The sequence below is a fragment of the Dyadobacter soli genome, from assembly GCF_900101885.1.
GTDB classification, from domain to species: Bacteria; Bacteroidota; Bacteroidia; order Cytophagales; family Spirosomataceae; genus Dyadobacter; species Dyadobacter soli.
On sequence record NZ_FNAN01000017.1, the window covers coordinates 1 to 224497 of the forward strand.

Here is a 224497-nt window from a genome sequence, read left to right on the forward strand (position 1 = left end):
GCTCCTCATCGGTAAACAAATTACCGTCCTTTTTGAAAAATATCTTACCCATTTTGAAATTGGTTGGTGTAAACCTATTTCAGGACAAGACATGTGGATAGGAGGCCCCGCCGGGGCCTGACGTTGTGGTGGAAATGCGGTTGCTATAAACAGGTCGCCGCTCCGCGGCAAGGCGATCCACTGGATTTGGAGCGGCTCGCGGTTGATGCCTTAGCTCCCTTTCCTCCTTCCTCCCTTAATCCATTCTCCCCTCTTCCTTCCTACCCATCTCCAACTTCTGAAAGAAAAACACCAATTCCCGAAACGACAGGAATATTTCACCGATACGCGGGTTGCAACCTGCCTCTTTTTGAAATGCCATATGGTCGCTGTAAATGATCCAAAGGTCTTCAATCCACTCGGATGCGGTGCTTTGGCTTAGTAACTCTTTGACATTTCTCCCGTAGTTCAGGCAAATGGCTTCTTCGGACGCTGAAATCGTTGTTGATGGTTTCATTTATGTTTTAGGTTTGTGAATGCCCTGCGTAAAGGTGTCCTAACGCCATATACAACGTCCGGGGCTTTCGCCGGATCCGCACCATCGCAGGGCAATTACTTAAATATTTTAATGTATATGTTAAAGGAAACCACAAAATCAGGAACGCCCAATCGAAATGCAATACCCTGTATGCCCCGGATGTACGAAAGGCTATCAACGAATTAGTCGCCGGTCAACCGCCCTTTCCTCCGTCCTCCCTTTCCTCCATCCTCCCATTCCTCCGTCTTCCATTCCACCCTTTCCTCCATCCTCCCTTTCCTCCTTCCTCCCTTCCTCCATCCTCTCCATCAGTAACATTTTCCTCCAACGACCTTTTGAAAACACCAATCAAATCCAACTTCCTAAACCAGCCACCATGACGCAAAACGCTAACCGCCGCGAATTCCTTAAAACAGCCGGGCTTACAACGCTCGGCCTGACTATTTTGCCCAACCTGATCACCCGTGCTGCGCCCAGCGATCGCGTGCGTATAGCGCATATCGGTTTGGGCGGGATGGGCAATAACCATATGAAGTGGTTTGCGAATTTGCCGGACGCCGAGATAGTGGCGCTTTGCGATGTGGATGAACTGCATTTGGGCGAGACAAAGCAACGGCTGGAAACGATGAAGCCCGGCATTAAGGTGGATACTTACGGCGATTTCCGGCGCATTCTCGAACGAAAAGATATCGATGCCATTACCGTGGCGACACCCGACCACTGGCATGCGCAGATTGCGACGCTGGCGTTTCAGGCCGGGAAGGATGTGTATGGGGAAAAGCCGCTTTCGTACTGCTTGAAAGAAGGTAAAATGATGCTCAAACAGCTCGAAAAGCACAATCGCGTCTTCCAGATGGGCAACCAGATCCATGCGGGTGATAATTTTCACAGGGTTGTAGAATTGATCCAGTCAGGGTCGATCGGCAAGGTGCATACGGTGCGGCTTTGGAAAAAGCCAAGTACCAAAGAGCTGGGTTCACCGACGGTGCAGCCGGTTCCAAAGACATTGAATTGGGACATGTGGCTTGGTCCGGCGCCATTTACGGAATACATTCCCGAGAAATGCCACTTCACTTACCGCTATTTCCTCGATTATTCAGGCGGCGAGTTTGCGGATTTCTGGTGCCACATTGCCGATGTGATGTATTCCGCGATCCACCCGACGGGCTTGAAGAAAATCAATGCACGGGGAACCGCATACGAAGGCATCGCCGACGCGCCCAAAACGCTGGACGTGGATTATGAATTTGATGGTTTGAAGGTATACTGGTCGTCCAACCCGCCTGACGTCCCCGGCGCGGTAGACCGCGGCATCGGTGCATTCTTCGAAGGCGATAAAGGCACGCTTATTTGCGATTACAACACCCGCGAACTGACGATCAATGGCGAGAAAATGGCCGACATCGCCTCCGTACCGATAACAAATCCGCGCTCACCCGGGCATCAGCAGAACTTTATCGATTGTGTCAAATCCCGCAAACAGCCCGAGTCGAACCTCGCCTATGCACGCGAAATGACGATTCCAATGCATTTGGGGCTGATTTCCTACCGGCTGAAACGGGAACTGACCTGGAATGCAAAAAAGGAAAAATTCACCGGAGATAAGGAAGCGAACCGTTTGCTCAACCGCAAACCCCGGAAAGAATGGGACTTGGTATGATGTAACCATGGTTAGATATTTTTGTATATTGACAAGAAATAACTAGCCATTGCCATGAAACATCTTCTACTGATCACGTTTATTTCCGGCAGTTTGTTGCTCGGTTGCAAGGATTCGTCTGAGTCTGTGGGTGATATGCCTGCCATTGAAAGCATTTCATTTGTCGGCTTGCCGGACGAGAATGTGACTTTTGACCCGCGCAACTCGCTGATTACCGTAAGGATGCCGGCGGTGCTGGAAGGGGGATTGAAACCGGTTTTGAAAATGACGCCTGGCGCACAGCCTGTGGGGCTGATGTCCGATGGAAGGGTTGATATTTCCGCATTTTGCCGCGGCAGTCAGAACGAGCCGACTTACCTCCGCGTTGCCAACCGAACAAAAACTGCTGCGTACCGTTTAAACATTATTGCTACCGGCCCTCTCGCAGCGCAGGATGTTTACGAGGAGACGACATTCTCACGGCAATCAACTATGTTGAAACTTAGTCTGCCGGTTCAAAACCAATACAATTATGTCCACCTAACCCGCATTGTGTTCGAAAACGAGGATGGCAGCGAACCGGTTGTTATCACAGCCGACGGTGCTACGCTGGCAGGTTGCAGCTCGCAGCCGAACAGACTTTCGGTGGAACTTTATTCTCCGATACAACAAGTTCTGAAACCCGGCAGATACAAAATTCAAATAGGAAACATTAAATTCCCCCAGCGGTTGATCGTCGTCGATTAGCCGCACTACGCTACTCAAACGTTCCCTCATTGCCGTTAACCGAAGAATAAACGGTCGGTTTGATATTATACAAGTTGTATAATTTTTTATACCTTTATTAGTGGGAGCATGAATGCAAAAATTACCTGTGTTTCAAGCGGCGAAACCGTCGCCGCAAAAATTATTCAGCCTGTCGGGCTTGTTTTACCATCGGTGAACGATGGCTGGCGGTTTGATTTTGAAAAGCATGTCAGAAAGAAGTACTGCCGGGCATTTGTGCTGGTATGCGAGGACACGCCGGATGTGATTGAGGGGTGCCTGATCTTTGAGATGCGGAACGGGGTCGAGCCCTATATGGCATTTATAGAGGTCGCGCCGCATAATCGGGGAAAAGACAGGGTTTACGCAAATGTAGCCGGGTGCTTGACTGCCGCTGCCTGCCGGCTCAGCGAGAAGCATGGGACAGAACATTATCGCGGATGGCTGACCTTCGATGTGAAGGAACATCGCAAGGAAGATGAAATCAAAATAATGGCTTTGTACTGCCAAAAGTATGGCGCAGTGAGGTGGGGGCAAGCAACAATGTTGATTTCACCAGAGAATGGTGAAGAACTGATTTCTAAATTTTTAATGTCAGAACAATGAAAAAAGAGAAGGAGATCAACCCGGAACAACTTTCTAATGACCATAGGCGGCAAGCACTGCTTGAATTTATCATTGCAGAAAATGCAAAGCGAACACCAGAGCAAAAATTAAAAACCGAAATGCTGGGAATTCAGTACTTGATGGAGGATTACTTCAATGATGATTCGCTACGTATTGTCGAATTTGAACCCGCCGAATTCCTCAGCATCCACTACTTTATCAAACGTTATCTCAAAGTCCTCAACACATCCCAAAAACAACTCGCTGAGCTTTTTGAAATGAAGGACAGCAACCTGCACAAATACCTTACGGGTGAGCGGAAGCTGAATACGGATATCGCTTTCAAGCTGGCGTCTTTTACGAAAACTACGCCGGAGCATTGGCTGCGCCTGGAAATCAGGAACGAGCTGAAAAAGTTGGGCGGCGCAAAGGTAGCAGAGTTTGAGAAATATGGCTATGAGCATGTAGTCAACACCCGGGAATGATTCCCGTTGCACGTTTATTTAATGCATTAGCAGGAATTTAAAGCGTTTTGTAAGGGTTGTAGAAGTCTGGGTTGTCATGCAGAAAAATCATGCATGAAACCGATTGATACTTCATCCAACAAATGCGAAAATTCATCCTATTACTCGTTATCACAGTCTTTTACCTGCCCGCGAGTGCACAAACCAAATGGAAACTGATCGCCGACAAGGAGCAAATCCGGATCTATTCGTCGGCGGTTCCCGAATCTAAAATCAAGGCTATCAAAGTCGATTGTGTCGTGGATGCGTCGCTTGCGCAGATGGTCGCGCTGGTGCTGGATGTGGAGGCCGGAACGCAGTGGGTTTACAAAACCAAGTCGTGCACGCTCGTGAAGCGGGTCTCTCCTACTGATTTGTACTATCATTCCGAAATAAGCCTTCCCTGGCCGCTGGATAACCGCGACTTCGTGGCGCACCTGATGGCCCGGCAGGACCCTACGACCAAAGCCGTCACGATCGATGGCCCGGTGGTAGCCGGAATGGTGCCTGTAAAAAGGAATGTGGTACGGGTAAGTGATTCGAAAGGGCGCTGGCTGCTCACGCCGGTAGCTGGCAAAGTACGTATCGAATATATACTCCACACCGATCCCGGAGGGTATCTGCCGGCGTGGGCGGTGAATGCATTTGCGGCCGAAGGGCCGATGGAGACATTTAAAAGTATGAAACAGCAGCTCAAATTGCCGAAATATAAAAATGCCTCCCTTACATTTATAGCCAATTAGAAGGGTTATACAATGTAAAAGAAAAATAGAATGAAAATCAGAAGTTACGAGCTGTTCCAGGTACCTCCCAGATGGTTGTTTTTGAAAATTGAAACCGATGAAGGCATTGTCGGATGGGGCGAGCCGGTGATCGAAGGCAAGGCTGCAACGGTAGCTGCCGCCGTGCACGAATTGATGGAGGCATTGATCGGCAAGGACCCGCTTGATATCGAAGGTCACTGGAATACGATGTACCGGGGCGGATTTTACCGCGGCGGGCCCATACTGATGAGCGCCATAGCCGGCATCGACCAGGCATTGTGGGACATCAAAGGCAAATTCTTCAATGCACCTGTATATCAACTACTCGGCGGCAAATGCCGCGACAAGATCAAAGTGTATTCCTGGATCGGCGGCGACAGGCCGGATGAAGTGGCGGGAGCGGCAAAAGAATGCTTCGACCGTGGTTTCAAAGCCATTAAAATGAATGCGACCAATGAAATGCAGTATATCGATTCGTTTGAAAAGATAGACCTGGCCGTAAAAAGGGTCGCATCGATCCGCGAGGCGCTTGGCTACGGGCTTGAAATCGGCGTGGATTTTCACGGACGCCTGCACAAACCGATGGCCAAAGTACTCGCCAAAGAATTGGAACAATTCCGGCCAATGTTCATCGAAGAGCCGGTACTGGCCGAAAACAACGAAGCTTTGCGAGAAATTGCTGCGCATACTTCTATCCCGATCGCGACAGGCGAGCGGATGTTCAGCCGCTGGGATTTCAAAAACCTGCTGATGCACGGCTACGCCGACATTATCCAGCCCGACCTCTCCCACGCAGGCGGCATTACCGAATGTAAGAAAATACTTTCCATGGCAGAAGCATTCGATGTGGCCGCGGCGCCGCATTGCCCGCTCGGCCCCATTGCACTGGCAGCGTGCCTGCAAGTAGATGCGACCTGCCATAATGCATTCATCCAGGAGCAAAGCCTGGGCATCCATTACAACCAGGGCAGTGATCTGATGGACTATCTGACTGACCGAACGGTATTCGACTACCACGACGGTTTCGTGAATATCCCGTCCGGCCCCGGCCTCGGCATTGAAGTGGATGAAGAGCAGGTGCGTAAAATGGCGGCGATCGGCCATAACTGGAAGAATCCGCTGTGGACGCACGAAGATGGTAGTGCTGCAGAGTGGTAAAATGGCGCGAAGGTCTGCCTTCGTGACTAAATATTCGCAGGCCTCCGGCCGGTCACTACCGCATCTCGCCGTATAGACCGGCCAGAGGCCTGCAAATAGTGTGTACAAATCAGGAGATTTGTACGAGCGTCAGGAGATTTGTACGAGCGCTCCGAGCGCTACAACGCTAACTTAATAGCCCGCTCGACAGGCGAAGGGCCGTCTACAACCAACTCCTCCCTTAACAACAACGGCGGCTGCGCCATGAACTTCGGCTCCATTCCCCTATGCGCCTGCGCGGCGTGAACCATGAACGGATGGCAAAGATAAACGGTCCCCGCTTCGCCCGTCGCCAATGCGATTTCCCGCTCGGGCATATCGTCCAGCTTGCCGGCAAGTTCCATATATGACAGGCCAGCCGCTCCCGCAGATTGCAATGCGCGAGCCACATCCGTGTGTGAGCCTATACGTATACGCGTGGGCGCATCGTGCTCGCTCACATCCGAGTACAGGAAGAGCATGAGCAGCCCCCTGCCCTTTGAGTTTACATTGACGCGCCACTCCCAGAAGTTAGCCGGATCTTCGCCCGGGAAGCTGGCGTCGACGTGCCAGCCTGCGTCACCAGGATCTTCGTCGGACGGGAAGCGAATGGGAAACGTGCCCATGCTACGACAGGGCAGCCATTTACCTGCCCCAACGAGCTGATCGAAGGCGGCATGCAAAACCCGCGTATTGGCAGACGTTACAAATGGTTCCTGCGCATACATTCCGAGGCGGATTACCGGCTTTGTCCAGGTGGCCGGGTTATGACGGTCGAGCGCGAGGTCATTCCATAATATGTCCCTTACCAGCGCGGCTGTTTCGACAGAAAACGCACGATCGATGCGGATAAAGCCCTGGGTAATAAATTGATCTATTTGCTGAGAACTCAGTGTTCCTTCCATGGGATTTCGATAAGTAGTGAATGGAAAAATCGGGATAGTAAAATCCTGCTTCCCGGAATCGGGAAGAACGTGCAGCGGCGGCACGGGAAGGGACCTTAGAGTGTTGGTGTGAACCTCATGGTTACAAATTTAGGTATTTTGCTTGATAATGGTTCGAATTCAAATCAAAAAGCGCCATATTCAGTTTTGGCTGGTCGGCTGTGGAATGCGTAGGCGTATTTGCGGAATAACCAGACCATCTCAGCGCATGAAAAAACTAGCCCTGCTTCTATTTCTACTGATCTCCGCCGCCGCACGCGGGCAGTACAATGCGAACAACATTCTCGCAATCAAAGAAATCCACGATGGCGTGGTATGCGATTCCTGCATTGTTACAATGGCCGGAAGCGTCAGCGGCAGCCCGCAAACGGTTTCTTTTCTCACGCCCAACTACGATAACCAGTTCCTTTACACCGACGCTTCCCTCACGCGGGAGCTTTCAGTGGTCGATCCGTCCAAGTTTTTCGTGGCTATGGCACGTTTCTCGCTTGATTTCTATCCTTACGGCAAAGTTCTCGCCAGGCGCGGCGAGCCCATTCCTTTTATGGATTACAAAGATTTGCAGTTCAAAGCAACTGTAAACGGTGCTCTGAAAAAGGATTGGACCGACATTACTTCACTGGGACGCGATCCGGATTACTACATCGGACTTGCCACCGTGGACTTCCGCCACGACATTAAGGACGTAGCAACGAAACCCGCCGAGCATTACCACGCCGGCAAGTTCGAACTGCGGCTTGGCGATTCGCTCAGGGTCGAGTTCAGGAATAAAAATACGTTGGCGCAGGCACACCACTTCTCGATCACCCGCGTCCGCAGCGTGCCCGATTATTTCAATTTCGTTGAGTTTTCCGGAGACAAAAATTTCCAGGAAATCCTCAATACCGAAATCAATAAAGTCCGGACCGAACAGGGGCCGCAAGCCAGCCATTTCCAGATCGCTGCCGGGCATTCGGCATTCCTGCGGTTTTCCAATCACGAACAATATTATTACTTCGGCCAAAAGCCGCGCAACACCGGAATTGAATATGCGATTGGCGCGCCTGAAAACTGGCAGCGTCTGGGCGGAGAAGAAGACCTCAAATTCACGCAGGGCCATTCCTACATCTACCTCGACAGACCGAAGCCCGGCGAGGCCGTGAAGATATTCCTGCGCTACAAGCACCAGCCTGAAAGCGTCCATGAGATAACCGTTGACGTCTCCCCTACCCACGCCGGCTGGATCGACGTCGCACTGCCGATAGTTGCCATCATTGTCATCGCATTGCTGACCATTTTTATCCTGAAACAGCGTCATAAAATGCAGCTCGCACGGCTCAACCGCAAGCAAAGTGAAATTGAAAACCAGCTGCAATTATTGAGCGGACAATTAAACCCGCATTTTCTTTTTAATTCATTAAATGCGGTGCAGTCGTTGATCCGGCAAAATGATCCCGAGGCGGCGAATCAATACATTACCGAGGTGGCTACTTTTATGCGGACAATAATGGATAGCGGACGGAAAGAATTGGTTTCGCTGGCAGAGGAAATCAGTATCGAAGAAAAATACATTGCATTGGAACAAAAGCGAAAACCATTTGTCTACGCCGTCCGGAACCAATGCGGAAATGACCTGGGTACGATCGATTTCCCGCCCTTGCTTTTGCAGCCGATTATTGAAAATAGCATTCGACACGGCCTCGCCGAATCGGTTGGTGAGCCGGCGCTTACCGTCACGATCCGCTGCGATGCTACCGACCTAATCGTGTCCATTACCGACAATGGAATCGGGTTCGACACTTCGGTAAAATCGCGCGGACACGGACTTTCACTGACAGCAAAACGCATTGCATTGATCAATGAAAAACTACCGGCCATGCGCATTGTCGTAGAAACCAAATCCAGCCCCGGCAACGGGACTACCACCGAAATCAGACTGCTGAAATGGCTTTCATGAACCCCATCAGATGCTTTATTCTCGACGATGAAATCCAGGCTGTGCATAATCTGCGACTGGCATTGGAAACGCATTGCCCGCAGGTAGAAGTGGCGGGCTATGCGCATCACGTGAGCGAGGCCTATGATTTTTTGAGCAAACAACCAACGGATATCCTCTTCCTGGATATCCGTTTACAAAACGAAACGGGCTTCGATCTGCTAAAACAACTCCATCATTATCAGGGCAGTATCATTTTTACCACCGCCTATGACCTTTACGGAATCCAGGCTATCAAATTTTCCGCTACCGACTATTTACTCAAACCACTCGATCACCTGGAACTAACGGAGGCTGTCAGAAAAGCAACGGATAAAAAGAAAGAACGCGACCAGGGTGCGCAAATCGCTATGCTGATACAGTCGTTCGAAAACCTGCCTTCGCAGCGGCAGAAAAAGATCGCATTAACCGAAGCCAGTGAAATTCATTATGTATTGATAGACGATATTGTTTTCTGCAAATCGGATAATAGCTATACAACCTTCTATTTAACAGGAAACAAAAAAATAACGGTCAGCAAACCGATTTCAGACTACGAGAATATCCTTGAACCTTACGGGTTTGCCCGTACGCACCAATCCTATTTGATTAATAAAAACAGGATCGTATCATTTAAAAAAGAGGACGGCGGGTATTTGCTGATGGAAGGGAATTATCAGGCCATTATCAGCAAGCAGCGAAAACACCTTTTGAAAGAATTATTTACCTGATTACCTGCCACTTTTCGTAAGCCGATCACTTCCTTTCTTCCATATAAAACCGTCGATCACATAATGGGTGATTTGCGGGACCGCCAGCAGCGGGACGATCAATGCCAGCGCAGGTTTGTCAATGGATACGGGGAATTGATGGAATACAGAGAACACATCGCGGTGCTCCTTCCAGACGGTCCAGTCCCAGAGGCCTTCTTCGAACCAGGCCAAAAGAAAAATCAACCCCAAAAACAACACAAGCCCATATTGACCGAAGAAAACCGGCAGCCACCTCCCCGATTCAGGCCTTGATGCTTCCTTTTGGCCAAATATCCAGATCAGCGCCATGTAGGGAATACCGTGGCTCACTACATTCAGCAGCGTAAAAGCCAGGTCGCCATTGAAATACACAATACCAAAATACCAGGATACCAGCGTGCCGGTAATGACCGCGATGCGTGGAAAATTGAGGCTACGGAAATGCCACCAGTAATGCATTTCCTTGCATGCATAAGCCGCCAGCATGATCCAGTACAAGCCGGTGGCAACGGCCAGGGCAGGTCGCGAGGCGGAGATCAGGAATTCGTTTTCGATAAACCAATTGAAATGCCGCCCGCCGTGCAGGTGCCAGTACAGCAGCGGGTAAATGGTTGCATAATAGACTGTAAACTGATCCACGTGCCGGTACCAGGCGGGCGTCCGCTCGAAACGGCTGTACAAACGCATGAAGCCGTACTGCTGCCGCACAAAATGGTATACGGCCGAGTAAGCCAGCACCCGCCAGAACCACAGCCCGTTCATCAGGTAAATACCCGAGCCGATCACCAGCGCCAATACCGGTATGCCGATCAGCAACGGTTTGAAGCGGTGGTAGAGCTGCCTGTTCAGGTACGTGCGGTAGAGCGTGCTGTACACGTGCGCGACGTCTATCAGTAGTATCAGTATCACCCACCAGGCATCGGGCATGCGCGTATTGTCCCGGAAAATCGCAGGAAAGGCCATCACCACCAGCAGGCTCAGGAAAGGCGGAGCGAGGATGAAAACAATGTCGGTGAATGGCTTGCCCAGCCACGGCTGTTTACTTTCCATGGCGGTTCAGGTTTGTTGCAGGATCTGTTTTGCGGCGCGAAGGCCCTGGTAAAAGCCTTCCTCGAATATGCTCACGCCGGCAAGATCGGTATGGGCGAAATGAATGGCGTTACCGACGCTGCCCGAGAGCGATTTCCGCGCTTCACCGTGGATCATCCCGGGGCGCGGCTGCACCATGGCATGCCCCCAAAGCATAATATCGACGCGCTCCGTTTGCTCGCGAATGTCCGGATGCACTCGTTGCAAGTCGGAGAGTACTTTTTCCGCCCAAAATGCATGTTCCGCCCGGTAGGCCTCCTTACGCGCGGCCTCGGGTGACGCGTGCGTGAGCGGGAGGTAGTAAGTGAGGTTGCGGCGCTCTTTCCGTTGCTGCACCTGCTGGTGGGTCGCGTCTACATAACCCAATGAGGGGCTTCCGTAAATCACGTTATCCCAGCTGGCCGGCTGCCCTGCCCGTTCGTGCAGGCCTTTCACGGTGAGGTTAGCGACCATCCACGGCGCATAGTGAAAATGTTCGTGTAATGTCTTGCCCCGCTCCGAATCCCCCAAAAGCCTGGCCGCCACAAACTGCGGCACCGCTACAATACAATGCTTTGCTTCGAAGCCTTTCACCTGCCGCGTCGCCACATCCAGGTAACCGACCTGCACGCCATTGGACGTTGCTTTCACGGAAGTCGCCAATGCACCCGTAGCGATTTTGCCATCGAGGTCTTTGCGCAGCGCGTCGATCAGGAAACCGTTTCCATTCTCCCAGGTAAGCACATCGTTGTGGGCCGCATTGGCCGCCTTTCCTTTCCGCGAAGCGAAATAATGAATGCCGGCCCAGGCGCTCACCAGGTTGTAAGGCGTGCCAAAGTCGTCGCGGGTGCAGTAATCGATGTACCAGCGAATGTACTCGCTCGTGAGGCCGTGGTTATCCATCCATTCCTTCATCGTGACACGGTCGAGTGCACGCAACGACTCGTCGCGGCTCGATGTATCGACCGGAATGCTGAACGCATCGAGGCCATCGGTGCCTTTCAGGTATTTATAATGGTTAATCTGCGAAAAAAACTGCTTAAATTGCGCCAGTTCGGCTGCATTCAGTCCGGTATTCGGAACGAGTCCCTCCTGCCAATGCCCATTGATGTATAACCGCTCTTCCGGGTCGTGGCACAGGTAGAATTCGTCATAAACCGGCAAACCCGCAGGATCATAGCCGGTTATCACTTTGGCATCTTCCAAAAAAGAGAGGTATTCCGTGAGATTATTGTTGGGTACCGGCACATAATGCGCGCCCCAGGGATATTTCGAGAATGCATTGCCGCCCGACGCCGCATTGCCGCCCGGCTGCGCTTCCAGGTCCAGCAGCGTGATGTCCGTCACGCCGTTTTGCACCAGATGCCGCGCGGCAGACAACCCGCTCACGCCCGCGCCAATGATCACCACTTCTTTCGGCTCAAACGCTCCCGGGGGATTAAAGGAATGGTCGCGCAGCAGATGCCCCGCTGCGGCCGAAGCACCGACGATCTTTCCGGGAACAGCCTTCGACTTTGTTTCCTCACATGCATGCAGGAGCGGCGCGGCGACGGCCATTCCGGCAGTTAGTCTGATGAAATCGCCCCTTTTCATTGTTCCTGGTATTTACCCCACTCCTTTTCAAAATAAGCCACTAACGCCTGATTGTTCAGCTTGTTCACTTCGAGCGGCTCGTGGGCGAGCATATCGTCGGGGAATTGCAGCATTTGCTCCATCACCGCGTGGCTCATGTATTTCTTTTCGATCGCAAACGTATCGGGGAGCTGGTAACTACCCGACTTTCTGGCCATTACATATCCCCATTCACCAAACGACGGCACGTAGTTATGGTAAGGAACCGTTTGAAAACCGGATGCCCTGAGCGTTTCGTTCACGCACCAGAAACTCTTTGGCGCCACATACGGCGAGGTACTTTGCACCACCGCCACGGCCTGCGGCGTCATGGCGGTTTTTAACAATCTGTAAAAAGCGGTAGTATACAGCTTCCCAACCGAAAAGCCGGAAGGGTCCGGAAAGTCGATAATGACGCAATCGAACTGTTTTTTGTTTTCTTTTAACCAGATAAATGCATCCGCATTGGTAACCGTCACGCGCGGATCTTTTAAGGAATGCTTATTGATTTCTGCAAGAATATCCTGCCCGGTGAACAGCTTTGTCATCACCGGATCGAGGTCCACGAGCTGAATGTTTCGGACGGAACCGTACTTCAAAATCTCCCTCGCCGCCAGGCCATCCCCGCCACCCAGAATGAGCACATTACGCGGCTGCCCCGCCGCCGTCATCGCCGGGTGCACGAGCGCCTCGTGGTAGCGGTACTCGTCCGCCGAGCTGAATTGGAGGTTATTGTTGAGATAAAGCCGGAGATCGTGCCTGTTTTTGGTGATCACGATCCGCTGGTAAGGTGTGGAAGTGGAATAAACGACATGGTCATTATAGGCAAGCGTTTCGCTGAAACTCATGATCTGTTCGGAGAAAATGAATGCAACTACTTCCGCTACCAGGATCACAATGCCGCCGAAACGGATCGCGCGGATGCCGCGTACCTCGCCCGCGAAATACCGGCACAGGTACAACCCCACGCCCACATTGAGCAATCCGAAGAACAGACTCGTGCGGATCAGCCCGAGGTACGGCACAAAAATGAGCGGAAATATCAGCGACGCCAGCAATGCGCCGATGTAGTCATAGGTAAAAACCCTGCTCACCAGCTCCGCAAACTCGACCTTATCTTTTAAAATACGCAGCAATAGCGGTATTTCAATCCCCACCAAAATACCCGTAACCGACACCAATGCATACAACACCGGCTGAAAACTAATGGCCAGCGGAAATACGAGAAAGAGAATAATGGCGCTGAAACCGCCCACCAGCCCTACCAGCAACTCAATCCGGATAAACCATTCCAGCAAATGATCATTGAAAAAACGCGACAGGTACGAGCCGATCCCCATCGAAAAAAGGTACACGCCGATGATGATACTGAACTGCGTGACGCTGTCGCCCAGCAAATAGCTGGCGAGCGTACCCGCCACCAGCTCGTAAATCAATCCGCACGTGGCGATGATGAACACCGCCACGAGCAGCACCCACTGCGCACTATGCCTGCCTTCCGTGTTTTTCATTTACCCGTGAATTGCCGACGCGATGATAATGGCGATCGCAAGCATGAAAAAACCTGCGAAAATGGCCAGCGCCACGTTTTTGTTTTCCAGGATCTCGCGGCGCAGGTTGTGCTTCGGTGTGAGTATTTCGATAATGCCGAAGGTTACCAGCAGGACGACTATCCCGATGCCCGAGTACACGAGCGAACTGATGATGTATTGTTGCATCGATATATGTTTAGGTTTGAATGACTATTTGTGGTGCATGATGCCGTTGCTATGTGAGCCGCTTCCGCCGGCGGTCCATTGCTCCTGGTTGTCGAATGACAAAATGCGGTCGCCGGTAAGGTTGGCGTACGCGAGCCAGCCCAGGAGCGCTGCCACGTACACAAAGTACCATTTCATCGGCAGGAGTTCTTTCAGAAATTCTTTCATGTCCGTCATGTTTTATGAATTGGCGAATGCACTGTTACCCCAGCGCGATGTTTCGGAATAATACCGCATAATACCCATTACCAATGGCCCGATCAGAAGCAGGATAATGACGATCCACATGTTACGGTAAGTGACGGGGTCATAAAAAAGCTTGGCTGAGAAATTCGATGTCCTGCTATATCCGTTCGAATCGCGGGCGGCCGTCAGCTGCAAAATGTAAGTCCCGGCAGGTATTTTCTTAAAATGAATGGTACCCTCCCGCGAGCCCTCGGTCCAATACGATCCGCCTTCGTAACCGGAATAAAACTCTACCCCCTCCTCGGCACTGTATTCGCTGCCGTCGACCACATTGACCAGCGTTGCATTCAGCTCCAACCATGAATTTTCCACGGGTGAACGGAAATTCAGTTCCATTGCACTGCTCTCCTTTTCGAGTTCAAATTTTTCAGTAATAAAAAGCTGTGTATTAAGCGAATCGGCAAAAGTATAATTCAAATCCAAAACCACGCGGTTGCTGTGCATGCTGCCGGTCAGCAACTGCACCAGCACGGCCAGCACCCAGGCTACCACGCCCGCTTTGGCAATCGATCCCGTACCAACGCTGATCCGTGCCGGTTGCGTCGGTGCAACGCCTACGGCCCTGGGAAGCGGGTTAATTGCCTGCTCAGCAATCACCGCACGCGGCACATAGTTGCCCCGAAACCACGTGACCCGCTTCTGATGGTCCTTCTCGACGCTCAGTATTTGCGGCGGGGCAATATAGTCCATGCATTCCGTTTCTTCGTGCTTCGAAAACATGTCCCCGGGGAATTCACCCAATGCGTAGAGAATGCGGTAATGGTATTTGGAGTAACGCCGGAACTGCACATGATCGAACTCGATACGGTGCAGGCGGGCATCGCCTGGTCTCGGGGTATGCCGTGTTTCTTTGAGGTAAGTCCAATGCCCAGCCGATTCGGTGAGGAACATAAACCCGTGCAGTTTGCTGTAAAGCGTATATTCGTGCCAGTAGTCGGCGCGCGAATCGGTATCATATTTGTGGGCAAGGCCAACCACGCGGTAATCCCCGCCTTCGAGCGTGAGGTGCTCACCGATGCTGAAACAAAACTCCTGGTCGTAGGTCTGCTGGCCTCCGCGGGTCGCATATTGCCCACCCAGGTACGAGTGGCGGGTCCCGCATTGGGTACAAACCCAGCTTTGCGCATATGGGAAGGTAAGTACGTAGTTTTGGTCGTTGCAATTGCGGCAGTTGAAAATCGTCGGTTCCGGTTCGGCTTCCCGCGTATTGCTGAGAAAAAGCAGTTCCGGTTCGACGTCGTGGCAGTCAAATGCCACGGCCACCGTTTCGCCGTACGCCACCAGCTCCACGCGTTCGGTCTCCGACATTGCTTCAATGCTGTTGAAACGATCGGGCTTCCCCTGCACCAGTACATTGCCTTCCACCTCGATCAGGCGGCTTTCATTTCGGGCTGTTACCGAAAAATCACGGTCGTCGGGCAGTTGAAGTCCCTGCGCATCCGATCGGAATTTCCGTGCGACTGTCTCCTCTTTGAAGGCCAGCGCCTCCAAGATCGTATGCAGTCCGTACCCTTCCGCCAGATGGCGTGTAAATCCGTCGTTGCAATCGAGCGTCCAGTAGTTATACGCCTGGTCTTCGAACCGCACCCGCAGCCTGCCGGTCACTGTAAACGCGATACCCTGCCAGCTGCCCGTCGTACCGGGCTGGATCACTTCCGACGCACTGTGGATCGGCTGCATTTTCACCTCCGTCAACTCCTCGCCCGAGCGGTACCAAGCCTTTCCGCAGCCGCAGCCGGCCACATTATTGGCTCCCTGAAAATAGACCGGTTTGCCGCAGGATGGACAAATTGCGAGTTTGCTCATTTCCATGGCCTATCGGATGATTTGATGTTCAGAAACTATTTCCGCGCTGAAATAAGCCGTAATCCGCTCGAAAATCTCCCGTACGGCACCGTTATTGACCCGTTGAAAATTGCTGAGGTAAATATCGACATTCACCTTGCCGAATTCCGGCCAGGTGTGCACCGATAAATGACTTTCGCTGAGACAGACAATGCCGGTAAAGCCGCCCGGCTCGAAGTCGTGGTACACTTCGCCCAGCTTTTGCAAGTCGAATGCGCGGGTAAGCTCGTCGGCGAGGTCCTTGAAACCGCTATACCCGTCCAACAATGCCGTTTGGTCCGAATGGAGGGTTGCGATAAGGTGCAGTCCGGGCGTATAAGTTTTCAATAGCGTCAGGTCTTTGATAGCAGGCAATTTTATAAAAAAGCCGCCAATGCACAAGGTCTAATTTATTTAAATGGTTACTTGCATGAAACTAGCGGATACATGTGGGGATGACGGATGACCGCAGACCGCCGACCGATGACCGCTGACCGCTGACCGCTGACCGCGAAATTTGGTTTTTGATTGATGAGTTCGTTTAAATGGTAATATGAGGTTTAGGTTTTGTTTGAAGTTCTTGTTGCTTTGCTGGTTGGGCGTTTGTATGACTATGGGCGGTTCGGTGGTTGGGCAGGCTTTGTATTCCAGGGCGTTTGGCAAGAAAACCGATGAACCAGTCATATTTCTGCATGGCGGTCCGGGGAGCAGTGCGGTTTATTTTGAAGCTACTACTGCGCAAAAACTGGCTGATAAAGGATTTTACGTCCTGATTTACGACCGGCGCGGCGAGGGCCGGTCGGTGGAAACCGATGCGAAGATGACTTATGATGAGTTCTTTACAGATTTAAACAGCATTTATAAAACTTATAACATTACCCGCGCGCATTTGATCGGGTTCAGCTTCGGCGGGTTGGTTACGGCTTTGTATGCCGAAAAATATCCTGAAAAGGTCAAATCGATCGTGCTGGTAAGCGCATTGGTTTCCCAGCAAGCCTCCTACCACACAATCCTCGATTCGGTAGAACGCATTTACCGGAGCCGGCAAGACAGCGCGAACCTTCAAGCATTAGGTAAAGTAAGGACAATGGACACACTTTCGCTGGCCTACCGTACGGAGGTTTTCGCACACGCGTCGCGAAACGGCTTTTTCAGTCTGCAAAACCCCGATCCCGCCGCGCGACGGATTTACGCGACTTATAATACGGATACCTTAATTAAAGCCTACGTCAAAAACGAACAAGCCGTCGGGACACTTTGGAAGAATGAAGCGCGGAAGAATATCGATACAACTCCTGTATTAAAGAAGCTGACACAGACCGGCATGCCCATCTATGCCATTTACGGCAAGCAGGACGGGCTTTACTCGAAAGACCAAATCGCGGATCTGCAAGCAATCACCGGCCAGTCGCGCTTGAAATACCTCGATAACTGCTCGCACACCGCCTTCATCGATCAGCAAGCGCAGTTTCTGGAAGCAGTCGGTGAATGGTTGAAGCCGGGCCATTAATGACGCGAACGAAACGCCTGCGCCGGTTCTTGGGATCGCGGGTTGCACGTAAGCGATCGTACGCACATGCGTTACGGACTTGGGAAGGATTTGGGGTTGTGTGGCAGGTGTATTTAAAATTAGTCGGCTGGAATACAGCGTTAGGGAATTTCAAGCTGGCCATGCTTCTCAGGATCAAAAGTCTCATAGCGATATTCAAAGATATCCAGGCGGTCATTGCTTGTGGTATAACCGTTGCCTTTGAAAAAATGTGATCTGGAAAAACGGACATACTCCCGGTCTGCCTCTGAAAGTTGAGTGGTATCAACCTCCTGTTTGTTGCGCATGTCGGTTGTGTATCTGTGCCGCTCGGTGAGAAGCCGGTTTTGCGCATCGTAAGTGTAAGCGATCGTATCCGGACCGTGAGGTATATAAAACTTGCCCAGGTACATGCGCTCAAACCATACCTGCTTCAATCTCCCCTGCGCATCGTAGGCATACCGCCGGGTAAAATGATCAATCGTATCCGCTGGCCCATTGAGCACGTAAAGTTTGTAATGGCTTGTAATGCGCTGTTTCTCGTCCCTTTCCCAGCGATTCACATTGATAATATTCGCCGGAAGAAGCTCATATTTTCCCTCCCATTTTTTCAGAATAGTGTCCCCAGCCGCCGTGTACTCCCAAAACAGCTTATAGGCGCCAGGGTATTGCATGCTCCCGTTAGCATGAAGTCTGCCCTGCCGGTGCGTTTCCGTAACCTTCTTTCCACTTTCATCATATTCAAACCAAACCGTATCAACGGTTGCGGTATTACTTTCATCGCTGTCACTGTGTGCGTAGCTGATGGTTTTCGCAAGGCGATCATTTTCATAAAAATTCAATGTTTTCCAGCTTGAACGGCCAAAGTTGAACGATTCCGCCACCCGGTTTTGCCGGTCGTAAAAAACCGTTTCGATATGCTGGGACTTGCGCCATTTAGTACGGAACGAGCCGATGTTTTCCAAAGGCGTTTGCAAACGGGGAATGGCCTTGTCCAGTGAATAATCCGCATTGTCACAAGCCCACAGCGTGATACAAATGCATAAACACGATAGTAATCTCCCGGGAATGCGCCGCATTATTCTTGCTATATGAAGTTTTACAAATCGTTTACATTGTTTTACCAAACATATTTCGTGGAAACGGATGCCGCATTCTAGTTTAGGTTCTGTAAAACGATCCCAATATGCATAGAACCAATCTTTTTCCGCTTGTTTCATCAACTAATTTTTTCGTTCTGGCATTTCTGCTACTCACCTGTGCTACCGGTAAAATGCACCAATCCCCATCCGGCCTTCAATACAAAATCGTAAAGAAAGGCCACGGCCCGCAAGCAAAGGCCGGGCAGGATATCTTGCTTTTCGAGACGACCAGTTACCGGAATGGCCAGGTTTTGTATTCCAATGAAAATACCACTTCGCCGGTGAAGGTGCTGATCGGTGGAAACCAGGCTACCAAGGCGGTCGACGAGGCGTTGCTGGGGATGCAGGAGGGTGAAATTAAGCTCATCGTCGCGCCGCCGCATCTGGTCAAAAGGAAGGAATACCCGTCCAATGTCCATCCCGATTCGACATTGGTGATTAAAATTATCCTTCACAAAATTCTTTGAACAGACAAAAGCAGAAGTGACTGATTTGTGTCCGGAAAAACAAAAAGGAGGCCAGTACCGGGTACCGCCTCCTCCTCAACTTTGAATAAAACGAATGCTATTTCGTCGTCGCCTCCGTCAGCTTCACTTTTACGGAAGTGTAGTACAATGTAGTGGTTGCCTCGAAACCCGAATCCGTGCCGAAAATAAGCCATAGGTTGCCGCTGGCGTCGGTTTTACCTTTGAACTCGCCGGTTTTGGTGAGGAGTTTATAGCCCGGTTTGTCGGTTCCGTTTCCGATGTCGCCGATCACCTTCATGTCCTTGCCATCGTTTTTCTGCTGGATCTTGTCGATGTTCATGCGGTAATGTTCCAGGTTATCTACCGTCGTTTTCGGCTCGATGCCCACGGCCCCGATTCCTACACTCACGGCATTAGGCGCGCCGCCTACCCCTGACCAGCCTTCGGAAGGCGCGTCGGAAGCAAATTCCAGCGTGAATGCGGCACTGTACTCCTGATTCGGTTTCAGGCCGGTCATTTTCTTTTTGAAATACATAAACAGGTCGTCGCTGTGGTTGTTACCCGAAATGCGGAAACCCTTCTTCTGGGTGTCGAGCGGCGCAGGCAGGTTCGCGATGCCTTCTTCGAGTTTCCAATCCGACTCCATCTTCACGGGATAGTCGGAAAAGCCGGCTGTCCATCCTTTTTTGTCACTGTTAAACTGGTCGTTGAGCTCCATTTGCGGAGGCAGGTTCGGCCCTCCTTCATCGTCGTTGCAGGCGAGGAACAGGAAAGGCAGTCCGAGCATTAAAACTAACTTTTTCATGTGCTTTATTTGGTTTTAAAATCCCCTAAGTGATGCAAAACCGCGTCGGTTTGGTTGGAACCGCGTCACAAAAGTTACTCCCGCCCGGCACTGCCCGCCTGAGAATGAACGATCTACGTTATGTAATTTTTTAATGTAACCAAATCAAAACAGCCGGTTACGACGCGGTAAAACGCGATGTCCTGCCCTGCTTTTTGCGGTTGAAAAATGTGTAAATAATCGGGAAAACGAGCAGGGTCAGAATGGTCGCCGTAATGAGCCCGCCGATCACCACAATGGCCAGCGGCTTCTGGGTCTCGGAACCGATACCGGTCGACATCGCCGCAGGCAGCAAACCGATCGCCGCCATGAGCGCAGTCATCACCACCGGCCTGATCCGCGATTTCACACCCTGCCGGACAGCCTCTTCCAGCGGCATGCGCGCCGCCAGGTTTTTGTTAAATACCGAAATCAGTATCACCCCATTTTGCACACATAACCCAAACAATGCGATAAATCCGACGCCGGCGGAAATCCCGAAGTTCATATGCGTGACGTGCAGCGCGAGGATACCGCCCACCAATGCGAACGGCACATTGGCGAGTACCAAACCGGCGTCTTTGGCATTGCTGAACATAATGAAGAGCAAAATGAAAATGCCTATCAGGCTCACCGGCACCACCTGCGCGAGCCGGTCGGTGGCACGCACCTGGTTTTCGAACTCTCCTACCCATTCCACCGAGTAGCCTTTCGGCAGATCGGTAAGCTTTTCTTTCACGCGCTGCTGCGCTTCGGCGATTGTCCCGCCCAGATCTCTGCCGCGGACAGAAAATTTAACACCGATAAATCGCTTGTTATTATCCCTGTAAACGAATGCCGGACCGGTGATTTTGCGGATCGTCGCGATTTCCTTCAATGGGATTTTACTACCCGTAAGCGTCGGTACCATCAGTTGCTGAATGCTCTGCTCGTCGGCGCGGTATGCTTCTTTGTAGCGCAAACGAATGTCGAATTTCCGTTCGCCTTCGTACAAAATCGAGGCCGTCTTCCCACCGATCGCCATTTCGATCACTGCCTGGGCATCGGCGGTACTTACGCCGTATTGCGCCATTTTGTGGTCGTGCAGGATCACGCTGATCTCCGGCTGACCGATGTTGCGGATCAGGCCGAGGTCCTTGATACCGTCCACATTCCGGACAGCGTCCATCGCTACGTTGGCGTATTTTTCGAGCTCCTGCAAATCGGAACCGAATATTTTAATACCATTGCTCGCTTTGTAACCCGCCACAGCTTCGGCCACGTTGTCGACGATCGGCTGGGAATAGTTGTACAAAACGCCGGGATAGTTGCTGAGCCGCTTGTTCATTTCGTCTGTCAGCTGTTCTACATTAATCTTCCGCTTCCATTCTTTCTGCGGCACCAGATCCACCTGGAACTGACAGAAATAGAAGCCATTAGGATCGGTACCGTCGTTCGAGCGCCCGACCTGTGAGAGCACCTGCTTCACTTCCGGGAAAGTTTTCAGGTCGCGGCGGATCTTTTGCGACATTTTTACGCTCTCCGGCAGCGACATACTCATAGGCAGTTCGGCGGTCACCCATAATGCGCCCTCATTCAGTTGGGGTAAAAACTCGGTCCCGAGCAATGTGGCTGAAAAAAGGGAGACTCCCAGGAATACCGTCGCGGCGATCATACTGAGCTTTTTGTGCCCGTAACACCATTCAAACCCACGTGAAACGGTTTTATCGAAGAAATTAACGACCGGGTTATTCTTCTCACGCACATTCTTGTTCAGCAAAAAGGAGCACAGCACAGGCACAAGCGTGAGCGTATAAAACAATGCGCCCAGCAATGCAAAACCCAACGTGTAGGCCAGCGGACTGAACATTTTACCTTCCACTTTCTGGAAACTGAAAATGGGTATCAATGCCGTGATAATGATGAGTTTGGAGAAGAAAATAGCCTTTCCGAGCTCCCCGCCCGTCTTTTTGATTAAACCTAATTTAGACAGCCGGTTGAACCGCTCCATGCCCCGCTTGTGCGCCATATGATCGAGCGCGACGAATATTCCTTCCACCATCACCACGGCCCCGTCGATAATGATCCCGAAGTCGATAGCGCCCATCGACAGCAGGTTGGCCGACATGCCTTTGAGATACAGACAGGTGAATGCAAAAAGCAATGCGAGCGGAATGATGATCGACACGATGACCGTAGTGCGCCAGTCGGCCATGAACAAAAACACGATAACCGTCACAAACACAATACCTTCCAAAAGATTATGCTTTACCGTCTCCGCACAGAATTCGATCAGGTTATCGCGGTCGTAGAAGGTTTTCATCTTCACGTCGGGCGGCAATATTTTCGTGTTCAACTCGGTGATTTTCTCCTTGATATTTGCCAGTACCTCACTCGGGTTTTCACCTTTCCGCTGCACCACAATGCCTTCCACGACGTCGTCGCGCTCATCGAGTCCCACCTGCCCTACCCGTGGCAGATCCGACTCCTTCACATCCGCCACGTGCTTCACCAGCACCGGGTAATCTTTCACATATTCGACGATAATGTTCTCGATATCCTGGGCCGATTCCAGCAGGCCGATCCCGCGCACCACGTACGCCTGACCATTCTTCTCGATCACATCGCCACCCACATTGATATTGCTTTTGGTAACCGCCTCATACACATCCAGCGGCGTGATATTGTACTTCGCCAATGCGGTAGGGTTCACCTGCACTTCGTAAATCTTCTCGCGCCCGCCGAATGCAACCACGTCCGCCACACCCGGCACGCTCCGTAACTGACGATCGATCACCCAGTTCTGCAATGTGAGCAGCTCGCGGCTGTCGCGGTCCTTGCTTTCGAGGGTGTACCTGAAAATCTCGCCCGTAGGCCCGTAAGGCGGCTGCACTTCCGGGTCGACGCCATCTGGAAGCGATACCGTACGAAGCTGGTTGTTAACCTGTTGCCTCGCAAAGAAATCCTCGACGCCGTCATCGAATATGATTTTAATGACGGAAAGCCCGAACATCGTTACGCTCCGCACATTGGCCTTCTTTTGCACGGAGTTCATTGCAATCTCGACCGGCTGCGTCACAAACCGCTCGATCTCCTCGGCGCTGCGCCCGTTCCATTGCGAAACGATGATGATCTGCGTATTGGTAATGTCCGGAAATGCTTCCAGCGGCGTCGCCCGGTAACTCGCCACGCCCGCCACCACCAGCAGTCCGGTCAGAAAAAATATAAAAAAGCGGTTCCTGAGCGAGAAGCCCACGATGCCACGGATGAATTTGTTCATGATAAAAGAGTTATTGAGCTTATGAGTTCATGAGTTTAACCGTGAACTCATAGACTCCTGAACTTCATTGGCTTAATGCATTGTAAATCAACAGCTGCCCCTTCGACACGACCTGCTCGCCGTCGGCCAGCCCGCTGCTGATGTAAGCGCGTTTGGAGAGGTTGCGGAAAATGTCCACGGGCCGGGCTTCGATTTTGCTTTTGCTGGTGAAAACGAGTACCCAGTTTTTGCTTCTGTCAAAAATCACCGCTTTGGACGGTATCGACTGCATCCGGGTGTTTTCCTCGAAATTGAGGGATACGGTGGCGTGCATTTCGGGTTTCAGGCGGTAGCCCGCATTGGATAGCTGGATGCGGATCTTCATCGCGCGCGTTTCCGGGTCGAGTACATTGTAGATCTTGTCCACTTTCCCGTTAAAAACTTCGTCCGGGAAGCTGATCGTCTTGATATCCGCAGGCATACCCACCCGGATTTTGGGAATATCACTTTCGTTGACATTCGCCATTACCCATACGTCCGAAATCTGGCCGACGGTAAACAAGCTCTCGGCATTGTCCGACCGAAGCTGGGTACCGCGGTTTATGTTCTTGTCAATAATAAAGCCGTCGATGGGCGATCGTACTACATAACTGGCTGATTTTGAAATACCATAAATTGCAAATACCTCCTTCACGCGATCGAGTTCGGCCTGCGATTTATCTACTATCTGACGGGCCGTGATCACCTCGCGCTCGGGTACGAGCTTGCTCTCGAAAAGGTCTTCGGTAGACGACAGGTTCTTCCGCGCAATCAGCAAATCCGATTGTGCCTCAATCATTTGCCGCTCCAAATCAGCCACTTCGCCCGAACGGATCGTGGCCAATTCCTGGCCTTTGCGCACGTGGTCGCCCAACTCCACTTTCACATCCTCCACATTCCCGCCCACGAGCGGGAACACGCGGATCACCCGGTTCTCGTCCGGCACTACCTTCCCTACCAATGTCAGCTCGTTGCGCACTGTTTCCGTCACCACGGTATCCAGCGCGATTTCCCTCATCATCGAATCGGAAAGCATAAATGCCGTGGATTCTTCCTGCGGGCGGGTTTGCTTCTGACAGGACGTAGCCCACACGGCCACCATTCCGCCCAGAATGGCAATAGCTATTTTTTGCATGTGTTTTTGATGGTTTTAAAAGCCGAATAATTCCTCCCCGACGACAAAATTCAGTTCCTCGTAAACCTTAATGCGATCGGATTGCAGCCGGTTGAACTCCCGGATGCTCTCGTTGTAGGTTTCGATAAAGTCGATAAACTCGAGAAGGGTAATGTTTCTTTTCTGGAAATTGTCGTACATGCCCCGGTTGAGCTGCGAAAACTGGTCGGTAAAGCGGTCCTCGACGCTCCGATACGTATTCTCAGCTACGATTACCTTGTTCCAGGCCGCATTCACCTCATTGCTGATACTGTTCCTTTTGGCATTTTCCTGCGTTTTGAAATAGCTGATACCACTTTTGGCCGCCCGGATATTTCCCTGGTTCCGGTTGAAAAAAGGCAGGTCCATTGCCGCGGAAATACCGAGGTAATGGTTTTGGTAGTTGCTTGCCTGGTCGTACACCGCGCCTACCTGGACATTCGGTTTTGCCAACGCCTTTTGCAGCGTGTAGTTCAATTCAGCCTGCTTTACGGCCGACTCGGCTACTTTCAGATCCGTCCGGCGCACTAATGCGAGGTCTCCCAGCTGCTCCAATGTCTGTGCCTCAACGTGGTACCGTGCCATTTCCAGGCTGTCCACGACCGGCATTACATAGGCTTCGCTGTTGAAGTAAATCCGCAGGTCGCGCTGATTTTCAGTTATTTCAAAAAGAATATCCGCCCGGTTGTTCCGTAGTTGAAACAGCAATGCTTTCAGCCTGACCACTTCTTTCAGCGACACATTGTTCCGGCCGTATTCTTTATCAAAAGCCTCCACCGTAGTTGCCAGCGTACCAATCTGATTATCCATCAGTTGCAAGGTCTGCCTGAGGAAATAGGTTTCGAAAAAAATCTGCCGGAGATCGAATTTCAAAGTCCGCGCGAGGTCGAAAAATTCCAGCTCGGTTTTTCGTGTGGTCTCCACGTCGAGCGCCACCTGCTTCGTACGCTTGCCGGCGCGGGTGATGACCTGTTGCAGGCTGACAAACTTCTGCCCTCCCCGGCCCACATCCAGCCATCCTCTCGACGGGTTGTAAGCGCTCAATTCGACATTCAGATTAGGGTTATCCCAAAGTTTGTCCTGGATTTCGGCCGCCTTCGCAATGTCGATCTGATAACGTTCGGCGAGCAGGGTCAGGTTGTTTTTCAAAAAGAGACTGTCCGCCTGCCGGACAGTCACTTTGAGGGTATCCTGCGCCTGTGACACAATGCTCACACAGGCCAGTAACCCGATCAGGTAAAATCGCATAACTCTTGTTTTTGACTTTGCAAAGATTGGGAAAGTCCACGTCCGGGCCACCATTTTTGCATTTAGAAAATCGTTAGAAGTAAATTAGAAGAAAATTAGAAGAGGGTAATTAGAGAGGCTATTTAGCTAACTATAAGTCATTTACGTAATCAGGTTGGGCGTAGTTTCTAACTACGTCCGAGCGGACGCCGGTCTCTGACCGGCTTGCATGATGTTGCGGTCAGAGACCGCATGACGCTCGGACGTAGTCACAGACTACGCCCAACTTCGCCCCAACTGCATGCCCCAGCTGCATGCCCAATTCACGCCCGATAGCATGCCCCAAAATCACCCACCAACCATCAGCATATACCCCAGCCCCGGCCTGGTCTGGATCAGTTTCACATCAAAATCCCTGTCAATCTTCTTGCGCAGGTAGTTAATGTAAACCTCCACAAAATTCGTCCCGGGATCAAAGTTCAAATGCCAGATGTTCCGGGCCAGGTCCATCTTGGAAATGATCGTACCCGGATTAAGCAGGAAGTATTCGAGCAATGCAAACTCCTTGGCTGTCAGCCCGATGAACTTTCCGGCGCGGGTTACCACTTTGGTATCCACATTCAATTGCAGATCGGCGATAGAGAGTACCCTCTTGCCCGCATCCTCATTTCCAATATCCGAAAGCCGCAATGCCGCGTTCACCCTGGCCATTAACTCCCTGAAATCAAACGGCTTAACAATGTAATCCGTCGCACCCTTGCCGAGTCCTTCGACCTTATCCTCCACCTCGCCGTAAGCGGTGAGCATGATGACGGGCAACACCGGCTTAAACTGCCTAATCTGCCTGCAAACGTCGAAACCATTCATTCCCGGCAGGTTAATGTCCAGTAAAACGAGATCATACCGGCCTTCCAGCGCCATTTTCTTGCCTTCCAGCCCGTCACGGGCGATCCCGGCATCGAAATCTTCCGATTGTAAAACCCTGTAAATGTTCTGCGCAATACGCAGGTCGTCCTCGATAATGAGTATCGTTTTCTTCATCTTCATAGTTGTTCCTTTCAGGTTTGCGTCAAAAAGAAGAGGCAGGCGTAATGCAAAGATTGCCTGCCGGCATTTGGAACACCGACCGAAAGTGATTAGATTTTAATTAAATATCGACGCAACATCTATTATTTGACTAAAAATCAGATAGTAATAAAAAAGCAAGCTACTAGCTGCAAGTTTAAACCCCAAAACAACCGCATTAGCATATACGTAACTTAAATTTAATTGGAGAACCCGATCATCATCCGCCAAATGCAAGTCGCCGACATACCGTTCGGAATGCAGCTCGTACAACAGGCTGGCTGGAACCAGCTGGAAGCCGACTGGCACCGTGCGCTCGCCCTCCATCCCGAAGGTTGCTTCCTCGCTGAATTGGCCACAGGGGTGGCGGGCTCAGGAGCGCCTGTCGCAGGAGCGCCGGCCGCAGGGCCGCCTGTCGCCGGAGCGCCTGTCGCCGGTACGCCTGCCGCCGGAGCGCCGGTCGGAACAGTAACGACGTGCATTTTTGGCAGGGTGGCTTGGATTGCTATGGTGCTGGTGGATATCGCGGCGCGGAACCAGGGCATTGGTCAGAAGCTGATGGAGCGTGCTATAAGCCATTTGGACGATCTCGGGATCGACACGCAGCGACTGGATGCTACGGTTTTGGGAAAAGGGCTTTACGAAAAACTCGGGTTTCAGGAAGAATATGAAGTGGTGCGAATGAAAGGTATTGCCAAAATGCACGGCGGCCTCGACGACGAGGCAATGCCCTGGACACAGGAAACGTCAGTCCCTCCCATCCTCGACCTCGATTTCCGCATTACCGCTACCCGCCGCGAACCGTTCCTGAATGCGCTGCTGCGCTCCAATACATTTTACTACTCCATGTTCGAGGACGACCTCGCGTACGCGGGTTCGCGCAAGGGCCGCAATGCGGTACAGCTCGGTCCGGCTATTGCGTCCACACCCGAAGCAGGTCGACAGATCTGTGACGCGATGTTGCATCATTTCAATGGCCTGCCGGTATTTGTGGATATTCCGGCACCCAACAAAGCAGCATTGCGCTGGGCAAAATCGAACGGATTGGAAGAACAGCGGCGGTTTGTGAGAATGTATAGGGGCCAGAAATTAAATGATACACCGGAGTCTATGTGGGCTAGTTCGGGTCCTGAAAAGGGCTGACCGAAGGGCTTTTGTTCACTAAAAAAGAGCAGACGAAACGCCTGCTCTTTTGTTTTTGGATGTGAAGCCGTTGCTTACACTTGACATGGCATAGACGATCGACTTGCGTTTTTGTTACAATCCGGTTTATTTGAAATTGCATTGTCCCCGTCCAAGGCCCGCGATCGTCAAAGGGCAAATCAAACCAATGTATATCATGAAAGAATTTGCATTAATCTTCCGACTAGACAATCAGACAGACTTCCGCCCCACACCCGAGCAGATACAGGAGCGCATGAACTGGCTCGCGGGCATTGCCGCGCAGAACAAGCTCGCCGACAAAGGCAATACGCTCTCGAACGAAAGCGCCAAAACGGTGTATGCGGATAATATAGTAACCGATGGCCCGTTCACCGAAATCAAGGAATTCGTGAGCGGCTACGTAATCGTCAAAACCGATACCATCGACGAAGCAGTGGAACTCGCTAAGGCCAATCCGATCTTCAAAATAGGTGGAAATATCGAGGTGAGGGAAATTGTACAGCGTAAGTAAATTCGCATTCATGGCTGACAACAACCCGCATTCGATTTCTCCGTCGAAACCATCGCCGACAGTCAGCTCGCCATGATATTCGCGGTGTGCAACCCCGCCAATTCTCCCGAAAGCCAGATCAGCCTCGCATTGCAGATCCTTTGCGGTTTCAGTGTTGCCGAGATCGCAGACGCGTTTCTTTCCAAACCCGAAACCATTAAAAAACGGCTACTGCGGGCGCGTGCCAACCTGAGAAACGACCGGTTCCAGACAGGTCCGCTGCTACCCGCAGAAGTGCAATCGCGGCTCGATGTGGTACTTCGCACGCTGTACCTGCTGTTCAATGAAGGCTATTTTTCCAAATCGGGCAATATCCTCATCCGCAAAGACCTTTGCTCGGAAGCCATGCGCCTCACGCATATGCTCGCCGAAAACCCGCTTACCAATGCGCGGCAGGTGCAGGCATTGCTGGCATTGATGTGCTACCAAAGTTCAAGATTTGACGCCCGCCTGAACGACCATGGCCATACCGTGCTATTCGAGGCGCAGGACCCAAATCTGTGGGACCGGGCGCTTATCGACCGCGGCAATTATTACCTCGTCAACGCATGTTCGGGCAATGCGGTCTCCAAATACCACATCGAGGCCGGCATTGCCTACTGGCATACCACGCCGCCCGAAACGGTGAAATGGGCGCATATCCTGCATTTGTATAACCAACTCATCGTCACCGAATACTCCGCCGCGACGGCGCTGAACCGCACATTTGCCTACGCGAAAGTATACGGCAACGAGGCCGGACTGGTAGAAGCCGAAAAGCTCGGACTAAACGGCAATACCTACTACCACGCATTGCTGGGCTACCTTTACACGCCGCTTTCTACCACGCAAGCCTCGGAACACTACCGCCGGGCCATCGAACTTTCCAAGTCTCCCGCCGAAGTACAGACGCTCGAACGCGAATGCGCGCGGCTCGCAGGTGTCACGCAGTAACTTTCGCTTCCAGCACGCCGTCGATCACCTCATCCAACGCTTCATTCAGCGCCTTGGGCGATTCGAGCATCGGGTAATGGCAAGTTCCGGCGATCTCGATCAATGCATAACCATTGACTGCATTTTTCTCCAAAGCCTCCACATTAGTAGGCATATAGTTGACATTAATGAGGTTCATTTTCGGCCTCAGCGACGGCAGCACTTCCCGCTCGATCTGGTCCATCATGAAAAATTGCGGCAAAGTTTGCTGGCCCATCGGCTCATACGAATTGCGGTAGGCGGCTACTACTTTATCGGTAATCCATTGCGGCGTGTCCGGCGTGAGGAGCACCATGCGGGCATAATGCTCGTTGGTATCGGCATAGGCTCTCTTGGAGCTTTCGATGATCTCCTCCACCTGACTATCGTACTCGGCGGGAAGCGGCGTCGCAAGGTTTTTGAAATTATCCACCGCGATAAAACCGATAATCGGATCGGGATAGGTAGTTGCGGCTATCAGGATCAGGTTCGCACCGAGGGAATGGCCCACCAGGATCACATTTTCGAGATGCAATTCCTTAATGAGGTTAACCACGTCGTCCGCCATACCCCGAAGTGTCCATTCGCTTCGGCTTGTGCCCGATTCGCCGTGGCCCGCGAGGTCCATCGTCACGACTTTGTATTTCTCCTTGAAAAACGACACCTGCTCTTTCCAGTAGGTCTGGTCGATAAAAGAGCCGTGGACAAAAAGCAACGTCGCGGGGCCGCTGCCGTAAATGCGATAACTGATTGGCGTACCATTGCTGATGATCGTTGTCATAGGGTTGTTTGTTTGAAGTGAATATTAATTTCATTCCAAATAAATAGTGCCTGAATGACAACCTATTGTCAGTAATGGCAAAAAAGTTGAATTAAATGGCGATCGTGAGAACCGTCGTTAACGTTTGGTTCGACAAGCACAATGAAGCCCGCGCGAACGGCAGCAGAGGCGCGCAATATTCGTCGTTACGTGCCTGGCGGCATTTGCATATCTTCCGAAAATGCGGGCTGCTACCAATGTTACATCGCTAACGCGATTGGGCATCCATCATCAGCAGTGCCGTCAGGCACGAAACGTTGGTAGCGCCACAGCACATACCCTGCACGAACAGTAGCAGAGGCGCGCAATATTCGTCGTTACATGCCTAGCGGCATTTGCATACCTTCCGAAAATGTGGAGTGCTACCAATATTGCATCGCTGACGCGATTGAGCATCCATCATCAGCAGTGCCCTCAGGCACGAAACATTGGTAGCGCCGGCAGCGCATCAGCGCATTTGAAATGCCGTCAGGCATGTAATGGCATAGCGACGTAGGAGGCTCCGCCGGAGCCATAATAGCGAGAATCACAATTGCTACAAACAGGGGGCCGCTCTGCGGCAAATTCATCGCGGAAACCACAATTGCAATAAACAGAGGGCCGCTCCGCAGCGAACGGATAACGAAACCGTTGTCTAATTACCAATGATGATCGCCACGCAGATACGCCCCCGCATGACAAGCGCCAGCGGCGCGCAATACTTGTCGTTACATGCCTGGCGGCATTTGCATATCTTCCGAAAATGCGAAATGCTACCAACATTACATCGCTAACGCGATTATGCATCCATCATTAACAGTGCCGTTAGGCACGAAACATTGGTAGTAACGCAGCGCATTTGAAATGCCGTCAGGCATGTAACGGCATATCGAATGTAGGAGGCTCCGCCCGAGCCATAATATCGAGAGAATCACAATTGCTACAAACAGGAAGCCGCTCCACGGCAAATTGATCACGAGAATTCAATTGTTGTAAAAACTGAAAGCCACCCGAACGAATAAATCGCAAAAAACATTGTCTTACATCAAAATCTTCCCCGCGCATATACTACCCTGCACGAGCGGCAGCAGAGGCGCGCAATATTCGTCGTAACATGCCTGACGGCATTTGCATGCCCTCAGAAAATGTGGAGTGCTACCAATATTACATCGCTGACGCGATTGAGTATCCATCATTAACAGTGCCGTCAGGTACGAAACATTGGTAGCGCCACAGCACATACCCTGCACGAACAGCAGCAGACGCGCGCAATATTCGTCGTAACATGCCTGACGGCATTTGCATATCTTCCGAAAATGTGGAGTGCTACCAATATTACATCGCTAACGCGATTAGGCATCCATCATTAACAGTGCCGTTAGGCACGAAACATTGGTAGCACCAGCAGCGCATCAGCGCATTTGAAATGCCGTCAGGCATGTAACGGCATAGCGAACGTAGGAGGCTCCGCCGGAGACATAGCATCGTGAGAATCAAAATTTCTATAAACAGGGACCGTCTGCGGCAAATTGATCACGATAATTCAATTGTTGTAAAAACGGAAAGCCGCCCCAACGAATGAACCGCAAAAAAACATTGTCTTACATCAAAATCTTCCCCGCGCATATACCACCCTGCACGAACGGCAGCAGAGACGTGCAATATTCGTCGTTACATGCCTGACGGCATTTGCATACCCTCAGAAAAATGTGGAGTGCTACCGATATTACATCGCTGACGCGATTGAGCATCCATCATCAGCAGTGCCGTCAGGCACGAAACGTTGGTAGCGCCACAGCACATACCCTGCACGAACAGCAGCAGAGGCGCGCGCAATATTCGTCGTTACATGCCTAGCGGCATTTGCATACCTTCCGAAAATACGCAATGCTACCAATATTACATCGCTGACGCGATTGAGCATCCACCATTAACAGTGCCGTTAGGCACGAAACATTGGTAGCACCAGCAGCGCATCAGCGCATTTGAAATGCCGTCAGGCATGTAACGGCATAGCGAACACAGGAGGCTCCGTCGGAGCCATGACATCGCGAGAATCATAATTGCTATAAACAGGGGGCCGCTCTGCGGCAAATGCATCGCGGAAATTAGAATTGTGACAAACTGGACGCCGCTCTGCGGCAAATTCATCGCGAAAACTACAATTGCAAGAAACAGAGGGTCGCTCCGCAGCGAACGGACCACGAAAACGACGTCTAATTATCAGTGATGATTGCCACGCAGATACGCCCCGCACGACAAGCGCCAGCGGCGCGCAATACTTGTAGACGACGATGGATGCGGATTATTTGGCAAAAATTTATACAGACGCGTCGATAGTCACCACGCGTCACAAAATTTTCATAAAAGCCACGATTGCCCTTTTTTCAGGATCGGTTAGATTCAGTTTATCAAACGGCAGCGTCTGATTATCCAGATTAAAACCTAAACCATTCCCACCTCCCTGATCGTAGAAATCTACCACCTCTTCCAACGTTTTGAAAACGCCGTTGTGCATGTAGGGGGCGGTGAGCGCTACGTGGCGGACGGTGGGGGTTTTGAAGGCGTAACGGTGCGGTTCGCGTTTGGTGAGGACGAATTTACCTACGTCCGGGTCGACGGTTTTGCCTTCGGGGGTGGCAGGCGTACCGAGTACTTCACTTTCGGTTTCGAGGTATGCGGGCGGCACAGTGCCGTTGAAAAGCGGGAAGAAATGGCAGGTAGCACATTTGGCCTTACCCATAAAAAGGTTGAAACCCGACATTTCTTCGATGGTCAATGTGTTTTCAGGACCGCGGAAATGGCGGTCGAGGCGGGAATCGAGGGATGAAAGCGAGCGGATGTAGCTGGCTATGGCGTTTTTGAGGTTGCTTTCGGTGATGCCGTCGGAATAAGCTTCTTCGAAAAGTTTCTGCGACGCGGGCTGCTTGCGCAATGCGGTCACAGCTTCCGGGAGCGAGCCGTGCATTTCATCGGGATTGCGGATCACGTCGCTGGCCTGGTCTTCGAGGAAGGTTACGCGTGAATCGGCGAACTGAACGGCTTGGAATGACGCATTAAGCAAGGTAGGCGCATTGCGGCTGATGCGGGCACCATTGAAACCGATGGCGAAACTCTTTGGCTCGCCGTCGGTAAATGCTTTGTCGGGTTGGTGACAGGTGGCGCACGTGCGGCCCGCGTTGTTGGATAATATCGGATTGAAAAACAGCATTTTACCTAACTCTATGCGTTGGGCGGTCATGGATTGTTCTTCAAAGTTGATGAAGTAATTGGCATTGAATGCGCCCGAGTCCGTAAGCGTACGTGCAGACGCGGATAGCAATCTTTTTTCAGTAAAAACAGGGATACCCAGCGCCTTCTGCGCATCGAGCAACCTGCTGCTGAGCGGATTGGCGTATTGCTTTATAAATTCCAGCCTGTCAAATGCATTGAAATCCGGGGATTGGCGGATATAACCGATGGCTGCATTGAAAGTACTGTCGAGACGGGCGGCTAATGCATTGTTCGCATTTCCAGTAGTGTAATGAGCCAGCTGGTGTTGCATACCCGCGAGCGCCGAGGCTACCTCAGGCAACGAGTGAAATGCCACAGGCGAATCGAAACCGGTAATCCCCATCGATACAATGCGGAAAACTTCCAGCCGCATGGCATCGAATACGTGGCTGTCGGTGAGGTCGTTGGTATCCGAAACTTTCCGCAACCGGTTCACATTGGCGCGGATGACATTAGCGGCATGCAGCATGTCGGGGTAAGCATCCGTCGCGACATCAGGAAATACCATTTCTTCCAAAACCTGAAAACCTTGCGGCTCATTCACACGCAAATCGTCGTCTACTTCCGGGATGTTCGGGCCGTTGAGCGCGCGCGTGGTTTCGGGACTGTAATAGGCCGAGATAAACTCCACCCGCTTGTAGGCAAGGCGCGCGCGCTTGAAGGATTCCTGAATGGCAGCCGGTTGTTTTGCCCGGATATCGGCCTGCAAGCGGCTTACGGCGCTGTCGAGCGATGTGATACTTTGCATAAAAGTATGCTTCACCGCCCCGGCAGGTGCCTGGTTTGAATGATCGGTGCCCGGCTTGGCAGGCCTGGGGCCCGTCAGCCACCAGATCAGGCAGACGATCAGCGGGATGACGATGATCAGGAATATCGAAAAAAGCAGCCTTCTATGGCGATAAACGAATGAATTGGGGTTACGCTCGAATTTCAGCATAATGCAGGGTGGGTATTATTTCAAAAGGAAAACTCCTGGCCCGAAAATTCCGGCCAGGAGTCTGAAAACTATGTAATTAACGAGGCAGACCTTCAATGAGGATCAACTGGCTGGCCTGATTCTCCGATTTACGGACAGAGCCGCCATCGACTCCTTTGTATTTATCACCGCGCCATGTATGCGCCTGAATGCCGAGCATAAATGTGTTTGGACGGCCGGTAACATCCGACACGTCGATCATACCGCTGCTTTCCCACGAACCGAATGCAGAAGTGCCGCCTACATTGTATTTGGCCGCATCAGCCTCGGTACGACGGTGATCGATTTCAAGCACCGGGGTCAGTTGTTTGGTATTGAGATTAAATTGATATACATAGCCATCATGCTTTTCGTCGCCGTAACCATTCGGGTCTTCCATGATGTACACGTAGTCGAAAGTCGCGCAAACGTTGTCCGGGTTCTGGAACGTCTTGGCAATGCCGGTACGATCGTCGCCATCGAGCAATACTTCGAGTTTGCCTTTGGTAGGATCGTTCGCATTAAGTATCACGCGGTAAATGCGTCCGTATTTCGAACGGGAATAATCTGCATTCACACCGCTGTTATCCTGACCCGTTACGGCGAAGATCACCTCGCGGCCCTGCTCGGTTCCACCCTTGCGGTAATCCACATCTTCCACACGTCCGAATTTGATCGCTTTCAGATCATTCACTTTGCTGTTGATCTGCGCGCCGGTCAATGTTTTGTGGTTATCGATTTTGACAAACTCCACATCATACATGGAGCCTGGCGTCATGTCCATTTCCTTCTGGTTGTTATCGGCGCGTTTCAGCATGTAAAGCGAACCGTTGTCGAGGTCGCCCACCGTATTTGACAAATACATAGCCACCTGACCGCCATTCACATCCGAATCGTCGTCACCGATTACGACCACCGTTTTGCCCGGATAAGCAGTTTTAGGAAGCGGAACCGCATTCTCAGCGCTCCAACGGCCCAAACCAGCTACCTCGCGGGAAATATTTGCCTGGCTCACATTCGCGTCCACGTCCAATGCGTGTGTGCGCGACTCCTGGCCGCTTTCGCCGGAAGTGAGGAACACCGGGCCGAAACCATGCTCGGCAGGCGTTACCAGCGTAGCCGAGCACAAACGCCAGGTACCTCCGTCGGAATTGAGCACATACTCACCTTTCACAGGCTTGAAACCTTTGTCGAGGGTAATGCGCGACACGGCGAAATTGTCCTCGTTATTCACCAGGATCGTGTAGTTACCATCGGCGTTCTGGATAAGTCCGGCGCCATCGGCAGATCCGCCGAAAACGTAGGCCGGCGATTGTTCGAGCTGGTCGTCGCTGCTCAGCAGTGAGTAAAGTTTCACATTGCCGGCAGAGATGCGGCCATTGGTAGCGCCCGGAAGCAATTTGGCGAGCACAGGCGTTACCGAGCGGTTTTGCAGGGTAATGTCAGGGCTGTTCGGATCGCGGTGGTCCGTACATGCACCCAATGCAAGCAGCCCGGCCAATGCGGAATAAGTAAATAAAGGTTTCATGGTGAAGATAAACTGAGTAGTGAAATAGATTTCTACAAAGTACAGCCATTCACTTTTCGCGGAGTTTACGTAGTTATTATCAGTTTGTTAAGAAGCGGTGTCGCGGTGACCGACGGCCGACCGCCGACCGATGACCGCCGACCGCTTGTGGCCTGCGGCCTGACCATCGCCTGCGGCTGGCCATTGCCTTCGGCTGACCATAGACCCTATTCCAGATTAACCATGGTCGATGGTAAGGCCGAAGGCCCATGGTCGGCGCAGCCATCGGCGGTCGGCGGTCAGCGGTCGGCCGTCCGCCGTCCACTCCGTTGCATTCCCGCCCCCGCGACTCTATCTTTGCCCGCTTACCGCCATTTCTATGCCAAAATTTCAAAAAACACTCATAACGACATTCCTTGCCGGGGCGCTGCTTACGCCGTTCGCTTCCGATGCACAAACCAAAACCTATAAACTACCGTATGTACAGGCCGACTGGTCGAAAGATTACCGGCCGTTCCGCATTGCCGGAAACCTGTATTATGTGGGTACTTACGACCTGGCCTGCTACCTCATCGCAACGCCCCAGGGACATATCCTGATCAATACCGGCCTGGAAGGATCGGTACCGCTCATCCGGAAGCATGTGCAGGCATTGGGTTTCAAATTCGAAGACATCAAAATCCTGCTCGCCACACACGCGCATTACGACCACGTGGCCGGGATGGCGGCCATTAAGAAGGCCACCGCTGCCAAACTAATGATCCAGGAGAAAGACGCCAAAGCCATGGCCGACGGCGGTGCTTCCGACTACGCGCTGGGCAGCCACGGCGCCAGCTTTGAGCCCGTAGAGCCTGATAAGCTATTGAAAAACGGGGAGGTCGTTAAATTGGGCACTATGCAGGTGAAGCTATTGCACCATCCGGGCCACACGCCGGGCGCGAGCAGTTTCTCATTCATGGTCCGTGATGAAAAGCGCGCCTATAAAGTCTTGATCGCCAATATGCCGAGCATTCTGGACGAAACCAAACTGTCGGGAATGCCGGGTTATGCGGAAGTGGGGAAGGATTATGCCAAAACGCTGGCGGTTATGAAAAACGAGCAGTTCGATATCTGGCTGTCGTCGCACGCAAGCCAGTTTGGCCTTCATGAAAAACACAAACCCACCGATCCTTATCGCCCGGAAGCATTTTTCGACAAAGCCGGGTACGACAAGGCCCTCGCCAACCTCAAAAAGAGCTACGACGAAAAGATCAGGAATAAATAATCACGCGGGAGAGAATGAATTGACGTTCTCTCCCGGCAAAAAAACATAAAATGTAGTACCTCTCTCCTCCTCGGTTTCGAACCAGAGTTTCCCGCCGTGCGCCTCCACAATCTGTTTTGAAATATATAAACCCAAACCAAATGCCTGCTCGCCGGCGGTACCCGGCCGCTTGGAGGTCGTGAACGGGTCGAAAAGGTTGGGAATGGCTTCTTTGGGAATGCCGAGGCCGTGGTCTTCCACCGAAATCGTGACGCCATTGTCGGTTCGCTCCATATCGACCCGGATGGTCTCGCCTTCCGGACTGAACTTGATCGCATTCACAATCAGGTTGTTCAAAACACGCAGCAGTTTTTCGGGATCGGCATTCACGATGGCTTGCGAAGGATCATCGAGGACGAGGCGCTGGTTCTTTTCGGCGGCGCGGAATGTAAGCAGGGTTACGGCGTGATCGAGGAAAACAGGGAGATCAACGGGCTTTTTGTTCACTTCCGTTTCGTTGAAATCGAAGTCGGTTTGCAGCAGGTCGCTGATCATGTGCAGGCAGGTTGTGCTCGACTCCCGGATCAGCTCCACGTACTGGCGCCCCTCTTCCGCGGTGGTGTCGTCGTCTTGCAGCAATGAACACAATGCATTGATGCCGCCGATGGGATTGCGGAGGTCGTGGGCCACGATTTTGATCAGCCGCGCGTAGTTCTGGTTGCTTTTTTCCAACGCGTCGGTAGTCGATTCGAGCTGCCGGAACTGCATGGTCAGCACGCGGTTGGTCTTTTTGCTCAGCTTCCAGTTGCGCCACAGTACGATAATGCTCAGCAATGTCAGCACGCAAACCGCCACGGCCAGCGTCAGCATTTCCGAATTGTATTTCGATTTCAATTGAGCCGAAATCAACTGCTGGTCCTTGACCGCGTATTCAATGTAATCGATCCCTGAAACCCGGTCGATTTCAGCCTGCTCCTCGGACAGTTTCAGCAATTTCTGACTATATACAAATGCTTCGGCATTCTCCTTCCGGCCCTCATAATAGCCGTAAAGCTTCCTGCACACGTCGCGTGCGTACATGCGATAATTCTTTTGCTCCGCCAGATCGAGCGCCTTGTTATAAAACCCGATCGCCCTGACGCGGTCTTCGGCGAGGTATTGGTCGCCCAGGTCGATCAGAAGATCCATACTGAGGTAATTCAACTGCAATGCGAGCGTTTTATCGAGCGTCTCTTCCAAAAATGCCAACCCCTTCTCCCGCTGGCCCGCCTCGATGAACTCGGTGGCCCGGAGCTGGTCGATAGCCAGTTCGAGACGGACATCGCGGTACTTTTCGGCAATGCGGTAAGCCCGGTCGATCAGCGTTGTGCGACGGTTCCGGCTGAACTTCTGAGGATATAGCAGAATGTAGTTGTAAATGACGATCGCCGTAATGGAGTCATGTTCGATGCGGTCGCCAAGTGCCATGGCCCGATCGTAATTGGACTGCGCCTTGTCGTCCCGCCCGCTCACATTATACACCGAACCGATGTTCATGAGCGTCTGCACGATGTTCGACGAATCGCCCAGCGATACATACTGGTTATACGCATCATTATAATAGCGCAATGCGAGCTGGATATTGCCCTTGATATCGAACACGACACCGAGGTTATTGGTGGCATCGGCACGGCCCTGGGCGTAGTCGTTCCGGTAGGCTATTTGCCGCGCCTGCAATGCATAGTAGAGCGTACTGTCCGCATTTTGTTCGTAAAAAAGAAGGGAAATCCGGTTGATAACGTCGACGTAATTTGAGCTATCGCGGATGGCAGGGAGGCTCAGCTGCAACTCACGGATCTTGCCCACCTGCGCCCAAGCCGGCCGGAGCGGCCCGAGGATCATCACCAAGCCAATGAAAACCCCTCTGATGTAACAGGTTAACGTCATAATAAGTACCGAATCACTCCGAATAAATATTACAAACTTTCGATTTAAATGCAAGAAAAATAAAAAATGCGCCCTTTTGAGGCGCATCCACCGTCCCGGGCCGCAGGATTTATCCCGCAGGCCCTGTGACAGTGTTCAGTCATCGGTTTTAGTTAATTTTTTTAATCAATTCATAGATTCTATCTCTTCATGATTCTATTTCTTTATGATTCTCTCTCTCTTCATGAAATTCTATCTCTTCATAAATTGCTATCTCTTTTCCCGTCGACTTAAGTCGACGGCAATTCATAAATGAATCTGAGATTTACAATTGATATCTATGATTTTATCCCCTAGCCGTCGACTTTAGCCGACGGAAATTAATAGCCAGGATTTTGTTTCAGTTGCGGCGACGAGTTCAGTACCGTTTGTCCGATCGGGAAGATCTCGGTGTGGTTGTCGGCGTCGGCAGTTTTGTCCCACCAGGTGCCTTTGTTGAACACGCCCCAACGGATCATGTCGGTACGGCGGCGGCCTTCCACGAGGAATTCACGGCCCCATTCGTCGATCATTTCCTGGTCGGTGAGCTGGGTACCGTCGGCTTTGTAAAGACTTGGAGATCCGGTCGGGTAGTTACGCTTACGCACCGCATTGAGCAACACCGCTGCGCCGGCCTTGTCGCCTGCCCGGTATTTGCATTCAGCCAGTGAATAGTAGATTTCCGCGAAACGGATCTCCGCATATGCCGAAGCAATCTTGTTCAGGTCGTCGCTTGGGTAGAACGGATATTTCACAGGGAAGATACCCGAATTGTTATCCGCATTGTTCATGTTCGAAACCTTGTCGGCGATCGGTGTACCTGGTTTCGCATCGAGGAACTTGCCTACCTGGTCACGGAAATACAATGCGTACGGGCCTTTGAAACCACGAACCGTGTCAGGCTTGCCTGCCGAATTGGTGTAGGTCAAATAGCCATGCAGGAACATTCCCTCGCGCTTGCTGTTGCCCAGGTTCTTGTATTTTTTCAAGCGAACGTCATCCGGATATTTCTGAAACTTCACGAATGGCTTGCCCAATGCGTGCGGGTATTCTTTGCCGTCCACGTCTAGGCCCGGCTGCATCGCGTATTTAGGGTTTGCATTACCGAAATCGGTGAAACCGAAATAGCTCGGCGCCAGGTTTGGCAGCATCCAGAAATACATTCCGCCGTCATACTGCCAGTGCGTAAGCCCGAAACTGCCCGGGAAGCCGAAAACGGTCTCTTTCGAAGTAGCATTGTTATAATCGAATGGCGCATCCCAGCGCGATTCGAGCGAGTAAGTACCATATTTGCCGTCGATCATTTCCTGGCAAAGCTTCGCGCAGTCCGCAAAACGGTCGGTACCCGTGTACACCTTCGAGTTGAGATACAACCTAACCAGCAAGGAAACTGCCCCGCCCTGCGTCCAGCGGCCTACCGCATTGGCGCCGAGGCTCTGTACCGTCGGCAATTTCGGCAGCGACTCTTTCAATTCGCTTTCAATGTACGCAAATGCCTCCTGCGGCGTCACCTGTGACCCTCCGGTCGTTTCGCCCTTCACCTTCGTCACGATCACGATGTTGCGGTAGAAATCGAGCAGGCGGATGTTCAGCCAGGCGCGAAGTGTGCGCAACTCGGAGATCATACCGTCGAGTTCAGCCTGGGTCATCTCGAATTTCGAAGGATCTTTAATGCCCTGCAAATCTTCCAGCGAGTTGGTCGCGAGCGTCACGCCGCCGTACAATGCATTCCACGGATCAGCCGTGAAGCCGTCGTTGGGCGTCCAGGTGTGGTAATGCACGCGCTGGAACTGGCCGCCGTCGAACCAGTCGCCCTGGCGGTTTGGCGTCATGATCTCATCAGAGCTGTTTTCCTGCAACATAAACGTGCTGCCGCCCTGAATGCTCCAATAGCTGTGTTCGAATGCACGGAGGAAGTCGCGGGTAACGTCTTCACGCGTTTGGAGGAAGTTGTCGGAAGTGATCCGGTCGAAAAGTTGCTCGTCGAGATTGGTACAGCCCACCGTCGTAAGCAACAGCATCCCTGCCCCAATCTTCGATGTATATTTTAATAGATTAATGCTTTTCATTGTCTTTCAATAAATTAGAAGGTAAGCTGAACGCCCAGCAATAGCTGTGTGGTCGACGGGTAGTAATCGAGCGTACCGTTGTTATCGTTGTTCTTGTTCACGCCCGGGTAAAGGCCGTTGACGTTGATCAGGTCGGGATCGCCGCCGGTAAACTTGGTGAAAGTCGCCAGGTTGCGGGTAGTAGCGTAAATCCGCACCGATTGCAGGAATTTGGTCTGAACCGGCTGGGTATAGCTCAAAGTCACGTTATCCACTTTCAAGAATCCGCCTGATTCGAGGAAGTAATCCGACAAAGTCGAATAGGTCGTAGGGCTGGTTAGTTTCGAATACTTGCTGCCGTCGTAGGCCGATTTCAGCACGTTCGCATTCTCTTGCGTCGCAGGCGTACCTAGGTAGAATGCATAGGTATTGAACAACTTATAGCCGAACGAACCGCGCAGGAACACACTCAGGTCCCATTTTTTGTATTTGAAATTATTGGAAAGACCCATTGTAAACTTCGGCAGACCGTTTCCTACAAACTGCTTGTCGTCGTTCGTAGCCTGGTTGCCGGCGATCACCTCGCCTTTTTTGTTATACACCAGCAATGCACCCTGGTCGTTCACACCTGCCGATTTGAGCGCGTAGAAGCTACCGATGCGGGTATCTTCCTGCAAGCGCTGCAAAGTACCCGGGCTACCCGGCGCAGGCATACCTACCACGTCCACGTATTTCTGGCCTTTGAAGAGCGCGTTCGAGAAGGAAACGAACTTGTTGTTATTATAAGCGCCTGTGAAACCGAGGTCGTAAGTAAAATCACCTTTGCGGATCACGGATGCATTCAATTGCAATTCCACACCCGTATTGCGCATGGTTCCTACGTTCGCGAAGGTCTGTCCCTGAATGTTCGGCGGGTTGGATACATTATAATTACCGAGCAAGTCGCGGTTGGTGCGGATGTAGTAGTTCAAGCTACCCGAAAGCCTGCTTCCGAAGAGTTCGAAATCCAGACCGGCGTTGAAGTTCGCCGCTTTTTCCCAACGCAGGTCATAGTTGGTGTTCTGGCTAGGTCCCCAAACCTGGTAGTTGATCCCATTATACAAATAGTAGCCGTAACCGCCGTAAGTATCGAGCGAAAGGTAGTTACCAAAATCCTGATTACCCGTTTCACCATAATCCGCCCGTACTTTCAGTTCGTTCAGCCAGGAAATGTTTTTCAGGAAACCTTCCTGCGTGGCACGCCATGCCACCGAAGCCGCCGGGAAGTAACCCCACTTGTTGGAAAAACCGAATTTCGAAGAACCCTCGCGGCGCAAGCTGGCCGAGAAGTAGTATTTCTGGTCGAAATCGTAGTTCAAACGACCGAAGAATGCGATCAGTTTAGACGAGTTTTTGTAAGAACCAACATTGTTAATGCCTTGCTGCAAGTTCCACAAACCGCTACCCAGGTTATTGTAAGTCAATACATTGGAAGGGAAGTTCTCATTCTTTGCATTGAAACCCGATGATGTGAAATACTGGAACGAATATCCGCCCAACACCTTCACCGAATGCTTGTTCAGATCGAGGTAATAGTTACCGATCCACTCGAAGCTCTTCTGGTCGTTTTCTTCCAAAATCTGCTCTCCCGTGTTGCGCTTGCTGCCGTTGATGACGGTCGTAAGGTTCGAAGGCGTAAACAGGAACCTGCGCATCGAAGAGTTCACCTCGCCGATGGTCACCACGGTATTCAGATTTTCAAGGATATTGATTTTCGCGGAACCGTTCATGTCCAGGAGCTTGTACTCGCGGTCGGCTTTTACGCTCTTGGCGACTTCAACCGGGTTGTTAGCAAAGAATCCGGAAGTCAGATAAGCATATTTACCGGTTGAGTCGCGCACGTTGAGCGTCGGGTTCAGGGTCAGTGCGTAGTTAAATCCGCTGTAATCGGCATCGCTGGTTTTGGTATAGCGGGGCGCGGCGGAGAAAGTCAGTTCGACGAGGTTATTGGCCGTTTTGTGGTTGATATTGATCCGGCCGCCGTACTCGCGCTTAGCCGAACGGAGGTCGAGACCGTTCGCATCGCGGTAGTCGAGCGAGGTGAAATAATTGGTCTTACCATTACCGCCCGAGAATTGCAGGGTATGCTTGTGCGAGAACGACGGATTGCGCTTCACGGCGTTCATCCAGTTGGTGTTACCGCCAAAATCCACCCCACGCTTGTTGCGCAGGAACTCATCTTTCGAAAGCACTTCCAGCTGGTTGGTAGCCCAATCGAAGGTCGTATAACCGTCATAGAATATACGCGAATTTTCAGAGCCCTTTTTGGTCGTAATCACAATCACCCCGTTGCTGCCGCGCGTACCGTAGATAGCCGACGCCGCACCGCCTTTGAGGACGTCGATTGACTCGATCTCGTTCTGGTTGATGTTGTCGATATTACCGCCAGGCACGCCGTTGATGACAAACAATGGCCCCAAGCCTGCGCTACGTGAAGACGCCCCGCGCAACTGGATGCTGGGCGAAGAGTTCGGATCGGCCGCAGAAGTATTGGTCACTGAAAGCCCCGCTACCTTGCCCTGGATCGCCATCAGCGGGTTGTTACCGCCCACGCGGAGCAGGTCCTTGCCCGAAAGGTGCGTAATAGCACTGGAAACCTCCTTTTTGTTCAACGAACCGTAACCGATCACGACTACTTCGTTCAATTGCTTCTGGTCTTCGGCGAGATTTACATCAATAGAGGTTTTGCCTGCAAGCGCGATCTCCTGGCTTACATAACCTACATTCGAAATCACGAGTGTAGCATTGGCATTGCTCACTTCCAGCTTGAATGTCCCGTCCACCTGCGAGACCGTACCGTTGCTGGTACCCTTTTCAAGAATAGCCACTCCCGGTAAAACATCTTTGGAATCCCGGATTTTACCGGAAATTTGTACGGTACTCTGTGCACTGGCTTGCCAGCCCGAAAGCAGCATGAGCAGGCAGCCCAGCCATGCGGTTGCCCGCGTAATGGAATGTCCAACCGGCATAAGGCGTGTACCCCGGCCGGTCGATTTGTATAATTTCATTTTCATCAAGGATTGTTAGGTGAAAAGCTCCGCAGCGTTGTTACTTTTTAGTTATTATATAGGATTAATTAAGACTGCCGCGAAGTTCAGGGTTTAGCGGGTAACGGGATGATCGTTTTGTCTCAATTTTGAATCAAAATGTCTCACCCCTTGTTTTTATGATTTAACTAAGATTTTAGTGGATATCTTTACATGCCGGTTATGCCAGGTTATGTGTTTTATATGTAGTTTAAATTGGTGAGAGCATTTGTTTCCATCCTGCTTCTTTTTTTAATCGCCACGCAGGGTTTTGCGCAGGATATCCCATTCTATTTCAGGAATTACCAGGTTGCCGACGGCCTGTCGGGCAATGCCGTGGGCGAGATGGTCCAGGACAAAAAAGGCTTCATGTGGTTTGCGAGCCGCAATGGCCTCAACCGCTTCGACGGCCATAATTTTCGCGTTTTTCAGAGCATTGCGGGCGATTCGCTGAGCCTTGGGAGCAACTCCATTTTTGCATTATACGAAGACGCCTCCGAGAAACTCTGGGTGGGCACGCACAAGGGTGTGTACCGCTACGACCCCGTGGCCGACCGCTTCGACGCGTTCAAACTGATACCCGCCGGTGAGGTGCTCGAAATCCGCGGCGACCGCAACGGCAACATCTGGGTCATCTCCGATCTCACATTGTATCGCTACCACGTACGTACGGGCCGGCTCGCGCGCGTCGACCTGGGCGGTAACCAGCCTGTTTCACTGCATATTTCGCCCGCAGGAACCGTTTGGGTGGCTTGCAACAACGGAGTGGTGCGTCAGTATCACCAGGATACAGGCCGTTTTGAGGCATTCAATCTGGGCGAACTGTCCGGGATCAGGGAAATTTACGGGGCTACTACCCTACACGCCGTGGGCGATTCTTCGTTGCTGATCGGCACGATGAAGAAGGTTTTACTTTTCAATTTTGTCAAAAAACAGGTGCGTAACCTGACCGCTGCCGGGCTGCCGGGCGAGGATGTGCAGGTGCATACGATCTTCCGGAAAAGCGATCGCGAGTTCTGGCTCGGTACCGAGTCGGGGCTTTACATTCTCGACCTGATCTCCGGCCGATCCCAACACATTGTACGCGAACAATTTAACCACTATTCCATTACCGATAACATCGTCAATTCCATCCTGCGCGACCGTGAGGGCGGCATCTGGATCACGACGCAGTTTGGCGGTATCAACTACTATTCGACCCAGTTTAACAACTTCCGCAAGTTCTTTCCGAAACCCGGCAACAGCATCAGCGGCAACATTGTACACGAAATTACCAAGGATAAGTACGGCCATTTGTGGGTCGGTACCGAGGATGCGGGACTGAACCGGCTCGACATTCACACCGGCCAGTTCAAAGCCCTGCTGCCCGACGGGCGCCCCGGCAGCATTTCCTACCGCAACCTCCACGGCATGGTGGTCGACGGCGACGAGCTGTGGGTGGGCACCTATGAACACGGCCTCGACGTGATCGACCTGCGCACCCAGCGGGTGATCCGGCATTACAATGCATCGTCGGACCCGCGTTCGCTGAGCAGTAATTTTATCGTGACCATGTACAAGACCCGCAACGGCGACATTCTCGCGGGCACGTGGATCGGCCTTTGCAAATACAACCGCGCCACCGACGATTTTACGAGAATTCCATTCTTTAACTCTCAGGTACAGAGCATTCATGAAGACGCCGAGGGCACGTTATGGGTGGCGAGTTACGGTCGCGGAGTCTCTTTCTTTAATCCTAAAACACAAAAGAAAGGCCAGCTGCGGTACAGTGCCGACCAACCCGGCGGATTGGTCGATAATTACGTCAACAGCATTTACCAAAGCTCGGACAAAAGCATCTGGCTCTGTACCGAGCACGGGCTGTCGCGCTATAACCCGGCAACCGGAAAGTTTCGCAATTACCGAAAGACCAACGGCTTACCCGACAACCAGGTTTTCCGGATTCTGGAAGACGACGCTGGAAACTTCTGGATCACCACTTCGCGCGGGCTCGCGAAGCTCGACGGCCGCACCGACCGTTTCACCAATTTCCACATGCGCAACGGCCTTCCGACCGATCAGTTCAACTACAATTCGTCCTATAAAGACTCCGACGGCACATTGTATTTCGGTACCGTCGCGGGCATGGTGGGTTTCAAACCGGCCGCATTATTGCGGAATGCGTTCGTACCGCCGGTGTACATTACCCGCTTGCAGGTCAACAACCGCGACGTGGACATCCGGCAGGAAGACGCGCCGCTGAAACAATCGATCGTTTACGCGAATGAGATTACCCTGCCCTACCAGAGTTCGAGCGTGAGTTTCGATGTGGCGGTGCTGAGCTACGTTATTCCGGAGCAGAACAGTTACCAGTATCAGCTCGAAGGCCTCGCCAAAGAATGGGTGCCCTTCCACGGCGACCGGCGCATTCAGTTTGCCAAGCTGCCGCCCGGCGATTACACATTAAAAATCCGCGGCGCCAACAATGACGGCCTTTGGAATAACCGCGAAACGAGGCTGCGCATTACCATTTTGCCGCCTTTCTGGGCTACCGGCTGGGCATATCTGTTTTATGTGGTGCTGACCGTGAGTATTATTGTCGTGATTTTTCGTTACTATTTTCTCGCCCTCCATGAGAAAAGCCGGCGGCAGATCGAGACGATCGAAATGGGGAAAGAGCGGGAGATTTATAATGCCAAGATCGACTTTTTCACCAATGTAGCCCACGAGATCCGCACGCCGCTGACGCTGATCAAGATGCCGCTGGATAAGCTGCTGGCCACCAGGAAGTCGGACTTGGAAATGATAGAGAGTTTGAACATGATTGATAAAAACACCTCCCGACTGATAGACCTGACCAACCAGCTCCTCGATTTCCGCAAGGCGGAGGCCAATAATTACAGCCTTAATTTTACCAAAACCGACATTAACGACCTGCTGAGCGACGTTTTCAGCACATTCCGTCCGGCGGCCGAACAAAAGCAATTGCAATACAAACTCGAACTGCCCCGCATTACCTTGCAGGCATTCGTGGATGAAGAGGCTTGCAAGAAAATCGTGAGCAACCTCGTGAACAATGCGATCAAATATGCCGAAAGCAGCGTCAAAGTGAAGCTTTCGCCGTTCAACAGCGACGATCTTTTGTTCCACATCGAATTTACCAACGATGGCCCGCTGATCGGCTACGACGACCGCGACCGCATTTTCGAACCGTTCTACCGCGCCGAGGGCAGCAGTAAGGAACCGGGGACGGGCATCGGCCTTCCGCTCGCGCGCTCGCTGGCGGAGCTGCACAAAGGCACGCTCGAACTGAAACGCTCCGAGCTGGATCAGAACACTTTCCTGCTTTCCATCCCGATCCACCAGGATTACGAGCTGGATTTGCATAAGGAAGACGAAAACCGGGATGGTGCAGAAGCCGACGATTCCGAGCAAACTTCGGGCAATCCCAACAAGCCCAATGTGCTGCTGGTAGAAGACAATACCGAAATCCTGGGTTACCTGGGCCGTGAACTGAGCCTGGAATACAATATTTTCCGGGCCGGCGACGGGCGGCAGGCCATCGAACTTTTGCAGGAAGAAAATATCCATCTGGTAATCAGCGACATTATGATGCCGGTCATGGACGGCATTGCATTGTGCCGCGAAATGAAGAACGACGTGCGTTTCAGCCACATTCCGATCATATTACTGACCGCTAAAAATTCGATCAGTTCGAAGATCGAAGGGCTCGAAGTGGGCGCGGATGCATATATAGAAAAGCCTTTTTCACTGGATCATTTGTCGGCGCAGATCAGCAACCTGCTCCAAAACCGCGATATCATCAAGGATTACTTCGCGCGCTCGCCGCTTACGCACATCAAGGGCATTGCATTCTCCCGCGCCGACAAGGATTTCCTCGAACAGCTCAACGCCATCATCACCGAGCACATCGCCGACAGCGACCTGGACGTGGATATGCTGTCGTCCAAAATGAATATGAGCCGCCCTACCCTTTACCGGAAAATCAAGGGCATTTCGGATATGACGCCGAACGAACTGATTAACCTTTCGCGCCTCAAAAAAGCGGCAGAACTGCTTGCCGAGAAGAATTATAAGATCAACGAGGTGGCAGATATGGTGGGTTACAGCGTGCCTACCAACTTTTCGCGCGATTTTCAGAAACAATTCGGCGTTAGTCCTTCCGGCTACGTGAATGCGTTGTAAGTTATCCGATTTGTGATACATTTGCACATTATTTGAATTAAGTCTAAATAGTGATCAAATGAATCATCACTCCTTTCCGGACGATGAGCAGCCTTTGCAGGAATACTTTTGCAACCTTTACGAGCGGTTCTGGCAGCGGATCTACCGCTATTGCCTCTCGCATTTGCGCGACGAGGAACAGGCCAAGGAAGTAACGCAGGAGATTTTCTTTGCGCTCTGGGAAAGGAGACATTCGCTGACGATACGCGGCCAGGAAGAAAATTACCTCATCCGCGCCGCCAAGTACAAGGTGTTCGATCATTACCGCCAGCAAGCCAATACGCCTTCTCACGAACCAGCCACCGAATCGGCGCATTCCGAAAACCTGACCGAAAACCAGGTGTATTTCAATGCATTGGTCAATAAAATCAATGAGCTGGTGCTGTTTCTGCCCGGGCAATGCAGGAAAGTGTACGAGCTGAGTCGCGAGAATGGGCTCAGTAACAAGGAAATAGCTTCTTCTTTGCAAATATCGCCCAAGGCGGTGGAGTACCACATTACCCGCGCATTGCGCCACCTGCGCGAGAATCTTCCCGAATATTCCGAACATTTTTCCAACCGGACTTAGGGTAACGCGCTTCCCTACCGACTACCTCAGTGAAAAGCATTCACTGAATTCATGGAAATCACCCCCGAACTGTTTCGGAAATACCACGCAGGACTTTGTACTCCGGCCGAACAGGCGGCTATCAGGCAGTGGCTTGCGAGCAGCGACCTCGAAGCGCACGACGACAGTCCGTCCGAAAACGAACCAATCGCCGGTTTCGAGATCTGGACCCGGCTCGACGAGCAGATCGCCGAAAGTACCGTGCCCGATCAGCCGGAAACCTCGTGGAGCAACCGCCTCCTCTCCTACCTGAGCGCCGCGCTCGTGGTGCTGGGCCTGGGAACCGCATTTTATTTTCTGACCCAAAAAAGGGCCGTCAACGCGGTAGCGCATCATAAAACTTCGTTTCAACCTACATTAATCACCGTCCGCACCCGTGCGGGCGAGATCCGGAAGCACCATTTGCCCGACGGCACCACCATTACCCTTAACGCATCGAGCCAGCTCAGCTATCCTTCGCTGTTCGATGATACGCTTCGAAGGGTGCAGCTGAGCGGCCAGGCGTTTTTCGAAGTAGCCCGCGACACATTACGGCCCTTTGAAATACATTCCTCCGGCTATGTTACCCGCGTGCTCGGCACCGCATTCGATTTGAAGGCTTACGCAGGCGAGCCCGCAAGCCTGCTCGTCCGTGAGGGAAAAGTCCGGTTTTCAAAGAATGCGCAGTCCGTATTGCTGACGCGCGGCGAGGCGGTGCTGGCCAATGGGGCCGTATTCGAAAAAACCGATTTACCAGACGACGTTGCCGGTGCCTGGATGGAACAAAAGCTGGTTTTCAACAATGAACCTTTGAGTGCAATCGCGCATGACATTGCCCGGCGGTATGGTGTGGAAGTTGAGATTCGTGACCCGGAACTGGCGGCGCATCTGTATAAGGGTAAGTTTCAAAACCCTTCTTTAAAAGCACTGCTGGACGATCTCGGCTATGTGATGAATTTCAAGTATGAGATCAATGGCAACACCGTGGTCATCTTGAAGTAACGCCCATTTCATTTAATAACTCCTATCCATTTATATGAAACCTCTACGAACGCGCTCACACAATCGATTACCCATCAATGCATTACTATTTTTCTCATTGTTACTAGCAGGGCAAATGGCTTTCGCCCAGCAATCGGTACTGGACAAAAAAGTGAGCTTGCATTTCAAACAAACCAGCCTCTCGGCTATTCTCGAAAGCATTGAAAAACAAACCGGCGCCAGCTTCTCCTACTCCGCCGACCAGCTCGATACCCGCAAAAAATACAGCATCGAAGCAGAAAGCAAAGCCCTGAGTACCGTGCTGGAAGAATTGCTGGGTAATGCGGCCCGCGGAATGAAAGTCCGGGGTGAGCAGATTATGATCCAGCCATTGACCAAAACCGGCAGAGGTTCCGTGAAAGGCAAGGTACAAACGCCCGACGGCAAGCCTGTGGAGTTTGCCAATGTGCTTGTGAAAGGGACCGGAAAAGGTGCCCAAACCGACGAGAACGGCCATTTTATCATTAACGACATTCCCGAAGGCGAGCACAGCCTGCTCGTGCAGCACCTCGGCTTCACCTCGGCCGATCAGCCATTTACCGTGCAAACCGGCGAACAAACCGCATTACCACCCGTAACTGTGCAGGAAGGCGATAAAAACCTGAACGAAGTGGTCGTTTCGGCCGGGCGCGTACGTGAAAGTCTCAATTCGGTACCCGCGTCGATCGCCGTTTTGAAAGCCAAGGAAATCCAGGAGCAGGCGACGATCAACAATTCCATCGCGGCGATTCTTGGAAATACTATTCCGGGTTTGGGAATGCCGAACAATAAGGCGACCAACACCGGCCAGACGCTCCGCGGCCGCAGCCTGCTCGTGCTCGTGGACGGCATCCCGCAATCGACACCGCTCATGAATGGTAACCGTGACATCCGCTCCATCGACCCCGCCGTGCTGGAACGCATCGAGGTCGTGAAAGGCGCTACGGCCATTTACGGCAACGGCGCGGGCGGCGGGCTGATCAACTACATTACCCGTAAACCTACCGAGAACAAGGCCATTGGCGGCATTACGCAGCTGGGTACGCACGGAAATGTGTTCCACATGGCCGACACGCCGGGTTACCGCATTTCGCAAATGCTGCAAGGGAAGATCAACAAGTTTTCCTACGTCGTGAGCGGCCTGCTCGACCGCACGGGCGTATACAAGGACGGCGAAGGCGAAGTGATCTCGACCTCCAACGGGCTGGGCGAAACGCGGCTTTACAATGCCTATACCAAACTTTTTTATGATTTCAATGCCAATAACGAGCTCGAATTTGCATTCAACCTGTTCAGCAGCAGGCAGTATACCAAATATGTGAATAAGCCGGGCGTCTACGGCGAGACGCCGACCATCGCCGTGCCGGGTGTGAGCCCGGGAGAAGCGGAAGGGACGCCGTTTAACTATAATCTCTCGCTTCGTTACCAGCGCCGCGAACTTTGGGGCAAAACCAGCATGGATGTAACAGCGTATGTGAATGGTTTTGAGTCGATGAATGCCTACACTGCCTCCACCACCGGCTGGTACGGACCGGGGCAAACGCAGATCACTTCGCGCAAGAAAGGTTTGCGGGCCAATTTTTACACCCCATTTAATGTCAATCCCAGCTTCGGAGGCGGCGTAACCTACGGTATCGACATCCTCGGCGACGTGACCAACCAGGTACTCACGGACGGCCGCGTGTATGTCCCCGACATGAATATGACCAGCATAGCGCCTTACGCACAGGTCAAACTCGAAATTTTGAAAGACCTGACCCTGAAAACCGGCGCACGTTTCGAGAATATCGGCATCGATGTGAAGGATTACAGCACACTGGCCAAGGGCCCTAATGGCGAAGGCGCCGTAGCCGTGAAAGGCGGCAAGCTCGATTACAAGGCATTGAATATGAATGCGGGATTGCGCTACTCGAAATACAGCCTTTTCAATCCGTTCTTCAACTTTTCGCAGGCATTCGGTATCAGCGAACTGGGCCGCATTTTGCGCTCCGCGACGACTAATACCATCGCTAACCTGAACACGAAACCCATTATCGTGAACAATTACGAGGCCGGTTTCAGCAGCCAGTACAAGTTTGTACAGTTTACGGCCGCCTATTTTGTGAGTACTTCCAAACTCGGCGCCGATATGGTGACGGTGAATGGCGTGATGACGCCGCTCCGCTTACCGGAAGAAATTAAAGGCTACGAGTTCACACTCGATTTTCAACCGATGGATAACCTGTCGTTCGGGGGAAGCTATTCTTATGTAGAAGGCAAAGCCGACCAGAACGACAACGGCAACTTCGACGACGCCGAAGACCGCTACCTCACCGGTGCCCGCATTACCCCGCCCAAAGCGACGGCATTTGTCAAATACCAGCCTACCGACAAATTGAACCTAAACCTGTTCTGGGTGTATTCCGGCAACCGGAAGCGTTTCGACAAGCAGGCCAATGGCAAATACGGCAATGGCGAAGGTCCTGTCGACGCCTATGATCTGTTTAACTTGAATGCTTCCTACGAGTTCAGCAAGCACATCCGCGCGGCGGTAGGGATCGAGAATTTGTTTAACAAAACCTATTTCAACACCGTGAACCTGTTCAGCGGGCAGGACCTGGAATACACCCGCGGCAACGGCGCGCGGTTCAGTCTGAATTTGTATTACAATTTTTAAAATTACGGGAATGTATTGGGGAAACGGCCTGCGGAAATGCGCAGGCCGTTTTTATTTGCCGGGAAGGTTACGGTTGTTACCGTTTTACGCTACTAATGGGTATGATTTTTTCATCATATTCCGCCCATTCATCAACAACCGCAATGTCCCTGTCCGACCTGCTTCTCCGCTATTGCAGCCAGAACAACATCCGCTACGCCGGCAAGCGCATCACAGTAGCCCTCCACCTCGACCAGCACAACGAATACACCGACGGCGACACGCTCTGGCGCTCGCTACGCACCAGCGGCGTAAAAATCAGCCCTGCAACGGTATATGAATCATTGAACTGGCTGGTAAATGCAGGGTTCGCAGAAAGGAAAGTTTTGGATGGGAGGAGGAATGTGTTTAGGGTGAAGAGTTTGAAGAAAATGCGTTTAGAGTGAGTGAGCGGTCCGCCGCTGCGGTTTCCTTTTCTATTTCTAATCTTCCGCTTTCTCTTTCGGATCTGCCATACGGACGATCCGTGGCTGGAATTTCGCCAACACATCCACCAGCGTAGTTTGCGCGGCCATTACTGAATGAATGTCTTTGTAAACCATAGGCGCCTCGTCCAAACCGGAACCGATTACGGTCACCCGGTTGGCTTGCAAATTCCTGTCGACGTCTTCCCGGCGGATCGTCTTGAAAGCGGCGCTTCTGCTCATAACCCTGCCTGCGCCATGCGATGCCGACTGGATGGATGACGCGTCGCCTTTTCCCCTGACCACAAAACCGGGCGTGCTCATCGAGCCCGGAATGATTCCCAACACGCCTTCACCCGCCGGCGTTGCACCTTTTCGGTGAACCATCACCTCGGTACCATCCGCAAGCTTTTCTTTCCAGGCGAAATTATGGTGGTTCTCGATACGCATTGCCGGAGCCGCATTGAGCGCCAATGCGATCTTGTTATGGATTTCGTGGTGATTTGCCGAAGCATAATCCCCTGCGAGATTCATCGCGAGCCAGTACTCCTGCCCTTCTTCCGTATGCAGGTCGAGCCATGCCAAATGTTTCGCCTCGTTCGGCAATCGGGTTTTCTCCATGGCAATTTTGGAATAAACATCCGCGATATTGCCTCCGAAACCCCTGGAACCCGAGTGCGACAACAGTGCCAGGTAGGTTCCGCCCGGGATTCCTTCCAGCGCATTGTCCGCTACCGAAAGCTCGCCCCATTCTACAAAATGATTACCCGTACCGGATGTTCCCAACTGGTTGTATGCCTTCGTTTTCAAGGCGCGGATCGCCTTGGTGGCGTTCCACTCGGCGCGGTCGAACAGCGTGGTATCCAAATGCCTTGCGGAGGTCGATCCGATACCGAAATGCGTATGCTCTCCCAGCAGTTTTTCAAGTTTCCCCTTTTCTGTATCGACTACCGAGGCAGGCATGTCAAAGATGCTCAGGCACATCCGGCAGGCGATGTCCACGCCGACTGCATATGGAATGATCGTATCGGCCGTAGTGGCCAGCACCCCGCCGATCGGCAGCCCATATCCCTGGTGTGCGTCGGGCATAAGGGCGCCGCCAACGGCGATGGGTAGCTGAATCGCCGTTTTCATCTGTGCCAATGCGCCCGCCTCAATATGTTCCAATCCGAATACCGGGAAATCCGCTACCTCCTCTTTCAGTTTATGGACGCTGCGCACCTGCTTTACAAACCGCCCGTCCTTGCGCAGTTCGATTACCCGGTCGGCTATGTTCTTAAATTTCCCATTGCGCTTTAATGCATAGGGCATAGGGTCGGCGATGAGGGCTTCCAGGTTGGTAAGGATACTTGCCTTGTTCATTACCTCGTGTTTCAAAAGCCCGTTAGCCACGCGGCTGAATGCCACCAGCAATTCCAGATCTTCGATTCCCAGGGCTCCTATTTCACCGTTACTGATCTTTTCTTTTTCCATGACTGCTTTGTTCCGTTTGATGGTTACAAAGCAACCGGGCTACTGCGCAGTCTTTTTGCGCAGTAGATTTTATTTTAATATTTTTTCAAAAAAATCTGAATATGCCTGTAAACCGCAATGCGCTGATCCGCTACCGGACGATTGACCAATGCTTACAGAACCGCTTCCGTAAATGGACGCTGGACGACCTTATCGAAGCTTGTTCGGAAGCATTATATGAATTTGAGGGTATCCGCAAGGGCGTCAGCAGGCGATCGGTGCAGGCGGATATTGAAATGATGCGCAGCGACAAGCTTGGCTACGAGGCGCCTATTATCGTGGTCGATAGAAAATATTATACCTACGGGGACAAGACGTACAGCATCACCAATATCCCGCTCACGCCGCAGGATATGCGGATTCTGGGTGAAGTATCGTCATTGTTGCAGCAATTCAAGGGATTCAGCCACTTTGCCGACCTGAACGAAATGGTCAGCCGCCTGGAAGACAAAATCCACGCTCGGCGCACGCACAGTATGCCTGTGGTAGATTTTGAAAAGAATGATCATTTGAAAGGTCTCGAACATATCGAGGTGATCCGGCGTGCGATTATTTCAAAAACGGCATTATGCATTACTTACCAGTCTTTTAAAGCGCGGCAGGCCAGTACTTTTTGTTTCAGCCCCTTTTTGCTTAAAGAATACCGCAACCGGTGGTTTGTGCTAGGCCAATCGCATCAGCACCATTCCCCATTGCTAACGCTGGCGCTCGACCGCATTCAGACATTGCAGGAAGAACCCTCGGAGCCCTATCAGGAAAATACGTCCCTCGACCTCACGACACATTATAATGATGTAATTGGTGTTACCAAAACGGCCGGGCAGCGAAACACCGAGGTCGTATTTCGCATTCACCACGCCCACGCACCCTACGTGATCACGAAACCGCTTCATGCTTCGCAGAAACTAATCGGCAGTGACGCGGAAGGAAAGATTTTCAGCATCCGGGTAGTGCTCAACTTCGAGCTTGAACGTGAGCTGCTGGGCTTTGGTGATAAAATCAAAATACTCGGCCCCCGGATTCTCAAAAAACAGATCCAGGCACAACTGGCAAATGCATTGGAGCATTACAAAGTATCAGAGCAGCCGGTTTGACGGAGCCATCCCGGCCGTTCTCACATCAACCGACCTACCACCCCTCCAAAACCGCCTCCACCTTCTTCCTCACCACATCGCTGTCGCTTTTCAGAAATGATTCCAGGTAGGTTTTGCAGCGCGCGGTTTTGAGCCGCGCGATCGCGTCGAGGTACACCATGGTGTTCATATCTGAATTTTTCCGCTCTTTTTCGCAGGCGGTGATGATCGCTTCGAGGGAGGCCGTGTCGCCCAGAGTTGCCAGCCCGCGTGCGCCCGCGCGCATCAGGAGGATGTTGTGCTCGGGGTCCATTTCTAATGCGTCGCGGAAAATCGGGAGATGTTTCGGTTGAGGGTAGGTTGCCAGGTAGTTCAATGCGCTCACGCGGGTCAGGTACTCGTACTCCTCCGTGGAGCGGTAAACAGCCTCGGCGGTTTCCTGGTAGTTGTCCAGTCCGCAACCGGAAGCGAGATCGAAAGTTTCGGCGCCGATGAGTGCGCGGTTACCGATAATCGCCGGCAGCTCCGCTTTCAGGAATGGCGAACAGGTTCCCGTTAATGTCCTGCCGGCTGCCCATCGCACGTGCGAGTTCCCGTGAGCAAGGTATCCCACCAGCAGTTTTTGCGACAGGCTGTCCTCCCGCCCTTTCAATGCCGGCAGCAGATTGCTCAGTACATCCGAGTTTCGGATGCTCACCGCCGCCTTCTGCAAATGGGGCAGCATGGCGTTGCGGAGAATGACCGAGTCGCGAAAGAAGTTGAAATAGTAGGCTTGTTCTTGCGGCAATAACGGCAGGCGATCCAGCCAATCGATCACTGTTTCTTCGTAACGCGAACTTTTCAATGCATTCAAAACGTCAGCGTCCGTACTTCCTTTTTTGGCAAGCTGCGATACAAATGCGCGGTCCGAAGGCGTGGGGCTATCGGCCAGTGCGTCTAATGCGACTTTCCGGGTGGCGGCGCTGTCGAGGACCGGCTTCAATATCGGCAGCAGGTTACCGATTTGCAGCGCCTGCGCGGGGACGATTGCGTAACCCTTTACATTCACAGGCCAGGACGTTATCGCTTTTCGGAGTATTTTCTCAGATTTGGGGCTCGTGCCCGTATATTCCAGCGTCTGCACCGCGTATATGCGCTCGCCCAGATCCTTGCTGTCGGCAAAGCGGTAGGCCGTTTGCCGCAGCGAATCTTTGGGCAGTGATAGCAGCAAAGGGAACAGGTAGTTCCCAGCTTTGGCATTGTTCCGCACTACCCATTGAAAAAGATCGGAGGTATGGTCGTAGCCCAGGTGCATGAGCCCCATTCCCAGCCAGAGCTCCGCTTCCGGTAATGCTCCGGCCCGCAAGTCTCTCGACAGCCTGTTCCGTTTTGCAAAATCACCCGACGCGGCAACCATCAGATAACCCAGCATGCGCTTATCCGGCCGTTTCGCATCGAGGAGTGTGTTGATATTAGCCTTGTAAGCTTCCGTTTTTTGCATATACATCAACGGAAACTTTGTCATTTCCTGTCCTTTTAAAGCGGCGCTGAATTGCATCACCTGGTTAAAGGGCATCAGGAAACGGCCATATTTTTCAAACAGCCCCGACACCGCCACCGAATCAAACCCTGACTCGGCCGCTTTCGCGAATGCGCGTTCGAAGTTCTCGGCCTGCTGCGCGCGGGCAGGGAAAAAAGCAAATGCAAAGACGATCAGGCAGCCAAGCGAAGCAATTCTTTTTTTCATGACTTTTATAAAAAGGTTACCCGGCAAAGCTCAGGATCAGCAGGGAGTATTCCTTTGATAAAAGTCAAAAAATGGCGTGGTTCGGAGGGGCACAAAAAAACAAAGGCTGCCCGCGCCAATGGAACGCCGGACAGCCTTTTGATAATGGTCGATATGCGACTTTACTTGATCGTGAACGCTTTAACCGTGTTGTGGAAAAACGTAGGAACGAACAACACCTTCGTTTTGGGATTGTACCCGACGTCGGCCGAGTTTATTTTCTGTGGCGACGTATCCGATTTCAGTTCGGTGGTTCCGTCAGCTTTGACGTGCCAGATTTTTCCGGCCCATTCGGTTACGATGTAGCTCTTGTTGCCCAATGCCACGATTCCGTCGATACCACCCGAAACTTTTGCAATGGTGGTAAGCTTCTTCGTTGCAGGGTCCATGCTGAACAAAGTACCGTCGCCATTTCCGATCAGCAATTGATTGTTTTCAAACAATAACCCGTTGGTACCTTTCAAAGGATCACCTTCGGAAACCAGACTTACCTTGCCGTCGGTAACAGACCATACCTTTCCGTGGCCGGAATCGGTGATATACACAACGCGCTTTTTGGTATCCACGGTGATGTCATTCAAAAACTTCGCCCCTTCGACAGGATAGCGGTTAAGGATCTTACCGGTTGCCAGGTCTATCTCAGCCACTTGCGTCATTTCGGTAACATACAATTTGTTGCCCAGTACACCCATTCCTTTCGTCGAATTGAGGCCTTCGGCGAATTTCAACTTGATCACCTTGCCGTCCGGTCCCACTTTCGCAATAAAGCTGTTTTTGTTTTCCAGACTCGGACCGCCATTGATACAGGCGACATACAGGACATTCTGGCCCGGCTCATACAGCACGCTTTCAGGTGTCCGTAAGGTCGTATCAGACTCCCAGGCAGGTGTTAACTCGATGTTTTGTGCTTTACTGGTGGACAAACTGCATGCAAGTGCGCCTGTCAGCAGGAAAAGTAAGGATTTTGACATAGTTTAAATTGTTGAGATTTTGAGCAGTTAGCTGCGTGTCAATTTAGCAAACTTCTCTTGCAAATGCATCAGAACGGCCATCCGGTGTGAATAAAACGGGCATTTTCTGCTTCGCAGGCCGTCAATCGTTGACTGTCCTGTTAGTTGAAACCGTATGTGTTACTACGGCTCTCGTCTTGGATCGGCATCATCGACGTAATCTTTTACGCTGATTTTTATCATGTAGTGATCTGATAGAAAACGGTCATGTGAGGTCAAATCGGAAGATCGGAGTACATACTGACGACTATATTTAAATTCCGGTCTTCCGCGCGGTACGAATATTCTGTCAAATGGCGCTTCGTTATAGTCTTTACTCCAATAAGTTGCAGCATCATTATTATTCAGGTCTACGAATCCACGAGTGACGAAGGTTTCTATTGCCGGTTCGTCATTTCGCAAAATGTTCGTATCTCCCAATAAGATCAGGCTGGGGTCGATGGAATCTCTAATCCTGTCGATAGCCTCGCATAATGTCTCAGCCTCTTTTGCTCTTACAATTCGGTTGATAGTAACTCCGCCATAGTTTGATTTCATGTGCAGTGGTATAACCGAAATGGTTCTATTCTCTGTCTGCTTCGTCCATTCACCATTTTCAGAACGTCTCCAAACCTCAATCTCAGTTTTGAAATGGATAAGGTGAGGCTTGCGGTCCCAAAGTCGATAATCCCCGTCCGTGTGTTTTACATCTAACGGCTTTATTTCTCCGATTGTCAATCTCTGAGTGTTCCATAAAACTGCACACAGTTGGGAACCGTCCCCAGCCTGACGATTCGGGAGGATAAAGTAGTTCCATGGCACATCCAGATGCTCCTCCAACAGGTAGCAAACAACGTCCAGGTCCGAATTTCTCCGGCTTCCAGTATGTGCTCTGCTGACGATCACCGGTTGGCTATCGGATAACCGAACCTCTTCGTCTAATGCAGTTACATAGATTTCCTGAAGCACAAGCAAGTCGATCCCTGCCATTTCAATATGGTCGGCTAACGCATAAGCACTTTGCTTTCTTTTGGCTCTCGGCTGTCCGGAAAGGTGCTCGATATTCCAACTGGCGATTTGTAGAAAACTCATAATTTTCTGGGTTTAAAATGAATAGATTAGTACAGAATTTAGCAAAAGCAAGTCGAGAGAGAATCAGCATTGATCAATGATAGCTGGAAGATTATCAATGTTCAGGTGTACAAGTAGTGACTGAAAATACACAAGAAAATCATACATTCTTGATATCCTTAGTTTACGGAACAATGCTTGTACCGGGGATGCTGAATTTACTCTGAACCCCAGATATTCGGTCAATGCTAAATTGCCTCTTCTGAATTTTTTCAACCTGCCGAAATTCCAAACGATTACCAAATTCACAACCCGGAGTATTTGAATTCATCCGTGGATTCAAATCGATCCATAGCAAATATTTGCTATTGTGCTGCGGCACAGCTTCTTGTTGCTTTGCATATCCATTCCTGAACTTATCCAAGCATCCGCATGAAGCGACTTCTACTCACCCTTGTCATGCTGTTTTCTGTGCTCTCTGTTTACGCACAGTTTGACCCACCCTACCCGGTTTGGAAAAAACGGACCGGCAACTGGAACGACGCCACAGGCTGGTCGACCGGAACAGTACCGGGCCCCAATGCGCGGGTCGCCATCCAGGAATCCTGCGAGGTAATCCTCAGCGGCGAAGTGTTTTCCGGGGTTATTTATGTCCTCGAAGGGAGCACGCTCAACATTGGCGAAACAGGTAAGCTGCATATCAATACGGGCGGGCCCCTGGGCGCGATCAAGCTGCGCTACCACAGTAAGATCATCGTCAGCGGCAAGCTGCTCATCGGCGACCTTAGCTACGTGGACGGCGACGGAATACAGGCGGGTTTTTCCGATTTCAGGTTTGCCGATCCGGATATCGTGGTCAACGAGACCGGGCAGATTTCCATCGACAACATCGAGGGCTCCGGTATTATGTTTCTCGGGGGCTCCATTACCAACAAAGGGAAAATCGAGATCGGCAAGAATGCGCCCATAGGCCTTTCGGACAACAAAAATGTAATCAGTTTCGGGCTTTACGCAGAATGGGGAGTTACTGTCACCAACTCCGGGACCATTACCGTCGATAATGTCAAAACCAAGCCCGGCCTGCCCGTCTTCTCCGGTATGGCGGTTACCAGGCTCATCAACACGGGACAGGTGCGGATCGGCGAGCAGGCCGGCATTTCCGACAAAGGCCTGCTGGTATCCGACAGCATTTACAACGCGGGCGTCATCACCGTCGACAATGCCCAGCACGGCATGGCGGTGACGCAGATAGATAATCGCGGCCAGATCAAAATAGGACAGCTCGGCCGCATTGCAGGCCAGGGAATGTACTCGGTAGGCCCCGCCGTGCTGATCAACAAGGGAGATATTTTGGTCGACAACACCGGCTCGGACGCTATCAGGTTCGATGCCGGCAGTATCACGAATGGCAAAAACATCGTCATAGGAAGCAAAAGTGCCGTCGGAGGTTCCGGTCTCGCACTGAATAATGCGGCGGTTACCAATGAAAAAGACGGCCAGGTACAGGTGCGGAATTGCGGCAATCACCTGATCCGGATGATCGGCAAGGCCACCTTCACCAACACGGGGCTTACGGACGTCATCGGCAACGGCAATGCGCAAGCCGACGGTATCTACCTCGGCGATGCCACGTTCACCAACAATACCGACGGCCAGGTGAAGCTCGACAAGCTCAGAAAAAGCGGTATTCACCTCACCAGCGGGCATTTTGACAACCAGGGAATGCTAATGCTGATGAAAACCGATACTATTCCCGTGTTACTGCAAGCTGGATCGAGCTTTGATAATGCGGGGGTATTGGATGCGTCGGCCAGTAACGGTGTCTACGGCGGGTGTGTTGCCATTACGGAAGGATCACGTTTTGAAAACCTGCCTACCGGGAACATTACGCTCGACAGGTCCGCGACAAACACCCAATTACCAGCACTATACATACACGACGACGGGTCCAGGGGCATTAACAGGGGTACGCTCACCATCGGCAACGCCTCCAATGCGTTTGCCCACGACGCCATTCAGGTAGATGAGCACGCGTTCCTGGCCAATGAGCGCGGCGGCTTGATCAAGGTCATCAGCACGCGAAGAAGCGGGGTAAAAGTGCTCGACGACAGCGAAATGAACAATGTCGGCACAATGGAATTTTACAATGTAGGCGAATCGCCCATCTATGCGGCGCGGACGGCCAGCCTTAACAATGACGGCATTATCAAAACGGGCCTGAACCCGGCATCTTCCCGGGAAAGCATTTTTCTGCAAGACAATGTGAGATTTACGAATCAGAAACGCGGGGAGATTTACATTAACAGGGCGAACGGCGGCGGTGTCGGCCTGCTGCTGGCGACCAAAAGCGATTTCGAAAATGACGGCAAGATCGTTTGGGGCAATAATGCTGCTTTTCAGGGAGGAGCAGCGCTACGGTTAACGGACGGCTCGACTTTCCAGAACAGGCCGAACGGCATCCTGGAATTCGCGAGCGTAGACGGGGATGGGCTCGTGTCCGACGCGAACAATTCGGCAGGGACCAGCAGGTTCGTCAACGATGGTATTGTGCGGTTCGGAAATGTGACCGGGCGCGGATTTTACAATCGTGACGCTCTGTACCTTTTTCGGAACAACAGTATTTTTGAAACCATGCCGGGCGGAAAAATGAATTTGCAGGTACTGATCGGCAATTCTCCGTCGGGCAAACTGAACAATACCGACGGCACCGTGACCCTGGCATTTGCATTCGACAACCAGGGTACGGTTTCCAACGGCGGCACATTCAGCAGCCGGGCATTTACCAATGGCGGGACGGTGGTGAACAATGGTACCTGGAATGCCGCCGAAGCATTCACCAACAACAGCCGCTACCAGGGCAGTGGCCTGTTCAAAGGATCGATATTTAACAGCAAAGGCGACGTGGCACCGGGAAACAGTCCGGGCTGCATGGGCTTTGGCAACGGTTTCAATGTCCAGGGCGGCGTTCTGCGCATCGAAGTGAACGGCGAAACCGAGTGTACGCAGTTCGATCAGATCACGGTGAACGGAACGGCCCAGCTTTCGGGCAACCTGAACGTGGTTTTCGCCCCCGGCTACACCCCTGCCCGCACCTCCATCACCATCCTGAAATCCAATGCGATCAGCGGCACATTCAGTGGAAATAACCTGCCGGCGGGCTGGTCGATCGTTTACGACAAACCGGCCACGGGCGATGTGAGCCTCATGAGTCCCGCGGCACTGCCGCTGCACCTGGTGCGGTTTGCGGTACAGCGGGAAGGCAGCGCGGCAGTGGCTGCCTGGGCTACGACGGAGGAAGTGAATACCAGCCATTTCGACCTGGAAAGAAGCACGGACGGAAAGCAATTTGTAAAGATCGCGACCATCGCGGCGGCCAACGCGGCAGGTGACCACTCGTACAGCTTCACCGACTATGCGCCCGTTCCCGGCCTCTCCTACTACCGCCTCAAAATGACCGACTTGCCGACGGACGGACCGGATAACCCATTCACTTACAGCCGTATCGTCGCGTTGGATGGTAGCAAAGCCCATACTTCGATTGCCGCGATTTACCCGAATCCGGCGCAGAATGTCCTCAACCTGGAAACAGCCGGTGCGGGCCGCCAAACCATACAAATCTTTTCGCAGGCAGGACGAGCGGTAATGACTGCCAACATATCGGCTCCGGGCCTGCAAACATTAGATATTTCGGCTATTCCGGCCGGTATTTACGTGATCAAAGCGGGGAGCGGGGAGACATATAAGTTGATAAAGCAATAGCGCAATACCATTAGCTGTATTCGTTCCGATGAATGCCATGAAAGAATGGCTCGGTCATTCCCAAAACTCCTACCATTGAAGCTGTTTAACAAGCATAGGAACGTCCTTATTGCTCGGGAGCCCGCACGGAAGATCCGGCACCAGTTTATTCACTTTGCCACGTCCGGCGGGCCGCACCCATTCCTTCACCCCAAAACGTAATTCCAGCTGGGCATTGGGAAGAACAGTCGAGTACATTTCGCCGAAATGGGTGGGATGCCCGTTCTCGGGTGACTCTCCGGCTAATCGTGCCATGGCGTTATCCTGCACAAGTGTGGCGAACATAATCGCACTGGAAAATGTAGCGGGGCCGATGATCACAATCACTTTTCCTTCAAAAGGGTCGCTCACTTTCGCTGGAACGACGGTTCCGGATTGAAAGTGAAGCATTTCGCCTGGTGCGGCTTTTTGGTAATGCTCATCACTGAATCCCCATGAAGTGAGTTTGGCCAGATAGGCTTCGCTGCGTTTCCAACTCATGGAGTAACTCTTGTAGGGTTTGGGGAAGATATGCTTGATGATCATATTTCCGACTGCGGACGCCCCGCCGTCGTTACTACTCACATCAATGGCAAGCCGCGTAACGCCATCGCGACGGATAACGGCAAAAATGCTGTCGATGCAACGCTCATAGACAGGTAAATCCTTACTCCCTCTTGTCGCGAAGGAACGGGCGAAGATATAGCCAATGTCGCCCAGCCGCTGATAAGAAATGTTGGTGGCGACGCTATCGGCCCAGACCGGAGCTTTTTTCTGCGCATTCGCATTTCGAATGGATATCGCTGCATGCTCGTCGCCGAGCGGTATCAGGGCAAGGTTCACCTTTTGCCGGAAGTCGGCAACGGATAACGGCTGGCTTAGCCCGGCTTCCAGCGAATCAAAATATGCCTTGTACTTTTCCTTTGTTAATTGGGAAAATGGATTGGCATGTACGTTAAACAGTTGTTCCCGTACAAACTGAAAATCTTCCCGCATTGCTGTGGTCGAGAGAAGATTGTCCTGTGCTGATGAAAAGGTACTTATACCAAAAAGCAGAAAGAAATAGATTGGAAAGTAAAATTGAACACGAAGCATATTGGTAATTATGGAGATTTGAATGAGATATTTGCGTGATAGCAATGAAAAGATGTAACCTGAAATAAAATGTTGCTTCAAATCGCCATACGAATAGGGCCCACCTACTATTCGCCTTGGTAAAATATTGATATACAGTATTAAATAATCCGCATGACACTCGACATTCATCATCAAACTATCCTGAATTTTCTTACCCAAACCGACAAACCTATCTTTCTAACGGGAAAGGCCGGCACAGGTAAGACCACGTTTTTGCAACATATTCGTCAGAATTTGGACAAAGAAATGGTGGTCGTTGCGCCCACGGCCGTTGCTGCCATTAATGCGGGTGGCGTAACGATCCATTCCTTTTTTCAGGTACCGCTCGTCCCACTCCTACCCGGTGTAAGCGGTAAGCGGCAACCGCAGCCCGCGATCCGGTCGGTGAACCCCGAAAAGGAAAAAATGCTCAGGCGAATGCAACTGCTCATCATCGATGAGATCAGTATGGTGCGCGCAGACATCCTGGACTACATCGACGCGTTGCTTCGGCTCGTGCGGGCTTCTGCCAGACCGTTCGGAGGGGTTCAGCTCCTGATGATCGGCGATCCGTATCAGCTGCCGCCCGTTACCAACAGGGACTGGGATATTTTAAACCCGATTTACAACAGCCCTTTTTTCTTTGATAGCCTCGTTTGGGCATCGTCGGGCTTTCTGACCTTTGAACTGTCGCGCGTCTACCGCCAGAGTGACCCGGTGTTTATAGACGTCCTTAACAGCGTCAGGAATGGCGAGGTTACCGAAAGCACGCTGACGGCGCTCAACGCGCGACACATTTCGGAATCAGTTTTAGACCTCTCCGACTACGTCACCCTTTCGACCCACAATAACAAGGTGGAAGAAATTAACAAGCAACGTCTCGACGCATTGCAAACCCCGGAACACGTTTTCAGCGCGAGCATTTCCGCCGACTTTCCTTCGGAAGGATATCCGGCAGAAAAGGAGCTGATCCTGAAAGAGGGAGCCCATGTGATGTTTATCAAAAATGACAGCTCAGGAAAGAAGCAGTACTATAATGGGCGCGCGGCGCGGATCTCGCGTATCGAGAACGGGCGTGTACATGTAACGTTTTTCGATGACGGCTCTGATTTTATCGTCGTTCCGGAAATCTGGCAGAATGTGAAGTACGCTTTGTCCGAAACCGAGGGCAAGATCAGCGAATCCAGTGCCGGAACATTTACGCAATTGCCGTTGCGGCTATCCTGGGCCGTAACCATTCATAAAAGTCAGGGCCTTACCTTCGATAAGCTGGTGGTCGATGCTGGCGCTGCATTTGCGGCGGGGCAGGTTTATGTGGCGTTGAGCCGGTGCCGATCGCTGGAAGGCCTTGTGCTGCTCAGGCCCGTGACCGCGGCAAGTGTCATGGTTGCCCCGGCGGTAAAGGCCTTTATGGAGCATGCCTCGATTAATGCTAACGACATTTCAGCCGTGGATGCGTTCCGGTCCAACAGCCTTCGCGAGGCATTGATCGACTTGTTTGATTTTACCATGCTGTCGGAACATTGGGAGATGACGCTCCGGTTTATCCGCGCAAACGAGCAGCTTAGTCGCCTTGTACAGCAGCAAATCGAAGCGATATCAAAGCTCGTTCAAGCTGATTTGATAAAAGTTTCGGTCAATTTTCACAGGCAGGAATTGACTGTACTCCTGGATGATCCCGGGGTGTGGAGCATGGCATCGTTGCCTGAGCGGTTGATAAAAGCGATCGGCTATTTTTCTTCCAAACTTTATGAATGTACCTACAAAATAGACGAGCTACTTACCCAATGCGACCAGCGCAGCCTGGACCCGGACTTTCATTTAGCATCGGCACGGTTAAGGCATTACGTCAGCTTGAAAGCGGGGATCTTTTTGAGCTTGCCACAAGCCACTAACCCGGAAAGTCTTGTTTCAACTGCTGCAAAAGCCGTGAGTGAATACCGATCGAAAAAAGCTGAGCCCAAGCAAGCGACAAGTCCCAAAAAGCGGGCTGTGGTGGAAAGCGGGCTTTACGACAAACTGCTCGAATGGCGCGCCGACCTCGCTCAGCAGCGCAATGTGCAGCCGTACACGATCGTCTCCGACATTGTTTTGACACAGGTAGCGCAAAAAATGCCGAATACTTTAACACAGCTGTCACAAATCAAAAATTTTGGTCAAGCCAAGGCATCCGATTTCGGAACCGATATCATCCGCATTATTCTGGCAAATAGCGGCACTAGCCAGCTTTTTTAGAACGGGCGCAACGAGCAAGCTGGAAATACACGAATTACCGCACAATCTCCATTGACCTGCGGGTTGGCTTTCCTTTGCTTTGTTGTTTCGTCTTAAAATCGCTCTAACCAAAACTATGATGAAAGCTACCTCCGTATCTGCCATGAATGTCCGAACGCAATTTGCAGCCGGCTCAGGTAAGAAGATTGCCTACCGCTCGATCGGTGAGGGAATTACCATAATTCTTTGCAACCGGCTTCGCGGAATTCTGGATTCCTGGGACCCGGCATTTCTCGACGAGCTCGCGGAATCCTACCGGGTGATCATCTTCGATTATTCCGGAATCGGTTCTTCTGACGGCGATTTGCCCGTCAAGATTGCGGAGGTTGCGGAAGACATCGGCTTTCTCGCGTCCTACCTGAACCTGGACAAATTTATCCTGGGCGGCTGGTCCTATGGTGGAATCGTGGCGCAAACGTTCGCGACGCGTTATCCGGAAAGAGTCTCTCACCTTATCTTGCTAGGCACGAACCCGCCGGGGCAAAACGCGCATCCGTTCGAGCAGGCATTTCTGGACGCTACCATGCATGAAGTCAACGACCTTGCCGATGAAACGGTACTGTTTTTCGAGCCGGCCTCGGAATTCAGCCGTCAGGCAGCCAAAAGCTATTTTGAGCGGATCAATGCGCGGACAGTGGACCAGGATATCCCGGTGCCGAAGGAAAAATGGAACAATTACTTTGCAGGAGCCAAGGATTATGCGGCCGACGAATACGGTTCCAGGACAAAACTGGCAACGATTAACGTCCCGATTCTCGTCATTTCCGGCGACCACGATCCGGCATGCCCGATTGAGAACTGGTATGCATTGACCCGGCAAATCCCGAACCTTCAAATGATTATGCTCGGACAGACAGGCCACGGCCCGCAGAATCAGTATCCACAGCTCGTGGTGCGCTACATCGGTGATTTTGTGCAGTATGCCGAATTGTAACCTAACGTACAATAGCAACCGTTATATCCGACTTCGAAATCACGACCCGACATCGGAGAGGTGATTGAAATTTAAGCACTTAACTTATATTTGTATTTACAGCTAACAAATTTATTGAACCGAAGGTAATGACTTCGCCCGGCCTATGAACGTTCGTTTCAGTCTTCTGATATGCTTGTTGTTTTCGGTATTCCAATCTTCTGACGCGTTGTGTCAGAACCATTCATCCAAAAAGAACTTTGTTACTGCGGATTCAATCGGCTGGGTTAAGTTGATGAAGTTTGGTAACCACTTTCTTTTCAGGCCCGGGGAGACGGCTTCGGACCTCAAACAGGCCATGATCTTTGCTGAAAAAGCGAATGGTCTTGCCGAACGCCTTAACAAGCCCGCGTGGCAGGCCGACGCAAACCTGTTGTTGGCGAGAATAAATCGGGAAGCAGGACGCACCCAGGAAGCACTGCCAATGATTGAAAAAGCACTGGCGTATTACAAAAAGTCGGGCAACTTTCTGGGTGAGGGTAACGCGCTGTTAGAAAAGCGATCGCAATATCCGCTTAGCGAACAAAACTGCAAGGAAAGGATTATGATTGCGCGTCAGGCGGCTGCGGCTTTTCACAATGCCGGATCTAAGAAAGACGAAGCGGATGCTTTAAAAGAATTGGGGGATATCATGCAGTTTTGCGTTGTTGATTTACCGGAGGCTCTGACCATTTTGAAAAGGTCGCTGGCATTGTACAAAGAAGTAAACTTCAAAGAGTTGCACGGCGTGTATGATTTGATTGGATCAGTTTATTCCAATCTGGGCGCGTACGACGAGGCAATCGAATATGGCCTTTTGGCAGTAAAGACAGCAGAAGGATTAGGAGATTCCACCATGCAGTTGTGCACAATTTACGTTAGGCTGGCATTGACGTATTTCCAACAGGGCGACTACAATTTGTGTAACCACTACCATCAGAAAGCACTCAACGTTGCCATAGATCATAAAGACAACAGCACCATCGCCTACATTGTAGCGAACCTCGCCTATGCTACGGCATTTTATGAAAAAGTAGACTATCGGGCCGCAATCGACAATGCATTGGGATCGCTTGAAAAGTATGGCGGGATTGATTTGTCATCGACCATTATGTTATACTCAATTCTGGTTTTAAGTTATGATAAACTGGGCATGCATGCGATGTCGGAAGTATATCTTAAAAAGCTTCTTGATTTGAATCTGGATGATCAGTCCTTTCACAACGTGACTCAGTCTGTTCTCACTGCTGCCATCAAACACTACCTTGCCACCAGGCAATACGGGCTAGCCAGGAAATATCTGACTTCATTCATGCAGGTTGCAAAACAGACCAATAAAACGAGAGAGGTCAGCCTGGGTTACTTTTGGTCATTTCAACTGGATTCCGCCAGAGGTAATTATATTTCCGCAATCGGACATTACCAAAACTTCAAGAAAAGCCAGGATTCCTTGTATAGTGTTCAAAAGCAAAAACAAGTCGCTACGCTCAACGTCAGGTTTGACATGGAACGGAAGGACCGAGAATTGCAGATCAGAAGTCAGAACGTCAGCTTGTTGACAAAGAAATCCGCATTGCAGCAAGAGCTGTTGCAGAAAGCCCAAACGAACAGGAATATCACGGCAGCATTCCTGGGATTGAGTGTTCTTTTCCTGGGTTTACTCTTCAATCGCTATAAAACCAAACAGCGCACAAACCTTGCTATCGCCGAAAACAACCGGGTTCTTCAAAAAATGGTCAGCGAGCGGGAATGGCTGGTCCGCGAGCTGCACCACCGGGTGAAAAACAACCTGCAAACGATTATGAGTTTGCTCGAATCCCAGTCGGTATACCTTCGGGATGATGCCCTGGAAGCCATTAAGGAGAGCCAGCACCGGGTCCAGGCAATGTCGCTGATCCACCAGAAATTGTATCTGACCGATAACCTGGCCACAATCGACATGTCAAATTACATTTGGGATTTGACCGACTATTTGCTGGAAAGCTTCCCCGGACGAAGCTGTCGGCTTTCGCTGGAATTGGACCCGATTACCCTTGATGTCGGCCAGGCGATCCCGATCGGATTGATTTTAAATGAGGCGATTACCAATTCGCTCAAATATGCCTTTCCAAACGGGCGGGATGGGTCCATTAAAGTCGTGTTGAAAAAGGATGAGTACTCCTCAAAGGTTACATTGTCCATTACGGATGACGGGATCGGGATGCCGCAGGAATATATGTCGGGCAAGCCCGGTTCGATGGGACTGAAATTGATCCACGGCCTGGCCGGAGAGCTTGGCGGCAAGGTACAGCTGTCCGGTGATGCTGGTACTGAAATTACGCTGGAGTTCGACCAGCGCATTACCTTCGGACAGCCCGGCGGCCTAGAACAGGAAATGCCTATTTCCTAGGATACCGCGTTACTTCCGCCACCAAAATGACCACTCTTCCCGTCAAATTTCCATGGATAGGCCAGTGCGGTTGAATGAATTTTGCAGGGAATGGTTCACAATTAATAGAAAAGGCGGCGAGCAGAAGCAGAGAAACCGGCGGTCCATTGAACATCTGGCAGACAGTCAAAACTGGTTGAATTGGTGTATTAACTCAATACGGAACTTATGTGAGCTGTAACAATTTGCCAACTTTCGTCTCGTTTTTGCCAGACACGCGTGTAACGAAAACGGCCTCCGAAAGCTTGGTTTTGGTAGGTTCCCCGCATTTCCATCAGTGCAAGAACAACAATCACTTCTTCTGAGAGAACCTGCGTAGTTGTCTCTTGGGGTTCCATTGTCAGAATTCGCAGTAAGCCGTTTCGATGAGCAGCTATATCGTCAGTTTTATTTGATAATCGCCCGTCTGGCCCGACAACAATCGCTTGATCCGATATAATTAGTTCAAGTTCACTTACATTGCTGGCAATCATGGCCCGGAGGAGCCTTTTCTCCATTTCTAAAATCTGCTCTAACGATTCCATACGCGTTGTTTCGTTGGTTTTAACCGCAAAAATAAAGTCGAATTTCTAATGCGGTTGTCGGTATGACTTGCCAGTTAGTGTGTAAACGCGAGATTAGGTCGGTATTTTCGAGAAACAACCAATCTTTCATAAACATATACTAAGTTTAGTAAGAAGTAACTTCACTTCTCATTCAGCCCCCCCTGATTGATAATGAATAAAATTTTAACTTCAAAAAAGGCCGCGGCGTTTTTCATATTGGCCTTGCTCGTTACCAGTTGGAAAGTAGTTGCCCAAAGCTGCATTGTAAGCGGCGAGATCAGGGGCATTGGCGATACACCCATTCAATTTAGATACACACAGAATGGCGTCGACAAGGTAGATACGGTTGTCGCCAAAGGCGATCGGTTCCGTTACGTCGTCCAGAAACCTGACGACGGCATGTTCGATATATTCATTAAAAACCCGGCTTGGAGAGGCGTGTGGTACGAGGCCGGCAACCTTACCGTTTTGGGCAACATCGACAATCCTGAACAACTGGAAATCAAAGGAACAAAGGACAACGACCTGCTCACATCCTACAACCAAATCAGATGGGCTTACCGCGAAAAAGCAAAGGGCCAGTCTGCCGAAGCAATAGAAAAATTGAACGAAGAACAAAAGCTTAAGACCTGGGCATTTATGAAGGTAAACACGCCTTCCCTGACGGCCATGTACCTTTTGAGCGGGCTAACCAACGACCCGAGTCTTAAAATTGAAGACCTGGACACCGCATTCCGTGAATTTCCGCCGCAGATTCGCGAAAGTTACTATGGAAAAAAGGCTAAGGAGCGCATTGAAATCGTTAAAAACCAACCTGTAAAGGGTAAGAAAGCACCTGATTTTAAACTTGTTTCGTCGAAAGGCGATTCGGTACAATTGTCGCAATATTTGGGGAAATATGTGCTGTTGGATTTCTGGGGACATTGGTGTGGGCCGTGCATCCAGACGATGCCGCAACTGCGGGCATTTCATGAAAAGTACAGAGGCAAAGTAACCGTGATCGGTATCGCTGCCGAATGGGCAGACGACAAAGAGACCTGGCTCAAAACCATCGAAAAGCACCAGGCCAATTGGATTAATCTCACTGATTTCCGGTTTGACCGGGGAGAGGTAATGAAAACCTTTAATATCACCGAATTCCCAACCTATTTCCTCGTTGATCCAAAAGGTGTCGTCGTAGCAAGGTCAAATAATTTTCCTGCCATAGAAAAAATCGTGGCCGAGGTAAAGGCCTTTCGATAGGACCCGACTGCTTAGTCACCGAATATCTACTAGTATTTTTATTTGGAATTAATATAAATAGATTGGAACTTTGGCGGAAAACAAGCCCCGCCGAATGTTCGATACCTGTACTTGCCGCTTCACGATTGACGAACAAACATTCGAACAGGTGTACAATCAGCATTGGGAGAAGCTTTATCTGGCGGCATTATACCGGCTGCAAGACACCGACCTGGCCAAGGAGCTCGTCCAGGGAATCTTCGTCTCGTTGTGGGAACGGCGGCATACCTTAGTGATCACTGGCGAGGTGGCGCATTATCTTTCGCGCGCTTTGAAATTGAAAATTCTCGAACATTACCGTACCGAACAGCTTCACGAGCGGCACCTGGACGAACTTGCCCGGCAAACCGACGATCGGGAGAATACCACCGAAAACCACGTTTTGCTCAATGAACTGCGCAGCCGCGTGCAGCAGCTCGCGCAGGCGCTTCCGGACCAATGCAGGCGTGTGTTCGAACTTAGCCGCGTTCAGGGGCTCAACACGCGCGAAATAGCAGTCGAGATGGTCCTCTCGGAGAAAACTGTCAAGAACCATCTTACCCGCGCCCTGGCCTCTTTCAAGGCGATGCTCTAAAATTTTCAAAAAATTTCCCTCTCACACTAGGACTACCACCCGGGTTAATCAACATAGGTTTACAAACCGGTCCGGAGCATGTTTATTTCCAACGAGCTTTTACGAAAATACGCAGCCAATCAGCTAACCGCTGCTGAGCGTACCGCTGTGGAAGCATGGCTGGACAGTGGCGATCTGGACGAAGGCAATTTTTTGCGGATCGAAAACAGGGAGGAGGTAAAACGTCATTTGTTCCGGCAGATCCAGGATACGGTGCATACCAACCGGTCCCAATTCATTCGCATGAGCTGGCCATCCACACCGGAGCGTGGAACTTTAAGTCGTCAAAATTAAAAGTAATGCAAGTTAAAAAAATCTTGTTTACGGGCATATTGTGTGCCTGTTCAATGCTTGTGCATGCCCAGCGTGCCGTGATTTTCGGAACAGTGCGCTCCTCCGAAGGCGAAACACTTCCCGGCGCGACAATTTCGGTCAGGGAAACTTCCGCCGGTGCTTTCTCGGACCAGAACGGAAAGTTCCGGATCGAAAAACTACCCGCCGGCAATGTGTCGATCACCGTCACATTTATGGGTTACCAGCCCGAAACCAGGACCGTAAAACTCGGTGAAAACCACGAGCAGCGGGTCGATTTCAAACTCTCGGCCGCTGCCATGGATTTGCAGGAAGCTTCGGTGATCGGACTGAGCGAGACGCGCGAGGCCGCCAAGCTGGCTTTCAATATCACGGCCATCGATGCCAAGCAGCTGCATAATACCACTTTGGACTTGTCCAATGTGCTCGACCGTGTATCGGGCGTGCGTGTGCGGGAAACGGGCGGCGTAGGTTCCAACTTCAATTTTTCATTGAACGGTTTTACCGGCCGGCAGGTCAAGTTCTTCATCGACGGTATCCCCATGGATAATTTCGGCTCCTCGTTCCAATTGAACAATATCCCGGTAAACCTGGCCGACCGCGTCGAGATCTATAAAGGCGTGGTGCCCATCGCACTCGGCTCGGATGCACTGGGAGGGGCGGTTAATATCATTACCAATCCCAACAGACGCAACTACCTGGACGTATCTTATTCCTACGGCTCATTCAATACCCACCGCAGCGCAGTCAATACTGGCGTTACGACACAAAACGGGTTCACTTTCCAGCTGAATGCTTTCCAGAATTATTCCGACAATAATTACTGGGTAGATGTGGACGTAGTGCCGGACCTGAACACCGGCTTATCGGTACCGATGCGCGTGCGCAGGTTCCACGACAAGTACCGCAACGAAACCGTGATCGCACAGGTGGGTGTGGTCAACAAAGCATTTGCCGACAGGTTGCTGCTGGGCATTACGCTGGGTCAGAATGCGGCCGATATTCAAACAGGGAACCGCATGTACGAAGTCTATGGCCAGCGCCGGCGCAAAGGGAACATCGTGATGCCTTCGTTGAAATATGCCAAGAAAGACCTGCTCGTCAAAGGCCTTAACCTGGCTTTGAATGCGAACTTCAACCTGGGGCAAGAGCAGTCGATCGATACCGCATTCAGGCAATACAACTGGCTGGGGGAATTTATTTACAAAGAGAGCAATCCCAATACGCCCGGTGGCGAGGTGAGCCGGATGTTTTACAAGTTCCGCAACAACAACGGGCTCGTCAATGCGACGCTGAGTTATCAGTTAGGTCAAAAACATGCGCTTACGCTCAACAATACCTTCAATACTTTCAACCGGAAGGGCGAGGATGTGCTTGACCCTGAAAACCTGGATAACAAACAGCCGAAGCGGACCAGCAAGAACGTCATTGGCCTGGCCTACCGTTATGATGTGAGCTCAAAGTGGAATACTACTTTTTTTGTGAAGGAGTATATTCAGAAAAGTGTGTCCCACAACATTCTGAACAACGAATATTATGTTCAGGAAAACACCTTTTCCAAACAGGGTTACGGACTAGCCACGACTTATTTCCTGCTGCCCCAATTACAGCTGAAAGGTTCCTACGAAAAAAGCTACCGTTTGCCCGAAAATGAGGAATTGTTTGGCGACGTGGTAAACCTGGCTTCGAATTACAACCTGCGTCCGGAAAGCAGTCACAATTTCAATCTCGGCGTCAATTACACCACTACCATCAGCAAAATCCATAATTTCTATGTGGATGCTAACCTGATCTACCGCTCCGCGAGCGACTTCATCCGTCCGAGCCTGTACAGCTCTTTCGGGCGGGCAATCCAGCAGATGGTGAATTTGCGCGATGTGACCAACAGCGGGGTAGACGGCGAAATCCGGTACAGCTTCCGCAGGCTGTTTTCGGCCGGGGTCAATGTCACCTACCAGAACATACGTAATAACACCAAATTCGAGGGGCAATCCACTACGGTCAGCCCGGTGTACCGCGACCGGATTCCCAACATGCCTTACCTTTTCGGCAATGCGAATGCGTCCGTGTTCTTCAAGAATGTCGGCGGCGAAGGCAACACGCTCACGATCGGCTACAACCTGCTTTATGTGCATGAATTTTACCTGCGCTGGCCAAGCCAGGGAGCCGCCGGCAGTAAGCTGACAGTCCCCGAGCAGGTCGCCCATGACGCCAGTGTCGTGTATTCGCTGGCAGGTGGGAAGTACAACATCGCCGTAGAATGCCGCAACATTGCCGACGCTACGCTTTACGACAATTTCAGCTTGCAGAAACCCAGCAGGTCGTTCAATGTGAAGCTTCGGTACTTTTTAGTCAAATAATCAAATCTCAATTATATAATGAAAAAAAACAGGTTAGTACTCAGCATGCTGGGTCTGGGGATGCTTGCGCTTGCTTCGTGCTCGGACGATAACAACAACGAGCCGGCACCCGGGCCGGGTAATGGTGCGAAATCCAAATACGTTTTTGTAGCTTATTCAGTGGGTTCGGAAGGGGTTGAATCTGCTCCTTATATTATTTCGGCCGATTCGGTGACGGGTGGCAAAGTAGGTCTTTCCAATGGGATCGAAACCGATGCCTATTCCTTTGTCACACAGGACAATAAGCTTTTCGCAGCTGTATGGGGCGGACAGGGGCCGGTAACACCGTATAACCTGGATGCAAACGGGAAGATTGTGCAGGCTGGAAATACCGTGAATGCCGTTGTTGCGGCGATCTATGGCGCCGTGGGAACCGACTCCTGGGTAGGCGGAGGTTTCAATGGCGATAAGCAGGACCCGATGGCCACGCTTTTCCGCTTTGACGCTAAAAACCTGATTCTCGGCGGACGCAATACGATCGATATGAATAAGCTGGCCGTTGGCGATGAGTGGCCTACCTGGTATGGCGTGTTCCCGGTAGACCAGGACAAGCTGTTCATCCCTTACGATATGTTCCCGCTGGACCAAACCCAGACGCAAACCAAATACACCGACAGCACCTGGATCATGGTTGCGACTTATCCTGGATTGCAATTCAAGAAAATCATCCGTGACGGGCGCACAGGAACAATTGGAAGCTGGTTTGGAATGCATGGTTTGAAGCAGATCGAAGACGGTGACGTGTATGCATATTCCACGGCTGTAAGGTCAAAAAATCCTTCGGCGGTGGTGCGGATCAAGAAAGGCACCGAGGAGTTCGACCAAAGCTATTTCTTCAACCTGGAAGCTAAAACGGGTGGTCTGAAAGTTTCACGCGGCGACTATATCAGCAATGGGAAATTCCTGATGTCGTTCTTTATCAATGCGAAAGAGGTTACCGAATGGGCCGGCCGCACCAAGCTTGCCATTGTGGACGTCAAAAACCAGACGATTACCTGGGTGACCGGCGTGCCTGAACATGCTCAGATGGGCTACAAGCAGAAAACTTTCGTGGAAGAGGATGGTAACACGATCCGCTATGTGCTGAAAGACGACGCGGGTAAGCATTTCGTCTATACGATCAATGCTACCACGGCGGTCGGTACCAAAGGGTTGGAGTTTGAAAACATCTCCGACATCACAACGATTTCAAAACTTACATTCTAGAATTTAAAGAAGAACGGCGCCCGATGCAGGTTGTGCTTACAGGTCACGGCCTGCATCGGGATTTACAGGATAGGTGCTGATACTGACAAAACTATGAATTGGCTTTTCGCCTGATTTCCGGCAACATCAAACTGCGAATGCCCGGAATGCGCCGATGTCCACCGACTTGGCGCATTCCGGGCATTCTTCATAAAAATTATTATGTAACTGAAATTCGACAAAAAGACAGTCACTATTAGTACAACCGGTTACAAGTGACGCCTGTACCTTTCCGAATTACTACGCATGTGCATGCGACCATGCGCTGCGACGTGAGAGGTTCACCTAATCTTTTTCTCAAACATCAGTTCACATGATCAAACGCTATCTGTTTTTTTGCCAGCTGACATTATTGCCCGCTTTGGCCGCACAGGCGCAGTTCACCACGGGAAGCGAAGGCTTTTTTGTCTCCCAGGGCACTTCCGTCACCATCGACAGCCTCACGCTGATACCCAGCACCGGTTTTTTGCTTTCTTCCCAGACCCTGACGATCTCCCCTACGCCCCTACCGGGCTCGCCCCCCGGCATTGCGCGGGTCTACCAGTTCAGCACACCCGTCGATTTCGCGGGCGAGGCAGGCTTTTTCTACCTGCCCTCGGAGCTGAACGGTAATACGGAAAGCTCGTTACAGCTCGCGCACGGCAACACGACTTTCGAATCCGTTACCGGCAGCACGGTGGATGTCACGCGACATTACATTTCCAACACCCTGCCGATGACCAACTTTACCTCGCTCACCGCCGCACAGGACAATGCGTTACCAGTGACCCTGATCGGTTTTGAGGTTAAAAAAGTGGAAAATATGGCGCTGCTCTCGTGGCAGACATCCGGCGAGCAAAACAGCGACTACTTCGAGGTGCAGCAAAGCCCGAATTTGAAGCAATGGGCGGCGTTGGGCAAGGTGAGCGCAGCCGGGGAAAGTGCAGAACGAAGGGATTACAGTTTCCGCGACCCCATCCGGCGGTCGGGAATGCAGTATTACCGGCTCAAAATGGTGGATTCCGACGGCACCTACGCTTACAGTATGATCCGTAATATCGAAATGGAAACCGGCGGCACGATCAGCGCCTTCCCGAACCCCGTGGTGGACAAGCTCGTGATCGGCTCGCAGGAAGCGCTCACGAGCGTGAAAGTCACCAGCCTGTCCGGCCAGGTGATGCTCGAAGTATCAAAACCGCAGCCCGGCCGGGAGTTCAGCATGAAGCAATATCCCGCCGGCACCTACCTCGTACAAGTGCAGACGGCCGCCGGCAAAACGCAGGCTATCAAAATCGTTAAGCAATAACCAACATGACCATGAAGAGATTCTATATTCCCAATGCCGCATTACTGACCACCCTGCTCGGCTCGCTCGCATTCACCGCCAGCGCCCAGGTGGGCATCGGCACCACTACCCCCGACGCCAGCGCACAGCTCGACGTGCAGTCGGGAGCCAAAGGCGTACTGATACCACGCCTCAATTCCACCCAGCGCGCCGGCATCGCCAGTCCGGCCGACGGACTGCTGGTGTACGATACCGATACCAAGAGTTTCTGGTATTTCAAAAGCGGCACCGGCTGGACCGACAATGCGCCGTTCGTATTGCCGTTTGCCGGCACGACCAACAATGCGGCCGCCGCGTTTTCGGCTACCAACCAGGGCGCAGGCCCGGCGCTGAACGGCATAGCGACCGGCGAAGGCTCCGCAGGCAAGTTTCAGAATACCAATTCCAACAATATCGACGCCAACGTACTGGATGTGGAAACCAACGGGAGCGGTAACATCCCGGATAATACCGTGGGGAATGCCGCGTCGTTTCGAATTAATAATAATAACAGCGTAGGCGCTGCCGTGCGGGGCGAAGTGGGTACGATCTTCGGCAACTTCGGCGCGGCGGGCATTTTTGGTAAATCGTCCGGTACCGGCGGGTTTGCCGGCCTTTTCCACGCGGCGAATACGGCGGGCAACGGCGCCTCGCTCGTCGCTATCACGGATGGCAACGGCAACGCCATCACCGCCAATGCGGGTAAAGACGGTAACGGTATCGAAACGAACATCGACGGCGCCGGCAATGCATTGTACGCGTGGGTACCCTCTTTCGCGACGGGGCGCCCGGGACGGTTCGAAAACTACAACGAGGATAATGAAACCGAGGCACTCCTCGTGAGAACCATTGGAAACGGCGTTGCAGGTAACTTCAAGGTGGACAGGACCACAGGTACATCGGCAGCCGTGAAAGCCGAAGTCAATTCGATATTTGCCAACTTTGGGACGGCCGCGGTATATGGCACATCGTCCGGCACGGGAGGTTATGCCGGTTTGTTTCATGCGAGTAATACCGCAGGCAACGGCCCTGCTTTGCTCGCATTGACCGATGGCAACGGGAACGGTGTTACCGCTAACGCGGGTGGTACCGGCGATGGCGTAGAAGCAACCTGCGACGGCTCCGGAAACGCGATGTTTGGCTGGATACCCAATTTCGGGACAGGCAAAGCCGGGCGGTTTTCCAATTTTAATTCATCAAACGGCCAACCTACGCTGTACGTGACAACCAACGGAACCGGAAATAACCTTCTGATAAACCATACCGGGCCCAGCGGCAGCCTCGCCGTATTCCAAAGCGGTGGTACCAACATGGCGCGCATCAACAAGGCGGGAAGAGGCTTTTTCAACGATGGTACCCAAAACGGCGGTGCCGACATTGCGGAAGCGTTCGACGTGGTCGACGCAACATCTCAATATGAGCCGGGCGATGTGCTGAGCATCGCAACCTCCAAAGACCGGACCATCGAAAAAAGCGCGGGCGCCTATTCATCGCTCGTCCTGGGTGTGTACGCGACCAAGCCCGGCGTGCTCCTTACCGAGGAAAACATCGATAGCGAGCTCACCGGCAAGGTGCCGATGGGCGTCGTGGGCGTAATCCCTACCAAAGTATGTACCGAAGGTGGCGCCATTCAGCGTGGCGACCTGCTCGTGACCTCATCGATCCCCGGCGTAGCCATGAAGGCCGATCCTGCCAAAATCCAGACCGGTCAAGCCCTCGGAAAAGCATTGCAGAACTTCGACGGCGAAGGGACCGGCAAGATCAATGTGTTTGTCAATGTCAAATAGAAAAAGCTATCCATCATTATGAAATACATCCTCATCATTGCCCTGACCGCCCTCACCGGCATCACGGCCACCGCCCAGTCCCGTTTCAGAACCGACGAATCCATTGGCAGCCAATTGAAGAAAGGCACAGCGCCGGGTTTACTGTTCAGCAAGGACGTAGCCGCTAAAAAAGACACCTTGCACAAGCCCACAGCCACCGGCGGTTACGGTCAACAGCTCCGCACCAACACTCTGCCGGGCAGATTGTATAAACCAGCCTCCGAAGCCAAGCCGGAAACGAGCCCTGCCGTGCCGGTAAAGCGGGAAGGGGAATAATAAGTCATTAAAAGCAAAAGAGGCCGTCTCGAATCAATTTTTGAGACGGCCTTCTGTTTTTAATATTTTACTTCCGACCTTGGCAAACCCAATTACAGGTGAGTAAACGAATCAATAAAAAGAGTAATGATCAAAAATTATTTTTCCATAGCTATCCGAAGCTTTCGGGCAAACCTGCAATACACCTTCGTAAATCTTGCCGGATTGAGTGTCGGTCTGATGAGTGTGTTTTTAATCATTTCATATCTCACCTTTGAACTATCGTTTGACAAGCATTATTCCAACTCCGACAGAATTTATCAAATCATCAGCGAGGAAAAGGGGACAGCACCGTTTATTAAAACCGCCGAGGTTCCAGACGTACTTGGGGCTACGCTTCATGCGGAATTTCCTGAAATAGAAGCGCATACCGCCTTCTCGGATTATGAACGTACCGTTTGGGTCAATGATAAACCACACACGCTAAATTCCGTAACAGGAGCCACCAATTTTGTTCAAGTATTTAATTTGCCTTTTGTTTATGGGAATGCATCCACCTGTTTTTCTCAGCCGCAGTCGGTAGTTCTCAGTCAAAAAGCCGCAGACGAACTATTCCCGGGAGAGAGCCCTATCGGAAAAAGCATTAAACTCTCAAAAAATTCGTCGCCAGTATACACCGTGACGGGCTTGATCCGCAATGTTCCTCCTAATACAGTGTTCAAAGCAGATATTATTTTTGCACTCAATAAAGATAATGCCCCCAATATATTAGACTTTACATCTTACAGCGCTTTCGGAACTCAGTATATTCTTTTAAAGCCGGGAGGCGACATTGAAAAATTGCAGCAAAAAATAGGCGGGTTTCTGAAAAAATATAAGACCAATCAAAAGCAAGACATAGGCTTCATCAAACTTACCGACATACATCTGAGAGCATCTGATATTAGCGCCGAACTAGATAACACTGTCAATATCAAATACATATATATTCTATCAGGAGTATGTGCGCTCATTCTGATCATCGCGTGTATCAACTATATCAACCTAACTACCGCACGATCCCTGCAAAGAATTAAAGAGGTGGGTATTCGTAAAACTTTGGGGAGTAGTAGAAAGCAGCTGGCGTTCCAGTTCATCGGCGAATCCTTCTTATTTTTTGCAGTCGCCCTTGTATTAGCGATGCTGCTGAGTTACTTGGTTTGGCCGTTTTTTATTTCTATGTTAAATATCCAGTTGCCATTATCCTATCTTTTCACCATTCCAAACATCTTACTTTTAGTCGCAGCAGGTTTGCTTTCAGGCATTCTCTCAGGGGTTTATCCTTCTCTTCTCGTAAGCGGAGCCCAGTCCGCGGGCATATTGAAAAAGGAGCCACGAAGCTTCTTTCTAAATTTTCGGTTAAGAAAGGTTTTGATTGTGACCCAATTTGCCTTATCCACTATTTTGATTATTTGTACACTGGTAATATGGGATCAATTCAAATACCTTAGAAACAGACCGCTGGGTTTCGCTAAGGACCATTTATTGTTTCTTCCGAAGGCCGATATTGAAAACCATCAATACGCCTTTAAAAAAGCACTTATTGACTATCCAAATGTAGAGAATGTCAGCTTTTCAGACATTCAGGTAGGTAGTGGTTTCGGCGTTTATTCGAGTAATACGAATCCATCGGACACTGCCAAACGCTTAGATTTTGCATACATTAGTGCAGATTACGATTTTGTAAAAACTTGGAAAATTAAACTGAAAGAAGGCCGGCTATTTTCAGAAACCATCACCCGGGACGCAATCAATTTTGATTCACTTGCAAAAAAGTGCAAGGATCCAAATGTATATTCAACACGCCCTATAATTGTTTCAGAATCACTGGTAAAAGCCCTGAATATCTCCAACCCGATTAACCATGTATTGCGCGAGGGATCACCTTCTGGAACCATCATCGGCGTACTAAAAGATTTCCAATTGACTACCTTAAAAGAAACAAGCCCTTTATTGATATATGACCTCCTACGCAAAAGCTCATTTGCTTATACGTACATTCGTGTAAAAGACAGCAACTTGCCCGAGACGATAAGCCATATTGAAAATACCTGGAAAACATTTTTTCCAAACGAGACTTTCACTTACACATTTGCAGACGACAAACTGAATAGATTATACGACTCCGAACGGCGGCAAACCCAGATTTTCACCTACTTTGCATCGATTGCCATTATTATTTCTGCGATTGGTCTTTATTGCCTTGCTTCATTAGTTGTGAAACAGCGAAACAAGGAAATTGGTATCCGGAAAGTAATGGGCGCTTCGATTTCGAATATCGCAATTATGATTTCCAGCGATTTTTTGATTTTGATTGTTACAGCATTGATCATCGCATTTCCGGTCGCTTATTTGGCCATGCAACATTGGCTGCAAGATTATCCATTTCGGATAGACATAGAGTGGATGACCTTTGCCATCGCCGCTATCCTGACGGTATCGGTAGGTATGCTCACAGTAGAGCTTCAAGTAATTGCCGCTGCGAGATTAGATCCTGTTAAAAGTTTGAAAACCGAGTAGCAATCCATTCCACTATTAAAACTGAACTGTAATCGGCTTAAAGCAGATAGGCTATTGTGCTTATGCGAACCTTTCAATACAAGCAGTGATACTTCTACGATGCTACCGGCTGCGATTTTTCCGCATTAATGGCATCACAGGATTAAACTTGGTTACAGCACGAGAAAGTATTTCTCGATCTCCTTCGCTCCTGACTGTTATTACATCATAAAAGCGGCGAGCGATTTGTGGTGAACTTTGGGACTTTATTAGAGCTGAATATCATAAATTAAATATCAGAGGATCAACTTCGAAAGGCCCGTTGTAGCACCTGTGTTCTTTCAAATTTGATAGTACATCTCCGAGCTTATACTTATTATTGCGAGGCGATATGATTTGATCAATTTCTTCTATGCTAGCCCAAAACACCGTATAGTCTCCGGTGTCCTCCTTTGATAAATTGTTATCGATTGCATATTCCACAAATGTAGTAGTACCTGCTTTTACTAATATAAAAGAAGGGAAAGCATTAGCGCTATTTTTCGTTGAGTCCATGTAGGCGAATAGGTCATGCCGCTCATCAAACCAATGAGATGCTACCAGCTCCTCCCTCAGATTGAAATAGGCAATTTTATCGAATGGCTCTATTTTCTGGTAAAAAAATAGTTTGCTGCCCATGTTAATGTTGCAATCTCCTGCTTCATGGGAACTCATCTTGGTGAAATCATCTAACCTAATGGCCCCGCACGGATGTTTACTGCCATTTTTTTTCACTCTCCCCATGTTTAATAGAATTAGGTCGGAGCTGGAATTGTTCTTAAAATTCAAACGAAGTGATTTTAGCTTTTTTGCACTCGTATTAAAATGAAAAGATATACTGATTTTTGACTGACCTGTGCATCCAGCGAAGGTTATCAAAATGAAAAGCACACATATTTTATTTTTCATAATAACTAGGAAAAACGAGTCGAAGTCGTCAATGATTTTATAGGCGTGTAGAGGTATGATTAATTCTAATTTTTACATTTCACTCCAATAGCTTATTTGAGTCAGACAATTGATGATATACCTTCAATATCCTCAATACTGACTTTGAATGGTTCCACCTTTCAAAGTCAGCAATATTATGTCCCATTAAACTTAAACAATACAATATAAATATCATCTCGATCATCTAGGAATTCTTAGCTGACCTTATCCCCAACCTTGGACCGCAATCTGTTCAGTTCCCGGCGCACGTGCTTGTTGTACCCGAGTACCGAGTCGATCGGTGAACATCCAATAGAAATGTCAGCTACTGTTTCAACCATTTACAGAATAAACGTCGGTCTGGCGGAAGTACTTCTTCCAATCGAAATCCTTATACCGCAATTTGTCGCCCTCGCTCATCTGGTGACAGCTCATACACAATGCGCCCGAGCCCGCGATGATGACGTTATCGATCCCCTGTTGGGTCTGATCCAGAAATTTTACGGTGTTCTGGCGCGCATTCAGTATCCGTTTTTCGAGTACATCTTTGTACGCCCAGTTGTTATAGTCCGGAGAAGCCTTTGCCAGTTCGTATATTTTGACCGCCATTGCATGGTCCCCCGTTTTTACGATCATGTCACCCATATTCAAAAAATATCCCTCGATGTTGTGCGGCGCAATCCAGTTGTTGTAACAGGCGCGGTCTTTCCCAAGATTGTGGCCCGACAAATCGCGGTTGAGAATGTGCCGGATATCGGGGTTAGCGCGGTCAATGGGTGATGTATAGCAATCTTCGAGCGTTGTCCATTGCATTTCCAGGGCATATTTATACGGCTCGGACTGCGGGGGTAAACTGGTGTATCCGATGCCAATAGTGAACTTGTTGAATTCCGGCCAGGCGGCAATCGATTCCTGGCCTTTGAGGACGGCACTTTGTTGAACCGGCCCTGGCTGCGGTTGCAAGCTGGCATACGCCATTTCAGCATTGGACAAGAAGCCCAGAATGCGCTTATCATTGGTATTGAGCTGATACGCCCTGGTGAAATACCTGTATGCGTTGTTGATGTAATCGGGAATATTACCCAGCGGCTGCGTACTGCGCATCCCCTCGGACAGCACCCAGAAATTGGCAAAACCTAAATGCGCCGCAACCACTACATTGGTGGAATCCTCGCTATACTGCTTTTCCAACCTGCTGATGATCGTTTTGACATTGCTGACATTGCCGCTATGAAACTGTTCCCAGAAAAACTCGTTTTCGGGATCATCCACACTGTTATAGATCTTCTCGAATGCGGAAGGTTCGTGTGGATGGTCGGAGCAGGCATTCATGCACACGGCGCCTGCAAAAATGGTCATGGCTATAATCGTCTTTTTCATATGGATTTGTGGATTGAGTGTTTGGTGTCTATATGGTTCGCATGATCCGGGCTGCGATATCGCCTACGCGCATTGCTATATTTTCCAGGTCATGGAAAAGCCATTCACCGCGATGCCGCGCCAATTTCCCATTGATCACGATCGTGTCTATACAGGCTTCCTGCAAGTAGTAAAAGGCTGGATTTCGAAGGAATACCTCGTTAGAAAAGGCGTCCCATTTAAAAAGCGAGAAACAGGCTTTGCTCCCGACCGCAATGTGGGCCGACGTGTTCAGATCGGCATATGCATTCGCATTTTCCATTGAATCGAAGAAAAACTGGTTGCTTGCATAAGGTATCTGCACGGGAAATTCCATGTTTTCAAGCACCCGGTGGTTCACCAGCGAGCGGTAATATTGCAGCAACAACCGTTGTTGAAATAACAGGCTATCGGTTGAACTTGTTGGAATGTCGGTCCCGACCGACCATTTTAAACCGGGCACATCGGCCATAAACCGCGCTGCGGGCTCGCCGAGCCCGGTTTGCATTTCGGCCTCGGGTGTGATGGTTACCAGGCAACCCGCCTTGCCTACCAGTGTCATTTCTTCCTGTGAAAGCGTATTGCAATGCACCAGGTTGAGTGTTTCGGTCAACAGGCCGTGCTCGGCGAGCTGCATGACAGGCTTGTTGATTTTGCCCAAAAGCGAGCAGCCGATGTGCATCGAAGCCGGAATCTGCAATGCCCTGGCCAGTTCGATATCTGCCCGGTTGACGTCCATTACCGCAAATTCCGGCCCACGCATCCCCATTCCGATCCGGACGTTCGGTGTCATATTACCAAACTTTTTGACCAGGGCTTCGATATACCGGTCGTGACGGGTAATGCTATGGTTCCAGTATTTCTCACGCTCGATGGCGGAGGTAGCGTGCAGGAAGAGCACATTGAGCCCCGAATCCAGAGCCGCCTGCGCTGCCGCATCCGCATGTTCCGCAGAATTCATAATGTGCGACCAGTCGAAAACAGTAGCGATACCGGCCAGCGCGCATTGTATATAGCCGTAAAGATTTATATAGTACAACTCTTCCGCGCTGATCTGTGACGCGATGTTGCCGGCCACTTTGTCGAGATATTCCAAAAGCATCATATCCGATGCCACGCCTTTGAAAGGCGCCTGCCATACGTGGCGGTGCGCATCGGTCAGGCCAGGCAGGGCAAGCATCCCCTCGCCGTTTACGACATCCGGTCCGTATTCTTCCGTACCGCTCTCGGTGATCGCGGTGATGATGCCCGCTTCTGAAATGTGAATGTCCGACCTATTTGTGATTGGGCCGCCGTCAAAAATGTGAACGTTTTTAATGATCATGGCTTTACTGTCAATGTTTTTTCAATTTGATAATGCTTTTGAGTAATGAGTCCTTTTTGCCATCAGGAAGCAGATTGAACTTGATCCACAGACGGTTATCGCTTTGAAAGACGACCTCCCATTCGTCGGCTTTCGTGCTGGTCTGCGGGTCTGTGAGCGTGAGCGTTTGAGACGAGCGCTCGTAGGTCCAGTTGTAGATATGCTTTTCGCCGGGCAGGTGTTTCTTCATGGCATAGAGCAATTCTGTTTTGGTTTAACGGAAGGATTCCTCCCGATTTCCTGACAAAATTGCAACTGCAAAGCACTGATGACCAATTACAACCGGACGAAGTGGGACATTTGGGGGGTCAACCAGCGGAACTAACGGCTCATCCGTAGATATCCCGTTTCAAGTGCTTTTTATCCCCGGCCGTCTGAATATTCTTCCAAAAACGTGTCATGGTAGCCAACTTTGGATAGTTACCAACCATCGAGAACCGCATGCCATCTATGAGATTACCGAAATACATAGCCAGCGAATACCAGCTTATGCTAGGGATTCTGATCCCGTATTCGGTGCTTTTGAACTTTTTGATTTTTTCCAAACCCTATTTTAACGACTACGTTTTCGCCGTCCAGGTCACGCTCATCACGCTCTCGATCAAAGTAGTGGATTGGCAGCTCCACACGATTATCGCGATGGCATTGGCGGGAAAATTTCTGAAACCTGCCGACACCATGCGCCGGATAGGCGTTTCGCTGCTTCTTTTTGTCCCCCTTACCGCATTGGTTAACACGTTGATATTTGTGTTTTACTACCAAACCGGCATCGGAGAAGCTTACTTTAACACCGAAAATTACGGTTGGGTGCTCATATCGGGCGTAGGACTGAATATGCTCGCAACGTTCCTGCATGAGGGAATGTCCAATTTCGAAAAATGGAAGGCTGCGCTCACCGAAACGGAGCAGTTGAAAACCGAATATGCCAAAAGCCGACTGGAAGGGCTAAAAACGCAGGTGAACCCGCATTTCCTCTTCAATAGCATCAATACGTTGTCAAGCCTGATCGGCGAGGACCCCGGGAAGGCGGAAGTGTTTCTGGATGAAATGTGTAAAGTATACCGCTATCTGCTCAAAACCGACGAAGGCGAGTTCGTAACCCTTCAAACAGAGCTGCAATTCCTGAATTCATGGTTTTACATTCTGAAAATCCGCTATGGCCAGGCCATTCATTTCGATATGGACGTGGACAATAATTCCCTTGAAAAACGCATCCCGCCACTCACCTTGCAGCTGTTGATCGAGCAGATTCTGAATCGGAACATCATCAGTAAGCTCAAACCGTTGCGGATATGCATTACTGTGACGGACGCCGGGCGGCTGGCATTGCAGCATACGGTGGCATTGAAAATTGCCGTGGAGGACCAGGCAGGTAACGCCGGGCTGGAAAACGTAGTCAACAAATTCCGGCTGCTCGACCTGGAACCGATGCGCATTGCCCGTAATGGTGACACGCAAACCATCGAAATTCCACTCACGTGAGCACATTTGAGGTTATGTTTTTGCCATTTCGCCTGAAAAATCACCAATTCGTCGGCAAGTGGTTGTATCCGCGCATAATCCTTGGCACATTTGTTCAGCCCATGAAATAATACAGTAAATTACTATGAAATCTACCCACAGATACAACGAATGTTCCATTACCGGCCCTCTTTCATCGAATGGTTGACGCTTGTATGCATGTTCCCGATTGTGATATGCACGGCGGGTTATCAGCTGTATGGAAGCCGTTATTTCCACGACGTCGAGGTTTTTGCGGTCACCACGTCTTTGATCGTGGCGATTTCGCTTACGTGCTGGTATTTCCATTTTATGCTGATCCAAAAGTTTGCCGCGTTCTTCCCTACATTCAAAGATATGTGGAAGCGCGTGCTGGCAATGATCTGGCTGGACATCATCGTCCTGAAAATCAACATGGCCATTGCTTTCTACGGATTCGACGCGGTGCATTTATTCGGGTATGAATTTGTGCATGAAAATTTCGTATTCAGCTCCATTATCGGCATCACCGTCACGGTCATCGGCATTACCCTTTGTGAAACGGAATACGTATTCAAAAAATGGAAGGAAAGCCTCGCGATGAAAGAACTGGCGCAAATGCAGTACCACGAGCAGGAGTTCGAAAACCTGATCAGGCAGATCAACCCGCATTTTTTGTTCAATAATCTCAATACGCTCTCCTCACTGATTACCACCGACCCGGCCAAAGCCGAATATTTCCTGGACGAGCTTAGCAAAGTGTACCGATACCTGATGCGTAATAACCAGGAAGTGCTCTCGACGCTGGGAAATGAAATGCAGTTCATAGGTTCTTACATCGCCCTACTCCAAATCCGGCACGGCCAGGCGATACAGTTCCAGATGGTCGACCTTACCTCCTTCGAAGACCGGATACTTCCCTCGCTGTCACTACAACTGCTTGTCGAAAACGCAGTGAAACACAATATGGCCCGGAAGGACCGACCATTGCAAATTTCCATTTCGGTAGACGGGCAGGAAAGGCTGGTGGTTGAAAATAATTTGCAGCAAAAGCCGGGAAACGTCCCGTCCAATAAAATCGGGTTATCCAATATTTCGCTTAAATACAAGATGCTCGGCCAACCCGCGGCTTTGATCGAGAAAGATGAACGCACTTTCAGGGTGAGGCTCGCATTAATGCACCGCGGCGAGGTGGAAGAGCATCATCAGGTACTTGCGCATTTACCTGCCTAATAAATGACTGATCTACAAAATCATGATGAAAGTACTTATTATCGAAGACGAAGACCTGGCGGTGGCCAAACTCAAACGGTCACTGCAAAGCATCGGCCGTGACATCGAAATCGTGGGCACTACCGATAGCGTGGAGGGCACCGTGGAATGGCTCAATAAGAACCCCGCCCCAGACCTGATCCTGGCCGATATTGAGCTCGTCGATGGGCAGAGTTTCGAAATCTTTAATCGTGTGGAGGTTTCCAGCACGGTCATCTTCACGACCTCTTACGATGAATATGCATTGAAAGCATTCAAGGTCAATAGCGTGGATTATCTGTTGAAACCGGTGCAGAAAGAGGAATTGGAAGCCGCCCTGAACAAATTCACCAACTGGATCGAAAAGCCCAAACAGGCAGGCGCTCAGGGCCAGCCGGTCGTCAACATCGAAAACCTGGCCGCGCAGCTGCACCAGCATATGAACACGCGGCAGTACCGAAGACGCTTCTTGGTTAAAAGTGTGCAGAAACTCGTTTCGATCAACGTGGAAGATATCGCCTACTTCTATTCGGAAGAAAAGCTGGTATTCTTCAAAACGTATAACAATAAACGTTTTGTGGTCGATTACACGATGGATGAACTGGAAAACATGCTGCAACCGGAAAATTTCTACCGGATCAGCCGGTCTTTTTTCGTTTCCCCAGCCGCTCTGGACCAGATCAACGACTATTTTGGCCACCGGCTTGCGCTAAAACTCCGGCCAGATCATGAAAAAGAAGTGATCGTAAGCCGGGAAAAGGTAACGGATTTTAAGCATTGGCTGGGTAAATAGCAGGCGGCGCCCATTCCGGCTTTATCCCTAAAAGTCCCAGTTCGGCAAGAAGCCACGCCAGTTCACACCACAGCAGATTGCCGCACAACACGCCAGTAACCAGTTTTGCACTACAATGAACTGACAGGCTGCCTGCATAGAGGGGTATCAGGTAGAAGTTTCGGCTTTTATATATCGTCAGCAGTCTTAGCATAAATTATCACCTTACCGCCATGAAAATCACCATCACAGGAGCTGGTATTGCCGGTCTTTGCGCGGCCATCGCTTTTACGAAAGCGGGTTATGAAACAACGGTCTTCGAGGCCGCTCCGACCATCATGCCGGTCGGAGCAGGGCTGGGCCTGGCGCCGAATGCCATCAATGCATTGGCCGCGCTCGACATTGCCGACGACATCATTCCGCTGGGCCGCCGTCTCCCTTATTTCCGAATCCTCGACCGCTCGGGCAAAGTCATTTCCGAGAACAACAGCGATATGATCGGCCGGAAATTCGGTTTGGATAACTTCACGATTCATCGCCGTCAACTGCACAATGCATTGCTCAGCGAAGTCGACCCTGCCTCTATTCACGCGGCGAAAAAGGCCGTCGGTCTTGAAAACGACGGGAGCCAGCTTCGCCTGCATTTCGCGGATGGTACCAGCTTCAAGACCGACTATCTCATCGTCGCCGACGGTATCAATTCGGTGATCCGCCAGCAAGTGGCCCCTAATGCACAAAAGCGTTACGCGGGCTACACCTGCTGGCGCGGTGTGATCGACAATGCGGGCGCGCTCGCAGAAGGTGCTTCCGAAACCTGGGACACGACCGGCCGCTTCGGCATTGTTCCGTTGCCCGATGACCAGCTTTACTGGTTTGCATGTGTGGCGGCCGATGCCAACGATGCGCGGTACGGCAATTTTGTTCCTCAGAACCTGGCGCAGCATTTCAGGCATTTCCATACGCCGGTCCCGGAAATACTCGCCCGTGCCCATGGACAAGCCCTGCTCCACCACGATATATACGATCTTGCCCCGCTCGAACATTATGCTTACGGCAACGTGCTGCTAATCGGCGACGCCGCCCATTGTGCTACACCCAACATGGGCCAGGGCGCATGCCAGGCCATTGAGGATGCTGCGACGTTATACACAGAACTCTGTAAGGATGTCCCGCTGGAAAACGCATTTATAGCATTCGAAAAGCGACGGCTGGAACGCACCCAATACATTATCAGTCAGTCGCGAAAAATAGGAAGTCTGGCGCAAATCGGGAATCCGCTGCTGGCTAGTCTCCGTAACACGGCGCTTAGACTAGCGCCGGCATCGCTTCGTGAAAAGCAATTCGAAAAACTCTACAACGTGACATTCTGAAAATAGCACTCCGGCGCATTTCAGTTTAAATATCAATCCAAAGCCATGAAATACACAATTTTATTCACCACTTGAGACCTTCAACGATTTTGGAAAGCTCGAAATAATCGAGGATACCCTCCGGTAACAGGAAGCGGACTAGGGCTAAATAGGATTCTTGCAATGCATTTACTATTGATTCATTGCAAAACAACTACTTTTTTCACCGCCCCCCAAGTTTTCGGACTGATCCCGAAAACAGTGAAAAAATGACGTTTTTAAACAAAAAAGCGCCCTTTGAGGAGCTTCAAGTGATCCCGCTGGAATCGCAAAATATCGACGAAAGTAGTTGATTATCAAATGTCTTACCCGAGCGAATCGAATAGGTGACTGAATTGGGGACCGAATGAAATGATCGAATTTGGCTTCAATTCAAATATTTTCCGTATCAAATTTAGTCATCTAAGCATATCTATCCAAAGTTATGTAATCTATTATATGATCAACAATGAATTAATCCTCTCATTAAGACTGAAAAAGGTTAGTGCCGCCTAAATTCAAGTTTGCCTTTCAATTTCACTCCCTGCCAAATCTGTCGAAGACTCTTTATCGGGGATTTTTTCTGTTTTAGAAGCAAATAGGATATCGACGGAGCTATACTTTTAAAAGCGGGGCGGTCATTGTTATCTACCCAAATCCCTTCTGTTCCCAAGCCCAAGGTCAATTGATTGAGGGGCCTACCGATAACCCAGAGGCTATCCGGTTGTCGTAAGTACCAAAAAAGGCTTCCACAATTGTCCCGCTCTGGCGGGAGGAGACCAAATGGCTCTGCGCATTTGTGTCCACGTCGAATATAGTCATGAGCACGATGCCCACAATAAATGAATATCTATTCATTATAGTGAGGTTAGCACTTAACGGAAATTTATAGAGGTACTGTAATGCCTGTTACGGCTTATGGGTGCTTCGAATCAACACTAGGCCCTCCTTATCGTCGATGATAAGACTTCTTTTATGAATTGATACGGATAAAAGTGATCACGACCCAATACGCCCATCCATTCTATGGTAACCGGTTGGCCCATCCCGCGAATACTGCATTCAGTAGTTAATATTTCTTTATCACTTGTCATCTTTTTCAATAAATCGCTACTAATGGTGTGGATTAACTGAAAAAAGATGAACAGATTACAAATTCTCATACTCGCCTTTATTTGTGTGCTAGGGCTTCTGACAAGATCAATAGCCCAGATTCAAAAAGAACAGATTGACTTGCTTGACAGTTATTTGAGCGTACAGCAGCAATCAATTGGCTTCAACGGTACAGTCATGATTACCAGAAATGATAGTATAATCTATCAACGATCTGTTGGAAAAGCGTCATTGGAGCTCGACGTAACGTTCTCTTCGGATCCTGTTTTTCGAATAGCATCAATCACTAAACAGTTTACTGCCATGCTGATTGTGTTGGCGGCCGAAGAGCAAAAGTTATCGCTTGGCGATCATCTCAGTAAATATTTTCCTCGGCTTAGCCAATCAGATTGGCCTAACATCACTATCAGGCAATTGCTTACTCACACCTCCGGCCTCCCACACGATGAAGGGATTGCAGATTACTGGGAGAAAATTTCGTTTCTTCCACTCTCGGAACGGCAGGCTGCAGATGAGATACTCAAACTGAAACTGTTGTCTGTCCCCGGAACAGAGACGCATTACTCGAGTCCTGGCTACTTTTTGCTGGCAAGTATTCTCGAAATAGTTTACCACAAAAGTTATGATGCGATCCTAAGGGAGAAGATTACTGCTCCATTGCATATGGATCATACAGGAGTAGGCAATGCAACTGACATTATTAAAGGAATGGTTTCCCCGTATCATCAATTAGCAAATCGACTGATCGCGGCACCACATCGCGACTCTGCGTTAATGAAGGGTTCGGGCAACATGTATTCAACTGCGAGCGATCTATCGAAGTGGAACAATGCCTTAAACGGCAGTAGTCATTTCAACAAAATGGTCATTGATCAGCTGTTCACCATTCAAAACTCGCAGCCGGTTAACGGACGTAGCGAATCTTATGGTTATGGCTGGTTTCTTAGGCGAACGTCAAACCGGGAAAGAGATTTCAATTTTACTGGTGGCGGGACTTATGGATGTTCTGCTATTTCGGGATACTATCCAAATGCAAAGATTTCTGTGGTTATCCTAAGTAACGTTTCCACTTTGCCTGTCGGAGAAATGCAGTCCGATATTGAAAGCATCGTTTTTGGAGACAGCTTTGATATGCCGGTTGCGCAAACCCAAGTGGTAATGGACGCATCTCAGCTCGACAAATTCCAAGGAGCGTATACTGCGGATAGTGGCCATGTCTTACTGATTTTTTTTAAAGGAGAGCAACTCTATGCGAAAATGGGACAAAACCCATTCTTCGAACTGTATCCCTCGGAGAACTTGGTGTTCTTTGGTAAAAAGGTACCCGTGCAGATTGAATTTGAAAACGGTTCAGATAACACCATCAAAGGCCTAAAAGCCAAACTCAAAGGACAATCAATTCATTTTCTTAAAAGCAGGTAGCATGGAAAAGCAGTTTTTGGAGATGATCACCATGCATAGGGCCAGCATTCATAAGGTGTCACGACTTTACCGGGATAGCCCTGAGGATCGCGAGGATCTTTTTCAGGAGATCGTTTTACAGTTGTGGCAGTCGTTCCCAAAATTCGAGGGAAAATCCAAGCAAAGTACTTGGGTATACAAAATTGCCCTTAACACTGCAATGGCATGCTATCGAAAGAAAAGCATCATATTATCATTTACAGAGCAATTACCTGACAAGGAAGACAGCAACATCGATGGCGAAGATCGGGAAAGAGAGGAGCAGCTGTTTAAGATATTAAAAACGTTAAACGAAGCGGACAGAGCTCTACTCGCATTGTATTTTGAAGACTTCGACTATCGCGAGATGGCAGAGATAACGGGGTTGAGCGAAAACCACATTGCCGTAAAGATGGGAAGAATCAGATCCAAGTTAAAAAAGACCTTAAATCCAGCAAAATGAGTATCGACGAACTAAAAAACGATTGGAAAAATCTTCAGCCGGAAAATAATGGCATGAAAGAGCAGCCAATGATAAAAAAAGGTAACAAGCACTTAAATGCCATCAGACTGCGGCTTGCCATAGAAATGGTCTCATACGCGCTATTTTTGACTGTTTATTATACGATGTTTGATGGAGACAAAAGGCCGCTCTACGCCAATTTATTACTTGTTGGATCTTTTCTTATGGTCATCATCCATAGCTTGACGGGCTACATGGCCGCAAAAAACATTGTATCAGGAGAAGATATTTTGCAGTCGATGACGAAATATCACAAAAAGCTTAAAGGATACGCCATGGTTTCTTTGCTGACACGGACGGCTTCATTGATTTGCCTATTAATTTTCTTTGTTTCTTCCATAGAGCTTGATACTGCGAAAAACTGGATGCTTTTTGGCTTGGCCTTGCTCGTCGCCATTCAGGCCTATATAAATTATAAGATATGGTCTGCCAGAATAAAGCGAATAGGTGATTGCATTGAAAATTGGCACTCGTAAAGTAAAGTCTTCCGACCAGACTGGCCTAGCGCCTCAGCCATTTATCTGGAAATTTGCCTCTTACTTTCACTAGGATTTTGCCCGAAAACTTTCTTGAATTCGTTGCTGAAATGTCTAGCGCTATCATATCCGATGATCGAGGCCACTTCGCTGACGTTATATACGCCTGATTCCAGTAGCTTTTTGGCCTCACCGAACCGTATCGTCTTCATAAAATCGTTCACCGTCATCCCGGTCAACGAACGTATCTTCCGGTATAAAACCGATACACTCATGCCCGCATGCCTAGCCAGTTCGTTGACACCAAAGCCGGGCTCGGATATATTTTCGATCACCGACGCCTTTAGCCTAGCAATAAATAGCTCATTTGCACCCTGCAACGTACTACCGCTCGCGTCCTGACCTGCCGACAGTGACTTTCTGTATTGTTTCTTCTGTTCATCTCGAAGACTGATAAGATTCTTGATCTTCAATTGCAATATCCGTGGGTCGAATGGTTTGACCAGATAGTCGTCAGCGCCTGCCGTCAGGCCTTCAATGATTTGCTCATTCTGGGTCCTGGCAGTTAGCAATACTACCGGGATATGAGAGGTCGTCATGTTGCTTTTCAGCCGGGCGCTCAGATCCAGACCATTCATCTCGGGCATCATCACGTCAGAAAGAACGATATCGGGAAGATGCTCCTCTGCTAATTTCAGTCCCCGCTGCCCGTTTTCGGCTTCAAGGATACCGAAGTCCCCCTGGAAAAGATCTTTGATAAACGCGCGCAACTGTTCGTTGTCTTCGATGATCAGGATCGTATTGCTTTGTTTTTCAGCAGCGTTGCTTTCAATGCCGGGGACTTCAATTTCGTCGGTTACCGTTCCGCCGACGTAATCATTGCTTTTCACTACTATCTGATCTGGCGAAAAATGGCGGTTTTCACGCAACAGCCGGATCGTTAGCGCTGTACCGCCCTGGGATAATCCGGTAGCAAGCTTGCTTTCAGCATTTAGGTAACCGTGGTGCTGCTCTACAATGCTTTTCGAAAGTGCCAGGCCAATGCCGTAGCCAGGTTTTTCTGAGTCGGCCTGGTAGTAGTAAGTAAACAGTTGCCGCAAATGCTCTTCGGATATTCCAGCGCCATTGTCCTGGACGGTAATGCTTACTTCGCTGGATATCTCTACAATGCGCACAACTACCTTACCGCCTTCGGGCGTAAACTTGTAGGCATTGCTGAGTAGGTTATAGAATACCTTCTGCATCTGGGCAATATCCAGCCAAAGCAGCACCGGCGTGTCAGGACAGACAAGCAAAGTTTCTATTTCCTTCTCCCTGGCCAAGTGTTCAAATGCCGCAATGACGTTTTTGATAATTTTTGTTACATCGTGCTGCTGCACCTGCAGCCGGACTCCACCAGTCTGGATTTTGCGAAAATCAAGCAACTCGTTGACCAGCAGCATCAGCCGGTCGGAATTGTTTCTGGCGTAGTTCAAGTTATTTTCAATGTTTTTTCCCTCTTTGAATTGCTCATAGACCTTTTCCAAAGGCCCAGAGATCAGCGAGAGGTGCGTTCTGATTTCATGGGATACATTTGTAAAAAAATCGAGTTTAACCTGGTTCAACGCAGTCTCTCTCCTAAATGAGCTACGTAGCCATATAAAACGGGTAATGCCATAAACAGCAGCTGCAAACAACAAAACATAGAAAAGATAGGCATACCAGGTTTTCCACCAGGGCGGAAGTATCGTAATATTTAGCTTAATCGGATTGGGGTTCCAATATCCGTCACCATTCGCTGCCCGTACGCTAAGTACGTATTCCCCGGGAGGAAGATTCATATAAGTGGTAGAAGGGTTTGCAGAATAGATCCATTTGTCGTCGAACCCCTGCAACTTATAAGCGTATTGGGCCCGCTCCGATCTTGGGAAACTAAGCAAGGCAAAGTCGACCGAAAAAATGTTCTGGTTGTAACGGAGGGTTAATCTTGTTGTTTGACTTAGATTTTTCGTAAGCAAACCTGTGTCATCTCCCGCCTTCACTTCACGGCCAGATAATTTCAACTCAGTGAACACGAGTGCTGACGAGTCATTCCTAACTTTGATCTGTTTGGGAGTGAACTCGAAAATTCCTCTGTTTGTAGTAAAATAAAGATTGTTATTGGGCACCTGTACGCTCGATGCTGGCCGGGATATTCCATTATAGGGCAGCCCATCCTGATAACTGTAGGTTTGCGACGTGTTCTTATCCGGGTGGTAGCGCGTGAGTTCGGCATCGGTGGCTAGCCAGATGTAGCCGTCACTGTCAATCTGGAGATCTTCGATTTTTGAAAGTTGTATTTTTGGGTCGAGTCGAAATTGCCTGGATTTCTCTTCAAAAAATTGTAACCCTTGCCTGGTAGCAGCCCATATCCTGCCTCTACCATCTTGCCCCATGCGTTGTACTGCCGCGAAGTTCCCACCGCCTATCCTCTTGTCAGTAGCCACTTCTTCAAAGAAAGTCGCGCTGCGTTTGAGAAGAAATACCTGATCGCCGCCACCGACCCAAATATTCTGGTGGGAGTCTTCCATAATGCCGTGCGCATAGCCGACCGACGTGTGTTTAATAAACCGGCCTGTTTTCTTATTAAAGGACAATGCCCCTAACGGCCCTACTAACCAAAACCGATTTCGGCTGTCTTCAAGAATATCCGTAACCCGGCCAGATTCCAGACCTTTTTTCCCTTCAATTACCAAGGGGTAGTCTTTCTGAACGCGTGTTTTTATATTGTAGCTCGTGATCATCCCGGTTCCGGCACCCCAAAGTGTCTCGTCCCCGTCAAGATAGAAATGGAAGTAGCCATTTGACTTCTTTAACTTTAGATCAAATGACGCTGTTCGTCTGCCTGAATTGTCAAACAGCTGTAACATTCGCATATGCTGATCGATCAGCCAAAGTTGCCCTTTTTTGCTTCTACCGATCCATGAATCCGGATAACGGGCTTCGGAAACTTGACCTACTTGGGACGGCCACGGAACGAAGCGTGGGGCACCCGGGTAAAAGTTACTGATACCTAAGAAATGGGTACCCATCCAAATGCCGCCCTGCCGATCGAGGCACATCGTTTGGATGCTGTTATCTGCCAGACTGTAAAGATTACCCTCCTGATTCCGATACCAGGTAGCTTTTCGGCTCACCGGATCGAACCGGGCAAGTCCGGAGAGGTTGGCAATCCACAATTTGCCTGTGCCGTCAGGAAGTATCTTGGTCACTAACGGGATATTCCCATCCGGGTCGCGAAACTCCGGCACCGGACGAAATGTCTTGGTAGCAATATCGAACTGAACTATTCCGCCCGAATTGGGTCCGAGCCATATGACGTTTTGATCATCAAGATACTGGGTAGGAAACTCGTTATGCAAGGGCGCCTTATCTTTCGAATTGTATCGGAATGTTGTCACGGCAGCGCCATTCCTGGGTACCTGGACTATACCATCGAAACTTCCCACCCATAAATCGCCGCTGCTGGTCTCACTCGCTGAAATTATCGACTGACTACTGCCCTTCTCAAAAATACGGTGTAGCACATGGCTGACCTTTACCCTGCTGGCTGTGACCTCAATACTGTTAAGTCCATAAGGAGTTCCAACCAGTATCCGGTGATTACGATCTTCCGAAATAAAGTAGATCTGGTTATTGCGCTCCGGGTTCGCGTTAGGCAGATTATGGTCTATGTGCGTAAAATCATCTGTTTCGGAATTATAACGATCAAGCCCGCCCGAACCTCCAACCCATAAGTTGCCCTTCGAATCACAAAAGAGGGCTTTGAGCATGTCTGAAGAAATTGAATTGGGGTCAGACGAACTATGTTGATATTTCTTTAAGGTATGAGAATCGTACCGGAACAGTCCGGCGAATGTGGCAAACCAAATGAACCCTCGCGCATCCTGAGCAACAGCCCTCACATCGGACATCGGCTTGCCTCCCGGTGCGGAAATATTTCGAAAGGCCTGGGCCCTGGTAAGATTTGCGGTACAGATCAACGCAAGAATGAATAGTGGGAGCCGAATTGAAAATATGGACCTCAACACAGTAATTGGATATTTAACCGAGACTTCAGCGTGATCTGATAAAGCGAAATGCATGAATTAACTTTCAAACAAGATAGTGGCACAACGAAATAAATATAGCGGCGAAATCAGCGGTCATTTGAGACAGCTAACCGACACAAGTAAGTGCAAAATTCCTAATTAAGCCCACTTATTGACCCGACGGACTTCGAAACTTACTGGGATTCTTTCCGAAAAGCTTTTTAAACTCATTGCTAAAATACCTAACACTTTCATAGCCAACCATCAATGCTACCTCGTTGACCTGGTAAGTACCTGACTCCAGAAGCCGAAGCGCCTTTTGCATTTTGATTGTCTTCATAAAATCGTTGACCGTCATGCCTGTCAACGATCGTACCTTGCGGTATAAAACGGAAACGCTCACGCCAACCTGAAATGCCATTTCATTGACTCCAAAATTGGGATGGGATATGTTCTCTATAACCAGGCTGCGAAGCTTATCAATGAATTCGTCGTTAGCACCTGCGATGATCCACCCGTCTGCACCCGACGAAAGCGTCCTCCCGGTGTACTCCTGAATGGCTGTCCGCGTTTTGATCAAATTTTGTATCTTCAATAATAAAATATTCGCAGCAACAGGTTGGACCAAGTAGTCATCCGCCCCCGCTTGAAGCCCCTGAACTACCTGAGGCAATACACTCTGCCCCGTCAAAAGGATAATAGGAATATGAGATGTACGCAAATCTGCTTTTAATTGGCTGCATATCTGTATACCATTTTGTTCAGGCAGTGTAACGTCACACAAAATCAGATCAGGAATATTTTCAAATGCCATTTTTAGCCCTTCAGACCCGTTTACTGCTTCCAGTACATGATAGATTTCAGAAAGCAGCTCAGACTCAACCGCTCTAAGCTCATCGTTATCTTCTATCAACAGAACAGTGAATTTTTTTCCGGACGGCCCAGAAAGCCCTGATACTTGGAGTGTTCCGACCTCAGAACTGGAGTAATCCGTAAAAACAGTTTCGCTTTTAGCGAACTGGTCACTCGAATAATGACCGGAACCGGAAAGAAACCCCACCGAAAAACGAGTTTGGCCCTCCTGCCTCTCAATACGCTGCTGGCTGGTAACACTAAGTTTGGCATTATGTAAATCGACGATCGTCTTTGAGAGAGCCAGACCAATGCCATTCCCTTCTTTTGAATCGCCATTATTTCCCTGGAAAAATTTATCGAACATGCGGCCTATCTCTTCCCTAGAAATCCCTAAACCACTATTGGTCGCGCTGACGGCAAGTTGTTTGCTTCCATTTTCCATCTTATGATAATCCAGCAGCTCATTCAATAGCTGAATGAGTTGCTGCGAGTTATTTCTGGCGTGGCCTAGATGGTGTTTGGCAACCTGATCATCGTCAAGTAAACGAAACGCCTTTTCGAGACGCCCTTCGATAAGCGAAAGGTGCGTGCGCGCATCGTGGGATACATTTGCATAAAAGTCAATCTTAGCTCCATACATTTCACTGTCTTTTTTAAGGGCAGCCCTGGTCCGAAGCAATCGAATCTGCAGATAAATTAGTCCTCCACCAATCGTCATGCAACACAAGTACACAAACCATGTTTGCCACCATGAAGAAAGTACCAAGAGAAGCCCGAATAGGATCCGAGAACCTTTGCCAGTGGAGGTCCTGATGGCAAATTGTGCTTTACTGGCAAAAAAGTATGGGTAGGCAGCAGAAGCGATGACTACCAAATTCGACTTCCTTTTACGCTGCTTTTCCCACGGACTGTCAAAGGGCACATCAATATTTGACGATCCGTCTGCGACCATACAGCGTCCTGAACTACCGTTTTCCGCTCCATGCCGTAAAATCCGGGCATCAGCCTGGTCAAACCGTAGGCAAAAGAGGCATAGCAACAATTCGATGAAATAAGCAGATATCAAGGTAAACGGGCGGCTGGTTTGTCGAAATTATTCTCTTGTAACTGAGGCACGACAAACTTAAATACCTCGAATCAATTTGCACTAGGGCCACACGGGGCAAGGTCAGTTATACAAGAAATATGCACAAAATTGACAAGATAATAACTAAGAGTCGGTGGTATAACGTGCCTGTGGCAAGCAGTCAGATATAGCATCAGCAGTTCCTTTTTGACATTTCTTCTAGTGTTCGGGGCATACAATTTTCTACATATTTGGGATCGAATAAAGTTTACACTAACGAATCTTCGAATCGACGTGAGTTTCTTCCATTGATCCGGCACATGTGGTGAACTTGATAGCTTTCCCTAAAAAGTTTCCAAAACCATCCCAAAGAGTCTAGAAAAGAACTGCTGATAATATAAGAGCACAAGATTGACAATATTTCAATACTTCTCTTTCCAGCGAAATAGAAATATTGCGACGCCAAGTGTCACAAGACTAAATGTATTCTTAAGATGAAAGCATCACCTGTTTACCTCAACGTAGACTTAATAGCTATTGTTGATCCTCGCCCTATATTCAAAAGGGGTCTGAGGCAAATTTTATCTCAAACTCGTAAATCATTAGAGGTGATAGAAGCGTCCAGCTGCCAGGAGCTGGAAAGAAAATATGCCGAATACGCCCCAGAAATCATCTTTTTCTCGGGTGCAGGCCACTCGGACCTGCAAATTATCGACCTGGCTAGTTGTTTAAGACGATATAGCCCGCTCGCAGGGATAGCCGTTTATGATAACCGTCCGTCCCTGGACTTTTTGATCACCTTCTTTCAGGACAGCATTGGTGGATACCTACCAGAAGATTTCGATGAACGTGACCTTGATATGTGTATCAATTCGCTTGCCGCAGGGCTACATTATGTTAATAGCGAAGTTGCGTATCGGCTCATCACCCACAAAATGCCCAGTCAAAAGCAACCGCGAACAACAACGCTTTCAGGACTGGAAAGAAAAGTAGCAGCCTTTCTGATAAGAGGAATGACAACCTCTGAAATTGCCCATACGCTGGATCGGAGAAGCTCGACGATAAGTACTGTAAAATCGAATATTTACAGAAAGACCAATGTTCATAACATTATAGACTTGGCTACGACCCTCAAAAAGCGAGGAACTCCGCTTGAAATCCCCGGAGAAGCCTGACCACCGCAGCTGCCCGGATTACGGAAATTAATCTAAAAAACTACTTTGATTAAATAACCGCACATAATTGACAAGATTAGTGCACACTGTTTACCAGCAATATCAAAATATTTGTAAGCAATTCGTGTAAAACTTATTTGACAAAATAAACTATGTTGATACAAATCAAACTTGCTGGAATCACCACAATTGAATTGCGGAATTCATCATGAATTTAACTTGTGTGGCTACGACATAACCCGAACCTCCTTTTTCCGGAAACAAAGAGTTCCTGTTACTAACTACGTATATAGAAAGCCGTTTGTTCTATATATGAAGATATTTTGCCCTTGTTTTTCGCTATATACACTTGACACCGCCGAACGAACTTTCGTCTGCGTTGCGGAACGGATGCCTCGGGGTCTGGGTCGGGTCCGTCCGGCATCAAGTATGGACAACATGGTCGGACCGGCACGGTAAACAACACTTTTGGTGCCGGTAACGCCAATCATGCAAACAGTACCCTTTTGACTTCACAATCCAAATTAGGAAACGGTCTGGTAAGCGAAGTGATAGCTTATGAGCACGATCTGGCCCAAGCCGAAAAATTAGGATCAGGCAGGGAGACGCTAAATTTTATTCAACAATTGAATCAACTTTTTTATGAAACGAAATGTACAATTTGCCGCCATCGCGCTCGCCTCTGCGATGCTTTCGTGCTTTGGTGCGCGCGCGCAGACACCTGCACCTGGTGGCGTTGCTACCGGCTTAACCCAATGGTATAGGGCCGATGAGGGTGTAGTTTCCGGTGGTGATGGCACCAACGTTACTTCCTGGACCGATTTTGCCGGAGGGACTGTTTCTGCTCAAATAGGAACTGCACCCCGGCCGTTTTTTAAAGCAGGTGCTACGAATTACCTTAATTTTAACCCTGGGGTTAACTTTACCGCAGTTCAGCAAATGTTGGGTAACATCGCTACCCAAACCCTTTCCAATACCTCCTTCGATATTTTCACCTTAACGAAAGAGGGAATGACAGGTACCCGGTTCTTCAATATCGGGATGAACAATACGGCTATGAATGGGACCAACTGGGACCAGCCAGGTTTGTATGTCGACGGGAGAATAGGAAGCAGAAACAGCACCGGTGGAGCTTTGACTATCAGTAATCCAGGCAATATCGATTTCTCTGCCAATACGCCAAGTATTATGTACCACACTTTTACCAATACAACCATCATGAAGGGGGTAAATGGTGATGCCTTGGGTTCGGTACTAAATGTTTCTGCAAGGGGCCAGTCTACCGGCGGACATATCTTCGGGGCCAATAACGGCTCAAACCCTCCCGGGGGAGATGATGGAGGCTTTACCGGTCATATCGGAGAGATAATCGTTTATGGCAACGGCAATTTATCTGCTACCGACAGGAACAAAGTGGATTCGTATTTGGCGTTGAAATATGGTATCACCCTGCCCGCCAATGTGAATTATTTGAATTCTGACGGAACCATTATCTGGAATACCGCAGCGAATAGCACTTATCACAATAATGTGGCGGGAATCATTAATGATGAGGCCTCTGCGCTCAATCAAAAGCAGAGTATAAGTGTCAACGCAGGAAAGCAAGTTATCATCAGTACGATTGGTTTGGCGAACACAAATGTTGCCAATATAACTCCACTTTCTGATGGGCAGTCTCTGGTATGGGGCGACAACGGGCTTGTCAAAGCGCCAGCGGTCGCCTTTCCCGGAGCGGGCACCAATTTCCGGTTTGCTGCTATCTGGAAAGCTCAAAACTCTGCCAGTGCAGGTACTGTTCGAGTAGCGTGGCCCGCTGGACTTACAAATCTGAAACTAATCCAGAGCGCTGATGAAACTATCGACGGCTCTGATGTTAGCACTGATATGAGCGCGAACACCCAAGTCGTCAACGGCGTTTCCTACAACTATGCAGACGTGACTTTGGCCGACGGGGAGTTTTTTACCTTTGCGGCTTTCGTACAGGCACCGGGCGGGGTCGCAGCAAACCTTCTGATGTGGCACAAGGCTAATGACGGGGTCCCCACGGCCGGCGCTAAAAACGTTTGGAAAGATATGTCCGTTAATGGAAGGGATGTCGCCCAGAATAACAATGCGGACAATCAGCCCAGCCTGGTGACGGATGCAACCCATGCGGCCGACAGCAAAAACTATTCTTTTAACTTCAACCCTTTCTATTATTTTGACGGCTCTAACGACTTTTTCTATCGCGAAAATGATGCCTATTTCCCTTCGCCTACCAGCCCGGGCTCGACCTATGGAATTATGCATAATTCCGCATCAGGAGGCTGGCGCACACCGTATGGGTGGGGCGATGATGATCCGAACTTGAACCGTAATGGCGACAATTATTATTTGTTTAGAGATAACGGAGACGTTATCAATCAGAACCTGGGGCTGAATACGACGCCGGCTCACCTGGCAGGCATGTCCTGGAAAGGCAGCGGAGCGGCTAATAACGGCATGTACCTTAATTTGAACGGCAGGATTTACAGCAGTGCCAATACGAATATCGGCAACATCAACAATGCCGAAAATTTCGCGATAGGCTCGGAAGGCGTAGGGCTTACCGGCAACGGGAATGAAGCTTTTCAAGGCGGGGTTTCAGAAGTATTTGCATACAGTACCGATCATCAGAACTCCGCCGGAGATGAAAAGCAGCGGATCAATTCCTACCTCGCAATCAAATACGGCATTACGCTAAGCAACGATGCAGGCACGGGTACCGCCAACTATCTGAGCAGTAAGTCGGTGGTGATCTGGGATACCACCGCGAATACTGGCTATAACAGCAACATCGCCGGTATCGCCAAAGACGATAACAGCGCATTACACCAGAAGCAGTCTTTCAGCAACAATGCTGGCCAGCAGGTAATTATAGGAACCAATGGATTGGGTAATACCAATGAAGCCAATGCGGTTGGACTGAATGACGGTCAGTTTTTGATCTGGGGTGATAACGGCCTAGCCAAGGCTCCGGGTAACTACAATGCCGGACTCGGCAATGGAGTCAATGTGCTTTTCAAAGCCATCTGGAAAGCACAAAATACTGATGGTGTTGGTACTGTGCGAATTGCATGGCCTGACGGTTTGAATAACCTTACCCTTGTGCAAAGTGGGGATGAAACCTTCGACGGATCCGATATTTTTACACCGATGGCATCCAACAGCCAGACTATTAATGGCATAACTTACAATTACGCGGATGTTACTTTGTCTAATGGTCAATATTTTACCTTTGCCACTTTGGTCGAGCATGCACCGGGTGGTGTGTTCGCGGGTTTGTCACTTTGGTACCGCGCAGATATCGATGCGGCTAATACAGGCGATGCGACGGATATAACGTCATGGAGGGATTATGCATCAGGCGTAGTTTCGGCGCAACTCGGAACCGCCGCTCTTCCCAAGTTCAAGACAGGGGCTACTGACTATTTCAACTTTAACCCTGGTGTCAATTTCACTTCGGCCAATCAAACCCTTGGCAACATCACGGTTCCTACCGTTTCATCACAGGCGTATGATGTTTTCACGGCTACTAAGGAAGGGTTGGCGCCAGGAGGTAACGGCAGGGTATTTAGCGTATTGGTAAACAATACCGACCTTGCAGGAGATATCGACTACTGGGATGGCATTGGCATCATGGCCGATAACCGGATCGAGCGGATGAATACTGCTTATAACTTCCGGTACCTGGCAAATCCGGGGAACATTAACTGGTCTGCCAATAGCCCTAGTATTATGTACAATACGTTCACCAATACGACGGTATCCAAAGGATTGAACGGAGCTGCAAACGGTACGACTGCTACGCATACGGCTATTGGAACACTTACCGGCGGACACGCTATTGGCACAACGCAGTTTTCGGGCAATGGCAGCGATAACGCAGGATTTACGGGTAATATCGGCGAAGTTGTGGTTTATGGTGGGGGTAACATTACTGCTGCTGAGAGAAATAAAGTCGATTCTTACCTAGCCGTCAAATATGGTGTTACGCTTAGCAACACTAACAATTACATTACATCTGCCGGAGACACCGTATGGTATGCTTCTTCCAGCGCGTCATTTTATAACAATGTGGCAGGTTTAGGTAGAGATAATATCTCGGCATTGCACCAGAAACAAAGCCGCAGCCAACACGCCAATACTAACAATCAGGTTACTATCGGGCTCGGCGAAATTGCTGCCACCAACGCAACTAACCCCGGCACAATCGCCGACGGCCAGTTCTTGGTCTGGGGTGATAATGGCCAAACGCAGGCGATGACCAACAACAGCAGCAGTTACTTCGCCTTCACATACAACGGAAGCTTGGACAACGGTCGCATGACGAAACGCGCATGGAAAGTCCAGAACACAGCGATGGGACAAGAAGTGCTGATCCGGTTCCCTCAGGCCTCGGTAGGAAATACGACTTTCCTTGATGAAGGCTGCAGTCAGTTTGTATTGATTCTGGCGGACGACGCGGGATTCACTACCAATGAATATGTGGTGCCGTTAACGTCTAACGGGACAGATTACGAAGCAAAACATACATTCCCCGCAGGAGTTAGCTATTTCACTTTCGGCAAAGTAAACGGGTGGGCCCCAGGTGTTGTTCAGCTCCCTGCCACAATAACCTCGGCGCCGGATTTCTCCACCTGTGCTTCCAACAGCTGGTACTATGCTAAGCAAACAACGAGCACTGACAAATACTTAGCGATTCAAGGCATGACAGTCACTCAGTTGGGCAATTTGGATGTAGTCATAGACCCCGTCGGAGCGGAATTTAATGGTACAATCCATACCAAATTAATGCCGCGTGTCGCCACGGCAACCGATACGGGAGCAGGCACCTACACGGGCGTGAAAGTAAGGGTTTATTATAGCCAGGCAGAAATGGACGCAACCACCGTCAGTGGGGCGCAGAAAAGTGCCTGGTTCAAATTTGAAGGTGATGCCAACGCGGTGCGTGCCGACATCAATGCCGACGGACTTTTGAACCCGGAAAAAGCGATCGAGCTTGTTCCAAGCAGTAGTGGCGTAGAGGACGGTATCAAATACGTAGAATTTGATAATATCACCTCATTCTCTTCATTCGTCTACGTTTCCACGACGAACGAAACGGCGCTTCCTGTAACGCTCGTCCGCTTTGACGCGGTCAGAAAAGGCAACTCGGCGTTGCTGTCCTGGAATACCTCGGAAGAATCGGCCAACGAGGGATTTGAAATCCAGCGCGGCGCCTTAGGCACTAGCTGGCAGACTATCGGCTTCGTGAACGGGCAAACCAAAGACGGTAACAGCAACGCACTGCTGCATTACACCTTCTCGGATGAGACCCCGATGGCAGGCAAGAACTACTACCGCCTCAAACAAGTGGACTGGAACGGCAGTTCTCATCTCAGCCGGATAGCTGTGCTTGACTTCTCGGCAGACGGTAGAGGCCTGGTGCTGTATCCTAACCCGGTTGCCGCCGGGGCACTTACCCTGGACTTGCCCGAAAGCGGAATGCTTGAGGTGAAGATTTATAATCTCTTTGGCACCCAGGTGAAGGCTTACAAACAAAGCAGCCGCGTGCTGGATTTGAAAGGGCTTCCATCAGGCAAATACGTTGTCAAAATAGTTTCCAGCAATGGTCGGATTTATGAAAAGACTTTCATTATTCCGTAAGACAATGCGCTAATGTAGAAAACTCTGGTAGCCGTCACCACCGTGTGATTGCTGCCAGGGTTTCAATGCTTTCGGGGCACAGGCCAATAGATCCTTCATGTTAACACTTGTCTGTCGCGGTGTTTCACTTTTTACAGCGAGATTGGCGATGATGCTGCCGCCCTGTCATAACCTATCAAGGGGCCTGGGCGAGCACTATCGCCACTTACATATACACTTCACTTAATTTTTGTCGCAATGGGAATAGCCAATTTTTACAGCTTAATGCTAAGAAAAGCATTACTGAATTTGATCCTTATTCTAAGCGTATCTTTTGCCTGGGGACAACCTGCGCCATTTGTTTGTTCTAACCTTGCCTATCAGGTGAGTGGTCCTGCCGGTGGAAATTCCAGCCTTTATAGTTACAATGTGGCTAGTGGAAGCCGCGCGCTTCTTGGAGGCCTTCCTATAACCGTCAATGCTATCGGGTACAATCCGCTGGATAACTACATCTGGGGGATGGCCAATAGTACAAATCAGATAATAAAGCTGGGTTCTAATGTACAGTATTCCGCTTTTACGATCCCCAACCTGCCGGTAGCAAGCGGTGTGGGCTACAATGTGGGCGAGATCATTGGGGATGGTTATATGTTTTTGTATTCAAGTGGCCAATCCAGGTATTATGTAGTCGATTTAAACCCGGCCAGGGCAACCTATCTGCAATTGGTTGACCCTACCAGTTCGTATAGTTTGGATAACGCTCCCTACGGGAATGCATTTAGCGGTACAACGGGTATCGCTGTTTCGGATTTGACTTACAGCGCTGCTACGGGATTGCTATATGGTATCGTGGATGCCGGAGCCGGGGCTGCCTACAAGTTAGTGACGGTAAATCCTGTTACCAGGGTAGCGGTAGCTTCTGCCAATGCAATTTCCGGCGCCGGCATCCAGGGTGAAACCTCTGGATATGGCTCTGCTTTTATTGATCAAAGTGCCAATAATTTCTATGTTTTTGCCAATACCCTGGGCCAGTTTTTCAGGATCAACCTGGGGACAAACACCGCCGCACTGGTCTCTACTTCAGTGCCGGCAGAAAGTAACGACGGCGCCAGTTGTCCGAACACATTTTTTGTCGAACCTGCCGCCTTCACCTGTCAGGGACTGGCGTATCAGGTGACAAGTGAGGCGGGTACCAATTCTAACCTGTATAGCTATAACGTAGCTACCGGCGCGCGCGCGCTTTTAAGTGAGCTGACCGTCAATGCCAATGCGGTTGCCTACAATACCCTGGATAATTATTTGTGGGGTCTTATTGCCACTACGAACCGGGTAGTTAAAATCGGTTCGAACGGAGGTTCTCAAATGTTTACCGTACCCAATTTGCCCAATCCCTCCGCTGGCTATAATGTAGGTGATATTATCGGTAACGGGTATCTGCTTTTTTACGACAGGACCGAGACAAGATATTATGTGGTGGATCTTGACGCTTCCCGGGCCACCTACCTGCAACTTGTCGACCCCACCGCGTCCTTTGTGCTGGATACCGCCCCATACGGGAATCAATTCAGCACCGCTCCGGCAGTTTTAAATCTATCCGACCTTGCCTATAACCCTGCCACAGGTTTATTGTATGGATTAACCGATCCTACCAGCACGTCACCATTCAGGAGTGTTACCCTAAACCCCGTTACGCGCGCGGTTACATTCGGTCCGGCCGTTTCGGGAGGGGGTATCCAGGGGGAAACTGCCGCATACGGCTCTATCTTTATTGACCAGAACGCGGATGGTTTTTATGCATTTGCCAATAGCCAGGGCAGGTTCTACCGGGTCAATAGTACAACCAACACTGCTACCCTGGTTTCAATATCGGTCCCTGCCACTAACAACGATGGGGCCAGTTGCCCCGACGCATTTTTGACCGCTTCCATTGCAGGTAATGTATTTCATGATCCGGATGCAGGCAATGTAGACAACAGCACAGGCAGTCCCAATACAGTCCCTTCCGGACTTTTTGCCAACCTGGTCGGGACCGACGGAAATGTGGTCGGGGTAGTCTCTGTAAACACTGACGGAACTTACCAGTTTACTGACATCGCGCCAGGCGACTACACCGTCGTTTTGAGTACCACCAGTGGCAGCATAGGTGGCGTTGCCCCAGCGGCAAGTCTTCCGGCAGGATGGGTCAACACCGGTGAGTTCAATGGCGCCGAGAACACAGGCAACACGGCCCCTGTCGATGGGATCAGCCCTGTATTCACGATTGGCGTCAATAGCACCGATGTCAACTTCGGTATCCAGCAGCCTCCTGTGGCCGATCCTAAAACATACACAGTGCCTAACGCTGCGTTCAGTTTCACACCTGTGGCTACTTACCCCACATTTCCGGATTATATGGCCATCCAGGCATCGTCGGCAAACCTGACTGGCTACCCGACGGGCGGCTCGCTCTCAGGCTCGGACGCGGAAGATTGCCCGGCCGGGGAATGTAACACGGATACAGGAACCACATTCAACATTGTCTCCATTGAACCAACTACCCGGCTCTATTATGACTTCGGCGCAGGCCCTGTGGCGATAGACGTGACGGGCGGTCCGGTAAGTATCCCCAACTTCGAGATGACCAAACTGGTGATCTACGGCGCAGTCGGCAGCGGTACAGGGAACAATCTGATTGGGTTTACCTATTCGATCACAGATCAGGCAGGGGCCACCAGCACCGCGGTAGCTTACACCATCCAGACCGAAGGTCCGATGCCGGTAACATTGATCAGCTTCGACGCCCGCCTGGAAGGTCAAACTGTAAACCTGGCATGGGCCACATCCACCGAGCAGAACAGCATGGGCTTCGAGATACAGCGCAGCGGTAATGCTGCCAACTGGTCGAAAGTAGAGTTTGTGACTTCGCTGTCGCCTGAAACGGGCAGCAGTAGCAAGCTTGACTACATTTTTACCGACACGGCCCCGCTGAAAGGGACTAGCTACTACCGTCTGAAAATGATAGACTTCGACCAGAGCTTTGCTTACAGCCAAATCCGGTCAGTCAACGGCGAGAATGGACAAAGCGTAACTTTGTATCCAAACCCTGTTTCAACCTTGCTGCTGATCAAAAATGTGCCGAACGAAAGAATTGGCCGGATAAGGGTACTGGACCTGACAGGGCGCGCTGTGATTGATCAGCGCGGCATGCCAGCCCACGGAATAGACGTATCCCGGTTACCGGCAGGTACCTACATTGTCGACATCGAAATGCTGGACGGTAGCCATACTAAAAACAAGATTATCGTCGGCCGTTGATTCAGCCGCGACTGTCGCTACCCCAATTTGCCTTATTATTGCCAACCCTAAGGTACCTGCTTACTTGTTCTCAATCACAAGGAGGCAGGTGCCAAATCATTCTGGGCCACCTTGAGTAATTGACTTCTGCCATCCTTTGATAATGAATCCTCTTAAAAAAATCAGGGCCGGTTACCGTACCATGCTCCTTTTGACCGAAACGTTTCTGCTTTGGTTCTGGGCGGTCAGCTCCCTGAGTGAACTAGTCGAAATGACCGAATTCGTCAAGGCGGTTGCAATTCTTGCCGGCAGTTTGATCACTGCCATTGCCGGCTACCGATCCGGTATTTGGAAGATTCTATTGGCCATTCTGTTCTCGACCGTTTGGGGAATTCTGATGCACAGGGTGCTGACCGCTGCCCCGGCTATTAAAATTAACCCCTGGGGGGGTTAGCCTTTACGATATCGCTTACCGTGTACAAAGTCCTGATAGGAGATAGCCGACAGCGCCCTGATTTAAATAGCCAGCCGGTGACCGACCGTTCATTAACATAGTTTCTACCCGCTTTGAATCAAAGCAGGGATACCAACAACCATAATAAGGCAATCCTGCCCGAGGGTAATATTGTGGTTGCTTGCGTGCACTTCAAAGTATCTCTCATTTAAATCGATGTATCCTATGGTAAATATTGACACATTACGTAAACTTCTCAGCATAAGGTTAGGCAGTTAGTTCTTACTACTGTACTTGTATTGAAGGCCTTGGATTTTGCAATCGCCCAGTCTTGCCAGGTTCGCTGTGGTACAGCCCGGTTTATACATCTGCTTCGTCTGCTTCATTTGCCGGTAGGGTGAGTATGAAAGGATTGCAACCGGGAAATACCTGTTGTAAAATCACCCTGTCGGGTGACGCAACGTGTACATACGAATATCTGTTGGTAAGTGATTTGAATATTCCTGAGAATCCAGGATAACCTAATCGGGTAATATAATTGAAAAATATAAGCGGTAGCAGACCGGTGCCCGCTACGGCTTGCCTGAAAATGAATATGCTTCATATTTTCGTTGCTTATTTCAGCGTCATCACCACGGTTGCCTCTGCGGTTCAGCTCCTCAAACCACTCCCTGCCGCCGGCATCAATGGATTTTACCCACAGCGAATGCAGGATACTTCTTTGCTTTTCAACATGTATCTTTACCCCAAAGCAGTACATTTTACAATTGACCTGCAAAGAGGGTCATTTACATCAACCAGGAGAGATGGTGACGTTGAGTTCGCCGCGGACAAATGATACAAAACGCGCTTTCAGGGACAGCGAGGTGGACATATAATCCTGGACGACATGCTCGGAAAGCGAAAGCTTGGGAAGCTAGACTGGTGTTTCGAAGTCGCTAGCTGACTTATGCCCTTTGAAAGCGCCCATCGGCCGGTCGGAAAGAGCAGAAGCTCCCCACATCGCCCGATGCCGGTCCATTCCCATCGAGCGGAACGCGTCCGCATCGGCTAGCCTTTCCAGCGCCCCTTGCGATACGTCGGCATGCCCAAGGCTGATGATACATGCAACAGGTATTGAGCGAAAAGACCCTAAGTGCAAGCGGATGCTATTTGAGCTGTATTGCGATCCGTTTACATCCAATATGTCAGCCAGGTTTCTTGAAGACTTGATCAACGAGAAACTCTCGACCGAAGTCGTGTCGCTGTATGATATCAAATACATCCGCGCTAAAATGAAAAAGTGGGGTGAACAGCAAATGCCGGTTCAACAAAGTGAAAAGCCCGAAGCTGAGGCTCAACCGAAAGCGGCAATGAAATTTCCCCGCTCTGAGCCTGAGCCATATGTTAAACCATCTAAAAAATATTGACCGATGAAAAACTTACATTTTATAGTGCAAGCCAAAGGAGGCGTAGGCAAATCCATTCTGATGTACCTGTTTGCCCTTAAACACTACCAAGATTCTAAATGTCTTTTTATTGATGTGGACGCTTCAACGCAGACCAGTACACGTCAGCTGAAATTCGTCCAGCAGGATCAATCCGATGTTGCGAGCTTCCCAGACGAGAAGGGTCTTTTGATACGTGACAATTTAGTAGCCTTGTAAAAACGGACTTTGAAATCATCGTCTGGCAAAGTATGGCTACCTATCGTAAGTTTCCGCATCTGACCCAGGAGCTGAGAGAAAACTGTAAGGACTCTGGGCCGACGATTCACAGGTTGGGCGACTTCCAGCCTGAATCATATCTGGGGTAGAGGTTCTGACAGGCATCCGCAAAGGCCTCGCGCTGGATACCTACACCATCGGGCTAAGGCTTCAAAGAGAACTTCAAATCAACTTTGCCAATCTCTAGCCAACCGATCAACCGACAAACCCTGGCCAGGATCAACGCGGAGTACCTGACCAGGGATGAAATCGAAATGGACAACTGGTCGGCAATCATCCTGCTGGACAATCAGGCCCAGTTTCAAAACATGGATAGCCAGCTCCGAGCAGTTCTGGATGAAAACTAAAAGCTCAGCAGCAAGATCAAAGAATCCGTGAAGACGGTACAATTAGGCTCCATCCTGGAAGCTTTCATCCATGGCTCAGGTAAGGGATTGCCGTATTCGATTACGGCTCTTATACTTGGATTATTATATTACGTATACATGAGTACGTATGTGGATTACCAGCGAATCGAAGATTTCGTTTCAGCTTACAAAAATGCACCGGTCTATGCGGCATTGATTCGGGAAGGTGAGACTGAAACGTCATGCGGCATCGAGTATCTCATTCTCTCGCCTTCGAAACGCGGCAAATATGTATTTGGCGAGTCTTACGAATTCGACTTGCGACGAAGATTGGTCAAAGTGCCTTTGCGGAGGAAAAATTGATCCAAAAACGGTACAGAAAGGTCTAAATGCGCTCCAAAAGAGTCTTTGTGGGTATTTAGAGTCAGAAAGCGCTACAAAGAGTCAAAAAGTAGTCCAGAAAAATCATTTAGGTGAAAAATTGAGCTAGACACGGTCAGGAAAGATCCTGCACGGTGGTTTCCTCCACAGCCAGCTATCGCCGGTACGTCGCAAAAAGCGACTCCCCGGCGGGAGCTGGCCATGGGAAAACCCCTGGACCCCTGCTATTCGCATTTCTGCTCATAGCTAATTTCGAATGGCTGGCCAGTCCAAAGTGGCTGAAATGAATACGGACTCTACTAGTTGGATCATCCGGCAGCACCACCAGGGCGGGTAAATTACTGGCTTGTGCATAGACGCTTTTCCGCTCGCCGACACCGGCCTGCTGGACGGCATACCCTTCACGACACACTGGACGCTTGCCAAGGAATTCAGGAAGACATACCCAGTACGAAGTTGATCCCTCCCAAAATTATCTCGGACAAGGACGGGCTATACGCCAGCGGTCACACATTTCCTTACTGAACTTGGTGGTGCACCTCTGATCGGAAATATGCGAGCCTGGAAATGGCTGTCCAGATCGTCAAGAGTTTTGTTATCGACATCGACAGGCCAAGCCAGTCGCCATGTATTCTTTTTTGAAGGGCAAAAAGACCATATCGACGAGGAAGGGAAAAGGCACAGAAACTCATCGAACAAAATTACCTCGACAAAATCACCATTGATCAGCTGGCTGAAAAGTTCACCGTCAGCAAACGAAATTGCCAATGCCGTTTTTTGAAGTTTACCAACAACGCCGTCAATTCTTCAGGATATTCTCCTTCTTGCGTTCTCGTTTGATGTTAAGGAGGGCGGTAATTGGCTCCGTCGCGTGTGCAAATACCGCATCAATCCCTCCTCCATAAAGCGAGTTGCAGCTTTTGCAAAGTAGCGCTGATGACTTTAGCCGACCGCCAACATCGTTTGGGATGACGTATTCGACCGAGGAGTTACTCTCATTAATAACTTCCATGCAACTGTAACATTGAGTAATGTGCCTTTTTGCGTATTTTGGAAAGGCAATTTAATCTATTTAGATAACAACTATGCAGGCATTGAACCAGGTAGAGGCTATTGGGGCTGCATAAAAGAAGGTTCAGCGGGCGTTCTGCCAGATAGAGAAAGCGCCCTGCAAGAGGTGTTGGCTTGCAGGGTGCTTGTATGTTAATCTTATGATTCCGCTGGGAGTCGACTGTATATTTAATGGCATTGGATGGCACTGCTTCTTCGGATTATCTGTCACCTTAGAACCATTCTTGCTTATTGTCAGTATAGACAAATAAGCGCTCTTCCTTTCCTTCAGTAAGGTTTTTTAGCAGGAATAAGCTGTTGGCAGGTGCATTCGGAAATTCGATATGATTGTCCTCTGTTGCCACTTTTGTCCCGATTGCTCTCCATCCTTTGTCCCAATACATGAGCACGTACTTCATTCCTTTAATTACACCATTTCGATCGTTGCGGGGACTGTACCCAACGGCCTTGACCTTTTGCTTCATATTCAGGTCGAGGCCGATCCAAAGGCCATTGTATTCATAGTTCGGGGTCCTGTCGATATAGGTCTCAAACTTTCTGTCAAAAGCGGCGGCGAGATCCGCAGAATCGACGCCTTTGGCGCTTATTTTCTTTCCAGTGGCCGCCAAATCATTCCCATTCTCATTGTAGAACGCGATTTCGCTGAGCGATCCGGAAGAGTTATCCGGAAACAGGTACCGAAGATACCTAAACATCTGAGGCTTTTTAACATCAGCCTGGTGCATGCTCATAGAGATAGAGTCCGGCACCTGATAAATGGTTACGGCATCGGCAAAGCTGGCAAGATTAGCTCCCTGAAATGCTCCACCACCCATCCATTTCAGCCAATTCAATTTGTAGCCCTGCAATGGATATTTTCTTTCAAGGTGCAATGCACGTGTTTGAACTAGGTTTGGCTCCAACGAATGAACCGCACCACTTTTTGTTAGCTGGAAAGGGGCTGCTATCTCCTGCATCCTTCCGTCGGCGATCAGCACAGGCAAATAGACGATATTGCGCCCGATATTACTGAAGACTACCGAGGTCCCGTTCACCCGCCCGGCTGTAACAGGAATCCATTCGCGGTCATTGAAAACAGCTAGATACAGATAGGCTTGCTTTTTTACAACATCCTTTCCAAGGCTGATCCGAACAGATGAGATGGGTACGTATTGAGCCGTAACGTCCTGTTGAAACAAGCTTCTTAACAAATAAGGGACTTCTTCGATACCGATCCCTGCATTCAGCAACTCATTGTTTTGCTGTGAAAATGTTGATCGGAAAATTTTCGGCGCTCTGTTGCGGATTTCGTTACTGCCGGGATCAAGCTCACCACCGAGGAAGCCGACAAACGTACCTTCCTTAGACAGTGCTGCGCTAAAATCATGGCCCATGCTGCGGTCCGCCCATTGCGGGATAAATTCATGGGCAACCGGGATGCCCATCGAGCGCATGGCAAAGCAAGCAATGGCGGCCTGGTCCAAACACTTGCCCATCTTGACCTTCAATAGATTTCCCGCGCTGATGGCGCTGGGATATGCACTGAACAAGCCGTTAAACCGGAACCACCGTTTTATATCCCTGTTTACCAGCTCGCATGCCTTCAAAGGGTCATTGCTGCCTTTCATCGAATCTGCCAGCCAGGCATACTTTTTCCAGAATACCGGCCGCCAGGACTCCAAAGCCTCATCCTGGAACCGATAAGGCAGTACGTATTCACAAAATTGATCGAAGGTAAGGTGCTTGGACCAGGGAAGGTCCCAAGCCATAAATGCGTATTCGATGTTTTCTATTAAGAGTTTGGCCGTAACGAGTTGGCAGTCGCTGACCACATTCAAACTATATGCGTCAAGCGGCCCGGCCGTTTTGGCAATCGAATCCCACATCATGTCCGTTTCTGGGAAGACATAATTACCGGTGTATGGTTTGATGGATTCCTTTTGCCGGATAAGATCGAATATGGCATTGTATTTATCGAGCCGCTCATCTTTATAGCTGTAATGATTAGGCATGTTGGCTATCAGGAACCGTGCCGCCCGAAGCTTCAGGGAGTCTTCCTTTCGACGGCCAAAGTGGTCGAGGACTTTTTGAAGTTCTTCCATGTTTTCTCCCGATTGCTCCAATACGTCTTCGACCTTCGAATGCTGGCGGCCGCAGCCGAAAAACAGCATTACAAGGAATGCGCTTATAATAAAAATAGAGAGCGGCTGCTGCAGGCCGTGCCGGTTCGCCCATGGGAAAATCGAATAGCTCTCGCATTGGGCCGGTAAAGGAAGTTTCATGAAAGGTAAGACATCAAAAATTTAATGACTACGATCAGCATGCTTGGTCCCAGGACTATGCAAATGATCGAAAAAATACTGTGCTCAGAGTTGTCATAAATGAGCATACCGAACAGCAGATAAAACAAGAACCAGGATCCGTAGCTTAGATAGTTCATATCCATCAGATTGAGACCAAAAATGGTAGTATGATAGGCATAGTTGCTGTCAAGCGCAGTGATTTGGCTGGCATTGAGGCTGCTGAGTACAAAAAAGTGCAGGATTGAATTTAGGAGTATGGGGATTAGGCTAATGCAGATTATCTTTCCGATCTGATGTGCATCGAATTCGTAGTCGAAAAGGAAAAACATCAGGTTCGAAGAAAAAATGACGAAAATAAAGGTGATGAGCGGGAGGAAAAATGAGATAACATGATTGACGTTTACAAACAACCTAAACAGTTCGTTTTCAGCCAACAGATCCGGCCTTGATTGTGCCGATTCCATAGAGATCATTAGGAAAGCAACTGATGTCAACAGCAGCCAAACCAAATTAATATAGAAGCTTCTTTGCGTAAATACCATGTTGAAATACGGAATGATTATCTCATGAATGCTACTTCCAATCCACTGGAGAGCACAATTATCAGCATTACTACGCCGAGTGCGCGCGCGTAATAGCGCCCGTCAATTTCCTTGTTGACCTTAGCGAAATATCGCTGATAAAGTAGCGCGCCGAGCTCGATACCCAACTTACAAGACAGTACTGTGGCTACGATCTCTATGCTGTGAGGAAGCGTATGCTTTAGAATGTCGCCGAGAGGATAATACTTGTGTAATGAAGAGATAGTGTATCCGAGGATAACGCCATTGTACAGGGTATTGATGACAGATACTGCTCCAAAAGACAGCGCTCCGAATATATTGAACACAGCAACAAAAATGTTATTGACGAGGATATCCCAGAACAGGACGAGTTTATTTTGGCTGTAAATGCTATTGAAGGATGCCTGGAACTTTCCAGACATGTCCAAAGCAATGTCAAATTTTACCAGCACACCCAGTACAAGTCCCGCAACATAAGCACCCGTTGCCAGGTAGCCGCTATATTCTTTTGTTTTCATCTATAGACCATATTGTTTGACAGTAGCCGGTCTATGGCAAATCGCCATAGACCGGCGGCCTATTAGAGACCGGATATTACACCGGCTGCCGCGCCAGCAACAGGGCCTGCGACCATCCCTACGCCAAAGCCCCAAGCAGCGGCGTCAAGAACGCCAATTGCCCCAATGGCTGCACCAGCACCGGGAGACGCTCCCTCACTTGATGCAACATAACCAATCCCAACCCATATTTTGTTGGCCTTTGGTTTAGACAGCATGTTGGAAGAAACGCCGATCAGCGCGCAAACTGAAAAGAGAAGCGCTAAGGATTTCGCTTTTTTTTGCATAATTGAAATATATAAAAGTGGAACATAAAACAACTCTATTTGATGTTAAAAATGGTCGTCCGGTATACATACACGCAGATCCCCATTATGGCAGTGGCGCCGCACATGGCTCCGATGGCCAGGGCAACGAAAATGTTATCCTGAAAGTATTCCAGGTAAACTTTGGACGGGACCACTACACTTATAAGGCCGATCAGGTAACCCCACTTCCAGCTTTTCGATTTTTGAGGGGTAATCGACGTTCCGCAATGCGGGCAATTGAAGCCATGGCCGTCTGCAACTTTTATCACATGCTTAAATGCGAGCTCATTGCCACAGGCGGGGCAGCAAAAAATTTTCTGATTCTTCATAAACTGTTCTTTTGGTTGTCGTCAGAGTATACACGCCGCGCGTGCTCCCTGATCGTTTGGACTTGATCGGATGCTATTTTTACGGGAAGTGCCAGGATTCTGGCAGCTGCTTGCTTTGCCATGTCAGTTTGTCCCAGCTCCTGATGCGACTGAACTTGGAAATACAAGGGTTCGAACCTGGATGGTATGATATGGGCCGCGTTTTCAAGAAAGACAAGCGCTTGCCTGAATTGCTTTTGGGCATAATAATTCTTGGCCTTTAAAAGCGTCGATTCATAGGAATATGCAATTTGGTCATAGTCCTCCAGAATCTGCAAGCTCTTTGTGTAATCTCCGGATTGGTACAGCGATGACGCATATGCTAACAAGAAGTCACTGCTATGTCTCATTTCCGTATAACAGCGCTCATAGCGCTCATTTGCACCTTTGTACTGGCGCATAAAGGCGTAAGCGCGCCCAGCATTATAGTAGTGCAGGGTCTGAAAGAAATACCCCGAACCCAACCACAAAAGCACACAAACAGATACGGTCACGGTTAACAACGCTGCTTGTACGCTTGCCTTAAAGCTTGGCCATGTAGCCGACACTCCGCTATTAGAAAGTGCCGTCAATAGGAGCATCGTTACCATAATCCCTATGGATTTTGATGGGTACCCTGTCAGCGATAATACGAAAAAAGACGCGACCGCGGCATATATACATTCAATCGCGAATTTCGGGTGGTGCCCCTTCTGAACATTGTTCAGGGTGAAGAAGGAGAACAACAGCAATAGGGCTATTCCCGCAATACCCTGTTCTGCCAGCAGGTTCAGGATTTCGTTGAATGGTACAAGGATACTGTCAGCAACAGATAACTCGAATGCGTCAGGTTTGTTACTTTCAAAATACTGCTGCTGAGCCATTGCATATTCAGCGCTGAAATTACCCGTGCCGACGCCCAATAGAGGCTGTTCCTTGATCATCGAAAGCGTATTTTTCCAGACAAACAGTCTGCCGGCGGCAGATTCAGGGCGCAATAGGTATAAGTAAACTGCAATCCCCAAAACTACCGGTATGGATACCCCGGCTAGAATCCATTGGGCGTTCCTGATCTTACCGATGCGTTTGCCGGGTTCGAAATGTATAAACAGTATATAGCTGCAAGACAATACAGCAGCCAGTATAGCACCCCGCGACCCACTAAGCACAAGCAGTAGTACAGCGGCTAGGGTGTTTAGACCGGTTAATTGGTAAACCCTTCTCCTTGAACTGTCCTCACCGTAAGTCAGGAACAGATGTAAAGAGACTGGCAGGCATATAGCCGAATAACCGGCTAAGATCCCCGGATTATTAAATGACCCTGTAACCGCGAAGAAAGGATTGGAGCTGGGAATTGCCCCAAAGTATTGGGCCCCCGATATCAGCAACTCGATAACCAGCGGACTCGTAGCGATCGTAAGCAAGATGGCGTAATCGGCTATTTGCCGAAAGGTAATCCTGTAAACCACATAAGCACAGAACAGGCCTGTGGCAAGCAAAAAGCCTTCCAGATTTTTAAAAGGGTGATGGAATAGAAATGTATTTGCGACGATAAATAAATAGAACAGCAGTGCAAAGCTATCCGCGTTTGTTATCCCAAACGGTACTGTTTTGCTGCTATATTCAATAAATGCTACCCCACTCAACAACGCCAGGCATACCAGAAGTACAAATTCCCTCGGGAAAAACATGCCGATGTAGCTCAGTTCCACATGGGGAGAAATCAAACTGCCAGCGAGCAATATATATTTAGCCAGATCTATATTCCTCACCTCAAATTTCGATTGGTTTCATAAATGCGTTATAAAGAAATTGACGGCAGCAGACCATTCCTTTCCCGGTATAACCGCTATGTTGATGCACTGCAATGCTACTTATTTTCGTACAGCCTTGAAAGCGGCAAAACATTATTTTTTTGTTTTTCGACTAATCACGAGATTTTATCGACGAATCGCGCGTTAGCTATCGGCAAATGAAACGTATTTTTAGGGATGATTTTTTAGTTTTATTATTTGGGGGAATGATGAATTGCTGATCAGTAACTTGTAATGAATGCCATTATGCTCGCTCCCTTATCTCGTCATTATCGAGAAATTATTTCCTATATCCGGCACTGTTATTTACAAAATGAAGCCGTAAGTCCCAAAGATTGGAACAGCGAGATATTTTGAATTTCTGGTGGAATGTCGAGGTATTCAACCTGCCGGATTTTAATAAGGAATGCTTTCCATTGCCGCCTGGCAGTAGCTTTCCGCGGCAAAGTAAAAGGCCGCTGCGTAATCCGAAGGCCAACCGTTACCTGGCAGCATTTACAGCAAGAAATAAAATTTTGACTAGTGCTACAAAAGGTTGGAGCAACAGACCTATCGAAGTTTTCGCGATAGCCAGGGACGTTCCCAGGGATGCCGAATCTGATACCAGTTTCCTCAATAGCATTTCTTTTTTATAAAGTTAATAATATTAGAAGCAGGAAACGCTGTTAATATGGCTGGCACTTTTATCAGGACGAATAATTGTGTACATCCCGCGAGTCGTCTTACTGGTCGTTACTCGATGAGGTTAGTACATAATAGAAGTGCTAACCAGCAAGCCTTACGAGTTCCGAGTGAGGCCAGCCTCGCAGAGCCAGATCCAAATGAAGCGCGTGGCGGTAGCCGCGTGATACATTTGTACATCTGGCCTACCACGGAAAGACAGGTGGTAGCACCTAAATTTGGCACATCTGAAACAGCTAGATTTCATGCCCGACAAGCAGGTGTCGGCCTTAAAAGGGCACTAATGGTCCAGATTCGGCAAGAAAAGGGAAAAATAGTCCTAAATAAGTTTTTGAGCCCAATTGGGAGCAAAAATGCTCTTTTTGATGCTTTTCCGGCTGTTTTTTGATCGATTAAGATTCTTTTACCTCCAAAGCGACCTTTCCTTGACCTGAAACATCTATTCCCATAAGAGTTAATAAATTTTTTCTTACAAGCCCCTCTCACAATTACGGAGGGGTTGTAAGAAAAAATTTAAAGTCCGCAGAAATTGCTTTCAATAACAACAGCCTTACGGTGTATACAAGAAGAGGTATCTGGTTAATTGCGAATTGGAAACGTATAGCTACTTGCGACGTTTCACCCATCACATTTGGCGGGTATCCAACGAGGCATTTTCCCAAAAGCATTACGGACTTTCCGAGCGAATTGCGAATCAACAGAACCATTGGCTTTAATGTGGCGAACAATAGCTTTGCCAGTGGACGTAATTGTAAATGCAATCGTTATTAAGTCAAGGTTTTCAAACTCTTCTGCCGTGATATCAAGCTCTTTATTGATGTAGATGTAGAACTTGGAAATGCCGCCGGGAAAAGATGCATTAACTTCTGGCGATGGATACACCACCTCCTTGACTTGCGGATCATACTTGCCTTTACATAATACGTCTTGACAAATGCCGGTTCTAAGTGACAGTGAAAGGCATATGAAGATACAAATTAAAAGGCGAAGCATTTTAATTTCCTATTTTGCTTTGGACTCGTCAGTACATAAACGCAAAACTGAAATCATTTTGTAGTGTCGAGCAGTCGTTGGAGTAACTCTACTTTCTCCTGTTCAGATTTCAAAAGGCGCTCGTACAAGTTCTTATTTTCTTCAAGAGCAATAATCCACTTTTCTACGGGGTTAAAAATCGGATTATAAAAGACAGATGCTGATTGATCATGGTTGTTCACTGTTTGGGCAATAATATTGACCGCCGACTGCTCGTCGAAATTCTTAATTGCTTCTGCGGGAACCTTCAGTATCTGAGCAACCTGATCCAGGATTTCCTGTTCAACGACTTCCTTCTGCTCAAGTAGCGAAACCCTCTTTTGAGACCATTCCTCGCCAAGCTCGAACGCTAAGCCTTCCTGCTTGATTCCCAACATTTCCCGAAAGCGTTTGATGTTCCGGCCGTGGTGAATGTGTTTTGTCATTTCTTGCGAAGTGCTCATTTTTCAAAAGATAAGGTTTCTCTGGTTTTGATCAAAAGTCTAAAATAGCTGTTTTAGGGCTAGGAAACCAAGTTTTGGTATTTTTTAGAATCACATCAGTTCTGATTTTCACCATTTATTCCACTCAAATAGGGATGATGATGAGATATATTTCAGAAGATGTCAAGGATCTGAAACCGGTTTGGCTATCAAGTCAGGAGACCGAGCGCCCGGAGAAAATACTCCCGGAATTTTGGAGAAATTATACGATTGCTGACTGCAGGTTCTTTCTGTGGCAGATGCTCTCAGCATCGATATCGACCGAAGGCCAGCATGTAGATGCCAGCCCTGAAGAGCAAATCTACTTTTTTGAGAATCTAGTGGTGTACCTTGAAGCATCGTTTGTGTTGGATCAGCATCAGTCTTTGTCAAAAGCAAGAGCAGATGAAGGCGAGCATATTGAGCCATGTAAATCTTTCGAGGAGTCGCATTCATCAGAGAGGCTGCCAAATCGACGAATTCTAACCAAGAAGCTGAATAAGCGCCTTAAACGCCTTTCGATCTGGCATCGTGATGGATTCGATGACCCGTACGCGATTCTTGATTCCTTTTTTGACGCGTACGACCTAACAAGCTTTAAGGCAAGATTGTACGATATTTTGCAGGTGTGCTGTCAAGAAAAATACTACGACAAGGGCTGCCCAGCCGACGTACTATACCTTCTAGAAAAGGTTGAATCGATTATCAATTCTGCCTACCTGATTCTGAGCGGTGAAAAGGAAAAACGACTAACCAAGTCGAAACCATCCGCCGAAGGCACTTGCAAAGCCAGCGTCGGGCCAGACGGAGAAATTGAATTACCTGCCAGTACTATTCAATTCTTGACAGAATTTTTTGAGTACAAGAGCCTAAAGAAGTGGAAGCAGGAACTTAACCAGATTTGCCTTTACTCCCTAAGTAGCCAGTCTGCTCAGGAATGGGGAGTTTACATTGACATGCTTACCCTATACCAGCTACTTGGCAGGCTAGCGGAAACGGCTTTTGATCTTCGAAAAAATAAATCAGCGTTGACTTAACGACTGAAAGAAAGTATCTTGGGGCTTTGGTAGGGCAGAGATTTCGTTTCATCTTGGTGGATTGTTACAAACTCTGCCCTACCTATATTCTTTTAAAATTGCGCGGCGCCGCGCGTTTTTGCATCAAGGAGATTGAAGGGGTATTTTAGATCGTTCTAAGGGACAACTCATGCATGAATGAGAGATCAAGCCGATCTTCCAATAGAGATTAACAGGTTACTAGTCCGTTACATCAAGGAAGTGGGTATGCCTACCCTGAAGGCACTGTCAGCCCAAACCTAGCGGGCGAAGGCCATTAATTTTGTTCTGTAGATAAAAAGGAAATTTAAGCCGGGAGGCCGAAAAGGAGCGATATTTAAACCAGGCACTTCATCAAGAATTATTCCCTAAATTTCAAGAAATGAACAAGAACGGTTTTTCGACGAATACCAGAGTCTGATGATGACAGACTTGGGAAATACAAAAAATAGCCCTTCTTTTCACTGCAAGGTGCCCAGATCCGTTAAGGCGACGCGTATCGAGATAGCCGAAAAATGGTGTGAAAAAGTAATGGAGCAGCAAGGAGGATGCCTGATCAAGGTTTCCGCGCCCATAGCTAAACTTTACCGACCGACGTATAAAAACCTGCTTTTTCCCAAATTCGATAGGTAGACAATACGGCGCCATTGATCATCTCATTCCGTGGCGGATTGATCACCAGCTGCGATTCGCTAAGTCCTGGTTGACTTGCTGCCGGTACCCTTAGTGGTCAAAAGAGACATAGGGAGGTCAATTGAGATCGAAATGACTTGGTCAACCAAATTTGAAATCAGCACAGCCGCTCGGCGTTGATCAGTTTCAATGTGATTTCGACAGCAAAACGCCATCTTTGACCACCATTTTAGGTTGTGACAGTGTTGCGGCAAAGTCTTGTTCCAAATCACCCTCAAAGAATACAACATCTGCCTTCATACCTTTTCGGATTGCCCCGATTTGATTTTCTGCGCGCAAAACTTTGGCAGGATTCACAGTGGCATATTGCATTACCTCTGCGACTGGAATGCCTGCCTCATAATAGGATACAAGCACATCGACTGAACTTTTCCCGCGATCGAGGCCTTCAATATCTAGGTAATAATCGGAGCCAAAAACGATACTAACCCCTCTAGTGACGGCCCTTTTCAGCCGATCATGCATTCCCTGCAAATTACTTTCAAGATAATCGTCCGCTTCCTTTCCCTTCATACCAATCCCGTCAATCATGATCTTACCCTGTTTTCGTGATATATCTGTCGGGACCAGGTAAACGTGACGCTCGGCCATCAGTTGTATGGTGCTGTCAGACAGCGTATATCCGTGCTCAATTCCGTTAACACCTGCAAGTATTGCATTACGTGCCGCTTTGTCGGAATTGGTGTGGGCTGTAACCGTTAGGCCATGCGATTTTGAAGCTTCAACGATTGCCGTCAGCAGCTCTTTTTTCAATAGCCCGTGATCCGTATCGGCACAAACTTTGATCACATTTACGCCATGCTGTGCATGTGCATCGACCGCTTTCTTTGCATCTTGCGTATTACGTATTATGCTATACTCCTGGTCGATCAGGAAAGTATCTGCCGGCGCAAGTTTGGAAAATTGACCGCCTGGACCACTCAGGATGGGTCCCGACACAAACATAGTCAGGCTACCTTTTTTAGTGGAAAGTTCTTTTTGCAGTTTGATGTCAAGGTACTGGCCGGAGTTTCCAAGATCGCGACTGGTGGTAATACCTGCTTCCAGGCAACTCTGCGCAAGTTTTAGTCCTTGCGCGATGCGTTCTTGTGACGGTATTTTGGAAGCATTGTTGAAGCCTTCGCTTGTTTTTGTTTGCTTTTGATTAAATACCAAATGCGTATGCATATCAATCAAACCAGGAGTGGCAGTGCAGCCATTTAAATCAATCTCTTTGACACCCTTGGGCTTTTTAACGTTTGTCCCTACTTGCTGAATTATGCCGTCCGATATCAAGATCTGCTGGTTTGTTAAAAATGTTTTTTTCTGGGAGTCATAGAGCTTTCCAACCCGGAACAATAATGACTGGGCTTCTTGGGCATAGGTTGTTAAGGAAATTATAAAAGCAAAAACGGTGAGGATAATTCGCATAGGCTGGTTGAGAAGATGTTCCGCTACCATAAGGGCGCGACCGGCGCGATTTTACCCATTGATTCAAATCGAAAGTCAGAATTAATGAAACGAGTTTTCGTTAAAACTGTTACCAATTTTGCCAGGGAAATACCGGGATTTTCGCGCTCTTACACGGTCGATTGTTCCAACCAAAAAGGATCGATATGTATCCGGTTAACAAAAGACTTTTTCTTATGGAAAAGCTGGTATTTCCGCTGATGATCTCATTTGTGTTTGTTGCCTGTAAAAAAGATAACCCTGACCCGACGCCGGAAATTGAAACTATTGTGGGCACATGGAAACATATTGCTTACGAAAAATAGTCAACGGGACGAAAACTTGGGCTGCTATTGATGGTGACCCCAACTACATGAGTTTCAGATATGATGGTTTAGTGCTTGACGCAAAGGGTTTGCCTGCGTGCTGCGCACCAATGGCATATTTTGTAAATGGGGTACTGTTTGAAGTAAAACCGAAGACACCAGTACCGGTTAACGAACGCTGTTATTCGGTTGATTGTCTAAGTTGCGACACATGGGATATTGAACAAACCGGAAATGAGCTTATTGTCTACACCTGTGCCCCCGTTAGAAGAGGCTCGAAATACATCCGGAAGTAATTCTGTTTCGGTTAATGCTCCTTGTTACTTTAACAACGACTAGATAATACGCGGTTCCTATTGATAGAAGCAATCAGAAATTCCACAGTTCTGCTATGAGATTTGCCACGTGTGCCGGTCTGCGCACCGCTGCGTGGTTCTTCGTGTGGCAAGTTGCAGCGCAGGTTTTTCTATTCAGGACTGGAAGATGGTTACCCATTTGAAAATCGAAAGGGTCTAGGATTTCCACATTGGGGATTTTAGCTTTGTTTTCTTCGCAATGCTAAAATAGAAAAAACAATGGAAAGGATGAGGGGAACGGATGAGGCCAAAGCGGGCCTGTCGCTAGATCAATTAGTCACGCTTGCAGACCTGAGAAGCGTTCGGGATGAGCTCTTGGCAGCGATTACCAGAACGAGGGTATCTTCGTTAGATACTACAAAGAAATGGCTCAAATCGTCTGAGGTTAGAAAACTACTAAACATTTCACCCGGCAAGTTACTGGCGCTCAGAGTTGGTCGTCAACTCGCATTTGTGAGATTGGGTGGAGTAATCTACTACGACAGGGACGACATTGAGGCGATGATCCAAAAAGCTAAAGTACCAACCTTGATTGGCACGGCATGAACACCGCATTCCAAACTTCCGGTCGAGGATGTGATGTCCCTCCCAGGCCGGAATACGTGGAGATTTATTTCCTTCAATGTAGGAAGACTAAGGAAGCGGCGCGCGAATTCCATCGACATTATTTACTGCGGCTTTGGCAGTCTCGGAGTGGAGAAGTTATTCAAGATTGGAAACGCCTCGCCTGGCAATGGATTTGGAATAAAAGAAGAGCAGGTAACTATTAATTGCCATCAGACTGTCTATACTAGTGATCGCTGTTAATTATCAATCAACTCTGATCATTATCGCAATTTTGCTAGACCATTTTTGCCGGGCCATAGTGCTATGAAATAGTTGATGACGACAGTCCTCTTGATATTTCGCAGCCCACTGTTTTGCTTCACTTTATGAGCATTCTGGACGGGAATTTACATGACCTATGAGTATGACGTTCGGTACAACATTAAATTTCATCATGAGGAGCATTTGCTACTTGGAGAAAATTTGTTTGTATCGGCCGTATCTTGTTACCAATCTTAATGCTTATTTCCCGCCACACACTTCACAGTTGTAACTTTGAAAGTTTTCAAACCAAAGGGCCGCGCAGCTATTGAAATATGCCGATACCGTAAAAACCCTATAAGGTATTATGAATGAGAAGATTATTAACTTGATTGCCTTTGAGCCAGAGAATTCATTACTTGACTTCAAAAGAGAGCAGTACCCAATCGGCTCCATTCCAAAGCGCAACATTGTCATCAAGGATATACAAGCGATGGCCAATAACCCATCGGATGAAGAAAAATACATCATCATTGGAGTTGGGGAAGAAAACGGAGCGAAAACGATAGTGCCTATTGCACAATTGACTGATGATGCCCACTACCAGCAACTTGTCAATGCTAACGTCGAACCAACAATCAACTTCGAGTACAAGGGCTTCGACTATCAGGGGATGAGAATTGCCTATTTCAAGATCTTCGGTAATACAGACAGACCTTATCTGTTCAAGAAGGATGTCGCAGCTAGCGACGGAAAAGTCGAATTCAAACGAGGTGAAGGCTATATCAGAAAAGGTACATCCACATTCATACTAGGCAGGTCGGACCTAGACGCAATTTATCAGCAAAAAAGTACAAGGAAGGATAGAAAAAACGATATAGTGGTAAGACATGATTTCAGAACCTACTATTATTCTGATGCCATAAAGTACCCCTATTTGCACATCTCAGTGGAAAACAAGTCGGCACAATCGGTATCCTTTGATGCCGAGTTAATAATATTTAAAAACCAACTTGAGGTTAAATCGGATACCGACATTATAAGAGAGCATGCACCGAGGAGTCAGTTTGGCCATTTCACGCCTGAAATCCCTTCAATTTTCGCGCGGATTAAGAAGTACAAAGATGTATTCGAAGTCAAGACAACTCTAAAGGGCGGTATTTTGATTAACCAGGAGGATGTGGTCGAAGATATCTTTAAAAAACATACTATTCTCGATTACAGCATACATCAAAATTTTCGAGCTGTATTAGTGCTGCGAAGCGATGACTTTATAAGTGGGCCTCTACGATACCCTATTGAGACAACAATTTTTGCCAGTTGAACTACTGTCTCATAAATCAGTCGGTGCCTGGTTTGATTCCAGGCTTGCTTTATTGAAAATCAGCAACTTACGTGATAAAGCTCGCTGAGTGCTTTTTTATTTGCAAACATTTTGAAGGGCTTCCAGCCGACACATAAATAATGTTACATCGAAAAAATATCAACAGACATGTTCGGACCCATTGGATCGCAAGCGGCCCCGTACGGTTTGAATATTAATATCCCAACATTAAAAAAGGCCACTTACAACGCGAAGTTGTAAATTGCCTTTTCCATTAGATCGAATATTTTTTTGGCTTTTTTAGAAACCCTTTTATCCGTGCTTAGGGATTTTTTAAATTTTGTTTCTGAGTGATCCAAGTGATAACACGGTATTGACCAAATTACTTTTTGTTTAATTCACTGAACGGAATGACACCTACCCGCTTTGCCCAAGCGTAGTAAAGTGCCTCCATTTCCCTAACGCGGCGCGGCTCTTTTTCGGCCAAGTTTTGCAACTCCGTGCGATCGGTTTTTAGGTCATAGAGCTGCCACTGGTTAGATGGATAGTCCGAAACAAGTTTCCAGTCGCCTTGTCGAATAGCTCGATTCCCTTCGTGCTCAAAAAACAAAGCTTTATGACCTTTCCAAGATTTCCCTTGAAACACAGGCACAAGACTAACCCCTTCTGTTGAGGTGATGTTATTACCCTTGTACGATTGAGGGTATTTTCCACCCGCAAGGTCCAGGCACGTCGCCATGATATCGATAATATGGCCCGGCCGCGGATCAATTCTTCCCCGTTTCACAATTGACGGTCCGTATGCAATAAATGGAGTCGCGGTTCCACCTTCGAACTCCCAGTGCTTGTATTGCCGAAACGGGGTATTACTTAAGTTGGCCCCCTGTATTCCATATGCTGTGAACGAATAAGGATCACTGGACGGCTTCTTGCTCCTTTCGAAAACGTCGGGCAGAAATCCAGCAGGCGTGATATTCTCATGGCTGGCCCCATTATCAGAAAGGAAGAGAATTACCGTATTTTGATCTTCTCCCAGCGCCTTTAATTTCGCCCGGATTCGACCGATATTCTGATCCATACGGTCAATCATTGCTGCGTAAACCGCCATTTTATCCATCCAGATCAACTTTTCTTCTTCGCTAACAGTGTCCCAATCTGGGATTTTGTTGTCACGGGGCGAAAGTTGAGTACCCGCAGGCAAAAGCCCCAAATCTTTCATCCGTTCAAACCGATCTTTACGAAGTTGATCCCAGCCTTTCCGATATGCTGTTTTATAACGAGCGATATCTTCCGGCAACGCATGTAACGGCCAATGGGGCGCGGTATATGCCAGGTAAAGGAAAAAGGGATTGCCTTTCTGATTTTGCTCGATAAACTCAAGGGCATGATCCGTGAATGCATTGGTAGCATAATACCCTTTTTCCGGGGTATATTCCTGATCATCCAGCGCAATAGTAAGCTTTTGATTTGGCCTGTAAGATGAATTATCAAAATAGCTACTCGCGCCGTCAATCAAGCCAAAATAGCGATCAAACCCACGTTTCACCGGCCACTGATCTGGTCTACCTCCCACGTGCCACTTACCTGCCATATAAGTCTTGTAGCCACTTTGTTTCAATGCCTCCGCGAGGGTTACACAATGTTGGTTCAAATAACCCTGATAGGCGGGTTGCGGACGGCTATTTACCATATCACCAACGCCTGCCTGATGCTGGAACAAGCCAGTCAGCAGAGAGGCACGGGTCGGACAGCAGCGTGACGCATTATAAAATTGCGACATACGAAGCCCGTTTTTTGCCAAATCATCCAAATTCGGAGTTTGGATTTCAGAGCCAAAACAACCTATGTCCGAATAACCCATATCATCTGCCAGAATTAGGATGATATTGGTTTTTTTCGCTGGAGACTGCATCGTAGGAGAGCAGAGCAACAATAAAGCGGGAAGCGAAAAGAACCGCCAGATTGCTATCGGTTTGTGAAGTGCCGAGCGCATTTGGTTAACATACTATTTTAACAAGTGACTTAATTGAACAGGCCTGTATTTCCTTTGGCCCAAACTGGATTTATGCTTTGGACGATATCCGGATGCTTGTCGGCTATGTTATGATTTTCATGAGGATCATTTTTGTGATCATACAATTCAATAGTCGGCTTATCCGCCCGAAAGTACTTTGTCAGCCGGTAGCGATCAGTGCGCACAGAAATACCCTGTTTAAAGTAACTGTATGCTACATTATCCCAATTGGTAGATTTACCATTACCCAACATTCCACTAAAACTTTTTCCATCAAGTCCCGCTGGTGCCTTTACATTACAAAGGTCCATTAATGTGGGGTAAATATCGATAGAGCTTACAATTTCATGCCGAACTTGCCCGGTTTTCATCTCCGGCGTTTTCACAATCAGAACGCTGCGCAAAGCCTGATCGAAAATAGTATGCTTTCCCCATACTCGGTGGTCACCTAGATGCCAACCATGATCACTCCAAACAATCACAATCGTATTGTTATCCAATTCCAGCTGCGTTAGCGCATCCAGTACTTTCCCTACCTGTGCATCCACATAGCTCACACCTGCATAGTATGCATGACGTAGTTTTCGCGCATAGGCATCCGAAACCGGCTTCTCCAAACTAGCCATCTCATCCCCCAGTTTATATCCGTTGAATTCTGCGCTTTGGTGTAGGCTAGCCGGGTTTACTTTGTCGGGAATAGCAGAAGATTGTGTTAGCGGAATCCGAGCTTCATGATACATATCCCAATATTTCCTGGGCGCGTTGAATGGCAGGTGTGGTTTAAAGAACCCTACACTCAGAAAAAAAGGCTGCCTTCTTTCAGAAAGCTCTCTTAGCTTAGTCACGGCTATTTTAGCGGATAGCCCGTCCGGATAACCTTCATCATCAACCTCTGCATTTTCGTATGGCTTCACCTGAGCCCTTTTGCTTTGGCGATTGGAACCATCGGCGTAAGCGAAAAATGCATTCCAACCTGTCTTCCATTTGCCTGGATCGAATAGCATTTCGTCCCAGCTGTGAGGTAATTCCAGCACATTGCTTTTTGGCTCCTCATATTTGTATACAAATCCATCGGCAGAATGACTGATTTTTCCAATTCCGACCGTGTAGTAGCCGCTGCGGCGCAAATTATCGATAAAAGTTTCCGGCTTCTCTCCACGCGGTTTTCCTGCTATCTCCTTTTCTATCGCTTCGTTTGTCAGTTCCACTTTGTTGCGCGGCAAACGACCGGTAAGAAGACTATACCTTGACGCACCACAAGTAGGCTGGGTGACATATTGGCGCATAAACACGGCCGACCGCTTAGCCAGTCTATCCAGATTTGGCGACTGGATAAGCGGATTTCCGTAGCACGCCAAGTCAGGACGGAGGTCGTCGATACAAATTAATATTACGTTTGAATGCTGCTGCTGAGGAGATTTATTCACTGTTAGTCCAATAGCTGCAAACGCAATCATAGTAGCAAACCCGAATACAATCCATTTCATAATCTTAGCACCGAATAAAAATAAACTACAATTTCAAACTTAATATCCCGGATTCTGAGAAAACTCAGCTGGGTTCGTTACCCGGTCAATCTGAGTTTGTGGAATCGGACGTACCAGATGTGTTTCCTTGATATTTGGAGCCGCATCCAGGTTGTATTGTTTTACTCTCGTTAGTAATGTCCCGGTACGCTTTAGATCATACCAGCGTTGGCCTTCACCTGCCAATTCACGTCCACGCTCATCCAGAATAAAATCAAGATTGATGTCGGCGGCACTTACCTGCATTTCCTTTTCTTTCCCGGCAATAGCGGCGCGAGTGCGAACTACATTAAAATAGGTGGCAGATTCAGCGAGCTTATTTTGGCGCCAGGCGGCTTCACCTGCAATGAGGTACATTTCAGCCAATCGAAGCACGATAAAGTCTCGACGCCCCTCCACCGCATTCACGCTGATTCGCAGGGGATCAAGAAACTTCTTAAGCACTGGAAAGCGTCGGCGTTGCCCGCCTCCAATCTCATTATTAGTGATATTTGAGGCACCTACCCATTTATCGTTGAAATCGATATACCAGTAGGGGGCTGAACTTTGCAAATCGTCAGGAACAGGATAGGTCACAATTTTGATGGCTGTATCACCGGGCATAACGGTTTTCCCATTGATCGTGCCTTTGGCGTTGGCGAAGAATACAGTTTTGAATGAGCCCTCCCATCGACTGTCTTTGGTTTGATCGAAAAGTTTGATCAGATAATTTGTCGGCATAAACCGCTGGTAAGCTCGTCCGTTGGCTAAGTCCCGAGTGATTGTTGGATTTTGGGTGTAATCGATCAAGAAAAAGAGGTGAGCCTGATTCCCGTCCCCGTTCGTCAACGGGTCGCTCGTATATTGCACCGACCAGATCACTTCTGCGTTTTGCTCGTTGTTAATGTCCCAAAGATTAGCATAGGGCTTGACGAGCTGGAAGTTGTAACTTTTGATAACATTTGAGGCAAGCGTTTCTGCTTCCACCCAGTTTCCCCTGGTTAGCTGTACGCGGGCCAATAAGGCTTCAGACGCGGCTTTGGTTGCCCTGCCATAGTTGGTGGCTTTTGCAGGCAAGTTCGCAATGGCGAATTGCAAATCCGGAATAATTCCCTGCTCATAAATTGTTGCAACGGGCGTTCGTTTGGCGGTCGTCTGAATCCCCACGGACTCATTTTGTGTGAAATGTACATCTCCGAATTGTTGCACCAGGTGAAAATAGAATAGCGCTCTGAGAAAACGAGCTTCTCCAATAATTCGGTTTTTGTCCGTTTCGCTCAAACCAGTTACGGTCGGGGCGCGACTAATGACAGCATTCGCTTGATTAATCCCTATGTAAAAATTATTCCAGACCGAGGTAACAAATCCGTCGGTACCTAGAAAGTTAACAGAGTAATCATTAATCGCCGGGTGATTGGTTACTCCGCCAAACCCGTTGGTATACATATCCGTTCCGGGAACAGTTAAAAAACAAGCATCCTCTCTCCCATAAAATACCCTTAATCGAGTGTACGTAGCATTAAGAGCGTCGCGGATTCCATTCGGCGTTGAATAGTAGCTATCGGCAGATGCCAGCCCCACCGGGTTTTCTTTCAATACATCCTGACAAGAGAATAGTTCTGAAATAAATAATATTGCTGATAATAAGATAGTTATATTTTTCATGATTGGGTCTAGAATTTAAGATTCATACCAAATACGTAGACTGCCGATGTCATAGGGGTCGTTCCTCCAACGATGCCGGAACTGGACTCCGGATCGACCAGTTTGAAAGGGGAGAAAATCAACGCGTTGTCGGCGGTACCATACAAACGCAAACTTGAAAGCCCGGTTTTCTTCAGTAGATTCTTCGGGAAAGAATAACCCAAAGTAATGTTTCTAATTTTGACAAATGAGCCATTGAAGTAGCTTACAGCATCGGCATATAGCGGAGCAGATGAAGCATAGGGCATAGGGATACTATTGCTCGGATTGCTCGGTGTCCAATAATCAAAGTTGATATTGTTGTAGCGCCCCTGCCATTGGTTTCCCCCTAAATCGTGAAAACCACTCTGAAGCATCTGACCCTGCCGGGCATATACCAGAAATGAAAAATCAATTCCCTCGTAACTGAATCGGTTCGTTAGGCCGCCACTCCATTTTGGCACTGTCGAACCCAAAACGGTACGATCGTCCGCGTTAATGATCCCATCGGGCCGTTTGGTTAAATTACCCTCCAAATCGCGCCCATTAACGTCGGAAATCTTAATATCCCCCGGCCGCTGACCTGCTGCCTTGGCAGCATCTGCCTCGCCGGTTTGCCATATACCTGCTTGTTTAAAACTATAAAAACTACTGACGGGCTTTCCTATGAACCATTTGTTCCCAACGTCGTCGATCTGTCCGTTAAACAATTCTACGATTTCTTCTTTGTTTGAAAAGAAATTCAGGCTGGCATCCCATTTAAATCCCGACGAGGTGTTCAGAACAGACCCGCTGAGTGTCAATTCCACACCGCGATTACGGGTAGCTCCGACATTTTGCAAAATTGATGTGTAACCAGAAGTTATTGGAATCAACCGGTTGAGCAGCAAGTCGCTGGTACGGGTATCATACAACTCCAGTGAACCACTTATCCGATCATTTAGGAATCCAAAGTCGAGGCCAACATTGAGTGTTTTGGAGATTTCCCACCGCAAATCCGGATTAGGAATAATATTAAGGCCATACCCGTAGGCTGATTCCGTTCCATATGCGTAAATCGATCGCGCCAGCCCGCCCAGTGTCTGATATGGATCAATCGATGTGTTGCCAACCGCGCCGTAACCAGCGCGAATTTTCAAGAACGATAGCAGACGATTTGCCTTCAAAAACGCTTCATCGGAGATAACCCAGCCGGCTGATACCGATGGAAAGAAGGCCCATTTACGTCCGGGAGAAAGTCGCGACGAGCCATCTGCACGACCGGTCAACGTAAGCAGGTAACGACTATTGAAACCATAATTAATACGCCCCATATAGGACATTAGCCCCCATTGTGTCAATGAACTCCCTATGCTGGTGAGGACGCCCGAACTGCCCAGATTATAAAATGAAGCCGTTTCTATCGGGATATTTTGACCACTGGCCATCGACGATTCAAAGCGGCTGTTTTGTGTACTAAACAAACCCACAACGTTCAGGGAATGTAACCCGAATTTCCGATCGAATGTGAGCAGATTTTCGAACGTATAGGCAAAATTCTGCTGGTTGTCTATGCTAGCTGAATTGACACTACCCGTCAATCTGCCCGTGTATGTTCCGGCACGCCGTATACTTAAGTCTGGCCCGTAGTTAAGCCGGTATGTGAGGCCATCAGCAATTTTATATTCTCCGAACATCGTAGCAAAGATCCGGTATTTCCGACGTTCATCAGTGTATTGATTAGGCTGGTAATCCATGAGTGGATTGGCCTGTAATCCTTCTCTTGGATTGGGGTAGGGCGACACATTTCCATCAGCATCGTAAGGAGTGATCAGGGGGGAGTATCCGAGAGCAAATGTGTAAGGCCTGTTTGCCATGACGTTTTGGAGATCGGTCGAAACGGTCGCGCTTACTCCTATCTTTAGCCTTTCGGTTAAATTGACGTTTATATTGGCACGGAACGAATACCGACGATAATCGCTCTTCTGGAGAATGCCTTTTTCATCGAAAAACGAGCCCGACAGATAATAAGTAGCATTTTTTGCGCCTCCACTGGCTGATAGCTGATGGCTTTGTTGGAGACCGTCACGCAGCACCGGATCCAACCAATTAGTTGAAACGCCTTTCTTTAGATTCTCGGCTTCCACCGGACTCATAATAGTGATATCCTGGCTAGCATCGTCAGGCGACAATCCTCGTGATACCCTTACATAACGTGCGAATTCGCTTCCATTCATCGATAGGAAGTCTTTTTTTGCCTTCTTAATCCCGTAGTATCCGTCGTAGCTAATGACAGCTTTCCCTTCCTTCCCCTTTTTAGTGGTAATCAAAATAACGCCATTCGCACCCCGGGATCCATAAATGGCAACAGCACTGGCATCTTTCAAAACCTCCATTGATTCGATGTCATTAGGATTAAAATCGCTGATATTCGCGTCTGTCGGAATACCATCAATTACGTAAAGAGGGTTATTACTGGCATTAATCGAGCGGTTACCCCGAATACGGATAACCGGGCTGGATCCGGGATTACCATCAGAACGTACAATATCCACTCCGGCCAAGCGCCCCTGTGCGTTGGATAGCACATTGGAGGCTGGTGTTTCTGCTAGATCCTTACCCGAAATGGATGAAATTGCTCCTGTAAGATCTCGTTTTTTCTGGGTTCCATAACCCACAACCACCACTTCAGAAAGTATTTTGTTTTCTGGTTCCAAGCTGATTTCCATAGTGCTCTCGTTGCCGACAGGCACTTCTTTCGTCAGATAACCAATATAACTCACGATCAATATTGAACCGGGCGTTAGGTTGTCATCGCTTGCAGTAAGCTTGAACTTTCCGTTTGCATCCGACACAGTCCCTATCTGTTTCCCTTTTATCACTAAACTTACTCCCGGCAACACTTCCCCGTTTTCATCCCTTACCACGCCGGCAACAGTTCTTTCTATTGCGATTACAGATGTTTTAGGCGGACTGGAACTCGAAGTCCCTGGCTTTTCCCGCCTGTGTTTGAGCATGATTCTGCTCTCCGATACAGAATAATCGATATCGAGAGAACTAAATATTTCATCCAGGACACTTTTCAGCTGAACTGAATTCACTTTAATGGTGACGGGCTGCGAAATATCTATGGAACTGGAACTATACAAAAAATCGATCTTTGCCTGGCTTTCGATCCTTCGCAGCACCGTTTTCAGACTGGCGTCTTTAACATCCAGTGTGACCGATCTACTAAGTATCTCCTGGCCTGACACCTCGGCTGCTGCGGCCAATCCGCTTAGAAACGCACAAATCAGGAATTGATGGAAAGACAATTTCATGATGAACCGAAGGGAATGAGCAATTGGTAATCTTTTGTTCATAAATTAGGCGTGTTTAAGGTTTGACCAGAACTGAGAACGGTACTATTCGTTTTACGAAACTCAAATTGACGTTTGAGAGGTACAATCAGGTCGGCAATGTTGACGCATTGTCGACCTTCTATTTAAAGGACAACAGATAACTTATAAGTCGAGGCACGATAATCCAGATACGAACACAGTGGTTCCTCTGATTTCATACTCAGCGCCAGTCACTTCACAAATCGCTGCGAGCTGATCGAATAGGCCCATTTTGTTTAGATTACCCGTAAAAATGCATTGCTTGAGAGATTCATTGGCGACTAGGATCTCCAGGCCATAAGCTTTGGAAAGCGCGGCGAATACATCACCGATCCTGGTTTCGTCGAAATGGAAATCGGGACGAATTTTCGAGGTTTCCAGAGGCTCAGGATTATCGACCAGGTTGGAAGTGATGGTCTTGCCCAACGCGTCGTAAACAGCCTTTTGGTTGGGGGTGATTACAACCCCATTGCGCTTTCTGCGATCAATTTTGTTATTAGTATAAACGGAAACGCGCCCCGTTTTAACGATTACCTCGATCGTCCGGTCGCCGTTTTGCGGCTTGATCCGGAAACTGGTACCCAGTACTTCCGTCGCCAACCCCCCGCTATGAATCAGGAACGGCATCCGCGGGTTTCTTTTCACATCAAAGAACGCCTCTCCTGTCAGGTATACCGTCCGGTTCTTCTTACCATAACCTGCATCGATAACAATCGCGGCGTCCTTTTCAAGGGTGACAGCGGACCCGTCGGGCAGGATGGTTAGCTGGCGGAATGATGTAATGTTCTTCGTCTCAACGCCTTTAATATTGCTAACCTTGCGTTTTTCGGGCGCAAGATAAAGATAGCATAAGACCGCCATCAGTACACTTGCAGCCAGCCCCGCCCAAAATTTATTAGTCTTCCAGAGCGGCTTCATTTTCACTAGCGGCTCCACATCTGTAACGATCCGTTGCCAAAGCCTGCTGGATATCCGCTTACTTTCAGCTTCGTTCTGAAAAACATCATAATCTGCATTGCTGTGGAACCTTGCCCACTTTTCCAGCATCTTCAGTTCCTCAGGGTTAATTTCGTCGGAAAGATATTTCTCCGACAGTATATCAAATTCACCTTTTGTCATGGCAGTTCAGTTGTAGGAAGTGAAACCCCTCAGTTGCTCGCGAAGCACTTTTAGTGATTTTGTGATATGGTATTCAACCGCTTTGTCGGTCAGATGCATTTGCAACGCAATTTTCTTGACAGGCATGTTATCCATTTTGCTCAAACGGAATATTGTGGCTGTTTTCTCCGGCATTTTTTTTAATGCCTTTTCAATGGCGAAGTCCAGGTCCCTCGGGGATATGATTTTTTCAGCGTCTCCATTGTCCAGAATTTCATTAATGAGTTGATATTCTAAATATTTCCTGAAATCTATCTTAGATTTAATGTATTTGTTGGACAGATTCCGGGCAGCAATGAAGATATATACTTGTAAATTCCGAATATTCGATCTTTCCCGGTTCTGCCACAAGCTGGTCATCAAGTCATGAATAATTTCTTCACAATCTTCCTTCGAGCCTACCAGTTGATAAGTGAACCCAAACAGCTTTCGCCAATATCTCTGATATATTGCCTCAAAAGCTTTGGAATCGCCGGCTATCAACAGGCCGAGTAACGATTCGTCCGGTAAGTCTTGATAGTTCATCTACCTGGTGCTGATTTTCGTTAAGGTTCCGTATTTTGACATATCCCTAAAACTATTCCTATTTTTTTTATCGTATTTCCATGTTTGACGAGAGATTTGAGTTGACATCCCTATCTCTCTGCGTCCAGAATACCTTTCAACACTCTTCCGTTTTGCTCGAAACTGATACCTTCAATCTGATGAGTACCAGATCCATATTTGTAGATGGGGTGATTCCGCTCGATGAAAGCGCCCCTTCCAATTGTTTCCAATTAACTGCCGATCTGCTTGCTACTTTAATCTGATCCGCCAGCTCGTAACGCGTTTTGTCTATGCCGTTTAGCTTACCTCTGTAACCAGCGTTTTTCCTTTGCCTATGTAGTTAGCTATGTTTCAGGGTCATCTCCTTGCAAACCTTCTGATTCACTCGCTTCTAGAACCGGTCGGAGATGGATTTACCATCATTGTCAATCCGGTTGTATATGATATAAATGTGTGGCTAGTTTGTATCGCGATGTTCAAGGACCAAATAATGGGTGTTTTGGATTTTCATTTTGGTCATATATCGGCAGCCCTGTCAACCATGATCTTTTGCGAGAGTTTATTTCTGTCAAACGCGCGCCAACTAAGTACAAGGTGACCGACAGCCTTGCCCAGCTCGGGATTCATCTGTCGCTGAGCATTGAAGTCATGGATGGCCGATTTTAAATCTTGGGTTCTGACCCCTTTGCCATGAAGCACGATAGCCTGCTCTTTCTGCATGACATACCTGACTGCCCCTCCGAAGCTTGATCCAATCATTATCTTATCGATGATCGTTGGCTAGTCTTTTCAGTAAATGATCAATTTCCAATAGAAGCTGCGTGGCCATTTTTTGTCTCGTACAGCAGTACTTGCATATTTGTAAACCGGAGCAGCTGGTTTAGGTTATTGACCAGGACACCAGGGTGCTTTACTACCATGGCTACTTGTCGATTCACTCACGCCCCATAATATATCTTACCCCTACAATGATTTCGAACAATTTACTTATGACGTAAATTTTGATTGGTTTTTTCGCTAAGAAATGAAAAAGGGGCTGAGAATCCCCGGCCCCTTCTCAAATTCATTTTTTGAGCAATACCTAAAAAAGCTCACTGTCAGATCTAGTGTTGGCTATTGCACATTTTCGGAGTTTAGTACCGACCTCAACTTACCAGAATTGGTAAATAGTCTCTGCTTTACCAGCGCCATATGGTCACTAATCCGCTGCTTTCTCACTCGCGCGTAGCGCTGGGTCGTTCGAATATTTCGGTGTCCAAGCATTTTCCCGACGTCTTCCAGCGGCACGCCGTTGTTAAGCATCATATCGGCGAACGTATGACGGGCAAGGTGCGTATTAAGCGGCCTTTTGATCCCGCAGATTGTCGCAAGTTCTTTCAGATAGACATTGTACCGGAAATTGCTGTTGACGGGGATCAAACGGTTATTGATCTTGCAATAGGGATGATTTTTGTATTTATCAATTAATTCCTGCACAACAGGAAGGATCGGCACCATTTCGGTGACCTCAGTCTTTCCTCTATCCTTAATCAGCCACTTTTCACCTGAGCGACCGACCTTCACAATGTTCTCCGGCGAAAGGTTATACATATCCTGATAGGCAAAGCCGGTGAAACATTGGAAAATGAACGCGTCGCGCACTTCGCTGATCCGGTCGATATCGATCTGCTTTCTGTGAATGGCCTCGACTTCAAATAGCTCCAATGGCAGGACTTCCTTGTTTCCGCCCGAGCAAACAAACCCTTCCAGTGGATTGGAAGGGATAACTTTCTTCTTAACGCCCGTTTTGACGATCTGTCTTGTCCATTTCACCAGCTTCTTGGCAGTAACCTCGGAAAGCGGCTCATCCAGGTGGAGCGTCAGATAGTCGTAAAGCTCTTCGGCAAAGCACTGATCGATCTCAGTCATTTCGATGTCCTTGCGTTGATAACGGAAACGGATAAATGCTTCCACCTTCCGTTTGGTCGACCGCCAGTGGCGAAGCGTCCCTTCCGAACGGATTCCTTTCTTGGCTTTCTTCTCGAAGATCGCGATGAATTCATCAAAGGCTGCTAGCAGCGTTTGGCTTGGCCCTGCGGCCTTTTCTGGCTTTGATCTGGAATGAGACAACGGCAAGCCCAGGTAGGCATTTTTCAGCATGACAGGTGTCACATGATTATACTGGGATTGCAGCACGAGAAAGTGTTTTTCAATCTCAGCTTGCACCTGAACAATTTTCAGGTTGATCATCTTGGCCTCTGCCGTTGTAGCGGTCACAAGCTTGGCATCACTGTTCCAGAAGTCTGGGTGGATCTTTTTGCCAAGAGAAATGTCAGTGTCGGTTCCCTCGATCGTAATCCTGACATAGATGGGTGCTTTTCCGTCTTTGGAGGCTTTGCCCCGGTACAGCCAGAAAAGCAGTGACAGATTTTGTTTGAACTTCATGCTCGCACATTTTAAGGTTGGTAATTGTGTCCGTAGAGAACCTTAAATCAAAACCGTCTCAATCAAACATCTGATTCGGTCACCTAATTTACCGAATCCAACAGGTGACCGAATAGGTGACCGAATGGATTGGTTCATTATGATTCAGACTGACCTGCCTTTTTGTAAAATGTGCTGATTATCAATGCATTTTAAACAAAAAAGGCACACTTTCGTGTGCCTTCTGTGATCCCGCTGGGATCATATATTTTGATGTAACAGGTTTAAAATCAAAAGGTTAATGTCTGCAAATTCAGGAACTCACCTAATCACTCACCAATTTGTTCTGACTGGTTGGCAATTGTTTCAAAGATAACAATATTAAACCGAAATTGAGGATTCAAGGATTCGTTGCTACTCTTCTACACGCAGTTAGACCAGACGTCGAAACAGTGTTATTCCTATCACCCTTGAGTTCCGTGTAGCTCTCACTAGACTGAGATAAGCTGGAATCCGACAACTGACACTGTAATACAGTAATCTTAATGTATTTCTGGGCCGCAAAGACATTCTATGGCTGTGACATTCAACGCGTATATGCACCCCATTTAGGGAGTTGTAACGACCCGACTCGTGTCCAGATTCTGGATACGCCTAAAATTCGTTTGCATAATGGTTAAGGCACTCACGCTACGACAATCTTAGTCGAGCCGACAAATTCAGTGTTGTCCAAAGACAATATATCAGAAATCTCCATTCGCTTGAATAATTCCGGTTCTTCGCTGTTATATTCACCTACGTTCAGCTTCTCCCCAAGGCCAGTCCAAAATATAGCCAGTCCTGCCTTTTCCAAAGCGTCGATTAATTCCCGTTTCCGAATGAGCAAGCAAGATGGCGTATCGTAGAGCGCTGACGGGTCAAATGCAATGATCTTCCCAGCAACGTCCTGGAAACAGCCATCTTGTTCGCTTTGTTTTAGGTTCAGTACATCATACAAAAGTTGGTTGGGTAACAACAAGCTGAAGGATTCCTGTCCTTGGTTTTCCGCGCCCCGTTCCCAATGATATCGAAGGGCTGCAACTGCTACTTTTCCACGGCTCTTGCCGCCTAGGCGTCCTGTCAGATCCCGCCAAAGTTCACCACCATGATATGAGTCCTCAAAGTCTTTCAAAGCCGGTGACCAAAAATACTCCCGTAAGTATAACTCGGTGTTTGACTGGGACTCGGGCATCCAACGTCCCATAAGGTTTTGTTTCCGCAGCCATTGAATGATCATCTTTTTGTTTGCTTTGCGAACAATATAGCTACGCATCTGGTACCACAATTCGCGACCACTGGTTTTCCAGCTTTGGTATCCTTCCAATTTGACCCAGCTGTCTCCATTATCATCGACCACATCGATCAGAGACTGAAGGTTTGGTAAATCATTTTCGTCTTTCAACCACTCGTCAATGGGTTGTTCCGGTAATTCGTAGTTGTATTTTGACCACCACTGGCTATCAGGCTTTTCGCGTTCAGTCCAGAGAGCTGTCGTCGGATCAATATCCCTGATATTAGGTTCCCACGCGCCGGAGAATTTACCTTTCTTGGAATAGTGACTCGGGCCATCGTAATAGTCACTATGATCCGCAAGTTGAGCCAAGATGCGATGAAAGGCTATCCACTGGTATTTTTTTCCTATCCTTTCCACTTTTGGACGGCTTCTTCCGGTATAACGGCCGCGTTTATCCAGGTCGCTTAATTGACGGTTGTAGCCAAGATCGTCTACAATGATCTGGATAGCAAGGTTACTTAAGGAGCTGTCCTTGTATCGCTTCCAGTGCTTTACGGCATAACCAAAGGTATAACGCCCGAAATCGCCATACATATGGCCCCGCGAGCTATGCTCGGTAACCATTGAACTAAGTATCTGATGAATCCCGCCATACCCATTTTCCCCGTTGTAACCGAGACGTTCCGGATACCCCTCAATGTCCTGATCTGTCGGGGCCGCAGGAAGGGCTGGGCTATTGTAAGGAGGCCTGGCTTTTTCTGGTCTTTCTATGTCCAGGGAAAGATGTAATCCGAATTCAACGAGCAAACGGGCATAGTCGCGAAGCAGGGCATCCTGCTTCACTTCCGGTTGCAGGAAAATGGTCCGATGGACATATTGTACCAAGTCGCCGATTGCAGATGCCCGGTTATTACGGACAGCAGCCCCAAAGGCCACAGCGTAGATCCGTTGAGCGATATAAGGGTCGTTGACGCTTTCGAAATCGATCATTGCCAATTTAAGAGCCGCTATATTTTCCGTAAACAGGAAAACAGCAGCCTTGGTGGCATGGTCTCGAAGTTGAAGGTCGGTGCTGCCAAAGAACCAAAAAATCGTCTTTCCGAGGTCTTTAATAGCATTTTGATCGGTGATACCGTTTTCCTTATAGCTTAGCGCCCATTTAATCATGGCTGCCACAGCAGAATATTCGTAGCCCTCCTGATAGCTGTCCTGGATAAAAATTGTCCAGCCAGCATCACGCTGGGCGAGCGATTGGCCCATTAGGTAAGTATGGATATATTCTGTGTTCAGGGCATTTGCCGGCTGAAAACTCAGGTTCAGCAGTTCTGTCCACAAATCAAAATCAAGGTGCCTATCGCTGCTCAATACCTGGTCCAGGTATCGCTGGGTATTTGACGTAATCGTGGATGAAGACCGGTCCCTCAGTGCGGACACAAAAGCCCTGACAACAAAATCATTTTCGATAAGGTCGTCCGAGAGCTCAAAAATCTCTTTCCCAAAGCGATGGGGAATCATTATGGTCAAAGCCTCGGTTAAACCAGCATTCGATTCTGAAAATTCGGGATCGTCGGCCAGGAAATGGAGCACCTTATCCTTCCCGACTTCCGATTGAAGATCCTCCCAGGACAAAGATCTAATCAAAAAATCAACTTTAATGTACTCGCCCAATTTCTGATAGGCGAAATCTACACCCAACTCGTCGCTGGTTTGGTCAATAATGTACCGGTTCTCGTAAAAAAGGCCCTCACTTATGAGTGCCGCCAAGAACCCCTTCTTCGCAATGAAAGGGCCAACCGCTTTTTCCACCAGCTTAAAAGCTGTGTCATAGCGGAGATAAAGGAGGCGGCGCTTTAACTGCTTTTTTACGAACTTTCTGATGGACAGACCCACCATGTCCAGTTTGTCGGCATCGTACCCATACCGGCTTTCAGCACCAAGCTGGTCGTTGATATGGTCAAAAAAATGCCTGTAAACAGTGAGCGTTCCAACCCAACTATGCAGTTCAGCCCTATTGCGCCTCTTCCTGTACAACCTTGTAAATAGATTGAGAAATAAAGGGTTACCAAACTGCTCGCTATAGTATGGCAGCACTGGGACGGGTAAATTAGCCTCTTTGAAGAAAAATTTGACCGCTTCCTTTTCCATACCTTTGAAACCATGATGTTCAATGACCGCAGACTCATCGTAACCGACGTTCTTAAATAAGGCATTTTCATAGGAATTACGAAAACTGAGCACAACCCTGATATGTTTGTATTGCTCTAAGGTTTCTGTAAATTCATAAAAACCCTGGTTCCAAAGCCGAATGCCCCTGCCTTCGTTTATCGCATCAATAAAAACGATAAATGGCTTTCCGGATAGTTGCGCTTTACGATCCAATATGTCTAAAAATGCTTTTTCAGACGGGATTTGTGGGCAACAATGCGTTCTAATTTGATCCCAAATACCTTGCTCGCCATTCAGGCTTTGTCCGAGCACCAATATCGACGGGCTTTGGTTGGCCATTCGTTCATTGGCCGCAAAGCCAAGTAGCTGGGACTTGCCGTTACCTGCTTTCCCTCTGACCAGCATATATTTTTTACCGACAAATCGTTGATCGACCCAAAATTGCTGAAAGTCCGCTATATCAGTCAATAGATCGTCAAAAGAGGTAATGAACTCTCTCATAGCATTCATTTCTTGGGTTTTGACGCGTTTTGAGCTGGCATACTCGTTTACCTTTGTTCTTAACGCTTCAAAAAAGTCATTTAGAAGACGGAAGGATTCATTAACCAAGTCACGGGCGATACGCCACTCTTCGGTATTGTCAAAATCGTCTTGGAGAAATATAAATACAGGGGGAATGGCAGGGAGCAGATGGACAAGTTCCTCATATGCTGCCTCAAAAGTTTTGGACTCTTGTTTACTATTAGTGTAGTCCATACTACCAAATTTTTCAAATATTTCCTTTGTGCGCCTGAACCTGGTTTCGAAGAACCCTTCCAAACCATCACTGAATTCGGAGACCCTTTCAATGACCTCTTGTCGGTATTCCGCCGCTGCCTCAAATTGATGAAAATATTCTTGTATGGGTACATTGAAATTTAGTTCTTGATATCGCGGCTTCAACTGGTCCAGCACTTTCCGCAGATTCTCCTTCAATGTTGAATTGGACAAATGGAGTTCTATGGAGATGTCCATGAGCGCAAGATCAGGCAGTTTGGCTTTAAGAAAGTTGCCAAGGGCAACACATTTAAAACCAATTGATTTGTCGAATTCACTGACGATGCCCTGCAGATAGGGCACTTGGCCAACACGGCCACAGATACCACTTCCGGAAAAACCTCTGCTCAGGTGTGGGACCTTGTTCTTGGCGTAGTATTTAAGAAACTCCCCTCCTGGCTCCGCCTCAAAATTAACCTCGTCGGCATCCATGGTACGCAGGGTTGCCGTACCGGTCTTTTGGCGTTCTCCTCTGGTAAGTGAGGGATAGCCTTTAAACCATAATTCGGAGCCATCCTGATCCAGTGAGGCCAGTTCGATGGATGGAATTTGAGAAAACCCTGGAAAGTGCTCTCCAGAAACGACAAGGGCTGCAATATCAGATTGATCATCGGTTACGATCCGGTCCGCTTTACGGAGTTTGTAGGAACTCCCTTTTTCAGCCACCTTGATCTTATCAATTTTGATATGTTTCCGTTTCGGTTCAATATCAAAATCTTCGCCACAAAGACAGTGCTTTGCTGTAAATATGTATAGCAAATCAGAGCCGTCCGGTTTGTAGATGATGCCGGAGCCAGAATTTTCGTCACGTGCTGTAACCCTTACTGTAACTTCTTTCAGTACCTCGTTATATTTCATGTTTACAATTTGACCTTAAGCACTTTCTTCAGTTTCGGGAACTTGCATGTGAAATTATATCGTCTTTCGGCGTCCTTGTCAGCGTCGAAGAGGTGATGAAACCGGTCATCGTCATGATTGAAGTAAAAGGTAATTCTTTTACTCCTATCCCGGTTTGGATGGTTGAGGATTTTGGCAAGGACTTCTTTATCCGGCAGCCCGTGCTGGTTCTCTCCGTCAGCCGAAATAATGAACCGCCGGCAACTGATGATATCCAGCAACTCAGTGTGGTAATTTTTTCGGCTACCGTGGTGTGAAAGTTTCATGTACTTGACTTTTAGCGGCTTCTTTTTTGAATAGTCTTTCCTAAGCGCATCAAGGATTACGGATGGATAAGCGTCACCAAGCATCAATATTCTTTTGCCCCGTTCTTCATACATGAACGCGATGCTGCTGCGATTTACCAAACCACTTTTGGAACTGCCCTCTTTGGCGTCCGTTTTTTTGGCCAAGTCCTCTATTTGCCTGGCGTCCTTCAATGAAGGGTCTGCCAGCAAAGTTGACGGCTCGCCCCCATAATAGATTTTGAATTCATCTTTCCATGCTTTCTGAAGGCTCCTGAAGGTTTTCTTGTCAGGGGATAATATGGTAATCGTGGCATCTCCGATACTAATAGGCCCGAGCTCATTGGTGATATCCATACGGCCGCGGATGCTCAGTTTTCGCAAAAGTTTGCTTAGGTCAAAGCCCTTTCCGAAACTCAAAAAAGGTGAGTCATCGCTGATCGTAAAGGCGTCGAAGAAATTGAACCAAAACCTGCCGATTATTTTAGGCTTTTCACTAGCATCAATTTTTCGCAAATATTGCAAAGCCCCGTTAATATGGTCAGCATCCAAATGGGTGAGCACCCAAAGGTCAATTAATTGCTTCCTTTGTTGGATTGATTTGATTTGCTTTTTCAAGGTTTTAAAGGCCTTGATATATCCGCCATCAATAACAATATTCCGGACTTTCTTGTCATTGCTTTTATGAGTTAGTAGCAGCGAATCGCCACAATTTACGGGTAGTACCTTTAGTTTAGTGCTCATGAGGAATTATAATATGGATCCCAATGATAATGTTTTTGGCTTACTCGAATTGTCCCATCTTATAACCGAATGCATGTGGGACGCAGCGTTGATGATAAATTGCAACGTCGGTAGGAAAGCCCCTTGTGACAAACTCGCTGGCGCCTAAGGCCGGTCCACCGGCAAGAGAAGACAAGATCAGGGATTAAATATGCAAGTTAAAATTTTCAACGGCCGGCAACAACTTTGGCTTCCGCAGCATTTAATGTCCGAACGTAAGGAAGACTAAAACTAAAAGAAACTATTGTTGCGCAGCTTACAGGAAGAGCATAAAAGATCCTAACATAAAAAATTAAATTTGGAACGTTGAATTAACGGCAAACCAATCCCTAGGTCAAACCCTCGCTAACGTCACAACATGATTGCACTATTGTCTAAATACCCTGTAGTGGGCACTGTCATCGGTATCGTGCTGGGCTTTGTCCTGACCCAAATCGGCATGGCATACCGGGCGCGGTTGGAAAATAAAAAAACACTCAAAACAGTCCTATTCCACCTTTTAGAAACCTATTATTCCCTGGACAGAAACAAGCCTGGTCCCAGGTTAGATCACCTTGTCCGAAGGGCGATGAGTGTCATCTCTAGACAATCTGCCGACGAAGCGGTCATGGAGCAAGCCGAAGTTAAGTACACGCGTGCGCTCAAATCGATTCTAGCAACGCGTATATCCCAAGAAATTGAAGAAATCTCCAAAGACTACCAACAATCCGTCCTGGCACTTTCGGCAATTGATCCCATTCAGGCCTACTACCTGAGCCGCAGGTCGAACATTGACCAACTTTTCAAAACCTTTTCAGGCCTTGCAGACCAAATCCCCGTACAATCCCCGCAAGAGCGTGCAGAAATACAACACAGTCTGAGCGTGGTGCTCGATACGCTCAAGCCGAAGATTTTTGAAGATTCATTAAGGGAATTGGAGGAAGATATTAAAAGTATTGCCTGTAGCGTGGGCATCTGCACCTGGATTCGGGCAGGAAAGGCTGTCAAACGGATCCAAACGAGCGTGGATAAGACTATAGTAAATGATCTTGAGCCGTTCCTGAAAGACTTGATGCCTGATGTGATTGAGGCTATGCAGTCCATACAGCCGTTCCAGACCGTTGCCACCGTCGCGCAGCCATGCTCACAGGTGGACACTGAAACAACTCGTACGACAGACCAATAGGTCAGTGGACGAAGCGACCATTCCAACGAAAAACAGCGGGTCATGATCCGGCGAGGCTCGAGATCACCGTGGTAGCCATCCTGGAAAAGCGCTGTTTTCCGCACAGTTAGGGCAGCACGCCTACTATCCGTTTGTACAGCAACAGCAGTGACCGGCCATCTCGCATCAATGCCCCTTTGGTATAATGCGAACGGTTACTTTGAGGCCATCTGTCGTGTTGTTGAGGTCATTTTCAATACCCCTGGGGTTACTGATGTATCCTTCGGGGTCGTAAACGAAGCAATACAATACCTTACAGTCGGGATGGGTCTTGTATTTTGCAATGTCAATGATCAGCTGCTCACCTAGTTGCTTTGCTTTCAGGCTGGCTCGCGTCTTTTTTACCTCGATGACTATTTTTTGGTCTTTCAATAGAAAGTCCGAACGTGTCGAAGAGCCAGCATAACTGGGGTTCCATTCCTCGGTGCGGATGTCTTCGAAGTAGATCCTGAGCAAGGCGTGCAGCAAATCCTGTGTATCGTATTCATCGGCGATGTCCAGCGTAGCCCTATCGTCATAACGCTGCCGTAATTGTTTGGCGACCAGATGGAATTTCTCGATGATGCTATCCAAGAGGAACAGGTCATCCTTATCTGCTTTCTGAATGTTTTGTCTCAGTTCTTTCTTTTTCGAGCGCCAGGGGAAATCCTTTCCGCAATGCTTACAGATATCCGGAACGGACGTTGGGCCGCCACCCAGGAATACCACATTTCCCTTATAGTCACCTTCTATATCTTTTTGGCAGTTAGGGCAGGATTTCGTCGTTTCTGCTCCACAACGGTCACAGTACTTTTGGTTGAATGCAGGACTGCTGTAGTAGGAATCGTTTACTCCATGCCCATTCAGGCACACCAAGTAGGCATCATATTTACCCGACATTAAATGATATATTTTGATTGATAACACAAATACAATGATCGGCCCCAGTCGCATTTCAGGGATCTCTCTATTGCCAGTAGCATGATGCATCCGGAACGTGGTGTAAAGTTATCAATTTCGATTATGATCTCTTAGATGCCTATTTATTTGAATCATTAGAGCAAGTTCGCATTTTGTCCGACGAATGGATGGAAAATTATAATTGCTTCATCCACACTGTGGGACCATCGAAAATTACTTCAATTATGCAGAAGCCCTGCTGCATGTGTGCGAGCAGGGCGGCATATTTATCGCCGTCAGAAAAAGTATCGAGCTGCAAAGCGGTATAATCTTTAGAATTTGGGCTGTGTCGATTTTCCATGATGCAGAAGTCAGACAGGGAGCTCATGGCTCTCAGCCATTACTCAACCACAAGAATAACTTTTAAAAAGGCCAAATTGTGTCAAAATATCATACCGGGTATATCCACTTACCTGTGGCAGAAGGAGTGCCAGCCCTTTTTTTACTTTCAATTAAGTTATTGCACGCGTGATTGTTTGTCCACGTACAAAATAAATCATCATTGCGAATGGCATGCCGTCGAGAATATCATGCTCCAGCGCGTGGTTCGTGGCAATGGAGCGCGGTCAACACACCCTCCGGAATGCTGGGGTGGAAGTGGAATTTAGACATTACCAAACGGCAGGTCACGGTTACGGTCCAGCATCCGGGAGCTGGCTTGATCTTAAGGTTTAGTTTTAACAAAGGTATATCGAACATTGATTTCTGTATTTCCGATGCGCTACTACAACACTATCGCAATGGAAAGCCTCAAAATTTGAATTCAATCTAAATCAAAGGCCTCATAAGCCTGTTTTGCGAGCGTGGACAAATGTCCGAGCAGCGAGACAGGCTCTATCACTTTAACAGATCCCGCAAAAGGCAACAACCAGGTGGCCATGTAACTCAGTGAGCCCACCAAAAACAGCATTTCAAGTTTTCCGTCGGATCGGGTTTGCTCGTGCATCCAGCCATATTTGTGTTTGGTATCATGCAGGTGTTGTCCCTGCGCAGGCGGCACCTTCGACGGGTCGAAATGGATTACCACTTTTTCATGATCTATTCTTTTGGCTTCTTCCGCCCAATACTGCTGTAATGTTTCCGGGCGTGGCGGGAATGTTTCGCCAGATACCGAAAGGCTGCTGATCCTGTCGAGCCGGAAATTCCGGAATGCTTGCCGAAGTCGGCAATAGGCAATCACGTGCCAATGATCGCTCAAATAAAGACCGATGGGCTCAATTTCGCGAAGGGTGGCTTCTCCTGATTCAGCCGCCTGGTAACCCATATTTACAACCCGATGCGATGTTACCGCGGCAACCAGCTGTTGATACGTGTTGGGACGTTCGGATGCGCTGGGCGGTTCCATGACCTGGATGTAAGGGGCGATCGATTCCAGATGGTCGCGGTCAGCATGCCGGAGTGCGGCGCGGAGCTTGTCCATCGCTGCCGAGCTGAGCCTAGCCGTGGCTGCATCTGTAAGCCTGGCCGCCAGTTTTTCAGCTGTCAGCAATGCGATGGCTTCTTCCCGGGTGAACATCACAGGTGGTAGGCGATATCCTTCTAACATGGTATATCCCTTTCCTTCCTGCGTAACGATCGGTATTCCTGCGCTTTCCAATGTCCTGATATCCCTGTAAATCGTGCGGGTGCTGACTGCAAACCGTTGTGCCAATTCTGTTGCGGTCAGGGTTCGTTTCGTTTGCAGCAATGTAAGCAAGGCGACGAGCCGGGACAGCCGCGTGGCTTCTGAATCGATCATGCGTTTGAGAGATTGAATTATGCAAAAGAGCCCGAAACCGGGCTCTTTTGCAACTGTTTTCCATGTAACCTACTTTACTACCGTAGCTTCCAGTTCAATGGTAAAGCCTCCAAACAAACCTTTTACTTCCAGTAAGGTTGTAGCTTGCTTGATACCATGTTTCGCGATCCAGCTTTGGTAAGTCTGCACGCAAGTCGAGAAGAATTCTTGAGTCGAAGTCGTGTAGACATTCAGCCGAACAATCCCGCTTGGCTCATATCCCGCTTCCGTGATCAGCTGTTCTAAGTTGCTGATTGTGAGTTCCAGCTGCGTGTTCATTTCTCCCGCAACAGGCTGGCCGTTGGCGTCCATTGCAACCTGCCCGGAGCAATAAAGCGTCCCTGCCGGTTGTTTGATTTCGACTGCCTGTACCGAGTTCGAATACTTGCCCCATTCCCACGGATCTGTTGTGTTCTTTTCCATTTTCGTTTGTGATAACATTGTTTGTTTTTGTTTTCACAAAAGTCAGATGGCGTTGTGACAGCCCTATGTCATACCCTTTTTACAACATAAAATAATTATCGGGTGCGTACTGTATTGCACCATTTCAAAAGCCATAGCTACGCTTTATTTCCCACGACGGCACCTGTCACTACAATATTTCACCTCGCCCCAAACTTTCTCCCACTTCTTCCGCCAGGTAAATGGTCTCCCGCATACCACGCAAGTTTTTTCCGGCAGGTCTTGTTTTTTGATTCCTTTCATTCTGCAATCTTCTAAGCGACCAATTTCTAGTTCGAATTCAGCAACTTACGAAAAACAGCAGGCGACATGCCGGTTTTCTGTTTGAACAGTTTGTTGAAAGACTGCGGATGCTCAAATCCCAGTGCATAGGCCACATCTGCCGTGGTGAGTCGGTCGCTGCCTAACATTTCCTTTGCTTTCTCGACCATTTTCAAATGGATGTGCTGCTGGGTGGTCTGGCCGGTGAGGGATTTCAGCATGTCAGACAAATAACGCGGAGAAACTTTTAATTGCTCTGCTAATTCCTGCGCGGTAGGCAGACCGCTAACCAGCGCGTATTCGTTGTTCAGACGTTCATTTAAAAACGCGTTCATCTGGTCAATCAGGTCGTGATGGGTGACGTTCCGCGTCAGGAACTGCCGGTTATAAAACCGATCGCAATGATGAAGCAGCAGCTCGATCTGCGAAACCAGGACATTCAGGCTGAAATGGTCGGTTTGAGTTTCTAACTCAGTCGCTATCGATTCAAACACAGACTTAATCACATTCTTCTCTTTTTCGGAGAGGAACAAAGCTTCTGACACCGAATAGGAGAAAAAGCCGTACCGGTGAATACGCGATGCAAGCGGATGTTTGTAAAACAGATCCGGGTGAAAGTACAATGCATAACCCTCGTGCTCCTCCAAGTCATCGGATAGCTGAACAATCTGATTGGGCCCTACGAAAGCAAGCCCGCCATCGCGAAAATCATAAGATCCCGGCCCATATTTGGCCTTGCCATTGAACCGTAACTTAAATGCTATCTTATAGAAATGCAGCAGATACTGGCTCCCGGCATCGGCGAGACTGGGCTTGTTTTCATCATAATTCACCAAAGTGATCAGCGGATGCAGGGGCGACGGCAAGCCAACCCGCTCCATCAAAGCTGAGATTGTATCAAAAACCACTGGTTGCCCCTGCATAGCTGATTATCGTCTTAAAAAAATAATATCCAAAAAACTTAATCCTGAACAGCCGGGCGGATCACTATGTCGCCAATATCAACCTGATCCGGCTGGGCGATCGCGTAGGCGACTGCTTCCGCAATCGCCGTGGCGGGAATAGCGATTTCGCTCGCCCGCTGCGTCAGAACATCCCGGATGGACTCATTCCTGATTTTGCCCGCGAAGGGCGTATCCACGAACCCGGGCGAAATCCCTGTCACCCGCCAGCGGCCTTTTGACTCTTGGCGCAACGCTTCGCTGACTGTCCGGACCGCATTTTTGGTTGCCGCATAAACTCCCATCGTGGGCACAATACTAATGCCAGCCGTTGAAATGATGTTGATAATATGCCCGGAACCCTGCGATTTGAAAACGGGCAATGCGGCGGCAATGCCATAAAGCGTGCCTTTCAGGTTCACGTCGATCATCTGCTCCCAACCTTCCACATCCACATCCTCTAATAGTTGCAGCTGGCTGATGCCTGCATTATTGATGATCACATCTAATCGGCCAAATTCGTTCAAGGCCAATTGGATCAGCGAAGCGACGTCGGTTCGTTTAGTCACATCCATTTGCAGGTAAACCGCCTGGCCGCCAGCTTTCTGAATGCGTTCTGTTAAACCAGCTAAGAGATCCGCCCGTCGGGCACCGAGCACGACTTTCGCTCCTTGTCCTGCCAGCAGTTCCGCCGTGGCTTCGCCAATACCACTGCTCGCGCCGGTAATGACCACTACTTTATTCTCAATTCCATTTGTCATATCGTAAGTTGAATGTTACGATACAAAATTCCGGAAAGGAACGGGCGGAAGTGTAGCCGAAACCGTCGAATGTGTAGTCGGTAATTGCGATTAAATCTCAATTTAGAGCGGGATTGGTGAAGGCATTCGGGACGTAGTTTTGGGGTTTAAAACCAAACAATATCATGGACTATCAAACCCTGCTTCGCCAACTCAACCAGGGTTTTAATGCGCGCCGGATCGATGCCGTACTGGCGCATATGCATAAATATGTAAGCTGGCCCAATGGCTGGGAAGGCGGCTACGTGTCCGGGCACGAGGAAGTGCGGGTTTACTGGCTCAGGCAATGGCAACAAATTGATCCGGCGGTCGAGCCGATTGCATTTGAGGAAAAGTCTGATGGTCGGATCGCTATTCAGGTACGGCAAATCATTAAAAATCTGGAAGGTCAGATTTTGAGCGATACGCTGCTATTTCATATTTATACCTTCGAAAATGGGAAAGTGCGGATGATGGCGATTGAACATTAAGGCTAGCCACCAGTGGGTTTTTGAAATTTCGTATCTTACCAAAATTTCAAAAACCCCCACACACGAATGAAAACATCCCTCGCTCACTTACCACAAAACAAGCAAGACCAATTAAAGGCGTTTACCGCAATTGTCCTCGATAAAGTCCCTGCAGAAATGATCATTCTCTTCGGTAGCTATGCAAGGGGCGACTGGGTTGAGGATTATCAGGAGAAGTACGAGTATGTGAGCGATTTTGACATTATGATTGTCACGAAAGACAAGAATTCGGCCAAGCAGGTCAAGAAATCACGCGAGTTGGAGTATCTAGGGAGTCGGGTGGCGTTGTTGAGGGATTTGACAGAGCGGGTTTGTCGGGAGCGGATTACCAGTCTGGGAAAAACACGAACTATAAGTGATCGCTAAATTCATTTAGTCTCATATTTTAATATGCTTTTCTACATTAAACATATTGCAATAGCACCTTTGAAATAAAATATGGTGAAATTTTTGCTAGTAAACATTCAATAAAAATACAACTCTCTACATTTACGAACAATGGAAGTAAGTGACATCATTAATGCGATTACAACGCTATTTAATTTTCCAGTACTTGAAGAGACTGAGGACCAAGTGACATTTCAAACAATTTCTGATAAAACAGCAATTTTAGACAAAAACGATCTAAGGGCCATTTTAACTGAGGCTGAGCCGTTGGTTTCTTTGCAAGGAATAGAGCTTATGGGCCCAACGACTTACGAAGTCCTTGTACGGCTTGAAAACAGATACGTTGGACCTTCTGATATTCATCAAGTAGATACCGTTAACAAAATTGAATATCGTATAAGCAAACCAACCACACCCTATCTAGTTCATTTTCTATATTATTTGGATAAACAGAATACGCCAAGAATATTGAGACGCACGATGATGGCCCACAAATTGCGAAGAATTTACAGTTCAAGTGGGCAGCTATCAATATTTAGCGAGAATATTTTAGACCTAATGAAGGAAATCTTGCCTCAATTTGACACAATTCAAATCAAATCTGATTCGCCCAAAAAACAGTCTGAATTCGAGCAGCTTGTTTATTCGCTACTATTTAACTTAGGCTACAATCTAGACTACACTATTCTGCCTTTGCGATTTATGGAAGAATTCACTCAATCTTACAGAATTGGCCGACTTCGAAGAAGTAAGATTAGTGAGGTTGAGGCACCAAAAAGAGTTTATACCAACGAACTTATTTTGCACTATCAAAAGGGCATTTCAAGCGAGAGCCTTGATCATCAATTTCTTTCTTTTTATCATGTTCTCGAACATTTTTTCGAAAAAATATACACTGATGATATAATAAATAGTGTTAAAACAGAATTAACAAAACCGAGTTTTTCTTACAAGCGAACCAAGGATATAAATTCATTGGTATCCATTATCCAAACCCGCTTAAAATATAAAAATGATGAATTCTCACTTAACGAACTAGAAGCCTTAGAGCTTACTCTCAAAAATTTTATAACAGATATATCTTCGTTATCAGATCAGCTAAACGAGATATCGGCTACCTTAATAGACTATTTCAAGAGGAATGAAGTCCCGTTTTCAAAAGGGAATAGAGTCAATTTTGAATCTGAAAATTTGAATGAAATATTCAAGAATCTGTCGAAGCGCATTTATCTCACTCGAAATGCTATCGTTCATAGTAAGGAAACTGAGAAAATCAAGTACACTCCGTTTCGCGACGATAAAGACCTCACGACTGAAATATATTTACTGCGATTGATTGCAGAGATGGTTATTATAGCGGATTCAAAAGAGTTATAGCTGAATTTGTACTGCTGATTGAGTATAACATGTCTGAATAGAGTCCACCGCTATAACTGAGACCTGACAGAAATATTCCCAAAATGATCGAACGATATGCGATCTCGGTAAACCTCGATAAAATATTTAATAGTCTTCCAAGATTTCAGCTTTCCTAAACTCCACAGCATCAATCCTAATCTCTCATCGGAGTAATTATTGTCCACGATTCTACAAGCCTCTTCTTCACCGACAGCTATTTTTAACGATGCACAGATATACAAATATGTAATTTCATCAATTTCCTTTACTGAAAACACATAATTGTTATTATACGGAGCCAGCTTTATTACCAGCTTCGAAAGCGAGTTAAGTGGCAGATTATTACTTATTTCGTCATAAATACTCATCAGATAATCCACAGAAAATTTTTTAATAATTAGCTCTTGGCAATAATACTCTTGGTGGCAAGTCCATAGATTGAAAATAGTGTCTGCAAATTCATCGTTCCAATCTTCAAGCAATATTTTGTATGCTCTATTCCTAATGACCGTTAGGTTGGATGAAAGAAAACTTACAATAATTTGCTCTTTAATTTGTTGCGGAGATGTACCATAAAGAGTGTTTAAAACATATGCACAGCTGTCTCTCTTTTTAAAGTCTGGCTGGTTAGCCTTCGAGATAAGCAAATTAATTAGGTTCTCGTGACAACGTTCGAAATTTTCCTTTGTATCAGAAACAATCTTTTTCAGCAGAAATTCTCGGAATTTATTGTCACGAAAGTCAGTGTCCAACATTGAGCAGCTCTCGCTTGGGCTTAAACAGTTGATCAACGCTTGTAAGAAAAATGTAGGCTCTAACGGATCCATTGTTTCTGTATACGCCTGCACATACCCCAATTTATTGGCTGGAACTTCGTCTAACATATCAAGTTGGGTTGATTCAGACTCAAAAGAAGAGCCCGAACATATAATACTACCGGCTCAGATAGAGGATCGTATCACATTCTTTGAACTAAGCTGCCTTCCTCAGCGGCAGCCCATACGGATCAAGCACCTGAGGCAGGTTCGTATCTATCTGATTACTGTAAACCCCATCAATTACCCGGTAAGCCGAAAGTTTATCATCTGGATACTGGAAATAAGTCAAATCCATAATCTCATTTTCAGTCAGGCCAGGAATCATCCAGGACAGTGCTGCGTCACCTTTCAGTATTAGCGGCTGCCGCTTACCATCATTGTGTATCGCACCAAGCATCGGGCTCGCATCCTGCGTGACAATAGCAAACGTGTTCATTCCTTTCCACGTCGAGTAAATCGCGCCCATCGCAAAAAACTTCTTCTCTGCTGGCTTGATGTACCAAGACTCATAGCTCTTCTTATTGTTCAAATCTGGATAGTGCGGCTCGAAAAATCCCGTACACAACACCAGGCACCGATTGTGCTTCGCATACTTCCACCACATCTTGTCGCGGTTGAACAAATCGTGGTTGGTCGCATTCAACGTGTTAAACCTGAATGCTTTTTCGTCCGTGACATTTGTAGGTACAAGTCGCCACCTGAACAAATCAAGCGACCGTGGACTGGTCATTACTGGCAGAAACGGCTTTTCAAAGCCGTTGAAGTCGTATCTCTTTTTGAATTGTTCGAGCTTGTCAACAGGAAGTTTGAATTCTGCTTTCAAAGTTTCAACATCACTTTCATTCGACACGTGATAGCACATAACCTCAATTTTTAAGTCTGAAACATTAATTAGCTGATCCTTATACCGTAAAGATCAACAAATATAATACAAATGGATTAAATCCACAATAATGGAATATTTCCATATCAAGGCTTGATTTGTTAATTTCCCCGTGCCACCTTTGTAAAAAGTGTAAAGAGATGGAGGAGATTACCGGCGCACAGTCACTAACAATTTATCGACAGATCAACGGTGTAAGCTGGCTGACAGCCCTGATTCCGGCAATTAGTGCAGGCTTTCCCTCTCCGGCCGCAGACTTCATCGACCTTGAAATCGATTTGCAGAAAGAGATTGTGAAAAATCCGGCGAGTACATTCTACGGGCGGGTCAAGGGCACAAGCATGTGTGACGTGCACATTGACGACGGCGACATTCTGGTAATAGACAAAAGCCTCCCGTGCAGAGACAATTGCATTGCCGTCTGTTTTTTGAATGGTGAATTTCTGGTGAAACGGGTACGCTACGATGAGGGCGGGTGCTGGCTGGTTGCTGAAAACGAGCAATATACACCGATTTGGGTCGGTCAAGACACAGAGTTTCTGGTTTGGGGAATAGTTACAAACGTCATCAAATTCTTCTGAATGTTCGCTCTCGTTGATTGTAATAACTTTTATGCAAGCTGCGAGCGGATGTTCCGGCCCGAATTGAATGGCAAGCCCGTTGTTGTGCTCAGTAACAATGACGGGTGCGTTATTGCCAGGTCGAATGAAGCCAAAGCCCTAGGCATCACAATGGGGGCTCCGGCATTCCTCTTTGAAAAGAAGTTCAAAGAACAGCAGATTCATGTTTTCAGTAGTAACTACGCTCTGTACGGAGATATGAGTAATCGGGTGATGACGCTCCTTGGGCGATACACACCGTTCATGGAAGTGTACAGCATTGATGAAGCATTTCTCCGCTTCGACGGAAACACGCATGTTGATCTTAGGAAACTAGGTGAAGACATGCGGAAGACGGTGACACAAAGCACGGGCATCCCCATCAGTGTGGGCATGGCACCAACGAAAGCACTCGCAAAATTGGCGAACAAGATCGCCAAGAAGTTTGCCGATAAAACCGGTGGTGTTCATGTGATTGATACGCAGGACAAGCTATTGAAAGCAATAGCATTTTTTCGGATTGGAGATGTTTGGGGAATCGGCAGGCAGCACGAAAAACGTCTGAAAGCCGTTGGCGTTGAAACAGTTTTGGATTTTACGTTGCTGCCTGAGGAATGGGTAAAGAAAAATATGAGCATCGTCGGGCTGAGACTGCAACAAGAACTGGCTGGCCAAAAAACGCTGGATCTGGAACCGCCTCAATTGAAAAAGAACATCGCAGTTACGCGGTCATTTAATCAGAATTTTACGACGTTTGAAGATGTAAAGGAACGTGTGATCACGTTCGCGTCGGTGTGTAGTGAGCGCCTTCGCGAGCAGGATAGCTGCTGCAACGTCCTGCAACTGTTTGTTCACACAAACACCTTTCGGCCGGATCAGCCGCAGTATAATAAGTCGATAACAATCGACCTTCCATTCCCGACCAATTCTGCCCTCGAACTTGCTCGTTTCGCAGTTGACGCACTGAATAAAATATTCAAGGAAGGTTATGGGTATAAAAAAGCGGGCGTAATTGTAATGGAGCTGACCCCGGCAAACGCTAAGCAGCAGCAGATTTTTGAAAACTCTGATCCCCGCCACGGGCATTTGATGGCGGTCATGGATAAGCTAAATAAGTCCATGGGGCAGAATAAGGTGCTTCTGGCAAGTCAGGATTTGAATACACGCTGGAAAATGAAGCAGGACAAGCTCTCTCCCCGATATAGCACTCGGATGAAAGAGATCATTACCGTGCATGCTAAATGAAGGCTGGTGTGTAAAGCTGACTTGCTTTTGAGACTGCTGTTAGCGCAAAAAAAGGCTAGGTATGAACCTAGCCCAGTGAAAGTTGCATTTGTGAATGTTGCAAGCAGCTAATCTCCTTTTTTGTGCTTATGTGCTTTCAACGAAGGCGTATTGCCTGGTGATTCCTTATTGTCCCGTTGGCGCTTGTCTGGTTCTCCCGTCGACTTGGCAACTTTTTTAGGTCCTGTCTTGATTCCCATGACTGTTATAGTGTTAAGTAATAAATCAATAGTCACTGGTACAAAAAAGCTATGCCATTGATCTGTAATGGGATTATCTTAGTGCGACAGATAATATCAATCATTCTGCCTATCACAACTCCTTAATTTGCTCAGTCAATCTGGTCATTATGTCGATCAGCAACGATTTATCCCTTTCCTCAACCGAATAGCTCTTTACTCTAAGACTACTGTGAGAGATATCGGCGCGATGTGGCGTGGACAGATAAGGTGCCACAGATTGAAAGATTGCTGATAATGAACGCGCTGATATAATATTGGAAAGATCGGCGGCTTTGAAAAATAGTGATAGTTGATCGACCGTGAGATTGCAAATCACCTTATCTGAGGTCTTTCTCTCATACTTTCTGGCCTTCTTGAAAGAACGATCGTCAAGCTCAGCCACAGCGGGACGAGTAACTTTTGACCGAAAGTCAATCTCTTCAATAAACCATGTATTGATCGTCAGGCTTAGATCGTCGAAATGATTGCTAAAAATCATGTCCTTCATAACAGGAATTTGATTGAAGGTTTTTTGTAAAAGGGCAAGATTCTGCATTGCCAGGGAGGAATCGCCAGGAATGTCCACCATATGAGAGAATTTAGATGTCAAATATTTGACAAACAGTGGCGAATTGAAATTTCGCTCAATCATGATCACTTCCAAGCGGTCGAATAGCTCGGTCGTCGCCGGCGAAACATCGAAGAAACTGACTGCGTTACTAACACTGACCCAATAATCCACCTTCCCGATCGTGATCTCACCACCACGGCGATTCAAGAAAATATCACTAAATGCTCCAATCACTAGTTCTGATAGTTCCGGATTATCCCGCATAACGCCGAGGTTCCCAAGCTTACGGAAATCGTGGGCACTAGTATCAATGCTAAGCATGTCCAGCGAGAGGTCTCGATCTACAAGATTTTTGTAACGCTTGATGATAAATGCAGACACACCGCCAAGACAGGAAAGAACACTTTCGAGTGCAAGACGAAAGTTGTCAGCTCTGGCCGGAATTTGATTTAAATTGTTGCTCGCAGTCTTCATCAGGCTCACCGCCGCACAGAGATACTGATTTACTGTATTTTTTATTTGCCGGTGTTTTTGTTCCTGAAAGACAAACTGTTTGAACAACAGGATTAGTCGTTTCTCTTCCTGTGTGGCTTTTTCTACGATCGCTATGGATTGTTCGTCGTCCAAACTTTCCGGCTCTGTTCTCCATGGATCTAGCTCGTTAACCATTTGGTCTAACCAGTCTAAAGCATACTCATGTCCCATACGCTAGTCATTAATTACGTGATGAATATCTGGGACAAAACTCAGGGATTTAAGTCGCGGAAGAAATACGAGAAAACAACTATTTAAAGGTTCCGGGACTACGCAAAAAGACGCAAATCGTCTACGCAAAAACACGTATTTCGACCTGCGTTGGTTGTATTAGCCATTTTCCCAAATTTGTAGCCGGTTGAGTAGCTCGACTCGATTGGAGACGCCGAGCTTCTCATAAACGTTTTGAATATGTTTGCTAACGGTCCGTTCGGAGATATAAAGTTCGTTGGCAATGTCCTTATATGCCTTTCCGAATCGTACAAGGCGAACGATCTCTTTTTCGCGTGAAGTCAACCCGACTGTACTGAGATTTATCTCAAACCGCTGAGTGGGTGAGATACCGTTTGCCTCCAACTGCTGGATCATTTGCTCGATTAAATCAAGCTTCGACAATGAGTCGCTGCCATCAGCGCTCGCGAGTTTTAACAGTTGTTCGTATTCTTCACGGCTCTCCCGTATTGAGCGCCTGATGAACAAGACTGTGATTACAATAAAGCCGACGTTCGTTAGTAAAGCTTCCGGAACCTGGTGGATCCTGAAAAACGCAAAAAATGGAAGAGATGCCCAGGGAACGACGGCAAGATAGACTGCCGTCACTTCAAAGAAGCGCCGATCCTGGATGTCTTTCTTATACTTATCCTGAATGGATTGCTGTATTGTATAAAGAAGTACTAACGCATAGGCAGCAGGTATGACCATGCCGTAATTGATAGCATGGTCTATATCGCCGTCGTACAGGAACTTCAAAGGAAAAATAACCGCGAAAGGTAGTAGAATGAAGAGTGGAACGCCGTAGAGCGCATGCCAACGGAGCCTATTCAGCTCAAATGCTTTATAGAAATAGAATGGAAAATATGCTCCCATCAAAAATCCCATCCCATAGGCGATGGCATATTGAACCACAATGGGCGGGCTGCTAAGATTTGGATCTGGGAAGAAGCCGCTTGCGATGTTCTTCGAAATCAAAAAAAGAAGCAAACCAAGGTAATAAAGCCTTCGCTTATCTCTGGGATGCGATAGATAATAAAAGAATTGATACACGAACATAATCAGTTCGAGTATGATGAACACGAGCGTCACCACGTGCATATCTGTACCTCCAACGCGCATTTCTATTGACCATTTCTAATGAGAAAGAGATTGTATCCAAAGTCTAGCTGATTATAGACGTCGAGCCCGAACTTCTTATACCACGGCAGATTTTTGACTGTGGAAGTTTCCAAATAGATTGGTCGTTTCATTCGTTCCGACTCAGCTACAAGGTCTCGCATCAACTGTTTCCCGACGCCGTTGTTCTGGCTATCGGGGCGCACGCCAATGAACCAGAGGTAGTAGATTGGATCAGCGGGATAATTTTTCGAAATCGCCTTTTCTCGGCTAATGGCCTTGGAAATGTTTCCAAAACCAATACCATTCAAGATCAATTTGACCTCTAATAAAAGCGACTTTAAAGTTGTTTTCTTACGTTCGGGGAACGACACCAACGCACATCCCTTTTTGTCGTCCGACAGGTAGACCTTACCGAAAAGCTTGCATGTTTCGTACGAATAGTCCATCAAAGCGCGAATGCGATTGAGTCTCCGACCGTCGGACGGGATGAGATAATTTACGCTTTGATTGTCTTGAAAAGATTGGGTCAGAATGTCGATAATCAACCCTTTGTCTTTCGCTGTCGCTTCCGTCATCATCAAAGATTTTGGTGAAACAAGTCCTGTTAAACAGCGAGGAGGATCTGCGAACTTAAATAACATTTACGGAAACCATAAAGAATTTATTAGAATTTTATTAGAATTATTTGCACGTGCGATGCGCATAAAGAGGTATCGTTGTGACTCTCAGCCTATTAATTTAAAGGTGCTTAAACTTTGAGAATAGCTGGTCTCAATCGTTGTTTTTTCGAACAATTAGGTGTTGTAGTGAAGGATCTTCAAGAATACGCCGCATTTCAGACTGCACTATTTCATCCACTTCTCTTTTAATTTGAAGGTAATTCTGCTGGACGATATTCGAGTCAACGTGACGTACGATTGGCAATTGAGAACTATCATCTTTTGCACTTGCAGTTTGGGTCGGTGTCGTGAATTTCGCATGAAAACCTTTCAGGTCTATCCGCTGGTCAGGGTTGTCTGCGACAAAACCCACGAACTCCCCGGAGCTTAATGAAGCAATGGTGGAGGGAGGAATTGCCAATTCCAATTGCTGCGATTTGCTAACAGACGTGTCCATTCTGTTAATTGAAAGTCCCGTCCGATCCTGCATAATTTTCCCGAAACGTTCCGACAGTTGCTTGGCAGTTTCGCCACTCACTTGCCCACTTATGACATTTCCTGTAATGTTCATGATCACCTCGGCATACTCCCGGCCATAATCTTTCTTAAGCTGACTGAAATCCTGAATGCCGATTGTAGTCGCGACCTTATTGGACCTGGCAGTTGCGATAAGCGTGTCCATGTTATTCAGGTATACGGTGGGGAACTCGTCAAAGACAAGACTGCATTTCAGCCGTTTGGGTTGATTAACCAGTTTGACCAGGCGCGTAATATATAAGGAAAGCACAGCCCCGTAGGTCTGAATTTTCTGTGGGTTATTGCCCATACACAAGATTTTGGGATGCTCTGGATTATTAATATCCAGGGAGAAATCATTACCCGATAATACATAATAAAGCTGCGGAGAAGCCAATCGAGCAAGGGCGATTTTGGTCGACCCAATTTGACCTTCCAATTGCTGCATGGCTTCGTTGAGATACGCAGTTACAAAAGGATTGACGAAAACTTCGATCTCCTTTTCCGCACGTAAAATGGTAAAAAGGCGATCGTAATCCATCTGCATGAGTTCAATCACATGAGGTAGCGTACAGTATTCGCCGCCCTGGTATCGGCGCAAGAACCATATCACCGCAGTCATAAAGTTGATTGATGATTCCACGAAGAAATCACCCTGTCGCTTGATCCATTCGCGGTTTAATCCCATTAGTATTGTTCTCGCTGACTCTACCGCGTCGGTGATATCAGTCATGCTTTCAGCATCCAATGGGTTACACCTGTGACTTCGGGAAAGATCGTCAAAATTGATTGTATAGAACTCAGGGCTAACCTCATAATGCTGCTTGTTCTCGGCCCAAGCGCGGTACGCTAAGATCGACAAATCGTTGTATTTGAAATCATAAACAAACATGGAATAGCCCTTGGCGATGTGCTGAGCGATCACGTGCCGGAAAACAAAATGGGTTTTTCCAGAACCCGGCGAGCCGCAAACTAATAGCCCTCGAAATGGATTGATTATATTGATCCAACTCCCTCGGAATCTGTTCCTATATCTGTATTCGGCGGATAAATTGATTGAAAACTCATTCTCAATGCGGTCTTCAAATTGCGGAAAGGTCTCACTGTACTTGTTGAAAATATCATTGCTCAGTCGGCTTCTGATAATTTTCGAAAATTGGCTGCCACCCGAAAGAATCATCAGAAAACCAGCCGAACAGACCAGAATATACAATATTGTCAGAGCTGTGTTGGGAATCAAAAGCCTGAGTATTAATGTGCTTATGAAATACAACAATAGGCCCGACGCTAATTGTACAAAGCCACTCCTTGAATTGACGTTCTCGCTTTTCTTACCTTTGATACCCACCAAAGAAATAAGTAAAAATCCCAGCGCAATGGCCTTCGATTTCAACGGTGATGATAGTAGACCAGAGCGTGCTATTTTGTCTAAAATCCTGTCGGAGATAGACGATGTAAGCTCCCATTCAAAGAATGCCTGATAGCAGAAAAAGTAAAAATGAAGAGCCAGCACTGTAAGGCTGACCAATCTCGTCATATCAGTAATCTTCCGAAGACTCTGATCGTTTTCACCAGTATTTGAAGCCATATTGATTCGCTATTTTAGAGTTGTTGAGACAGACGAGACAGACCTTTTTTCTTTTTACGTCGTTTCGAGCGTAACTGGCTCGGCGTCGAGCCATCCTGTTTTGCAGGATCAAAGAGCACATCGGCGGCATTTATCTCACTGCTGCTAGGCCGTAAATCGCCGCCGTAAAATCCACCGAGAGCTTCATTTCTATTGGCATTGGCGGGGTCTGCGGAAAGTTTCTGCCGGTTTAGATGTTCGTAAGCAGGACGGTTTTCATGAGGCGCGCATCGCTCTTGAATGGCCTTTGCGCTATAACTTTTTCCCAGAGAGCTGCCGTTGAATACGGATCGTGTTCTGTGGTCTACGTAGGTGATTCCGTAAATCTGGCCAGCATCATTCTGCCGAATTACTGTTTCGATCCCTTCTCTCCTTAGCTGGCTTGTGAGCTTTTCCAAAGTGGTATTGGCCTTCCCGAGCAGAGCAAAATCGATCGTATTTTTGACTCGGTTCTTATCGGGTTGGCGCTTCTGCTCATTTGCCTCGAAGCGCTCCAATAAATTTTTTAACGTCGGCTTCTGTGCGAAATCGCTTGCTTTAATGGGAACGCCGACTCGCTCACCTCGCTCATTGATAAGCCGGTAATTCAAGCCTCCTTTTTTGTAAGTCCTGGAATCCTCACTGCCCCTGTCGGCAGCTACGTTGAACTGATTTAAGACAGCATTTAACTCTGGAATGGATGTGAATTTGTACTGATCTATCACGCCCGAGAGCACATTAGATATGGCCCTTTTTGTTTCAGTCTTACCATAATTGGCCTTGACCATCGCTGGCCTAATCACGAAGGAATCTCTTTTTCGCTCATCAGCTTTCACTAAATTGAAGTCGATTTCAATCTGCTTTCTTGCTTTCTCTGACTGGTTTCTTCCGATGTTTTGAGTCTCAATCCGACGACCGTCTGCCGCAATTTTTACCGACACAATATGGATGTGTGGGTGACCAGAATCATGGTGTTGATACACGAGAAACGGTTGGTTTCCAAAGCCGATCTTGTCCATATAAGACTGCGAAATCTCTTTTAAATCTGACTGGGAAAGTTGCTCTGATGGGTCGAAGTTCAAAGAGATATGGACTGCATTTCGGGTGACATTCTCATTCAGGGCAGCAAGTTTTAACAGCATATTTAGCCGTTGCTTCTCCGATAAATTGATCGCTTCGTCGGGATAATTTGCTGCCATAATGCACTCTGCAATACCTTCTTTCAGCTTGTTCTCATTGTAGTGAAACGTCTGCCTGATCGAGTTACCTGTCTTAATTATTGCAACCATGTTTTCGCTGCTTTACTGATCTCCAACTGGATGGTTTCAATCATTTTTAAGACTGCTTTTTTGTCCTGCTCATACTCGGTTAACCAGGAACTGTATTCGCTGATTTGCGAGAGCGTTTGAAGCCTCTTGACTGCCTGATTAAAGTTGTTACCAATAGCTGAAAGTTCTCGGCGAAGCTCTATCAATGTTGACATTAGCAAGTCCAGGGACTCATTGCGATAATTGACCGTAATGGGCTCGGACAGTATAATTTTCCTTGCGTAGTCACTGATCTTACGACAGGTTGTTCGTTGTACTTTTCTTCGAATCAACTCACTTTCTGTGGTCGTCAACCGGATATGAAGCCACTTATTTCGGTTCTCCTCTGTCTTTTCCATACCTGTATTTGATTGATGTTTTTGTGTCTGATTTTACGATACCCCCGCCAGCGACTTCGGAGCGCTTGGGCGGCCAGATCCTAAGGTTGTGATACAACCTGACATCTGGCCGATTGCGGTTAAGAGGCAATCCTCCGGATTTTTGATAGGCTCGCTTTTCGAAAGATCTGATTATGGCTGAGATCAGAAATCATTTTCCGGAGTCTTACTAATGAGCCATTCGTTAAGGTCTTTGAACCCCTCATAGAGCGGACTTCCATCCTTGTACTTTTCGCTGATCTCCCTAGCGGACGAGCTGCACTTAAAACCGGCAGTATCGCGGTCGAGGTAAAGGTTAATTTGCTCGTGTCTTTCCAGGAAATCTTTAGACCGGCCAAAAAAGGAGACTGAGTTTAGGATCACATAGTCTTCCCGCATCTCGCTGGCGTTTGCCGTGATGGTTTTATAGGATAAAAAATCAAAGAATCCTTCGAAGACAGATACCACTGACGCTCCGTTTTGAATCGTGGTTATATCCTTGGGACTGCTGGCAACTTTGGCAAAAGAATTACGCAGTTCATAGCCACCTGAATCATTTTTTAAACCAACAGCGAAATACTTTCGCTCTCGTACTTTGTAATAGATCTGCTGGCAGTAACGGGCAGCAATTTCTCCTGGGATGCATCGTGACGAAATGTACCGTATTAACGACGGGCTCGTCAAGACACCACTAGAAAGGATCTCAATATTCCGTCGGCTCACAGTCGAGATGTTCGGAGCCGTATGTGTTGTCGGTTGATGAAATGATAGATAATCTGAAAAAATCCTGACGACTTCACGAACTGAACATTGATAGAACGTTACTGCGAAATCCACCAGATTTCCTCCCACGCCAATTCCGTGATCATACCAACGGTTCAATTGCCGATTCACTTTGAATGAGGCCGTCCATTCATTTCTGAATGGCGACAAATACCAATGGTCGACATTCCTGATATTGACTGGTTCAAACCCGAGCTCAAACAAGTAGTCAACCATATCAAACTCTTTGATTTTAGCCAACGTTAATAGTTGACATTGCTCCCTCGCTCTATCCCACATTTCAGTCGTTATTTAGTTCGTATTGGCGAAAATAAAGAGGCTGAAATTCAGACACCTATCCTATGTAAATTCTCCCTAGGAACAACCAAGCTGGAAATGCGCCGCGTCTGTCAAAGTTGGCAAACTTGTCTGGTCTAATTTTTCTGGTCAAAAACATAGCTAACACAGTTTCAAATGAAGATTGCGACTTTCAATATCAACGGCGTTAATGGCCGCCTTCCGGTTCTGTTAAAATGGCTCGAAGAAGCTAAGCCTGACGTTGTGTGTTTGCAAGAATTGAAAGCGCCGCAAGACAAGTTTCCGGAGCGGGCGTTGTTGGATGCAGGATACAATTCCATTTGGCATGGGCAAAAAATGTGGAACGGCGTCGCAATACTTTCAAAGGAGCTCCCACTACAAGAAGTTCGAAACTCGCTTCCAGGCGATGACAGTGATTTGCATAGCCGGTACATCGAAGCGATCGTCGGCAGGATGCTGGTTTGTTGCCTTTATTTGCCAAACGGAAACCCTGCGCCGGGACCAAAGTTCAATTATAAAATGGCGTGGTTTAAGCGATTAAAGAAACATGCGAAATATCTGTTGTCGGAGGAAGTTCCGGTGGTACTGGCAGGTGATTACAATGTCATTCCAACAGAAAAGGATGTTTACAAACCTGAGCGATGGGCGGATAATGCATTGTTTTTCCCGGAGCCTCGCAAAGCTTATAAGGAATTGGTCGGCCAAGGGTGGATCGATTCGATCAGGCATCTGCATCCAGACGAAACTATTTATACTTTCTGGGACTATCTTAGAAATGCCTACGGACGGGATGCCGGTCTCCGCTTAGATCATTTACTTTTGAGTCCGCAAATCGCTCCGCGTCTGGTCGCGGCGGGCGTGGATAAACACGTCCGCGGCTGGGAAAAGTCCAGCGACCACGCACCTACGTGGATTATTTTAGCGGATGAAGAAGAAACATAGATTTCCAAATGAATACTTACAACTTGCCTGATGATCTTTTAGATGACGGTCCATCGCAGTCGGATGAGGTCGCGATCCGTTTTTACAATTCCGATCGCAATTCAGTCAAAAACAGGATTGTCCTCAATCAGAATATGATTAACGTTCTTGTTAGCGGAACGAAGACGATCATTTATCCGGATGCGACGGCAGTAGTTCAGGCTGGCGAGCTGGTTGTCCTGTCTACCGGGAATGTGCTTGCATCCGAGCTGCTTGTCGGGACGGATCGGTTTACAAGTGTTCTCTTTTATTTTAGCAATGAAGTGTTTAACCGTTTCCTGATCAAATATGAGCATTTAATAAAAGGCAATACTCCGACAGCAAGCAGGCAACCTTTTTTGATTTTCAAACAGGACAGCTTTATAAGCCACTTCATTACGTCGCTGATGTCCTTGCTCAGCTGTGGCGGTACATTGCCCGCTGAAGTCCGGCAACTTCGGATCGAAGAGCTGTTGTTATATATGCTTCATGCCGATCCTCAAAGGTTTCACTCCATTCAAATCATCACACGCGATCGACAGCAATTGCAGATCAAGAAAGTGGTCGAAAGTCAGATCGGTCAGCCGACTACGGTGGATGACCTGGCATTTCTCTGCCACATGAGCACTTCGACATTCAAAAGGAAGTTTAACGAGATCTATCAAACATCACCTCAAAAATGGCTGCTCGCCAAAAGACTCGAACTGGCCGCCGACTTATTGAGATCTTACGATGAAAGCCCTTCCGGCATTTATATGAAAGTCGGTTATCAAAATCATTCAAGCTTTTCGGAAGCATTCCGGAACCACTTTGGCAGCACGCCCAGCGACTACCAGCAAATGTATTTGAACGTTTCGCCGTAGATCTTGGCCGTCTATCCCTAACACCCTCGCTGGGCGCAACGGTACTTTTGGACCATCAAACAAACATAGCAATGATGGAAACAATGACCGAAAACAAAGCAGTCGTCCGCCGCTTCAACCAGGAAGTAATCGCCGAAGGTAATCTTGAAAGCTTCAAAGCGCTGATGGACGAACAATTTATCAATCGCTCTGCACCTGAGGGTATGGATAACGGCCCGGCAGGTATGATTTACTTTTTCAATGAAATCCTTCGCCCGGCAATGCCTGACATCCATGTAACCATCCACCAGCAGATTTCAGAAGGTGATTTGGTGACAACGCGCAAAACAATTAGCGGAACTCAAAGCGGAGCCCTTTTAGGTATCCCGGCTACGGGACGGGCAGTTAACATTGACGTGATTGATATCGTCAGGGTAAAAGACGGCAAGTATTTTGAACACTGGGGGATCACCTCGCTCCCGGAGGTATTATCTCAACTCCAAAACTAGGGTACCGTCAACCAGCATTTGAACTCCTGCTAGCGTTCGGAAACGGACCGTCGGCGGGAGTTTCTGTTTGACATATGCACCCACAATCCTGAGAAAATTCTCCTTAGGATCGTTTCAGACGCATTTTATAAATTTGGAAGATCAAAATTAAATCCAAAACATGATGAACGCGAAAGAACTGGTAAGTGTGTATGATACCATCATGAGTATCCCCGGCATGAATGATCCGATAAAGATCGACTTAAAAATCAGTCGGAGAAATGTATTGCTGTTGAGCCAGGCAATCAACAAGGCTTTATCGTCGGAGGCATCCGCCGACTCAGTAAACTTGATTGACATTTGTTCGCCCGAATCGAAGGAGGAACTGACCACATTTTCAAACGAGTGCTTGCTTAAGTCGGGATTGAATGAGCTGAACGACCGCCTTTCTAAACTTTGACCTCAGAGTATGAGTAATTTACAAATGCTAATCGAAGTTTGGTAGTCGACAGAGAAAATTTAATGTGGCTGTGACTTGAGTCTATGAATAGAAAAAGATACTTTTGAGATCATGTAAATGATACTGAAAATATCTTCAAACTTTCTTCATCAACAAACTTCTAATATCATGGACTCAGTGCTTCAAACAACTGACAAGGAGATATTTCGGATAATTGGTATCTCTGATGCCGACTTCGAGAAAATCGACAACTCTGATTGGATTTGGTCGGTTTATCCGTTTGAAGCTGGGGATGAGAGGCCTATTGCAGCGTTCTCTGAATTTGCAAGTGCTTTCAAACTGGCGTGCCGGTTAAACGATTTCGTTGAAGGTGGTATGGGGGTTAAGCCAATTCTCAGAACTGAAACCGATATCCAGCTTGACCGATATCATCAACTGATTGAGGTAGGCATGACACCTTTCTTGATCCGTCTGAAAAGCCAGGGAGGCGAATTGGAAGTGATTGATGGTGTCAGCAATAATCTGGATGAAATCAGCCTGGAAAACAATATTTCGGAGCTCGTAACAAATTTGAAATTCAGAAGGAGAATTGGTTGGGAGTTTGATCTCGTTGGAACGTTTTGGGCTCCGAGCCGTCGACTAGCGATCAAAAAGGCTAGGACATTCAGTGCAATGATTTCCGAATTACAGGACCGAGTGCCCGGGTTGTTTGAGAAGGCAATTCTGTCTTACAGTCATTCGTAAGTTTGAATTATGGTCAATTCCACTTTTTCTCCCAATCATTGCGATCGAGTTGGTAGACTGCGCAAAAGTCCTTATCGAACGTGCGGTTTTCAACAAAAGAAAAGCCTAGTTTTTCATAAAATTTTCTGGCTCTCACATTGGATGCAAGTGGATCGATGATAATTGCCGTCACTTCGGGCGATGCGAAACAGCGGGCAATGGCCTGATGCATCATTTCAGTACCATGACCTTCACCGAGGTCACTAGCCTCACCAATCCAAATATCTATCGCGCGAAGGTTAGGGGCTACATTGCCCCAATAATGTCCATCTTCTATTAAAGGATCAATGATTTGCACAAAACCGATCGGGCGACCGTCCAGCTCGGCAATTAGTTGCTCGCGCCATGGAGGGCAGCGCAGCAGTTCGGTCTCCCATCCCCAATCGTCGTTCGGATCGGAAGCAACCGTATGAGGTTGTTCGTCCCAATGTTGTAGCAACGTCAGATCATCAATTCTTGCGGCTCGGAAATCAATCATGGTGGTTTTCTATTTGCTTTTGCTGTCTCGGAAATAGCATTTGCCAAGATACATCCATCTGGCAGAGTATTTTATATAGAAGCTGTATGAAAACACTATTCGGAATAATGATGATCGCAATAATCGCAGCTGAGTCTCCGCGCCAAGTTTTGCTTTTCTACACAAACAGCGGTTTAGAAAAGCAGAAATCACAGATGGCGATCCTGGATGCACGTCGAAAAGACATTCGGGAGCGTGATATCAAGGTATCCCAATATTCATCCACTTGGAACGATTTGTCCGAATGGAAAAAGTGGGACGTCGATAGTGTCAATGCATTCACTTTCATATTAGTAGGCCGTGACGGAGGCGAAAAGTTGAGGTCGAGTGAAGTGGTGAGTGCTGAGAAGCTATTTGGGCTGATTGATGCGATGCCGATGCGAAAAGATGAGATGAGAAGAAATGAAAACAATAAGCCCAGGTAGGAACGAATGGGTAAGCGACGACCAAAAGAAACTCCATCTTACTTGAACTTTGACGAGGAGGCCTATTCCTGGAAGCCGGATGTCGATTATAAAAAGCATCCGGAGCTGTACCGCGTCGGCAGAGGCGAGCAGGGTGTTTTGATTTGCGAGCCCTACAAATCGGAGATCGGCCAGTTCTGGCGATTTAAGACCAAGGCTATTGCAGAGGAAAGCAGTAGCTTCAGAAAATACTGCGTTCGCAAATCATCGAAATATGCCTGTGAAACCGGGGAAATTGCTAGTGTAGCGACTAGGGGCTGGCTCATCAGAATCGGGCTAGGTTGGGAAAGATTTTTAGATTTCCTTATTTGATCTCAATGACAAATGCGGTCAATTCAGCCATCTTTCCATCTTCGAACCGCCAGACGTCGCAGTATGAATAATGTAACAGTATTCCGTCCCGGCCCTTCAAATCGATTTTGCCGACCGCTGTAACGTAGTCGCCTTCTGCGATCAGGGTTTCGACATCAAACTTCGGCGGCTCCAAATAGGTGTCAGTCAAATACTGCCGCACAGCTGCCTTGCTGCTCAATGTCTGCTCTCCGACGAAATTCCATACGACGGTATCTATACAGAATGCTAAAAATCCTTCGTTATCACCCCTCATTACTGCGGCATTAGCTGCCAGTAAGACATCTTTGTTTCCCATTTTAGCGAAGACGTTTATTTGATATTCTAAATGAAAGATCTGTACCAACAACAACGCTTGCCATCAAAGCAGATTCCACGCAACCGGTCAAAAAAATATAAATCGTAATATTGCGATTTATATTTTTTGTCTTATGTTTGCACTATGGGACTTACAAAAACTGAAATATTCACCGAAGAACAGAACCGCATTGCCGACTTGGCCAAGGCATTCGCGCATCCCGCGCGGGTGGCGATCTTACAGCTGCTGGTCGCCCGCAAAGCCTGTGTTTGTGGCGATCTGGTGGATGAGCTGGAACTCGCTCAGGCGACGGTCTCGCAACATTTGAAAGAATTGAAGCGGATTGGGATTATCCAAGGCGAAATCAACCCGCCGCGCGTTTGTTATTGTATTAATCCGCCGGTATGGGAAGAGGCCCGGCAAGCATTCGGCTCGGTGCTGGAATCATTCGAGAGCGTCACCTGCTGCAATTAAGCGGGTGTTTTTTTGAGTAAATCAATCGTAATATTACAATAAAAATGTTGACTTATGACGAATCCATCAAATCCAATTGCGCACCGCCCTATGACCTGGGGCGAGTTTAAAAGTACGCTCGAAGAAAACCCTGACCTGCACCTGCAATTCGAGTATGAAGCCGGTAAGTTTGTAGACAGCTCCTACCATATCACCGAAATTAAGCAGGCTCCGATTGTCTCGGTTGACTGCGGCGGAGTGATGAACAGCTGGACAGAAGTGATCGTGCAGTTATGGGAACCTTCCGTTAAAGAGGTCGAGCGTGCGATGAAAGTGGGCAAAGCACTCAAAATTGTCAGCCTTGTGGAGAAATCGTTGCAGCTAAATCCGAATGCAGTAGTGAAAATTGAATTTGGAAACTCAAAGTTCGACACGCGCCAAATGTATCCGGGAGAGTTTATTACCGACGAGGAAGCATTCACAGTAAATCTGGTTCCCGATTTCACCCAATGCAAAGCACTTACGCGCAATCAGAGCTGCGGAACGTCGCCCGCCGATGCATCCTGCTGCGGCCCGGCTGACAAAAAGGAGGAACCTCAGCTGGTTGTGGTCGGTGAGGAAGCGTCTTGTTGCACGCCGGGTGGCGGATGCTGTTAATAAATCATCCTAAAACAGCATTTCGATGACAATCAGAGAACTTTTACCCGACGATTGGCCCGCCGTTCGGGAAATCTATGCTCAGGGTATCGCTACTGGCCAAGCAACGCTTGAAACAAGTCCGCCGGAATGGGAAGTGTGGGATCAGTCCCACGTAGCAAATCTCCGGTATGTAGCCTTCGCTGATCACGGCGAAGTCTCGGGCTGGGCTGCCTTAACGCCGGTTTCGGGCAGGTGCGTTTATGCCGGGGTTGCGGAAGTGAGCATTTACATAGCCGAAGCTTTCAGAGGACGAAAAGTAGGCGACCTGCTTTTAAAGCATTTGATCATTGAAAGTGAAGACAACGGGTATTGGACATTGCAGGCCGGTATTTTTCCAGAAAATCCCGCAAGTATCAGGCTCCATGAAAGCAATGGTTTCCGCATCATCGGCTACCGGGAAAAAATCGGTAAAATAAATGGTATCTGGCGGAATGTCAACCTGTTGGAGCGCAGAAGTAAAACCATAGGAATCAATTAAGTAAACATGAAAAAAGTTTTAGTGCTATGCACCGGTAACAGTTGCCGGAGCCAGATTGCAGAGGGTTATTTGAGGCATTTTGCGGGAGATAAAGCCACCATTTACAGTGCTGGGGTAGAAACACATGGGGTGAACCCCAAAGCCATCGCGATCATGGCGGAAGACGGGATCGATATTTCTCATCATACTTCCAATCACATCGATGAATACGGCGACATCGATTTTGATTTCGTCATCACAGTTTGTGATAACGCCAAAGAGCGCTGCCCTTACTTTCCTACCAACGCAAAGAAAATGCACCACAACTTTCCCGATCCTGCCAAAGCAACGGGTACAGTGGAAGAGATCATGAATGAATTCAGGGCCGTTCGTGAGCAGGTGAAAGCGTACGCCGAAAACTTTGTAAAAGAAAACCTATAATCGATGTCTGCCAACAACTGCGCCCCAGCGGCCAATCGCAAGAAACTCGGCTTTTTAGATCGCTACCTAACGCTTTGGATTTTCCTTGCAATGGCTTTGGGTATTATCCTTGGAAATGTTGTACCATCGGTGCCTGCCTATATCAACCGGTTTTCCAGTGGCACCACCAATATGCCGCTGGCAATAGGTTTGATCCTGATGATGTATCCGCCGTTAGCCAAAGTGAAATATAACAAGATGGGCGAGGTATTTCGAAACACCCGGGTAATGACCGTTTCCCTTCTGCTGAACTGGATTGTCGGGCCAGTACTAATGTTCGTACTCGCGGTAGTCTTTCTGCCCAATCATCCTGAATACATGGTCGGATTGATACTGATTGGCCTGGCGCGTTGCATAGCGATGGTATTGGTATGGAACGAGCTTGCGGAAGGTAGCCGGGAATATGCAGCCGGGTTGGTTGCCCTGAATAGCGTGTTTCAAGTGCTATTGTACAGTTTTTATACCTATTTCTTTATCACAATATTGCCGCCTTTAATCGGTCTGAAAGGGCTGACGGTCGACATAACGATCGGTGAAATTGCTTTGAGCGTCGGCATTTACCTGGGAATTCCGTTCGCGGCTGGCATGCTAAGTCGTATCGGACTGACCGCGTTGAAAGGTGAAAACTGGTATGAAACGAAATTCTTACCCATCATCTCGCCGGTGACATTAATTGCGCTGCTGGCCACCATCGTTTTAATGTTCAGCCTAAAAGGTGAGCTGATCGTTCAGTTGCCCGGAGATGTACTTCTAATTGCCATTCCACTCGTAATCTATTTTGTGATCATGTTCCTGGCGAGTTTCTTCATAGCAAAGTCACGCGGGGCTGATTACGCTCAGAATGCATCTATTGCGTTCACCGCTTCTGGCAACAACTTCGAATTAGCTATTGCTGTCACTATTGGCGTGTTTGGTATCAATTCGGGTCAGGCATTTGTTGGTGTGATTGGCCCGCTGGTAGAAGTACCGGCTTTGATTGCCCTGGTCAACGTAGCTTTCTGGCTGAGAGATAGATATTACAGATCAGCCATAATTTAGGGAAGCTTTTAATTAAGATTTTGGTATCAGATTTGGTTTAAGCCGTCACCATTTCTGATACCAAAGCCGCGGAGCGAAAGATATCATTAAATAACTCCAAACCGGCACCTTCCCGGAATCCGGAACTTTGTTGAGCAGTTCCATGCGTTTATCAGCAATTGTAAAAGAAAACCCGTAAATGATTTCCAAGGCTTTGACCGGTTTGTAATTTAAGGACAGATCACTTTCAAATCCCAGATAAGTCCCATCGATCGCCCGTTCGCCGGAGAGCAACGGATATTGCGAGTAAAATAAATGGGAATCCGCCCGAAGAGATAGCTTCTTACCGGCCTGATGAATGATGAACAAATAGGGATTAACCAGACCTTTGTCGTTCACATCAGCAGGGAACCGGGTAAACAAATTCATATTGCCCATGAATTTCCAGGCCACACCATAAAGCGGCACAAAAGACGCCGACACATTACCCGGAGTTCTGCTATTACTTCCACTCAATATTTCGGCACCCAGCCGGAACAATGTTTTGCCTGTGTTCGCGCTGACTTCCGGCTGAATGTAATAGGCCCTGATTTTTTTCGACGCCGCATTTTGCCCGTATTGGTAGTACGCATTCACTGTTGCATAAAACCACTGTTTGCTGTATTCCAATCGCCCGCCATTGGTGATGCGCCGATAGTATTGCTGATCACCCGTTGCCCGACGGAATACATCCAGGGCATTGATGGTTGTCAGAGTAAACTGGTTTGTCAGTTTATGTTTGAGATGGTGGACAAACAAATATTTATAATTATGCGCAGCAACGGGTGAAAATGCGGGATCAAAACGTTTGGCGTATGGCCTGGTAAAGGCAACGGTCAAATCTGTTTCAAGCTTCTTTTTATAAAGAAAACGGATGCCCTCATGCGAGCGGCTTTGCTGTCCCCAGGGGGCTGCTGAGAATATTCTGCCATTGTCGAGCGATAATGCCTGCCTGCCGATCCGAACAGAAAGGTACTTTGAAATGCCAGGTTCTGCATATGCCTCGAAAAAATTCAGGTTGCCTACCTCGGAGAATCGACCAGATTTACCCCAAACATGGATTTCCTGTGGAGAGGCGTGGAGCCTGAGGCGATTTGTACGGTATGTAATGCTAAGACGATTTCGCTGTGTTGCGAATAATTCCGGCATGACGGTATCGGCAGGCGTCCACATGAAATTATCGCGGTATTCAGCGCGTGGTCGCACTTCGAAGTCGATTATCAGTTCGCGACTTAAACTGTCACCAGACTGTGCATATAGGCTACGGGCAGTTAAAAGCAACACGAGAACTGTTGCCAAATATCGACTTCTTCTGATCTGCTTAAATTGGGAGCCCACTGAGACTGTTTCTCTTTGAGGGCGCAAACTACTGAAAAGAAATTGACATTGTCTATATTCTAAATAGGATAATTAGGTGCCTCGTATGGTCAGTTGACCGCTATTTGCCTTCATCAACAATGTAAGGCCCCCAGTTTCACCCCATCCCCATTTTGGCATTGGCTCGCTTTCAGTTATCGGATTTTCTGTCAACTGCGAGTTGATGACGGCCAATCTTGTTCCCCATTCAATATATCCCACAAATGCAGAGCGAAATTCAGGGTCACTTTTTAGGCCGACTTCATCAGCCGTTTGTAACAATAGCTGCACCCAACGCTGCCGTTTTTCTTCGGTGAGCATCTTGCCGATGTGTTTTCCTATCATCGACGCGTGGCTTCCATTGTCTAGCGTGGTATACAATTTCTCCCCGCCAAAGACTTCGGCGACGAAATGAGCGGCGTGCGTTTGATGTTCCGGGGACATATCCTTGAATACATCGCCCAACAGTTCATCCTTTAAAACCTTCTCATAAAATCGTGCGAACAGCGTTTCAAATGTTTGCATGTCACCCGCCCACTCATAGAGGGTCGGAACTTCTTTCATCGTTGCCATAGATAAATTTAATGATAGCTTAAAACTCAGCGGTTCAATTCATTGGTCTTAAATGATTTGAAAACTGGCGCAACAAAATCTTCAACTTCGGATCAATGAACGTCTTACAGAAAGGCTTGTCAGGATTTTTCGAATAGTAATCCAGATACTTCTCATCATTCAGCTCAAATTCGCCGAACGGCGTTACCTCAGTGATAATACTTTGGTAAAAATCCGCTTGCAATTTCTCAATGGCCTGACTTGCGAAGGAACGTTGCTCGTCGGTAAATGCATAGACAGCAGATCTGTATTTGGATTGCATGGAGTGGTCGGACGTACAGCTGTGGGTATGGAGGTGGATTTCGATCAGTGTTTTCAGTGATATTTGAGCCGGATCGAATTCGACCACGATGGCTTCGGAAAACCGGGTTGGGTTATCATCGAACGCAATCCACCCCTGGCTAACATGGATCACGCCTTTCAATGATTGAAATATGGCCTCGGTGCACCAATGACAGCTTCCGCCCAATCCGATTTTTTCGCACAACACCATAACGCTTATCTTCATATTATTTATCCGATCTACGACCGCTAAGAATCAACAAAATTTCCGATCAAAGTTCGCTCGATAGCCAAGTAAGGAAGCAGATTATCCAAATACAACCATGAGGCATTACACAATATCTGAGTAAGTAATAAGCTGGTATCACCTTTCTAATGGTAAAGTTTAGAATTCTTCGAGCGTGATAGATTGGCTCTCAACACAAGCGTATTGTTACCAGTCATTTGAAAAACCGAGACTATGGCATTTAGACTTAGGAGCCAGCTAAGTGAGAATCAAATTGAATCTGATGTGGCATCATACCTAGGCTGCATCACTCCTATATGGTCGGCAAGATTTAGGTTGATTTCAGTGAATGAGCAACTTACCGGTGCGGACAAGTTATTCAACCGGTTCCTGCCGATATATATGCAATTCAAAGTCTCCCAGGGCCTAAAACCAGAACGATCATTTACTGATAGAATTGTCAGAACCCCGTTAACGCGGATCATTCAGTATCGGGAAGAAAACAACTTATCGGGTAATCCTATTCTCTATTTCCAGTTACGCCGTCAGGCTCGAATGGCAACAGATTTTCAGCATAACATTCTTTTTAAATTAAATCAGCCTCCTGACCAGTTTAGCCTCTATATAGCTCCTCTGACACTAAATGATTCGGAATATTATAAATTGATGCACCCAAAGTGGTATATGAGATTGAGCCCGTTTGATCCATTTTTACATAGAGAACTGGCAGTACACGATGCGGTAATCAGAAAGAACATTCTGCTAGGGAATAATCCTTTTTTACGTCATCATATTTCTATACCTCCACATACACTGGTGGACACTCACGAACATCATTATTCCTATTCACAGACAGGTGGTGATGTGGCCTGGCACGGTGGCGAATTACGGCAAGGTGATTTTCGGTTATCAACACAGATGAATCGTATACTGAATTATTTTTACAATTCATCCAATATTGGTTTTACGGCAGAAAGCTTCGCCGAATTTATAGTCAAGTTTAGGCAGGAAAATGGTATGTCAGAATATACTGGTAGAGACAATGATGCGAGAGTTGATACAATTCGCAATTTTGCCTACCAACTATTGCAGCAATACGGCATAACACTTATGCTACTTGGCGACATCGAAGGATAACCTCTCGGCAACGTCAGAACCGACAGCCAGGCAATTTAATTATTAAAACTTTGCGATGCTTTATCCTAATAGTTATGGTCTACATCAAGATAGTGAAGCTCTGACATCGCCCGGAAAAAACTCCGACTTATAATAAACATGAGCCAGTGTCCGAAGGAAGGGAAATCCGGCTTTGTCTGTCCGATACGTTATTTGCTCGAAAATTCGATTTCCCGTTGCCTCGCGATACTCCTCAGCAGTAGCAGGATACTCGATCGAAGATTCAATCAGAAATTCTTCATCCATGTGATCTGTGAACAGCCTTTCCTCGATGTCAAATTCGACTGTGTTCGGGATGGCTAGCTGGAAATCAATCTCCGAGTCGGAAAGTAGTCGCAACGCATCTGCCCAAGGTCTATCACGTTTGAGTGATGCCAAGATATCTAGTAGTGATGGAATAAGCAGCGATGATTCATCCGAATAGTTGTACGGCCTCTCCGAAGTCGCCACATATTCGATCAACGGATTTAAGTTCAGTGAGATCGACGGATAACGGCCACTCACATCTCTGATTACAAAAATTGAATCCAAATTGCCAATAACATAGTCCCCAACAAATTTGCGGTCAGCCTTCGAAACTTGCTTACACCCTAAAATGTAATTGATCGTAGCTAGAATTGGGATGCTGTGCGAATCAAGTAATGGTCGTTGACAAGCCGAATTTGAGTCAATCAGCTTTTTTAGGTATCGCTTATGAACACCTTGAAGTCTGACAGTCCTCTTTACATCTGCAGTTTTGCGAAAAGTTGGGAACCAGTGACTGGCCTCGAAATAATAAACAAGCAGTCCCAAGTACTCGAAAGAGCGCATCGGATATCCAATCGCCTCAAATGGCCCCGCGCGTTCAGCAAACAGACCGTTCGGAAGCGCAGCCGCTGCACTGGTTTTCTTGAAATACTCTCGCAGGAACTGGAAATGCATTGTAACCATTCGCCTGAATTCAGTAGTCACGCTTTTAGCTGTGTCAAGTTTCTTACGAAGAATTTCGAGCCAAGTTTCTAATAGAAGAAAATTAAGTGCATCGATAGCAGGATAAAGATTGTCATTTTGCCGGCATTTACTCCAGACGATTCGACCGAGAAGAATCAATGTGGCCCACGCAGACTTGAATTTCCGCTTATGTTTTGGCTCCGGAAGTCGAGCGAGCAAATTTTTAACTAGCTGGCGGAAGTCAACTTGATTGTAGTCAGTTGTATCAATAAGTAACAAAACTCTTCTGAAAAGTCGGCTGTCAACCTGATTTGGGATTAGATGTTCATTGAACAGATACCTATCAAACTCGTGTGTGAGCCAATCTAAATCCCATCGTTCAAAATTTCCATCGGGAAAAGTGTTACTGATGAATCCATCAAACGTTTGCCTGAAATTTTCCTTAATGTCTCCATTGTGCGCCAAAACAAATTTGATGGGGAGCTTTTCGAAGGCTGGTACTCCGGCGTGGCGAAAGGGAGTGTCCTTCGCTTCCAATAGTGACATGCGAATTCCGTCATTGTCATAAAATGTCTGATCATCAACGTGCCGACTTCTCCCACCTTTAACTTCACAATAATACCGATGCAGTTTTCCACTTTCGTCTGGCCCAATCGCGACAATGTCCTTGCCGTATTGTGATTGACCTTTTGAACGAGCCGGTGTCGCAAGCACTCTAAAACCTTTGGCAATCAGCAATAATGGCAAAATTGCATCAAGTTCCTGGTCTTCTGTCAGGTTTTCCAAATACTCTCTAATAACTAGACCGTTATCCATTCGTCAAAATCAGTCTTATCGGATTGCCAATTAGCTGCTAATGCCAGCTTTCGCTCTAAATCAAATCGTTCAGGATTCAACAAATGAAGACGCGGCCAAGTATATGACGACTGAAATCGTCCCAATTTGGTGACTTCATCCCTTTCTCGGTGTTTCCAGCCGCCTCCCTTTACTAAAACTACTTTCTTAGCAAAACTTAGAATGCCCTGGCGATTATTTAGGCTATTATTTATTTGCTCATTCATTCTATGCCTATGCAGCTCTCGGAACCTGTCATAATATTGCGGTTGACAGATAGACGGATGAAACTCAATAATGTTATTCTTAATGTCAAGCATTGCACAAAAAGACGCGTAGTGGGTTTTAAGTCGCACTACGGCAGTCATTAGTATCCCCGCATTTTCCTCTGAATATCTCTCCACAACTGTGATCACTTCCTCATGATACGATTCGGTCAATTCTTCTAATTTGCAAAGAAGTGCCTCAGCCACCACCTCATTTTTGGCGTGAAGCAATGGCAAGAGCCAGACCAAACTAGTTTTCGGACTAGCCTCGAGACTAAGAATTGACATCCACAGCTTATACTGTGAGATGGGGTCTAACTCCGCCAGATTTTGGTAAAACTGGTCTCGGAAAGGTTGATTTTTGAAGCAACTCAACATTTCTACGCCGAGGTAGCGAACTTCTCCAACGTCATGAACAATAAGATGAATCAACTTTTTACAAAGCCCATCAATACTTTCGGTGCTGCTTTGGATTTGATACATTGTTTCCTGAAATAGATCGCGATCAAACTTAAATGGATAGCAGAGCGCGAAATTTTGAAAAAAATCGAAGACTATGTTTAGATCTGACACTTCTTCCAGGAGGGCGTCAAAACTTATGAGACTTTTCTGATCTGCTAGATATTCATAGGTTATGTTTGGGTTTTTCAATAAATCTCCCGCTAAGTCAATTGTCTGAGAAGGGTATTTTTCGACGCTAGCGCTAAGTGACAGTAAAACTTGCTTAGCTGTTGGCAGGTCTGCGCTGGGAACGATGTCTTTCAATACTTGGAAGCACTCATCTACAAATGTGACATCTTCGAAGCCAAGGCGAGCAACCAATCGTGTTACAGCATATGGAACATGATGACGTGTTACCTCAATCCCCAGATTGCATTTCTTCACCAAGCGAAGAGCTTCAAATGCTCGAGATTGCTCAGAAAATTCAAAATGGTGAATTGCGCCTAGTATGTAACTTTGGTTGTCGACTAGCTCAATCTCGCTTCGGACTAATAGCCAAGCCCTTTCGGGATCATGCTTAATCAAGCCACTTAAAAACAAAGTCCGCATGATCCGGAACTCTGCAGGCAAGTCGAGGATAAGTCTCTCAGCTTCTTTGAAGTCTTGTCCTACTACACGCTCAATGAGCGGGTTTACATTTGGCCAAATTATCAGGTCATTCCAGCTAAAAAAGTGATGGCAAGCGTTCGCTATGTCACTTGCGCATAGTGGTAAAGTGTCCGCTACTTTGCAATAAGCCTGCAAAAATTCTAAATTGATTTTGGAGATCCGCTCGGAATCGAGCCGAGGTATCCAGTCTGAAAAGGTTTCTCCACTGGTTTCATGAATCAGAGCCAAAAGAAGTTCCATTATTCGATCAGCTAGTAACGTAATTCCCGTTCTTCCTTTCTCATCCGACAGCTCCGTTACACTCTCAAACAACTCTACTAGTTGCTCCACACTGCTTGGAACTTTTGATCGTAAATCTGGAATAGTACCGTTTAGGACTGTATAAGCAAAAAAATAATTTGGCACTATTACCCATTTCTTAGTGAGTTCGTCAAACGATATAAGTTCTAATCCACGTGACTCGTCCCAATCGATGACCGATTCGTCAGCAATTTTATCGAGTATCATTCCCTTTTCAAGATAGATACTGAATAAAGATTTGAGCACTTTATTCAGCTTGTCGTCTGACAAAATCTCATTCTCAGTCTTAGAAAAAATCATTTGGGGCTGTTTCGTTATGCATGGTACTACTTGCTCAGACAGCAATTTACAAGACCTTCTCGGATCATCAAACAAAGCACAAATGTTAACCTTAGACACTTGCGATAAGTCCCGCACCTGTATCAAGATCATAGCCTGAAAACCATCAATAGTCACACCGAGAAACAGAGTCATATACCCTTCGACACCTAAAAGCACCAAAGAGATTCATGTAGTCAGGGTAAATGCGGAAGTCTGCTATTAAAGTGACGACTAATACCGCCCAAGGTTGGTAATATACACGAAACACCAGTAAGATATCCGAGCACTTCCCGGCAGATTTATATAAATTGCTTTTTTTAACCAAACACCCTTTTCCACATGGCACATACTACCTCCAACCCGAAGATCCACGAAGGCCGTAACTTAAAGCGTTTCAGAGAGTTATTTAACTACAAGCAGGACGCGCTGGCGTTTGAGCTCGGCGAAGATTGGAACCAGCAAAAAATCTCGCTCCTCGAACAAAAAGAAAAGATCGATTCCGACATTCTGGAGCAAGTCGCGGCGATTCTCAAAATCCCGGCTGAGGCGATTCGTAATTTCAATGAGGATCAAGCTATAAATATCATTACTACTACTTTCAATGATCAGGCTGTCGGCAGCTCTGTGAATTACGGGACTATTCAGAAAGATCCAATTGACCAGTTAATGAAGCTTCATGAGGAGAAGATTGCTTTGTATGAGCGGATGTTGAAGGAGAAGGATGAGATGATGGAGCGGTTGGAGCGGTTGATTGGGGAAAGGTGAAATAAAGTATCTTATCTTCTTTTACTCGCTGATATTTGTTTCCTGCCATCAATTATGATAACCTCGGGCGATCTTTGTCCTTGATTTCGCATACTCTCAGCTAGTGCCAGAACTTTATCGATGTTCTTTCGATTTTCTTTTGTCTGAATAATCAAAAAAATACTGGTATCGGTTTTTTCAGCTTTATTGTAAGTTGGTAGCTGAATCTCAAATCCTTTAATCAGGCTAGAATTTGTAGAATATTTAAGCTCAACATTTACCTTCGATTTGAAGCCGCGAGATATTTTAAAGTCGAGCGAACCAACACCTCCATTAATCTCCCGATTTAAATCAAGGTCATTAGCAATGCAGTAGACCTCTGCGATACCATAGAACAAAAGTTGAGCCGAGCGCTCGACTTTCAATTTACCGTTATCATCATATAAATATTCAAACCATCCATTATTTTCAATCAAAGAGGCATACTGTTCACAAATCCTTTTGACTACCTCGATAATGTTATCAGCAGTAATTGGATTAAATGGAGAGAGATCCAATGGGTGAGAATCAATAGCAGATTCAGACAGCTCAGCCCATATTACTTCTCCAACAGGGTCATTCTCAAAATCATAAGAAGTTCTAATCTTTCTTTTGTATTGGTCGATCAAATCGATTAATAACTCAGGGTTCTTTAACAATATTTGTTTTAGCTGCTTCTTAGACATTTTTGAGGCGGCCTTCCAACTAACGCCTATCAACTTGTTGACTCTCTGACGTAACTCCTCATTATACCTCCCAACTCTATCAATATCATCCCAATCGATTGCGATTGGCAAATTATTCAGAAGACTCCTAGGTACAAATAATAATGCCCTCTTATTTTGGTAATCATAAGGGACCAAATAAACTTCCCCTTTAATCTTAACACTTCTTGTTTTAATGCTCAATTCTGAACATAATCTTTGAGTATATTTCGCAAAGTTTTCGAGAAGAATCGAAATCGTCATGTCACTAATACGATCAGCGCCAATTCCATCCTCGATCATTCCTACCAATTCGAAAATGATTGGATCGTTAATCCCTGCTTCAAATATTTGAGTGACTGTATCAAGCATTTTAGTCGCCAAAATTGGCCCTATTGCGTTGCCAAAAGTTCCTCCCTTTGAATACCCCAAAGCAGTATTGGCCCTTTCTCGAAATTGTAGCTTTCTATGCGCTTCTCTCCAAAATGTATCTCCTCGTTGCTTGCTATTTGAAATTAGTATTCCAACATTTCTAAAATATTCTTGAAAAATAGCATGTGAGTCTTTGAACTCGGGAATTGTCGATTTACTGAGAAGTCCTGGATCAATATGTAATCTGCTGTCAATATCTATAAAGCTATCGAATATTCCCTTTTTTTGGAATTCCTTGCCATCAACTTTCAGCAGAGTACTAAGTTTACGAAGCATGACACATTTAGTTATATTAGAAATTGCCACAGATTAGAATTGGACTTACTTCTAACTAATAAGAAATATAGGTTACACTCTTATCAATACAAACTCGATCTCTATTTGAATGGAAGACTAGAAATGAATATTTCGGGCCTGACATTTGTCTTTTCCAAGTGATAGTAGAACGCTGATGCCCACTCATCTGCACGATTTACCTTTGGCCCTAGAACGATTTTAGTGATACATGGACCGATCGGAAATGTATTAATATAAACCTTTGGAGGGGTGAAGTTCATATCGACTTCCTTTGGAAACATTCCTCCACGAATTATGATTCTCACTTCTTGCTCATGCTTGTAATCTTCCGTTTTGAATAAATATTTAATTTGACTCAAAAGTGATTCCAAGAAATACACCTCCGTCTCATCGTGGCCGTATTTATCATAATATTCTCTTACTTGTTCTTTGAGTTCATTCATTCTGTGATTTAGTGAGACATTCCCTTCTGGTGAGAGCGTAGGAACAATAAATGTAGACGTTGAAGTCTGATAATAGGCTACTTGGAAAAACACAAAATCTTGGTCAAAATTTTCACCAGAGGATTGTTGCAGAATATTCCTGAAATAAGACTTATCACTATTGTAAATAAATTCGTTGAATTGGTTAAGCAATTTATTTGAATTAACCGTGATCGAACATCCCTGTGCTTCATCCGCTCCCTCTTTCCCATACATCCGCCACAATGTCAAATCATTTGTTTCACTTTCTTGAACAAAACTTCCAATAAACCATTTAGGCAGAAATTTTTTGTCAATTACTCTTTCAAATTTTCCTATGGTAGAATTTGGAATTTCTAAATATCTAGATAATTCTGTCCCCTCAGATGTATCATTTAAGAATGTCCCTTCCGACAATCTGAATTTGCTGTCATTTAGAATTAAATTTTTTGCAACAGATAAACTTGTAAAATGTGCTACACTTCGACCCTCAGTCGCTAAAAGGTTACGGATTTTGTTGATGACTAATAATATTCTAAAAAGTTGATCATTGCGTCTATAACGTTGTAACTCATCATTAAAAATTTCAACTATTACACTAAAATAGGTATCTGTCTCCTCAATATTTATCCAAGCTCGTTCAAAATCTGAATAGGCTGTAATCATGTACTCGTAAGCCTTGTCACTCTCACTGATGCTTGATAATTTGCTGTAAACGAGAGCACGATTATAATAATTTTCAAAATTATCAGGCAAAAGTGCAATCGCCTGAGTGTAACTGGAAATCGCTTCTTCGTAGCTTTCCAATGCTCTAAATGCATTACCTCTATATGCATAGCAGGCGGCCAAATTAGATCTATCATTTGGAGAAGCATTTTCTTTTAGATACGACTTACTAAGAATAAATGCGGCTTTTTCAAAGTTATCTAATGCATCTTCATGGTTGCGGTTAAACAAATGATTTATACCAAGATTCATAAAAACCAATGCATTTTTCTCATTTTTTCTAGCAATTCGATTAAACCATGCGTTTGATTTCGCGTATTCCTTTTGCTTTTGGTGAATCGATGCTATCTCAAACATTAACTTTTCAGTTCGACCATATGTTTTCATGGCTCTCTCAATAGTATCGCTTGCTTCAACCATTTTGTCTAGCCGTTGATAAACTTCTGACAGGCCGATAAAAAGCTCTACTGACTTTCCATAGCTTATTCCCAATTTAAAGGTTTTCTTCGCAGCTTTAATGTCACCTAGTTTAAGATAGCACTGTCCCATAATCTCAAACACTGTTTCGAAGTCGGGTGCTATGCTTGATACTATCTTCAAAAGCTCAATTGCCCGTCCATAATTTCCAGAGTTATAATTCTTTACGCCAAGGTTATAGTAGGAGGATATATATCTTGGACTTGTTATGCTCTTTTGCTTGTTTTGGTAGCGTCGCTCATCTTGTTCAAAGATGCGCGCAATCGATTTTGCACGTTTATGCTTCGGGTTCAGGGTTAAAGCCTGTTGTAACGCGTCATCGCATTCAAAAAACCTACCTAACTCTCTGAAGGCAATAGCATATTCTGTCAAAATACTCGCATTCGCTCCCTCAGGTAAGCCTTCATTGTCATAAAGGTTCGCTATTGCTGAAAAATCATTTTGATCGTTTAAGTTTCGCAGCGACTTTAGTAATTCATCCAGGGTCATGAGTATTTTGGTATAGAGGTATGTAAGATCAATGTAATAAATTCCGATTAAACTTACCTAAATAAAAATACGGTGAGTTGGTTGCTAGACGTTAAAAAGCTAAATTTGACCATCAGCTCATATTGCAGCTATGGTCTATATCCGGTAAATTATGTGTTGCTTGACAAAACAGCTTGTGAGGCCACTTAGGCTTCACAAAAGAAACTCATCTGAAAACGAGCAAAATCCTTCCGCAGTCACGATCAAATGATCCAACACTCGGATATTCAGCAGCTCTCCCGCCTTTCTCATATTCTCAGTAACATACTTATCAGCATCACTCGGCACGAGCTGCCCGGAAGGGTGATTGTGTGCCAGGATAATTCCTGTCGCATTGGCCTTCAAAGCAGCCGCGAAAACGATCCTTACATCAGCACTTGCTCCTGAAATCCCGCCTTTGGAAACTTCGAAGATACCTAGCACACGGCTGGCGTTGTTCATAAGAATTATCTTGAACTCTTCGATGAATTCCAGTCTGTCTGGGTTCCAGCTTTGCATCAGCACCTTGTATGCATCTAGGGACGATTCTATTTTAGGACGCTGGCTTGCTTGTACTTTGGATTTGTAGATCAGCTCAATTTCTGCTACCTGATACAAGTTCGAGACATTCGCGAAGCTTTCCATAATTACCTTGATTTTGAAGTGATTGAATGAATTATGGCGCTTCATTCTGGCACTGAGCAAGCAAGTAGTGGAAGCAACGGAATAAAGGGAAGCCCGTGCGCAGATAGGTAGCGTGGACAGGTATTTATGCCGGGCTACGCGCCCCGGTGTTTATGCCGGAATTTCCACTACGCCCCCGCAGCCCTGTGCCTATCTTTGGGGCATCATTGATACAAGAAACTCTGTCAGGCATTCGAGCAATCCTCAATCCTTCGACAAGTATCTCCTAAATTGTAAAACATGTAACAAGTTGATTTTCAAATCGTCTGATCGGGTACAATTTGGGTACAACAAAAAGTTGTACTTGAAGTGCCTTGATTTCTGATGTTGTTTTGTCATGTCCTTTCGAGAAAGGCAAACGCATTCTTCACTTCAAAACAGCAGGGCTTATGTTACCACATTTCACCTGGACGGATTACTTTCTGGCAGTGGCGGTTATTGCGACTGTCTATTATGGGATCGTCGGTGCACTGTTCTACCGGCACGAAATCAAAACGTTTTTCAGCTCGCAAAACAAGCTTTGGCAGCGGGCGGGGAAGCCTCCCCCGAGTGGCTAGCCAACTAAGTGAGCCGTGGGCTGGTGAAGGGGAAAAAGCTATCGCGAAAAGACCAGCCTGGCAAAATGAAGAAGTGTTCGGCAAGGTGGAGGAGCTGGCCCAGCAAATCAGGATCAGCATATCGGAAGCCTGCCAAAAAGGATACGAACGGAGAGACCTGATCTTTCTGATCCAGCTATTAATCAAAGACTTTTCTGCCATCAAAGGCAGCCAGTTCCGACGGGCGATCGACAATGTGATTACTTCGGAATCGGCAAAATATGGCTTCATCAACCTCAGTGCTGTAGAGCTAGAGGAAGTCTGGAAGGAGGTTTAATGATGAGCCCGCTCTCCTGCGCTCCCGGGCCTTCGGGCTTGGGAGCCGCAAGGAGACAAACCAAGCAAATCAATTCAAAAACAATAATCAACGAGGCGTATGAAATGTGGGAAAGCGGCCCTTTCGATCAGGGCAAAACAAGTATGGGCATCAGCATTGCTTGCAGTAGTGGCAAGCGTAGTCAAAGCGCAAGACGGTGCGGCAGGTATTTCAGAGGCGGACAGCCAGGTGCGTAGCTATTTTGAGCCGGGTACACAGCTTATGTATGCTATTGGCGCGGTACTTGGTCTGGTAGGCGCAGTGAAAGTCTTCCAGAAATGGAATGCCGGTGATAATGATACCGGCAAGGTCGCGGCAGCGTGGTTTGGCAGCTGTATTTTCTTGGTTGTAGTCGCTACTGTATTGCAATCTTTCTTCGGCCTATAAGGGTAACCGTTATGGCGAGTACAAGCGTCTACCAAATCAACAAGGGGATCAATACGTCTATCGAGTTCAAGGGGCTCAAAGCGCAGTACATCTGGTATATGGGTGGGGCGGCAATCGTATTGTTTGCAATTTATACACTGCTGTATATCTGCGGGATCCGTTCTTACATCTGCGTGGGGATTGTGGTTTGCCTAGGCATTCCGATGATCATGGGGATTTACCATTTGAGCTCGGCATATGGAGAGCATGGCGTCACCAAGATGCTCGCGCGGCGAAGTATTCCCAAAAATGTGAAGTCCAATTCGAGGCGCATTTTCAAAACCAGCACTATTAATGGAAAAGTTACTGGATGATCTGATCCCAATCATGGATGTGGAGCACGATTGTATCCTATCCAAGCAGGGAGACATCACGGTGGTATTTCAGGCAGATTTGCCTGAAATATTCACCCTCTCTGACCACGACTATGAGGCTTTTCATCAAACGTGGGTGAAAGCGCTCCGGGTGCTGCCACCACACTCTGTTTTCCATAAGCAGGACTGGTTTGTCGACAGCCGCTACGAGCCGGACTTTTCGCGGGAGGATAAAAGCTTCCTGTCGATGCAGAGTGAACGTCATTTCAATGAGCGACCATTTTTGGATCACACCTGCTACATCTACATCACCAAAAAGCCAGCGAACCGGAAGGTATCCAGCTCGCTGGTCTCCAACCTGATCCGCGCGGCTTTGATGCCGGAAGAAACGATGGATGAGAAGGTATTGCAGGAGCTGCATAGCTTCGTAGGTCAGTTCAGGCATATTATGGAAGACAGTGGATTTGTAAAGCTTCGAAGATTAAAGGATGAAGAGCTTTGGAGCAACGGCGTGAAGGCCGGGATCATTGAACAGTATTGTTACCTATCCGGCAAGTGCGAGCCACTGATCAAAGATATGCAGTTTGATGAAAACATCCGGATCGGAAGCCAGCACTGTCAACTCTATACGCTGGCAGATACCGAAGATTTACCGTCAACATGCGGTTCGCAAAACAGCTTCGATCGGTACTCAACCGACAAGACCAAATTTAGCATTGGGTACGCTTCGTCATTGGGCCAACTTTTAAGCTGCAACCACATTTACAACCAGTACATTTTCATCGACGACGGGCCGAAAACACTTCGGAAGATGGAAACGAAAAGATTGCGGCTGCAATCGCTGGCGGCTTATTCCCGAAAGAATGCGATTGCGCTCGACGCAACGAATGCTTTTCTGAATGAAGCAATATCAGGTCAACGAATGCCGGTGAGGGCGCATTTCAATTTGCTGGTTTGGACTGAAAAGCAGGAAGAACTCAACGAGCTAAACAACAAAGTTTCGGCAGCACTAGCCCAAATGGAAGCTGTTGCAAAAAAGGAGACAACCGGTGCACCCCAGATTTATTGGGCAGGCATTCCCGGCAACGCGGCGGATTTTCCAATGAATGAGACGTTTGATTGTTTCGCTGAACAAGCGTCGTGCTTTCTAAACCTGGAAACGGGTTACCGGTCTTCGATCAGTCCAGTTGGCCTACGGTTGGGTGATAGGCTTACGGGAAAACCGGTTCACGTTGATATAAGCGACGAACCGATCAGAAAGGGGATTTGCACGAACCGAAACAAATTCATTCTCGGTCCCTCTGGAAGTGGTAAGTCGTTTTTCACTAACCACATGGTTAGGAGCTATTATGAACAGGGTTCGCATATCGTGCTGGTGGATGTAGGGCACTCTTACAAAGGCTTGTGTGATCTGGTGAATGGCTACTATTTCACCTATCAGGAAACGAATCCAATCAAGTTCAACCCCTTTCACATTGCTGAGGGTGACTCGCTGGATACTGAGAAAAAGGAAAGCATTAAGACGCTGATCCTGGCACTTTGGAAGAAGGACAATGAGGTCTTTAAGCGAAGTGAATATGTGGCTTTGTCCAACGCGCTGACATTGTACTACGCCTACATTGATGAATACGAGGAATTCGCCTGTTTCAATACCTTCTACGAATTCCTGCGGGACGAGTTCGTGCCGATTCTGGATGAGGACAAAGTCAAAGACCGGGATTTTGACGTGGCCAATCTGCTATACGTTTTGCGGCCGTACTACAAAGGTGGGGAGTTTGACTATCTGCTGAATGCGACCGAAAACATTGATCTACTGAACGAGCGATTCATCGTCTTTGAGCTGGATAATATCAAAGACCACCCAATCCTGTTCCCGGTCGTAACGATCATAATCATGGAGGTTTTCATCAGCAAAATGAGGAAGTTGAAAGGGATCAGGAAGATGATATTGATTGAAGAAGCCTGGAAGGCGATCGCCAAAGAAGGTATGGCAGATTACATAAAGTATCTGTTCAAAACGGTCCGGAAATATTTGGGGGAGGCGATTGTAGTTACTCAGGAGGTAGAGGACATTATCAGTTCTCCGGTAGTCAAGCAGGCCATTATTAATAACAGCGACTGCAAAATCCTGCTCGACCAAAGTAAATACCAGAACAAATTTGGACAGATACAGGAACTACTCGGGCTTACCGAAAAGGAGAAAACTCTTATTCTGTCAGTCAACAAAGCCAACGATCCGTTACGAAAGTACAAAGAGGTTTTTATCAGTCTGGGCGGCACGCTTTCGAGAGTGTATCGGACCGAGGTGAGCTTGGAGGAGTATCTGTGCTACACGACCGAAGAAAGCGAGAAAATCAAGGTGATTGAATACGCGGCTCGTTTCGGCAGCATGCAAAAAGGGATCGCGGCATTAGCAGAGGAGATCAGATCAACATCATGAGAAAGCACATTCTATTTTTCACATTGGCCTTCGCACTTGTCGCGACACCGGTCAAGGAAGCAGAAGCAGCGAATCCTTGGGCGGCGATTATCAAAGCAGCGATTAAAAAGGTAGTGAAGGCGGTCGATTTGATGATCCAAAGGCGGCAAAACAAGGTAATCCGGCTCCAAAATGCACAGAAAGCCATTGAAAACACGATGGCGAAATTGCAACTGGACGAAATCACTGATTGGGTGAAAAAGCAGCGAGATCTGTATAAAAAGTATTACGATGAGCTAAAAAAGGTCAAGGCCGTTATCGCTTATTACTTCAAGATCAAGCAGATTGCCGACAAAAATTCAAAGTTGGTCGACGAATACCGAAGGTTTTGGGGATTGGTTTCCAATGACAAGCATTTCACCACACAGGAGCTAGACTACATCTTCAAGGTGTATGTAGGCATCCTGGAAAATTCCTCCAAGAACGTTGACCTGCTGAAAATGATTGTCGAATCCTTCACTATGCAGATGACCGATGCCAAGCGGCTCGAACTGATCGAAAATGCGGCTGACAAAACCGACCAGCTTTATAGTGACCTGACCAGGTTCAATCAGGAAAATGCGATCCTGAGTATCAGCCGGGCCAAAAGTCAGCATGAAGTGGAGACCGTGAAAAAGTTGTACGGCATTAATTAGTCTGAACATGAGAACAATCCTGATTGTCCTGACCATGATTTTCATCAATACTGGCTTGCAAGCGCAAACATTCAAGGAATGGTTCCGGCAGAAAAAGACGCAGAAGAAGTACCTGATCGAGCAGATCGCCCAGTTGAAGATCTATTTGGAGCTCACTGAAAAAGGTTACAAGATCGCCAAGGAAGGCCTAACGATGATCGGCGACTTGAAACGAGGTGAATTCAAACTGCATAAAAACTACTTCGATTCATTGAAGGTGGTTAATCCGAAGATTGCTGGTCTGCCGAAAGTTAAATGGATCGGGACATTTTACGGAGAGGTCAAAAGCGTGTGTAGCTCCTGCATTTCGAAACTCGGTCAAAGTGGCTATTTGACAAACGATGAGCTAGCTTATTTACGATCAGTTTTCGACCGTGTAACTGCTGACTCGGACCAAATCCAGGCGGCTGTAAAAGAGATTACCAGCGACGGGAACCTGGCCATGACCGACAACGAGCGATTGAAAAGGATCGACGGACTTTACGATCAAATTCTGTTCAACTATACGTTCTCAAAAGCGTTTTGCAATGAATCTGCTGTGCTGGCAGCAGCCAGGATGAAAGAGAAAGAGGATGTGGTAACCGGCCGACAATTACACGGCGCAAATTGAAACGCAATGAGAATCGCCCTGATAGTACTTATAGTAATCGCGTTGGCCGTTCCGAACCAGACAAAAGCGCAAACTCCCGAGGTAACTCAATTGATCTTAAACATCCAAAAGCTGAACCAGCTGCGGAAGATCCTCAAAGAATTGAAAGCCGGGTATGACATTCTTTTTAAAGGTTATACGACGATTAAGGATATTTCCAAAGGAAACTTCAAGCTTCACGAGGCATTTCTGGACGGGTTGCTAGAAGTGAGCCCAGCTGTGAAACGCTACAAACGCATTGCAGAAATCGTGGATTTTCAATTGAAACTGGTTTCCGAATATCGATCAGCGTTCGCACAATTCCAGTCAGGGAAGTACTTTAATAAGGACGAGCTGGAATATATGTCAAGGGTTTATGCCCGGTTAATAAACCAAAGCATTAAGAATCTGGACGCACTTACAATGGTGGTGACTGCCAAGAAAATGCGGATGTCGGATGATGAACGCCTGGCAGCAATCGACAAAATTCACGAAGAGATGCAGGATAAATTGATATTCCTGCGCCATTTCAATTCAACTGCCGCCACACTCGGCTTGCAGCGTGCCAAAGTTTTTGTGGAGGTAGAAACGAGTGCGCACCTAAACGGCGTCAATCCATAATCCAAAATTTTATGAATGCATTGATTAGAACCGCCTTAGTAACGGTGATTGGCATCGCTTTGCCTCAAATGGCTTCTGCACAAGGGTTTCCAGATCAGATCAGCGGACTGCATAGCGTGCTCGACAAGCTTTATGATGAAATGATGCCGATGTGCGCAAAGTTGATCGGCGTAGCCAGGGGAATAGCAGGGTTTGCAGCAATCTGGTACATAGCAGCACGTATCTGGCGGCATCTAGCCAATGCGGAAGCGATCGACTTTTATCCACTCTTCCGGCCATTTGCGATCGGGTTTGCAATTCTGATTTTCCCTTCGGTGTTGGCGATGATCAATGGGATCATGTCGCCCGTAGTCAATGCAACTGCTGCAATGGTGGATGGTTCGAACGAGGCAATCACCATCCTGTTGAAGAAAAAGGAGGAGGCAATTATGAAAACCAACGCGTGGCAAATGTATGTGGGCGCAGCGGGCAATGGCGACCGGGACAAATGGTACAAATACACGCACGGAAATGAGGAGCCTTCGGGTGAAGGGATTTTGGCAAGTTTAGGCAATGATATCAAATTCTCGATGGCCAAGGCTTCCTACAATTTTCGCAACTCTATCAAGGAGTGGATGAGCGAGATTTTAAGATTACTGTTTGAAGCAGCTGCACTCTGCATCAATACGCTGAGAACATTTCAATTAATAGTGCTCGCCATTGTTGGGCCGATTGCTTTCGGAATTTCAGTTTTTGACGGGTTCCAGTTTACGTTAACTGGCTGGATTGCCAGGTACATTAACATTTTCCTTTGGCTGCCAGTCGCAAACATCTTCGGGGCCATCATCGGAAAGATCCAGGAAATGATGCTGACGCTGGATATTAGTCAGGTTGAAGGTGCGGGTGATACCTTTTTCAGCTCGACGGACTTAGCCTATCTGGTATTCCTCATTATCGGCATTGTCGGGTATTTCTCTGTTCCTGCAGTTGCAGGGTTCATTATCCAGGCAGGGGGCGGAAACCCATATCTCTACAAGGTCACAACATTATTCTCTCAGACGGCGACCGGTTTCGGCAACAGAGTATTTCCCGCTGGCGGCGGTTTCGGTACACTGCCAAGAAACACGGCTATGCCTAAATCTCAGAATTCTTAACCAATCAATGTCATGTTTACAAAAGCCAAAAATCTGGAAACAGCATTCCGGCATGTGCGCGGATTTACAATGCTGGTAGTGTTGGGCTGCATAGGTTTCTGCTGCTTTGCGATCTACAAAAGTTATCAGCTGGTGGATGAAACTCAGGACAAAGTCTACATCCTGGCAAGTGGAAAAGTGCTCGATGCCTATGCGTCTGAACGAAATGAGAATATTCCGGTCGAAGCTCGGGATCATGTGGCCACCTTTCACCGATACTTCTTCACGCTTGACCCTGATGATAAGGTGATACAATCTAATCTAGTCAGGGCGCTTTATCTGGCAGATGTCTCAGCCAAAACGCAATATGAAAATTTGAAAGAGTCTGGCTACTACGCCAGCATCATCTCAGCAAACATCAGCCAGCAGATCAGCATTGATACGGTGGAGGTGAAGACCGAAGATTATCCTTACCAATTCCGATGCGTTGCGTCCCAGCGCATTATTCGCTCCACCAGTATCGTCACCCGGCGGCTGGTTACGGAAGGATTTCTTAGAAGCGTGTCCAGAAGTGATAACAATCCACATGGATTCCTGATCGAACGCTGGACGACGCTTGAAAACAAAGACATCAATGTTCAAAACCGATAGCTTATGTTTTACAATTTCAACAGACACAAACAGCTTGCCGCCCAAATGTCTGGCGGCCCGGTCCGGCGTGCCCCAGCATCACCCAGGTTTCAAGGAAACAGGAAATGGGGACTTTGGAAAAGAATCACTGTGAGGGTGGCACGACTGCCACTGAAATGGCAGCACGCGGTATCAATCGCGCTGCTCTCCGCAGGAATTGGATATAGCTTTTCGCTGATTCTCCCTGACTATCAAATTGCCGCATTGTCAAAGGTCTTCAAAAATGGTAGCAGAAACCAAAAGACAATCAGAGCGGCGACGTCAAGTCCACGTCAGCAGGCTTTTGAAGCTTACGTCGACAGCTTGGAGCAAACACACTTCCGGGACAGCATTTATCAATCACAACAAACCGCAAAAGATTATGCAGAACAAACCATACACCCGTAAATTCTTACAAAAGCGTAAGTTTTATACAGTCCTGCCACTGCTGGTTTTTCCATTTCTCACACTAATTGCCTGGGCATTATTCGGTAAGGGAGACGGAGGATTGGTGTTATCAAAAGAGCGAAAAGGACTGATTATGAGCCTTCCAGATGCCTTTTTGAAAGATGAGAAAGACTTGAATAAAATGGGCTATTACCAAAAAGCGGCCGAAGATTCTGCAAGGCTTCGCAATCTTATTGAGAAAGACCCGTACTATCAGGACACGCTACTCGCCTCGAAATCCGGCCCATTGGGTGTGCCGCTCAAAAATCTGGAAGGGCCGGGAAAAACTAAGAAAGCAATCACTGGCCAAACTTCTGAAAATGCCGATCAGGCTGACAGAGAAGTATTCCAAAAACTCCAAGAACTAGACAAGGTCTTATCAAAAACCAGCAATCCAAATTTTGACGATCCCGCTAAGTCCGAAATAGCAGCGGCCCAAAAGGAAGATGGAAATCACGAGCGACTTGCGCAGTTAGAACACATGATGGCTGGGCTTGGGGAAGAAGACGATCCAATCACTGAGGCCGATCCGGAAATGGCCGAGCTAAATGGAATGCTTGACAAGATAATGCAAATTCAAAATCCGGATCTGCAACTTGAACAGACTCGAAAGCTATCACTTGAAAATAGAAAGCAGGTCTTTCCGGTAACAGCGGTTACTGATCAAGTGCATTTCACCTTTCTTAGTGGGCAGCGCGAACCCTCAGATAGTTTAAAGCATCTCATTTCGAATCAAATGAATGGTTTTCATTCGCTAGAAAATCATCGAGGTGCGAGCCAAAGTCAAAACGCGATCGAAGCGGTGATCGATCAAAATCAAACACTCGTGACGGGAGCTACAATCAAATTTCGGCTTGCCACGGACATTTTAATTGCCGGCACTCACATTCCGGCTGGAAGCTTTCTTTACGGTAAAGCTAGCCTCAATCAGGAAAGGCTTCGCGTGAATATTGAGTCTGTCAAGTATCGTAATTCTCTGTTTGCCGTCAGCTTGTCGGTTTACGATTTGGATGGAATGGAAGGGATTTACGTTCCCGGCGCCCTGTCTCGCGATGTTGGTAAACAATCTTCTGACCGTGCGATTCAAGGGATTAACATTCCAATCATCGACCCTTCATTAGGCGCACAAGCTGCGAGTGCAGGTATCGAAGCTGCCAAGACATTCCTGGGCCGGAAAACAAAGCTAATCCAGGTTTCGGTGAAGGCTGGCTATAAAGTTCTGCTCAAAGACGCCAACGCCAAATCGGTCTAATCTCTATTCATTTTAAGAATCAAATATCATGAGAAATTTTCTTTTGAGTCAGCTACTGCTATGCCTAAGCTTTGTCGGAATAGCCATTTGTCAAGGCGTCGAAACGAACGATATACAGGCAATTCCGCTGGAAATCACCACCAGCAAAACTACGCACCTCGTATTTCCATACAGCATCAAAACGGTGGACCGCGGGAATGGAGAAATCCTTGCGCAAACGGCGGCTGGCTTTGACAACATCCTGCAAGTCAAAGCCGCTATGGCATCTTTCGATACGACCAATCTGACTGTTATCACAGGTGATGGGACGCTTTACTCGTTTATAGCGAGCTACTGTCCGAATCCTGTCTCAATTAATATAAGAATCGGTAAATCAATGAACGTTGGCGCTACGTCAGTAGCAGAACCAAACGAAGCGGAGATTGAGCAGGCGTTGATCCAAGCAAGTCAAAACGATTCCAGTAATGTCAGAATAAAAGACCAATCTTCTCAGACAAAATTGGAGCTATCAGGCATTTACATCTGCGGCGATATTTTGCTTTACAAATTGACACTTACCAACAACTCACCGATTGAATATGATATCGAAAGTCTGCGGTTTTCCATCAGGGACAAAAAACGACCTAAGCGTACAGCGATTCAGGAAACCTATATCAAGCCATTCCGCGTGCTGAGTGATACGACCTCAGTCGGCCCAAAAGCGGAGCACACTTTCATTTACGCAATACCCAAGATGACGATTCCGGACAAAAAGCTTTTGTCAATCGCGCTCCATGAAAAAAATGGCGGCAGGCATCTAAACCTTAAAGTTCGAAACAGGCATATCCTGAAATCCCTTCCCTTGACGACTCATTAATCCAACCTTAAATCATAGAAATCATGAACGAGAAAAATTTCGAATACCTGCGCGACCAGGTAAAATACTCAGGCTTCGGCGACGGCCTGGAGGCTCAGCTGAGGGAGAGTATCAAAAATCAGCCACTTGAATTCAGCGTGGAACATCAAACGGCATTCGGTAGAGACGAGGTAGAGAGCACACTGAATTTCAAAAAATCGTCGGTTACCGATATGTATTTTTTCAATAACTATCAGACCTCAGTAAAGCCTGATCAGGCTGCAGAGAAGGTAAACCAAACCTTCTATATCGGGAAGGACAACAATATCACTTTGAAAGAAGGGTACAATTTGTTGAGTGGCCGGGCTGTAAATAAAGATCTGACCAATAAGGAAGGGAAAATTTACAATGCATGGCTCCAAATGGATTTCAAGCAAACTGACAGCGCAGGAAATTTTAAGCTCAAACAGTTCCACCAGAACTACGGCTTCGACCTTGAAAAGGAGCTTTCCCGGCTGCCGGTCAAAGAACTGCAAAATAATCAAGATCGTGGCAGAGTCATTGACTCACTGCAAAAAGGAAACAGGCACGCGGTCACATTCCTGGAAACTGGTAGCGAACACCGGAGATATATTGAGGCCAATCCTCAATTCAAAACGATAACCATATTCGATGCCAATATGCACCGGCTTCAAACGAAGCAGTCTAAAGAGAATAAGCAGGAGAATGCCAGCAGACACGAGCAAAAAGTGTCGAGTGAGTTAGCGACAGACGACGCACCTGGCGGCGCTCCGGAAAAAAAGACGAAGAAATCAAAAGCTATGTCTATCAGTCAATGAATATGGATATAGCTAGGCACTTGGAAGGATTCTTTACAAATATCAGTGCAGACGCCAGGATTACGGTGACACATATCAGCGTCTACACTGCCATCCTTCAAACGACATACAAACTAGGGACGAACTGTCTGGCAATGTTCAGTTTTGAGCTGATGCAGATGGCCAAGATCTCAAGCGGTAAAACCTACTATAAAGCGGTGCGCGAGTTGAATGAGTTTGGATATATCCGATACGAGCCGTCATTCAACAAAAACCGGCCAAGTCGGATTGTCCTGCCGGACCCATTAAATTAAGTTAATCTTTTGAATCGGAAAGATATGAATGTTGAGCTAATTACGAGGGAAGATTTACAAAAGCTCCGGCGTGACCTCTTGGAAGACTTGAAACAGTTTATTTCAAATTCTGCCAGCGAGCCGAAGAAATGGTTGAAAAGCGCTGAGGTTAGGAAGCTGCTCAATATCTCTTCCGGGACATTACAGAATCTTAGAATCAATGGGGAGTTAAAACCGAATAAGATTGGAGGAACCTTCTATTACGCGTTCCAGGACATTCAGTCCCTGCTTCAATCAAACAATTTAAAACCAAAAAAATAATGGAGCGTCCAGTTTCAAAATATCTGAACCGTATCTTGGGGGATGCGCGGGTAAAAGTTTGGCATGTAGGCACTTATTTGGCGTTGGTTCTGCTCTGGGATAAAAACAAGCAATCGAGTCCGTTTCGGGTGACGCGTCGGCTGATCATGCAAATGTCCAGGGCACGGAGCCAGACCACATATCATAAATGTCTGCAGGACCTTGAAAGTTTGGGATACATCAAGTATTCGCCGTCATACCACCCTGGGGTGGCAAGCAAAGTATGGCTCGTCGAATCGTAAATACTGTACAGGCCTGTCTCAGATCTTGCGGTACGGAACGATCGATAGTATTTTTGGTAAGTTGTATTTATAGTCACTAATCTCCAATGATATGGTTTTAGCACTTAGCATTTCGTCCGTTATGATGTATGGGGCAGCACTTATTGCAATTGGTATCGGTCTCCGGCTCTTTGTGAGCCAGCGCAGATTTAACAGAAGGGGGTACGGTGGAGCTCAACATTACAGCACGTATTGGTCGGCCATTTTTATATCAACGTTTGAGGGAATTCTGATGATCGCTTCGGCATTGGCTATCGTCTCGGGAATATTTCTATTAGTCGTCGAGCTTTTCAATAATCGATAGCAAGGCCGTTTCAGATATCTTTCATATGAACCGCCCACGATGGGGAGCTGATTAAAGCTTCACATCGTGGGCGGCTTGCATATAAAAAAGAAAAGGAGAGCCAGGCTCCCCAACCTTAATTCAAACTCAGGCTTGAAATTCCATTTTTGGCAAAATCGGCACAAAGATTAAATGTCGTTTGCGCCCTCAGCTGTGCCGTACCGCCTAGCAGGATCGATTTTACTTTGGCTTCGTCGTCCTGAAATTTTCGCACATTCTGAAAATAGCCCGTGACAGCGTTGTATGCCCCGAAAACGGTCCCCATTGTCGTAGGCATTTGCTGCGTTGGATTTGTCAGCGCATATTCATACACATCGTCTACTATATTGGTAAATTGCGTAGACAGCGCATTGATTTTGCCATCTCTCAGATTGCCGAGAACTTCGCGGTTTGGAGCCATTGCGATTTCAATCAACTTCTTTAATTGCGGATCAGTGATTGGCTTTTTGACCCAATCGTTGAAAATCTCGCCGACCTCATCAGAAAATTTATTGGCGATACCCATAACCTTATGAGCTGTTCTCAAACGTTCGACGGCGTTACTTGTGTGCCTGATCTTTACAACGTTGGTCATGTTTTTCATCGCGGCATTTAAAGTGTTCGCGCAAACTATCCTTACAGGTGTAAACGCTGCCGTTATACTGCCGCTGCCATCGTGCGAGGTAGTCAGGAACAGATACTTTTCGATTAGATCGTTGCTACCAACCTGGATGTATCCTGGTAGTTTCGCTGTGATAAAGATCCTCTCACCTTTGCCAAGTGCCCCGGCAGTTTCATAAAGGATTCCGTCATTTCCGACAATACTGTCGAAAAACGTGAATGCGTCCCGGTTCTGAACAATCTGATAATCTTTGCCAACTACACCCAAGACTGCATTGTTGTCTGTTCTCATGGTCGCGAAATATCCCGGAACAGGTGCGGAGCCGCTTAGTTGTTGGTTCGATGAATTTTTGACCAGTGCGGTTAGATCTGCTTTTTCAACTTGATAGTCAAGCCCCGCGTGGGAGATTGCGTCTTTGCTGTTAGGGTACTGGTCGACAATTTGACCGAGGCCGTGCCAAGCTTTTTCTTTGACCGAGAAGAAACTGTGTTTGTCTGTGTTTTCGTCGAAATTGATGTTGTGAGCCATGATCGTAGCTGTTAGAAGTTAGAAATTGTTTTCTTTCTTCTTCCTCTCGCTCCCTCAAATGAATGTTTGACAAAGAAAAAACGAGAAAAAAGAAAGCCCTTCTAGCAGTGGCCCCGGATATAGCCAAAAGGAAACGGAATAAGTGCCGCAGGCTGGCGGTCGGCTTTCGGGCATCTACCAGCAATAAGAAAGGCCGCCATTATGCCGTAAGCTTTTGGCGACCTTATGAACAATCTCGGAAAATGGGGCCACTTATTTAGCTGCGCTTTTGCCGAGTTTTGTTTGTCCAAACATTGCTTTGAAAAAGTCGTTTCCGAGTTTTGATTGTTCAGCTATTGTCATTAAGGTACTTACTTATCGGTAACAAAAAGTCGATGAAGTTGTGTAAATAGCCAGCAGTTATAGCGCACATCTACAACGCCTGCGTTCAAGTGTATTTTTCCCTCATTATGAAATTTAGTATTCATTATTTCAATGAACTTCTTTTTTATTGACGAGATTCTCCCCGGCATTTCAATAAACCTTCGTGCACTTTCCCGCGGTACCGAACGATATCGAGTGCTTTTGTATCAACATGAGGGCGTATTGGCTTTCTCGGATGGGTCGAAACTTGGAAACCTGACGGATTGTACTCCGCAATTCCGCGCGTTTCTAAATCTTGCTCGCGAAACATCCGCAGATCTTGTAATGACTCCCGAATATTCTTGTCCTTGGACAAATATTCGCGAGATTATGGAGGACAGAAGTCTTTGGCCTGTTCAAGGTAAACTTTGGGTATTAGGAGCAGAATCCATTACCAAGGAAGAATTACGTGCATTTCATTCCCAATATGCTACTGATGACAAGATTGTTCACTTTGATGCAACAAGGCTACAAGAGGAATTGACATTCTTGAACCCACTAGTGTATATTTTCCAGGCAAGTTTTGGGGATAATCGTATGTTGGTTACGCTCGTTCAATTCAAAACCAAACATATGGGCGTTTGGGGTGGCGGAGAGCTGGAAAGAAATCATTTGATTGGAGGCGAAGAGGTTTATGTCTTACGTAACAATGTAGATTCTGTAAACCTGTTAACATTAATATGTTCGGAAGCCATGAACTTTCCAGCAGCAATGGGCACTGCACAACTTACTCAACTGGGTTGGAACGATCGCCCATTTCTGATTCTGAACCCGCAGATTAATCCAGATCCATTATATAGCGAATTTATTGCTTTTAGAAAGTTCTTGTTTAATCAGGAGCGAAAGGAGCTTATTAGCCTTAACTGGAACTCGTCTTCCAAGATCGGTAAGGATGCACTTCTTCGTGGAGGAACATCGAGGAGCGGTATCTACCTAAACTCCAATCAAGTGAGATTTGGAGACCTAGGGCGGATTCGCAAAAATCATAAACTTGGCTTGTACTATTTTTATTTTGGAAGGGATAAACATGCATATGTCCTTACCGGCAAGGCTCATGCATTCCTGATTGAAAACCTTTCCGTAAATATTACTGAGGGAGTTTTAGCACAGCGAATGAGGAATGGTCCTGAAATAATGGAGACATTTGTTTTACGGGCAAGTAACACCTTCGTATCAGAGGCCTCAATATCAGACGATCACCGACAGGTGCTTTTGGACCTGGGGTGCCGAAATGCTTTTCTTAATTCTGCCGATAATTGCGTGCTCGAGAAAGAACGCTTGGTATGCCTCTCCGCCGGCAAATTCCTATCTCGACCAAATGAGAGTTGGTCAAATCTCGATCAACTGTTCTCAATCCGCCTGGCTGAATCGACGGAAAATAGTAAGAGGGTCACTTTTGTCGAGGACACTAGTGACGAAAGCCGAGATCAACTAAAATCATACATGGTTGCCGTAAATACCCTTGATGGAGAGATACTGCCAGATAAGGCTCAATATCCCAGCAGCATCGCCGATTTGAAAGCTCAGCCGGTCTTTCTAGGATATGGACAGGATGTCGATGATGATCATCACAAACTTATTCATAAAGAACGTTATCGTTACAACTTGATGAATGAAGATGGCCAAATGATAAAAGCGACCGTATGTTATTTGGGAATGACAACGACGCAACATGCCATACAAACCTATGAGTTTTTGCAATCAATGTTTGAAGAAGATAGTATGAATCGTCGGAGGGTCGTGGTTTTTTACAAGCTTGGTCTTGTTCCATTAGTCATTGCAGACGTTGATGCTGGCCGCATCGTAGTTGCAGAGGAAAGAGGTTTATCATCATTTCTGAGTTGAACATGAATACAAGAAATATATTAGCGCTTGCTGGCCAGTATATTACTGGTCTAAGTGAAGTTAAGGATAACATTTTCAGAGGTACTCTAAATCTTGCCGATAAGGTGGCAGGAGTATACTATTTTGATTTAAACAATCAGCTTCTGGATGATTTTGAAGCGTATCAAGAGAGCCTGCTTGCAAATGAATTTTACTCGAATCCAGGTAACCTACAATGGAATTATTACTTGTTCATGCTAAATGATCAGCTCGAGGAATCAGCAAAGCAACAAATAGAAAAAAATGACAAGTACGCTCGGAAGTACGTAGTCAATGAAAGCGAATTCGAAGACTTCTTCACCTTAGAGAAGAGTGATGCCTCCATTCGCCCTAACATCGTGGCAGATTGGAAACGTCGCCTTGATCTAGTTGGTCTTGAAGATGTCTACTCAACTCGGACCTACGTGGATGTCATCGCTGACTTCAAAGCAAATGATGTGAAGGGTAAACAGGAAGGAACGAAATCTCGCCCCAAAACTGATGCTGACAAAATACTATTTATCAACCGATTAGTCTTGGGTAAAGGCTATCGGCGCTATCCAAAAGTTCGAAAATACCAATTTGCAAGAGTGAACCTTTTCCGAGGAATTAATGGCGTCGGAAAAACATCACTTTTTGAAGCAATTGAAGCCATGATTTGTGGCAAATGTTTACGTAATCCTTCTGTATCCATGCCCAAGGGGTGTATTGAGGCAGAGTTCAATAATTCCGGCAGCCTTACAGCCTTCAACAGCGCTAACACCCAACTTTTCCAAGCGCGGGACTTGAATTGGTATTCGACTAATAGTCGAACAAATACATTATACGCGTCATTTAACAGGTTTAATTTTTTTAATGCGGATGCCGCACACAGTTTTTCTATTGCTAGTAATGAGCGCGAAGCTCGGGAAGCACTGTTCGGTATTGTGCTTGGCCCAGAATATCACTACATATCGGAACGCTGCCAGGGGGTTTTGGAAAGACTCAGACCGGAATTTAAGAAGCTAAGGGAACAGGTTGAAGAAGAAAAACTGAAGGTGCAGCGAAGCGAGAAAATCATTAAGAATTACAAAGAACCGAAAACGTTAGGTCAACTACGTCTGGGGATTTTACAACTATATAATGGATTAACTTTTAGACTTCCTGCGGCTGAGGGAGATCTTGCACTCATAGAGGAGCGCAACAACGAATTACGGGCGGTTCTGACCACGCTTTTGTCGTCCACTAATACACATATGACCTTGGCCGACTTTAACGCTTCTCTCGAGAATCGTGCTGCAAAACGGCTAACATTGGAGGCTAGAGAAAAAGAACTGCGAACGCTTACCGAGAATCATAATCGCCTTACTGCGGATGAAAAGCGCCTCAATACGCTCTATGACTTTCTAGATCGCTGTTTCCTGTACGTCCAAGACGAAAAATTAATGAAGCTTGCTGGCCTTCAGGCGAGAGAGGGTGAGGCGAATCTAACACGTAGTAAAATTCTGTTTTGCAAAGAGTTGATTGCAGGGATTGATGAAAAGAAATTGGCTTTAAGCCTCGACCCTAGAACATTGGAAGCCGATGTACAGAGGTTGACGAAGGAGATAAAGGAGGTCGACATAAAAATTAATGATTTTCTAAAGTCCCTTAGCCAGATCGATGGTATACTTCGGCAGATAAAGGCGCATGGCAAAGAATTTCTAGAATTAGACCACAACTCAGTCACATGTCCTCTATGCCAGTCTCAATTCGACCGCACTGAATTGGTCAATCGGATCTTGCAAGAACGTGAAACCGGCAGACGCGGGCAACCTAATGACGAACTGCATTTATTTCAAACTAAACTGGAAAACCTAAAAAGTACTTTAGTCGAAAAGCAGAAGAGCCAAATGGAACAGGGAAATATAGCAAGGGCTTATTCAGCAGCATTTCCAGAAGAAGGTGTTGAAGCTGATTATAATAAAGCATTTACGCGGGTATCAAATTTTGTCGCGCTCGAAAAGAACAATGAGAACGAGCTTTCCGAGATTTCGGAAATTAAAAATTACGCTAACCAGTTGGGGCGATCGGAAAAAGAGTATTACGAGCTCAGTCTTGGATGTGAGCATCAACTAAATGAATCAGTTCAGTTCACTTTCGGTCAGGCCGACTCTTTCAAGAAACTGCTTGAACAAACCATGCGAGAAATCGCTCAATGTAAGAAGGAGCTTGGAGACACTTTGATCGAGCGAACTAATGTAGGTAATGAAATTAAACAATTATTGGGCGTTGAGGGAACCAGCATGGTCATGAGAGACATTCGGCAAATTTGGGATAGAGATGAAGCAGCTTTCAGCAGAATCAAAAGTTCTTACGAAGTCCTTCAGGTCCTAATTGAACTAAACCCGAATAGAAACTTGACAGATCTCAGCGATCAATCTACTTCCCTTCAAAGTAACATTGATAGTTTTCGAGAAGAGCAGAAAGTTCAATTCGAGTATCTTGCTGCACAAAAGGCATATTCGGCAGCAACAGAATTTCTTAAAAAAAGTGAACCCGAACTCCCAAAATACGAGAAGGCGGTCGCTACTCTTAGAGCCCTGACCGGCGAAGAGGCTTCCGCCGATGTTAGCGCGTTTTTCGATGAGAATTTTCTGGAAATCCTAGATATTTTCAAATCTATTCACATTCCAAAGGAGTTTCAAGGCCTTAGATATGTTGACGACCGGCTTGAGCTTACGACGGATGAAGGAGAGATTCGCTCAGTATCACAGATCAGCACTGGTCAACGCTCAGCACTCGCACTTGCAATTTTTCTATCCCTAAATGGGAAGTTGACCAATGGGCCGAATATTGTCATGTTTGATGATCCGGTGTCGTTTATTGACGACTTAAACGCGCTATCATTTTTGGATCATCTGCGACTGCATGTGCTTAGGTCTGGGAAGCAAATATTCTTCGCAACTGCAAATACCAGACTAGCAGGACTATTCGAAAAGAAGTTTGGTTTTTTGGGTGAAGACTTTAAGCGGTTTCAACTCGAAAGGAGTGAAACTGAAAAGTAGGGCCGCAAAGTGATCATTTCGCTAACTATTCGAGGCCAAGATAAATCAGTATATCGGCCTCGAATAAATTATGTTTGCTACTAGCTTCGAATCGGCCTACTTGCGGATTCTGAGAGCAATCTACCTTTCAAAGCCTGCATATCCTCACTAACCTTTAAATCCAAGATTTTAGCGTAAATCTGTGTGGTACGGATATTAGTGTGGCCCAGCATCTTCGAAACACTTTCAATAGGAACACCATTTTGCAAAGTGATCGTAGTTGCGAAAGTATGCCTGGCAACATGTGACGTGAGGATCTTATCGATTCCACAAACCACGGCGATTTCTTTGAGATAGTCGTTCATTTTTTGGTTGCTGGGTACCGGAAGAACAAGTCCGCGTGACTCGCAAATAGGATCATCTTCGTATCGCGCGATTATCGCCAGCGCTTCGGGAAGAAGCGGGATGTGCGACTTAACGTTAGTCTTGGTGCGCTGCGTGAAAATCCATTGCTCGCCATCAATTCCTCGCGCGATATCGCTTCTTTCGAGGCTCTGAATATCTGAGTAAGCAAGGCCGGTGTAACAACAGAAAAGAAAAGTATCTCGAACCTGGGTAAGCCGATTACTCGCGAACTCCTTCTCGGCAAGGAGGGCAAGTTCTTCTTTTGTGAGAATTGCCTTGTCAACTTTTTTGAACTTACCCTTGAAATTTAGATAGGGGTCAAGATTCATCCAGCCATTCCCAAGGCAGATATTCACAATCTTGCGAAACATCTTCATGTGTTTTACCACGGCATTGTTTCCCATTTTGCGGACCGAACGTAGATGGAACTCGTAGTCGGCGATGAAAGCAAAATCTATGCGGCCGATATCAAAGTCTGTGGTATTAAAGTTGGCTTTCAGGAAGTTTTCTGTGTGTCGTCTCAAAACCTCGTACCGTTTGAATGTTCCGATAGCATATTCCTGGCCAACGAGCGAGTGCATCCGCCGATTGTGCTCTACAATCACCGCCATCAACATCCGCTGTTTTGGGCCGATTCCCAAGAATTTGTTTTTAATGGTTTCGGCAGTTGCAAGCTCGCCCTGGCGAATTAAGGAAGCATGTGCGTCCAAGAATTGTTGTTCGAGGTTGCCCAAATAGGCGTTGAGTGACTTCACGGCCTCCTTGTTACCTAGAACCCGACCTGCCCCCGTATTCCAGGTCTTAGGGTCGCACTCACGTCCGGTCGCAAGTTCTGACCTCTTACTCTCAACGGTAATCCTTAGGTAGATGGGCATAGGCCCGGTTTGATAATTTCTCGGCTTCTTCAAATAGAAAAGCAGACTCAGCTTTGTTTTCATAACCATTTACAGGTTTAATAGTTGAACAAAAGTAGTCTTGCAAGCCTAGTCAGCGCAAGATGTCCACCGCATGGACATCTTGTAAATCAATTGGTTACGCAATTTCTGGTGAGTAAACTTTTGAGGCTGATTGACTCACCGAATTACTCACCAAAACTTTGAGAATATTTGAACGTTTTGGTATAGTAAGGGCAAACAAAAAAGCCTGCAATCGTTTGATTTGCAGGCTTTTGATGCTTTTTGTTACTTCTTCAAGTGATCCCGCTGGGATTCGAACCCAGGACCCATACATTAAAAGTGTATTGCTCTACCAGCTGAGCTACGGAATCATTTTCTACTTGCTTTGCAACTTTCGAAGTTTTGCAGTCTTGGATTAGCCGTGGCGTTTTCCGTAATTGCGATGCAAAAGTAGAATTCTTTAAAGTATAATGCAAGTACCCTACAAGAAAAACCTGTTTTTTTCGTTTTTAATGCTGGCCTTTTTCGCGCCGGCAACCGCTTTTTGTGCCAATCCAAAAGAGCTCAAAACGGCTGATTCTCTGTTCGCTATCGCCAGGTATTCCGAGGCGCAAACGCTCTATAAAAAAAATTTCAGTTTGACTGAAAAAAATAGTCAGGCGCTGCTTTTGAAGCTGGCTTTCCTCGCCGAAAAGACGAACAATTATACCGACTGCCTTTTTTTTCTCAGCAAATTGGCCCTCACGCAGCCTTCAAGGCATCTTTTTGAAAAAATGGACAAGCTCGCCAAAGAGCAGAATCTAAGTGGCTATGAATTCGACGATTACAATTATTTCATAATATTTTATCGAAAATATGGTGATTACATTCCAATATTGCTCCTAACTTTGGGCACCTATATAGTTGTCATAATGGTTACAAAGACGCGTAGGAAGGAGCCGATTTTGCAGATTCACAAGGTTTCGATTATCGTTTATCTGCTGGCATTGCTGGGAATACTAAATGTGCCTTCGCTTTATCAAACGTGCATTATCGTGAATGAAAACACGTTCCTTCGCGATGAGCCTTCGTCCGCGGCGGGAGTAATCGAAAAAGTGGGTAAAGGGCATAAACTGACGATCATCGGGTCTGTCGACCACTGGGACAGGGTTATCTGGAACAACCGGATCGTTTACATCCGGAAAAGCGACCTTTGGAACATCTGACGACCAACTGGTATCATTTTTGGAGGATTTAAGTTTATATGTATATTTAGGAGTCAAATTTTTAATTTAACGCTGTATGAAAAAGCCAATGAAACGTTATTTACTATTAATCGCAGGAGTTTTGATGTTAGGATTTGTAACTTCCTGTAAAGAGGAAGGGCCTCACAAAGATGACATTGTGAAGTTCTCGGCTGTAATCAATAGTAGCCCAACCGTTCCAAAGGCTACATCGTCGGCACAAGGCACGGGCGTATTTGAGTACAACAAAAATACGATGGAGCTTAAATACAATATTAATTTCCAGAACATTACACCCACTTCGGTGACGCTCAACGCAGCAAACCCTGCATGGGAACGCGGCGGAATCATTCAGGAGCTGGCCAGCAACCCTACCGGTCAGGTAAGCGGTAGTTACAAAATTAAAACCAACGAAGAGCAAACGCAGCTGATCATGGGTCAGATGTACATCAATGTCCCTACCGAGCTTTATCCATTCGGGGAAATCCGTGGACAGATCCTCGCCGACAAATTCGAAGAATAAGCGATAATCCACCATATTAAAAAAGGCTTTCGGGAGCGATCCTGAAAGCCTTTTTTAATGCCCTACTTTTTGCGTTTCTTCTTTTGCCTGGACTCGAACTCCTCCACTTCCCGCATTAATGCCCCCAGGTCGTCGGGCGCGTCGGCCGTGAATTCGAGCGTTTCCGCGTAATCTTCGGCAGTCAGTTTCACTACGGCAATGGGTTTATCCAGATATTGCTGAATCTGATCCAATACCGGCTTTTCCTCTGCACTGCAAAACGACACGGCGATGCCCTTCTGCATTCCGCGGCCGGTACGGCCCACACGGTGAACGTAATTCTCCGGTTGTTCCGGTAAATCATAATTGATCACGTAATCCACGCTAGGGATATCGATACCGCGTGCGCTCACATCGGTCGCGATCAGCACTTTTACATTACCTTTCTTGAACTCATTCATGGCAGTGAGGCGGTCGGCCTGCTCTTTGTCGCCGTGAATGGTCAGACTTTTGATTTCCATGCGTTCGAGCGCGTTATACACACGCTCCGCGCGCACCTTCGTACGTACGAACACGAGGATCTTCTTCTCAGGATTCTGGCGGATGACGCGTTCGAGAAAAAAACGTTTATCGTCCATAGCCACGAATGCCACGGAATGATCGATATTCTTCGCGACAGGATTTTTAGGGGAAATCTGAATGCGGATCGCGTTCCGAACGAGCGAGTAGGCCAGTTTCTTGATCTTCTCATCGATCGTCGCGGAAAAGAACAGCGTCTGCCTTCTTTTGGGTAAATGCCGGATCAGGTCCTGAATGTCCTTGATGAACCCGAGATCAAGCATATGGTCGGCTTCGTCGAGAATGAGGGTATCTACACGGTCAAGTTTGATATAACCCTGGCTTACGAGGTCGAACATCCGGCCAGGCGTGGAGACGAGAATATCGATCCCTTTTTCCAGCTTGGCGATCTGGGGCCCCTGCTCTACCCCACCGAACACGCTGAATGTCTTTACTTTGGTATATTTTGAAATACTACTAAAAACCTCGGCAATCTGGATCGCCAGCTCGCGGGTCGGCACCATCACCACACATTTGATCCCTTCGGAACGGCTGGACGTTTTCTGTTTATGCAGCTTGTCCACCACGGGGATCGCAAAAGCGGCTGTCTTACCGGTACCGGTCTGCGCGATGGCCAGCACATCCTCCCCCTTCATCACCGCCGGAATGGCCTTGAACTGGATGTCCGTAGGTTTTTTAAACCCGGCTGTTTCCAGGCTCCGCTTGATTTCCGCGGCAATGGGGTAATCTTCAAATTTCATAGGCAAATAAGTGGGCAGACCGGCCCCGGCCCGCCCTTCGTTTTAATGGGAGTGCAAAGATAACCGGTTATCCGGCAATGCATGAGGTATTACAAGCCCGGCTCGTAAAACCGCAGCCGGTTGCGAAGCGAATTCAGTTCCCTGTCCAAATGCTCGATACGACTCAGCAGGCCTTGAATGGCCTCGATACCTTCGAGATTAATGTCGAGCTCGTGGTGGAGGCGGATAATGCGCTCGATGCGGTTCAATTGCGGGATTTGCAAAAAGCGGGTGTTGTCCACGATCACCGTTTCGATCAGGTCGTGGTCCTGCAATGACTCAACAAATGCATATTCCACATCGTAACTCGTGCAGAATACCTCGATAGCAATCAATTGATCATTTTCCATATCGTTTTCAGGATTTAGACAATTCTGTAAACAACTCTTTCTGCCGCTCTGTGAGGTTGGTCGGCACTTTTACGTCGAAAGTCACATAAAGATCGCCGAACTGGTCTTCCTTTTTGTAGACGGGGAAACCCTTCCCTTTCAAACGCACGACGCTGCCGTTCTGCGTTTCAGGCTTAACGGGCAGTTTCACCTTCCCGCCCAATGTCTCCACTACCAGCTCACCGCCCAGCACCGCCGTGTACAAATCCAGGTCGGCCTTCAAATGCAGGTCATTGCCCGATCTCCTGAATTTTTCATCAGCCGCCACCGAAAAAGTAATGTAGAAATCGCCATTCGGCCCGCCGTTGCTGCCCGGTCCGCCGTGACCTGCGATTTTAATGGTTTGCCCATTCTCCACGCCGGCAGGCACCGTAATGCGAATGTTTTTGCCATTGACAGTCAGCGTTTGCTTATGCGTTTCATATGCGTCGCGGAGATTCAGATGGATCTCGGCCTGATAATCCTGCCCGCGGAAACGCGCCTGCCTACCGCCCCCGAAACCGGAGCCGAACATCGATTCGAAGAAATCGGAGAAACCTTCATTGCCGCCTCCGTACCATTGCCCCTCCTGCCCTCCTGCCTGGCTGCGCGCCTGCCGCGCACGCTCGAATTCCTCGCTGTGCTGCCAATCCTTGCCGTACTTGTCGTACTTCTTCCGTTTTTCCGGGTCGCTTAGCACTTCGTTCGCCTCGTTCAGCTGCTGGAATTTCTTCTCCGCCTCCTTGTCGTTCGGGTTCAGATCGGGATGGTATTTCCTCGCCAGTTTTCTATAAGCATTCTTAATGGCCTTATCGTCAGCATTTTTGTCGAGTCCGAGAATCTGATAATAATCTACAAAAGCCATAAATATTCAATCTATTGATCGTGAATAACGGTTTATAAACTGTACACTACTTTCGTTCCAGCATTTTAATGTACAAATCTTCCACTTTCTTTCGTGCCCATGGTGTTTTTCTCAAAAATTTAAGGCTCGATTTCACGCTGGGTTCGTGTTGAAAGCTGTTGATATTGATGTGATAACCCATTTGCTCCCAGCCATAATAGTCTACGAGTTCATTCAGAATAGCTTCGAGTGTTTTGCCGTGAAGCGGGTTATTCGGTTGTTGATCCATGCGTGCCGTTAGAAAATGTTGCCGTCTGTTTTAAAGTAGATTTCTGTTTATAAATAATTATTATGCAGGTCGATTAGTTCAAAACCTAAAACCTGTCCGATGGATCAGATAAAATGGGGTATTATCGGTTGCGGCAATGTAACCGAAGTCAAAAGCGGTCCCGCATTCAACAAGGTACCCAACTCATCATTGGTGGCTGTCATGCGCCGCGACGGCGCCCTCGCCAAAGACTATGCCGAGCGCCACGGCGTACCCAAATGGTATGACAACGCCGAGGCGCTCATAAACGACCCGGACGTCAATGCGATTTACATTGCCACGCCGCCCGACGCCCACGAAAGCCTGGCTATCAAGGCAATGCAAGCTGGAAAGCCGGTTTATATCGAAAAACCGATGGCCCGTACCGCTGCCGAATGCGACCGGATCAATGCCGAAAGCAAGCGCACCGGCGTGCCGGTTTTCGTGGCCTATTACCGTCGTACACTGGATTACTTCCTGAAAGTGAAGGAGTTGATTGACAAAAAAGCGATCGGCGACATCCGCTACATCGACATTTGCCTGCAATGGCAGCCCTATGACGAAGAAGTGGGCTCGAACCCGAAGCCGCGCTGGCGCGTGAACCCCGAAATTTCCGGCGGCGGACATTTCCATGACCTCGCCTCCCACCAGTTCGACCTGCTCGAATTCATCTTCGGGCCCGTTAAACATGCCTCGGGCATCGCGCGCAACCAAGCGGGCCTGTACGGAGCCGACGATATTGTAGTAGCCAATTTTGAATTCGAATCGGGTGTATTAGGTAAAGGAAGCTGGTGCTATACGGTGGATAAGGACCAGCGCGAGGACGAAACGCAGATTATCGGTTCGAAAGGCCGCATTATCTTTTCGTTTTTCGAGAAATTCGATATTCACGTCGAGACTTCGGAAGGAATCGAGGTTTTCCATGTGCCTTATCCGCAGCATGTTCAGCAGCCGCTCATCGAATCGATTGTGAAAGAATTACGCGGCGAGGGCAAGAGCCCAAGCAGCGGCGACACCGGCGCTCGGGCGAATCTGATCATGGACAGGATCACCCAAAAACAATAATTTATGCGTCCCGCGATACAATTTAGCGGGTTATTGCTGTTATTTGAAAGATTACACAACTCTAAAATTCAATAGTCATGGCCAAAGGAAAAAACCTGGACAAAGGAAGCGACAAAAAAGAGGCTACTAAATCCCTGAAAGAAAAAAGAGCCGATAAGAAGGCAAAAAAGGATGGTAAGAAAGATTACTGATCTTCTGAAAAGTCCTTCCCGAATGGCTCCCGCACACGCATGCAGGAGCCATTTCGCATTTAATAAATCTCCCGGTTGGTTTTGTATTTCGCCAACCGTTTCCGGGAACGGACGATTTTCGAATGGATTTTGTTCTTTTCGTCGGGCGTAAGGATGTCGTCGGCCATCGCCTTGTCGATCGTCAGCTCGATCATACTGCGCTCCTTTTTCATCTTGGCGTATTCGTTGGCGGTCAGTTTTTTGCTTTTGTAAGCCGCTTCGATCTGCCCGTTGAGCTTCCGGAGCTCGGCTTTGAAGTTTTGTGAATGCGCGCTGTGACCTATTAATAATGTAATGATACCGGCAAAAATGAGTTTCATGGCGATGAAGAACGTGCTGTTATTGAGGTTTAAAACTAATGCGAATATAAACCGGCATACATAAACAGTGCCAGGCCGGTTTCGTGACTGGTGCAAATACTTGCGCAAGTTTCGGGTTGGCTACCTGCGCGGCGCGGGCCAAATTTGTATCAACAAATTAAAACATCCAATGGACCAGCAAGCTTATAACTACGACAAAATCGCGAAAGCCATCGAATACATCGTGGCGAACGCCAAAGAGCAGCCAACCCTCACCGAGGTAGCCGACGAAGTGAATATCAGCCAGTTTCACTTCCAGCGCATGTTTTCGGAATGGGCGGGCGTGAGCCCCAAGCGCTTCCTGCAATATATTACGACGGGTTATCTCAAAGACAAAATCAAAGACACGACCAACCTCGCGGAGCTCGCGGAATCGGCCGGACTTTCGAGCCAGAGTCGGGTATACGATCATTTCATTTCGATCGAAGGCGTTACGCCGCAGGAGTTCAAAAGCGCCGGTAAAGGACTGGTAATCAATTATGGATTTCACGAAACACCTTTTGGGGACTGCTTCGTTGCCGCCACCGAGCGGGGCATTTGCGCCATGGCATTCGTGGACGACGCTACCCGCGATTTCCAGCTCATCGAACTCGCCCGCAAGTGGCATTACGCCACCATCCGCCCCGATCAGCAGCTCGCTGCCGGTTACATTCAACGCATTTTCAGGCCTGCGGAGCAATCACTCGAAAAGCTTCCCCTACTCGTGCAAGGCACCAATTTCCAGCTGAAAGTGTGGGAGGCATTGCTTAGCATTCCTCAGGGCTCCGTAACTACCTATCAGCAGATCGCGGAAAAAATCGGGCATCCGAAAGCCGTCCGGGCCGTAGGTTCGGCTGTGGGCGACAACCCGATTGCCTACATTATCCCCTGCCACCGCGTGATCCGGAAAGAAGGCATTCTGGGCGAGTACCGCTGGGGTAGCCTGCGCAAAAAAGCATTGATCGGTTGGGAGGCTGCCCGTCAGGATGAGGAATATTTTGCACAGGAGCAGGCGATTTTGAAATAGTACAATAAAAATAAATTGTCACTATAATGAATTGTATGACAATTTAATAGCCTCGTCGCAATGCAACTTTTCCGTGTTGGACTGATTATGGATTCATGGTTTTCAAAACTATCAACCAAAATCAAAACATCAACATGAAAAAGAAACTAATCCTGTCGCTGGCAGTTTTCGCCCTGATCGTAACCGCGACATCGGCCAGCTTTGCGCAGTTTTCGCTCGGTTTGCAGGGCGGTATCGCCAAATCCAATGTGGAAGATTCCAAAACAGTTGCCGGTGGTGGCGTAAACCTCCGCGTATTTGCTTCACCACAATTCGCGATCGGGGTGGCCGGTAAAATTTACGCCGACGGAAGCGATTACCGCGTCGCCGGACAAACGCTCAGCAGCACCGGAACGCTCATGCCAGTAACCGGTACGCTCGACTATTTTTTCACCGACGGCGTGATCCGCCCGTACGTAGGTGGTGACGCAGGTGTGTATTTCTCGAAATACAAAGCGAAATGGAACGGCGAAACCGTACTCGAATCTTCGACCCGCAGCAACTTCGGTACCGCACCGAGAGCCGGTATCGTGTTCGCATTCGGCAACCTCGGTATTCAGGTAGAAGGTATTTACCACTTTGTATTTGGTAACAAAAACCATAGCTCCGATACCGGCAACGTCGACAATATCGACTTCGAATCCACTTCCAAATTCGGCGGTGTGAACGTCGGTATCATCTTCGGGCTGGGCGGCAAGTAATTTCCTGATCAGCACTAAAAGCCAAAACGCGCCACCACGGCGCGTTTTTTTGTTGTAAGGGATTCCCGCATTAACTTGCCCGCTCATTTATGGGCTACGAATTGGCAGAACCGTTATCATTTCCGGAAGAACTTTGCAACTGGCTGGAAACCTTGCCATTTGCGTGCAATATGGCTTATCAACCGGATTTTGCATTGCCTTTGCTGGAAGTAACTAGTGCAAACGGACCGGTTTTAAAAGTAATGCCGGTGGAGCTGAGCAAATGGAACAGATCGAGTCAGAATTTTTTGTTAAACCAATTAACAAACCGCGTCCAATCTATTCGAAATGAAGGACTTCCAACAGTTGTCATTTGGGAAGATTATTGGTTAGGAAAGAAAGGCATTGTACAATCAAGGCTGGCAGCCATGCTGGGCTTTTCAGCCAAAATTCCCGCGCGCCTGACGCAAGTACGCAGGATCGACAATGCAACAACGGCACAATTTCTGGAAGCGAACCATCTGAATGGCAACGTCATGTCGAAATTCCGGTATGGCTTATTTTTACCCAAACGCTACTACCGCGTGTTGCCGGAAGGTTTTACTTTCGACGCAATGGCAGAAGAGTTGCTCGTAGCGGTGGCTACATTCAGTAATGCGAGAATTTTTGAACAAAACAATGCGCCCTTCCGCTCACACGAACTGATCCGGTTTGCGAGCTTGCTGAATACCAATGTGGTCGGTGCGCTGGATAAGCTGCTGAATGCATTCATCCGCGAAAAGTCGCCGGACGATATCATGACCTACGCCGACCTCGAATGGTCCGACGGCCGGAGCTACAAGCGGCTCGGGTTTGAAGAAAGAGGTGAAATGCCCCCGCGCGAGGTGCAGGTGCGCGTGGCGGATATGCATCGCGTGCGTACAGAAACCACGCATTCCCCCGAAAAACCGGCGATTGAATATCTAACAGTGTACAATTTGGGCAGTATCAAATACGTAAAAACCATTAAACCTTCCCAAACCGATGAATGCTGAAACGCCGCTACTGATCATCCTTGGGCCAACAGCTTCCGGCAAAACCCATCTCGCCACACGCGTCGCGCATGAGATCGGCGGCGAGATCATCAGCGCCGACTCGCGTCAGGTTTACCGGCAAATGGACATTGGTACGGGTAAAGACCTCGAAGAATATGTGGTAAACGGTGTCAATATCCCCTATCATCTCATCGACATCCGCGAGGCCGGCGACAAATATAATGTCAATGACTTCCAGCACGATTTCACCAATTCTTACCGCGGGATAGTGGCCGCCAGCCGCATTCCGGTCGTTTGCGGCGGCACCGGTTTCTATCTATATGCATTGCTGAAAGGCCATGCCAACGACACGGTGCCGGTGAACGAAGCGTTGCGCACGGAGCTTGAACTGCTTACAAATGAGCAGCTGACGGCAAGATTTCATAATTCACAGTCGCATTACCACGCATTGGCCGATATTTCGACCCGCAAAAGATTGATACGCGCTTTGGAAATTGCCACATACCTGAACGCGCATCCGGAGACGAATATTGACTTTGGTAATCAGTCGGTTGCATACCCGGCAATGCTGTTCGGGCTCAATCCCCCGGTTGAAACGCGGCGCGAGCGCATTAGCAAACGGCTCTCAGTCAGGTTAAAGCAAGGTTTAATAGAAGAGGTACAAAACATTTTAAATCAAGGCATTACTCCCGATTCTCTGATCTATTACGGTTTGGAATACAAATATGTAACCCTGTACCTCACGGGCGAGATGACTTTCGATGAAATGCATTCAAAACTGGAAACCGAGATTCACCGCTTTGCCAAACGACAGATGACGTTTTTCAGAAAAATGGAAAAGGACGGACTGAAAATCAACTGGATACCCGACGAATGGTCGGAGCAGGAGAAAATACGGTTTGTAATTCAGCATTACCGGGAATTTAAAAGCGGAAATGCCGGTAATATGTAAGTGTAAACCAACCAAAAAAACGTCGTTACAATAGATGAATCGCAAATGGAGCAGCCTGCTGTTGCTGCTGGTACTGAGTGTTACGGATGCCTACCTGCTCGCGCATCCAAATCTGATCGGGAAAATCGGGGTGCTGGTGTACAAGCACCATTATATCCGCAACTTTCCGAGGGCGCTGCTCACGGTGGTGATCGTAGTGGGCATATCGCTGGCGGTCTGTGAGCTGGTTTACCGGCTTACCCGGAAGAAGACGGCGATATTCAGCTACCTGTTGTTGACGGCGGTTGCGGTGTTCTGGTTTATGTATGTTTTCGTAACGTTTTCGTCATTTTCCTACCGGATCACGGGCAAGGCATTCATTTACGGAGCGCATTTGCTGCCGGTCATACTGGCGGGTTTGAATCTGCGGTATCTGTTCAAACGGATACTCGTCCAGGAACCGGTTAACGAAAGCTTAACAGACGAAAAAAGTGGCTCCGGAGGGGTTTAGCAGGCTATGAAAAGGGCAAATTGTTGTCCAAACGGCCTGAGACAGTAGAATATTCTCATAAATCCTTCAAATTGTGAAATAATATTGTTTCCGTCTTGATTTTTCACAAATAAACCACGGATAATAATAGAAAGTACGCGGTTTTTTAGGATATTGCGGCTTGTGTCGGACCGGGAAATGGTTAAACCCGAAGCCATTTAACACAAAATTAACTTGTTGGGTAAGTAAATCGCTGTTAACGAAAAACTTTGGCTTGAATTGACCGATTGGCCTGCCTTGTTCATTAACCCTTTTAATTTTATTCTTATTTCTATGTCCCAAATAGCTGAATTGACCCTTGAAGGTAAAAAGTACGAGTTCCCCGTAATTGAAGGAAGTGAGCAGGAAAAGGCGATAGATATTTCCAAGTTGCGTGACCAGACAGGGTATATTACGATTGATCCAGGTTACAAGAATACCGGTGCCACCAAAAGTGCCATTACATTTCTGGACGGCGAGGAAGGCGTGCTCAATTACAGAGGTTACTCGATCGAGGACCTGGCCGAAAAATCTTCATTTCTTGAAGTAGCATACCTGCTTATCTACGGAGAGCTTCCTACTGAAAAACAATTCGCTGAATTTGAACATGAAATCCGCACGCATACGCTCGTAAACGAGGATATGCGCAAGATTTTCGAAGGTTTCCCGGTGAATGCGCACCCAATGGGCGTACTATCGTCGCTGGTGAGCGCGATGAGCGCCTTCTACCCGGACGCTAACGCGCAAAACTCGGAAGAAGCTACGCAGCTGCACATTATCCGCCTGCTTGCGAAGTTGCCTACTATCGCGACGTGGTCTTACAAAAAATCACAAGGCCACCCGGTAAACTACCCACAAAACGACCTCGACTACTGCTCGAACTTCCTGAACATGATGTTCTCGCTCCCCGTAGCGAAATACAATGTAGATCCGGTTGTTTCCGCAGCATTGAATAAACTGCTCATCCTCCACGCCGACCACGAGCAAAACTGCTCTACCTCGACCGTAAGACTGGTAGGATCATCACACGCCAACATTTTCTCGTCCATTTCTTCGGGTATCAGCGCATTGTGGGGCCCGCTCCATGGCGGCGCCAACCAGGAAGTGATCGAAATGCTCGAAGCGATCAAAGCTGACGGCGGTGATACGCAGAAATACATTAATATGGCCAAAGACAAGAGCAGCGGCTTCCGCCTGTTCGGCTTCGGTCACCGCGTTTACAAAAACTTCGACCCGCGTGCCCGCATTATCAAAAAGGCCGCAGACGACGTACTCAACAAGCTCGGCATTAACGACCCTGTTCTCGAAATCGCACAGAAACTGGAAAAGGCGGCATTGGAAGACGAGTACTTCGTACAACGCAAGCTTTACCCGAACGTAGATTTCTACTCAGGTATCATTTACCGCGCTTTGGGTATCCCTACCAATATGTTTACGGTGATGTTCGCGATCGGGCGTCTGCCGGGATGGATCGCACAATGGAAAGAAATGCGCGTGAACAAAGAGCCAATCGGCCGCCCACGCCAGATCTACACCGGAGCGCCTAAACGCGAGTTCGTTGCGATTGGTGAGAGAAAGTAAGTTTTAAGTTCAAAGTAAAAAGTTCAGAGTTGAAGGTGTAGATAATCACTTCGACTCTGAACTTTTTACTTCATACATTATAACTCTAAACTCTGAACTCATAAACTCTAAACTCATAGACTTCATCAAGGCGAAAGCCGCTCAATTCTCCACTCCCCTCCTACCTTCGTATAAGCTAACCGGTCGTGCAGGCGGCTGGGTCTTCCCTGCCAGAATTCTACATAATCCGGCATCACGCGGTAACCGCCCCAATGCGGCGGGCGGGGCACTGGCTGGCCTTCGAAACGGGCTTCTAGTTCACTTGTTTTTGCTTCCAGGAACTCCCGGTTCGGGATTACTTCGCTTTGGGCCGACGCCCAGGCGCCGATCTGGCTCCCGCGCGGGCGCACAGCAAAGTATTCACTGGATTCTTCCTCCGACGTTTTCTCGATTTTTCCTTCGATACGCACCTGCCTTTCAAGCTCTTTCCAGAAAAATGTAAGCGCTACCTGCGGGTTTTGCCCGATCTCCTGTCCCTTCTTGCTGTCGTAGTTGGTGAAGAACGAAAAGCCCCTTTCGTCGAGGTCTTTCAGGAGCACGATCCGGCCTGTCGGGCGGCCTTCTGAGACCGTGCTGAGCAGCATTGCATTCGCCTCGAAAATGTCCGCTTCAAGTACTTCATCAAACCATAACCTGAACTGTTTCAGCGGATCAGGATCGAGATCGGCTTCATGCAACCCTTTGAGTCGGTAGTCGTACCGGATATTTGCAATGTTATGGTCCATTGGATACTAATATGTTCAATGTTGGGATGCCAAAAGTAGCCATTTCAAGGGAAAGATTATTAGATTTGTAATCTATAAGAGACCGTACGTACGAAACAAGCATCACGATGGCACAAGAACAACAAGAAGGGGTCAAAAGCGAAGAGCAGGACGACCTGGCACCCAAAACGATTGATACCCTTGAAATTGATCTTAACAATGAGTTGACGGAGGAGCACGAGGAGGAAACGCCTGATGTGGATTACAGCCAATTATCTAAGGAGCAACTGGTTAACTTACTTGAAAACGAACTCGCAGCCGTTCGCGGCGAGGGTGCGACAGCCGCTCAGCTGAAAAAAGCGGAGGCGGTTGCCAAAGGGGTTCGTACGGTCGTAGATCAGATCAAACAAAAGGACCGCGAAGTCGCGCTGAAAACGTTTATCGAAGAAACAGGCGGCGAAGACGGGTTCGAATACAAATACGACGCGGAAACGCAGAAAATCGACTCGCTGAGCCGGGAAATCCGGGGCCTCAAAAATGCTTTCTACCAGAGTCAGGAGAAGGAAAAAGAGAAGAATTTCAACGTAAAAACCGCGCTGCTCGGTCGTTTGCGCGCACTCGTGGATGAGGAAGGCACGCGCGAAACCGATGCTACCGGCCTGAAATCGAGCTGGGAGGAATTCAAGAAGATCCAGGAAGAGTGGAAAGGCGCAGGAAATGTGGCATCACCGCATAACGGCACGCTTTGGGCAACGTATAATGCATTGATCGACCGCTATTTCAGCAACCGCAACATTTACTTCGAACTCAAAGAACTCGACCGCCGCCGCAATGCCGAACTGAAAGCAGAGCTGTGCGAGAAAGTGGAAGAGCTGGGTAAATCGCTGGAAAGCCGTCCGATGACGCGCGAAATCCTGAACGAAGCCAACCATATTTTCGAGGAATACAAACACCTCGGACCTGCCCCGAAAGAAGACCAGGAAAAACTGTGGCAGCGTTTCAAAGAAGCCCTCGATGTGCTTTATGATGCGCAGCGCGGCCAGTTTGCTGAGCAGAAGAAATCGATGCAGGAGAACTACGAACAGAAGCTCAAAATCTTTGAAGCGATTGTTCCGTTCACGGCTTACAACTCGGGTAGCATTAAAGAGTGGAATGCCAAAACGAAAGACATTATGGCTTTCCAGGACCAATGGGTGGCCCTGAAAGGCATTATGCCGCGTGAGGAAGGCAAAGAACTGAGCAAAAAGTTCTGGGCTGCGCTTAAAACGTTTTTCAACAACAAAGGCGAATTCTTCCGCCAGCTGGAATCGAAACGCGAGCAAAACCTCGACCTGAAAAACCAGCTCTGCGAAGAAGCCGAAGCTGTTCTGGCCGCTGGCGAGGACAATCCATCCACTACGCAGAAGGTCATCGAGCTACAAAAGAAATGGAAAGGCATTGGCCAGGTTCCAGAGAAATTCAAAGACACCATTTACGACCGTTTCAAAAAGGCCTGCGACTCGTATTTCGATCAGAAACGCGCGAAAAACCGCGAAGTGGAAGAAGAATTCGAGAACAACCTGAAACTGAAAACCGACCTTATCGAACGGATCGAGGCGGCGGCCAAAGACAAAGACGAATCGTCGCTCAATCTGTTGAGCGCATTCAAGTCGGAATGGTCGTCGGTAGGCTTTGTACCGAAGAAGGATATGCAGGCCATTCAGAAGCGCTATATCGCGGCAATCAACACTTACGTGAGCGCCATCGGCCAGCTCTCGACCAAAGAGAAAGAACAAGCCGTGCTCGAAAGCGAAGTGGAACTGGTACGCGACGGCGAAAGCAGCCGCAACCTCTACCGCAAGGAAAACGACATCCGCCGCAAAATCACGCAACTTGAAAACGACATTTCGCTTTGGCAGAATAACATCGAATTCTTCGCGAAATCGAAAACTTCGGATCGTTTGAAAGCAGAATTCGAAAGAAAGATCAATAATGCATTAAGCCAGTTGGACGAGCTGAAACACCAACTCACTATTATTCAGGAAGCTATCTAAAACCTGAAAAAAAAGTTGAAAAATTTACTTTGAAAAGGTTGCATCGTATATCCCGCTCGACTACTTTTGCACCATGATAACGGAATAACAAACGGTATCACAAAGAAAAAGGCCTCCATAGCTCAGCTGGTAGAGCAACTGACTTGTAATCAGTAGGTCGTTGGTTCGATCCCGACTGGGGGCTCTTAACAGGAACACTTAGCAAATTTGCTAAGTGTTTTTTGCTTTTGGCCCCTCCCGGCCTCCCCCGCCCAGCTCCGACGACAACCGCATTGCCTCATCCACAATTTCCGCCGGGAATCGGTGGATCAAATCAAAAACTTGTGGAGCGCATAGGATTTTCTAGGTTTGTGTTTTTAATCAACCTAGTTCGTTTTGGAGAGTTTCTTGCCTATTATCCAGTTTCTATTACCAGAGTTTATCCTTGAAAATTTTGAATTGACATCCATCGACCGTCAGGATGGAGTATTTCACGTGCATATAGATGAGAAGAATGCGGATGAGAATGACCCGGAGAGGAAGAATTTGCTCTCCAAAGGGTTCTTTCCGATGATTACTGTTCAGGATTTTCCAATTCGGGGCCATAAGGTCTTCCTTCACATCAAACGCCGCAGATGG

Annotated in this window: 186 protein-coding genes, 2 tRNA genes and 2 pseudogenes; 101 read left to right on the plus strand and 89 right to left on the minus strand. The window is 47.8% G+C overall.

Going from position 1 to position 224497, the window contains the following annotated elements:
* Nucleotides 1–235: 235 nt before the first annotated feature.
* Nucleotides 236–496, minus strand: a complete 261-nt coding sequence (locus BLQ88_RS25410; protein ID WP_090155747.1) for a hypothetical protein — start codon at nucleotides 494–496, stop codon at nucleotides 236–238.
* 397 nt (nucleotides 497–893) lie between these two features.
* Between BLQ88_RS25410 and BLQ88_RS25415 the strand changes: the two genes are divergently transcribed.
* The 6 genes from BLQ88_RS25415 to dgoD all read left to right on the plus strand — a co-directional run bounded on the left by BLQ88_RS25415 (nucleotide 894) and on the right by dgoD (nucleotide 5952).
* Nucleotides 894–2177, plus strand: a complete 1284-nt coding sequence (locus tag BLQ88_RS25415; RefSeq protein ID WP_090155748.1) for a Gfo/Idh/MocA family protein — start codon at nucleotides 894–896, stop codon at nucleotides 2175–2177.
* Between the two features lie 54 nt (nucleotides 2178–2231).
* Nucleotides 2232–2903 (plus strand): hypothetical protein, encoded by a 672-nt coding sequence (locus BLQ88_RS25420; protein ID WP_090155749.1) that lies wholly within the window; start codon nucleotides 2232–2234, stop codon nucleotides 2901–2903.
* 108 nt (nucleotides 2904–3011) lie between these two features.
* Nucleotides 3012–3527 (plus strand): hypothetical protein, encoded by a 516-nt coding sequence (locus BLQ88_RS25425; protein ID WP_090155750.1) that lies wholly within the window; start codon nucleotides 3012–3014, stop codon nucleotides 3525–3527.
* Complete coding sequence (locus BLQ88_RS25430) at nucleotides 3524–4012, plus strand: helix-turn-helix transcriptional regulator (protein ID WP_090155752.1); 489 nt, start codon at nucleotides 3524–3526, stop codon at nucleotides 4010–4012. Before BLQ88_RS25425 ends, BLQ88_RS25430 begins: the two co-directional genes overlap by 4 nt.
* Nucleotides 4013–4134: 122 nt before the next feature.
* Nucleotides 4135–4773 (plus strand): START domain-containing protein, encoded by a 639-nt coding sequence (locus BLQ88_RS25435; RefSeq protein WP_090155753.1) that lies wholly within the window; start codon nucleotides 4135–4137, stop codon nucleotides 4771–4773.
* A 30-nt stretch (nucleotides 4774–4803) separates the two neighbouring features.
* Entirely contained in the window at nucleotides 4804–5952 is a 1149-nt protein-coding gene (gene dgoD / locus BLQ88_RS25440; protein WP_090155755.1) for a galactonate dehydratase, read from the plus strand.
* A 158-nt stretch (nucleotides 5953–6110) separates the two neighbouring features.
* Here dgoD and BLQ88_RS25445 read toward each other — a convergent pair whose 3' ends face one another.
* A complete protein-coding gene (locus BLQ88_RS25445; protein WP_090155757.1) occupies nucleotides 6111–6875 on the minus strand; it encodes a phytanoyl-CoA dioxygenase family protein in 765 nt (254 codons plus the stop codon).
* A 247-nt stretch (nucleotides 6876–7122) separates the two neighbouring features.
* Here BLQ88_RS25445 and BLQ88_RS25450 point away from each other — a divergent pair, with 247 nt between their 5' ends.
* A complete protein-coding gene (locus BLQ88_RS25450) occupies nucleotides 7123–8850 on the plus strand; it encodes a sensor histidine kinase (protein ID WP_176885099.1) in 1728 nt (575 codons plus the stop codon).
* Nucleotides 8847–9599, plus strand: a complete 753-nt coding sequence (locus BLQ88_RS25455; protein WP_229212857.1) for a LytR/AlgR family response regulator transcription factor — start codon at nucleotides 8847–8849, stop codon at nucleotides 9597–9599. The genes BLQ88_RS25450 and BLQ88_RS25455 overlap by 4 nt, the downstream gene beginning before the upstream one ends.
* Here BLQ88_RS25455 and BLQ88_RS25460 read toward each other — a convergent pair whose 3' ends face one another.
* The 7 genes from BLQ88_RS25460 to BLQ88_RS25490 are packed head-to-tail and all read right to left on the minus strand — an operon-like array spanning nucleotide 9600 to nucleotide 16501.
* The gene (locus BLQ88_RS25460; RefSeq protein ID WP_090155763.1) at nucleotides 9600–10670 is read right to left on the minus strand and encodes a hypothetical protein; all 1071 of its coding nucleotides are present in this window, start codon (nucleotides 10668–10670) and stop codon (nucleotides 9600–9602) included.
* A gap of 6 nt (nucleotides 10671–10676) precedes the next feature.
* Nucleotides 10677–12281: a flavin monoamine oxidase family protein gene (locus BLQ88_RS25465; RefSeq protein WP_090155765.1), complete on the minus strand. Its 1605-nt coding sequence runs from the start codon at nucleotides 12279–12281 to the stop codon at nucleotides 10677–10679.
* A complete protein-coding gene (locus BLQ88_RS25470; RefSeq protein WP_090155767.1) occupies nucleotides 12278–13810 on the minus strand; it encodes a polyamine aminopropyltransferase in 1533 nt (510 codons plus the stop codon). Before BLQ88_RS25470 ends, BLQ88_RS25465 begins: the two co-directional genes overlap by 4 nt.
* Complete coding sequence (locus BLQ88_RS25475) at nucleotides 13811–14017, minus strand: DUF350 domain-containing protein (protein ID WP_090155769.1); 207 nt, start codon at nucleotides 14015–14017, stop codon at nucleotides 13811–13813. It lies immediately after the preceding gene.
* 24 nt (nucleotides 14018–14041) lie between these two features.
* A complete protein-coding gene (locus BLQ88_RS25480) occupies nucleotides 14042–14224 on the minus strand; it encodes a hypothetical protein (protein WP_143016927.1) in 183 nt (60 codons plus the stop codon).
* 12 nt (nucleotides 14225–14236) lie between these two features.
* Nucleotides 14237–16108, minus strand: coding sequence for a DUF4178 domain-containing protein (locus tag BLQ88_RS25485; RefSeq protein ID WP_176885100.1), 1872 nt, complete (start codon nucleotides 16106–16108; stop codon nucleotides 14237–14239).
* 9 nt (nucleotides 16109–16117) lie between these two features.
* Nucleotides 16118–16501, minus strand: a complete 384-nt coding sequence (locus BLQ88_RS25490; RefSeq protein ID WP_229212858.1) for an S-adenosylmethionine decarboxylase family protein — start codon at nucleotides 16499–16501, stop codon at nucleotides 16118–16120.
* Between the two features lie 178 nt (nucleotides 16502–16679).
* On the opposite strand from BLQ88_RS25490, the gene BLQ88_RS25495 reads away from it, so the two are divergent.
* Complete coding sequence (locus BLQ88_RS25495; RefSeq protein ID WP_229212859.1) at nucleotides 16680–17636, plus strand: alpha/beta fold hydrolase; 957 nt, start codon at nucleotides 16680–16682, stop codon at nucleotides 17634–17636.
* A 140-nt stretch (nucleotides 17637–17776) separates the two neighbouring features.
* On the opposite strand, the gene BLQ88_RS25500 is transcribed toward BLQ88_RS25495, so the two are convergent.
* A complete protein-coding gene (locus BLQ88_RS25500) occupies nucleotides 17777–18733 on the minus strand; it encodes a hypothetical protein (protein WP_143016928.1) in 957 nt (318 codons plus the stop codon).
* Between the two features lie 107 nt (nucleotides 18734–18840).
* On the opposite strand from BLQ88_RS25500, the gene BLQ88_RS25505 reads away from it, so the two are divergent.
* Entirely contained in the window at nucleotides 18841–19263 is a 423-nt protein-coding gene (locus BLQ88_RS25505) for an FKBP-type peptidyl-prolyl cis-trans isomerase (protein WP_090155777.1), read from the plus strand.
* Nucleotides 19264–19360: 97 nt separating this feature from the next.
* On the opposite strand, the gene BLQ88_RS25510 is transcribed toward BLQ88_RS25505, so the two are convergent.
* From BLQ88_RS25510 to BLQ88_RS25530, 5 genes are all read right to left on the minus strand, one after another.
* The gene (locus tag BLQ88_RS25510; RefSeq protein ID WP_090155779.1) at nucleotides 19361–20068 is read right to left on the minus strand and encodes a hypothetical protein; all 708 of its coding nucleotides are present in this window, start codon (nucleotides 20066–20068) and stop codon (nucleotides 19361–19363) included.
* 157 nt (nucleotides 20069–20225) lie between these two features.
* Nucleotides 20226–23345: an efflux RND transporter permease subunit gene (locus BLQ88_RS25515; protein ID WP_090155781.1), complete on the minus strand. Its 3120-nt coding sequence runs from the start codon at nucleotides 23343–23345 to the stop codon at nucleotides 20226–20228.
* Between the two features lie 64 nt (nucleotides 23346–23409).
* Entirely contained in the window at nucleotides 23410–24498 is a 1089-nt protein-coding gene (locus BLQ88_RS25520; RefSeq protein WP_090155783.1) for an efflux RND transporter periplasmic adaptor subunit, read from the minus strand.
* Nucleotides 24499–24513: 15 nt separating this feature from the next.
* On the minus strand, nucleotides 24514–25764 hold the full coding sequence (locus tag BLQ88_RS25525) for a TolC family protein (protein ID WP_090155786.1): 1251 nt from the start codon (nucleotides 25762–25764) through the stop codon (nucleotides 24514–24516).
* Nucleotides 25765–26091: 327 nt separating this feature from the next.
* Nucleotides 26092–26790, minus strand: a complete 699-nt coding sequence (locus BLQ88_RS25530) for a response regulator transcription factor (RefSeq protein WP_374754772.1) — start codon at nucleotides 26788–26790, stop codon at nucleotides 26092–26094.
* 222 nt (nucleotides 26791–27012) lie between these two features.
* Between BLQ88_RS25530 and BLQ88_RS25535 the strand changes: the two genes are divergently transcribed.
* The 3 genes from BLQ88_RS25535 to BLQ88_RS25545 all read left to right on the plus strand — a co-directional run bounded on the left by BLQ88_RS25535 (nucleotide 27013) and on the right by BLQ88_RS25545 (nucleotide 29455).
* Complete coding sequence (locus BLQ88_RS25535) at nucleotides 27013–27951, plus strand: GNAT family N-acetyltransferase (RefSeq protein ID WP_090155788.1); 939 nt, start codon at nucleotides 27013–27015, stop codon at nucleotides 27949–27951.
* A gap of 196 nt (nucleotides 27952–28147) precedes the next feature.
* The gene (locus BLQ88_RS25540) at nucleotides 28148–28483 is read left to right on the plus strand and encodes a YciI family protein (protein WP_090155998.1); all 336 of its coding nucleotides are present in this window, start codon (nucleotides 28148–28150) and stop codon (nucleotides 28481–28483) included.
* A gap of 72 nt (nucleotides 28484–28555) precedes the next feature.
* The gene (locus tag BLQ88_RS25545) at nucleotides 28556–29455 is read left to right on the plus strand and encodes an RNA polymerase sigma factor (protein ID WP_176885101.1); all 900 of its coding nucleotides are present in this window, start codon (nucleotides 28556–28558) and stop codon (nucleotides 29453–29455) included.
* On the opposite strand, the gene BLQ88_RS25550 is transcribed toward BLQ88_RS25545, so the two are convergent.
* The 3 genes from BLQ88_RS25550 to BLQ88_RS25560 all read right to left on the minus strand — a co-directional run bounded on the left by BLQ88_RS25550 (nucleotide 29445) and on the right by BLQ88_RS25560 (nucleotide 36028).
* Entirely contained in the window at nucleotides 29445–30254 is an 810-nt protein-coding gene (locus BLQ88_RS25550) for an alpha/beta fold hydrolase (protein ID WP_090155790.1), read from the minus strand. The two genes, BLQ88_RS25545 and BLQ88_RS25550, sit on opposite strands and share 11 nt — an antisense overlap.
* Nucleotides 30255–32622: 2368 nt before the next feature.
* A complete protein-coding gene (locus BLQ88_RS25555; protein ID WP_090155792.1) occupies nucleotides 32623–34482 on the minus strand; it encodes a cytochrome c peroxidase in 1860 nt (619 codons plus the stop codon).
* 76 nt (nucleotides 34483–34558) lie between these two features.
* Nucleotides 34559–36028 (minus strand): hypothetical protein, encoded by a 1470-nt coding sequence (locus BLQ88_RS25560; protein ID WP_090155794.1) that lies wholly within the window; start codon nucleotides 36026–36028, stop codon nucleotides 34559–34561.
* Between the two features lie 358 nt (nucleotides 36029–36386).
* On the opposite strand from BLQ88_RS25560, the gene bla reads away from it, so the two are divergent.
* Nucleotides 36387–37271 (plus strand): subclass B3 metallo-beta-lactamase, encoded by an 885-nt coding sequence (bla, locus tag BLQ88_RS25565; RefSeq protein ID WP_090155796.1) that lies wholly within the window; start codon nucleotides 36387–36389, stop codon nucleotides 37269–37271.
* Here the strand turns inward: bla and BLQ88_RS25570 are convergent, their stop codons facing one another.
* From BLQ88_RS25570 to BLQ88_RS25580, 3 genes are all read right to left on the minus strand, one after another.
* Complete coding sequence (locus BLQ88_RS25570) at nucleotides 37272–39176, minus strand: ATP-binding protein (RefSeq protein WP_176885102.1); 1905 nt, start codon at nucleotides 39174–39176, stop codon at nucleotides 37272–37274.
* A 359-nt stretch (nucleotides 39177–39535) separates the two neighbouring features.
* A complete protein-coding gene (locus tag BLQ88_RS25575) occupies nucleotides 39536–41263 on the minus strand; it encodes a RagB/SusD family nutrient uptake outer membrane protein (RefSeq protein WP_176885103.1) in 1728 nt (575 codons plus the stop codon).
* Between the two features lie 14 nt (nucleotides 41264–41277).
* Nucleotides 41278–44289: a SusC/RagA family TonB-linked outer membrane protein gene (locus BLQ88_RS25580; protein ID WP_229212860.1), complete on the minus strand. Its 3012-nt coding sequence runs from the start codon at nucleotides 44287–44289 to the stop codon at nucleotides 41278–41280.
* Between the two features lie 237 nt (nucleotides 44290–44526).
* On the opposite strand from BLQ88_RS25580, the gene BLQ88_RS25585 reads away from it, so the two are divergent.
* From BLQ88_RS25585 to BLQ88_RS25605, 5 genes are all read left to right on the plus strand, one after another.
* Nucleotides 44527–48492, plus strand: a complete 3966-nt coding sequence (locus BLQ88_RS25585; protein ID WP_229212861.1) for a hybrid sensor histidine kinase/response regulator transcription factor — start codon at nucleotides 44527–44529, stop codon at nucleotides 48490–48492.
* A 58-nt stretch (nucleotides 48493–48550) separates the two neighbouring features.
* Nucleotides 48551–49099 carry an RNA polymerase sigma-70 factor gene (locus BLQ88_RS25590; RefSeq protein WP_090155801.1) on the plus strand — a complete coding sequence of 183 codons (549 nt, stop codon included), beginning with the start codon at nucleotides 48551–48553 and terminating at the stop codon, nucleotides 49097–49099.
* Between the two features lie 51 nt (nucleotides 49100–49150).
* Nucleotides 49151–50119, plus strand: coding sequence for a FecR family protein (locus tag BLQ88_RS25595; protein ID WP_090155802.1), 969 nt, complete (start codon nucleotides 49151–49153; stop codon nucleotides 50117–50119).
* Nucleotides 50120–50153: 34 nt separating this feature from the next.
* Nucleotides 50154–52793, plus strand: coding sequence for a TonB-dependent receptor (locus BLQ88_RS25600; RefSeq protein WP_229212862.1), 2640 nt, complete (start codon nucleotides 50154–50156; stop codon nucleotides 52791–52793).
* Nucleotides 52794–52936: 143 nt separating this feature from the next.
* Nucleotides 52937–53218, plus strand: coding sequence for a transcriptional repressor (locus BLQ88_RS25605; protein ID WP_090155804.1), 282 nt, complete (start codon nucleotides 52937–52939; stop codon nucleotides 53216–53218).
* 36 nt (nucleotides 53219–53254) lie between these two features.
* On the opposite strand, the gene BLQ88_RS25610 is transcribed toward BLQ88_RS25605, so the two are convergent.
* On the minus strand, nucleotides 53255–54709 hold the full coding sequence (locus BLQ88_RS25610) for an RtcB family protein (protein WP_090155806.1): 1455 nt from the start codon (nucleotides 54707–54709) through the stop codon (nucleotides 53255–53257).
* Nucleotides 54710–54810: 101 nt separating this feature from the next.
* Between BLQ88_RS25610 and BLQ88_RS25615 the strand changes: the two genes are divergently transcribed.
* Nucleotides 54811–55842 carry a helix-turn-helix transcriptional regulator gene (locus tag BLQ88_RS25615; protein WP_090155808.1) on the plus strand — a complete coding sequence of 344 codons (1032 nt, stop codon included), beginning with the start codon at nucleotides 54811–54813 and terminating at the stop codon, nucleotides 55840–55842.
* 34 nt (nucleotides 55843–55876) lie between these two features.
* Here BLQ88_RS25615 and BLQ88_RS25620 read toward each other — a convergent pair whose 3' ends face one another.
* The 3 genes from BLQ88_RS25620 to BLQ88_RS25630 all read right to left on the minus strand — a co-directional run bounded on the left by BLQ88_RS25620 (nucleotide 55877) and on the right by BLQ88_RS25630 (nucleotide 59667).
* Nucleotides 55877–57547 carry a hypothetical protein gene (locus BLQ88_RS25620; protein ID WP_090155810.1) on the minus strand — a complete coding sequence of 557 codons (1671 nt, stop codon included), beginning with the start codon at nucleotides 57545–57547 and terminating at the stop codon, nucleotides 55877–55879.
* A 161-nt stretch (nucleotides 57548–57708) separates the two neighbouring features.
* The gene (locus BLQ88_RS25625) at nucleotides 57709–58557 is read right to left on the minus strand and encodes an NHL repeat-containing protein (RefSeq protein WP_090155811.1); all 849 of its coding nucleotides are present in this window, start codon (nucleotides 58555–58557) and stop codon (nucleotides 57709–57711) included.
* A gap of 162 nt (nucleotides 58558–58719) precedes the next feature.
* The gene (locus BLQ88_RS25630) at nucleotides 58720–59667 is read right to left on the minus strand and encodes an endonuclease/exonuclease/phosphatase family protein (RefSeq protein ID WP_090155813.1); all 948 of its coding nucleotides are present in this window, start codon (nucleotides 59665–59667) and stop codon (nucleotides 58720–58722) included.
* Nucleotides 59668–60078: 411 nt separating this feature from the next.
* On the opposite strand from BLQ88_RS25630, the gene BLQ88_RS25635 reads away from it, so the two are divergent.
* Complete coding sequence (locus tag BLQ88_RS25635) at nucleotides 60079–63405, plus strand: T9SS type A sorting domain-containing protein (protein WP_090155815.1); 3327 nt, start codon at nucleotides 60079–60081, stop codon at nucleotides 63403–63405.
* Nucleotides 63406–63474: 69 nt separating this feature from the next.
* Here BLQ88_RS25635 and BLQ88_RS25640 read toward each other — a convergent pair whose 3' ends face one another.
* On the minus strand, nucleotides 63475–64599 hold the full coding sequence (locus BLQ88_RS25640; RefSeq protein WP_176885104.1) for a S41 family peptidase: 1125 nt from the start codon (nucleotides 64597–64599) through the stop codon (nucleotides 63475–63477).
* A 72-nt stretch (nucleotides 64600–64671) separates the two neighbouring features.
* Here BLQ88_RS25640 and BLQ88_RS25645 point away from each other — a divergent pair, with 72 nt between their 5' ends.
* The 3 genes from BLQ88_RS25645 to BLQ88_RS25655 all read left to right on the plus strand — a co-directional run bounded on the left by BLQ88_RS25645 (nucleotide 64672) and on the right by BLQ88_RS25655 (nucleotide 70154).
* The gene (locus BLQ88_RS25645; RefSeq protein WP_090155816.1) at nucleotides 64672–66774 is read left to right on the plus strand and encodes an HRDC domain-containing protein; all 2103 of its coding nucleotides are present in this window, start codon (nucleotides 64672–64674) and stop codon (nucleotides 66772–66774) included.
* A 115-nt stretch (nucleotides 66775–66889) separates the two neighbouring features.
* Nucleotides 66890–67747, plus strand: coding sequence for an alpha/beta fold hydrolase (locus tag BLQ88_RS25650; protein ID WP_229212863.1), 858 nt, complete (start codon nucleotides 66890–66892; stop codon nucleotides 67745–67747).
* A 274-nt stretch (nucleotides 67748–68021) separates the two neighbouring features.
* Nucleotides 68022–70154 carry a tetratricopeptide repeat-containing sensor histidine kinase gene (locus BLQ88_RS25655; protein ID WP_176885105.1) on the plus strand — a complete coding sequence of 711 codons (2133 nt, stop codon included), beginning with the start codon at nucleotides 68022–68024 and terminating at the stop codon, nucleotides 70152–70154.
* A gap of 188 nt (nucleotides 70155–70342) precedes the next feature.
* Here the strand turns inward: BLQ88_RS25655 and BLQ88_RS25660 are convergent, their stop codons facing one another.
* Nucleotides 70343–70717 carry a nuclear transport factor 2 family protein gene (locus BLQ88_RS25660; RefSeq protein ID WP_090155820.1) on the minus strand — a complete coding sequence of 125 codons (375 nt, stop codon included), beginning with the start codon at nucleotides 70715–70717 and terminating at the stop codon, nucleotides 70343–70345.
* A 192-nt stretch (nucleotides 70718–70909) separates the two neighbouring features.
* On the opposite strand from BLQ88_RS25660, the gene BLQ88_RS25665 reads away from it, so the two are divergent.
* From BLQ88_RS25665 to BLQ88_RS25705, 9 genes are all read left to right on the plus strand, one after another.
* Nucleotides 70910–71980: a TlpA disulfide reductase family protein gene (locus tag BLQ88_RS25665; protein ID WP_090155822.1), complete on the plus strand. Its 1071-nt coding sequence runs from the start codon at nucleotides 70910–70912 to the stop codon at nucleotides 71978–71980.
* Nucleotides 71981–72074: 94 nt separating this feature from the next.
* Nucleotides 72075–72593 carry an RNA polymerase sigma-70 factor gene (locus BLQ88_RS25670; protein ID WP_143016929.1) on the plus strand — a complete coding sequence of 173 codons (519 nt, stop codon included), beginning with the start codon at nucleotides 72075–72077 and terminating at the stop codon, nucleotides 72591–72593.
* A gap of 78 nt (nucleotides 72594–72671) precedes the next feature.
* Nucleotides 72672–72926, plus strand: coding sequence for a hypothetical protein (locus BLQ88_RS25675; RefSeq protein WP_090155826.1), 255 nt, complete (start codon nucleotides 72672–72674; stop codon nucleotides 72924–72926).
* A gap of 5 nt (nucleotides 72927–72931) precedes the next feature.
* Nucleotides 72932–75304, plus strand: coding sequence for a TonB-dependent receptor (locus BLQ88_RS25680; protein WP_090155828.1), 2373 nt, complete (start codon nucleotides 72932–72934; stop codon nucleotides 75302–75304).
* Between the two features lie 18 nt (nucleotides 75305–75322).
* A complete protein-coding gene (locus tag BLQ88_RS25685; protein ID WP_090155830.1) occupies nucleotides 75323–76549 on the plus strand; it encodes a DUF4374 domain-containing protein in 1227 nt (408 codons plus the stop codon).
* 352 nt (nucleotides 76550–76901) lie between these two features.
* Nucleotides 76902–77873: a T9SS type A sorting domain-containing protein gene (locus BLQ88_RS25690; protein WP_090155832.1), complete on the plus strand. Its 972-nt coding sequence runs from the start codon at nucleotides 76902–76904 to the stop codon at nucleotides 77871–77873.
* 11 nt (nucleotides 77874–77884) lie between these two features.
* A complete protein-coding gene (locus BLQ88_RS25695; RefSeq protein ID WP_229212864.1) occupies nucleotides 77885–79678 on the plus strand; it encodes a phage tail-like protein in 1794 nt (597 codons plus the stop codon).
* Between the two features lie 18 nt (nucleotides 79679–79696).
* Complete coding sequence (locus tag BLQ88_RS25700; protein WP_090155836.1) at nucleotides 79697–79993, plus strand: hypothetical protein; 297 nt, start codon at nucleotides 79697–79699, stop codon at nucleotides 79991–79993.
* A 126-nt stretch (nucleotides 79994–80119) separates the two neighbouring features.
* Nucleotides 80120–82531 (plus strand): ABC transporter permease, encoded by a 2412-nt coding sequence (locus BLQ88_RS25705; RefSeq protein ID WP_090155838.1) that lies wholly within the window; start codon nucleotides 80120–80122, stop codon nucleotides 82529–82531.
* Between the two features lie 261 nt (nucleotides 82532–82792).
* Here BLQ88_RS25705 and BLQ88_RS25710 read toward each other — a convergent pair whose 3' ends face one another.
* The 4 genes from BLQ88_RS25710 to BLQ88_RS25725 form a co-directional block, all read right to left on the minus strand.
* Entirely contained in the window at nucleotides 82793–83284 is a 492-nt protein-coding gene (locus tag BLQ88_RS25710; protein ID WP_143016930.1) for a hypothetical protein, read from the minus strand.
* A gap of 528 nt (nucleotides 83285–83812) precedes the next feature.
* Nucleotides 83813–84859, minus strand: coding sequence for a hypothetical protein (locus BLQ88_RS25715; RefSeq protein WP_143016931.1), 1047 nt, complete (start codon nucleotides 84857–84859; stop codon nucleotides 83813–83815).
* A 28-nt stretch (nucleotides 84860–84887) separates the two neighbouring features.
* Nucleotides 84888–86201 (minus strand): amidohydrolase family protein, encoded by a 1314-nt coding sequence (locus BLQ88_RS25720; protein ID WP_090155844.1) that lies wholly within the window; start codon nucleotides 86199–86201, stop codon nucleotides 84888–84890.
* A 10-nt stretch (nucleotides 86202–86211) separates the two neighbouring features.
* Nucleotides 86212–86430, minus strand: a complete 219-nt coding sequence (locus BLQ88_RS25725; protein WP_090155846.1) for a hypothetical protein — start codon at nucleotides 86428–86430, stop codon at nucleotides 86212–86214.
* Between the two features lie 260 nt (nucleotides 86431–86690).
* Between BLQ88_RS25725 and BLQ88_RS25730 the strand changes: the two genes are divergently transcribed.
* The 4 genes from BLQ88_RS25730 (at nucleotide 86691) to BLQ88_RS25745 (ending at nucleotide 91112) form a co-directional block, all read left to right on the plus strand.
* Entirely contained in the window at nucleotides 86691–87722 is a 1032-nt protein-coding gene (locus tag BLQ88_RS25730) for a sensor histidine kinase (RefSeq protein ID WP_176885106.1), read from the plus strand.
* 150 nt (nucleotides 87723–87872) lie between these two features.
* Nucleotides 87873–88952, plus strand: a complete 1080-nt coding sequence (locus tag BLQ88_RS25735; RefSeq protein ID WP_090155850.1) for a sensor histidine kinase — start codon at nucleotides 87873–87875, stop codon at nucleotides 88950–88952.
* Between the two features lie 25 nt (nucleotides 88953–88977).
* Nucleotides 88978–89763 carry a LytR/AlgR family response regulator transcription factor gene (locus tag BLQ88_RS25740; protein ID WP_090156003.1) on the plus strand — a complete coding sequence of 262 codons (786 nt, stop codon included), beginning with the start codon at nucleotides 88978–88980 and terminating at the stop codon, nucleotides 89761–89763.
* A 212-nt stretch (nucleotides 89764–89975) separates the two neighbouring features.
* Nucleotides 89976–91112, plus strand: a complete 1137-nt coding sequence (locus tag BLQ88_RS25745; RefSeq protein WP_090155851.1) for an FAD-dependent monooxygenase — start codon at nucleotides 89976–89978, stop codon at nucleotides 91110–91112.
* A 699-nt stretch (nucleotides 91113–91811) separates the two neighbouring features.
* Here BLQ88_RS25745 and BLQ88_RS36825 read toward each other — a convergent pair.
* Nucleotides 91812–91988: a hypothetical protein gene (locus tag BLQ88_RS36825; RefSeq protein ID WP_176885107.1), complete on the minus strand. Its 177-nt coding sequence runs from the start codon at nucleotides 91986–91988 to the stop codon at nucleotides 91812–91814.
* 282 nt (nucleotides 91989–92270) lie between these two features.
* Between BLQ88_RS36825 and BLQ88_RS25755 the strand changes: the two genes are divergently transcribed.
* The 3 genes from BLQ88_RS25755 to BLQ88_RS25765 are packed head-to-tail and all read left to right on the plus strand — an operon-like array spanning nucleotide 92271 to nucleotide 94682.
* Entirely contained in the window at nucleotides 92271–93665 is a 1395-nt protein-coding gene (locus tag BLQ88_RS25755; protein ID WP_090155853.1) for a serine hydrolase domain-containing protein, read from the plus strand.
* A 1-nt stretch (nucleotide 93666) separates the two neighbouring features.
* A complete protein-coding gene (locus tag BLQ88_RS25760; protein ID WP_090155855.1) occupies nucleotides 93667–94146 on the plus strand; it encodes an RNA polymerase sigma factor in 480 nt (159 codons plus the stop codon).
* Nucleotides 94143–94682 carry a hypothetical protein gene (locus BLQ88_RS25765; protein WP_090155857.1) on the plus strand — a complete coding sequence of 180 codons (540 nt, stop codon included), beginning with the start codon at nucleotides 94143–94145 and terminating at the stop codon, nucleotides 94680–94682. The genes BLQ88_RS25760 and BLQ88_RS25765 overlap by 4 nt, the downstream gene beginning before the upstream one ends.
* 41 nt (nucleotides 94683–94723) lie before the next feature.
* On the opposite strand, the gene BLQ88_RS25770 is transcribed toward BLQ88_RS25765, so the two are convergent.
* Both BLQ88_RS25770 and BLQ88_RS25775 read right to left on the minus strand, forming a co-directional pair.
* Nucleotides 94724–98785 (minus strand): hybrid sensor histidine kinase/response regulator transcription factor, encoded by a 4062-nt coding sequence (locus BLQ88_RS25770; protein ID WP_090155859.1) that lies wholly within the window; start codon nucleotides 98783–98785, stop codon nucleotides 94724–94726.
* A gap of 115 nt (nucleotides 98786–98900) precedes the next feature.
* Nucleotides 98901–100538, minus strand: a complete 1638-nt coding sequence (locus BLQ88_RS25775; protein WP_143016932.1) for a hybrid sensor histidine kinase/response regulator transcription factor — start codon at nucleotides 100536–100538, stop codon at nucleotides 98901–98903.
* A 608-nt stretch (nucleotides 100539–101146) separates the two neighbouring features.
* Here BLQ88_RS25775 and BLQ88_RS25780 point away from each other — a divergent pair.
* The 4 genes from BLQ88_RS25780 (at nucleotide 101147) to BLQ88_RS25795 (ending at nucleotide 111200) form a co-directional block, all read left to right on the plus strand.
* A complete protein-coding gene (locus BLQ88_RS25780) occupies nucleotides 101147–101827 on the plus strand; it encodes a response regulator transcription factor (protein WP_090155863.1) in 681 nt (226 codons plus the stop codon).
* A 642-nt stretch (nucleotides 101828–102469) separates the two neighbouring features.
* On the plus strand, nucleotides 102470–107494 hold the full coding sequence (locus BLQ88_RS25785; protein ID WP_090155865.1) for a T9SS type A sorting domain-containing protein: 5025 nt from the start codon (nucleotides 102470–102472) through the stop codon (nucleotides 107492–107494).
* A gap of 288 nt (nucleotides 107495–107782) precedes the next feature.
* Entirely contained in the window at nucleotides 107783–110767 is a 2985-nt protein-coding gene (locus BLQ88_RS25790; RefSeq protein ID WP_229212865.1) for a T9SS type A sorting domain-containing protein, read from the plus strand.
* 142 nt (nucleotides 110768–110909) lie between these two features.
* Entirely contained in the window at nucleotides 110910–111200 is a 291-nt protein-coding gene (locus tag BLQ88_RS25795) for a hypothetical protein (RefSeq protein WP_090155867.1), read from the plus strand.
* Between the two features lie 916 nt (nucleotides 111201–112116).
* Here BLQ88_RS25795 and BLQ88_RS37055 read toward each other — a convergent pair.
* On the minus strand, nucleotides 112117–112341 hold the full coding sequence (locus BLQ88_RS37055) for a hypothetical protein (RefSeq protein WP_218132955.1): 225 nt from the start codon (nucleotides 112339–112341) through the stop codon (nucleotides 112117–112119).
* A 43-nt stretch (nucleotides 112342–112384) separates the two neighbouring features.
* On the opposite strand from BLQ88_RS37055, the gene BLQ88_RS25810 reads away from it, so the two are divergent.
* The 4 genes from BLQ88_RS25810 (at nucleotide 112385) to BLQ88_RS25820 (ending at nucleotide 113616) form a co-directional block, all read left to right on the plus strand.
* Nucleotides 112385–112609 carry a hypothetical protein gene (locus BLQ88_RS25810; protein WP_090155871.1) on the plus strand — a complete coding sequence of 75 codons (225 nt, stop codon included), beginning with the start codon at nucleotides 112385–112387 and terminating at the stop codon, nucleotides 112607–112609.
* A 3-nt stretch (nucleotides 112610–112612) separates the two neighbouring features.
* Nucleotides 112613–112846: a P-loop NTPase family protein gene (locus BLQ88_RS25815; RefSeq protein WP_090155873.1), complete on the plus strand. Its 234-nt coding sequence runs from the start codon at nucleotides 112613–112615 to the stop codon at nucleotides 112844–112846.
* Nucleotides 112847–113079: 233 nt separating this feature from the next.
* Nucleotides 113080–113253 carry a hypothetical protein gene (locus BLQ88_RS36830; protein ID WP_176885110.1) on the plus strand — a complete coding sequence of 58 codons (174 nt, stop codon included), beginning with the start codon at nucleotides 113080–113082 and terminating at the stop codon, nucleotides 113251–113253.
* Nucleotides 113254–113391: 138 nt separating this feature from the next.
* Nucleotides 113392–113616 (plus strand): hypothetical protein, encoded by a 225-nt coding sequence (locus tag BLQ88_RS25820; RefSeq protein ID WP_090155875.1) that lies wholly within the window; start codon nucleotides 113392–113394, stop codon nucleotides 113614–113616.
* A gap of 817 nt (nucleotides 113617–114433) precedes the next feature.
* Here the strand turns inward: BLQ88_RS25820 and BLQ88_RS37600 are convergent.
* The 8 genes from BLQ88_RS37600 to BLQ88_RS25880 all read right to left on the minus strand — a co-directional run bounded on the left by BLQ88_RS37600 (nucleotide 114434) and on the right by BLQ88_RS25880 (nucleotide 122732).
* Nucleotides 114434–114646 (minus strand): HNH endonuclease, encoded by a 213-nt coding sequence (locus tag BLQ88_RS37600; RefSeq protein ID WP_090155877.1) that lies wholly within the window; start codon nucleotides 114644–114646, stop codon nucleotides 114434–114436.
* Nucleotides 114647–114917: 271 nt separating this feature from the next.
* Nucleotides 114918–116966 (minus strand): transglutaminase-like domain-containing protein, encoded by a 2049-nt coding sequence (locus tag BLQ88_RS25830; RefSeq protein ID WP_090155879.1) that lies wholly within the window; start codon nucleotides 116964–116966, stop codon nucleotides 114918–114920.
* A gap of 580 nt (nucleotides 116967–117546) precedes the next feature.
* Entirely contained in the window at nucleotides 117547–118068 is a 522-nt protein-coding gene (locus BLQ88_RS25840; RefSeq protein ID WP_090155883.1) for a stage II sporulation protein M, read from the minus strand.
* Between the two features lie 62 nt (nucleotides 118069–118130).
* Complete coding sequence (locus BLQ88_RS25845) at nucleotides 118131–118394, minus strand: hypothetical protein (RefSeq protein ID WP_090155885.1); 264 nt, start codon at nucleotides 118392–118394, stop codon at nucleotides 118131–118133.
* Nucleotides 118395–118429: 35 nt separating this feature from the next.
* Complete coding sequence (locus BLQ88_RS25850; RefSeq protein ID WP_090155887.1) at nucleotides 118430–118744, minus strand: hypothetical protein; 315 nt, start codon at nucleotides 118742–118744, stop codon at nucleotides 118430–118432.
* Nucleotides 118741–120534 carry an O-antigen ligase family protein gene (locus BLQ88_RS25855; RefSeq protein WP_090155889.1) on the minus strand — a complete coding sequence of 598 codons (1794 nt, stop codon included), beginning with the start codon at nucleotides 120532–120534 and terminating at the stop codon, nucleotides 118741–118743. Before BLQ88_RS25855 ends, BLQ88_RS25850 begins: the two co-directional genes overlap by 4 nt.
* 1341 nt (nucleotides 120535–121875) lie before the next feature.
* A complete protein-coding gene (locus BLQ88_RS25875; RefSeq protein ID WP_090155895.1) occupies nucleotides 121876–122250 on the minus strand; it encodes a hypothetical protein in 375 nt (124 codons plus the stop codon).
* 53 nt (nucleotides 122251–122303) lie between these two features.
* Entirely contained in the window at nucleotides 122304–122732 is a 429-nt protein-coding gene (locus BLQ88_RS25880) for a helix-turn-helix domain-containing protein (RefSeq protein ID WP_090155897.1), read from the minus strand.
* 134 nt (nucleotides 122733–122866) lie between these two features.
* On the opposite strand from BLQ88_RS25880, the gene BLQ88_RS25885 reads away from it, so the two are divergent.
* Nucleotides 122867–123787 carry a hypothetical protein gene (locus BLQ88_RS25885; RefSeq protein ID WP_090155899.1) on the plus strand — a complete coding sequence of 307 codons (921 nt, stop codon included), beginning with the start codon at nucleotides 122867–122869 and terminating at the stop codon, nucleotides 123785–123787.
* Between the two features lie 837 nt (nucleotides 123788–124624).
* Here BLQ88_RS25885 and BLQ88_RS25895 read toward each other — a convergent pair.
* A complete protein-coding gene (locus BLQ88_RS25895) occupies nucleotides 124625–125908 on the minus strand; it encodes an amidohydrolase family protein (RefSeq protein ID WP_176885111.1) in 1284 nt (427 codons plus the stop codon).
* A gap of 215 nt (nucleotides 125909–126123) precedes the next feature.
* Here BLQ88_RS25895 and BLQ88_RS37405 point away from each other — a divergent pair, with 215 nt between their 5' ends.
* From BLQ88_RS37405 to BLQ88_RS25905, 3 genes are all read left to right on the plus strand, one after another.
* Nucleotides 126124–126252, plus strand: coding sequence for a hypothetical protein (locus tag BLQ88_RS37405; RefSeq protein WP_262485717.1), 129 nt, complete (start codon nucleotides 126124–126126; stop codon nucleotides 126250–126252).
* 575 nt (nucleotides 126253–126827) lie between these two features.
* The gene (locus BLQ88_RS25900; RefSeq protein ID WP_229212866.1) at nucleotides 126828–127154 is read left to right on the plus strand and encodes a helix-turn-helix domain-containing protein; all 327 of its coding nucleotides are present in this window, start codon (nucleotides 126828–126830) and stop codon (nucleotides 127152–127154) included.
* Nucleotides 127155–127782: 628 nt separating this feature from the next.
* Nucleotides 127783–128739 carry an ATP-binding protein gene (locus BLQ88_RS25905; RefSeq protein ID WP_090155905.1) on the plus strand — a complete coding sequence of 319 codons (957 nt, stop codon included), beginning with the start codon at nucleotides 127783–127785 and terminating at the stop codon, nucleotides 128737–128739.
* Nucleotides 128740–129121: 382 nt separating this feature from the next.
* Here BLQ88_RS25905 and BLQ88_RS25910 read toward each other — a convergent pair whose 3' ends face one another.
* The 10 genes from BLQ88_RS25910 to BLQ88_RS25955 form a co-directional block, all read right to left on the minus strand.
* Nucleotides 129122–130732, minus strand: coding sequence for an arylsulfatase (locus tag BLQ88_RS25910; protein ID WP_176885112.1), 1611 nt, complete (start codon nucleotides 130730–130732; stop codon nucleotides 129122–129124).
* Nucleotides 130733–130761: 29 nt separating this feature from the next.
* Nucleotides 130762–132240 (minus strand): sulfatase, encoded by a 1479-nt coding sequence (locus tag BLQ88_RS25915; RefSeq protein ID WP_090155909.1) that lies wholly within the window; start codon nucleotides 132238–132240, stop codon nucleotides 130762–130764.
* A gap of 39 nt (nucleotides 132241–132279) precedes the next feature.
* Nucleotides 132280–133923, minus strand: coding sequence for a RagB/SusD family nutrient uptake outer membrane protein (locus tag BLQ88_RS25920; protein ID WP_090155911.1), 1644 nt, complete (start codon nucleotides 133921–133923; stop codon nucleotides 132280–132282).
* An 8-nt stretch (nucleotides 133924–133931) separates the two neighbouring features.
* Nucleotides 133932–137282 (minus strand): TonB-dependent receptor, encoded by a 3351-nt coding sequence (locus tag BLQ88_RS25925; RefSeq protein WP_090155913.1) that lies wholly within the window; start codon nucleotides 137280–137282, stop codon nucleotides 133932–133934.
* Between the two features lie 141 nt (nucleotides 137283–137423).
* A complete protein-coding gene (locus BLQ88_RS25930; protein WP_090155915.1) occupies nucleotides 137424–138419 on the minus strand; it encodes a FecR family protein in 996 nt (331 codons plus the stop codon).
* A 6-nt stretch (nucleotides 138420–138425) separates the two neighbouring features.
* Complete coding sequence (locus tag BLQ88_RS25935) at nucleotides 138426–138983, minus strand: sigma-70 family RNA polymerase sigma factor (protein WP_090155917.1); 558 nt, start codon at nucleotides 138981–138983, stop codon at nucleotides 138426–138428.
* Between the two features lie 537 nt (nucleotides 138984–139520).
* Entirely contained in the window at nucleotides 139521–139724 is a 204-nt protein-coding gene (locus BLQ88_RS25940) for a relaxase/mobilization nuclease domain-containing protein (RefSeq protein WP_143016933.1), read from the minus strand.
* Between the two features lie 393 nt (nucleotides 139725–140117).
* Nucleotides 140118–141428 (minus strand): site-specific integrase, encoded by a 1311-nt coding sequence (locus BLQ88_RS25945; protein WP_090155919.1) that lies wholly within the window; start codon nucleotides 141426–141428, stop codon nucleotides 140118–140120.
* 664 nt (nucleotides 141429–142092) lie between these two features.
* Nucleotides 142093–146520 carry a serine protease gene (locus BLQ88_RS25950; protein WP_090155920.1) on the minus strand — a complete coding sequence of 1476 codons (4428 nt, stop codon included), beginning with the start codon at nucleotides 146518–146520 and terminating at the stop codon, nucleotides 142093–142095.
* 2 nt (nucleotides 146521–146522) lie between these two features.
* Entirely contained in the window at nucleotides 146523–147587 is a 1065-nt protein-coding gene (locus BLQ88_RS25955) for a ComEC/Rec2 family competence protein (protein ID WP_090155921.1), read from the minus strand.
* A 397-nt stretch (nucleotides 147588–147984) separates the two neighbouring features.
* On the opposite strand from BLQ88_RS25955, the gene BLQ88_RS25960 reads away from it, so the two are divergent.
* Nucleotides 147985–148791 (plus strand): hypothetical protein, encoded by an 807-nt coding sequence (locus tag BLQ88_RS25960; RefSeq protein WP_143016934.1) that lies wholly within the window; start codon nucleotides 147985–147987, stop codon nucleotides 148789–148791.
* Nucleotides 148792–148956: 165 nt separating this feature from the next.
* Here the strand turns inward: BLQ88_RS25960 and BLQ88_RS36835 are convergent, their stop codons facing one another.
* From BLQ88_RS36835 to BLQ88_RS25995, 7 genes are all read right to left on the minus strand, one after another.
* Nucleotides 148957–149709, minus strand: coding sequence for a DUF2321 domain-containing protein (locus BLQ88_RS36835; protein WP_176885113.1), 753 nt, complete (start codon nucleotides 149707–149709; stop codon nucleotides 148957–148959).
* Nucleotides 149710–149905: 196 nt separating this feature from the next.
* The gene (locus tag BLQ88_RS36840) at nucleotides 149906–150097 is read right to left on the minus strand and encodes a hypothetical protein (protein ID WP_090155923.1); all 192 of its coding nucleotides are present in this window, start codon (nucleotides 150095–150097) and stop codon (nucleotides 149906–149908) included.
* 435 nt (nucleotides 150098–150532) lie between these two features.
* Nucleotides 150533–151507, minus strand: coding sequence for a helix-turn-helix transcriptional regulator (locus BLQ88_RS25975; RefSeq protein ID WP_090155924.1), 975 nt, complete (start codon nucleotides 151505–151507; stop codon nucleotides 150533–150535).
* A gap of 69 nt (nucleotides 151508–151576) precedes the next feature.
* A complete protein-coding gene (locus tag BLQ88_RS25980; RefSeq protein WP_090156007.1) occupies nucleotides 151577–151969 on the minus strand; it encodes a RidA family protein in 393 nt (130 codons plus the stop codon).
* A 144-nt stretch (nucleotides 151970–152113) separates the two neighbouring features.
* Nucleotides 152114–152251: a DUF2256 domain-containing protein gene (locus BLQ88_RS25985; protein ID WP_090155925.1), complete on the minus strand. Its 138-nt coding sequence runs from the start codon at nucleotides 152249–152251 to the stop codon at nucleotides 152114–152116.
* Between the two features lie 26 nt (nucleotides 152252–152277).
* Complete coding sequence (locus BLQ88_RS25990; RefSeq protein ID WP_090155926.1) at nucleotides 152278–153150, minus strand: helix-turn-helix domain-containing protein; 873 nt, start codon at nucleotides 153148–153150, stop codon at nucleotides 152278–152280.
* Nucleotides 153151–153230: 80 nt separating this feature from the next.
* A complete protein-coding gene (locus BLQ88_RS25995; RefSeq protein WP_090155927.1) occupies nucleotides 153231–153971 on the minus strand; it encodes an SDR family oxidoreductase in 741 nt (246 codons plus the stop codon).
* Nucleotides 153972–154135: 164 nt separating this feature from the next.
* Here BLQ88_RS25995 and BLQ88_RS26000 point away from each other — a divergent pair, with 164 nt between their 5' ends.
* From BLQ88_RS26000 to BLQ88_RS26010, 3 genes are all read left to right on the plus strand, one after another.
* Nucleotides 154136–154480 (plus strand): ketosteroid isomerase, encoded by a 345-nt coding sequence (locus BLQ88_RS26000; RefSeq protein ID WP_090155928.1) that lies wholly within the window; start codon nucleotides 154136–154138, stop codon nucleotides 154478–154480.
* 66 nt (nucleotides 154481–154546) lie between these two features.
* Nucleotides 154547–154885 (plus strand): nucleotidyltransferase domain-containing protein, encoded by a 339-nt coding sequence (locus tag BLQ88_RS26005; RefSeq protein WP_229212867.1) that lies wholly within the window; start codon nucleotides 154547–154549, stop codon nucleotides 154883–154885.
* Between the two features lie 132 nt (nucleotides 154886–155017).
* Nucleotides 155018–156283, plus strand: coding sequence for a hypothetical protein (locus tag BLQ88_RS26010; RefSeq protein ID WP_090155929.1), 1266 nt, complete (start codon nucleotides 155018–155020; stop codon nucleotides 156281–156283).
* 50 nt (nucleotides 156284–156333) lie between these two features.
* Here BLQ88_RS26010 and BLQ88_RS26015 read toward each other — a convergent pair whose 3' ends face one another.
* Together BLQ88_RS26015 and BLQ88_RS26020 are read right to left on the minus strand one after the other, a co-directional pair.
* Nucleotides 156334–157188: a hypothetical protein gene (locus BLQ88_RS26015; protein ID WP_090155930.1), complete on the minus strand. Its 855-nt coding sequence runs from the start codon at nucleotides 157186–157188 to the stop codon at nucleotides 156334–156336.
* A gap of 88 nt (nucleotides 157189–157276) precedes the next feature.
* Nucleotides 157277–157984 carry an SOS response-associated peptidase gene (locus tag BLQ88_RS26020; RefSeq protein ID WP_090155931.1) on the minus strand — a complete coding sequence of 236 codons (708 nt, stop codon included), beginning with the start codon at nucleotides 157982–157984 and terminating at the stop codon, nucleotides 157277–157279.
* A gap of 161 nt (nucleotides 157985–158145) precedes the next feature.
* Here BLQ88_RS26020 and BLQ88_RS26025 point away from each other — a divergent pair, with 161 nt between their 5' ends.
* On the plus strand, nucleotides 158146–158586 hold the full coding sequence (locus BLQ88_RS26025; protein ID WP_090155932.1) for a LexA family protein: 441 nt from the start codon (nucleotides 158146–158148) through the stop codon (nucleotides 158584–158586).
* The gene (locus BLQ88_RS26030; RefSeq protein ID WP_090155933.1) at nucleotides 158587–159849 is read left to right on the plus strand and encodes a Y-family DNA polymerase; all 1263 of its coding nucleotides are present in this window, start codon (nucleotides 158587–158589) and stop codon (nucleotides 159847–159849) included.
* A gap of 351 nt (nucleotides 159850–160200) precedes the next feature.
* Here the strand turns inward: BLQ88_RS26030 and BLQ88_RS26035 are convergent, their stop codons facing one another.
* The 7 genes and pseudogenes from BLQ88_RS26035 to BLQ88_RS26065 form a co-directional block, all read right to left on the minus strand.
* Nucleotides 160201–161385 (minus strand): hypothetical protein, encoded by a 1185-nt coding sequence (locus BLQ88_RS26035; protein WP_090155934.1) that lies wholly within the window; start codon nucleotides 161383–161385, stop codon nucleotides 160201–160203.
* A gap of 159 nt (nucleotides 161386–161544) precedes the next feature.
* Nucleotides 161545–162546, minus strand: coding sequence for a helix-turn-helix transcriptional regulator (locus BLQ88_RS37460; RefSeq protein ID WP_090155935.1), 1002 nt, complete (start codon nucleotides 162544–162546; stop codon nucleotides 161545–161547).
* Between the two features lie 2 nt (nucleotides 162547–162548).
* Complete coding sequence (locus BLQ88_RS26045; RefSeq protein ID WP_218132956.1) at nucleotides 162549–163124, minus strand: GNAT family N-acetyltransferase; 576 nt, start codon at nucleotides 163122–163124, stop codon at nucleotides 162549–162551.
* 193 nt (nucleotides 163125–163317) lie between these two features.
* The gene (gene mobC, locus BLQ88_RS26050) at nucleotides 163318–165309 is read right to left on the minus strand and encodes a conjugal transfer protein MobC (protein ID WP_090155936.1); all 1992 of its coding nucleotides are present in this window, start codon (nucleotides 165307–165309) and stop codon (nucleotides 163318–163320) included.
* A gap of 14 nt (nucleotides 165310–165323) precedes the next feature.
* Nucleotides 165324–166616 (minus strand): relaxase/mobilization nuclease domain-containing protein, encoded by a 1293-nt coding sequence (locus BLQ88_RS26055; protein ID WP_090155937.1) that lies wholly within the window; start codon nucleotides 166614–166616, stop codon nucleotides 165324–165326.
* A pseudogene (locus tag BLQ88_RS26060) lies at nucleotides 166604–167011 on the minus strand (plasmid mobilization protein); the annotation flags it as partial. The pseudogene BLQ88_RS26060 and the gene BLQ88_RS26055, both read right to left, overlap by 13 nt.
* A 165-nt stretch (nucleotides 167012–167176) precedes the next feature.
* Entirely contained in the window at nucleotides 167177–168073 is an 897-nt protein-coding gene (locus BLQ88_RS26065) for a DUF8464 domain-containing protein (RefSeq protein ID WP_090155939.1), read from the minus strand.
* A 174-nt stretch (nucleotides 168074–168247) separates the two neighbouring features.
* Here BLQ88_RS26065 and xth point away from each other — a divergent pair, with 174 nt between their 5' ends.
* The 5 genes from xth to BLQ88_RS26090 all read left to right on the plus strand — a co-directional run bounded on the left by xth (nucleotide 168248) and on the right by BLQ88_RS26090 (nucleotide 171585).
* A complete protein-coding gene (xth, locus tag BLQ88_RS26070; protein WP_090155940.1) occupies nucleotides 168248–169033 on the plus strand; it encodes an exodeoxyribonuclease III in 786 nt (261 codons plus the stop codon).
* 8 nt (nucleotides 169034–169041) lie between these two features.
* A complete protein-coding gene (locus tag BLQ88_RS26075) occupies nucleotides 169042–169914 on the plus strand; it encodes a helix-turn-helix domain-containing protein (RefSeq protein ID WP_090155941.1) in 873 nt (290 codons plus the stop codon).
* A 71-nt stretch (nucleotides 169915–169985) separates the two neighbouring features.
* Nucleotides 169986–170402, plus strand: coding sequence for an ester cyclase (locus BLQ88_RS26080; RefSeq protein WP_090155942.1), 417 nt, complete (start codon nucleotides 169986–169988; stop codon nucleotides 170400–170402).
* 160 nt (nucleotides 170403–170562) lie between these two features.
* The gene (locus tag BLQ88_RS26085; RefSeq protein ID WP_090155943.1) at nucleotides 170563–170841 is read left to right on the plus strand and encodes a hypothetical protein; all 279 of its coding nucleotides are present in this window, start codon (nucleotides 170563–170565) and stop codon (nucleotides 170839–170841) included.
* A 168-nt stretch (nucleotides 170842–171009) separates the two neighbouring features.
* Nucleotides 171010–171585, plus strand: coding sequence for a hypothetical protein (locus tag BLQ88_RS26090; RefSeq protein WP_143016935.1), 576 nt, complete (start codon nucleotides 171010–171012; stop codon nucleotides 171583–171585).
* A gap of 13 nt (nucleotides 171586–171598) precedes the next feature.
* Here the strand turns inward: BLQ88_RS26090 and BLQ88_RS26095 are convergent, their stop codons facing one another.
* A complete protein-coding gene (locus BLQ88_RS26095; RefSeq protein ID WP_090155945.1) occupies nucleotides 171599–172102 on the minus strand; it encodes a GNAT family N-acetyltransferase in 504 nt (167 codons plus the stop codon).
* An 86-nt stretch (nucleotides 172103–172188) separates the two neighbouring features.
* On the opposite strand from BLQ88_RS26095, the gene BLQ88_RS26100 reads away from it, so the two are divergent.
* Nucleotides 172189–172566, plus strand: coding sequence for a DUF4174 domain-containing protein (locus BLQ88_RS26100; RefSeq protein ID WP_090155946.1), 378 nt, complete (start codon nucleotides 172189–172191; stop codon nucleotides 172564–172566).
* Between the two features lie 6 nt (nucleotides 172567–172572).
* Nucleotides 172573–172782 (plus strand): annotated as a pseudogene (locus BLQ88_RS37605) (DUF4385 family protein); the annotation flags it as partial.
* 127 nt (nucleotides 172783–172909) lie between these two features.
* Here the strand turns inward: BLQ88_RS37605 and BLQ88_RS26110 are convergent.
* On the minus strand, nucleotides 172910–173254 hold the full coding sequence (locus tag BLQ88_RS26110; protein WP_090155947.1) for a nuclear transport factor 2 family protein: 345 nt from the start codon (nucleotides 173252–173254) through the stop codon (nucleotides 172910–172912).
* Nucleotides 173255–173398: 144 nt separating this feature from the next.
* Between BLQ88_RS26110 and BLQ88_RS26115 the strand changes: the two genes are divergently transcribed.
* The 5 genes from BLQ88_RS26115 to arsB are packed head-to-tail and all read left to right on the plus strand — an operon-like array spanning nucleotide 173399 to nucleotide 176381.
* Nucleotides 173399–173728 carry an ArsR/SmtB family transcription factor gene (locus BLQ88_RS26115; RefSeq protein WP_090155948.1) on the plus strand — a complete coding sequence of 110 codons (330 nt, stop codon included), beginning with the start codon at nucleotides 173399–173401 and terminating at the stop codon, nucleotides 173726–173728.
* Nucleotides 173729–173782: 54 nt separating this feature from the next.
* Nucleotides 173783–174364 (plus strand): DUF6428 family protein, encoded by a 582-nt coding sequence (locus BLQ88_RS26120; protein ID WP_090155949.1) that lies wholly within the window; start codon nucleotides 173783–173785, stop codon nucleotides 174362–174364.
* A 25-nt stretch (nucleotides 174365–174389) separates the two neighbouring features.
* Complete coding sequence (locus BLQ88_RS26125; RefSeq protein WP_090155950.1) at nucleotides 174390–174884, plus strand: GNAT family N-acetyltransferase; 495 nt, start codon at nucleotides 174390–174392, stop codon at nucleotides 174882–174884.
* A gap of 6 nt (nucleotides 174885–174890) precedes the next feature.
* Nucleotides 174891–175304, plus strand: coding sequence for an arsenate reductase ArsC (locus BLQ88_RS26130; protein WP_090155951.1), 414 nt, complete (start codon nucleotides 174891–174893; stop codon nucleotides 175302–175304).
* A gap of 3 nt (nucleotides 175305–175307) precedes the next feature.
* Nucleotides 175308–176381: an ACR3 family arsenite efflux transporter gene (gene arsB, locus BLQ88_RS26135; RefSeq protein WP_090155952.1), complete on the plus strand. Its 1074-nt coding sequence runs from the start codon at nucleotides 175308–175310 to the stop codon at nucleotides 176379–176381.
* Nucleotides 176382–176426: 45 nt separating this feature from the next.
* Here the strand turns inward: arsB and BLQ88_RS26140 are convergent, their stop codons facing one another.
* From BLQ88_RS26140 to BLQ88_RS26150, 3 genes are all read right to left on the minus strand, one after another.
* On the minus strand, nucleotides 176427–177737 hold the full coding sequence (locus BLQ88_RS26140; RefSeq protein ID WP_229212868.1) for an alginate export family protein: 1311 nt from the start codon (nucleotides 177735–177737) through the stop codon (nucleotides 176427–176429).
* Between the two features lie 72 nt (nucleotides 177738–177809).
* Entirely contained in the window at nucleotides 177810–178328 is a 519-nt protein-coding gene (locus tag BLQ88_RS26145; protein WP_229212869.1) for a group II truncated hemoglobin, read from the minus strand.
* A gap of 34 nt (nucleotides 178329–178362) precedes the next feature.
* Nucleotides 178363–178875: a peptide-methionine (S)-S-oxide reductase gene (locus BLQ88_RS26150; RefSeq protein ID WP_229212870.1), complete on the minus strand. Its 513-nt coding sequence runs from the start codon at nucleotides 178873–178875 to the stop codon at nucleotides 178363–178365.
* Between the two features lie 234 nt (nucleotides 178876–179109).
* Between BLQ88_RS26150 and BLQ88_RS26155 the strand changes: the two genes are divergently transcribed.
* Complete coding sequence (locus BLQ88_RS26155; RefSeq protein WP_090155954.1) at nucleotides 179110–180012, plus strand: hypothetical protein; 903 nt, start codon at nucleotides 179110–179112, stop codon at nucleotides 180010–180012.
* An 84-nt stretch (nucleotides 180013–180096) separates the two neighbouring features.
* On the opposite strand, the gene BLQ88_RS26160 is transcribed toward BLQ88_RS26155, so the two are convergent.
* Together BLQ88_RS26160 and BLQ88_RS26165 are read right to left on the minus strand one after the other, a co-directional pair.
* On the minus strand, nucleotides 180097–181797 hold the full coding sequence (locus BLQ88_RS26160; protein WP_090155955.1) for a hypothetical protein: 1701 nt from the start codon (nucleotides 181795–181797) through the stop codon (nucleotides 180097–180099).
* A complete protein-coding gene (locus BLQ88_RS26165; protein ID WP_143016936.1) occupies nucleotides 181782–183791 on the minus strand; it encodes a hypothetical protein in 2010 nt (669 codons plus the stop codon). Before BLQ88_RS26165 ends, BLQ88_RS26160 begins: the two co-directional genes overlap by 16 nt.
* Nucleotides 183792–184151: 360 nt before the next feature.
* Between BLQ88_RS26165 and BLQ88_RS26170 the strand changes: the two genes are divergently transcribed.
* The gene (locus BLQ88_RS26170) at nucleotides 184152–184577 is read left to right on the plus strand and encodes a helix-turn-helix domain-containing protein (protein WP_090155957.1); all 426 of its coding nucleotides are present in this window, start codon (nucleotides 184152–184154) and stop codon (nucleotides 184575–184577) included.
* A gap of 11 nt (nucleotides 184578–184588) precedes the next feature.
* On the opposite strand, the gene BLQ88_RS26175 is transcribed toward BLQ88_RS26170, so the two are convergent.
* From BLQ88_RS26175 to BLQ88_RS26185, 3 genes are all read right to left on the minus strand, one after another.
* On the minus strand, nucleotides 184589–186007 hold the full coding sequence (locus BLQ88_RS26175; RefSeq protein WP_090155958.1) for a DUF8370 family protein: 1419 nt from the start codon (nucleotides 186005–186007) through the stop codon (nucleotides 184589–184591).
* A gap of 101 nt (nucleotides 186008–186108) precedes the next feature.
* On the minus strand, nucleotides 186109–188181 hold the full coding sequence (locus BLQ88_RS26180; RefSeq protein WP_090155959.1) for a tetratricopeptide repeat protein: 2073 nt from the start codon (nucleotides 188179–188181) through the stop codon (nucleotides 186109–186111).
* Between the two features lie 192 nt (nucleotides 188182–188373).
* A complete protein-coding gene (locus tag BLQ88_RS26185; protein WP_090156011.1) occupies nucleotides 188374–188844 on the minus strand; it encodes a JAB domain-containing protein in 471 nt (156 codons plus the stop codon).
* 428 nt (nucleotides 188845–189272) lie between these two features.
* Here BLQ88_RS26185 and BLQ88_RS36845 point away from each other — a divergent pair, with 428 nt between their 5' ends.
* The 15 genes from BLQ88_RS36845 (at nucleotide 189273) to BLQ88_RS26255 (ending at nucleotide 200684) form a co-directional block, all read left to right on the plus strand.
* The gene (locus tag BLQ88_RS36845; protein ID WP_176885115.1) at nucleotides 189273–189440 is read left to right on the plus strand and encodes a hypothetical protein; all 168 of its coding nucleotides are present in this window, start codon (nucleotides 189273–189275) and stop codon (nucleotides 189438–189440) included.
* Nucleotides 189433–189756: a hypothetical protein gene (locus BLQ88_RS26190; RefSeq protein ID WP_090155960.1), complete on the plus strand. Its 324-nt coding sequence runs from the start codon at nucleotides 189433–189435 to the stop codon at nucleotides 189754–189756. The genes BLQ88_RS36845 and BLQ88_RS26190 overlap by 8 nt, the downstream gene beginning before the upstream one ends.
* 99 nt (nucleotides 189757–189855) lie before the next feature.
* The gene (locus tag BLQ88_RS26195) at nucleotides 189856–190182 is read left to right on the plus strand and encodes a DUF4134 domain-containing protein (RefSeq protein WP_015810441.1); all 327 of its coding nucleotides are present in this window, start codon (nucleotides 189856–189858) and stop codon (nucleotides 190180–190182) included.
* Between the two features lie 11 nt (nucleotides 190183–190193).
* On the plus strand, nucleotides 190194–190535 hold the full coding sequence (locus tag BLQ88_RS26200) for a DUF4133 domain-containing protein (RefSeq protein ID WP_090155961.1): 342 nt from the start codon (nucleotides 190194–190196) through the stop codon (nucleotides 190533–190535).
* Nucleotides 190516–192975, plus strand: coding sequence for a TraG family conjugative transposon ATPase (locus BLQ88_RS26205; protein WP_090155962.1), 2460 nt, complete (start codon nucleotides 190516–190518; stop codon nucleotides 192973–192975). The genes BLQ88_RS26200 and BLQ88_RS26205 overlap by 20 nt, the downstream gene beginning before the upstream one ends.
* A complete protein-coding gene (locus tag BLQ88_RS26210) occupies nucleotides 192972–193649 on the plus strand; it encodes a conjugal transfer protein TraI (RefSeq protein WP_090155963.1) in 678 nt (225 codons plus the stop codon). Before BLQ88_RS26205 ends, BLQ88_RS26210 begins: the two co-directional genes overlap by 4 nt.
* 7 nt (nucleotides 193650–193656) lie before the next feature.
* Nucleotides 193657–194298 carry a hypothetical protein gene (locus BLQ88_RS26215; RefSeq protein ID WP_090155964.1) on the plus strand — a complete coding sequence of 214 codons (642 nt, stop codon included), beginning with the start codon at nucleotides 193657–193659 and terminating at the stop codon, nucleotides 194296–194298.
* Between the two features lie 6 nt (nucleotides 194299–194304).
* Nucleotides 194305–194937 (plus strand): hypothetical protein, encoded by a 633-nt coding sequence (locus BLQ88_RS26220; RefSeq protein ID WP_090155965.1) that lies wholly within the window; start codon nucleotides 194305–194307, stop codon nucleotides 194935–194937.
* An 11-nt stretch (nucleotides 194938–194948) separates the two neighbouring features.
* Nucleotides 194949–196070 (plus strand): conjugative transposon protein TraJ, encoded by a 1122-nt coding sequence (traJ, locus tag BLQ88_RS26225; RefSeq protein WP_090155966.1) that lies wholly within the window; start codon nucleotides 194949–194951, stop codon nucleotides 196068–196070.
* A 12-nt stretch (nucleotides 196071–196082) separates the two neighbouring features.
* Nucleotides 196083–196700 (plus strand): conjugative transposon protein TraK, encoded by a 618-nt coding sequence (gene traK, locus BLQ88_RS26230; RefSeq protein ID WP_090155967.1) that lies wholly within the window; start codon nucleotides 196083–196085, stop codon nucleotides 196698–196700.
* Nucleotides 196701–196703: 3 nt separating this feature from the next.
* Nucleotides 196704–197126, plus strand: a complete 423-nt coding sequence (locus BLQ88_RS36850; RefSeq protein ID WP_176885116.1) for a hypothetical protein — start codon at nucleotides 196704–196706, stop codon at nucleotides 197124–197126.
* Nucleotides 197101–198417: a conjugative transposon protein TraM gene (traM, locus tag BLQ88_RS26235; RefSeq protein ID WP_176885117.1), complete on the plus strand. Its 1317-nt coding sequence runs from the start codon at nucleotides 197101–197103 to the stop codon at nucleotides 198415–198417. The genes BLQ88_RS36850 and traM overlap by 26 nt, the downstream gene beginning before the upstream one ends.
* A gap of 28 nt (nucleotides 198418–198445) precedes the next feature.
* Nucleotides 198446–199273, plus strand: coding sequence for a conjugative transposon protein TraN (gene traN / locus BLQ88_RS26240; protein WP_090155969.1), 828 nt, complete (start codon nucleotides 198446–198448; stop codon nucleotides 199271–199273).
* 23 nt (nucleotides 199274–199296) lie between these two features.
* Complete coding sequence (locus BLQ88_RS26245) at nucleotides 199297–200091, plus strand: hypothetical protein (RefSeq protein ID WP_090155970.1); 795 nt, start codon at nucleotides 199297–199299, stop codon at nucleotides 200089–200091.
* 317 nt (nucleotides 200092–200408) lie between these two features.
* A complete protein-coding gene (locus BLQ88_RS26255; protein ID WP_090155972.1) occupies nucleotides 200409–200684 on the plus strand; it encodes a helix-turn-helix domain-containing protein in 276 nt (91 codons plus the stop codon).
* A 739-nt stretch (nucleotides 200685–201423) separates the two neighbouring features.
* Here BLQ88_RS26255 and BLQ88_RS26270 read toward each other — a convergent pair.
* Nucleotides 201424–202476 carry a DUF932 domain-containing protein gene (locus BLQ88_RS26270; protein ID WP_090155975.1) on the minus strand — a complete coding sequence of 351 codons (1053 nt, stop codon included), beginning with the start codon at nucleotides 202474–202476 and terminating at the stop codon, nucleotides 201424–201426.
* A gap of 474 nt (nucleotides 202477–202950) precedes the next feature.
* Here BLQ88_RS26270 and BLQ88_RS26280 point away from each other — a divergent pair, with 474 nt between their 5' ends.
* Together BLQ88_RS26280 and BLQ88_RS26285 are read left to right on the plus strand one after the other, a co-directional pair.
* A complete protein-coding gene (locus BLQ88_RS26280) occupies nucleotides 202951–204723 on the plus strand; it encodes a hypothetical protein (protein WP_090155977.1) in 1773 nt (590 codons plus the stop codon).
* 2 nt (nucleotides 204724–204725) lie between these two features.
* The gene (locus tag BLQ88_RS26285) at nucleotides 204726–207767 is read left to right on the plus strand and encodes an ABC-three component system middle component 1 (protein WP_090155978.1); all 3042 of its coding nucleotides are present in this window, start codon (nucleotides 204726–204728) and stop codon (nucleotides 207765–207767) included.
* Between the two features lie 80 nt (nucleotides 207768–207847).
* Here BLQ88_RS26285 and BLQ88_RS26290 read toward each other — a convergent pair whose 3' ends face one another.
* The gene (locus tag BLQ88_RS26290; protein ID WP_176885118.1) at nucleotides 207848–209089 is read right to left on the minus strand and encodes a site-specific integrase; all 1242 of its coding nucleotides are present in this window, start codon (nucleotides 209087–209089) and stop codon (nucleotides 207848–207850) included.
* 256 nt (nucleotides 209090–209345) lie between these two features.
* A tRNA-Lys gene (locus BLQ88_RS26295) sits at nucleotides 209346–209418 on the minus strand.
* Between the two features lie 99 nt (nucleotides 209419–209517).
* Here BLQ88_RS26295 and BLQ88_RS26300 point away from each other — a divergent pair.
* Both BLQ88_RS26300 and BLQ88_RS26305 read left to right on the plus strand, forming a co-directional pair.
* Nucleotides 209518–210252 (plus strand): SH3 domain-containing protein, encoded by a 735-nt coding sequence (locus tag BLQ88_RS26300; RefSeq protein WP_090155980.1) that lies wholly within the window; start codon nucleotides 209518–209520, stop codon nucleotides 210250–210252.
* A 124-nt stretch (nucleotides 210253–210376) separates the two neighbouring features.
* The gene (locus BLQ88_RS26305) at nucleotides 210377–210793 is read left to right on the plus strand and encodes a CHRD domain-containing protein (protein ID WP_176885119.1); all 417 of its coding nucleotides are present in this window, start codon (nucleotides 210377–210379) and stop codon (nucleotides 210791–210793) included.
* A 62-nt stretch (nucleotides 210794–210855) separates the two neighbouring features.
* Here BLQ88_RS26305 and BLQ88_RS26310 read toward each other — a convergent pair whose 3' ends face one another.
* The 4 genes from BLQ88_RS26310 to BLQ88_RS26325 all read right to left on the minus strand — a co-directional run bounded on the left by BLQ88_RS26310 (nucleotide 210856) and on the right by BLQ88_RS26325 (nucleotide 213631).
* Entirely contained in the window at nucleotides 210856–212091 is a 1236-nt protein-coding gene (locus BLQ88_RS26310) for a DEAD/DEAH box helicase (protein WP_090155982.1), read from the minus strand.
* Nucleotides 212092–212180: 89 nt separating this feature from the next.
* On the minus strand, nucleotides 212181–212480 hold the full coding sequence (locus tag BLQ88_RS26315; RefSeq protein ID WP_090155983.1) for a chaperone modulator CbpM: 300 nt from the start codon (nucleotides 212478–212480) through the stop codon (nucleotides 212181–212183).
* A gap of 7 nt (nucleotides 212481–212487) precedes the next feature.
* Entirely contained in the window at nucleotides 212488–213363 is an 876-nt protein-coding gene (locus tag BLQ88_RS26320; RefSeq protein ID WP_090155984.1) for a DnaJ C-terminal domain-containing protein, read from the minus strand.
* Between the two features lie 46 nt (nucleotides 213364–213409).
* Entirely contained in the window at nucleotides 213410–213631 is a 222-nt protein-coding gene (locus BLQ88_RS26325) for a VF530 family protein (protein ID WP_090155985.1), read from the minus strand.
* A gap of 99 nt (nucleotides 213632–213730) precedes the next feature.
* On the opposite strand from BLQ88_RS26325, the gene BLQ88_RS26330 reads away from it, so the two are divergent.
* A complete protein-coding gene (locus BLQ88_RS26330; protein WP_090155986.1) occupies nucleotides 213731–214714 on the plus strand; it encodes a Gfo/Idh/MocA family protein in 984 nt (327 codons plus the stop codon).
* A gap of 250 nt (nucleotides 214715–214964) precedes the next feature.
* Here the strand turns inward: BLQ88_RS26330 and BLQ88_RS26335 are convergent, their stop codons facing one another.
* Entirely contained in the window at nucleotides 214965–215264 is a 300-nt protein-coding gene (locus BLQ88_RS26335) for a hypothetical protein (RefSeq protein ID WP_090155987.1), read from the minus strand.
* A 169-nt stretch (nucleotides 215265–215433) separates the two neighbouring features.
* On the opposite strand from BLQ88_RS26335, the gene BLQ88_RS26340 reads away from it, so the two are divergent.
* From BLQ88_RS26340 to BLQ88_RS26370, 6 genes are all read left to right on the plus strand, one after another.
* Entirely contained in the window at nucleotides 215434–216309 is an 876-nt protein-coding gene (locus tag BLQ88_RS26340; RefSeq protein ID WP_090155988.1) for a methylated-DNA--[protein]-cysteine S-methyltransferase, read from the plus strand.
* 134 nt (nucleotides 216310–216443) lie between these two features.
* Nucleotides 216444–217049, plus strand: coding sequence for an outer membrane beta-barrel protein (locus BLQ88_RS26345; protein WP_090156012.1), 606 nt, complete (start codon nucleotides 216444–216446; stop codon nucleotides 217047–217049).
* A gap of 89 nt (nucleotides 217050–217138) precedes the next feature.
* Nucleotides 217139–218062, plus strand: coding sequence for a hypothetical protein (locus tag BLQ88_RS26350; protein WP_229212871.1), 924 nt, complete (start codon nucleotides 217139–217141; stop codon nucleotides 218060–218062).
* The gene (gene miaA, locus BLQ88_RS26355; protein WP_090155989.1) at nucleotides 218052–219014 is read left to right on the plus strand and encodes a tRNA (adenosine(37)-N6)-dimethylallyltransferase MiaA; all 963 of its coding nucleotides are present in this window, start codon (nucleotides 218052–218054) and stop codon (nucleotides 219012–219014) included. Before BLQ88_RS26350 ends, miaA begins: the two co-directional genes overlap by 11 nt.
* A gap of 34 nt (nucleotides 219015–219048) precedes the next feature.
* A complete protein-coding gene (locus tag BLQ88_RS26360; RefSeq protein ID WP_090155990.1) occupies nucleotides 219049–219504 on the plus strand; it encodes a hypothetical protein in 456 nt (151 codons plus the stop codon).
* Between the two features lie 312 nt (nucleotides 219505–219816).
* Nucleotides 219817–221103: a citrate synthase gene (locus tag BLQ88_RS26370; RefSeq protein ID WP_090155992.1), complete on the plus strand. Its 1287-nt coding sequence runs from the start codon at nucleotides 219817–219819 to the stop codon at nucleotides 221101–221103.
* Nucleotides 221104–221228: 125 nt separating this feature from the next.
* Here BLQ88_RS26370 and pdxH read toward each other — a convergent pair whose 3' ends face one another.
* Nucleotides 221229–221867, minus strand: a complete 639-nt coding sequence (gene pdxH, locus BLQ88_RS26375) for a pyridoxamine 5'-phosphate oxidase (protein ID WP_090155993.1) — start codon at nucleotides 221865–221867, stop codon at nucleotides 221229–221231.
* A 107-nt stretch (nucleotides 221868–221974) separates the two neighbouring features.
* Between pdxH and BLQ88_RS26380 the strand changes: the two genes are divergently transcribed.
* From BLQ88_RS26380 to BLQ88_RS37690, 3 genes are all read left to right on the plus strand, one after another.
* Nucleotides 221975–223879 (plus strand): DUF349 domain-containing protein, encoded by a 1905-nt coding sequence (locus tag BLQ88_RS26380; protein ID WP_090155994.1) that lies wholly within the window; start codon nucleotides 221975–221977, stop codon nucleotides 223877–223879.
* 111 nt (nucleotides 223880–223990) lie between these two features.
* Nucleotides 223991–224063 (plus strand) — tRNA-Thr (locus BLQ88_RS26385).
* Between the two features lie 254 nt (nucleotides 224064–224317).
* On the plus strand, nucleotides 224318–224497 hold a 180-nt coding region (locus BLQ88_RS37690), incomplete at its 3' end, for an ISAon1 family transposase N-terminal region protein (protein ID WP_445447083.1).

What these genes read in the sequence shown, in the direction of transcription:
- BLQ88_RS26330 (WP_090155986.1), top strand. Translation starts at nt 213,731, where the DNA reads ATGGATCAGATAAAATGGGGTATTATCGGTTGCGGCAATGTAACCGAA.
- bla (WP_090155796.1), top strand. Translation starts at nt 36,387, where the DNA reads ATGCCAAAATTTCAAAAAACACTCATAACGACATTCCTTGCCGGGGCG.
- BLQ88_RS25525 (WP_090155786.1), bottom strand. Translation starts at nt 25,764, where the DNA reads ATGCGATTTTACCTGATCGGGTTACTGGCCTGTGTGAGCATTGTGTCA.
- BLQ88_RS26055 (WP_090155937.1), bottom strand. Translation starts at nt 166,616, where the DNA reads ATGGTTGCAATAATTAAGACAGGTAACTCGATCAGGCAGACGTTTCAC.
- BLQ88_RS25420 (WP_090155749.1), top strand. Translation starts at nt 2,232, where the DNA reads ATGAAACATCTTCTACTGATCACGTTTATTTCCGGCAGTTTGTTGCTC.
- BLQ88_RS26015 (WP_090155930.1), bottom strand. Translation starts at nt 157,188, where the DNA reads ATGTTAGACGAAGTTCCAGCCAATAAATTGGGGTATGTGCAGGCGTAT.
- BLQ88_RS25725 (WP_090155846.1), bottom strand. Translation starts at nt 86,430, where the DNA reads ATGAAGAAACACCTGCCCGGCGAAAAGCATATCTACAACTGGACCTAC.
- BLQ88_RS25700 (WP_090155836.1), top strand. Translation starts at nt 79,697, where the DNA reads ATGAAATACATCCTCATCATTGCCCTGACCGCCCTCACCGGCATCACG.
- BLQ88_RS25460 (WP_090155763.1), bottom strand. Translation starts at nt 10,670, where the DNA reads ATGGAAAGTAAACAGCCGTGGCTGGGCAAGCCATTCACCGACATTGTT.
- BLQ88_RS25755 (WP_090155853.1), top strand. Translation starts at nt 92,271, where the DNA reads ATGAACAGATTACAAATTCTCATACTCGCCTTTATTTGTGTGCTAGGG.
- BLQ88_RS25485 (WP_176885100.1), bottom strand. Translation starts at nt 16,108, where the DNA reads ATGAGCAAACTCGCAATTTGTCCATCCTGCGGCAAACCGGTCTATTTT.
- BLQ88_RS25760 (WP_090155855.1), top strand. Translation starts at nt 93,667, where the DNA reads ATGGAAAAGCAGTTTTTGGAGATGATCACCATGCATAGGGCCAGCATT.
- BLQ88_RS26020 (WP_090155931.1), bottom strand. Translation starts at nt 157,984, where the DNA reads ATGTGCTATCACGTGTCGAATGAAAGTGATGTTGAAACTTTGAAAGCA.
- BLQ88_RS26125 (WP_090155950.1), top strand. Translation starts at nt 174,390, where the DNA reads ATGACAATCAGAGAACTTTTACCCGACGATTGGCCCGCCGTTCGGGAA.
- BLQ88_RS26285 (WP_090155978.1), top strand. Translation starts at nt 204,726, where the DNA reads ATGAATACAAGAAATATATTAGCGCTTGCTGGCCAGTATATTACTGGT.
- BLQ88_RS25665 (WP_090155822.1), top strand. Translation starts at nt 70,910, where the DNA reads ATGAATAAAATTTTAACTTCAAAAAAGGCCGCGGCGTTTTTCATATTG.
- BLQ88_RS25880 (WP_090155897.1), bottom strand. Translation starts at nt 122,732, where the DNA reads ATGAGCACTTCGCAAGAAATGACAAAACACATTCACCACGGCCGGAAC.
- BLQ88_RS26315 (WP_090155983.1), bottom strand. Translation starts at nt 212,480, where the DNA reads ATGGAAAATGATCAATTGATTGCTATCGAGGTATTCTGCACGAGTTAC.
- BLQ88_RS36825 (WP_176885107.1), bottom strand. Translation starts at nt 91,988, where the DNA reads ATGAATAGATATTCATTTATTGTGGGCATCGTGCTCATGACTATATTC.
- BLQ88_RS25650 (WP_229212863.1), top strand. Translation starts at nt 66,890, where the DNA reads ATGATGAAAGCTACCTCCGTATCTGCCATGAATGTCCGAACGCAATTT.
- BLQ88_RS25915 (WP_090155909.1), bottom strand. Translation starts at nt 132,240, where the DNA reads ATGAAATGGATTGTATTCGGGTTTGCTACTATGATTGCGTTTGCAGCT.
- BLQ88_RS25605 (WP_090155804.1), top strand. Translation starts at nt 52,937, where the DNA reads ATGTCCCTGTCCGACCTGCTTCTCCGCTATTGCAGCCAGAACAACATC.
- BLQ88_RS25575 (WP_176885103.1), bottom strand. Translation starts at nt 41,263, where the DNA reads ATGAAAAGCATTAATCTATTAAAATATACATCGAAGATTGGGGCAGGG.
- BLQ88_RS37460 (WP_090155935.1), bottom strand. Translation starts at nt 162,546, where the DNA reads ATGCGCGTTGGAGGTACAGATATGCACGTGGTGACGCTCGTGTTCATC.
- BLQ88_RS26000 (WP_090155928.1), top strand. Translation starts at nt 154,136, where the DNA reads ATGGACTATCAAACCCTGCTTCGCCAACTCAACCAGGGTTTTAATGCG.
- BLQ88_RS25580 (WP_229212860.1), bottom strand. Translation starts at nt 44,289, where the DNA reads ATGAAATTATACAAATCGACCGGCCGGGGTACACGCCTTATGCCGGTT.
- arsB (WP_090155952.1), top strand. Translation starts at nt 175,308, where the DNA reads ATGTCTGCCAACAACTGCGCCCCAGCGGCCAATCGCAAGAAACTCGGC.
- BLQ88_RS26035 (WP_090155934.1), bottom strand. Translation starts at nt 161,385, where the DNA reads ATGGGACATGAGTATGCTTTAGACTGGTTAGACCAAATGGTTAACGAG.
- traJ (WP_090155966.1), top strand. Translation starts at nt 194,949, where the DNA reads ATGAATGCATTGATTAGAACCGCCTTAGTAACGGTGATTGGCATCGCT.
- BLQ88_RS26340 (WP_090155988.1), top strand. Translation starts at nt 215,434, where the DNA reads ATGGACCAGCAAGCTTATAACTACGACAAAATCGCGAAAGCCATCGAA.
- BLQ88_RS25940 (WP_143016933.1), bottom strand. Translation starts at nt 139,724, where the DNA reads ATGCAGAAAGAGCAGGCTATCGTGCTTCATGGCAAAGGGGTCAGAACC.
- BLQ88_RS25715 (WP_143016931.1), bottom strand. Translation starts at nt 84,859, where the DNA reads ATGAAAAAGACGATTATAGCCATGACCATTTTTGCAGGCGCCGTGTGC.
- BLQ88_RS26025 (WP_090155932.1), top strand. Translation starts at nt 158,146, where the DNA reads ATGGAGGAGATTACCGGCGCACAGTCACTAACAATTTATCGACAGATC.
- dgoD (WP_090155755.1), top strand. Translation starts at nt 4,804, where the DNA reads ATGAAAATCAGAAGTTACGAGCTGTTCCAGGTACCTCCCAGATGGTTG.
- BLQ88_RS25925 (WP_090155913.1), bottom strand. Translation starts at nt 137,282, where the DNA reads ATGAACAAAAGATTACCAATTGCTCATTCCCTTCGGTTCATCATGAAA.
- BLQ88_RS25785 (WP_090155865.1), top strand. Translation starts at nt 102,470, where the DNA reads ATGAAACGAAATGTACAATTTGCCGCCATCGCGCTCGCCTCTGCGATG.
- BLQ88_RS26325 (WP_090155985.1), bottom strand. Translation starts at nt 213,631, where the DNA reads ATGGATCAACAACCGAATAACCCGCTTCACGGCAAAACACTCGAAGCT.
- BLQ88_RS25775 (WP_143016932.1), bottom strand. Translation starts at nt 100,538, where the DNA reads ATGGTCGCAGACGGATCGTCAAATATTGATGTGCCCTTTGACAGTCCG.
- BLQ88_RS25660 (WP_090155820.1), bottom strand. Translation starts at nt 70,717, where the DNA reads ATGGAATCGTTAGAGCAGATTTTAGAAATGGAGAAAAGGCTCCTCCGG.
- BLQ88_RS36840 (WP_090155923.1), bottom strand. Translation starts at nt 150,097, where the DNA reads ATGAGCTCCCTGTCTGACTTCTGCATCATGGAAAATCGACACAGCCCA.
- BLQ88_RS25795 (WP_090155867.1), top strand. Translation starts at nt 110,910, where the DNA reads ATGAATCCTCTTAAAAAAATCAGGGCCGGTTACCGTACCATGCTCCTT.
- BLQ88_RS25430 (WP_090155752.1), top strand. Translation starts at nt 3,524, where the DNA reads ATGAAAAAAGAGAAGGAGATCAACCCGGAACAACTTTCTAATGACCAT.
- BLQ88_RS25960 (WP_143016934.1), top strand. Translation starts at nt 147,985, where the DNA reads ATGATTGCACTATTGTCTAAATACCCTGTAGTGGGCACTGTCATCGGT.
- miaA (WP_090155989.1), top strand. Translation starts at nt 218,052, where the DNA reads ATGAATGCTGAAACGCCGCTACTGATCATCCTTGGGCCAACAGCTTCC.
- BLQ88_RS25475 (WP_090155769.1), bottom strand. Translation starts at nt 14,017, where the DNA reads ATGCAACAATACATCATCAGTTCGCTCGTGTACTCGGGCATCGGGATA.
- BLQ88_RS26045 (WP_218132956.1), bottom strand. Translation starts at nt 163,124, where the DNA reads ATGATGACGGAAGCGACAGCGAAAGACAAAGGGTTGATTATCGACATT.
- BLQ88_RS26205 (WP_090155962.1), top strand. Translation starts at nt 190,516, where the DNA reads ATGGAAAAGTTACTGGATGATCTGATCCCAATCATGGATGTGGAGCAC.
- BLQ88_RS26245 (WP_090155970.1), top strand. Translation starts at nt 199,297, where the DNA reads ATGAACGAGAAAAATTTCGAATACCTGCGCGACCAGGTAAAATACTCA.
- BLQ88_RS25770 (WP_090155859.1), bottom strand. Translation starts at nt 98,785, where the DNA reads ATGCATTTCGCTTTATCAGATCACGCTGAAGTCTCGGTTAAATATCCA.
- BLQ88_RS26080 (WP_090155942.1), top strand. Translation starts at nt 169,986, where the DNA reads ATGATGGAAACAATGACCGAAAACAAAGCAGTCGTCCGCCGCTTCAAC.
- BLQ88_RS25670 (WP_143016929.1), top strand. Translation starts at nt 72,075, where the DNA reads ATGTTCGATACCTGTACTTGCCGCTTCACGATTGACGAACAAACATTC.
- BLQ88_RS26085 (WP_090155943.1), top strand. Translation starts at nt 170,563, where the DNA reads ATGATGAACGCGAAAGAACTGGTAAGTGTGTATGATACCATCATGAGT.
- BLQ88_RS26065 (WP_090155939.1), bottom strand. Translation starts at nt 168,073, where the DNA reads ATGTGGGATAGAGCGAGGGAGCAATGTCAACTATTAACGTTGGCTAAA.
- BLQ88_RS25705 (WP_090155838.1), top strand. Translation starts at nt 80,120, where the DNA reads ATGATCAAAAATTATTTTTCCATAGCTATCCGAAGCTTTCGGGCAAAC.
- BLQ88_RS25995 (WP_090155927.1), bottom strand. Translation starts at nt 153,971, where the DNA reads ATGACAAATGGAATTGAGAATAAAGTAGTGGTCATTACCGGCGCGAGC.
- BLQ88_RS25570 (WP_176885102.1), bottom strand. Translation starts at nt 39,176, where the DNA reads ATGACGTTAACCTGTTACATCAGAGGGGTTTTCATTGGCTTGGTGATG.
- BLQ88_RS26160 (WP_090155955.1), bottom strand. Translation starts at nt 181,797, where the DNA reads ATGGATAACGGTCTAGTTATTAGAGAGTATTTGGAAAACCTGACAGAA.
- BLQ88_RS25945 (WP_090155919.1), bottom strand. Translation starts at nt 141,428, where the DNA reads ATGAAGTTCAAACAAAATCTGTCACTGCTTTTCTGGCTGTACCGGGGC.
- BLQ88_RS25655 (WP_176885105.1), top strand. Translation starts at nt 68,022, where the DNA reads ATGAAGTTTGGTAACCACTTTCTTTTCAGGCCCGGGGAGACGGCTTCG.
- BLQ88_RS25950 (WP_090155920.1), bottom strand. Translation starts at nt 146,520, where the DNA reads ATGAAATATAACGAGGTACTGAAAGAAGTTACAGTAAGGGTTACAGCA.
- BLQ88_RS25920 (WP_090155911.1), bottom strand. Translation starts at nt 133,923, where the DNA reads ATGAAAAATATAACTATCTTATTATCAGCAATATTATTTATTTCAGAA.
- traK (WP_090155967.1), top strand. Translation starts at nt 196,083, where the DNA reads ATGTTTACAAAAGCCAAAAATCTGGAAACAGCATTCCGGCATGTGCGC.
- BLQ88_RS25830 (WP_090155879.1), bottom strand. Translation starts at nt 116,966, where the DNA reads ATGAAACTTCCTTTACCGGCCCAATGCGAGAGCTATTCGATTTTCCCA.
- BLQ88_RS26290 (WP_176885118.1), bottom strand. Translation starts at nt 209,089, where the DNA reads ATGAAAACAAAGCTGAGTCTGCTTTTCTATTTGAAGAAGCCGAGAAAT.
- BLQ88_RS25985 (WP_090155925.1), bottom strand. Translation starts at nt 152,251, where the DNA reads ATGAAAGGAATCAAAAAACAAGACCTGCCGGAAAAAACTTGCGTGGTA.
- BLQ88_RS26095 (WP_090155945.1), bottom strand. Translation starts at nt 172,102, where the DNA reads ATGATTGATTTCCGAGCCGCAAGAATTGATGATCTGACGTTGCTACAA.
- BLQ88_RS25690 (WP_090155832.1), top strand. Translation starts at nt 76,902, where the DNA reads ATGATCAAACGCTATCTGTTTTTTTGCCAGCTGACATTATTGCCCGCT.
- BLQ88_RS25840 (WP_090155883.1), bottom strand. Translation starts at nt 118,068, where the DNA reads ATGAAAACAAAAGAATATAGCGGCTACCTGGCAACGGGTGCTTATGTT.
- BLQ88_RS26090 (WP_143016935.1), top strand. Translation starts at nt 171,010, where the DNA reads ATGGACTCAGTGCTTCAAACAACTGACAAGGAGATATTTCGGATAATT.
- BLQ88_RS26155 (WP_090155954.1), top strand. Translation starts at nt 179,110, where the DNA reads ATGGCATTTAGACTTAGGAGCCAGCTAAGTGAGAATCAAATTGAATCT.
- BLQ88_RS25620 (WP_090155810.1), bottom strand. Translation starts at nt 57,547, where the DNA reads ATGAAAAAAAGAATTGCTTCGCTTGGCTGCCTGATCGTCTTTGCATTT.
- BLQ88_RS25735 (WP_090155850.1), top strand. Translation starts at nt 87,873, where the DNA reads ATGTTCCATTACCGGCCCTCTTTCATCGAATGGTTGACGCTTGTATGC.
- BLQ88_RS25780 (WP_090155863.1), top strand. Translation starts at nt 101,147, where the DNA reads ATGAAAGCATCACCTGTTTACCTCAACGTAGACTTAATAGCTATTGTT.
- BLQ88_RS25545 (WP_176885101.1), top strand. Translation starts at nt 28,556, where the DNA reads ATGATATTCGCGGTGTGCAACCCCGCCAATTCTCCCGAAAGCCAGATC.
- BLQ88_RS25435 (WP_090155753.1), top strand. Translation starts at nt 4,135, where the DNA reads ATGCGAAAATTCATCCTATTACTCGTTATCACAGTCTTTTACCTGCCC.
- BLQ88_RS25465 (WP_090155765.1), bottom strand. Translation starts at nt 12,281, where the DNA reads ATGAAAAGGGGCGATTTCATCAGACTAACTGCCGGAATGGCCGTCGCC.
- BLQ88_RS25635 (WP_090155815.1), top strand. Translation starts at nt 60,079, where the DNA reads ATGAAGCGACTTCTACTCACCCTTGTCATGCTGTTTTCTGTGCTCTCT.
- BLQ88_RS25685 (WP_090155830.1), top strand. Translation starts at nt 75,323, where the DNA reads ATGAAAAAAAACAGGTTAGTACTCAGCATGCTGGGTCTGGGGATGCTT.
- traN (WP_090155969.1), top strand. Translation starts at nt 198,446, where the DNA reads ATGAGAAATTTTCTTTTGAGTCAGCTACTGCTATGCCTAAGCTTTGTC.
- BLQ88_RS25630 (WP_090155813.1), bottom strand. Translation starts at nt 59,667, where the DNA reads ATGAGTTTTCTACAAATCGCCAGTTGGAATATCGAGCACCTTTCCGGA.
- BLQ88_RS25610 (WP_090155806.1), bottom strand. Translation starts at nt 54,709, where the DNA reads ATGGAAAAAGAAAAGATCAGTAACGGTGAAATAGGAGCCCTGGGAATC.
- BLQ88_RS25505 (WP_090155777.1), top strand. Translation starts at nt 18,841, where the DNA reads ATGCATAGAACCAATCTTTTTCCGCTTGTTTCATCAACTAATTTTTTC.
- BLQ88_RS25730 (WP_176885106.1), top strand. Translation starts at nt 86,691, where the DNA reads ATGAGATTACCGAAATACATAGCCAGCGAATACCAGCTTATGCTAGGG.
- BLQ88_RS26030 (WP_090155933.1), top strand. Translation starts at nt 158,587, where the DNA reads ATGTTCGCTCTCGTTGATTGTAATAACTTTTATGCAAGCTGCGAGCGG.
- BLQ88_RS25590 (WP_090155801.1), top strand. Translation starts at nt 48,551, where the DNA reads ATGAATCATCACTCCTTTCCGGACGATGAGCAGCCTTTGCAGGAATAC.
- BLQ88_RS26370 (WP_090155992.1), top strand. Translation starts at nt 219,817, where the DNA reads ATGTCCCAAATAGCTGAATTGACCCTTGAAGGTAAAAAGTACGAGTTC.
- BLQ88_RS37600 (WP_090155877.1), bottom strand. Translation starts at nt 114,646, where the DNA reads ATGGAAGTTATTAATGAGAGTAACTCCTCGGTCGAATACGTCATCCCA.
- BLQ88_RS25745 (WP_090155851.1), top strand. Translation starts at nt 89,976, where the DNA reads ATGAAAATCACCATCACAGGAGCTGGTATTGCCGGTCTTTGCGCGGCC.
- BLQ88_RS25510 (WP_090155779.1), bottom strand. Translation starts at nt 20,068, where the DNA reads ATGAAAAAGTTAGTTTTAATGCTCGGACTGCCTTTCCTGTTCCTCGCC.
- BLQ88_RS25765 (WP_090155857.1), top strand. Translation starts at nt 94,143, where the DNA reads ATGAGTATCGACGAACTAAAAAACGATTGGAAAAATCTTCAGCCGGAA.
- BLQ88_RS25980 (WP_090156007.1), bottom strand. Translation starts at nt 151,969, where the DNA reads ATGGAAAAGAACACAACAGATCCGTGGGAATGGGGCAAGTATTCGAAC.
- BLQ88_RS36850 (WP_176885116.1), top strand. Translation starts at nt 196,704, where the DNA reads ATGTTTTACAATTTCAACAGACACAAACAGCTTGCCGCCCAAATGTCT.
- BLQ88_RS26345 (WP_090156012.1), top strand. Translation starts at nt 216,444, where the DNA reads ATGAAAAAGAAACTAATCCTGTCGCTGGCAGTTTTCGCCCTGATCGTA.
- BLQ88_RS26220 (WP_090155965.1), top strand. Translation starts at nt 194,305, where the DNA reads ATGAGAATCGCCCTGATAGTACTTATAGTAATCGCGTTGGCCGTTCCG.
- BLQ88_RS25550 (WP_090155790.1), bottom strand. Translation starts at nt 30,254, where the DNA reads ATGACAACGATCATCAGCAATGGTACGCCAATCAGTTATCGCATTTAC.
- BLQ88_RS26310 (WP_090155982.1), bottom strand. Translation starts at nt 212,091, where the DNA reads ATGAAATTTGAAGATTACCCCATTGCCGCGGAAATCAAGCGGAGCCTG.
- BLQ88_RS26180 (WP_090155959.1), bottom strand. Translation starts at nt 188,181, where the DNA reads ATGACCCTGGATGAATTACTAAAGTCGCTGCGAAACTTAAACGATCAA.
- BLQ88_RS26210 (WP_090155963.1), top strand. Translation starts at nt 192,972, where the DNA reads ATGAGAAAGCACATTCTATTTTTCACATTGGCCTTCGCACTTGTCGCG.
- BLQ88_RS26185 (WP_090156011.1), bottom strand. Translation starts at nt 188,844, where the DNA reads ATGGAAAGCTTCGCGAATGTCTCGAACTTGTATCAGGTAGCAGAAATT.
- traM (WP_176885117.1), top strand. Translation starts at nt 197,101, where the DNA reads ATGCAGAACAAACCATACACCCGTAAATTCTTACAAAAGCGTAAGTTT.
- BLQ88_RS25625 (WP_090155811.1), bottom strand. Translation starts at nt 58,557, where the DNA reads ATGTCAAAATCCTTACTTTTCCTGCTGACAGGCGCACTTGCATGCAGT.
- BLQ88_RS25935 (WP_090155917.1), bottom strand. Translation starts at nt 138,983, where the DNA reads ATGAACTATCAAGACTTACCGGACGAATCGTTACTCGGCCTGTTGATA.
- BLQ88_RS25425 (WP_090155750.1), top strand. Translation starts at nt 3,012, where the DNA reads ATGAATGCAAAAATTACCTGTGTTTCAAGCGGCGAAACCGTCGCCGCA.
- BLQ88_RS25695 (WP_229212864.1), top strand. Translation starts at nt 77,885, where the DNA reads ATGAAGAGATTCTATATTCCCAATGCCGCATTACTGACCACCCTGCTC.
- BLQ88_RS26150 (WP_229212870.1), bottom strand. Translation starts at nt 178,875, where the DNA reads ATGAAGATAAGCGTTATGGTGTTGTGCGAAAAAATCGGATTGGGCGGA.
- BLQ88_RS26215 (WP_090155964.1), top strand. Translation starts at nt 193,657, where the DNA reads ATGAGAACAATCCTGATTGTCCTGACCATGATTTTCATCAATACTGGC.
- BLQ88_RS25540 (WP_090155998.1), top strand. Translation starts at nt 28,148, where the DNA reads ATGAAAGAATTTGCATTAATCTTCCGACTAGACAATCAGACAGACTTC.
- BLQ88_RS25850 (WP_090155887.1), bottom strand. Translation starts at nt 118,744, where the DNA reads ATGAAGAATCAGAAAATTTTTTGCTGCCCCGCCTGTGGCAATGAGCTC.
- BLQ88_RS25910 (WP_176885112.1), bottom strand. Translation starts at nt 130,732, where the DNA reads ATGCGCTCGGCACTTCACAAACCGATAGCAATCTGGCGGTTCTTTTCG.
- BLQ88_RS37405 (WP_262485717.1), top strand. Translation starts at nt 126,124, where the DNA reads ATGGAAAAGCTGGTATTTCCGCTGATGATCTCATTTGTGTTTGTTGCC.
- BLQ88_RS25415 (WP_090155748.1), top strand. Translation starts at nt 894, where the DNA reads ATGACGCAAAACGCTAACCGCCGCGAATTCCTTAAAACAGCCGGGCTT.
- BLQ88_RS26380 (WP_090155994.1), top strand. Translation starts at nt 221,975, where the DNA reads ATGGCACAAGAACAACAAGAAGGGGTCAAAAGCGAAGAGCAGGACGAC.
- BLQ88_RS25450 (WP_176885099.1), top strand. Translation starts at nt 7,123, where the DNA reads ATGAAAAAACTAGCCCTGCTTCTATTTCTACTGATCTCCGCCGCCGCA.
- BLQ88_RS25740 (WP_090156003.1), top strand. Translation starts at nt 88,978, where the DNA reads ATGAAAGTACTTATTATCGAAGACGAAGACCTGGCGGTGGCCAAACTC.
- BLQ88_RS26010 (WP_090155929.1), top strand. Translation starts at nt 155,018, where the DNA reads ATGGAAGTAAGTGACATCATTAATGCGATTACAACGCTATTTAATTTT.
- BLQ88_RS25515 (WP_090155781.1), bottom strand. Translation starts at nt 23,345, where the DNA reads ATGAACAAATTCATCCGTGGCATCGTGGGCTTCTCGCTCAGGAACCGC.
- BLQ88_RS36835 (WP_176885113.1), bottom strand. Translation starts at nt 149,709, where the DNA reads ATGTCGGGTAAATATGATGCCTACTTGGTGTGCCTGAATGGGCATGGA.
- BLQ88_RS25990 (WP_090155926.1), bottom strand. Translation starts at nt 153,150, where the DNA reads ATGGAGCGGGTTGGCTTGCCGTCGCCCCTGCATCCGCTGATCACTTTG.
- BLQ88_RS26305 (WP_176885119.1), top strand. Translation starts at nt 210,377, where the DNA reads ATGTTAGGATTTGTAACTTCCTGTAAAGAGGAAGGGCCTCACAAAGAT.
- BLQ88_RS26335 (WP_090155987.1), bottom strand. Translation starts at nt 215,264, where the DNA reads ATGAAACTCATTTTTGCCGGTATCATTACATTATTAATAGGTCACAGC.
- BLQ88_RS25445 (WP_090155757.1), bottom strand. Translation starts at nt 6,875, where the DNA reads ATGGAAGGAACACTGAGTTCTCAGCAAATAGATCAATTTATTACCCAG.
- BLQ88_RS25810 (WP_090155871.1), top strand. Translation starts at nt 112,385, where the DNA reads ATGTCAGCCAGGTTTCTTGAAGACTTGATCAACGAGAAACTCTCGACC.
- BLQ88_RS25875 (WP_090155895.1), bottom strand. Translation starts at nt 122,250, where the DNA reads ATGCTTCGCCTTTTAATTTGTATCTTCATATGCCTTTCACTGTCACTT.
- BLQ88_RS36845 (WP_176885115.1), top strand. Translation starts at nt 189,273, where the DNA reads ATGTTACCACATTTCACCTGGACGGATTACTTTCTGGCAGTGGCGGTT.
- BLQ88_RS25500 (WP_143016928.1), bottom strand. Translation starts at nt 18,733, where the DNA reads ATGCGGCGCATTCCCGGGAGATTACTATCGTGTTTATGCATTTGTATC.
- BLQ88_RS25895 (WP_176885111.1), bottom strand. Translation starts at nt 125,908, where the DNA reads ATGCGAATTATCCTCACCGTTTTTGCTTTTATAATTTCCTTAACAACC.
- BLQ88_RS25410 (WP_090155747.1), bottom strand. Translation starts at nt 496, where the DNA reads ATGAAACCATCAACAACGATTTCAGCGTCCGAAGAAGCCATTTGCCTG.
- pdxH (WP_090155993.1), bottom strand. Translation starts at nt 221,867, where the DNA reads ATGGACCATAACATTGCAAATATCCGGTACGACTACCGACTCAAAGGG.
- BLQ88_RS26115 (WP_090155948.1), top strand. Translation starts at nt 173,399, where the DNA reads ATGGGACTTACAAAAACTGAAATATTCACCGAAGAACAGAACCGCATT.
- BLQ88_RS26270 (WP_090155975.1), bottom strand. Translation starts at nt 202,476, where the DNA reads ATGGCTCACAACATCAATTTCGACGAAAACACAGACAAACACAGTTTC.
- BLQ88_RS26195 (WP_015810441.1), top strand. Translation starts at nt 189,856, where the DNA reads ATGAAATGTGGGAAAGCGGCCCTTTCGATCAGGGCAAAACAAGTATGG.
- BLQ88_RS25595 (WP_090155802.1), top strand. Translation starts at nt 49,151, where the DNA reads ATGGAAATCACCCCCGAACTGTTTCGGAAATACCACGCAGGACTTTGT.
- BLQ88_RS26110 (WP_090155947.1), bottom strand. Translation starts at nt 173,254, where the DNA reads ATGGGAAACAAAGATGTCTTACTGGCAGCTAATGCCGCAGTAATGAGG.
- BLQ88_RS25645 (WP_090155816.1), top strand. Translation starts at nt 64,672, where the DNA reads ATGACACTCGACATTCATCATCAAACTATCCTGAATTTTCTTACCCAA.
- BLQ88_RS25520 (WP_090155783.1), bottom strand. Translation starts at nt 24,498, where the DNA reads ATGCAAAAAATAGCTATTGCCATTCTGGGCGGAATGGTGGCCGTGTGG.
- BLQ88_RS25720 (WP_090155844.1), bottom strand. Translation starts at nt 86,201, where the DNA reads ATGATCATTAAAAACGTTCACATTTTTGACGGCGGCCCAATCACAAAT.
- BLQ88_RS25820 (WP_090155875.1), top strand. Translation starts at nt 113,392, where the DNA reads ATGAGTACGTATGTGGATTACCAGCGAATCGAAGATTTCGTTTCAGCT.
- mobC (WP_090155936.1), bottom strand. Translation starts at nt 165,309, where the DNA reads ATGGCTTCAAATACTGGTGAAAACGATCAGAGTCTTCGGAAGATTACT.
- BLQ88_RS25530 (WP_374754772.1), bottom strand. Translation starts at nt 26,790, where the DNA reads ATGAAGATGAAGAAAACGATACTCATTATCGAGGACGACCTGCGTATT.
- BLQ88_RS25930 (WP_090155915.1), bottom strand. Translation starts at nt 138,419, where the DNA reads ATGACAAAAGGTGAATTTGATATACTGTCGGAGAAATATCTTTCCGAC.
- BLQ88_RS25955 (WP_090155921.1), bottom strand. Translation starts at nt 147,587, where the DNA reads ATGAGCACTAAACTAAAGGTACTACCCGTAAATTGTGGCGATTCGCTG.
- BLQ88_RS26130 (WP_090155951.1), top strand. Translation starts at nt 174,891, where the DNA reads ATGAAAAAAGTTTTAGTGCTATGCACCGGTAACAGTTGCCGGAGCCAG.
- BLQ88_RS25555 (WP_090155792.1), bottom strand. Translation starts at nt 34,482, where the DNA reads ATGCTGAAATTCGAGCGTAACCCCAATTCATTCGTTTATCGCCATAGA.
- BLQ88_RS25885 (WP_090155899.1), top strand. Translation starts at nt 122,867, where the DNA reads ATGATGATGAGATATATTTCAGAAGATGTCAAGGATCTGAAACCGGTT.
- BLQ88_RS25615 (WP_090155808.1), top strand. Translation starts at nt 54,811, where the DNA reads ATGCCTGTAAACCGCAATGCGCTGATCCGCTACCGGACGATTGACCAA.
- BLQ88_RS26165 (WP_143016936.1), bottom strand. Translation starts at nt 183,791, where the DNA reads ATGATTTTTTCTAAGACTGAGAATGAGATTTTGTCAGACGACAAGCTG.
- BLQ88_RS25600 (WP_229212862.1), top strand. Translation starts at nt 50,154, where the DNA reads ATGAAACCTCTACGAACGCGCTCACACAATCGATTACCCATCAATGCA.
- BLQ88_RS25975 (WP_090155924.1), bottom strand. Translation starts at nt 151,507, where the DNA reads ATGATCGATTCAGAAGCCACGCGGCTGTCCCGGCTCGTCGCCTTGCTT.
- BLQ88_RS26360 (WP_090155990.1), top strand. Translation starts at nt 219,049, where the DNA reads ATGAATCGCAAATGGAGCAGCCTGCTGTTGCTGCTGGTACTGAGTGTT.
- xth (WP_090155940.1), top strand. Translation starts at nt 168,248, where the DNA reads ATGAAGATTGCGACTTTCAATATCAACGGCGTTAATGGCCGCCTTCCG.
- BLQ88_RS26300 (WP_090155980.1), top strand. Translation starts at nt 209,518, where the DNA reads ATGCAAGTACCCTACAAGAAAAACCTGTTTTTTTCGTTTTTAATGCTG.
- BLQ88_RS26005 (WP_229212867.1), top strand. Translation starts at nt 154,547, where the DNA reads ATGAAAACATCCCTCGCTCACTTACCACAAAACAAGCAAGACCAATTA.
- BLQ88_RS25560 (WP_090155794.1), bottom strand. Translation starts at nt 36,028, where the DNA reads ATGAAACCTTTATTTACTTATTCCGCATTGGCCGGGCTGCTTGCATTG.
- BLQ88_RS26120 (WP_090155949.1), top strand. Translation starts at nt 173,783, where the DNA reads ATGACGAATCCATCAAATCCAATTGCGCACCGCCCTATGACCTGGGGC.
- BLQ88_RS26255 (WP_090155972.1), top strand. Translation starts at nt 200,409, where the DNA reads ATGAATGTTGAGCTAATTACGAGGGAAGATTTACAAAAGCTCCGGCGT.
- BLQ88_RS26075 (WP_090155941.1), top strand. Translation starts at nt 169,042, where the DNA reads ATGAATACTTACAACTTGCCTGATGATCTTTTAGATGACGGTCCATCG.
- BLQ88_RS26350 (WP_229212871.1), top strand. Translation starts at nt 217,139, where the DNA reads ATGGGCTACGAATTGGCAGAACCGTTATCATTTCCGGAAGAACTTTGC.
- BLQ88_RS25680 (WP_090155828.1), top strand. Translation starts at nt 72,932, where the DNA reads ATGCAAGTTAAAAAAATCTTGTTTACGGGCATATTGTGTGCCTGTTCA.
- BLQ88_RS25480 (WP_143016927.1), bottom strand. Translation starts at nt 14,224, where the DNA reads ATGAAAGAATTTCTGAAAGAACTCCTGCCGATGAAATGGTACTTTGTG.
- BLQ88_RS26100 (WP_090155946.1), top strand. Translation starts at nt 172,189, where the DNA reads ATGAAAACACTATTCGGAATAATGATGATCGCAATAATCGCAGCTGAG.
- BLQ88_RS26175 (WP_090155958.1), bottom strand. Translation starts at nt 186,007, where the DNA reads ATGCTTCGTAAACTTAGTACTCTGCTGAAAGTTGATGGCAAGGAATTC.
- BLQ88_RS26170 (WP_090155957.1), top strand. Translation starts at nt 184,152, where the DNA reads ATGGCACATACTACCTCCAACCCGAAGATCCACGAAGGCCGTAACTTA.
- BLQ88_RS25455 (WP_229212857.1), top strand. Translation starts at nt 8,847, where the DNA reads ATGAACCCCATCAGATGCTTTATTCTCGACGATGAAATCCAGGCTGTG.
- BLQ88_RS26200 (WP_090155961.1), top strand. Translation starts at nt 190,194, where the DNA reads ATGGCGAGTACAAGCGTCTACCAAATCAACAAGGGGATCAATACGTCT.
- BLQ88_RS25495 (WP_229212859.1), top strand. Translation starts at nt 16,680, where the DNA reads ATGAGGTTTAGGTTTTGTTTGAAGTTCTTGTTGCTTTGCTGGTTGGGC.
- BLQ88_RS26320 (WP_090155984.1), bottom strand. Translation starts at nt 213,363, where the DNA reads ATGGCTTTTGTAGATTATTATCAGATTCTCGGACTCGACAAAAATGCT.
- BLQ88_RS25900 (WP_229212866.1), top strand. Translation starts at nt 126,828, where the DNA reads ATGGAAAGGATGAGGGGAACGGATGAGGCCAAAGCGGGCCTGTCGCTA.
- BLQ88_RS25815 (WP_090155873.1), top strand. Translation starts at nt 112,613, where the DNA reads ATGAAAAACTTACATTTTATAGTGCAAGCCAAAGGAGGCGTAGGCAAA.
- BLQ88_RS25470 (WP_090155767.1), bottom strand. Translation starts at nt 13,810, where the DNA reads ATGAAAAACACGGAAGGCAGGCATAGTGCGCAGTGGGTGCTGCTCGTG.
- BLQ88_RS25845 (WP_090155885.1), bottom strand. Translation starts at nt 118,394, where the DNA reads ATGCAAAAAAAAGCGAAATCCTTAGCGCTTCTCTTTTCAGTTTGCGCG.
- BLQ88_RS26280 (WP_090155977.1), top strand. Translation starts at nt 202,951, where the DNA reads ATGAACTTCTTTTTTATTGACGAGATTCTCCCCGGCATTTCAATAAAC.
- BLQ88_RS26145 (WP_229212869.1), bottom strand. Translation starts at nt 178,328, where the DNA reads ATGGCAACGATGAAAGAAGTTCCGACCCTCTATGAGTGGGCGGGTGAC.
- BLQ88_RS25905 (WP_090155905.1), top strand. Translation starts at nt 127,783, where the DNA reads ATGAATGAGAAGATTATTAACTTGATTGCCTTTGAGCCAGAGAATTCA.
- BLQ88_RS25675 (WP_090155826.1), top strand. Translation starts at nt 72,672, where the DNA reads ATGTTTATTTCCAACGAGCTTTTACGAAAATACGCAGCCAATCAGCTA.